Raw genomic sequence first — 230686 nt, 5'->3', positions numbered from 1 at the left:
CGGACGCAGACGCAGGTGGCTGGCCTCGATGGCCGCCTCGACGGCGCTCTTTCCCTCAGCCTGCGCTTGTCGGGCAAACTCCACGATCAGGATCGCGTTCTTGGCCGCAAGGCCTATCAGCACGATAAGCCCGATCTGCGTGAGGATATTGTTGTCCATCCCCCTCAGATGCACGCCGATCAGCGCCGCCAGAACCGCCAGCGGCACGATGAGAATGATCGCAAGCGGCAGGATCCAGCTTTCATATTGCGCCGACAGCGCCAGGAAGACGAAGATGACCGACAGGGCGAAGATATAGATCGCGGTATTGCCGGTATGCTTTTCCTGATAGGCAAGCTCCGTCCATTCGAAAGTCGTGCCCGAAGGCAGGAGGTTCTTCGCCAGCCCTTCCATGATATCGAGGGCCGAGCCGGTAGAGACACCCGGCCCCGGATTACCTTGAAGGGGGACCGAGACATACATGTTATAGCGCTGCACCAGCGTCGGCCCGGTCGTATCCCGGATATCGACCAGCGTGCCGAGCGGTACGAGCGCTCCGGTCGCCGAACGCACCTTCAGCGCCAGAATATCCTCGCGGTCCATGCGATATTGCTGATCGGCCTGCGCCCGCACCTGATAAACGCGGCCGAAGGCATTGAAGTCGTTGACATAGGACGTGCCGAGATTGATCGACAGCGTCTCGAAGATATTCGGGATCGGCACGTTGAGCGCCCGCGCCTTGTCGCGGTCGATCGCCAGGAAATATTGCGGGCTGTTGGCCGAGAAGGTGGTGAAGACGCCGCTGACGCCCTTATTCTGCGCGGCAACACCCATCATCTGATAGGCGAGCGGCAGGATGCGGCGCATGTCAGCATTTTCCCGGTCCATGATCTGCATCTTGAAGCCGCCGGAATTGCCGATGCCACGGATCGACGGCGGCGGAATGGCGATGATGAAAGCCTCCTCGATGCCTTGCAGGCTACCGAAGAGCTGGCCGATGATCTTGGTGGCCGTGTCGCCGCTCTTCAACCGCTCCTCGAATGGCTTGAACGGCGTGAAGATGACACCCGAATTCGAGGCATTGGTGAAGGTTGCACCGTTGAAGCCGGCAAAGGCAACCGCATTGGCGATGCCGGGCGTCTTATTGATGATATCGGTCGCCTTCTGGATGACGGCGTTGGTGCGGGCCAGCGAGGCTCCATCAGGCAGCTGCACGACGACGATGGCATAGCCCTGGTCCATGGTGGGAACGAAGCCCTGCGGCACGATCCGGCCCATATACCATGTGCCGGCGAGCAGCCCGGCAAAGACGAGAAGCGCGCAGGCGAGAGCCGCCCACGTCGTGACGAGGTGGCGGACGATCCAGGAATAGCCGCGGCTCATTCGCTCGAAACCCCGATTGAACCCGTCACCCAGGGCACGGCCGAAGCGCGCGAAGATATTGTTGGATTTCTCGTGGCTGTGCGGACGAAGGACGATCGCGGCGATCGCCGGCGAGAGCGTCAGCGAGTTCAAGCAGGAAATCGCCGTCGCGACCGAGATCGTCACCGCGAACTGCCGGTAGAACTGCCCGGAAATGCCGGGAATGAAGGCTGTCGGCACGAAGACCGCAATCAGCACCAGCGAGATTGCCAGCACGGCCGTACCGACCTCGTTCATGGTCACATGTGACGCCTCTTTCGGCGTCATGCCGAGTGCGAGGTTGCGCTCGACATTCTCCACCACCACGATCGCATCGTCGACGACGATACCGATGGCGAGCACCAGGCCGAACAGTGTCAGCATGTTCAGCGAGAAGCCGAAGGCGAGCAGGAAGGCGAAAGTGCCGATCAGCGAAACGGGGATTGCGACAATCGGAATGATCGCCGTTCGCCAGGATTGCAGGAAAACCAGCACAACGATGGCGACGAGAACCGCCGCCTCGAAGATCGTCTTGTAGACCTCGTGGATCGACTCGGCGATGAACTCCGTCGGGTTGTAGATGATGCGGTATTCCAGCCCCTGCGGAAAATCCTGCGACAAGTCCTCCATGGTCTTCTGGATATCGGCGGCGGCGGCGAGCGCATTGGTGCCGGGCCGGGCAAAGACGCCGAGCGCCACCGCCGGGCTGCCGTTCAGATAGCTGTTGGTGACGTAATCCTGGGCGCCGAGCTCGATGCGCGCAACATCCTGCAACTGCACGAGACGCCCGTTGCCGGTTGCCTTGACGATGACGTAGCGGAATTGCCGTGCGTCGGAAAAGCGCCCCTGGGTCGTGACGGTGTATTGGAAGGCGTTGGTGCCCGAAACCGGCGGCCCGCCGATCGCGCCGCCCGAAACCTGCACGTTCTGATCCCGCAGCGCCTGCACGATATCGCCGGCGGTCATGCCGTAGGCCGCGAGCTTTTCCGGATCGAGCCAGATGCGCAGCGAATATTGCCGTTCGCCGAAGAGCTGCACGTCGCCAACACCGTCCAGACGGACGAGAATGTCGCGGATGCGCGTACGCGCATAGTTGGAAATATAGAGCTGGTCGTAACGATTATTCGGCGACAAGAGATGCACGACCATCATCAGGTCGGGCGAGCTCTTGACTGTCGTAATGCCGATGCGGCGGACGTCGTCGGGCAGGCGCGGCTCTGCGATGGCGACGCGGTTCTGCACCAGCACCTGCGCCTTGTCGAGATCGGTGCCGAGCTTGAAGGTTACCGTCAGCGACATGGAGCCGTCGGCACTGGAATAGGAGGACATGTAGAGCATGTCCTCAACGCCGTTGACCTCCTGCTCGATCGGCGTCGCCACCGTATCGGCGATAGTCTGGGCGTCGGCACCGGGATAGGAGGTGCGAATGACGATGGTAGGAGGCGCGACCTCGGGATATTGCGCTACCGGCAATTGGAAATAAGCGATGCCGCCGACGATCAGCAGCACGATGGAGAGGACCGATGCGAAAATCGGCCGATCGACGAAGAAGTGGGAAAACCTCATTGGCTGGTCCCCTGTGCATCGGCCTGGGCCGGCGGCTCGTCGTTCGTCGCCTGCTGCGGCAGCTCGATCAGCTGCGGCGTAACCTTGACGCCGGGCCGGATCCGCATCAGCCCGTTGACGACGATCGTCTCGTCGCCGGTCATGCCGTCACGGATGACGCGATAGCCATAGAGCTTCGGCCCGAGGCGCACCGGCTTCGGCGTGATATTGCCGGCGGTATCGGCGACATAGACGACGCGCTGATTCTGGTCCGAGCCGATAGCTTCGTCGGGGATCAGGATCGCCTTGTAGCTGTTCGAGCCTTGTACCTGAACGCGTCCGAACAGGCCGGGCTGCAGGATGAAATCAGGGTTCGGGAAGCGGGCGCGGACACGGATCGTGCCCGTTTCGTTGTCGACGCGGTTTTCGGCGAAATCGAGCTTGCCTTTGAACGGCTTCTGGCGGGAATCGGCGATGGTCACGGTCACATCCAGCCCGCCGCCGCCCTGCTGGAGGGCACTGCCGTTCTTACGAGCCTCATCGGCATAGGAGAGCAGCCGGCGCTCGTCGACGTCGAAATAGAAATCGATGGGATCGAGCGACACGATGGTCGTCAGCACGGTCTGATCGGCCTGCACGAGATTGCCGACGGAAATCAGCCGGCGGTCGATGCGGCCGCTGAGCGGTGCGGTGATCTTGGTGAAATCCATGTCGAGATTGGCGCGATCGACAGCGGCCTGCGCGCCACGCACATTCGCTTCGGCGGAAACGAGATCGCGGCGGCGGTCGTCGAGGGTCGACGCCGACTGGCTGCCCGTTGTCGACAGCGATTGCGCGCGCTTGAATTGTGCATCGGCGAGCGTCAGTGACGACTTCGCGACTTCCAGCGACGCCGTCGATTCGTTCAGTGCGGTCACGAATGGCCGCTGGTCGATGACGAAAAGCAGGTCGCCCTGCTTGACCATGGCGCCATCCTTGAAATGCACTTCCTGCAGATAGCCGCCGACCCGCGAGCGCACAGAAACTTCATCGACCGCCTGGAAGCGCCCAATGAACTCGTCGCTGTCGACAACATCTCGGACGATGGGCTTGGCAACCGTGACGGGCGGAGCCGGCGGCGCACCCTGCGCCAGCGCCTGGGCGCCCGAAAACACGGCAAGAACACAGCTGAATAACACGGCACGCGGCAGCATCGGCATGAAGGCCCCCTCGAAAAACCGCATGCGGCATCAGGCGCCGTCATCACGGTAAGCGCTCACGAAATTTGTCTGCAACTTTCTACGAAGAACCTGTCGCCATCAGGCGCAATCCAATCAGGCCGCTTCGGACTTCCCCAACATGCGCCACGGGCCACGTCGGCCCGGGGGTATCAACCGGCCCATCGTCCGGCAGCATGCGTTAATGTATAAACGGTTTATCGGATTCGACAACAGGGAATGAACCGGCTGCGACCGAGCGCAACCGATTGTTTTTTCTGCATAGTAAAGACGCGCATAGGATGAGCGGATATGGGCCTTAGCCCTCCAGCTCCTCGCGCAGCATTTCGAGCTCCAGCCATTCTTCTTCCATCCTGGTCAGGCTTTCGCGCAGCTTTTCCATCTCCGCAGCAAGGCGGTTGAAGGTTGCCGGATCCTTGGAAAAGAGGTTCGGATCGGCCATTTTCTTCTCGCGAGCAGCAATCTCAGCTTCCGCCTTGGCCATTTCCTTCGGCAGGTTTTCGAGCGCGAATTTCTGCTTGTAGGAAAGCTTGCCCTTGCCCTTCGAAGCCTCGGAAGCCGACGCCGAAGCTTCGGCCGACTTCGGCTTTTCGGCTGCCTTTTCAGCCCGCCTGCGTTCCTCGATAGCGCCCTTCCGCTGGGCAAGCATGTCGGAATAGCCGCCGGCATATTCGATCCAGCGGCCGTCCGGATCTTCGGGATCGGCGGGCGCAATCGTCGAGGTCACGGTACGGTCGAGGAAATCACGATCGTGGCTGACGAGGATGACCGTGCCGGCAAAGCCGGACACGATTTCCTGCAGCAGGTCGAGCGTCTCGATATCGAGATCGTTCGTCGGTTCGTCGAGGATCAGGAGATTGGTGGGCCGCGACAGGATGCGCGCCAGCATCAGCCGGGCGCGCTCGCCGCCGGAGAGGTTCTTGATCGGCGTGCGCGCCTGTTCGGGCTGGAAGAGGAATTCCTTCATATAGCCGGTCACATGCCGCTGCTCGCCATTGACGAGCAGGTTCTCGCCGCGACCATCGGTCAGATAGTTGGCGAGCGTATCTTCCGGGTTCAGCTCCTCGCGCTTCTGGTCGAGCGTCGCGATCTCCAGATTGGTGCCGAGCTTCACCGTGCCGCTATCAGGCTCCAGCTGACCCGTCAGCATCTTCAGAAGCGTCGTCTTGCCCGCGCCGTTCGGGCCGACGAGACCGATGCAATCGCCGCGATGCACACGGATCGAAAAGGGCGCGACGATGACCCGCTCATTATAAGCCTTGGTAATCTTGTCCGCCTCGATCACCAGCTTGCCGCTTTCCTGCGCATCGGAAGCAGCCGCCTGTACGGTGCCCAAAGCACCTCTATGGCCGCGGTAGCGCGAACGCATATCCTGAAGCTCGCCGAGGCGGCGCATGTTGCGCTTGCGCCGCGCCGTCACGCCGTAGCGCAGCCAGTGCTCCTCGCGCTCGATCTGTTTGCCGAGCTTGTGCTGCTCCAGCTCCTCGGCTTCCAGCACCTGATCGCGCCAGGCCTCGAAATGGGCAAATCCCTTATCCAGCCGGCGCGAGGTGCCGCGGTCCAGCCAAACGGTCGCGGTCGACACTTTTTCAAGGAAGCGACGGTCGTGCGAGATCAGCACGAGTGCGCTGCGGCTCTTCTGCAGTTCGCCTTCCAGCCACTCGATGGTCGGCAGGTCGAGATGGTTCGTCGGCTCGTCGAGCAGCAGGATATCCGGCTCCGGCGCCAGAACACGGGCAAGCGCTGCACGGCGTGCTTCCCCGCCGGAAAGATTCTTCGGATCCTCTTCGCCGGTCAGACCAAGATGAGAGAGCAGATAGGTGACGCGATAGGGATCATCACCAGGCCCGAGGCCGGCTTCGGCATAGGCGGCAACCGTCTTGTAACCGGCAAAATCCGGTGCCTGCTCGAGATAGCGCACGGTCGATGACGGATGACGGAAGACTTCGCCCGATTGCGCCTCGACAAGACCAGCGGCGATCTTCAGGAGCGTCGACTTGCCGGAACCATTGCGTCCGACAAGGCAGATCTTGTCACCCGGCTCCACCTGCAGGTCGGCACCGGCGAGCAATGGCGCACCGCCAAAGCTCAGGAAGATGTCGTCGAGTTTCAGAATGGGAGGGGCCAAGATCAGACTCCGGAAAGGTCATAAGGGCGGGCAAGAACGATGGCCCTCCCGCTGCCGAGCGAGAAGCGCACGTCGCCTTCCGCCACATTGGAAATGGTGCGCGACGCGCCGAAGGGCAAATGAAAATCGTGCAAGGGGTAACGGGCATTCTCGATGAAGAGACCTGTCAGGTCGCTGAATCCGAGGACCGAAAACAGCGAGCCAGCCGGCAGCGCCAGCGTGAGTTCACCCGGCGGAAGCGGCACCGCCTCCTCGTCACCGGAGGTCAGGAAGATATCGAAGCCCTTTTCGGCCAGATGCACGCCGTAAAGCAGGTGCTGGATCGCGTGATCCGACCGCTCGCCGCCCATGGCACCGGCAAGGATCAGCCTCGTGGCACCGCGATCGATCGCTTCCGAAACGGCGATCTCGCCATCAGTCGCTGCCTTCGCCGCCGGATAGGGTTGCCTTGGAACATTCGGAAAGGCGCCCTGCAGATCGGCAGGCGTGGAATCGAAATCGCCGACCCACAGCTCCGGCTCCGCCCCGAGCGCGAGCGCATGGCGCATGCCGCCATCGGCCGCGATGAAACGGCTGCCGGAAACCGCATCGCGCAATCGCTCCGTCAGGCGAAGCTCGCCGCCAAGCAGGATGGTGAAGGTGGTGGACTGGCTCATGAGGCAAGCCCATAGCGCAAAGTCGTATCCCTAGGGAAGAGCGCCATGCTCAAGAACAACCGCGACAACCGCTCAGTCGTCCGTTTCCTTGATGCGCGCCTGGAAAACCCGCTCGTAGCCGCTGACGTAGCGGTCGAACAGCAGCGAGAAATTCTCGATTTCCTCCGGCGTCCAATCGGCGAAGATGCTGCCGATGACGGAATATTTCTGCGCCTGGATCTCCGACAGCAATCGCTGCCCGAGCGCGGTCAACACCACCACGATGCGCCGCGCATCCGCCTGCGACGCCTTGCGTCGCAACACGCCGCGCGTCACCATGTCGGCAACGATGCGGCTCGCCCGCGACGGATCGATCCGCAGCATCTCGGCAATCGTGCCGACGGTGACTTCGCCCGTCTCTTCCGCCCGCCGCACAACATCGAGCACGTCAAGATGAGACAGCTCGAGTCCCGGCGCGACGCTCTGAATGGCAAGCCTGCCGATCATGCGGCGACCTGTCAGTAGGCGCATGCGCGTCATCGCATGGCCGATACGCAGGAGATTCTCGTCGTCGGTCAGAGCCTGGGCTTCAATTTCACGTGTATTCGTCGCAGATGTCATCTTTCCACCATATCAGAGGCGGTAAAGAAATAAAACATGCAAACAGCATTCACCTGTTGTTGACATTTATATGCTAATGGCACATATATCTCAACTGTGAAAACCGGGCGTCCCGCGCATTCGATCGACCGCGCAACGTTTCGGCCAAGTTCGGATTTCCTGCCCCATGGACATGCAGACAAGCTTCACGCCGCTCGTGGCGGATCATAAGCGGCGGCTTATTCTTTTCCTGTTTCTGATGACCGCCATGTTCATGGCAACTCTGGATAACCAGATCGTCTCGACGGCACTGCCGACGATCGTCGGCGAATTCGGGCATCTGGAGCGCTTCGGCTGGATCGGATCAGCCTATCTTCTTTCGCTCTCCGCCGTCATGCCCGTCTACGGCAAGCTCGGCGATCTCTTCGGCCGCAAATATGTGATGATGACGGCGATCGCGATCTTCACGATCGGCTCCGCCGTCTGCGGCCTGGCCGTCTCGATGGATACGCTGATCGCCGCCCGCGTCCTTCAAGGCTTCGGCGGCGGCGGCATCATGGTCTCGATCTTCGCTGTCAACGCCGATCTTTTCGAGCCGCGGGAACGCGCTCGCTACCAGAGTTACTCGAGCCTGGTGCTCATGGCTTCCGGCGCCATCGGCCCGGTTCTCGGCGGCACGATGAGCGATCTCTTCGGCTGGCGTTCGATCTTCCTCGTCAACGTCCCGATCGGCTTTATCGTGCTGGCCGGCCTTGCTACCATGCTTCCCTATCGCAAACCGGCCCGACGCCCGAAGATCGACTATGCCGGCGCAATCGTTCTTGCGCTGACGACGACGAGCATCGTGCTTGCCGCCGACGGCAGCGAACTCTTCGGATCTCTGCTGTCGCCGCAGTGCCTCGGTATCATCGCCTTCGGCGTGATCTGCGCTATCGCCTGGGTCTTCATCGAGCGTCGCGCACCGGAGCCCATCGTGCCGATGACGTTGTTCCGTAACCCGACATTCGGCCTTCTGCTGATCATTTCGATCACAAGCGGCGCCGTGGCCATCGGCATGGTCAACTATTTTGCGCTCTTCCTGCAGACGACGACGGGCCTTTCGCCATCGATGGCCGGGCTGCTGTTCATTCTCCTGACCGGCGGCATCGTCTGCGGCTCACTATCGGCCGGCCGGCTAATTGCCGCGAGAGGGCGCTACAAGCCCTTCGCCGTCGCGAGTGCTGCCTGCAGCGCCATCGCGTTCGGCTCACTTGCCTTCCTGCCTGCCGGTACGCCCATCGTCATCATCGGCGGCCTGATGCTGCTGCACGGCATCGGCATCGGCCTTGCGCAGCAGGTGCCCGTCATCGGCGTGCAGAATGCAGCGGCTTCCCGTGACGTCGGCGCGGCAACGGGTGCCGTCACGCTCTCGCGCATGGGCGGCGCCTCCATCGCCATCTCCATCTACGGCGCCATCATCGCCGCCAAACTCGGCAATGTTGGTATCTCCATATCAGGCGTATCCGATATCGAGCAGCTGACGCCGAAGATGATGGCGGCTTTGCCGGAAGCAACCCGCGAGGCGGTCGCCAATGCCTATGCGAGCGCCTTCAGCCCGCTGTTCGTGACCGCCGCCGGCATCTGCCTTCTCGGCCTTTTGACCGCGCTGATGCTGAAGAACGTGCAGCTTCCGGGGGCGACGAAGAAATTCGAAAGCCCGGCGGTCGCGGAGGCTGCCGAGTAAATCCTCCATGCTGCAATCGGCAAGGGCATCATTTCCCTTGTCATCCCTTCGTCACAAGGCTAAATCTGCCGACGCTCTAACGGGGTGCCTTATGTCCTTCGGACATTTCGGCTGAGAGGCTTTCACCGGCCAACCCGCGGAACCTGATCCGGCTAACACCGGCGGAGGGATTAGACGCGTGACGAAATCATAGCGCCCTTTTCCCCTTCAAGACGAAACCAAAAAGGAGGCGCTGTCATGCAACACCGTTCGCTATTGTCATTCTTCGCAGGCCTGGCCTTTGCCGCCGGAACGTCGTTTTTTGCTGCCCAGACGGCCGAAGCAGCCGACAAGACGCTGACCATCTACACCTATGAAAGCTTCACCGCCGACTGGGGGCCGGGCGCCAAGGTCAAGGCCGCTTTCGAGAAGACCTGCGGCTGCACGGTCAATTATGTCGCCGTCACCGATGGCGTGGCGCTTCTCTCCCGCCTGAAGCTGGAAGGGACGGGCACCAAGGCCGATGTCGTTCTCGGCCTCGATACCAATCTCATCGATGAAGCGAAGGATACCGGCCTCTTCGATGCCAGCGGCGTCGACACCTCGGCCCTCAAGGTTCCCGGCGGTTTCAAGGACGATGTTTTCGTGCCCTACGACTACGGCCATTTCGCCGTGATCTATGACAGCCAGACGGTCAAGAATCCCCCCAAGAGCATGAAGGATCTCGTCGAAGGCGATCCCAATCAGAAGATCGTCATCGAGGACCCGCGCACCTCGACGCCGGGTCTCGGTCTGCTGCTCTGGGTCAAGTCGATCTACGGCGACAAGGCCGCCGATGCCTGGACAAAGCTCAAGGGCCGCATCCTGACTGTCACCCCCGGCTGGTCGGAAGCCTATGACCTCTTCACAAAGGGCGAAGCGCCGATGGTGCTCTCCTATACGACGTCGCCTGCCTATCATATGATAGAGGACAAGACCGACCGCTATCAGGCAGCCGACTTCTCGGAAGGGCATTACATCCAGATCGAGGTCGCCGGCCTCATCAAGTCCTCGCCGAACAAGGAGCTTGCGCGCGACTTCCTCAAATTCATGATCTCCACGGGCTTCCAGGACATCATCCCGACAAGCAATTGGATGATGCCGGTTTCAGCCACTTCGGAGCCGCTGCCGGACGCCTTCGACAAGCTCGTGGTGCCCTCGAAGACCTTCCTGATGAGCCCCGCCGATGTCGACAAGAACCGCAAGGCCTGGATCGACGAATGGCTGGCCGCCACCAGCGGCAACTGATGCCTTGACGACACTCACGGCACCAGAGCGAAGACGCGCCATTTCCGGCGGGGCAGTCAGCCTCGCCGGCATCGTGCTCTTCGTCGGGATCGCCGTGCTCATTCTGCTCGCCGCCGGCATCGACTCCGGCGGTACCAATCCCCTGGCAGATCCCTACTTGCTGCGCGTCCTGCGCTTCACTCTGCTGCAGGCGGTACTCTCGACGCTGCTTTCCGTTGTGCTCGCCATTCCGGTCGCGCGCGCATTGGCGCGCCAGCCGCGCTTTCCCGGCCGCCTTTGGCTCATCCGGTTGATGGCCGTGCCGATGGGCCTGCCCGTACTGATCGGCGCGCTCGGCCTGCTCGGCATATGGGGCCGGCAAGGTCTGCTCAATCAGGCCCTCGCAACTCTCGGCCTGTCGCATCCTATCAGCATCTACGGTCTTGCCGGCATCCTGCTTGCGCATGTCTTCTTCAACATGCCGCTCGCCAGCAGGCTGATGCTTGCCGGGCTGGAACGTGTTCCTGCGGAATATTGGCTTGTGGCCGGCGGACTCGGCATGCGGTCCGCCTCGGTCTTCCGCTTCATCGAATGGCCCATCCTGCGTGGCCTCATTCCCGGCATCGCCGGGCTGATCTTCATGCTCTGCGCCACTAGCTTCACACTGGTCCTGATCCTCGGCGGCGGTCCGGCTGCGACAACGCTTGAAGTGGCGATCTACCAAGCGCTGCGCTTCGATTTCGATCCCGGCCGCGCCGTCATGCTGTCGCTTCTGCAAATCGTCGTCACTCTCGTCATCCTCGGCGCCATGACATTGTTTCGTGCCCCTGACGATCATGGCCTCACCAGCGGCCGCGCCCCGCGGCGCATCGATGGGCAGGCGCCTGCCCGTCGATGGATCGATGCCGCTGTGTTGTCGGCGGCCACGCTCTTTCTCGGCCTGCCGCTCGCCTCGGTCGTCGTTACCGGCGTTGAGGCGAACCTCTTCAGGCTCGCCGGCCAGCCGATCTTTCTGCAGGCGGCTGCCACCAGCCTGGCGATTGCGCTCGTCGCCGGGCTCCTGGCCGTCCTGACATCCTTTGCGATCATCCGAGCCCGAACGGTGATATCGGCGGATCGCCGCAAGACCTTCGGCCTCCGCGGCCTGGCAATCGTGCTGAGCGGAAGCTCTTCCCTCATCCTGCTGGTCCCACCCATCGTGCTGGCGACCGGCTGGTTTCTGGCACTCCGGCCCTTGGGCGACCCGAGCCGCTTTGCGGCCATTCTGATCGTCGTCATCAACGCGCTGATGGCGCTGCCCTTCGTCATCCGTGTCATCGAGCCAGCCTATGCGGTCCATGTCCGTCGCACCGAACGTCTGGCGGCAAGCCTCGGCCTTCACGGCATTTCCCGCCTTCGCCTCATCGATTGGCCCGGCCTGCGCAAGCCGCTCTTCACGGCACTTTCCTTCGCCATGGCGCTGTCGCTCGGCGATCTTGGCGCGGTTGCCCTCTTCGGCTCGGACAGCCTGATGACCTTGCCCTGGCTGGTCTATAGCAAGCTCGGCAGCTACCGCACCAATGATGCCGATGGATATGCCTTGATCCTTGGCCTGGTATGTCTTCTCCTGACCATTGCCGGCACGGCCGGCCAGGGTGCACGCGATGACGAAAGCAGACGACATGGCTGACGGCCGCGACATGAAGGAACAGGGCATTGCCATGGCCGGTGTCGAGCTGCGCCTCGGCACCCATGATTTCCGCTTCGACTGTGATTTGCCACAGGGCAAGATCATCGCCGTCGCCGGCCCGTCGGGATCAGGAAAATCGACCTTCCTCAATTTGCTAGCCGGCTTCGAACCGCCGGATCGAGGCCGCGTTCTGCTTGCCGGACAGGACGTAACCGGCCTGCATCCCGCTGAACGGCCCGTGTCGCTCGTCTTCCAGGACAACAACCTCTTTGCTCATCTCGACCTCTTCACCAATATCGGTCTCGGCATCAGCCCATCGCTGAGGCTCTCGGCGCAGGACCGGCAAAGGGTTTCGCAAGCCCTGGCGCGCGTCGGCTTGCCCGGCTTCGAGACGCGCAAGCCGGGGACACTCTCCGGCGGCGAACGCCAGCGCGCCGCCTTCGCGCGGGCGCTCGTGCGCGACAAGCCGATCCTTTTGCTCGACGAACCCTTCGCCGCCCTCGATCCCGGCCTGCGCTCCGGCATGGTCGAACTCCTGAAAACCCTGCATCGCGAAACCGGCAATACGGTGCTGATCGTCTCGCATGATCCGGCCGAAGTGCGGCGCCTTGCCGACCACGCCGTCTTCATCGATGGCGGCGCCATCAAGCTCGCCGCTCCCATCGGGACCTTCCTGAAGACGGACGGCATTCCGGCACTGACCACATTTCTGCAACATTGATTGCGTCGCAGCATCTTGCCGCCGGTTTTGCCTTAATTTCGTCGCGGCAAGCGGCTGAAAGTCCTGGGGAATGCTTGCTAAAATACAACGCCGCCACATTTAAACGGAGTCTCGCTATGCAACCGGTGCCAAAATCGGCTACAGCAAGGGGTGGAGACCGTCCGGGTAAATGCGGATCGATGGGGGCGGAAGTAACCTTTGTCGGCGCACGACGATGATCGGCCCGGTAAGGATCAACCGGATTTGGCGCCGAGCCGGCATGACAGCGAAATGAGTAGGATGCAGGTCCTGAAGCAGAGCAAGCGAGCACAACGAAGGATCGATGCGACCGTCGCAGCCCGTTTGCGCCGCTTTGTCCCCGTACTTACGGCCGCGGCGATGTTGAACGGCTGCCAGACGGTGCTGGATCAATCCTACCAGCCGAGCGTTTCTCCCTCCGCCAATCCGCAGATCGTCTCCGAAGTCCAGAAGAACGACCCGCGCGCGCAGATGGGCGCTCGCGAGCATCCGCGCATTCTCGCAAGCTATGGCGGCGAATATAAGGACGCCAAGACCGAGCGGCTCGTCGCCCGCATCGCCGGCGCCTTGACCAGCGTGTCGGAAAATCCGCAGCAGTCCTACCGCATCACCATTCTCAACTCTCCCTCGATCAACGCCTTCGCGCTGCCGGGCGGCTATCTCTATGTCACGCGCGGCCTGTTGGCGCTCGCCAACGACGCTTCAGAAGTCGCTGCCGTGCTGGCGCATGAAATGGCGCACGTCACCGCCAACCACGGCATCGAAAGGCAGAAGCGCGAGGAGGCCGAAGTCATCGCTAGCCGCGTCGTTTCGGAAGTCCTGTCGAGCGATCTGGCCGGCAAGCAGGCGCTTGCCCGCGGCAAGCTGCGCCTTGCCGCCTTCTCGCGCCAGCAGGAGCTGCAGGCCGACGAGATCGGCATCCGCACGCTCGGCCAAGCCGGCTATGATCCATATGCCGCCGCTCGCTTCCTGAACGCGATGGAAGACTACAGCCGCTTCATGTCGGCCAATTCCGACGTCGACCAGAGCCTGGACTTCCTTTCGAGCCACCCGAGCACGCCGCAGCGGATCGATCTTGCCAAGGCGCATGCCCGCGAATTCGGCGAGGAAGGCAAGGTCGGCGACATCGGCCGCGATTATTACCTGAACGGCATCGATGGGCTGCTCTATGGCGACAGCCCCGAGGAAGGCTATGTGCGCGGCCAGACCTTCCTGCATGGCGGCCTCGGCATCCGCTTCGACGTGCCGCCCGACTTCCGCATCGACAACAAGGTTGAAGCCGTCATGGCGACTGGCCCGGGCGATATCGCCATCCGTTTCGATGGCGTTGCCGATACCCAAAACCAGAATCTGACGAACTATATTTCCAGCGGCTGGGTCACGGGCCTCGATCCCAATTCGATTCAGTCGATCACCGTTAATGGCATGCCGGCCGCGACAGCGCGCGCCTCCGCCGATCGCTGGGATTTCGATGTCACGGTGATCCGCGATCGCACGCAAATCTTCCGTTTCCTGACGGCAGTGCCGAAAGGAAATATCGCCCAGCTCGATCAGACCGCAAATGTCCTGCGCGCGAGCTTCCGGCATATGACGCCGGAGGAGGCGGCCTCGCTGAAGCCGCTGCGCGTGCGTGTCGTCACCGTCAAGCCTGGCGACACCATCACCACGCTCGCTGCCCGCATGATGGGCACCGATCGCAAGCTCGACCTGTTCAAACTGATCAATGCCCTACCAACCGGGGCGACGATTGCGCCGGGCGATAGGGTCAAAATTATCTCGGAATAGATCGCTCCCAGCCGGGAGAAGATCTGCCTCAGGCGTAGCTTGCCATGCGCGGGTCCGCATCGACAAGCGCATTGCGGAGCTTGTCCAGGGCGCGGCTTTCGATCTGCCGCACGCGCTCCTTGGAAATACCGAGATCGGCCCCGAGTTCTTCCAGCGTTGCGCCATCTTCGACAAGACGACGCGCCCGGATGATCTTCATCTCGCGCTCGTTGAGATGCTTCAGAGCCGATGCCAGCCAGATGCGACGGCGTTCGCCATCGATCATGTCGGAGACCTGCTCGTCGGGAAGCGGTTCGTCGCTGATGAGAAAATCAATGCGTTCGGCGCTTTCGGAATCGCCGGCAATCGAAGGCGCCTGCAGCGAGGTGTCGCTACTGGAAAGGCGCGCATCCATCGTCTGCACGTCGGCGAGGCTGACGCCAAGCGTGACGGCGATTTCCTCGTGGATGGACTGGACGGTGACGCTGGAATTGCTGCGGGCAAGCTTGGCGCGCAAACGGCGCAGATTGAAGAACAGTGCCTTCTGGGCGGAACTCGTGCCGCCGCGTACGATCGACCAATTGCGCAGGATATAGTCCTGGATCGAAGCGCGGATCCACCAGCTTGCATAGGTAGAGAACCGAACCTCCCGTTCCGGTTCGAAGCGGGCTGCCGCTTCCAGCAAGCCGACATAGCCCTCCTGCACTAGATCGCTCATCGGCAATCCGAAATTACGAAATTTCCCCGCCATGGAAATGACGAGGCGCATATGGGCGGTTGCGATCTGATTGCGGGCACCACGATCCTCGTGATCCTTCCAGCGAATAGCGAGATCGTGTTCTTCGTCGCGATCGAGATAGGGAGCAGCCATCGCAACTTTGATCATGCGCCGATCTGCAGACATATTCGTCATATGCATCTCCTAGGTTCGGCCTCAAATCGTCTCTATGCCGCGGTCGACGAAAAGGGCAGCAAGCATCGCTTCCGAACATCGCTGTTCGGATGGAAATCAATGAATGAAATTGCGAATTGGAAACCGATATCCGGCTGGCCGGATTATCGATGACTAGTCTAGTTCGATCTCATCGAACGGGTCTGACGATTGAATCATCTTCAGATCGCCGGGGAGCTTCGAGTGAAAACGCATAGGCCGGTCCTCGTGAATGTCTACAATACGGCCTGTATGGAACCCCCTCTCCACAGGAGAGTACCCACACCGACCGCCAACACGAGGCTTAAACGCGGCAGAACGGAAAAGGTTCCAAAGAAAAAAACCCGGCACGAAGGCCGGGTTTTTGAAGCAATGGTGGCGTCTTGGCCTTATGCGGCTTCGTCCTGCGAGTCGTCGTCGTCGACGACCTTGCCGCGCTTCGGGCCCTTGTTCAGATTGGTCTCGACAAGGCGAACGGCTTCGGTTTCCGACATCTTGTTGACGGCCGCGATTTCGCGCGCCATGCGATCAAGAGCAGCTTCGTAAAGCTGGCGCTCCGAATAAGATTGCTCCGGCTGGTTCTCGGCACGATAGAGATCGCGAACAACCTCCGCAATCGAGATCAGATCGCCGGAATTGATCTTGGCATCGTATTCCTGCGCGCGGCGCGACCACATGGTGCGCTTTACGCGGGCCTTGCCCTGCACGACCTTCAATGCACGCTCGACGAAATCCGTCTCGGAAAGCTTGCGCATGCCGATGCTCATGGCCTTGGCCACCGGCACCTTCAGGCGCATCTTGTCTTTCTCGAAGTCGATTACGAACAGCTCGAGCTTCATGCCTGCGACTTCTTGTTCTTCGATCGCAGTGATCGTACCGACGCCATGGGCCGGATAAACGATCGCTTCACCAGTCTTGAAGCCGTGGCGTGCTGCTGAAGGTTTTTTCTGCTGGGTCGTCATTCTTTTCAAAAACTCCCTGTTACGCGCCCCGTTAGGGCCGGGGTGCCGGGTCAGTCAGGCCCGGATGAGACGGACGTACCGTCGGGTCACTTCATCCTGGTCCAGCCAGACTTATGCAAACAGAAACCCATCCATCGCGATCCGGGACCCGACAACACAATACGTTGATATGTCAAGGAAACCGCGTACGGATTGGTGATTTGCTTTCGTGATGGTTTTGGGCATGCGAAATGCCGCAGTGGATCAGTATGAGGAACCTATCACAAAAATCTGAGGAAATCAATAATTTGCTGCACGCGCGCCAAAATGGCCACGTTGACCGACCAGCGGCCCAACGGCAATGATTCGCTTTCTGCGATATCGACTACACCTTTATCGCTGGCCTGTCACGACCTTCGATCAGTCGCCCGCGCCGGGGTTGGCCGAGAAATATTTCTCGAATTTACCCTGCTCGCCGTCCATTTCCTTGGCTTCCGGCATCGGGTCGCGCTTGACGGTGATGTTCGGCCAGATGGCGGCGTATTCCGCATTGACCTTCAGCCACTTGTCGAGACCCGGCTCCGTATCGGGCTTGATCGCCTCGGCAGGACATTCCGGCTCGCAGACACCGCAATCGATGCATTCGTCGGGATGGATGACGAGAAAGTTCTCGCCTTCGTAGAAGCAGTCGACGGGGCAGACTTCCACGCAGTCGGTATATTTGCAGCGGATGCAATTGTCGGTCACGACATATGTCATGAAGCACTCCAGGAATGTCTTTAGTTCCCGCGGATGCGCAACCTGGAACGTCGCACCTCTCCGCGGAGCCGAACGGGCACACGAATGCGTCACGCACAAACGCGCCGTCCGGCGGGTTACCGGCAGGTTGATCGTGAGGTATCCACTTTGCCAGCCAATTTCAAGGACAAACAATCTTGAAAACCGCCTGCGACAGGCAGAGTTTTCTAATCGTCGTCGGCGGTGAGGCGGTCGATTGCGCGCCGATCTCGTTTCGTGGGTCTGCCGCTGCCCGGTGCGCGCAACGCCTGCTCGAACGGGGTGAGACGTTTTGTCTCATCCGGCGGCGGCGTCAGATCTTCGTAAAGCAGCCTGGCTTCCTCGAATGGCCCCCTGCGTTCGCCGGACGCCCGCACGATCAACACAATATCGCGACGCTCCAGCGAGAGCTCGATCCGATCGCCTGCCTTGACGCCGAAGCTCGATTGGGCGATCCGCTCACCATTCACCCTGACACTGCCGTTTTGCACATAGAGCTGGGCCAGCGAACGGGATTTCACCATGCGGGCAAAGAACAGCCATTTGTCGATGCGCTGGCGCGAACCGGAAAATGGCTGTTTCTCGTCCGTCATGGCCTATTTCTTCATCTGCTCCTTGAGGGCAGCGAGCTTGGCGAAAGGAGAATCCGGATCGATCGGCTTTTCCTTGCGCGGCGGCTTGGCTTCGAAGCGCAGCGGCTGCGATGCGCCGCGATTGTTGCGGTCGCCGCGCTCCTGACGATCACCGCGTTCGCCACGGTTGCCCTGATGCTGCGGACGGCCACCTTCGCGATTGCCGCGCGGACCCTTATCGCCGCCACGAGCTTCACGATTGTCGCGTCCGTCGCGACGATCACGACCGCCTTCGCGATTGCCTTCACCAGCGGCTTGCTCGCCGCCGCCGCGGCGATTGCCCTGGTGACCACGGCCCTCGCCCTGCTGGCCGCGACGATCGCCATGGCCACGGCCACCCTGGCGCTGCTGATGGTCATTGCGACCACCCAGACGCCAGAGCAGAACCGGCTTGGTCTCTGCCGCTTCCGCGGCAACGGCACCAGCTTCGGTAGCCTCGGCGGCCTCAATCGCTACGGAAACCGGTTCAGCCGACGCATCCGCAGCCGGAGCTGCTTCCTGGGTAACAGCTTCCGTTTCCTTAGCCGGCTCTTCGGTCGCAGCGTCGGCATCATCATGATCGGCCTTCTCGGCTGCGGCTTCTTCAGCTGGTGCGGCGGGCGTTGCAGCCGCATCTTGCTGAGCGAGGAAGGCCGCAGCCTCCTCCGCCCTCACCGAATCGGCGCGATAACCGAGACCCTTGAGAATTTCCTCCATGTCCTCAAGCGTCGCACCGAGAATGGAGAGCATCGCGGTCGTCGTCGTGAAGCGACGGCCGTCATAGGCGCCGTCGGGGCGCGAAGCCTGGCCAGGCTTCCACTGCAGGAGCGGACGAATGAGGTCCGCCAAGCGCTCCAGAATGTCGATACGCACCGCGCGCTTGCCGAGGAACCGGAAGCCTGCAAGCTTGTAGAATGTGCGCTCATATCCAGGATCGGTAACGACCGAGGTACGGCCGGCAGCTAGAACCGGAATCAGATCGCCATAGCCGGGCTTGTCCAGGCCGTCATTCTTCAGTGCCCAGAGCAGCGTAATGAGCTCGGCCGGAGCGGGTTTCAGAAGGGCGGGCACGAAAATATGGTAGGCGCCAAAGCGAACGCCGTAGCGGCGCATCGAGGCACGCCCGTCCTGATCCAGCGACTTCACTTCTTCCGTAACGTCGCGGCGGAACAGAACGCCGAGATTCTCCACCAGCTGGAAGGCCAGTCCCTTGGCAAGGCCCTGCAGATCTTCGGCGCGCTGGAGATCGTCCAGCGGCTTCAGGACGGTGCTGATGTGGTGATTCACGAAACGTTCAATACGAGCGGCGACATGATCGCGCGCATTGCCGGTCAGCTGCTCGTCGGCGAGCAGGATGACGCGCGGACGCATGACATGATCGCTGCCTGACAGGCGCGCGACGGGATCGCCGAGCCAGCGCACGAGGCCATCGGCACTGATCGCGAGATCGCCGTTGCCGGCCGCATGCAGACGTGCGGCACGTGCCTCGAATTCCAGCGCCAGCGCCTTTTGCGAGGCCGTCTGGACGGCCTTGGCATCAGGCCCTTCGGTCCCTGCGATAGGCGTGAACCGGAATCCGGTCAACTGTCCCACATGATGTCCCTCAACGAAGACATCTCCATTCACACTGATTTCAGCTTCCAGCATCGCATTCTCTCTCAGGCGCTTCATGAGCACAGATGTCCTGCGATCAACAAAGCGTTTCGTCAACCTCTCATGTAACGCGTCGGACAATCGATCTTCGATTTCCCGCGTCTTTTCTTGCCAGTGTGTCGGATCGGCAAGCCAGCCAGGCCGGTTCGACACATAGGTCCAAGTCCTTATCTGCGCGATTCGCGCCGAAAGCGTGTCGATCTCGCCGTCCGTCCGATCGGCGCGATGCACCTGTTCGGCCAGAAAATCCTCTTTCACCGTGCCATAGCGCACGAGATCGGAAAAGAGGGCGGCAATGAGATCGGCGTGCTGGGCAGGCGTGATGCGCCGATAGTCGGGAAGCGCACAGGCCTCCCACAATTTCTCAACCCGAGCCGGGTTGCTGGCAAGATCGACTATCTCCAGATCGCGTGACAGATATTCCAACGCCTGCTGGTCTACCGCAGGCAGCGCCCGCGTCAAGCCCTGCACGCGAGGCGCGTCTTCCAAACTTGCACGCAACGCCGCGATCGAAGCGAAATCCAGATCCTTGCTGCGCCATTGCAGCACCTTGACCATATCGAATTCGTGTCCCTCGATCCGGCGCACCAGCTCGTCATCGAACGGGTCCACCTGCCCCGTCACCCCGAAAGTGCCATCCTTAAGGTGACGGCCGGCACGACCTGCGATCTGGCCAAGCTCGGCCGGATTGAGGTTGCGGAACTGATAGCCGTCGAACTTGCGGTCCTGGGCGAAGGCGACATGATCGACATCGAGGTTGAGCCCCATGCCGATCGCATCTGTCGCAACCAGATATTCGACATCACCTTCCTGATAGAGGGCCACCTGCGCATTGCGGGTACGTGGACTGAGCGCCCCGAGAACGACGGCCGCGCCACCGCGCTGGCGGCGGATAAGCTCGGCGATCGCATAGACCTCGTCGGCGGAAAAGGCGACGATCGCCGTGCGCTGCGGCAGGCGCGTGATCTTCTTCTGCCCGGCGTAGAAGAGATGCGACAGCCTGGGCCGTTCGAGAACCGTAATTCCTGGCAGAAGCTGTTCGAGAATCGGCCGCATGGTGCCGGCACCAAGCAGCAGGGTTTCATCGCGGCCGCGCAGATGCAGGATACGGTCGGTGAAGATATGCCCGCGCTCTAGGTCACCGGCAAGCTGCACCTCGTCAATGGCGACGAAGGAAGCGCGCGTCTCGCGCGGCATGGCCTCGACGGTGCAGACCGAATAGCGCGCATTGGGTGGCGATATTTTTTCCTCGCCGGTCACGAGCGCGACATTGTGTGCCCCGACCTTTTCGACGACGCGCGTATAGACCTCGCGGGCAAGCAGCCGCAGCGGCAGGCCGATCACGCCGCTGCCGTGTGCCACCATGCGCTCGATAGCATAATGGGTTTTGCCGGTATTGGTTGGTCCGAGCACCGCGGTTACGCCGCGTCCGCTCAGGATCATGGGCTGCGAAGTCTGAGTCATAGGTCCGTGCATGGGCGAGAAACTACCGTCTTCCGATCAGCATGTTCCTCCTGGAGGAAACGAACAGATGACGACCATATGTGACAAAGGCAAGACCCGAATGAAAAAACAGATACGACAACAACCGATTTCATATTTGATCGCCTCAACCATAAGCTACATTTCGGCTGCATCCCATGCGAGTCCCGGCGATTCCGGAACAGCTTGAGAACGAATCGGAGACGAATCGCTGACTCCACTGCGTTCCTTATTTGTTCACGACTACATATGGATTTCAATGAAAAGATTCACACCAAATGCTGAATCTTGTTTACGCAACTTTTCCAGCGCAAAAGGAGTCAAGCGGAGAATGCCCAGCCAGCGAAATTTCCGATCGCATTATGGTTAATGGTCTGTAAATAATGAAGTTTCGCGTGAATCAAAGGATCGCGTTAACATCCGGGCCAAAGCCGGAACGAATCGGAGACGAATCGCAGATTCCAGGCGGTTCCGTTTCTGTTCTCCACAATATTTAGTGTTTCCCGGCCGCGGACATACCGGACTCTGAATGGTTGAGACCCGAATTCCGGCCGAATCTGCGATTGTGATTAACCTTTTAACGAGCGCAGCTATAACGAATCAGCAAATACACGCAATAGCTGCAGCCATTAACACATCGATCAAAGCCGGAACGAATCGGTGACGAATCGCGGATAGAGGCAGGTATCGTATTCGTTCACGGCTACATATTGTATTTCGTCGGAACAGCATCGCGAAATAGCACTGCCATGAATAGACGAGCCTCCCACAAACCTGCAGCAAATTAACCAATCGGCCGGCGAAAGCACCATCTATGCGGTTCACCTGGGCTCCACTTCGCCCTTCCGGCACCTTGATGGCGTACCTGGAGGAGGCTCGCGGTTAGCCCAAGTCCAAATAGAGAACGAATCGCCGACGAATCACAGACATCGGGCCTTTCCCGTTTCGTTCACCACAAGCCATTGTATTTTAATCATATTTTAACCATACAAACGGATCTCCCATCGCTCCGGCGACGGCGATATGACGTTGCCGCACTAACGTTTCCCTAAGGCCCAGGCTCCCGCCTACTCGCATTTTTATTTCTTAGCCGGAACAATTATCGAGCACGCAAGTTTATCTGCACAGAATTGCGGAACTCAGCCTGTTCCTGGATACGGATTTGAGCTGAAGCGCTGGAAGGATAACGTCGGATCGGAAGCGATATTGGCGGGACATTCAAGCGATCGACATGGAGGAGACACATCATGCTTGGTACGGTATTGCTTGTGATACTGATTCTGCTGCTGATCGGCGCACTACCCAGCTGGGGTTACAGCCGGGCGTGGGGGTATGGCCCATCGGGTGGTCTCGGGCTTGTTCTCGTCATTGTCCTTATTCTGTTATTGATGGGACGGATTTGATCCGCGGTTTGTTGTTCAAACCTCGCAACACTAGGGAGCTACACCATGAAGAAGATCATCCTCGCGATCGCCGTCCTCGGCGCATTGGCATCGTGCACGTCTACGGAAAAAGGCACGGCCATCGGAGCCGGTACCGGCGCGCTGATTGGCGGCGTAGCCACGCATAGCTGGGGTGGCGCCGCTGTCGGCGCAGTCGCTGGCGGTGTGGTCGGCAACCTCATCGGACGCTCGGAAGATCGTCGCGGATATTGCATCTACCGCGATCGGTATGGTCACCGTTACGAAGCTCGCTGCCGCTAAAGCCAGCATCGGCTGACCGATCACCCTTGATGGCCGGCCGGTCAGACCCGCTCTGGAACAAACTCACGGAACAACCGTTCCCTCAGGAAAATCGTCTTCCCGCGACATGAACCGCGGGAAGGTAGCAGTGTTTTGAGAAAGGAACCGCATCATGGCCGCAATCATCGCAAGCATTGCAGCACTGGTGCTCATCGGCACGACTTTCTACGCCCTCGCCAGCGCGGCAAGAGCACGCGGCAAGGAAAAGCAGCAGGTCGCACTTGAAGCCGTCGTTCTAGAATTCAAGCCACGGCAGCGACAGCAAGCAAATTCAAACCGGGGATGATTGCACGCCGGGACTGGGAACTCTTAATCCGCCCCTAGAGCCAGATGATTTTAGGTCGAGTCGGCCTAAAATCTGAATCCACTCTGGAATCTGAGAAGTAGGCGTGATGTCGTCCGAAAATCCCCTGATACTTTTCGGCATCTGGCTCCAAAACGGCCTGAAGCGGCTCAGCCTCCCGCAAGAGTTCCAAGCCGCTCCAATCTCATTGCCTTTACGCAGCTTCGCGCGGGAAAGCCCTGCGCTTCTTCTGGAATTGCTTATACGAAGAGCTGGCCGCCATTGGCAGATATGGTCGATCCCGTGATGAAACCGGCATCGTCGCTGGCGAGGAAAACCGCGATACGGGCGATTTCCTCAGGCTCGCCGAGGCGCCCAACGGGGATCTGCGGGATGATGCGCTCGTTCAGCACTTTCTCCGGCACCGCCAGCACCATCTCAGTACCGATATAGCCAGGGCAAATCGCGTTCACGGTAATGTTCTTGGCGGCCCCTTCTTGGGCAAGCGCCTTGGTGAAGCCGAGATCCCCTGCCTTGGCGGCGGAATAGTTCGCCTGGCCCATCTGCCCCTTCTGGCCGTTGATCGAAGAGATATTGATGACGCGGCCGAAGCTGCGGTCGCGCATGCCCTGCCAGACCTGATGCGTCATGTTGAAGAGGCCGGTGAGATTGGTGTTGATGACCTCATGCCACTGCTGCGGCGTCATCTTATGGAACATGGCGTCACGGGTGATGCCGGCATTGTTGACCAGGATGTCGACATGGCCCAGATCGTGCTCGACCTTGGCAATTCCCTTGCCGCACGCCTCATAGTCGGTGACATCCCATTTGTGGACCGAGATACCCGTCACATCGTGGAAAGCCCGGGCCTTCTCGTCATTGCCGGCATAGGTTGCCGCCACCTTGTAACCCGCATTGTGCAGCGCCATCGAAATGGCGGCTCCGATGCCGCGCGTACCGCCGGTTACCAATGCCACTCTGCTCATGTGCCACTCCCCTTTTTGTTGCGGAGGCGGGACGCCCGAAGCTCGGGTAGCCCGCTCCGCTTTCACCACTTCTTCTGGAAATACCCTTCAAGACGCCTCAGAGCATGGTGCCGAAAATGTCCCGCGGTTTTCGGACGACATCTTGCTCTACTTTTTTGATTTTAAAGCGCTTCGAAGCACATGGCGACGCCCATGCCGCCGCCGATGCACAGCGTGGCAAGCCCCTTGCGGGCGCCGCGGCGCTTCATTTCGAACAGCAGCGTATTGAGGACGCGTGCGCCCGAGGCGCCGATCGGGTGGCCGATGGCGATCGCGCCGCCATTGACGTTGACAATCGACGTATCCCAGCCGAGGTCCTTGTTGACGGCGCAGGCCTGGGCGGCAAACGCCTCGTTGGCCTCGACAAGATCAAGGTCGTTGACCGACCAACCGGCCTTCTCCAACGCCTTGCGGGAGGCCGGGATCGGCCCGGTCCCCATAATCTGCGGGTCGACACCGGCTGTCGCCCAGGAGACGATGCGGGCCAGCGGCTGGATACCGCGGCGCGAGGCTTCCGCCTCGGTCATCAGCACGGCCGCTGCGGCGCCGTCGTTGAGACCGGAAGCATTGCCAGCGGTGACGGAACCCTCTTTGTCGAAGGCCGGGCGCAGCTTCGCCATGGCCTCCATCGTCGCGCCATGGCGGATATACTCATCGGCATCGACCGTGACGTCGCCCTTGCGCGTCTGGATCGTGAAAGGGACGATCTCGTCCTTGAAGCGGCCGGCCTTCTGCGCAGCTTCGGCCTTGTTCTGCGAGGCAACGGCGAACTGATCCTGCTCATCGCGGGAAAGCTGCCATTGGCGGGCGATATTTTCCGCCGTAATGCCCATGTGATAGCCGTAGAAGGCGTCCGTCAGGCCATCCTTGATCATGGTATCGATCATTTTCATGTCGCCCATCTTGGTGCCGGAGCGCAGGTTCGCGGCATGCGGCGCCATCGACATGGATTCCTGGCCGCCAGCGACGATAATCTTCGCGTCACCCGTTGCAATCTGCTGCAGGCCGAGCGCCACGGCACGCAGGCCGGAACCGCAAAGCTGGTTCACGCCCCATGCGGTCGCTTCCTGCGGAATGCCGGCTTTCATCGCGGCCTGACGGGCCGGGTTTTGTCCTTCGCCAGCCTGAAGTACCTGGCCGAGGATCACTTCGTCGACTTCCTTGGCATCGACACCGGCGCGCTCCAGCGCACCCTTGATCGCGGCCGCGCCAAGTTCATGCGCCGGAACGGTCGCGAAAGCACCGTTGAACGAACCGACAGCGGTGCGGGCAGCGCTGGCGACGACGATGGATGAACTGCTCATGGAAGCCTCCTCACAGAATGGACACGTATATGAGGCGAAACTGTCAAAGCTTTGCTTCTGAGTCAAACAGCAAGAATTTTCATCGTGCGGATTTCACGAAGCTGTCACCGCGTTCAAAAAATCCAATCAAAGGAAAGGCCTTGCCGCATCGCACAAACCGATTGTCACCAAGCTTCTTTTGCGTCTACACTCCGGAGTGGAGGAATATTCCATACAATCAGACGGGGCCAGGAGACTGATAATGGCAAAAAATGAGGGCCAGATCGTAATCAAGAAATATGCCAATCGCCGCCTATACAATACCGGCACCAGCACCTATGTGACGCTGGACGACCTGGCGGAGATGGTGAAGAAGGGCGAGGAATTCATCGTCCAGGACGCCAAGAGCGGTGAAGATATTACGCATTCGGTCCTGACACAGATCATTTTTGAACAGGAATCGAAGACCGGCAACACGCTACTGCCGATTTCCTTCCTCCGGCAGCTGATCGGCTATTACGGCGACCAGATGCAGATGGTGGTGCCGAGCTTCCTCGAGCACTCGATGCGCGCGTTTACCGAGCAGCAGACGCAGATGCGCGAGCAGATCAATCGCGCATTCGGCGAAACGCCGCTCGGCAAGAACCTGCAATTGCCCATGCAGATGGTCGAGGAACAGGTCCGCCGCAACACCGAAATGTTCCAGCAGGCCATGCAGATGTTCTCGCCCTTCATGAAGCCGCCGGCCAAGGAAAGCCGCAAGGCCGAAGCCAAGGACATCGACGAATTGAAGGAACAGCTCCGCGCCATGCAGAACAAGCTGGATAGCCTTTGATGCATGGCAACGCGCTCGTGAATTCTTGGAGAGTTTTACCCCCTGCGTCACTGACGTGACATCTCCCCCACAAGTGGGGAGATTGGTAACTTGCTGAATCCTCGCGCCTCAAGCGGATATCGAATCCGCGGAACTGCAGTTATCGGTTTGGTGAGAGCGGGCAGCATGCTCCCGATAATCTCCCCCTTTTGGGGGAGATGTCCCGAAAGGGACAAAGGGGATATCAGAGCCGCACCATACCGCGAGGCGGCGTTTTTCCCCCCGTATAATCCACTTCAGCACCCCCCGATCAAAACCAAAAAGGCCGGCGAACCGCCAGCCTTTTCATCCATGCCATTAAGGCAGCGCTAGATTATGCGCTTTCCTTCGGCGTCAGAACCTGACGGCCGCGATACATGCCGGTCTTCAGGTCGATGTGGTGCGGACGACGCAGTTCGCCGGAGTTCTTGTCTTCGACGTAGGTCGGAGCCTTCAGGGCGTCAGCAGAGCGGCGCATACCGCGCTTGGACGGGCTCGTTTTTCTCTTCGGTACAGCCATTCTCGTTACTCCATGTACGGACGAAACATGTCCACGGCCAGCAAGGCGGCCGAAACAGACATGCATCAATTTCGGAAATTGGGCGGGCTTATACATGGCTTGCCGGGCTTTGACCAGTCCCAAATAGCATTTTTTGCCGGCCGCGCCAGATTCGCGGATATTCGAGGCCGAATCAGTCCTCATCCTCCGGCACGGTCCATGTTTCCTGCAATGCCGCTTCCTCCCATTTTTGCCAGGCAGGCAGCGCCTTCATAACAGCCATATAGTCCCGCGTATCCGCCGCAACCGCAATGTCGTACCGCTCTAAGCGGCTAACAACAGGGGCAAACATGGCATCCGCGCCGGAAAAGCTCCCGAACAGGAAAGGCCCACCTGAAACGGCTCTCGCCTCGCGCCAGATTGTTTCGATGCGCTCCACATCCGTCGTCACCGCATCTGGCAGCTCGCGGCGCGCGATCGGACGGCGCATGTTCATCGGGCAACTGTTACGCAGGGCACTGAAGCCCGAAATCATCTCCATGCTATAGGATCGCGCCAACGCACGCGCCTGGCGATCCCTCGGCAGAAGTCCGGCATCCGGGAAAAGCTCGGCCGCATATTCAATGATGGCGAAGGATTCCCATACCTTGAAACCACCGTGAACCAGCATCGGCACCTTGCCCGTCGGCGACACCTCACGAATGCGCGGATTTCCACCTGGAAAATCGAAAGGTATCAGCACCTCTTCAAAAGGAATGCCGCACCCTTCAAGAGCAAGCCACGGTCGAAACGACCAGGACGAATAGTTCTTGTTGCCGATATAGAGAGTGAGCTTGTCCACGATCATTGTTTCCTTTTCAGCGCCGGAATCCGAAGGGAAAGAATTATTTGAAATGATTCAAACCCGCCCTTACGTCACGGCCAAGGATGCCAGATGACGACAAGCCGATCGAACGACAAGTTCTGATATCAGTCATAAAGGCATTTGATATATGCGTCGGCATTGCGTGCGCGGCGCTGGATGAGCGAGGCGAGTTGGCTGAGGCCTCGTCCCGGCTTGCTTGCCACCCGATCGATCGGATTGGGAAGCGAGACGGCAAGAAGCGCCGCCTGACGTGCCGTAAGCTTGGAGGCCGGGACCTTGAAATGATAGCGTGCCGCCGCCTCGATGCCGTAAATGCCCGGTCCCCATTCGGCAACATTCAGATAGATTTCCATCATCCGGCGTTTCGACCACACGGCCGAGGCGGAGACCGCCAAAGGCAATTCCAGCGTCTTGCGCACGAAGGAGCGGCCGTTCCACAAAAACAGGTTCTTCACCGTCTGCATCGGGATCGTGCTGCCGCCGCGGGTGGATTTGCCGCTCAGCGTCTCCTCGACGAGAACCCGCATCTCCCCCCAATCGACGCCGCCGTGAAAGCAGAACTGACCGTCTTCCGAGACCATGACGGATTTCACCAGCACCGGCGCGATTTTCTCCAGCGGGACCCAGCGGCGGTCATATCCCTGAAAGGTGACGGCATCACCTATCATCAGGGTTGAGACAGGATGGATGAACGGCAGCAGGTAGAAGACGATGAAGACATAGGGGAGCAGCAAAAAGCCGATCAGGACGAGGACGATGCGCTGCCAGAACGGACGGTCCCTGAAGCGTGCCAACAGGGAGGAGCGTCGCGGCACCTCGGCTTCCTCCTCCTCACTGTCCGTCGATATGTCCAAATGCCTGACGTCCACGATCGCTCCATCCCGGCACGCCTTGATGTATCCGGGAAACGCTCTGATGCTGCATTCGTCATACCGTCTACGCAAAGCGATGACCAGAGTGCGACGCAATTCCCCCCCTGGCTGTTGACAATTCTCGTTGCCAGCAACCGCCTCTCATGCCAAACAGCGGCCATGGACAGCACCGATACCTCATTCGAACAACGCCTCAAGGTCAATGCCGGTAGGACCGAAGCACTGCTGACCCGGCTGCTGGCCGACACCAGCCTCCATGACGAGATCACCCGCCCCGACAGGCTGCTGAGCGCGATGCGCCACGGCGTACTGAACGGCGGCAAGCGGCTGCGGCCCTTCCTGGTCATGGAATCGGCGGCCCTTCTCGGCGGCGATGCCGAGGCGGCACTGAGGGTCGGTGCCGCACTCGAATGCGTGCACTGCTATTCCCTCGTCCATGACGACCTGCCCGCGATGGACGACGATGATCTGCGACGCGGCCAGCCGACGGTGCATATCGCCTTCGATTACGCGACCGCAATCCTGGCGGGCGACAGCCTGCTGACCTACGCTTTCGACATCATCGCCGCCCCCGAGACGGAGCTGCCGGCGGATCGGAAAATGGCGCTCGTGCTGGCGCTGTCGCGCGCAGCTGGCATCGGCGGCATGGCCGGCGGCCAGGCGCTTGATCTCGCGGCCGAGAAGGAAGCGCCCGACGAAAAGGGTATCACCACGCTGCAGGCGATGAAGACGGGCGCGCTGATCCGCTTTGCCTGCGAGGCCGGCGCCATCATCGCTGGTGCTTCGGTCGAAGACCGCAAGCGCCTGCGGATCTTCGGTGAAAAGATCGGCCTTGCCTTCCAGCTCGCAGACGATCTTCTCGACCTCACCGCCGATGCCGTCACCATGGGCAAGGCAACCGGCAAGGATGCCGCCCGTGGCAAGGGCACGCTGGTCGCTCTGCACGGGCAGGAATGGGCCGAAACGACGCTCGCGAGGCTGGTGAAGGAAGCGGCTGACCTGCTGTCTGGCTATGGCGACAAGGCAGGCATCCTGACGGAAACCGCCCGCTTCATCGCGAACCGCAAGAGCTGATTCCGAAATACCGTCAATTGTGTTGCATGAGGGTGAGCCAGCCGCTCGGCAGCGGCTAACGGCCCATGGCCACGTTCAGCCATGGCCATTCATTCAGCCATGAAATGTCACCATCACAAGAATCCATAACTGCGCCGGGTGATTTCGGCCGCAATCTATGACACAGTCCCGTTCCGTATTGGCCTTTAGACGCTGAATTCTCCGCGACGGCCGACATCCCCGGGAAATCTTCCATGCACGAAACCCTTGCCTATCTTCCGCAGATCCTGCCGGCCTATATCGCCTACATCATTGCCGTCGTTAGCCCTGGCCCCGCCATCATGGCCATCATCGGCACCTCGATGACCCATGGCCGCAAAGCCGGCATGACGATTTCGCTCGGGATTTTCGGGGGATCAATGACCTGGGCGATTGCCGCAGCGGCAGGCCTTGCGACGCTACTGCAGACCTATGCGATGGCGCTGGAAGTTCTGAAGATCTTCGGTGGCATCTATCTGCTCTATCTCGCTTACAAGGCATTCCGTGCCGTACGCGCCCATGGCGAGCTGCAAACAGCCAAGATGGAACAGAAGGCGCCTAGCTTCAAATCGCTGATCCTGCGTGGCTACGGCATCCACGTGACCAATCCCAAGGCGATCTTCGCATGGCTCGCCATCATCGCGCTCGGCATGCCGCAGGGCGCGCCCGCTTCCGTAGCGGTGCTGATCATCGTCGTCTGCGGCACGACGGGTTTTCTGGCGTTTATGGGCTATGCGATCCTATTTTCGACATCGCATGCGCTCAAAGTATATCGCAATGCCCGCCGCTGGATCGAGGGCGCCATGGCCGGCTTCTATTGCTTTGCCGGCATCAAGCTGCTGACGAGCAATATCTAATCAGCCTCGGCTTTAAGCGGCGGATCACTCCGCCGCGACGTTCTTCCGACCGAATCGCTTTTCGATGTAGTCGGTCACCAGTGCCTCGAAGTCCGAGGCGATGTTCGGGCCGCGCAGGGTCATGGCCTTTTGACCATCGATGAACACCGGCGCGGCCGGCGTCTCGCCGGTTCCGGGCAGCGAAATGCCGATGTCGGCATGCTTGCTTTCGCCCGGACCGTTGACGATGCAGCCCATGACAGCGACGTTCAGAGCTTCCACGCCCGGATATTTCTCGCGCCAGACCGGCATGTTCTTGCGGATATCGTTCTGGATGTTCTGCGCCAGTTCCTGGAAGACCGTCGACGTCGTTCGGCCGCAGCCGGGACATGCCGCAACCACGGGGATGAACTGACGGAAGCCCATGACCTGCAGCAGTTCCTGCGCCACCTGCACTTCACGGGTACGGTCGCCATTCGGTTCCGGCGTCAGCGAAACGCGGATCGTGTCGCCGATGCCATGCTGCAGCACATAGCCCATGGCGGCGGACGAGGCGACGATGCCCTTCGAGCCCATGCCGGCCTCGGTGAGCCCGAGATGCAGCGCATGGTCGGAACGCTCCGACAGCATGGAGTAGACGGCGATGAGATCCTGTACCTGACTGACCTTGGCCGAGAGGATGATGCGGTTGCGCGGGAGGCCGATATCTTCCGCGAGACTCGCCGAAATCAGCGCAGACTGTACGATGGTCTCGCGCGTCACTTGCCGGGCCGAGAGCGGCGAACCTTCCGCCGCATTCTTGTCCATCAGCGCGGTCAGAAGATCCTGATCGAGCGAGCCCCAATTGACGCCGATGCGCACCGGCTTGTCGTAGCGGATCGCCATCTCGATGATTTCGGCGAACTGCTTGTCCTTCTTGTCCTTGAAGCCGACATTGCCGGGATTGATGCGATATTTCGCCAGCGCCTCGGCGCAAGCCGGATGATCGGCGAGCAGCTTGTGGCCGATATAATGGAAATCGCCGATCAGCGGCACGTCCATGCCGAGGCGCAGCAGCCGCTCGCGGATCTTCGGCACGGCGGCAGCGCTTTCATCGCGATCGACGGTGATGCGCACGAGTTCCGAGCCGGCTTTGTAGAGGGCGGCGACCTGGGCGACGGTCGAATCGATATCTGCCGTGTCGGTATTGGTCATGGACTGCACGACGACGGGGGCACCGCCGCCAACGATCACGCCGCCGACATCGACGGCAACGGAGGAACGGCGCGGTTTCGGATCGAAATCGGTGGCGGACGACATGGAAAGCTCTCGCAGGCCTCGAAAATGGGTGTCTTTCAGGTGGATCACGCAGCGGTCGTTGTCAACCGCCACGACAATCTCTTTTGATCGGACTGACCTCAACCGTTACCGGGCAAAAGCGACGAAATTAGTGCTTGGCGTCCCCGATGCCGTCGGCGTAGCGCGCCAGCGATGACAATGCCAGCACCACAAGCAGCAGCACCGGTAGCGCCATCAGGACTGGCGAGAAGCCGACATGCTCGGCGGCAAAGCCTATCGCCGACGGCGCAACCAGCATACCGGAATAGCCGAGCGTCGTGACGACCGAAATGGCGATGCCCGGCTGCAGGCCCGGAATATTGCCGGCAGCCGAAAAGGCGATCGGCACCATGTTGGAAATGCCGATGCCGCAGAGCGCAAAGCCGAGAATGGCGATTTCCGCGTTCGACGCCAGCGCCGCCGCCAGCATGCCAACGATGGCGAAGACCGTGCAGACCCGCAGCGTCCTGACGGCCCCTAGCCAATCGCGGACGAAATCGCCGGCAAAACGCATGGTCGCCATGGTGGCGGAGAAAGCGGCGTAGCCGAAGCCGGAGAGCGCCACTGAGGCGCCCTTTTCCTGGCTGAGATAGAGCGCGCTCCAATCCAGAACCGCGCCTTCCGGTACCATGCAGAAGAGCGCGACGATGCCGAGCAGCCAGGGCAGCGGGATCATCGGCAGCTTTGCCTTCGGCTTGGCCTCATCATGATGCGGTTGATCGCCAAGCACCATAGGCCAGGCAATGGCGAGGAAAAGCACGGCGATCGCAGTCGAGGCTTCGGCATGGCCGAGAATGCCCCAGCGCGAAATCAGCAGCCCGCCGATCGCCGCGCCCAAAAGGCCGCCCAGGCTCCAGAAGGCATGGCAGGAGGACATGATCGCCCGGCGCATGGATTTTTCGACCGAGACGGCATTGGCATTCATGGCCACATCCATGGCGCCGATGAAACCGCCGAAGAGAAAAAGCGCGATCGCCGCCGTCCAGACATTCGGCGCCAGCGTCAGCGCCAGGATCATCGGCAGCAGCAGCACAGCAAAGGCCTGCACGACGACGCGCGAGCCGCGCACGGCGATCTGCGCGCCGGCGAGCGGCATCATGACGAGGGAGCCGACGCCGAAGATGAGGATCATCAGGCCGAGCTCGAATTTCGTCAGTTGCAGCCGCTCGGCGAATTCGGGAATTTTCGGTGCCCAGCATCCGACCATGAAGCCGTTCATGAGAAACATCAGCGACACCGCAGCACGTGATTTGGTGAAAAACGGGCTCCTACGCTCCTTCAAGCCCTCCATTCTCGTCCCGTTGTCCATGAAAATTCCTCCAAATTTGCGCCGCAGTCTATTTAAATCGATTAAAATCTCAACGATCGAAAAAGTCGAAGCGGTCACATTTCATCTCCGTCTGTTAAAGCGGAGGCAAAGACACCACAACCCGAATAAATCATTCACATGTGCACGCCATCGGCAAAATGTTTTATTGACGCCGAAAAAGTAGGCTCCTATCGGTTGAGACCTGAAAGATTCTTCGGTCGGCCCAAGCCGGGTCATCCTCTGGTGCATCCCCGTGAAAAACTCCATCGGCTATGGCATCCTGCTTACGGTGTTTGCCTACATGCTGTTCACCGCCCACGATTCGGCGGTGAAGCTGCTCGTCGCCTCCATTCCCGTCTGGCAGGTCCTGTTCATCCGAAGCTGCACCATTCTTGCCGGCTGCTTCGTCTTCGAAGGGCCTTCGCTCGTCCATAAGGTGGCGCGCTCGCCGATCATCAAGCCGATGATCGTGCGCAGCATCATCATCCTGATCGCCTGGATTTCCTATTATTCGGCGGCGTCCTATCTGCAGCTCGCCGAGGTAACGACGCTCTACTACGCCGCTCCGATCGTCGGCACGATTCTGGCAACCATCGTGCTGCGCGAAAAGGTCACCTTCGCCCGCTGGATGGCGGTCGGCGTCGGCTTTTGCGGCGTGGTGATCGCCTCCAATCCCGTGGGGCTGTCGATTTCCTGGCCGGTCTATCTGGCGCTGCAGGCCGCCGTCCTCTGGGCATGCGGCATGGTGCTCCTACGCAAGACGGCGCTGCACGAGAAGAGCCATATCCAGATGGCCGTCTCCAACATCATGTTCATCATCCTGACCGCCGGCATGGCGATCATCCACTGGCACACGCCGACGCCGCTCCAGATCGTCCTGCTCGCCTTGACCGGCATCATCGCCGGCGCCGGTCAGCTCGCCCTCTTCGAAGGCATGCGCCAGGCACCCGTCTCGGTGCTGGCACCGTTCGAATACACCTCCCTCGTCTGGGCCTTCCTGCTCGGCTACCTCATCTGGGGCGACATCCCCGGCGCCAACACCTTCATCGGCGCTATCCTAATCCTCAGCGCCGGCTTCATCATCATTATCAGCGAACGAATGAAGCGTCGAACGGCCGCGGCTTGATGGTCGCCGACCCGCAGCGAGACGCTGGGTTTTACCCCACCGGAGCGACAGTCGGCTCGATGGGTTTCGGCCGCCGCATCAGAAGAGCCTGCATCGGCCGCTCGAAGAACTTAAGAAGCACCACCGAGATCCCGATCGTGCAAAGCGTGACCAGCGCCAAACTTCCCGTCACAACGGCCAGGGAGAGGTGCTTGCCCAGCAATTTAACCGGAAGCTGAAACGTGTAGGGATGAACGAGATAGAGCGAGTAGGACGCATCTCCCAGCAGAACCAGAATGGCCCAAAGTTTCCCGGACGGCAGCCGCATGAGCAGGAAGCCCGAGACGAAGAGGACCGCAAAGAGACTTGAGGCAAAGAGACTGGGGCCGGCGAGTGTCACGATGAAGAAGTAAGCCCCGCATGCCAGGAGAACGAGCACAAAGGCGGCGACATTCGATCCGCTCCTGATGGCGCTGTAAGCCGAATATGCCTTGTGAAGCATCATGCCGAGAACGAATTCGATCAATATCGGATTTGTATAGAAACGCCATTCGATAGATCCCGCGGGCCAAATCGCATGCAGCGCGATCAGGAAGAAGATGGCTGCGGAGGCGAACCAGCTTGCCCTGGCGCCAAAGATCAGGCAGGCGCCGTAGATCAGGTAGAAAAACACCTCGTAACAAAGCGTCCAGCCCAGGAAAAGGATCGGTTGTACGGCGCCCCCGCTTTTCTGATAGGGGATGAAAAGTAGAGATTTGATGACCGTGTCGACGGTCACCACAGTCGAATTGAGCAGGTTGGGCTTCACGAGCGCGATCAAGACGATCACCAGCGTCAGCAACCAATAAAGCGGAACTATTCTTGCAACGCGCTTGCGTGCGAAATAGACAATTCCGCGTCCCGGATCGGAGGAATAACTGATGATGAAGCCGCTCAGAACGAAGAAAATGTCGACGCCGGCCGCACCCATGTCGAAATAATTGCGATCGACATGGTACTCGAGCACAAGGGTGCGTCCGAAATGAAAGAGAACAACGGAGAACGCGGCCACAAACCGAAGAAACTGGAGAGAGTCCAATTGTTTCGAGTTTGACCGCGGAATGGAAAGCACCTGCTCGTCAACCATGACGGCCTCGATCCGCTTTGATTGCTTGTTCCAACACATCCGCCATCGCCGCCTGGGTGCTGCGGCTTGGATGCCAGTTGCATCCAAAATCCTTCGGTTTGACGCGTAAATTCAGATATCGAAGGCGGTTTTCGCCTTTCGCGACGCTCGTCTGGACGACGGCCTTGATTGCTTTCTCGGCAGCATCGAAATCCTTCTGCGGCATCATCGGCCCGAGCGCGGCATAGAAATACGCTTTTGGAAACTGATATCTGAGCTTGGAGAGAAGCTTGGCATATTCCCCGCCGAAATCGTCGGGATTCTTGCCGTCCGAAAAATCGTTCGTCCCCAAATTGATGACGACCGTGGAAACGCGCTCGTCAGGAAGACCGGGCGCACCGCTTCTCAACAGCGTCCCATTGTCGATGACGTCAAGCATGGTTTTCGTGCCCTTGCGAGCACGCGAAAGGCCGATTCCCGAAACCGCGAGCGTCGTAAGCTCCATCCCAAGGCTACGCGCGGCGAGAGCGGCATATGTCAGATATTGATTTTCAGTTCCGGGAGTGAATTTGCATCCGGGACCGACACCCTCGACACCGTAGCCTGCAGTGATGGAGTCTCCTATTGCCACCATCTCTTCGGTCGATGCCTCCGCTGGAAGGAACGACCCGTCGGTTTCGGCCGAAACGAATGTGGTATCGCCAATCCATCCTTCGGTGCGGCGGGTCGCGCGAACGCTATGGACGCCTTGCTGCAAGCCATCGGCAAGCTGATATCGGTGTTGCCCCGTCTGCAGATCAAGGCGCTGGGGAACACCGTCCAATTCGATCTCCAGGCTGTTTTGCCCGGTATCAAAGAGGGTAGCCGAGAGCGAAGTGCCTTCGAAACGCAGCGCAAAACCGCTGCCGGGCCAGCCAAAAGCCGCATCGTTGGCCGCAACGCGGCCGACCCATTTCGACGGCCGCTCGGTCATTTCCGCCGCAAAGGTCGGCATGAATGTTGACACGCTCAGAAGAATTGACGCAGCCACGACGTGAAGCTCACGAACCGGCCAAGGCCGCCAGCGCGCAATGATGGACAATTCGTCACCTCTTCGGGCTGTGTCAGATCAATTCCTGCACTGCAATTCCTAATAGAAACGCATTTTGATCGCCGCCCGCGTCTCCCGGCAAACCGACTGGAGACATTGATAGCGCGCATGCCCTGCATGAATCATGCCGCACCAAAGACACAACCAGATGCTGCAATAGGCAACATTGAGAAAGATGGAGCAACATTGGGAAAGGTAGGGCGACATCGAGAATTGTCACTATGCTGCACTGCCACATTGGTCAGCAATTATCGATCGAGATGGAAGCCTCGCCTCGCTCGATGGCTCGATCCGCGTTCTTTGAGAAAAATATTCGCAATTGCCCATTTATCTCGCAGTTTTTTACGCTTTCGCGATGCAATTTTTCTGCGATGTATGCGACATTGAATGAAACCGCTCCAGAAACGGAAGAGAACGATGAACTGGTTGAAGACTGTTGCCGCCGCCGCCCTCGTGCAGGCTGCGTTCCTGCTCCCCGCCCATGCCGGCGAAAACCTCAAGGCGATCCAGTCGGCCGGCGTATTCAAGGTCGGCACGGAAGGCACCTATGCGCCCTTCACCTTTCATGACGAGAGCGGCAAGCTGACCGGCTTCGATGTCGAGATCGCCGAGGCGATTGCCGCCAAGCTCGGCGTCAAGGTGCAGTTCCTGGAAGGCAAGTGGGATGGCCTGATCGCCGGTCTCGATGCCAACCGCTACGACGCCGTCATCAACGAAGTCGGCGTCACCGAAGCGCGCAAGAAGAAGTATGACTTCTCCGAGCCCTATATCGCTTCCAAGGCCGTGCTGATCGTCAAGGACAGCAATACCGATATCAAGGATTTCGCCGATCTCAAGGGTAAGAAAGCCGCACAGTCGCTGACCAGCAACTTCGGCAAGCTCGCAACCGAATCCGGCGCCGAACTCGTCGGTACCGACGGTTTCGACCAGTCGATCCAGCTCGTGCTGACCGGCCGCGCCGACGCCACGATCAACGACAGCCTTTCCTTCCTCGATTTCAAGAAGCACAAGCCCGACGCGCCGGTGAAGATCGTCGCCCAGCAGGCCAATGCCGATTTCTCCGCCGTCATCATCCGCAAGGGCGAGCCGGAGCTGCTTGCTGCGATCAACAAGGCGCTGGCCGATATCAAGGCTGACGGCACCTATGACAAGATCTCCAAAAAATACTTCGGACAGGACGTTTCGAAGTAAGGGGAATAGGCAGAAACGCCAAATTGTGAAAAAGATGCGTCCGGGGTCACCTCCGGACGCATTCTGTTATCGAAAGGCTTCTCCTTGGAGCATTGGCTGCAACTGATGTGGGAGTCACTGGGCACGCTGCTTTGGGCGGGGCTCGTCTTCACCATCCCGCTCACCTTGATAACCTTCGTGCTTGGCCTTCTGCTCGGCTTGCTCACCGCCGTCGTCAGGCTGTTTGCCCCGGCGCCGTTCGTCGCCATCGCCCGCTTCTATGTCTGGGTGATCCGCGGCACGCCGCTTCTGGTGCAGCTCTTCGTCATTTTCTACGGCCTGCCGAGCCTCGGCATCCTGCTCGACGCTTTTCCGGCAGCCATCATCGGCTTTACGCTGAGCGTCGGGGCCTATACGTCCGAGATCATCCGCGCCGTCATTTCCTCTGTGCCAAAGGGCCAGTGGGAAGCCGCCTATTCGATCGGCATGAACTGGCGCCAAGCCATGAGCCGCACCATCCTCCCCCAGGCAGCCCGCGTCGCCGTGCCGCCGCTGTCGAACACCTTCATTTCGCTGGTCAAGGATACATCGCTTGCCGCAGCCATCACCGTGCCGGAGCTGTTTCAGGCCGCGCAGCGCATCGTCGCAACGACCTATGAGCCGCTGATCCTCTATATCGAGGCCGCCATCATCTATCTCGTGCTCAGCACCTTTCTTTCGACGCTGCAGGGCTACCTCGAACGCCGCTTCGCCCGCTCTGGCGGCACGCTGGAGGCACAGGCATGATCGAGCTTTCGCATATCGAAAAGCGCTTCGGCGACATTGTCATCCTCAAGGATATCAGCCTGTTGATCCCCGAGGGAACGGTGACGGCGCTTGTGGGACCTTCGGGCGGCGGCAAAAGCACGCTGCTTCGCTGCATCAACCTTTTGGAAATCCCGACCGCCGGAACGATCCGCATCGGCGAGGAGACGGCTACCTTCCAGCCGGGTAAGAAGCCGTCCTGGCAGGATATCCAGAAGATCCGCCGCCAGACGGGCATGGTCTTCCAGAATTTCCAGCTCTTTCCGCATCAGACCGCAATCCAGAACGTCATGGAGGGCCTGACGACCGTGCTGCGCTGGCCTCAGGACAAGGCCCGCGCCCGCGCCGTCGAGCTTCTGACCAAGGTCGGCATGGCACACAAGATCGATGCCTGGCCCTCGACGCTCTCGGGCGGCCAGCAGCAGCGTGTCGCCATCGCCCGGGCGCTCGCCCCCTCGCCGCGCGTGCTGCTCTGCGACGAACCGACCTCGGCGCTCGATCCGGAACTGGCGGCCGAAGTGGTCGACGTGCTGGGCAAGCTCGCCAACGAAGGCACGACCATGGTCATGGCGACGCACGACCTGCGCCTCGCCTCGAAGATCGCCAACAACGTCGTGTTCCTGGAAGCAGGCAACATCGTCGAGACAGGCTCTTCTCGCAACATCTTCTCCAATCCGGCACAGGAGCGGACGAAGCAATTCATCTCGACACTGAATTCCGGGCTCAGCTACGATATTTGAGCCGCATCTGAGCCGCATCTGAGCCGCCGGCTGAGGTTAAAACGGGGCTCGTCGCTATTGGACAAAGCCGCGCATTGACGCTTGGCCGCTTTGCGGCTAGCTCTAATGCCATGAACACGGCACTCGTTCTCGTAGTGGTAGGAAGGCGCATGGGCAGGATGGTGTAACCATCCGGCGAAAGCACCCATGCGCGGTAAGCAGGCTCCTGACGGGGCCTTTTTTTATTGCCTGAAATCCGGGCCGCACCCCGTCAGATTCCCCTCGACTTCCCATTCACACGACGGACAAGGCCATGACGCGCACCGAAAGCCGCATCGATCATCCATCCAAGCAACCAACCGACGACACGGCGACCGAAAGAGCCGCCGCACCGCCGCGGCTGATAACCCTCATCCTGCTCTCGGCACTTGCCGTGCTGCCTGTTAACATGATCCTGCCGTCGCTGCCGAAGATCGCAGCGGCACTCCATGCCGATTTCGCTCTCGTGAATCTATCGGTTGCCGGCTTTTCGATTGTCACCGCGGCCCTTGAGGCGGTCGGGGGCGCGATATCCGACCGGTTCGGCCGTCGGCCTGTCGTCTTGACGGCGCTCTCGATCTTCATCATCGCTTCGATTGGCTGCGTTCTCGCGCCGAATATCGACATCTTCCTGCTATGCCGCATGATGCAGGCCTGTATCGGACCGTGTTATTCGGTCGCCCTCGTCATCATCAAGGAAACATCAGACGAGCGCCAGGCTGCCAGCAAGTTCGGCTATCTCGCCATGGGATGGGCATTGGCGCCCATGGTCGGCCCCTTGTTCGGCGGATCTTTGGACGAGCTTTTCGGCTGGCGGGCAAGCTTCATCGTCCTTGCGATCTTCGGCATTGCCGCCCTCTTTCTGTCCCTGCATGAACTGAAGGGATCGAAAGCGCCGGCGTCAGCCGCGCGCAGAAACTATCTTGCCTCCTATGCCCTGCTTTTGCGTTCGGCTCGGTTCTGGGCCTATACGCTCTGCATGGCGTGCTCGATGGGCGTGCTCTACATTTTTCTCGGCGGAGCGCCGCTGACGATAGGCGATGCGCTCGGCGGTTCGAGCGCCAAGCTTGGCTTCTACATGGGCCTCGTTCCGGCCGGCTTCATTCTCGGCAGCTATGTGGCTGGCCGCCATGGCGCAAGAATCCCGCTCGGCACGATCCTCGTCATCGCGCGGTTACTGACCTGCATTGGTCTGTCAATCGGGCTTGCCTTGTCGCTATCGGGCATGGTTGAGGTTCTGGCACTCTTCGGCCCCTGCATCTTCATCGGCATCGGCAACGGCCTCACCATGCCGGCCGCCAATAGCGGCGCCATGTCGGTCAGGTCGGATATGGTCGGCACAGCCGCAGGCCTCGCCGCTGCCATGCGGATTGCTGGCGGCGCGCTCATCGGCTCGATCGGCGGTCTGTTCATTGCACGATCGCCAACGATACATGCGCTCTTCGCCCTGATGCTGGCATCCGCGGTACTCGCGCTAGTGGCTGCAGTCTGGGCTGCCTTGATCGAAAAACGGAGGTAGCTGGCGCCGATCAGATGCGCTTGCTCATATGGACAAGGAAACCATCTTTCAGCGGCTCCTCGCGGTCGATCGCATAACCGTGTCGGAGATAGAGCTGCACATTCTCGACAAAACGCTTGTTGGTGTAAAGCCGCATGTCACTCACGCCGAGCTCGGCCGCAACCTGCTCGGCATGAACTAGCAGTTTCCTGCCGATGCCCTTTCCCTGATGTCGCGGCGAGACGGCGACGCTCTCGATCAACAGGTGATCCTCTCTCGGCACCATCTCGATCAACGCCAAAAGCTCACCATTGGCCTCCAAGAGATCGATACGATGCTTGCGCACGGCCTCGGCATAATCTGCCGTCATCGGCAGTGGTTCTCGGCCGATGAGAGGCACCCACTTACAATAGGCCTCGCGTGTCAGCGCCCGAATTGCATCGACATCGGCATCTGTCGCCGCCCGCAAGGAAAATGCTCTCGTCATGCCTCCGCCTCCTCGACCTGGCTACCATGATCCGACACGAAAGCTATGGAATTCTTCGTCGTGTTCGCACATGGAGAGCCGATCTCGGATACCCGCGACGAAAAGGCGGCCAGATTGGGCCGCCTTCGTATCTCAGCAAAGCTTGGATTATGCGCCGTAGACGACGAGCAGATCCTTGGCGTCGATCTGGTCGCCGGCGCGCACCAGCACCTCGGAGATCGTGCCATCCTTTTCGGCGTGCAGCGCCGTCTCCATCTTCATGGCCTCGATGGAAACAAGCACGTCGCCGGCCTTGATCGCCTGGCCGGGCGAGACGAAGACCGTGGAGATGACGCCCGGCATCGGCGCGCCGACATGGGCGGCATTGCCGGTCTCCGCCTTGCGGCGCACGGCACTGCCGGAAGCCCCATGGGCGCGATCCGGCACCTTGATGCGGCGCGGCTGGCCATTGAGCTCGAAGAATACCGTCACCATGCCTTTCTCGTCGGTCGCTGTCATCGCCTGGTTGACGATGACGAGCGTCTTGCCCTTTTCGATCTCGGCAAAGAGCTCATCACCTTCCTTGAGACCGTAAAAGTAGGCCGGCGTCGGCAGCACCGAGACCGGACCGTAGGTGTCGGCGGCCAGTGCGTAATCGGTGAAGACCTTCGGATACATCAGGTAGGAGGCGAATTCGAAATCGTCGACCTTGCGCTCCAGCTTGGTCTCGATGACCTTCCGCTCCGCATCGAGATCGGCCTCGGCAAGCAGGGAACCGGGACGGACGGTATAGGGTTTGTCGCCCTTCAGCGCCTTCTTCTGCAGCGCTTGCGGCCATCCGGACGGCGGCTGGCCGAGATCGCCCTTCAGCATGGAGACGACCGAATCCGGGAAGGCGATATCCTTGGCCGGGTTTTCGACATCGGCGACCGTCAGGTCCTGGCTGACCATCATCAGCGCCATGTCGCCGACGACCTTGGAGGACGGCGTCACCTTGACGATATCGCCGAACATCTGGTTCGCATCGGCATAGGCCTGCGCCACCTGGTGCCAGCGGGTCTCAAGCCCGAGCGAACGCGCCTGCTCCTTGAGGTTGGTGAATTGGCCGCCGGGCATTTCGTGCAGATAGACTTCCGAGGCCGGTCCCTTGAGATCGCTTTCGAAGGCGGCGTACTGATGGCGCACGGCTTCCCAGTAGAAGGAGATGCGGCGGATCCATTCGGGGTCGAGACCCGGATCACGCTCGGAACCCTTGAGGGCTTCGACGATCGAGCCGAGGCAGGGCTGCGAGGTATTGCCCGACAGCGCATCCATCGCGGCATCCACGGCATCGACGCCGGCATCGACGGCGGCAAGCACGGTCGCGGCGGCAATGCCCGAGGTATCATGCGTATGGAAGTGGATCGGCAGGCCTGTCGCCTCGCGTAGCGCCTTGAACAGTACCTTGGCGGCAGCCGGCTTCAGCAAGCCCGCCATATCCTTCAGCGCGATGATATGAGCGCCGGCCTTTTCCAGCTCGACGGCGAGATCGGTATAATATTTCAGGTCGTACTTCGGCCGCGCCGAATTGAGGATGTCGCCCGTGTAGCAGATCGCCGCTTCGCAGAGCTTGTTCTCCTCGGCAACCGCATCCATCGACACGCGCATGTTCTCGACCCAGTTCAAACAGTCGAAGACGCGGAAGAGATCGACGCCGCCCTTGGCCGCCTGACGGACGAAGTATTTCACGACATTGTCGGGATAATTGGTATAGCCGACGCCGTTGGCGCCACGCAGCAGCATTTGCAGCAGCAGGTTCGGTGCGCCCTCGCGGATCAGCGCCAGACGCTCCCATGGATCTTCCGTCAGGAAGCGCATGGAGACGTCGAAGGTGGCGCCGCCCCAGCATTCCAATGACAGAAGCTGCGGCAGGGCGCGCGCATAGGTGCCGGCGATGCTGGCGATGTCATAGGTGCGCATGCGGGTCGCAAGCAGCGACTGATGGCCGTCGCGCATCGTCGTGTCTGTCATCAGCACGCGCTTCTCGTTGCGCATCCACTCGGCGAATTTCTGCGGGCCGAGCTTGTCGAGCAACTGCTTGGTGCCGTCGGGGATATTGCTGTCTATATAGGGCAACACTGGCTGCGCCACCTTGGGCGAAGGTACTGGACGGCCGCGCGTTTCCGGATGGCCGTTGACCGTGACGTCGGCGAGATAGGTCAGAAGCTTCGTGGCGCGGTCCTGGCGCTTGACCTGCTGGAACAGTTCCGGCGTGGAATCGATGAAGCGCGTCGTATAGCTGTTGTCGCGGAATTTCTCGTGCGTGATGATCGCTTCGAGGAAGGTGAGATTCGTCGCGACACCGCGGATGCGGAATTCGCGCAGCGCACGGTACATGCGGGCGATCGCCTCTTGCGGGTTCGGCGCCCAGGCCGTCACCTTCACCAGCAGCGGGTCATAATAACGGGTGATGATCGCGCCGGTATAGGAGGTGCCGCCGTCGAGACGGATGCCGAAGCCGGACGCAGAACGATAGGCGGTGATGCGGCCATAATCCGGAATGAAATTGTGCTCCGGATCTTCCGTCGTCACGCGGCACTGCAGCGCATGGCCGTTGAGTCGAATGTCTTCCTGCTTCGGAACGCCCGATTCCGGCGTGCCGATGGCAAAGCCGTCGAGAATATGAATCTGCGCCTTGACGATATCGATGCCGGTGACGACTTCGGTCACCGTATGCTCGACCTGAATGCGCGGATTGACTTCGATGAAGTAGAATTTGCCGGTATCGGCATCCATCAGATATTCGACGGTGCCGGCACCGACATAATTCGTCGCCTTGGCGATCTTCAGCGAATAGGCGGCCAGTTCCTGACGCTGCGCATCGGAAAGATAGGGGGCCGGCGCACGCTCGACGACCTTCTGGTTGCGCCGCTGAACCGAACAGTCACGTTCGAACAGATGCACGACATTGCCATGCGTGTCACCGAGAATCTGGCTTTCGACATGGCGGGCACGCTCGACGAGCTTTTCGAGATAGACCTCGTCCTTGCCGAAGGCGGCCTTCGCCTCGCGCTTAGCTTCCGTCACTTCCTTGGCAAGATCGGCCTCGGAGCGGATGACGCGCATGCCGCGGCCGCCGCCGCCCCAGGAGGCCTTGAGCATGACCGGATATCCGATCTCGGCCGCCATCTTGGCGACTTCCTTCATATCGTCAGGCAAGGGATCGGTTGCCGGCACGACAGGCACGCCGACCGAGATCGCAAGATTGCGGGCGGCCACCTTGTTGCCGAGCTGGCGCATCGTATCCGCACGCGGGCCGATGAAGATGATGCCGGCGGCATCGCAGGCATCGACGAATTCCGGGCTTTCCGACAGCAGGCCGTAACCGGGATGGATGGCATCGGCGCCGGAAAGCTTGGCAACGCGGATGATCTCGTCGATCGACAGATAGCTCTCGATCGGCCCGAGATCGCGGGCAAGATGCGGACCGCGGCCGACCTGATAGCTCTCGTCGGCCTTGAAGCGATGCAGCGCGAGTTTGTCTTCCTCGGCCCAGATGGCCACCGTTTTTATGCCAAGCTCGTTGGCGGCGCGGAATACGCGGATGGCGATTTCGGAACGGTTGGCAACCAGGATCTTGGATATGGGCAATGCTGTCTCCTCACGGCATCGAAACGGGCAATGCTGCACCCGCGAAGAGAATTCTTAACTTCTTGTCACAAGAAGTTCAATTTCTCCTGCGACATCCGACATCAAAATAGTTGCCGTTACGGAATAAGTCCGTTTCTGAAAGCGATGGCAACAATGTGCTGCCGATTTCTGGCCTTCAGCTTGTCCTGGATACTGTTCATGTACCAGTCGACGGTATGATTGGAGATCGTCAGCAGCCGGCTGATCTCGATCGACGTCATGCCGTCGGCCAGATGGTTGAGCACCTCCATCTCGCGTTTGGTCAGTTTCAGATCGGCTTTCTCCTGTTCCTCGAGCAATTGCGCTTCGTCGCGCAGCTCTAGCAGCCGCCAGAAGGCCTTTCTGGCCACGGCATCGAAGAGCGAAAGCTCGGTCGGGGAAAGATCGACCGCCTCACCGCCGATCGTCATGCTGCCGAGCAGACCGCTTCGTCCGTGAATCGGAAAAATATAGCCGTCGATAAGCCCGTTGGCACGAGCATCCGCCATCATCTGCTCCATCCGGCGCCGGAGCGGGTCCGATTTGTGCGCAGCCACGGCATCCCTCCAGCGGAAGGGGCGCTGTGCCCTGGTGGCATAGCGCGCCACCGGATCGACGAGCATGTATCTCTTGCGGACATAGGTCAGCGGCCATTGATCGGGCCAGCGGCCTGCCAGCATGAAGTTGGCGATATCGACATTCGGCCTCGTCTGCCGCAGCAGACCGTAGAAATCGAATTTGTAGGAACGGAGCACAAGCTCAAGCTCGGCCACGACATCCTTTGTACGCTCGCATTCTTCGATAACCACAAGCAATTCTATTAGCGAATGGATATTCACATTTACCCCTCGGCCTCGCAGCCTGAATTATTGGCGGACGAGCATTGCCACCCTGCTCGCCTGGCCCCATAGCGCGCTTAATCGCCGGCAACATACTCAGGCCGGCGCGAAATTGAACGCCTTTGGCGATTTTTTTACCATTCAACCGTGAATGGCCGCGCTCGGCGTGACTTAATAGTAACGGATGATGTCGCGGCAGGGTCGTCCCCAAATTGTCACATTTCTGCGGCGGCCGATAGCACCTCGCTGCGACAGCACGCGTCAGGCGGGAAATTCCCTTGAAAAAACAGCTTCAGATTCCGTTAATCGCCGGTTCAGGTACCGATCTGTAGTGTCGCAGCATTCCGAGTTTTGCTGATGCAAAGAGGGTGCCTGACGTGTCACTGTTCAAAGTCTATGCAAGAGCCCTGAAGTATCTTGGCGCGTATCGCTACCGCGTTTGGATGGTGGTGGTCGCAAACATCGCGCTTGCGATGACCACCATCTATGAACCGGTCCTGTTCGGCCGTATCTTCGACGCCATTGCCAAGAAAGAAGCCGTCACGCCGACGATGATGCTGTGGGCGGGCTTCGCCGTCTTCAGTGCTGTCGCCTTCATCGTTGTGTCCCGCGAGGCCGACCGCCTTGCGCATGGCCGCCGCGCCTCCCTGCTCACCGAAGCATTCGGCCGCATCATCTCGATGCCGCTGTCCTGGCATAGCCAGCGCGGCACCGCAAGCGCGCTGAACACGCTGCTTCGCGCCTGCGAAGCGCTGTTCGGCCTGTGGCTGGAATTCATGCGCAACCACCTCACGACCGCCGTCGCGCTCGTCATCATGATCCCGACCGCCATGGCCATGGACCTGCGACTGTCCGCGGTCCTCGTCCTGCTAGGCGTCTTTTACTGGATCATCGGCCGTCTGGTCATGAACCGCACAAAGGATGGCCAGAGCTCGGTCGAGAGCCATTACAACACCGTCTTCTCGCATGTGAGTGACTCGATCAGCAACGTTTCGGTGCTGCACAGCTATAACCGCATCGAAGCTGAAACCAAGGCACTGAAGTCCTTCACCGAGCGCCTGCTGCAGGCTCAATATCCGGTGCTCGACTGGTGGGCTCTTGCCGGCGCGCTGAATCGCACGGCCTCGACTGTCGCCATGATGGCGATCCTGATGATCGGCACCGTTCTCGTGCAGGACGGCAGCCTAAGCCTCGGCGCGCTCATCACCTTCATCGCCTTCGCCAACGTGCTGATCGGCCGCCTGGAGCAGCTGCGCAACTTCGCCAACCAGATTTTCGAAGCACGCGCCAAGCTTGAAGACTTCTACACGCTGGAAGATTCGGTTCGCGACCGCGAAGAGCCGGCCGGCCTTGCCGAAATCAAGGACGTCAAGGGCGAAGTGGAGTTCCGCGACGTATCCTTCGGCTTCGCCAACTCGTCGCAGGGCCTGCACGACATCTCCTTCAAGGTGAAGGCTGGCCAGACCGTCGCCATCGTCGGCCCGACGGGCGCCGGCAAGACGACGCTCGTCAACCTGCTGCAGCGTGTCTTCGATCCGCAGAAGGGCCAGATCCTCGTCGACGGTCACGACATCACCAAGGTGACCCGCAAGTCGCTGCGCCGCTTCATCGCCACCGTCTTCCAGGATGCCGGCCTGCTGAACCGCTCGATCAGCGACAACATCCGCCTCGGCCGTGAAGGTGCGACGCAGGAGGAAATGATCCGCGCAGCCCAGGCCGCCGCCGCCAACGACTTCATCGAAACCCGCGAAGGCGGCTACGATACCCGCGTCGGCGAGCGTGGCAACAAGCTCTCGGGTGGCGAACGCCAGCGTATCGCGATCGCCCGCGCCATCCTCAAGGATGCGCCGATCCTGGTGCTCGACGAAGCGACCAGTGCGCTCGACGTCGAAACCGAAAACCGGGTCAAGACGGCGATCGACAACTTGCGCCAGAACCGCACGACCTTCATCATCGCGCATCGCCTGTCGACGGTCCGCGAGGCGGATATGGTCCTCTTCCTGGACAACGGCCGCATCATCGAGAATGGCAGCTTCAACGAGCTCAGCCAGAGCAACGGCCGCTTCGCCGCCTTGCTGCGCGCCAGCGGTATCCTGACGGACGAGGAAGTCCGCAAGGCACACACAACGGAAAGCGAAGCCGCCTGATCTTCGCAAGGGGCCCAAGATCAAAGCCGGGAGAGCGATGCTCTCCCGGCTTTTTTGCTGTTGAGGCTGTGGGCGAACGATATTTGTGAAACAAGCGCCAACCGGAGTTCTGCTCTGGTTATAATGTTTTCGCGAAGAAATTATAATTGATGCAATCGTTGACGCCGGCAAAATGAGTTATAATCTTTCTACGGAAACATTATAACTATGTCGTCGCAAGATCGCGTTCAAGGAAATGATTACCAGCTGACGACCGCGCGGACGCAACGCTTCAGAGGAATATATCGATGAAAGAAATCGATATTGTATACCGAACAATGTTCGCGGAACTCGCACAGCGCGCACTCGATGGCCAGTTCCATGCGGACTTCCCTCTGGAGGGGCGTTTCGTCACGGTTCCCGTCAAGGGCCGCGACTACTGGTATTTCGATCTCCCTACACCAAACGGCGACAAGCGACGCTATGTCGGCCCGCACAGCGACGAAGAAATCACGGCGCGGGTGAACGCCCACAAGCAGATCAAGGACAACATCAAGGAACGCCGGCGCATGGTCAGCTCCTTGCGTCGCGCTGGTCTTCCCGGTCCAGACCCATTCGCTGGAGACATCACGAAGGCCCTTGCGGACGCCGGATTGTTCCGACTGCGGGCCGTCCTGATCGGATCTGTGGCATTCGGTACCTATGCGGGCCTTCTTGGTGTTCGGCTGCCCTCGTCGGCAATGCAGACAAGTGATGCCGATTTCGCGCAGGATTTTGCAATCTCGGCAGAAGTTGGGGATAGTCTGCCACCCGTGCTGGAAGTCCTCCAGTCGGTTGATCCCAGCTTCCGAGCGATCCCGCACCAATCGGATCAGGCAAAGGTCGTCGCTTTCGTGAACGCAAAGGGCTATCGAGTAGAGTTTCTCACGAGCAACCGGGGATCTGACGAGTATTCCGGCAAACCATCGCCCATGCCCGCCCTCGGAGGCGCGTCGGCGGAAAGCCTACGATTCTTGGACTACCTGATCTACGAACCTGTCCGCACCGTGCTTCTTCATCGTGAAGGTGTAAGCGTGTTAGTTCCGGTTCCCGAGCGGTTTGCCGTCCACAAACTCATCGTAGCATCGAGACGGCTCACAGACGCGTTGGGACGCACCAAGGCAGACAAGGATCGATCTCAGGCCTCCCTGCTTTTCGAGGCCCTCGTGGAGACACGCCAAGGCGACGTCTTAGCCGATGCCTACGAAGAGGCGTGCGCGAGAGGGCCATCGTGGCAGGAAGCGATCGCCAGCAGCCTTACAAGGTTGCCTGATAGCGGAAGAAGGGCCCTTGCGAAGGCTCTCGGGGTACAGGTTGAAGATCTGGGCGATCATGTCCCGTTCTGATTTAGACGCGCTTGGGAGCTAGCTGCGCATAACACTAAGGTAAATTTTGACGGTAGGGCCTGCTTTTCTCGGCAATCGCACGAAGATCGATGCACCGAACAGCACAGGCACGCAGCGCGGCAGCAACCTTCAGTGAGGCTTTCCGAAATGCGCAGGCATCGCAGTCGGTGCGGCAGGCTTCTTCGCCGCGCGCTGGCCGGCAAGCTGAAGCCGCTTGTGCTCGAGATGATAGGCATAGAGGAACTGGGCAGCGATGCCGAAGACGACATAGATGGCGCCGACGACGGGGCTCTTGTTGGTCACGTAGAGAAGGACCTGACCAGCCATGGCGAGGATGGTGCCGGCAACGAAGATGTTCAGCGAATGCCGCCCGAGGATCGTCAGCGGGTGATTGGCCGAGCGGCGCAGGAACGCCGAAATGGCGGGGATGCTGACGATCAGATAGGCAAGCGCCAGAACATGCAGCAGCCGCGGCAGCGACAGGAAAGTCTTGTCGAAGCCGGTGACGACGGTCGGCAGACCGAGCATGGCGAGGTAGTCGCCGAGTATCCACAGCTTGTCGGTCACCCAGATGAAAGACACGAGCACATAGGCGCAGGCCAGCCCGATCAGAACCGGATGGGCAGGGATGTGCCCGCCGCGCTTGACATGCATGCTGGCGACGAAGCCGATGACGAAAAGCAGCTGCCAGGATAGCGGATTGAGGAACCAGAAGCCCTCAAGCAATGTCGTATGCGGCGCGATGTAATAGATGCCGGACACCAGCCAGACGCCAACCGAAATTGCGAGCAGAAGTAGGGGGCTTCTTGCTTCCAGCAGCATGATCAGCGGCAGCATCAGGAACAAGGCACCGTACATGGGTAGAATGTTGTTGTAGCCGATCTGGTGCCCGAGCGTCAGCAGCGCGGGAATGCCGCGCGCCGGGTCCATCAGCAGGGCAAGGATATTCACTTCGCAGAGCAAGCCCTTCTGGTGGAAAAGCCACGCGCCAGAAATGAAGAGCACCAGCGTCACGAAGGTCGTGATCATATGCGCGGTATAAAGCGTGAAGGCACGTTTGATCGCCTTCCATGCCATGTTCAGCCGATTGCCCGGAAGAAATCTCGTTCCATAGGCAAGGCCGACCGATATGCCGGAGATCAGCACAAAGGCTTCGGCACCATCGGAGAAGCCGAAATTCTTCGAAGTGAAATCCTCGAAGATCTGCCCCGGCACATGGTTGATGAAAATCATGATCAGAGCCAGGGCTCTGAGAACATCCAGTCGGGTATCCCTCTGGGAGACCGGCTTCGGCAAACTCACTCGTTGTGCCGACACCGAGCTCATATTCGCCCTCGAATTCATAAAACTCTCCTGTTCCGACACTCAAATGCAATCGGGGCCAAAGAGTTCCCCCTTTGGCCCCGATCGTCGAAGCGAAACAGTGCAGAAACGCTACTGTCCGACCGGATAGCCCTCTTCGGGATGGGCGACCGCCCTGTCATTGATAGTGACCGAGTATCCCGCCACATCGGGCGCTTTTGAGACGGAAATACGGTAATTTCCGCCCGGCAGCTCGATATCCGCCGTAAAGCCATCCCAGTTCGAGGGCAATGCCGGTTTGACGAAAAGTCGTCCGTTTTTCACGCGGATACCGAGAATGCCTTCGACAGCGACGCGATACAGCCAGCCGGCGGAGCCCGTGTACCAGGTCCAGCCGCCACGGCCCGTCAATTGTCCTTCGCCGTAGATATCAGCAGCAACCACATAGGGCTCTACACGATAGGTATCGGCCTGATCACGATCGCGTGCATGGTTGATCGGGTTCAGCATATCGAAGCAATGCCAGGCATCGTCACCGCGATCCATCTCGGCCAGCGCCATGACGACCCAGGTGGCCGCATGGGTATACTGGCCGCCATTCTCGCCCACACCAGGCGGATAGGACTTGATGTAACCCGGATCACGCGCCGACTTGGCAAAGGGCGGCGTGAACAGCCGGATGATGCGGTTTTCGTCATCCACCAGCTGGTCGAGCACGGCATTCATCGCCTTCTCGCCGCGCCATATTTTGAGATAAAGTTTACTGTTTCACACGGCACATTCCATCGGCCGAGCAAATTTTCCTTGCCCGGCGAAACTCTGCCGATGAAACGAGATCGGAAGCTGCACAAGGAGAAAAACGACCAGTCGTGATTGACCGGACCCGCAAACTTCCCGATTTTCAAGAGATGGGCCGCATCGGCCCCACATCAGCGGCGGAACAAAGCCGCCACCGGCCAAACGTCGCCTTAGACGACAAGCCCACAAACAATGGCCGCGACAAACAGGAATGCAGCCGAAAACAGTACGACATGAATCACTGTTTGAATCTTCTGCCGCGTCTTGGCGGCGCGCTTGGAACCATCGAACTGATTCACATGCGCATTCGAAATACCCAAATTCGCCATGTGTTGCCTCCGTTCGTTTCTTATATGTCTCTCAGGCCAAGCCCGGGACGGATATTCATACATTTCCTATCAATTAGGTAGAGATGAATTTCCGTCCAGAACGCGAGCCGAGAAAAATTAAACCATCTGAAGTCGAGGACCCGAAAGATCGGCAATGCCAATTCAGCAAAGAATGCGGCGGGCCCAAATCAAGCTGCGCTCGATGGCGCTGGTATCGGCCGTCTGCTCTTCGGCAGGTCCGGCCTGGCGGCGGCAGTTTTCGTCAGCAAGAGTAGCGGACCGTGCACCTTCCCGTTTCGCCGGAACCGGCGGATGAAGATAGCCCATGGTCATGCCACCCATGAAAAACATGTCTGCCTCCACTTAACGTCTGACCCCTTGTCGGGATCACGAAAGTTAACTGCCATTAACGAGATCATGACAGAATTGCGGCAGGTGTCAATAGTCTATACGATTGGTCGTGTTTACGCGCCCAGTTCGTTAACGCGCCGCTAAGGCACAAGCCGCCCGCTCAGGCGCGGACGAACCCCTTGCTGGCGACCATCAGATTGCGCGTGTAATCTTCCTTCACATCGCCGACAGCCAGTTCCTTCGCGGTCAGCCTCTCGACGACCGCGCCGTTGCGCATGACGGCCAGACGCTCGCACATATGGGTGATGACGCCGAGATCGTGGCTGACCATAACGAAGGTCAGATGGCGATCCCTGCGAACCTGCTCAAGCAGGTTGAGCACTTCGGCCTGCACCGAGGCATCGAGCGCCGAAGTCGGCTCGTCGAGCAACAGGATCGACGGCTCCACGATTAGCGCGCGCGCAATGGCGACGCGCTGGCGCTGGCCGCCGGAGAGCTGGTGCGGATAACGGAAGCGGAAGCCCTTTCCCAGGCCGACTTCATCCAGCGCCCTGGCGATCCGGGTCTCCGTGTCGCCGATCCCATGAATCGACAAAGGCTCAAGCAGCAACCGGTCGATCGTCTGGCGCGGATGCAGGGAGCCGTAGGGATCCTGAAACACCATCTGTACCTGGCGATAGAAGGTCTTGCTGCGCCTGGCGCCCTTGAGCTGTTCACCGCCGACCTGGATCGTGCCGTCGGTGACGGGCGCAAGGCCCGCAACGGCGCGCAGCAGCGTCGATTTGCCGGAGCCAGACTCGCCGACCAGACCAAAGGATTCGCCCTTGTTCACGTCGATGCCAACGGCGTCGAGCGCATAATAGCCATCATAGACCACACTGAGGCCATCAACTGCGAGTGCTGTCGTCATGCCGCCCACTCCGGCTTGCGGTCGAGCACCGGCAGCGGATGCCTGTTTTCGCCAATGACCGGCATGCAGTTCAGCAGGCCGCGCGTATAGGGATGCTGGGCATTGTTCAATTCGGAAGCTTTGAGTTCTTCCACTATCTTACCCGCATACATAACGATCACGCGGTCGCAGAAGGACGACACCAGCCGCAGGTCGTGCGAGACGAAAATCAGCCCCATGCCACGCTCGGAGACGAGCTTGTCCATGATCTTGAGGACATCGAGCTGAACGGTGACGTCGAGCGCCGAAGTCGGCTCGTCGGCAATCAGGAGCTCCGGCCCGGCGATCAGCATCATAGCGATCATGACGCGCTGGCCCATGCCGCCCGAAACCTCGTGCGGATGCAGGTCGTAGACACGGGCGGGATCGCGAATCTGTACCGCTTCCAGCATGGCAAGGGCGCGATCACGAGCCTCGGCCTTGCTCACCTTCTCATGGGTGCGCAGCGTCTCGGTGATCTGCTTACCGATGGTCATGACGGGATCGAGCGAATATTTCGGATCCTGCAGCACCATGGCGATGCGCTTGCCGCGCAATGAGCGCCGCTCTTTGGCCGAGATCGATAGCAAGTCGATACCGCTGAAATCGAGCTTGTCGGCTGTGACGATGCCGTGCGGCGGCGTCAGTCCCATGATGGCGCGGCCGGTCTGCGATTTGCCGGAACCGCTCTCGCCGACGATGCCAAGCCGCTCGCGACCCAGCGTGAAAGAGACGCCGCGCACGGCGTCGATGACGCCGGTACGGGTCGGATAGCGAACCTTAAGGTTTTCCACGGTCAGAAGTGCCGTCATTGCCCGCTCTCCTTCGGATCGAGCGCATCGCGCAGGCCGTCGCCGAGCAGGTTGAAGCCGAGGCTGACGATGAGGATCGCGATGCCGGGCATGGCCGCCACCCACCATTGATCGAGATAGTATTTGAAGCCGCTCGCGATCATGACGCCCCATTCCGGCAGCGGCGGCTGCGCGCCGAGCCCCAGGAAGCCGAGACCGGCGGCCGTCAGGATCACGCCGGCCATGTCGAGCGTCACACGGACGATCACCGAGGAGATGCAGAGCGGCATGACATGGCGGAAGATGATGCGCAGCGGCGAGGCACCCATGAGCTGCACGGCGGCGATATAGTCCGAACGCCGCACCGTCATTGTTTCAGCGCGCGCCAGCCGCGCATAGGGCGGCCAGGAGGTGATAGCAATCGCGATGACGGCATTTTCGATGCCTGCGCCGAGGGCGCCGGCGAAGGCAAGGGCCAGCACAAGCTTCGGAAAGGCAAGGAAGATATCGGTGATGCGCATCAGGATCACATCGACCCAGCCGCCCAGATAGCCTGACACCATGCCGATGATCAGCCCGATCGGCGCCGAGATGATCGCGACCAGAATGACGATGTAGAGTGTCCAGCGCGAACCGTAGATGAGGCGCGAAAGGATATCGCGGCCGAGATCGTCGGTGCCGAGAAGATAGCCCGGCGTGCCCGGTGGTTTCAGATAGGCATTCGTCAAGTCGCCGATGACGGGCGAATGCGGAGCGATGACATCGGCGAGCGCCGCCACGAGCACGAGCGCGATGATGATCGCGAGCCCGATGACGGCCAGGCGATTGGCGGAAAACTGCCGCCAGGTGACGTAGGCACGTCCCAATCTCGCCTGCCGGCGCGACTGCGGCCGGTCGGAGAGCAGCCAGTCCCTCAAGCTGGGTTGAGTGGTCTCGACAGTCATTTACGTCGGGTCCTTGGGTCGAGCGTCCGATACAGAAGATCGGAAATCAGATTGATGCCGATGAACACCGTGCCGACGACGATGGTGCCGCCGAGAACGGCATTCATGTCGGCATTGCGCAGAGAACTGGTGATATAGAAGCCGATGCCCGGCCAGGAGAAGACGATCTCGGTCAGCACGGATCCCTCGAGCAGCCCGGCATAGGAAAGCGCGATCACCGTGATCAGCGGCACGGCGGCACTGCGCAGGGCATGCCCCCAGATCACCCGCGTCTCGGAAAGGCCCTTGGCGCGGGCCGCAACGATATATTCCTGGCCTAGTTCGTTCAGCATGAAGCTGCGGGTCATGCGGCTGATATAGGCAAGCGAGAAATAGCCGAGCAGCGACGCCGGAAGGATGATGTGGCGGAACACGTCCCAGAAGACGTCCCATTGCCCCTGCATAGCGCTGTCTAGCAGGAAGAACCCGGTGACCGGCGTGAAAGTATATTCATAGGCGATGTCGATGCGGCCGGGATAGGCGACCCAGTTCAGCTTCGCATAGAAGATGACGAGCGAAACCATGGCCAGCCAGAAGACCGGCACGGAATAGCCGACGAGGCCAATCACGCGGACGATCTGGTCTATGATGCTGTTGCGGCGCACCGCGGCGAGCACACCGAATGGAACCCCGAAGATGGCGCCAATGATCGTGCCGACCGTCGCGAGCTCCATTGTCGCTGGGAAGACGCGCCTGATGTCATCCATGACCGGATTCGTCGTCAGAACCGACGTGCCGAAATCGCCGCTTAGAGCGCTGACGAGATAATAATAGAACTGCAGATAAAGCGGCTCGTCGAGATGCATCTCGCGCCGCAGACGTTCCAATATCTGCTGCGGCGCGTGATCGCCGGCGATCGCCAGCGCCGGATCGATCGGGATGACGCGCCCGATGAAGAAGGTGACGGCCAGAAGGCCGAGATAGGTGGTGACGGCGACGACGAGAAATCGCAGCAGCCCCATGAAAAAGGGAGCGGCACGGCCCTTTTTGGGCCGCACCTGCATTTTCCGTTCGACAGTGCTCAAAGACCTAGTCCTGCCGGATCATCACTTGGAGATCGGCCAGACGAAGTTGTTGTCGAAGCTCGGACCAAGCTTGAAGTCCTTCACGTCCTTGCGATAGCCGGCGACTTCCGTCTGCTGATAGAGGATGATGAAGGGGCTTGCTTCCAGGAATTTCTTCTGGATGTCCTGATACATTGCGCCGCGCTTGCTAGCATCGCCCTCGAAGAGCGCCGCCTTGGCCTGCTTCTCCAGTTCGGGAGCGGTCCAGGTGTTGCGCCACACGAGCGTCTTGTTGCTGCTGGTATCGGAATTGTCGTCGTTGGTGGTGAAGGTATCGGCGTTGGAATGGGGATCCCAATAGTCCGGGCCCCAGTTGCCGAAGTAGATATCGTGATTACGGGCACGATATTTCGTCAGCTTCTGCTTGCCGTCGCCCGGGATGATTTCCACCTTGATGCCGGCCTGGCCGAGCGTCTGCTGGATGGCGGTCGCGATACCCGTATCCGGCTCGATGCTGCGCACGTCCATGGTGATCGAGAAGCCATTGGGCAGGCCTGCCTTGGCCAGCAATTCCTTGGCCTTGGCGACGTCGAGCTTGAACGGATTCTCATCCAGCGAGCCGAGCATGCCCTTCGGTTCGAACGTCTGGTGGATCTCGCCGATGCCCTTGATCAGCGTCTTGCCGATGGCATCGTAATCGACCAGATATTTGAACGCCTGCTGCACTTCTGGCTTGGCCAGATTGGCGTTCTTCTGGTTGAGGCTCATGTAGTAGATGGTGCCCTTCGGCGCACTGGTCGAAGCAAGCTGCGGGTTCTTCTCGACGGCCTCGAGATCGGTCGGCGACAGGTTGCGGGCGATATCGATATCGCCGTTCTCCAGCGCCAGGCGCTGTGCCGAGCTTTCCTTCATGAAGCGATAGATGACGCGGTTCAGCTTCGTCTTTTCGCCATAATAGTTGTCGTTGCGCTCCAGCACGACGGCCTCGTTGGCGCGCCATTCACGCAGCTTAAACGGTCCGGAACCGGCAAAGCCGGTCTTCAGCCAGCTGTTGCCGAAGTCGTTGTCGTACTTATAGTCGGCGGTCGGTGTTGCCGGCTTCACATGCTGCAGGACCAGTTTCTTGTCGACCACTTCGGCGACGGTCGCCGTCAGGCAGTTCAACACGAAGCTCGGCGCATAGGGCTTGTCGACGGTGAAGGTGAAGGTGTTCGCATCGGTTGCCTTAGCCTTCTCTGTTACGTTGTCGCCGGTCAGGCCGAATTGGGTAAGAATGAAGGCCGGGCTCTTGTTGAGCTTGACGACGCGCTCGAAGGACCATGCAACGTCTTCGGCGGTGATCGGATTGCCGGACGCAAACTTCAGGCCGGGCTTCAGCTTGAACGTATAGGTCAGGTGATCGTCGGAGACCGACCAGCTCTCTGCAAGGTCACCCTTGATCTTGGACGTATCGTTAATGTCGAGACGGACGAGCAGGCTATAGGTGTTGCCGGTGATTTCGGCAGCCGACAGCTCATAGGCTTCGGCCGGATCCATGCTGAGAATATCGTCGAAAGCAAAACCCTCGACCAGCGTGTCCTTGGGCGTGGCGGCATATGCATTCGGCGCCGCCATCAGCAGAAGCGAGAGAGCCGCGCCGGCAGACAGTGCGCGCAAACCGCGGTTCATCTTGGTCATCATCATTGTTTTCATTCCCCTCTTAACAAACTTTACGCAATATCGGCACGCACTTCACCGGCTACCTTCCTTCCAGGCGGACGCCAGGACCCGAAGCCAGTTCTCCCTGCACAGCTTTACAAGATCGGCCTCACCATAACCAGCGTTGCGAAGGGCTTCAATCAGCTTCTGGTTGCCTGCCGCATCAGCAATTTCAGCCGGAATCGTCGCACCGTCGAAGTCCGATCCGAGGCCGACGCAATCGATGCCGAGACGCCCGACGAGATGATCGACATGCCGAACCATCGCCTCGATCGGCGTGTCGGCATCCGAGCGCGCGTCGTCGCGCAGCATCGCGGTCGCATAGTTGAGGCCGACGATGCCGCGGCTCTCCTTGATGGCGTCGAGCTGCTTGTCGGTGAGGTTGCGCGCGACCGGCGTCAGCGCATGCGCATTGGAGTGGCTTGCAACCAGCGGCTGGTCCGATGTCTTCGCCACATCCCAGAAACCCTTTTCGGTTATATGGGCGAGATCGACGAGGATGCCGAGCTGGTTGCAGGCGCGCACCAGCGCGAAACCAGCCTCGGTGAGGCCAGGTCCGGTATCCGGCGAACTCGGATAGGCGAAAGGCACGCCATGGGCGAAGACATTGTTGCGGCTCCAGACGGGGCCGAGCGAGCGCAGACCGGCGGCATAGAAGGTTTCGAGCGCGACGAGATCGGCATCGATCGCCTCGCAGCCTTCCATGTGCATAACAGCAGCGAAAATGCCTTTCTCCATGCAGTCGCGGATGTCGGCCGTGGACCGGCAGAGCTTCCAGGCGCCGGCGCGGTCGAGTCTCAGCGCGATCGCGGCCATGTCCAGCGCGATGTCGAGAGAGGGCGCGCGCTCCAGCGGAGCCGCCAAAGGCGTGGCATAATGGCCATTGCTATCAGGATCGGCGAAAACGAGATCGCCCGAGGGAATATAGATGGCGCACAGCCCCCCGGCCAAACCGCCGGCCTTGGCCCGCGGAGCATCGATGTGACCGCTCGACGTCCCGTCCCGGAATTCGGCGATCGGGTCGGCGCCGTCGCGCGCGTGATGCCAGAGCCTCAGGAGAACGTCGTTATGACCATCGAATACGGCTTGCATTGTCTATCCCGGATGAAGCGCTCGAGTGAGCGAATGGAAAGCGGCCAGAATAGAAAAGCTGACAGGATTCGCCATACCCAAATGAAAAAAATTTGCATTTGCATGGAATGGCATCGTCAAATGGAAAAGGCGGGGTAAAAACCCCGCCTTGAGAGCATGTTAGAACGCTGACGATGTGTCGGGCATTTCAGCGCTTGGCCCGCTTCTTCTGGCGGTAGACGTCGATGGCAACAGCCGCGACGATGATGAAGCCCTTGGCGATTTCCTGGTAATAGGCATCGACATTGAGGAAGGTGAAGCCGGAGATCATGACACCGAGGATAACGGTGCCGATCACCGTGCCGGCGATGCGACCGACGCCGCCGGTCAGTGACGTACCGCCGATGACGGCCGCCGCGATCGCGTCCAGCTCGTAGTTCACACCCATGCCGGCCTGCGCCGTCTGCACGCGGGCGGCCGTGATGATGCCGGCAAGGCCGGCCAGAAGCCCGGCAATCGCATAGACCTTGACCAGATGCGCCTCGACATTGATGCCCGATACGCGCGCGGCCTGCACATTGGCGCCGATCGCATAGGTGAACTTGCCATAGCGCGTGTAGCGCAGCACGACATGGAAGAGGACCGCGATGATGAGGAAGACGACGACCGGCCAAATTCCCGACCCGATGAAATTGAACTGGTCGGTCAGGCCTGAGATCGGCTGGCCCTTGGTATAAAGCTTCGACAGGCCGCGGGCCGAAACCATCATGCCGAGCGTCGCGATGAAGGGCGGGATCTTCGTTTTCGTGATCAGCTGACCGTTGATGTAGCCGGCAAGCAGGCCGATCAGCAGGCCGATGCCGATCGGCACGAAGAAGGGCATGTCGGTCAGTGCGGGATAGACGGCCCTTGCCCATGTCGATGACTGGGCAAAGCTTGCGGCGACCATGGCCGTCAGGCCGACGACGGAGCCGGACGAGAGGTCGATACCGCCTGTGATGATGACCTGCGTCACGCCGACCGAGATGATGCCGATGACCGAGACCTGCAGGATCATGATCTTCAGGCGCTGCAGGTTCATCAGGAAGCTCTGGCCGACGAAGATCCAGCCGAGGATCTCGCACAGGAGCGCGATGCCGATCAGCACCAGGAAGATGCCGAGTTCGGGCGGCACGCGGCGACGTCTTGGCCGTGTGACCGCCGGGGCGGTCGCCTCTGCAACTTTGCTAACCATGGTTCAATCCTCCCTTGCGATGATTGGCGGCGTCACTGCGCGGCCAGCTCCATCACCTTCACTTGAGTTGCGTCCGCACGATCCAGGAATCCCGTGACCCGTCCTTCATGCATGACCATGATGCGGTCGCTCATGCCAAGCACCTCGGGCATTTCCGACGAGATCATGATGACGGCGACGCCGTTGCGCGCCATCTCGGTAACGAGACGATGGATCTCGGCCTTGGCGCCGACATCGATGCCACGCGTCGGCTCGTCCAGGATCAGAATGCGGGGATTGGTGAGCATCCACCGGCCGATCAGGGCCTTTTGCTGATTGCCGCCCGATAGATTTTCGATGCGCTCGTCGAGGTTCGGCGTCTTGACGCGCAGCTTGCGTGCCATCTCCTCGCAGGCCTCTTCGATCGCGCCCTCCTGCACGAAGCCGCCGCGCACGAACTTGTCGTGCAGCACGGCCACCTGCATGTTCTCGAGCACGCTCAAGATGAGAAGACAGCCCGTATCCTTGCGGTCCTCCGTCAGGAAGGCCATGCCGTGGCGGATAGCAGCCGCCGGCGAGGATATCTCGGCCTTCTTGCCAAAAAGCTCGATCGTGCCGGAGGTAGCAGGCGTCACGCCGAAGATGGTCTCGGCAACATTCGACCGACCCGATCCGACAAGCCCGGCCACGCCGAGGATCTCGCCGGCCCTGACGTCGAAGGACACATTGGAGAAGACGCCGTCGAGGCTCAAATCCTTGACCGACAGCACGGTCTCGCCGATCGGCACTTCCTCCTTCGGGAACATCTGCGTGATCTCGCGGCCGACCATCATGCGGATGATATCGTCGCGCGTCACATCGGTGGAGGCATGCGTGCCGATATATTTGCCGTCGCGGAACACCGAAAACTCGTCGGCGATCTCGAACAGCTCGTTCATCTTGTGGGTGATGTAGACGATGCCGATGCCCTGGGCGCGCAGGTCGCGGATAATCTGGAATAGATGCGCCACCTCGCGCTCGGTGAGCGCCGAGGTCGGCTCATCCATGATCAGCACGTCGGAATTATAGGAGACCGCCTTGGCGATTTCGACCATCTGGCGGCTGGCGACAGAAAGCTCGCGCACCTGGATTTCAGGATCGATGGAAATGTTGAGGCGCTGGAAGAGCTCCTCGGTCTTGCGGCTCATCTCCGCATGGTCGACGAGGCCAAAACGGTTCTTCGGCTCGCGGCGGATCCATATATTCTCCGAAACCGTCATGAATGGCATCAGGTTCAATTCCTGATGAATCATGGCGATACCGTTTTCCAGTGCGTCGAGCGGTGACTTCAGCCGGATTTCGACACCCTTGAGGCGTACCTCGCCCTGATCGGGGATATAGATACCGGCAAGGATCTTCATCAGCGTCGACTTGCCCGCGCCGTTTTCGCCCATCAGCGCATGCACCGTTCCACGCTTCAGGCGGAAGGAAACGTCATCGAGGGCGAGCACGCCGGGAAATTCCTTGCGGATGCCTTCGGCGCTCAACAGATAGGCGGCATTGGGAACAACGCCGCTGGCGCGCACCGCCGCCATGGTGGATGGGCTCACAACCATTTTTCCCTCCCGGGCAGATCGGATTACAAAGGATACGGGCTTTTTAAGCCCGTATCCGTCGATCACTCTCGTCCTCAGTTCTTCTTGACGAAGTCCTTGACGTTAGCCGGCGTGACGAGCTGGAAGGGGATATAGACCTTCTTCTCGACCTTATCGCCCTTGGCAAGCTTGAGTGCGGCATCGACTGCACCCTTGCCCTGGCCGGCGGCATCCTGGAACACGGTGACCTTCAGGTCGCCAGCCTGCATGGCGGCAAGCGCGTCCTGCGTGGCGTCGACGCCCGCAACGACGATCTTGTCCAGCGACTTGCCGGAAGCTTTTAGTGCCTGGATAGCGCCGATCGCCATTTCATCATTGTTGGAGATGACGGCATCGAATTCGATGCCGCTGGAGAGCCAGTTGGTCATCAGGTCGGCACCCTGGGTGCGCTGCCAGTTGGCGGTCTGCTCCTGAACGATCTTAATGCCCTTGCACTCGTCGGTCGCCACGACATCATGGACGTCCTTGGTGCGCATGCGGGCAGCCTGGTTGGAAAGCTCGCCCATCATGATGACAGCCTTACCCTTCCCGCCCAGCAGCCGGCAGACTTCCTTGGCTTCCAGCGTACCGGATTCCTGCTCGTTCGAGGCGACGAAAGCCTGTTTGTCCGGAAGGCTGTCGACGTTTGCCGGCTCGCGGTTGACGTAGACGAGCGGGATCTTTGCGTCGGCGGCGAGCTTGGAAATCGCAGCCGTCGCGTCGGTATCGACCGGATTCACGATGATGGCATCGACCTTACTGGCGATGAAGTTCTGGATCTGGCTCTGCTGCTTGGCGATGTCGTTCTGGGCGTCTTCGACCTGCAGGGTCACGCCCTTGTCCTTGGCGTAGTCCTGCATGCCGTTGCGCAGAACGGTCAGGAAGTTGTCGTCGAAGAGCGCCATCGAAACGCCGATGGTTTGGGCGTGGGCAGCGGTCGACAGCAGAAGAGCCATCGCGGAGCCAAGGATAAATTTCTTCATGTTTTCCTCCCAGATAAGGTGCCCGGCCACACCCCTCCTAAATGCCGGAGCCCCCAGTTTCGACTGCGGGGCCTCTAGTCAATTCAGCCACCACTCCCATGGCGGCCACATCGAAAAAACGGAACAAACAAACCGTAAAATTCTCTATCCGGAATATTCATTCCATTTTTCAAGGGAAAGGTCAACAGCAAATTCTGGTCCTCGAAACGGGACCTCACGACGACGAGTTTTCTCGTGTCCGCTGGTGCAAGAATAGGCGGTCAAACCCTACATATCAGCGCCGATACCGTGGAACGATTATTCCATCGACATGGAAACGGAATAGAATGTCGGCAAACCCACCGGCCGCGCCGCGGCCCGCAATGGAGAAAACGCATGCCCTCGATGTACAGTTTCTCAGTCCCCATCTTTCAACGCGGCCTGCAAAACCTTTCGGCCTATCTCGACAAGATCGAAGCCTATGCCACGGAGAAAGGCATTGCGGCGGAGGAACTCGTTTCCGCGCGCCTGATCGACGACATGCTGCCGCTCTCCGGCCAGTACCAGCGCGCCTCGGATACAGCGAAGCTCGCCATTTCCCGTCTCGCCGGGATCGATGCGCCGCGTTTCGAAGATAACGAGACGACCGTCGCAGACTTGCGGGAGCGTCTGAAGAAGACGCAGGATTTTTTGGCGACGATCACGCCGGCCACCATGGAAGGCAGCGAAACGCGGGAAGTGACGATCACGCCGGGAGGCAACAAGATCACCTTCAAGGGCGAAGATTACCTGGCGAAATTCGCGCTGCCGAACTTCTTCTTCCACGTCACCACGGCGCACGACATCCTGCGCAGCCGCGGCCTGGCGGTGGGCAAGATGAATTATCTCGGCGCATTCGGCTAAGGTGATTCAGGGCCGGAGCGAGACCGGCCCTTTTTCCGTCAGTTCCGTATAGGCGAGCGTCTGGTCGAGATGCTCCGCCCGTAGGCAGAGCAGCTTTTCGGCATAGGCGAGCCTGATCGCCATATAGGCGCCGTCTTCGGCGACATTGGACAGCTCGGCCGGATCCTTCGCCAAATCGAAGAGCAGCGGCGGCAGCCCGGCGCAATGGACATATTTGAAGCGCTCGTCGCGAACGACCGCCAGATTGCAGGCATTGGACCGCAAGCTGAAGTGCCGCTCGGGAATGCCTTCGGCAATATCGCGGAAATCGAACTCCCAGAAGGCCGCGTCGCGCCAGTTTTCCGGCTCGGACCCTGCGAGGAACGGCAGCAGGCTGTCGCCATCGACATGATTTGCAGGTTCGATGCAGAGCCGGTCGCAGAGGCTTGGGAAAATATCCGCAGCACTGGTGAAACGCTCCACCTGCCGACCGTATGTGGCGCGCTGACCGGGATCGCGAATGACGAGCGGCACATGATAGCTGCCTTCGAAGAAGCCACCCTTGCCGAGCATCCAGTGGTCGCCCATCATCTCGGCATGGTCCGATGTGAAGACGATGACGGTATCGTCCCAGGCGCCGGCATCCTTCAATGCCTTCCAGATCCGGCCGAGCTGCGCGTCGACCTCGGCAATCATGCCGTAGTAAATCGCCCGGATGGCCGCAAAATCCTCGGACGTCCATTCGGCGATGGAGCCTTTGCCGCCATGTATGAAACTTCCCTTGTCGATCAGCGGCAGGCTGAAGGCGAGCAGCGGATGCGAGGCCATCTCCGTCTCGCGATCGGCGGCGCGCGCAAAGGTCGGGCCGTCGGCGGGCGAAAACATACGGTTATAAGGCTCCGGCACCGAGAAAGGCGGATGCGGCCTTAGGAAGGAAACATGCGCGAACCAGGGCTGATCCTGTTCGCCGAGCCAGCGGATGAATTCGCCCGCCAGAAAGGCCGTCTGCGTCTCCTCCTTGGAATAGGCGGGTGCGTTGCTGGAAATCTCGCCGGGTTCGGCGCCGACGGGAATATGGATATCCCGGCTGACGGCATCGGCATGGCCGCGCGACCGCAGCCAGGAAAGCCATTGTTTCTCGTGCTCGGGCAAAAGCTGCCGCGGCGTGAAGCCGGGCAGTACTCCCTCATAGGTCGTCAGATGCGGATCGTGGGGATCGCGGCTGCGCGGATCGGGCGCCGTGTCGGTATAGCCGAACAGCGTCGGGTCATAGCCGGCCCGCCGCGCCGCGAGCGCGACATTGTCGAAACGGCCATCCAGCGGCGAACCATTGCGGCAAACACGATGGTTCATCTGGTAAAGACCGGTATAGAGCGTCGCGCGCGCCGGCGAACAGGGGGCCGTTCCGGCATAGTGCCGCCGGAAGAGCACGCCTTCCCGCGCGAGCGCATCGACATTCGGCGTCTTCACGCATTGATGCCCGACGGCGGAGAGACAATCTCCCCGCCACTGGTCGGCTGAAATCAGCAGGACGTTCGGGCGTTTGCCCCCAACACCAGCGACAGAACGCCGTTTAGTGCTGGTTGGATTTGGCATGCCAATTCCAGGCGGATTGGATGATCTCGGTCAGATCATATTGCGGCGACCAGCCGAGAATATCACGAGCCTTGTCGTTATTGGCGACCAGCGTCGTCGAATCGCCCTCGCGGCGGCCAACATACTCGACCGGAAATGGCCGGTTCGACACGGTCTCGATGGTTCCGAGCAATTCCTTCACCGTCGTTCCCGTGCCGGTACCAAGGTTGAGCGCGACGGAATCGCCGCCATCAAGCAAATATTGCACGGCGCGCACATGGGCGTCGGCGAGATCGAGCACATGGATGTAATCGCGCACGCAGGTGCCATCGCGCGTGTCATAATCGTTGCCGAACACCTTAAAGCCCTGCCGGCGGCCAAGGGCAGCATCGATGGCGAGCGGGATCGCATGGGTTTCCGGCGTATGCCATTCGCCGATGCGCCCCTCGAAATCAGCACCGGCAGCATTGAAATAGCGCAGAATGACGGAGCGCAGCCCCTTGTACTGGTCGTAATCGGCCAGCGCCTGCTCGACGATATATTTCGTGCGGCCGTAGGGATTGATCGGCACTTGCTGGTGGTTCTCGTCCAGCGGCACGCTCTGCGGCAGACCGTATGTTGCGCAGGTCGAGGAGAAGACGAAAGCCTTCACACCGGCCGCCTGCGCTGCGGACAGCAGCGTCAGCGTGCCGATGACATTGTTTTCGTAGAAGGCGACGGGATCCTTGACCGATTCGCCGACCTCGATCAGTGCGGCGAAATGCAGGATAGCGGCAGGCTTGTGCTTGGCCAGCACCTCGTCGAGGCGCGCCCGATCGCGGATATCGCCTTCCTCGGCCGGACCCCATTTGACGAATTCGCGATGCCCATTGGAGAAATTGTCGTAGACGACGGGTTTGAACCCCTTATTCGCCAGATCCAGACAAGTGTGCGAACCGATATATCCGGCTCCGCCGACCACAAGCACCGTTTCTCCTGCCATAAACCATCCCTTCTTAACTCACAAGGATTTGCCGCCTCGAACGCGGCGGACCGGTTCGATCCGACGCGTACACTTAGAGAGCTGTAGCCGACTTGCAAGGCGGGAGAAAGGAGCAAGATTGGTAGTCTCAAGAATGGACGCAGGCGAAAAAGCTAAGCCGGCTTCACCTCCGCCTTGCCGCTATGCATGAGAATTCCCGCAAGCGCCAGAACCGGCGGCAGCAGGAAACAAGCCATGCCGACGATCAGGAAAAGCGCCGCCGCCAGCGCGCAGCCGAAGGCAAAGCCGCCGACGGCCGCTCCCATGCGGCGAAGCCGCGCCTGCATCGCCGCCTTTTCTTCTGGCTTGGCACCATGGAGCAGATCGGCGATGTCGATCATGATCTGCGTCGTCGTGCCCGTCATCATGGTCGTCGGTGGTGTCGAGCCGAGGTGAATGCGATGCGCCGTCGTCTGGATAGCCATGGCGGCGACAAGGGTCATGCCCGTCAGAAGCGGCTGCCAGCCGTCTCCATCGCCAAACGGACCGAAGCGCAAAGCGAGGATCGCCGCGAACGCTAATAGCAGCAATTTCAGCGAGAGGATGATCTGCAGCGTCGGCAGATTGCGCCGCGAGAGATCGCCGCCAAGGAGACGGGCGACAATGACGACGACGCAGAAAACCGGCAACGCCAGAAGCTTGGCGAGAGCGCCCGACGTTCCAAGCGCCAGGGAAGCGCCGAGCGTGACGAAATTGCCCGTGACATGCGCCGTGAACAGGCCATGCAGGGCAAGAAACCCCGCGGTATCGACATAGCCGCCATTGATGCTCAGAAGGGTGGGCAGGCTCGGCTTCATTGCTTTCTCGCTCGCTTCGATCGTCTCCGACCTTATCGCGCCGAATGACCTCCGATGTCGAGACGTTTGCGCGCTGGAGAAGCGAAACATCGCCGTGCGGCGCCGGTCGGTCCGGATATAAGCCTATCGTTCCCTCTAAAATCTCCGGATGCTCTCAGCGATCAACGCCACGGGCATGGTTGATCGTTCGAAGTTGGCGCTCGGCGATAATCTCTTCTGCCCTATCTGTAGCGACGACACGTTGGACCATGCGCAATTGGCCCAGGATGGCCTTGAAGTCCGTCTGCTGAGACTTTGAGACCATGTTGGCAGCATCAGCTTCATTGCGCAAAATGACACCGGGTCCGAAGCGAGCATCAAGCGCCTTGCTAACGAGAGAAAATTCCTGACGGACATCTGCCGACAACGACCGGACCAATCGTGCCAGTTCGCGCGGCTTCTTCTCCGTCTCGGACGAAATGTGTCGCAGCGCTGTCTGAGCGGTTCTCGTCAACGCCGGAATAGGTATTGCCATCCGTTCCCGCTCTATCATGACCGCCGCTTTTTCGTCCTCAAAAGCGCTCAAGTAAAATCGCCCCAGAGAGCGTACATTAGCACCAACTGCTTCAACCGCCCGCAGAGCTTCCCTACGCTCGCGGCCACCAGCGAGCAGCCTATCCAACGTTCTGCCGCTACCGCGCAAAGGGCCATAGGCAGTTGGCTCTGTGGCGACGGCACGTGCAATACGCTCAGGGTCGATCTGCTTATGCACCAGATCTTCGATCATCGCCACAGCGGCTGCGGGATCGCGCCAGATCACGGACCCAGTCGCGGTGAGTGCTGCTCTCGCCTGTTTGTAATGCTCAGTCTCGATTACGCGTGTTCGGGCCTCCTCGTCGAGGCTTACATTGAATTTCGTGACCGCCGGCAACATCGCAGGAGATGTGAGTTGGGCGAGACGCGCCTCTTCTGCAAACGATGGGCTAAGGGAGTTCACTGCGGGTAATAGATCGGAAGCATCCGCCCCCGGAACGGGCAAGGCGTCTCTGTCGTGTGTTGAGTGAATAAAAGCATTCCCCCCTGAAGTTGCGACTGGCACCTCCAGGGGCACGTTCGCCCGTCGCCAGAGCCGCGCCACATGATCACTTTTTGCCGTGAGCCAATTGGATAGGCGCTCCACCTGTAACTCGACGGCGTAACCATACTCCGCGATAGTGTCGATGCCGCGCCGCCGTGCGAAATCGAAAGCTACGGATTGATAAGACGGCTCGTTTTCGAAATCGAGCGTCGTCGTCTTTTCGCCGGGGCGCGACAGCCGTTCAATCAATTGCGCAAAGAGCGTCGGCGGGCGGTGTTCGGCGTCAATTTGCTCCATCCGAGCCTCGGCCTTATCAATTGAATATGCCGTCCAAATATTGCGGCCGACAATGCGATCCTCGAAATGCCTCGCCCCCGTTTCCTCATCAACAACGGGCATTTTAACGGTAACTTTTTCAGTCCCCTCCTTGCGCATGGTCACTATATCCCCGACCCCGACGCCGGCCGTCTCAAGCGCCTTGGGCAGATTGACGCCCCAAAGGCGATGCGTGGTTCCATCGGTCGTTCTGACGTCGACATAAGGAGAAGGACCAGAGTCGTCCCGCTTGCGAAACTTCGCAAGTCCGATTTCAACAACCTCGCCGGTGATGCCAGTGGCATGCTCGACGCGTGTCGTCTTGGCCCGTTCGAACTTTGGCTGAAAATCTTCCCTTGCCGCATAAAGATCGACACGCTCGCGATGACGCGTCATGGCAACATATGTCAGGTGTCGGTCCATCATGCCTGTTGCCACCACGAAAGCGCGGTTGAAGGTCGATCCTTGAGTCTTGTGAATCGTTGCAGCGTAGCCATGGTCGACGTTGCGATAAGTCTCCTCGGAGAACATGACATCCCGACCACTGTCCAACCGAACCAAAAGCAATGGTACCCCGCCTCGACCCGCTGTCGATATGACCGTTCCAAACATGCCGTTCTTGACGTGCTGAACAGTTAAGTGAGGGGCTTTGGGTTCGACGAACCGTGCATTTTCGAGGAAGATGATCCGGTCTCCCTCGCTAAACTCACGTATGCCGCGCTCTGTACGAAACGACCTACCCTCCCCAAGCGCATCCTGTTGCAACAGGATCGCACGGATCGCGTCGTTGAGGCGTCTCACATCGCTGTTGGTGTGGGCCAGAACCATCAACTCGTCGCCACGCAACTTACGACCTTCGACCTGCGCCTTGGCAATGACCTCAAGGCGAGCGCTGGCCCAGTCGGAGACGATGCGTTGAACCGCATCATTGCGCGTGTCACTTTCAAGGAGATGGCCATGGGCGCTATAGGCCTTCAAGGCTTCCTCAACATTTCCACGGGCAAACAGACGGGACGCCTCTCGCGCCCATTCGTGCCGCTGGCGGCGAACGCCGACCAATTCGGCAAAGCCGATCCGCTCGATGATGGCACGGAAGGAAGCCCCCGCCTGGATCGGCTGAAGTTGCATTGCGTCGCCAACAAGAACTGCTTTCGCGCCCGCATCCTCGACGCGTTTGAGAAGACGCGCCATCTGTTGCGACGATACCATGCCAGCTTCGTCTAGAACCAACACGTCGCCCTTCTGCAGCAGGTCATAGTCGTTTTTCCAGGCAAGCTCCCAAGCGGCAATTGTACGCGAACGGATCCCGGAACTGCTATTCAATGCCTCCACCGCCTTACCGGCGAGCGCCGCTCCGAGGACGCGCCTGCCGTCTCGCTCCCAGGCAATACGTGCCACGCTCAGCAATGTCGATTTGCCAGCGCCCGCAATACCGACGACTGCGGCAATGCCGCTATCAGCTGTGACATGCCGAACCGCATCGAGCTGCTCAGGGTCAAGGCGAATGGCCTTGTCGGGCGCCGCCTCAATCTCAACAATCGCAGCATCAACTTGGGAAGGTGATACCGCAAAGCCACCGATGTTCGAGAGATTGAATGCCGACCGCGCCATGTGGAATTCGGTTCTGATCGTCGCGCGCGTCGTGAAGACTGCCGGCAGCTCGACCGCACCAGTTTCCGCACTCACCTTCTGCGGCCGCAGCATTACCAATTCCTCAGACGCCATCAGTTTCGCGCGGATATTGGCAAAGACGATTGGATCATCAACATGGCGGTGCAGGGCGCGGGCAATCTCGGTTTCATCGAAGGTCGAGCGCTCATTGCTGAGTTGCCTAAGCAGTAGCCCGGGGTCGGCAGTGAGGCGTTCCGCCGTCTCGTAACGCTGTGCCAATGCCGCCGGCGCGAAATAGACATTGGCACCTTTGCGTAGAAGCGCCGTACGGGCAGGACCGATATGGCGCCGCCCCATTCCCCGCAATCCCTGCTCCTCGTAGGAGCGGCCGTCTATGCGGATATCGTGACCGGCAAGTGCCAGATGGCGCGTTAGCGTTTGAGCCCAGGCAAGCTTCCACTCCTCCATCGTTTCCTTGTTGCCTGCCCACGGACGGTAAATGATTGTTCCTTTCGGCCTATCTGGGCTTTTGAGGCGCAGAGGCTCGCCGGTGTCGTCGACGATAGCGATCTGCTTCGGCCCAAACCCTTCCGCGGTCAGCGGACGCAGTGTGGTCATAACGTGGACGTGCGGATTTCCCTTCTTATCGTGATAGACCCAGTCTGCAACCATTCCGCACGACAGGAGGTTCTCGCGAACGAAATCGCGCACCAGCGCAATATTCTCCGTCCTGCTGAGCTCGTTTGGAAGGGCAAGGATGATCTCGCGCGCAAGCCGTGCATCGCACCGGGTCTCGAAACGATCGACAACATTCCAGAGCGCTTCACTGGCGCCGGCAACCGATCGTCCGTCGATCAAAACTCGCAACCATGCCGGCGTATCATCAGGAAGAGCGAGTTCCTCGTATATGAGTTCGGCCGCGCCTGCGGAGTAGCGGAACTTGGTCCCCACCTGCTCATCCGTCATCTTGGTACGATGCCGATAGGCAGCAGCCGAGACAACGCTCTGTCCCGCTCCGCGGCTGATCATTTTCGCTCTCAAAAACATAATAGCCAAATTTGACTCTTCCTTTTCCAGCACATCGGTACCGCATAGATATCGAGAGACCTGGCGAAAAGGCCCATAATAGGCCGGTTTTCTAGGATGAATTCCACTTTCCTATATTATTTCAGTCCATTTGACTACTGCATTTAATGCAGTATAAAAGATTCCATTAGATTTGATCCCGATGAAAGAAAGGACAGGGCATGCGTGCAAGAAGCACGGCTTCCGAGATGGACACGCAGATCGAGCTGCTCAGGGAGAAGCGCAAGAGGATGGTCGCCAAGGCCAATGAACGTTTCGCTAGCGCGGCACGGAGGGCAGGTCTCGCGGAACTGGACATTTCCGACGCCGAGCTCAATGAGGTTCTCGCCGAAATCACAGCGCGATTTCGCGACGGTGAAAAAAGGAAAACGGGCGCATCCACTTAAGAGGCTAGATCAGCGGATTATGCTTCTCGAACGCAGGCAGCAGCGTGACATGATAAAAGATCGCAAGCGCGAAACGCGCGAAAAGATGATCTTCGGCGGATTGATCATCAAGGCTGGCTTGCGAAAGGCCGATCGTGCGTTCCTGCTCGGCGCCTTGATCGAGGCGAGCCGGATCCCGCCTGATACCGCGCAATACCGCCATCTACACAAGATTGGTATGGAAGCGTTCCGCGCCGATGCACGCATGACGAATTCGGAAAGCAAGGACCTAGCATGACGATAAAGTGAGGTGGCGCGCGCAAATCTTACTCCGCGCGCTCGGCCTCGAGAGCGGCAATCTCGTCGGAGATTTCCGCGATGCGTTGACGGAGCTCCGCCTCGGTACCGTCGTCCACCTCGCCTTCGCCAAAACAATAGCGGGCAATGTGCAGCTCAAGCTTGGCTTCAAGCTGCTCGCGCTGTGTGCGCAGATGTTTGAGATAGCTGTTTCGCATTGCGAATACGCTTTCAAAGAAATGAAGTCACTCCCAATAAATAGGTTCGAAATCAGAAAGTTTCGATAGACGTCCCATCACCCACCTGAAACTCTTGTCACGAAATGCCGCAATGCCGCCGTTTCACACTTGTTTCAAAGTGACCGACCGGTCATCACATTCATGCGACTGCGGCTGAAATGATCCCGAGGGCAAATATTAGGCGCTGACATCAGCTTCAAATTCGGGCTAATTCAGGCGGAGTGTTCGAGGTATGTTGTGTTGAACGAAAAAATTGCCGTCATTGGCCTCGGTTATGTTGGCCTACCTGTCGCGATTGCGCTTGCCGAAAAATTCCATGATGTGGTCGGCTTCGACATCAAAGCCTCTCGCGTCACTGCGCTGCAGGCGGGCAAGGACGATACCCGGGAGATTTCTTCTGAACGGCTGCGGTCGAGCGGACTGCACATCAGCAGCGAGATCGAGGATCTCAAGGATCGCGATATCTTCATCGTTGCCGTGCCGACGCCGATCGATCGGAACCGCCAGCCCGACCTGCGGCCCATGATTTCCGCCTCGCGCACCGTCGGCAAAGTCCTGCGCAAGGGTTCGATCGTTGTCTATGAATCGACCGTCTATCCCGGCGTTACCGAAGAGGTCTGCGGCCCGGTGCTGGCGGAAGTTTCCGGGCTGCGCCAGGGCGAGGATTTCCATGTCGGCTATTCGCCGGAACGAATCAACCCTGGCGACAAGGAACACACCTTTGAGCGCATCGTGAAGGTCGTCGCCGGCGATGATGCGGAAACCTTGGAAAAGATCGCCGCCATCTATGGTGCCGTGGTCGAGGCGGGCATTCATCGCGCCCCGAGTATTAAGGTGGCCGAGGCCGCCAAGGTGATCGAAAACACCCAGCGCGACGTCAACATCGCACTGATGAACGAGCTTTCGATCATTTTCGAGAAAATGGATATCCGCACCGCCGATGTTTTAAAGGCGGCACGGACGAAATGGAACTTCCTGCCCTTTACTCCCGGCCTGGTCGGCGGCCACTGCATCGGCGTCGACCCCTATTATCTGACTGCCAAGGCAGAAGAGCTCGGCTATCATCCCGAAGTCATCCTCTCCGGCCGCCGCATCAATGACGGAATGGGCGCCTTCATTGCCCAGAAGCTCATCAAGATGCTGGTTGCGGCGAAAAAGCCGATCAATGGCGCGCGCATCGGCATATTCGGTCTGACCTTCAAGGAAAATGTGCCTGACCTGCGCAACAGCCGCGTTCCCGACATTATAAGCGAACTGCATCAGTTCGGCCTGGAGCCGCTGGTGCACGATCCGATGGCGAGCCATGCGGAAGCCGAGGAGGAATACGGCATTCGCCTGATGGAGCTGAAGGATTTCGGCAAGCTTGATGCCGTCGTGCTTGCCGTTCCCCATAAATCCTATCTGGCCGAAGGTGCAGCCACTATCCTCGATCTCTTGAGCGAGAACGGCGTCGTCGTCGACGTGAAGGCAGCTCTCGATCGGAGTAATCCTCTGCTGGAAGGTCACTCAGTCTGGAGTCTGTAAGGCTGAAACGCTAGCTCAGCGCGCCTTTATCCCCGCCGGCGACCGTTGCCGCCAACCCTTCTTCGACGGAGTAAGGCGGCGACCAGCCGGTGAGCGCCCGCGTCTCGCCAATATCGACCTGAAGCGAGCTAAGCAATCGCCGCGCGGCGGCTCGACGTCCCAGAATTGCGGCAAGTCCCTCAAGCAGCGCAGGCGGCAGCGGTAGTATCCAAGCCTTGCGCCCTGCAGCCAGAGATAGTTTGGAGATCAGCTGGCCAATCGAAAGATCTTCGCCATCGCTGACCAGGAATACACGATTACTGACGGCAGAGTGGCTGGCGCAGAGCAGCATGAAATCGACGAGATTGCCGATATAAACGAGCGACCTGCGGTTTCGAACCGCCCCAAACGGCCAGGGAAACGGCCGCGCAGCCCACCTCATCAAGCTTGCGAAATTCGCCTTAACGCCGGGACCATAGACGAGCGGCGGCCGAATGATGACGACCTCCATGCCCGTTTCCGCTGATATCGCGAGCAAGGCCTCCTCCGCCTCCAGTTTCGAGCGGCCGTAGGCATCTTCCGGATTCGGTATATCGGAAGCCTTGAAAGGCTCCCCCTCCGCCGTCTCCTCGCCATTGACCTTGATCGAGCTCAGGAAGACGAAGCGTTTTACGCTCGCGGCCGCGGCTTGTCGCGCCAGGTTGACGGTCGCATCGACATTGACGGCTCGGAACGCAGCCAAGGGATCGGCGGCGCTCTCGTTCATGACATGGACGCGGGCCGCCAGATGCATGACGACATCGACGCCGGCAAGCGCATCGGTCCAATCCGTATCGCGATCCATCGTCCCGATGGCGACGAAGCCTGGGCGGGAGTTGCGGCTGACCGGCCGATACTCCATTCGCCGGCGGGAAAGCTCCGTGCACAGAGCTTGTCCGACAAAACCCGTCGCACCCGTCACCAGGATCATCCGCCAGCTGCCTCCACTTTTCCGCACCATGATTAATTGGGACATGCTTTGCACGGGATGTCTGCTTAGAACAAGGGCGGGGAATCTTGCCGGGACTGGTTGTGCTTGAAATCGCGATATGAGATGGACGGAACACTGACGACCTTGATCACCCTCAGAACAGAGGGTGATGCAACGACAAGAGACGATGTTTTATACGATCGCCAAGCGCCTTTTCGATTTTCTCGCCGCTCTAGCCGCGACCATCGTTTTTTTCATCCCGATCCTGATCGTCGCACTTGCAGTGCGTCTGACCTCACCTGGTCCGATCCTCTATTGGTCGGATCGGGTCGGCCGGAAAAATAAGATCTTCCGCATGCCGAAATTTCGAAGCATGCGTACGGATACGCCGGCGGTTGCGACCCATCTGTTGAAGGACCCCAAGATCTATCTGACGCCGATCGGCTCCTTCCTGCGCAAGTCGAGCCTCGACGAGTTGCCGCAGCTTTGGTGCATCCTGAGAGGCGAGATGAGCATCGTCGGCCCGCGCCCGGCGCTATTCAACCAGCACGATCTCGTCGCACTGCGCACGGAACGTGGCGTCGACGCTTTGCTACCGGGCTTGACCGGTTGGGCGCAGGTCAACGGCCGCGACGAGCTGCCGATCCCCGAGAAGGTGGCGCTGGACGAGGACTATCTGCACCGACGCTCCTTTCTTTTCGATCTGAAGATCATTTTCCTTACGGTATTGAAAGTGGTCCGGCGCGACGGAGTTGCTCATTGACAAACAATCAGCGAAATCGGCATCAGTGACACAACGGCGCGGGAAAATTGCCGTATTCCTGCCCCTTTGCGACCATACGGCCCGTGACGGGGCGAGGAATGCCGGATGGTGAAACGATTCTGGACAAAGGCGGATGACGACATTGGACGACTCGCGCATCAACAAACCGCATGCTGATCTTGCAGCCGAACCGATCGGCGTCACGAAGGCAGGAAGCAACATGACGAAGCCGCTCGCCATCATCGGCGGCATTCTCTGGCTGCTTGTCGCTTCGCCGACCGTCGTCGAGAGCGACGCCTACCGGTATGCCACCGCGCTCCTCTCTCTGATCGCCCTCTACTACTATATGAAGGCGCCGATACGGCCGCGCACCGATTGGATCGGCTGGCTCTGCATGGGCTGGGCCTTCTATGTCATGGCGCGTTTCTTCATCACCTTCTGGCTGACGCCGCAGCACGATATCGGCGCTTCGGATTGGCTCTATGCCTTCCCCTTCTTCTTCCCCATCATGGGCGTCGCCTTCCTGCTCTACGAAGAGCTGATGGAAAAGATCGTCGCGGCCTATTTCGCCGTGGTGCTCGTCATGCTGGTCGCCACTCAGCATCTGCGCGAGGTCTTTGCCGGCGAAACCATCCGCCCCCTGATTATGAACAACCAGATCCACGGCGCCGTCGCCTGCGGCATGATCGTGATCTTCACCCTATTCTGGCTGTTGCATTACCTAACGAACAAATCGAGCGACCGCCGGATCGCCCGCTTCGCCTATATCGCGTCGCCCTTCATCTTCGCGCTCTGTTTCATCGCCATTTACGGTGCCAAGTCGAAAGGCGTCTGGCTGGCACTCGGCATCACACTGCCTGTCCTTGCGCTCATTACGCTGACCTACCTGCGCCTGAGGAGCGGTGCCATCATTATTATCGCCGTCGCGGCCCTGTTGATCGCAGGGATCTATGGCGTCAGGCACAATCTGGACAAAACGGCCGGCCCAACTGTATCGGCAGCCCTTTCCATGGTCGAAAATGTGGCCAATGGCCATGAGATGGGCGGCGTGGTTTCAAACGCCATCAGCTCCAGCAATACACCGGTGTCGATGGACGAACGCCTGCAGCTCTGGTCGAACAGCTGGGAAGTCTTTTCATCGGCGCCGATCTTCGGCTGGGGCAATCGGTGGCTCGAACGCTGGGCCGAGACGCGCTACTCGCATGTTCAGTACACGCTGCTGCACAACGGCTATCTGGAAATCCTAGTACGTTACGGCCTGTTCGGTGCGGCAATCATGGGCTTTATGCTCGCCACCTTCATCCGCGCCGTCTGGCGCGCCCGCACGGCCGGCATTATTCCGCGCGCCGCATGGCACGCCTATATCGCCTGCCTTTTCTTTTTCTCATTGACGCTCCTCAGCAACTCCAACAACCGCCTGGCGATCGGCGAAAGCCTGGCCTTCGCAAGCTCCGCCTTCGCCTGCTGGTGTCACATGCGGCTGAAGGGGGAGTATTTGACGATCTCTAAAGGGGAACGGCAAGAAGCGGCCGTGAGAGCGTGAGCATGATAGTTGCACGACTGCTTCGGGTAGCTGGTTGGCATAGCGCACAGGCCGCCGTGACCGATCCGTCAGCGCCTCCAGGCCATCGTCCTTGTAGCGGTTGAAAACCTTGTAGCCGGTCTTGGGCGAGATCCCGAACTCCCGGCACACATCGCTCATGCCTTCGCCTCCAGCAGCCGGGCGACAGAGCGTAGAGGTTCCTCGATCACCGAAGGCTCTCTCCACGGCATCAACACCTCCCGCCAAAAAGCCGAAAGTGTTACCACCCATATCTCCGGTACAATTCGTCACCTATCTCTCAGGTCGGGCACCGAGGCCTCCAAAGCCGTCCATACCCGCCGAGCTACGACGCACGAAGAGCGACTGATGGCCCCCGCGTGAAAAGCGTAGAAACTAGCGCGTTTGGTGGTGGAAAAGTTCGAACGCTGCCGGCGAGAAGTCGTTTTTGACGCGAGGCGGAATTCAAGTTCATCGTTGGATGATCTAGGCAACATTTCATCACAAGCAAACTCAGCGCCTTGAGATCACCCTTCTTCGCGATTGGTGACAAAACGTTCGATCTATGTCGTATCGGGCCAGGATCGTTCCCGACAAATCCGCGTCCTGCGCATGCAGGAAGTATTCGGTTCCGAAAATGCACCCTCTGCCAAAGCGGTGATGTCTAGCAGACCTTGTAAACGCCGATCGAATACCTTCCTCCATATCGGTGGTTGAGCATCGTCCGCTGAGCCCGAAGAAGCCATTCGCTGACACAGCTACCCGCCCAAAATGGTATCGCTCCGCCATTTAAGGGCGCTTAACTTAGCTCAGCCCCTATTTAAGCCAGGAGCCAATTGCTTAAATAACACTGCACTCTCGTAATTGGACATGTCCGTTTCAGCTTCTAACCTTCGGCTAGGCCGCTTCGTCGAGACCCCTATAGCGGGCGAATCGTGCGCGCCTTCGTGCCGCCCCCCATTACCGCTTGAACCGTCGATCGACGTGCTGGCCCTATTGGAAAGGCTGAGCCTAGCCGAGCGGGCCTTTGGGCGCGCCATCCTCATTCGATAGGCTGATGTCGAAGGCGTCGCGAACCACCGCTTCCGCTGACGTTACCTCCTCGTCCGTCATCTTTTCGAATTCACGACTGCGCCGCTTCTTGGAAAGCGTACCCTCGTTCTGACGGATGAAATTGATGAGACTGGAGATCATCCCGTCCGGCATCTCAAGGAAATCCTGAATGCGTCCCTTCGCTTCATCGAAGCGCGCGAGGTGATCGATCTCATTTGGCAGGTCATGCCTGATCGTCTGTACGACGCAAGCATAGAGAAATTCCGTCAACTTCGTATAATCCCCGAACCTGTAGAGATCGGCAGTGTCGTTGAGGACACTCACGTTTTTCTCCGGTGTCGGCACCCATTCGATAAAGGGCAACAGCGGTCCGGTGTAACCGCGCAGGCGCTCGCCATACTCCTCCTGGCGTTCAAGAAGTACGGAAGAAATGGGAAAAATCATGCCAGCGGGCGTATATCCGCGCTCAGACAGAACATGGTGTATGAGGTACCGATGCAGGCGACCGTTTCCGTCTTCGAAGGGATGGACGAAGACGAAGGCGAAGGCCATGACCGAGGCTTGAAGTACGGCATCGACCCCACTCTCCGCCATCCTGCTTCCTGCGGCTATGATCCCTCCGAGCAGATCGCTAATGTCTTCGTGCCGGGCTGAAATGAATTCGGGGAGAGGATCGTCGTTCCAGTCGCGATCGCCAATAAAGCCGCCGGCGTCTCGCAGCCCGCGCTTGATGAACCGGCTCTCCTCGATCACAATGTGCTGGAGGCGCACGAGTTCGTCCACTGTGATCGGCCGCTTTCCCGCTTGAGCAACAGCCCTCATCCAACGCTCGAGGCGGCTTCGCGGCGGGCGTTCGCCTTCGATCTGGTAGGATGCCTGGCTATCCGACAGAAGCAGAAAGCTTGCCGCGCGCGTAACGATCCCCTTTCCGATCTTTCCGATGAGCTCTTTGGCTTCAGCGTCCCAGCGGTGGGCGACCGTGTCGACGAGATATTCGGTACGCCTTAATACGGGGCAGAATGCTGGTGTGCCAAGGAGATTGTCTCGCACGCGGTGACGGGGCGAATTCACGGGGGACGATGTGAAGTAGCTCGCGGTGTCAAGCGCTTCAACATAGTTCCCCCGTTCCGCGTCCGGAATGTCAAGGCGCGTACCTGTCAGCCATTCATAGAAAAACCAGATCCTGCGCGTCGCACTGCTCGTCGGTTCGGCTTCGATCAGCGCTGCGATCTCACTTGCCGGGACGATGTGAAATAGCTTTTTTAGGATCAACAGATCGATCGTCTCGTGCCTCAATGCGAAAGACAGATGTCCAAGCAAGCTGTCCTCTGGAGCGAAGCGCTTGTCGAAGATCGTCCAATCCTCATGTGCTCTCCTCGAGCCATAGACGAAGCCCTTCGCGACGCATGAGGGGTGACGAACAGGGGCTGCAATTCCGTATTTCTGAACGAGAGCTGCATACCCAACGGGGACCGTATCCATTGGCACAATACGTTCTTGGAAGACCGTTGGATTTGCGGGATTGGCTGTCATGCCGACTTCCTTCCTCATCGAAAAACAAGTTACACCATCGAAAGATGATTATTTTCGAGGCATAATATCGAAAATCGCTTACATCGGAAATCAGTTATTCGCATCGAAAAACGCTTATATACGATTAACCATATCGAAAATTGATTAACAGTGGGCATAAGCCTCATCGAAACCGTAAGTTTTTATCGAAAATCGATTAATAACGGAGGCCGTTATAGAAAATCAATTAGAATCCCAAAGCGACTGACGAAATCGCCTTTTCGCTCAACAACATACTAAAAGCGTCATTGCCAAGTCGATGATGCTGCGACCGACCGGCTCGCCACCGCGAAATTAAAGTATTTGCACGCCAATGCTCTCGATATTTTTCGGATAACCTGCGGGCAACTACGAGGCTGCGCGACGAAAGACGGCGTGTGGCCCTGGAGAGCGCTCACGTACCCGAATTCGCATTCACATCGGCCATTTTTCAGCTCAGTTTTCCGATGAGCGAGGCGGTTCGCTTGAACCCGAAGAAAAGGAAAGCTCTAGAAAATCGGTTAGGCCTGTTTTCCGTTTACAAGGAACCTCGGCTGAAGCGAACAAACCAAAATGCAGGAACTAGTCATTTCTCCGCTCGATCACGGCTCAAAGTAAATCTCGCTCACCCGAAACTTCCCGTCGATCCGCCTGCACTGGACAATGATATCGACCGCGACCTTCAGCAAACCATGAATATCGCCGCGCTCAAGGTCACGACCTCCCTCCGACTCTTTTACGAGCAACGTCAGTTGCTCAAGTGCCAGCGCCGCAGAATCGGCATGCACCGTTGTGATCGATCCAGGATGTCCTGAATTGACATTGCGGATGTAGTAGAAGGCCGAGCCGTCGCGCAGCTCCTGTAGAAGAATGCGATCGGGTCGCATCCTGAGGCACGATTCGAGCAGATCTTTCGCGCTGATTTTCGCCAGCCCCTGCCCTCCTTTCGAATAGAAAAGCTTGACGTGATTGGGCTGCGAGATGACTAGCTCCGGCGTCTCCTCGATCGAGATTATCCGCTCATGCTCCGGGATATGCCGGATCAATGCCTTCGACAGGGTGGTCTTGCCCGATCCGGTCGCCCCCGAGATGATAATGTTCTTGCGCGCAAGAACCGCCGCACGCAGAAACGTCGCGTAATCGCCTGCCTTGAGGATCTTGTCCAATCTCGCATCTGAGGATTCGCTATGACGGTTCGACGAGGAGACATTGGAAAATAATTCACCCCTTTCGAGATCATCCAACGTCAGCGTCACCGACGACGGCTTTCTGATCGTGACGCTGACCGTGCCCTTGCTCGTTGCCGGCGGAACAACAATCTGAATCCGCTCTTCATCTGGCAAGGTGGCCGACAGGATTGGCCGGGCCTCGTCGATTGCCTGGTTCGAATAGCTTGCAATGGCCCGGGCCAGACGCATGAGCTTCTCGAAGCTAAGATCCGGCAGCGCATGGCGTCGCCATCCCTCCGTTCCCTCGGTCAGGACTTCACCTGGGCGGTTAACGACGATCTCATACAGCGACGTGTCCTTCAGGAAGCGAGACAATGGCAAAAGCAATTCACGCACCACACGAGCATCTGAAGCTTCCGCCATCTTCCGCCCTACTTGGTCACGAGCGTTGATCGAGGCCCGAAATCCCCCGATACCGCGCGATCGAGGATCCTGTTGCGGGGTTCGGTGACACGCAGGCTATAGACGTCGGAAAAATCGAGATCGCGGGCGACAAAAATCGAGACGAGTTCGCCTTGATGCTTTGTCAATGTCGGCACAATATTGATGGATTGCTCGACGGCGATCGCTGCCGCCTGCTGGCCAGCCGTCGCCGTATTCTGCGCTTGAACGTCACTATCCTGCAGCCGGCTGCCGGCATAGGTCGTCGCGTCCCCGACGATGGAGAGCAGTATGGCACTGCCGAAGCGCTCCCACCAATGCGTGTCAACATAGCCATCCATGCCCGCCCGCCCGAGTGCGTCGGTCGCAGGCGAGGCGAGTGTAATAATCACACCTTTTGGCGTCTTTGCGCGATTCCAAAGCACGAACAGGCGCTTCTGGCCCCGGTTCAAGCCGCCTCGATATTCTCCGACGATCTGAGTTCCTTTCTCCATCAGGACCACGCGGCCGTTGTCGGAAAGAACATCGCGATTGATGACGCAGCTGGCGAAGCCCGGCTGATCGGAAGCGAGCGCCGTCTCGAGCACGCATGGAATGGAAGTTCCCATAGCGACAATGAAGTCGCGGTTGCCGAGCGTGCCGGCGCGTGATCCTTCCAGATGAGTCGGCGTCAACATCCTGTTGAACCGCTGGTCCTCGGTTTCAGGTTGGGCGCCCCCAAGGCTGCCAGGAACGGGCAGGTAATTGGAGCCGGGGTCTTGCGACATCGCGGCTGCTGTGTCGCGGCGTTGCGATGATGACTGCTGTCCATTATAGGCCATGACGGGCGCACGCCGGGCGGAGTCCAACAAGGTGTCCTCAGCGGGTGTGACCTGCTCCTTTGATGCAGGCGTCGGTAGCAACACCTCAGGAAGGGGTGTGGCCGGCTTTACCTCTTCCTTCGCCGGCTCGAAGTCAGCCGTCTGGCGAATGACGACATGGTCGGGCTCTTTCGTCTCAGCCTTTTGCCGGTCACGCATCGACCACAGCGAAAACGCAACAAAGGCGACCATCGCTAGAACCACGCCACCGCGCTTCAGGAATGGACGGCCCTCAGTTCGCTGGTTGACATCCGTCTCGGCGCGCTCACCTGGGATAGGGTATTCCGCCTCATCCGCCATGGGCTCCTCCTGTTGCAGCGCTTGGGGCCTGCGCTTTCATGACGCGCTCCACCGAAGGTGATGTTGTATTGGTGTTCGGATCGACGCCCGTCGGATCGTAGGCTTCGTTGAAGATGCAGAGCACGTCTCGTCCCCGCCTCAGGATAAATTTGCGACTGATCGCATGAACGAGCACGAGGTCACCGGAAACCGACTTAGGTACCAGGCTCTCGGTGCCGTCGGAGTTTTCCATATAGATTGCCGGGATTTCCTGATTGCCGGTAAAGGCGATGGTCGTGATCTTGCCGTTGTCATAAACAGCGTTCGGCTCCAACGCTCCTGATCCCTGCGCTGAATAACGCCAATTGCGTGGTCCATATTGCTCATGCAAAGCCAGCACTGTGTCGGCTTGTCCAGCTTGTGCTGCCTGGGTTTGCGCGAGTGCCTCCCGACGACGGCGCTCGGCATCATCGGCTGGATAGCGATATTTGACATAGAAGTAAGTGTCCTGGCCGGCGGCAACCGGACCGTCTCGGACCGTCAACTCCATCTGGTAACTGCGCGTCGAACCGTCACGACGTGTCGTGACCACGGAGATGTTCGTGACGGGCTGGTTCTCTCGCGCCTTCAGGAAGAGTATATTGCCGGCCGGCGCCACTTCCCATGCGACCGTATTACCAAGCGCTACATGGGCGATTTCCTCGTCGGCGGCAAACTCCACCTGGACGGAGGAACGCAGCGAGCCCACGATCCTGGTGATATTGTAAGGCTGATAGTCGACGAAACGGATCCGACTGTCTTGGGATGCGCCGCGCGGCGTTTCCAGTGCAAGGGCTGCCGATGGCCAGCCAGCAGTCAGAAGCAGTGCAAGGGCTGCCGATGGCCAGCCAGCAGTCAGAAGCAGTGCAATCAAACAATGATGTTTCAGATGTTTCAATTGATGGCCTCCGGATCGGATCGATAGTCGCTGACGGCGAAGCCGAGCGGATTTATCAGCCGGTCGGTCGAGGACATTGGAGCATTCACATAGGAGAAGGTAAGCGTTGCCACCCAATGGGTCGTATGGGTCTCCTCATCGCGGGTGATGGTACGCATATAGCGAACAGACAGGACATTGGCGTTGATCAGCGAGATGGAAACGATGTTGATCCGTGACGTGGCGCCGCGACCGTAGATATTTTGCGGGGAATCCGGATTGCCACCGCGATAAATTGCGGCAAAGCGGGTCTGTTCCGGCGCCGTTGAGAGTAGCGAGACCGTGCGAAAATTCTCCTCCGCCTCACTCCAGACATAACCCTCGCGGGCACGAACATAGCGAGCGGCAAAATATTTGGTCACAGCTTCGTCGTAGGTGCCTGCGGTCGACGTGAGTGCCGAAACGACATCGACAATACCGGTGGAATTGTCGACTCTCACGACAAAAGGCTCGACCGTCTTCAGCGGTGTCAAACCTGCGATTGCAACGATCGAAGTCGCCGCAAGAATGCCGGCCCCGGTGGCTACGAACCAAGCAATCCGAGCCGAACGTTCCATCTGGATCATGCGATCCTGGTCGAAGCGCCGGGCCTTATCGAAATAATCCATGAGACTGTCCGTCGTCACCATCACCGCTGCCCTCCGCATGGGCGATAGGAGTGGCCGACATCAAAATGCGCGAAGGCGGCGGAAACGATATCCGGTTTTTCCTCGACGTAGGCAGGTGGCTTGCCACCGGACTGTGCCGATGAAGAGCGAGGCGGTTGTGGTGTGGACCGACTATCGCCGCTCCATTGCCACATGGCGCGATTGAGCGGCCGACGCGAATAGCCGTCGCATTTGGGCAGGGGATAGGAATGTGACGCGCAACCGCCGAGCGTTGATGCCACACAAAAAAGCACGAATATTCGGATCATCGTCAACCATCTTGTTATTTGCTTGAAGTTCCACATCAGCCGGCTCTTTGGGAACGAAAGCTGCGGCCAACGGCACGTGCACCCCGACCAGTCGCTCGCGCCATGTAGGTAGCACCTCGGGCAAGCGTGCCTTCATGCGCGTCGCGTGCCGCGCCATAGCCGTAGGTGAGCGACGCTCCGCCCGCGGCAAGCGCCGAGGCGATGCCTGGAAGCTGATAAAAAACGTAGAGAGAGGCAAGGCAAATGGCGCCGAGCGCAACCGGTCGCATGAGTACGTCGCTGTAGCTCTCGATCATTGTGAAGGTGGAATCGATGCAACTAATGAGTAGCGAGCCAACCGCCACGACCAGTACCTGCAGGATCACGAAGTTGGCGAGTTGCCCGATCCAGGCTTCGGTAAAGCGGCGTGTCGAGCGGAACATGGCGAGCGCTACGAAAATCGGGCCGATAGCGAGCACGATCGCCAGTGCGAGACGGGCATAAAGCGAGACAATATAGCCGATCGCGGCAACCACGAAACTTGCCAAGATGACCAGCATGCCACCGAAGCCGGTGACGATGTCGACGCCCCATGAGGCGCGCGCCCAGATCTCGTGAGCGCATTTCTGACCTTTATCCAATAGGCTGTCGAAGGTCGAGGCGCTTGGAATCGTGCCGGAGTTCAACGCCTGTGAAATCTCCTTGGGCAAGGTGTCGAAGAAGACACTGCCGACATAAGTCTGATACTCGCCAGCATTCGTGACCAGCATCAGGATGATAGCAAGCTTTATTGCCCGAAAGGCGAAATCCATGATCGGTTCGTGGACTGATCCCCGCAGGATCAGGAAGCCGTAGAGGATGACATAAAGTGTCAATGCCGCCGTCAATGGCCCGGTGACCCAGCTGGCGATATTCGACGTACCTGACGATATGAAGTTCTCCAACGGCGCCTTGAACTGCCCATCGACGAAGGCAAAGATTTGATACATACCTCAGCCTCCAAGCGCTTTGCCCATGCGCTCCAGGCGGGATTTCCAATCCGCCGCCTCGGCATTCACGCAGTTCGGCGTGGCTCGCAACTCGCCGGGATTGCTTTTGCATTTGGCGATGAGATCCGACAGCAGCGTCTGGTTAGCCATCAGCTCGTCGACCGAATAGATACGTTCGGGCTTCGAGCAGCCGAACAAAGAGACACCGAGTGTGAGGAGAACAAGAAACTTCATTGAAGGGCCGCTCCCATCGCATCCATGCGCTTGCGCCAATCCTCGGCCTTGCGCTGTTCATCGACCTGAACCTGGGCCTGCTGCACCATCTGCAACGCCTGCATCCTGAGCATATCGGTCTGGAGAAAGGCCGTTTCGGCCTGCAGCCGCGCCTGCAGGTCGGCGATGTCCTTGGCATCGCTCGCCGAAGAGATTTGCCGGCGTAATTGATCAATCCCGTCGATCCGCTTGGTCGCGGTATCGTAAATCTGCTGGCCGAGGCCCATTTGCCCAGCATTCTTGTTCTGAAGACGCGACAGTTCTTGAGCATAAAAGTCGTTAGCGCTCGTTTTGTAGGTCGAATTGTCGGTCAAGAACTTTGAGGCGGCATCGCCAAGCGTGCCTGAACCTGCGCCCCTGAGCAGGCTTTCGACGGCAGAAAAGTCCCCTGGCAACGCCTTGCGGATCGCCGGATCGTTCAACAGGCTGGCGACGTCGGCCATGTTGGTCAGCTTGTTTAGCGAACCGTAGAGCTGCTGGGCCTGCTGGAGTTGCTGGTTCAGCGCATCGAGCTGCGATTTCAGTTGGGTTATGCTTTCGATCTGCTTGGCAATCGCGGTCTGGTCGATAACAGGGATACCCTGTGCGTCGGCGGCATGCGAAGAAAGGAACAGTACTATCGCTGTCATGGGAATCATTCTGCTCTGCGCCATCAGCTTGCACTCCTTGTCTGTTGGAATATCCGCAACCATTCGTCCCGGTCATCGCCAAGCTCTGCCCGGATCGCCTCGGCAAGTTCCACGTTTGCCGTTCGCCCGGAGAGGATTGCGAGCTCGTCGCCAAAACCGTTGAGATTGAGCTCGGCGACAACGCTGTTGTGACCCTGTTTAACGATAAAGCGCCGGCTTTCGGCGGAGAGCTCGCGGGCAACCAACTCGAATTCGCGTTCGGTGAGCTTGAAGCCACTGACATAATCGTCTTGATCACCGCGGGAATTCGGTAGGAAAACCTGGGTTGGGCACTGCTCGATGATCGTATGCGCGATCGGTGAGTTGATGGCGTCTCGCGGGCTTTGCGTGGCAAAGAGCATCAAGCCGTTCTGCTTGCGAATGGTCTTGAGCTTATTCTGGGCAAGATCAAGAAAGCTCTCGTCCTGCAGCGCCTTCCAGAACTCGTCGATAACAATGATGATCCGTCGGCCATCGATCAACTGTTCGACCCGATGGAAAAGATAAGCCATCAAGGGATTGCGGATTTCCTCGTTGTCGAGGAAATCGGTCATGTCGTATCCGAGAAATTTGGCGCCGATACCGATCTCATCGGCGTCGTTGTCGAAGACCCAACCAAGCGGCCCGCCTCTTTCCCACCGACGCAGGCGCGCCGCGATCCCTTCCGGATCGGTATTGTTGAGAAAGGTGCGCAAAGCGCCGATCGTGCGCTGCTCTTTCGGCAGATCAGCAAGACCATCGATCGCCAGCGCGATATCGCTGACATCGCTGACCGCAAAATCACGCGCCGCCGCTCCGGCTAGCTTGGCGATAAATCGTGCCAGGAATATCTTGTTCTCCGGTGTCAGCTCTAAGGCTTTCAGCGGTGCACATCCGGTGGGAAGCCCGTTCTTTAGCGGCAAATAGGTACCGCCGGCAGCCCGGACGAAGAGGTCGGCGCCACGATCCTTGTCGAAGAAGACCATGTGCGGGTCATGCTTTTCGAGTTGCGATAGCATGAAATTGAGAAGTACGGTCTTGCCAGCACCCGACGGACCGCAGACGAAGGTGTTGCCCAGATCGCCATAGTGGAAATTGAAATAGAACGGCGAGCCCGACGCCGTCTTCAGCATGGCGACGGCTGGTCCCCATTCGTTGCCGTCCTTCCTGCCCATGGGATAGGAATGAAACGGAGAAAGTGCTGCAAAATTCCGCGAGGTGATTGCACCGGAACGGGCCCGATACCGAAAATTACCGGGCAATTGTGCCCACCATGCAGCTTCCAGCCCTAGATCCTCACGCGCCACGACGGCGCCACCATTGGTCAGATGCGAGCGCACCTTCGCAAGATTGTCAGCAAGGTCTTTGACAGATGAAGCGAAGACTCCGAGGGTCAGATGGTGTTCGCCGAGCACGAAACGGTTCGATTCCAGCTCGTCCATTGCCGCATCAAGCTCTTCAATTTGGGAGGCTGCCTTGTCGAGCGCACTCACCATTTGGTTCTGCTTGCGGCCCATGATAGTGCGTGCATCGGTTTTGGACCTGAACGCGAAGGACTGGGTGAGGATCAGCTCGAAAGGTGCCGTCAGAATGCCGTCCAGCATACCGCCGCGGGTTCTCGCCGGATATTCCTTGAAACCGAACATGCCCGCATAACGGCTTGTCCCTTCATCGCGGATCTCGACGGTCTCCCGCCCGAAGATCACACGATCGGAATAGATCGCCGAGGAGACCCTGCCTTCCGTCAATGGGATCGGTTCTCGGCGGCCGCCGATCAACTGATGCAGCACCTCGCTCGGTTCGGAAAACAGGATGCCGTTCTGATCGTAGAGCGACAGCACGCGGGGGCCGAAGCGTCTCAGTCCGGCAGTGACATCGGTTACCTTGTCCCGCAAATGCTTCAAGCTGCCCTCATCGAGCTCGACAGTAGCTCGTTGGGCCTTGCGAAGACGTGGCAACAGACTTGCAAGCCGTTCGGCTGGATCGCGTCCGGGATGCCAAAGCAGGGAGAGATAGAGATCGTTGCGAAATAGGTCTTCTCTCACCATCCGCTCGCGATATTTGTCATTCAGAGCTGCCGAGAAGGGATTGGTGAATCCACCGTCGGGATAAGTGTTATCGCGGCGGCGGATGAGGTGGGTCCAGATTGCAAGACGCTCGTCCGCAATGTTGCGGTAGAGCGTGTTGAGATCGCGCTGCAGACTGTTCAAATCGATAGGATCGATTGTCTCGAACGATACGCCCTCCACGGCGATCATCGCTAGCAAAGCCCTGGAATCGAGCGCGATCACGGTCTCGTCCACGTGCCGGACATAGGGGATGAAGGTTTCCGGCTCGAGTTCACGGGATTTGAGACGGGACACATTAGGCATGGCCAAGGTCCCTTTCGTCATAGTGTCGCACCAGCCTCAACGGCGTCAGCGAAGCACCCCTCCAATAGGCGCCGTTGCGCGAACGACCGCGGGTTTCGATCCAGGCCAGCAGAATGCGGAACATGTTGTGGTCATGCTTGACGAGTGAGCGAAAAATGAAATGAAAGACCACACCGACAAGCCCATAGGCAATCGAGCCAGCTACAATGTAGAGGATTGTCGTCAGCATAATGTTGACGCCCATGGCCTCCATCGTCACCCCGGCGATCATCGCCGGCCGAGTGCAGGCCAGGAACAGGGTATCTTCCTCAAGCAAAACCCTCTCCACCATTGCCTTCAGCCCCCGGAAATCGTGCTGACGATCTGCGAGGCGCCAAAGAGAATGCCGATACCAAGCACAACATAGGCGGCCTTGCGAAGATCGAGATAGCCGAACATCCAGGCGATACCGACGATGATGACGGCGATCGTTGCCAGGAGCTTGGCGACGTTGCCGGTGAGCAAGGTGACGATATTCTGCAGAACCGTCTCGATCCCGCCGGCGCTCTGCGCGAAGGCAGGCTCGATCATGGCGATCGAAAGAACAGTTGCCATCGCAACGGTGGCACTAAATGCACGAATATTGATCCTCGACATCATTCAGACTGCTCCGGTTGATCATTTTGGAAGACCAGCGCGGGTGATTGCCGCGCTACATGGAAGACATCCCAAGACGGTGGTTTCACCGACCGTTCGGGCAAAGACCTTTCCTCACCGTTCAAGGACGGATCATTGGTCTGGAATTGGGGAACCGTCGGCCGCCGCGCACTCTGCCCTATCGCTATGGTGGACAGGGTCTTCGAGAGCCGCTTGGCCTCGCTTTGGACCTGATCGTCATACTGAGCCATCTTTCCGACCGAAGGATCGGAGCGCCCGTAGTAGGATTGCAGCATCACGCGCTCAGCCTGTTGCAATGTCGCGCCGCCGCGCACGGCCAAACGATAATAACCATCGAGCAGTGTCGCCGTTGCCTTGAGGTTGAGGCACGGATCGAAGGCATCCGCGATACTGAGATCAAATTTGCGCAATTCGGCGATGCCAATGCCGCCAAGCCCTAGCTGGACATCTTTATGCTCCGCCATCAGCACCGTTGCGGTTTCGACCGCTTCGGCTTTGTTCTTTGGCTGTTCATGGAGAGATGAACTTCCTCGCACGCGAATATCAAAAGGCTGGAACTGGCTTTCGAGACTGACAACCGCTGCAAGCGTTTCGATGGCAATCGCCGGCGCACAGGTCTGGGCAAGATCGGTGAAGGAGACGGCCATGATCAGTACCACACCCGCTGGTTTCCAACGCCGTCGATGGTCACATCGACATAATGGGGCTCGGATCGCACATTCGGCCGCGCCGTTGGATAGCCCATGCACTGTACGTTCCGGCCATCCCGCTGCCAGCGCGCCGATATCACCAGCCCGTCGTCTCTAGCGCTACCATCACGGCCGGAAGCGCAATAACCGCCGTCAACCTTGGAAAGGGTTCGCGAAACGCAGGTCTCCTGTTGGCCGCGCTCACCATAGCGTGTTGTCAGGCGATAGCTGTCATCGCAGAAATAGGGCTCGTAACCAGGACGCGATGCCCGGAAGCCGACACCGTTGCAGGTGGGAAAGGAATGCCCCTTGGCAAGCTCCTGCCAGAGCTTGTTGATCGGGAGACGGCAGGCGGCATATTGTGTAGGCCCACCTGGATTGGAAAGGCACAGGATAACCTGACATCCCCAATCATCGGCGCGCGCATGCCGCTCGGAAATGAGGTATAAAGGGATGCAGCCGGCAAGGGCGAAGACTGTTCCAACCAGAAGGCGTTTCATCAGCATGATCCTTCAATGTGGCAATATTCAACGATCAGTCCGGCGACGAATCTGACGTCGGTCGTAATTTATAGTGACTTATATAATGCAGTTAAAAAGATGACAAGTACCCTAACCACGCAGTGGCACAGTCTCTCGTTTGCAGCCTTCATCCTGCATGAGATCATGGATCATCCGCAGGAGGACGAGACACCGCAATCGCGGCTGAAACAGGTCGGCATGATGAGTGTTCTCTACATCATGAACCAAGCTCATCAGGCGCTAACTATCTCAAATATAGTCGAAATTACAAAACTTACCCGCATGGGCGTGACGGAGACAATCGAACCGCTGGTGAAGCGCGGGATACTGACGGAGACGTTCGTGAAGAACTCCATGGGGCGCGGCAAGGCCCGGCAATTCGAGATCGCGCCGGAGATTTTCGAGAAGCTGCGGAGCTTTCAAGCGCGGTGAATGACCATCTCAGCGGCCGAATCAAACTGCATTGAAAGAATCAATAAAATCCGGATGCAAACAAAGTGGCTATGCTGATGTGCTTGAATTGCTCTTTCGCGGGCCCCGTGGCTTGAACACATAGCCAGCTGCATGGACGGTGCGAATGGCAGCACTACATCCGGGCAACTCCCCGAGTGCCTTGCGGAGGCGGCCAACGTGAACATCCACCGTTCGCGGCGCGACTTCGGCGGAAGCCGGCCAAGCCGAAGCAATCAGTTCGAAACGGCTGCAGAGCTGCCCTTCCCTCTTCATTAGATGACGTAGAATATTGAACTCGATGGGTGGCAGCGCAAGGTCGCGACCGTTGCAATGTATTCGGCGACTGTCGACGTCAACTTCCAAGTCGGCAGAAGCCAGCGAGGCAATCCCTTTTGAGTTGGCCGTTTCCATAGCCTGTCCCGCGGCCTGTCTGAGAGATGTCAGCAACTTCTCCGGAGAAAGCGGTCTGAACAGGCAGTCATCAACACCGGCTTGCAGCAAGGCCAGGTGAAGCGGCTGTGCTTCGCTTCGCAAGAGCGCAATCAGGCGGACGTGGTTGTCACATGTTTTGGATCGTCTGATTTCGCCGCATATGGAAACGGCATCCTTGGCTTCTTGAGTGCAATCGAAAAGGACTGCACACGGTAAGCGGTTCGCGCAGGAAGCCAGAACATCCTCGGCGCTGCAAGCCAAAGAGGGAAGAAAGCCTTCCGTCTTCAGAATATAGCTAAACGGCAGGAACAGCTCTGCATCGCAGGTCCAGATAATGACTTCGTTGCAGGCCGCTACTTCGAGCTTCACTGCCGCATCGGAGCACTTGAAGTTGGACCCGCTGGACCGTTGTACGGCTCTAGGCTGGCGCATATTCGCCACCGTTGATATCGAGGATGGCACCATTCACGAAACCCGCCTCCTCCGACGCTAGGAAGGCAATGGCAGCGGCGATGTCCTCCGGCGTCCCCAGTCTGGCGGAAGGAATGCGTGTAATCGCGTCTCGATTGACCGCCGTATTGGTATCGCCAGTCAAGGGCGTCAAGATCCTGCCAGGCGCCACGAGATTAACGGTTATACCGAAAGGACCACACGACCCGACAAGCGCTCGCATCAGCCCGGCCAGTGCTGCCTTGCTGGCGGCGTAAGCGCCACCGGCGATACGAGGGCGTGTGCGTCCGGCGAGCGATCCGATCAAAATGATGCGTCCGAACCCCGCCTGTCGCATTCCCCTGAGGACTGCCTGACAACATAACATGGCGCCGGTCAGATTAACGGCCAGCACTTCGTTCCATTCTTCCAGCCCGATATCCTCGAACGGCCGAGCGCCAGCAAAGCCCTTCGGCGATATCCCGGCGTTACAGACGAGAATTTCGGCATCTCCCCAGGTGGATGAAAGCTCTTCGAAGAAATTGGTAACAGCCACAGGATCAGACAGATCGACAACTCGGCCCAAGACCCGTCCAGATCCGAACTCCGCGGATAGCAAGGTAATTGCGTCAGTCACAGTTTTAGCGCTGTGACTGAAGACGGCGACGCAATGCCCCGCCGCCAATAGCTTTCGCGCCGTCGCCAATCCGATACCGCTCGTCCCTCCTGTCACGACGGCGATGCGAGACGGCTCTGGCATCATGCAGCCTCATCCAAGCCGGCAAACAAGGACAACGCCGGATGAGCCTCAGGATCTGTCATGACCTCGATAAACAGCGGCCCCTTGCCTGCCAGTCCACCTTGTAGATGCGCCGTGAGCTCGGCTGGATCCTCAACGCGCACTGCCTGGCATCCGCAGGCTTGAGCGATCTGCACATGATCGACAGGCGCGAAATGGCACGCCGATGTGAAGCGCCCGAACTTCACCATCTCGGCATCCCGTTGGAAACCGAGGATTCCGTTGTTGAGAAGGATGATGGTTATGGGAAGATCGGAACGAACCATTGTTTCCATCTCCGCCCAGCTATGGGCGAACCCGCCGTCGCCAATGATGGCGACCACCGGATGCTCGGGCCTCGCTGCCTTTGCGCCAAGAGCCAGAGGCAGGCCCCATCCCAGTCCCGCAAGACCGCGCGGCGTCAGGAACCGCATTCCTGAAGTAAGCGATCGCAATTGGCCGACGACCCACATCGATGAATAGCTTGCATCCGCAACGACGGTCGTCTGCGGTGTCAATGACGCCTGCAGTTCTGCCATGATGCGCTCCGGGCGGATCGGCGAGGCGGTAGCATGCATGAGCTGATGCCGATCCTCATCGAACCGCCGCCAGCACTCGGCTATACGGTCACTAATAGCAGTCCGTTGGTCCCGACGTAGGGATAAATCTTGCCCGTTCAGGGCATGAACAAGCTCTCTGAGCGTCTCGCGCGCATCCCCGACCAGGCGCAGCGCTTGATAATTGCGGCCGATCTCCTGAGGATCGACATCAATGTGGATCACCTGAGCACCAGCAGGAATTTGCCGCCAGCTATCCGTGCCATTCTGATTGGTTCGGGTTCCAATCAGAATGACAAGGTCTGCGTCACCGACTAGAGCAGCCGTATGGTGCCCGAGTGACCTGGGACCCACGAGCGATCCCAACACGCCTGCCGAAAGCGGATGATACTCATTGACCGCGCCCTTGCCCATGTTGGTGGTCAAAATTGGGAGTACAGCCAGATCCTGCAGCGCGGCAAGTTCATGGCAGGCATCGCTGCCGAGGACACCGCCGCCCGCGATTACAACGGGATTGCGGGCATTCGCGATCAACTCCGCTGCCCTTTGCAAACTCGCGCGATCAGGGGACGACCGATCAAGCGGCCAATGGCCAAGATTCAGAGATCGTGATTGGGTTTTGACAGTGAGCTCCGAACGCAGCAGATCGGCGGGCAGCAGCAAAGCGACCGGCCCGGGTCGACCCGAGGCAGCAGCAGTGAAGGCGGCATCGACATAGTCCTCGATTCGCTCCGGGACCATGACCCTGCGCACCCATTTCGTGCAGGATTGGAAGAGCGCGATATGGTCGAGCTCCTGGAATGCGTTCCGATCCATCTGATCACGCTCGACCTCCTGCACAAGTGCTACGATCGGAACACTCGCCTTCAGCGCTTCGGCCATGGGTGGAACCAGCAGCGTGGCAGCCGGACCATTCTGGGCGGCCACCACGCCGATCTTTCCGGATCGTCGAGCATAGCCATCGGCCATGGCGCCGCCCATATTCTCCTGCCGGTAAGCGACCTGACGAATGCCTGCCGCTTCAGCAGCGAGGATGAGCGCTGATGGGAGGCTCTGGGCAAATATATGGGTGACGTCGTGGCGCACCAGCGAGCGAGCCAGGCATTCGGCGACAGTTTCTATAGACATCGAGGTCATACGGTTGCTCCAGCAAAATCGGCTTCGTAGGTTTCGAGAAAATCGCCGAAGACTTCGACGATCAAATCAAGATCGGTATTCGTCATCGCCGTGGAGAGGCAGGCGGCGGCCCCAAAGGGCAGGAGGATATCGAGTTGACGGAAATGGCTTGTCAGATTGGTCATCCAACTGTTCTGTTCTGGTGTCGGAAAAGCATGCCGATAGTCACGGGGCACCTGCCGCTTGGGGTGGATGCGAAAAAGCGAAGCCGAACCCGTAACGATAAATGGCGCGTTGTGACGCACGATCGCGGCAGAAAGACCGTCGCGCACACGCGCACCCATTTCATCAAGACGCTTGAAGCTTGCCGAGGTCAGTGCCTCCATCGCCACCCTTCCTGCGACCATTGACACCGGATTGGCCGAGAAGGTACCGCCCTGTGGGACCGCTGGCCTCGCGCCTGAGCTTGCGAACACCGCCATCACCTCCTTGCGACCACCAACCGCGCCGACTGGGAAGCCGCCGCCGATAATCTTCCCGGCGGCGATAAGATCCGGCACCAGCCCGAAACGCGCCGATGCACCGCGATATCCCTGACGCAGATTCAGCACTTCATCGGCTACGACGAGAACGCCATATTGTCGGGCCAGATCGGAAATGGCTTCGATGAAGGCTGGCTCAGGAGCGAGCAAACCTGCCCTGCTCGGCATGGGATCCATCAGGATGCAAGCAAGGTCGCCACCAGACGCGGCCATCCTTCGCTCCAGTCCTTCGACATCATTGAAACGGATCACATCGACCTCTTCGGCAACACTTTGCGGCGCACCGATATAAGAGGTCGTGGATGCGGGGGCGTCCGCGGGGCCCCAGGATGCGGGCGACGCGCCTTGGCTTACCTCGGCCCAATCATAGGCACCGTGATAGGCTCCTTCGACGCGGGCAATGCGCGACCGCCCGGTGAAGGCGCGGGCCGCCTTGATAGCGAACATGACGGCCTCGGTGCCGCTATTGACGAAGCGGATCTGCTCGATCGCGGGAATGCGCTGCACGAGCAATTCCGCCAATCCCAGCTCGTGCTCCGTTGGATTGGAAAAACAGGTTCCTTTCTGCAGCAGATCTGCGATCGCGTCGGCGACGGGTAAATAGCCGTGACCATGGATCAGCGTTGTGAAATTGTTATTGAGGTCAAGGAGCCGATTGCCGTCGACATCAACCAGATAGGCACCCTCACCACGGGAAATATACGTCGGCAGAGGATCGCGCTCGATGGTGACGCGCGTGGTTCCATCGGGAAACACGATCTGCCCTCGCTCGAAGAAATATTGCGAGCGCGACCTAAGCGCTGCGCGCCGAAATGATGGAAAATCCTGATGAAGCATGCCTTGCCCTCTCCATGTCGAGATGCGCGTTCGCATCCCGTTCACATTTTTGTTGCAACAAAAAAAACACGGAGAGAAGGAAAGTGCAACATAATTATTTAGCGACGAGAGAGATTCCTTTGATCGTGGTCAGCGGTGATTTTTTTCATCTGGCGAAATCCATCACGAATGTCGTTCTCGATGGCGGCTCGGGCGGCCGCGGCATCCTTGTCAACGAGCGCCTCTATCGCGGCACGATGGTTGCGAGCACCGTGGCGGGTCTCGGAAAATTCTGGGTAGAGGCCATTAAATGACGCACCAACCCGCAGCCACAGGGTCTCAATCGTCTGCAAAAGATAGGGCATACCGCTCAAACGGTAGATCGCGAAATGGAATTCCTTATTATGCCAGAGGGCGTCATAATAACGCTTTTCGTCTAGTGCGGCGTCAATTTTCGCCTGAAGTAGCTCCAGTTCTTCGATCGTCGCCTCGCTTGCAGCCTTGACGGACAGCGCCGCCGCAAGCCCTTCCAGGGCTAGGCGCATCTGCGTGATCTCCTCGAGATCCGACAATCTTAAGTGAGGAACGATAACGGTTTTCGGGCCGGAATAAATGAGCGCGCCATCGATCACCAGGCGGTTAATAGCATCACGAGCGGGCGTCGTGCTGACATCCAGCATTTCCGAAACCGCACGGATCGTGAGCTTATCTCCAGGGGAAAAAGCACCCCGGATCAGTCGCTCCTTCATGTTGCCATACGCCATTTCGCCCAAGCGATTGGGCTGATGTCGGTGGTATCCTTCGTCTTCCGAGGCGATTTCCATTGAAAATTTCTCCAATTTCCTTTGACAAACGTTCATTTTGTTGCAACAAAAATGAAAAGCGACGTGCTTGCAAACATTATGTGACATTAAAAGTCATACCACGTTCGCAAATTTCCGTCTTCCCAAAGTTCAATTCGGGGGCCGGACCAGAAGCCAAGCGATCGGTGAACGAGTTGCAACGCCGGCGCAAACGACAACCTTTCATAACGACAACGATAAGGAGAGGAACTTTGATTGGTGAAGCACTTACGCTGCAAGGGCTTGAGAAGCGATATGACACATCGCTGGCTGTGGACGGCGTTTCACTGGCGATCCGGGCGGGTGAATTTCTGTCGATCCTTGGTCCTTCGGGCTCTGGCAAGACGACGCTACTAACGATGATTGCGGGCTTCGAGAGCCCGAGCAACGGCCAGATCATGATCGGCCGGCGCGACGTTACCTATGTGGCACCAAACAGGCGCAACATCGGTATGGTGTTCCAACGCTATGCGCTTTTTCCGCATTTGTCGGTGGCGGCCAACATTGCTTTTCCGTTGCGCATGCGCCGAATGGACAAAGATCTCATCAGCCGCAAGGTCGAGGCGGTACTGGCGCAGGTACATCTCGACGGCTATGGCGATCGATATCCCCATCAACTCTCCGGAGGTCAGCAGCAACGCGTCGCCGTCGCTCGGGCGATCGTCTTCGAGCCGCCCGTTCTCTTGATGGACGAACCACTTGGGGCCCTGGACAAGAAACTGCGGGAAGCGCTGCAATTGGAAATCAAGAGCTTGCAGCAACGCCTTGGGGCGACCGTCGTCTATGTGACGCATGATCAGGAGGAAGCACTCACAATGTCTGATCGCGTTGCGGTGGTCGCAAAAGGTCGCCTGGCTCAAGTGGGATCGCCGCTCGATCTTTACCGTTCGCCTGCCTCAGCCTTTGTCGGAGACTTCATTGGCCGCATGAACTTTCTCGACGGCGAATATCTCGGTCAAGATAACGGGAAGTACATGATACGGCCAAAAGGCGGCAATGTCGTTACTGCGGCGGCTGCCGAAGACGGGGCAAGCCCCTTTTCCCCACGCCAAGCTGTCAGTATCGCGGTTCGCCCCGAACGGTTGTCGCTAGCCCCTCACGGTCGCGACCGCGGCGCCATTCTGACGGGCACCATAGATGCAACTGTTTTCGCCGGTTCGTTTTTCCTCTTCTTCGTACGAACCCAGAACAGCGATGACCGCCTCCTCCAGATCCAGATGCCCGTCGGAAATGTAGCGGCAGGCCTTCATCAGGGAGACTTGGTTGACGTCATCCCAGAAGCGAACGCCTTGCGGCTGTTTGCAAAAGCGGAGGTCTAATCCGTGGCATCATCCTTCGCGAGACAATCAACCGGCACTTTCCGCAGTTGGATCCTCACAGGATCGAGCCAGCATTATTCGCCGCTATTGGCCATCTTGCTGATCCTGCCACTGCTCCTCCTCTTGGCAGGAGGCTTCGTTTATCCGGTGCTCAGGCTTATCGGCATCAGCCTTTCCGGGGAAGCCCCACTTGCTCCCTACCAACGTGTGTTCGACAGTCCACTTTATATTCAGGTCCTGCTCAGAACCTTCCGCATCGCAGCGATCGTAACCGTTGCCTGTTTTGCAATCGGATATCCGACCGCCTATGCGATCGCGCGCATGCGCGGCAAGTGGGTAAAGCTCGGAACGGCATGCTTGTTCATTCCGCTATGGACTTCGGTGCTTGTCCGCTCCTATGCGTGGATCGTACTGCTGGGTCGCAACGGTATCATCAACGACGGGCTGATCCACCTCGGTATTATCTCAACGCCGCTGAAAATGCTCTATACGGAGGGCGCTGTCATTCTCGCGATGACGCATGTGCTGATGCCCTTCATGATCCTGCCGATCCATTCGGCCTTGCGTTCGGTGCCGAGCGCGTATGAGCAAGCGGCACGAAATCTCGGCGCCACCCGGATCGTCGCCTTCTGGCGCGTGACCTTTCCACTCAGCCTATCCGGCGTCTTCGCCGGCTGTGTGATCTGCTTCATTCTCGCCATCGGTTTTTACATCACGCCCGCCCTAGTCGGTGGACCCGGCGCGCTGATGATGGCGACCCTGATCGGCCAACAGACAATCGTCCTTCTGGATTGGCCTTTTGCGGCTGCCCTCTCGGTCATCCTGCTCACCGCGACGTTGCTGCTGGTGCTGCTCTTTCGCCGTGCACTTTCTTTCAGCAAAGGTTTGAACAGTGTCCATTGAATCTGAACCCTTTACGCAGCGATTGGCAACACCATCGTCCGAGGTTCGCCGGTATCGTTCGGTCTGGCCATGGATGGCACGACATACATCCAATCTGATGATCGCGGTGGTGCTGTTCTTTCTCATCCTTCCGACGCTGCTGGTGATACCGTTGGCACTTAACGACGCCTCCTATATCACCTTCCCACCGCAGGGACTGACCCTACGCTGGTTCGAGGCGTATCTGTCCGATGCCGACTGGCTGCGCTCGACCATTTTCAGCCTGCAGATCGCCGCACTAGCCACCGTAGTAGCGACGGTCATCGGGACGATGGCGGCGGTTGCTCTTGTACGTGGCAAACTACCGGGCAAGGCACTGCTGCAGGCCCTCTGCCTTGGGCCGATGATCGTACCGGCAATCGTCTTCGGTGTGGCGCTCTATCTGGTCTTCTCACCTTTGCAACTGACCGGGAATCTGACGGGATTCGTCCTTGCCCATTCGGTGCTAGCGGTACCTTTTGTCGTCATCATCGTTTCCGCAGCGCTGGAAAGAATGGACCCACTGTTGGAACTGGCGGCCTTGAGCTGCGGAGCGGGGCGGCTCAGAGCCTTCTTTGCCGTGACACTTCCAAATCTGGCGCCCGCCGTCGCGACCGCCGCGGTCTTTGCGTTCCTGACCTCCTTCGACGAAGCGACCGTGGCATTCTTCATCTCCGATACTGGCGGGAAGACGATTAGCCGGAAAATGTTCGAAGATATCGATTTCAACCTGACGCCTGTCATTGCCGCCGTCTCGGTCATCGTGGTTGCCGTTTCGTTGGTTTTGATGGGCTCCATACATCTCCTGAACAGCCGCCGGGAGCAGCATTAGCGGCAAAAACACCCGCTGCAGGCGGGACAATAAGAGGGAAACATTGATGACAATAAAAGCAGCCATCCGGCTGAGCGGCGTTGCTATGTTTTGCGCAGCCATTCTTCTGGGAGAAACGCCCAATCCAGCACTTGCCAGTGAGCAGGTCGTAATCGCCACGACTGGCGGCGCCTATGATGCAGCGCTACGCAAATGGTGGTTCGAGCCGTTCACCGCCAAGACCGGTATCCAGGTCATTTCCGTAGCGGCAACCAACGCCGAGATGCGCGCTAAAGCGACCGCTATGGTGAAAACTGGCAATGTCAGCTGGGATCTCTACCCCGATGGAGAAATCCAGGTGAGCTCAAAGGATCATCTCGCGATTTCCGAGCCGCTTGACGGTTTTTGCGCCCAGTTTAAGGACCGCCAGGATCTTGTTCCCGATGCCTGCATCCCGGCCGGCGTGCGGCTGTTTTCGACAGCCACATTGATGGCCTACGATCCACAAGCTTTTAAAGGCAACCAGCCCGTGACCTGGGCGGATATGTGGGATACTTCAAAGTTCCCGGGCGGACGCTCGTTTCCGAATTTCGACGATCCGTGGCGCGTGATGGCAGCTGCCCTTTTGGCAGATGGGGTCAAACGCGAAAACCTTTTTCCGCTCGACGTCGATCGCGCTCTTAAGAAACTCGACGCATTGCGGCCGTCCATCTCGCTTTGGTGGAAAACCGGAGATCAGAGCGTCCAGGGGTTTCGTGAGAAGGATTACAGCATCGGACAGATTTGGCTAACGAGGGCAAGCGCGCTCAAGGCAGAAGGACGTTCAATCGCCTGGTCGAACAAGGCGGCATTTCTGGTAGGCGATCGTCTCACGGTTATCAAAGGGGCGCCCAATCGGGACAATGCTCTGAAGCTCATCGCCTTCTGGCTGGATTCTCCGGACATCCAGGCGAAGGTCTGCGAGGCATTATTGTGCACGCCACCGAGCAGCGCGGCGATTATGATGATGCCGCAAGTAGTTCGCGATCAGATGCCGAGCGCCGAGGACGTGCGCGACAGTATCGTCATCCCAGATGCCAAATGGATCAACGAGCATGCCTCAGAGTTGTTGGAGCGGTGGAACAATTGGGTCCGCTAAAGCAGGATAACGGTGTAAAACATTGGGTATGTTCATGGGATTACACGATGTTTGGAGAATGAAGGTTCAGTGGTCGTTCAAAGGAATGAACGCCTGACCCGACGCACCCAATACACTTCCGCAGGAGGTCCGTCCGCCAGCAGAAAGGCTGGGAGCCGAGCGGACCTCTCTTGCCCAACGAGACCTCGCAAAAAGGGAGAAATGCCCTTTGCAGAGCGCCGCTGCCCTCTCTTGGGTTTTGGGTTTATCCAACGGGAGCGGCTTACAATTGGGAGGGCGTCAAAGGCGTCGAGACAATCCGTCGGTGGATGCCGAAAGGTCCGGTGACAGGACATTTTGCAAAGACAATGACATAGCGCCCTGCAATCTTCGAGGGATAATGTCCGCATGCCGATTGATCTTTGTCTGCCGGATAAAGGAGGCGACGGACCCCTTACTCTAGAGTCAAACTTGACTTCTCATTTACATTATAGAAACATATAGGGAACATACAGAATTTACTATGGCCCGTGCTGAGCACGTTATTAAACAGGCGCCCTCGAAACGCGAATTCGATCCAAGGGCTGATAGATCTCTTCTGCTACGTTGTCTGGCTGGCATAGATTCAATATCGGACTGGTATTGCAACCGGATCGTACCTAGAACTGGAATCATCAGAAAGGGTCCCGCTCTCCATGAAGTTCAGCCTTGATCATCTACCGGAACGCAAACGCCTTGAACTGTCACGGATTGTCGAGATCGTGCATGAGGAATTCGAAGATGCGCTGAAGGAAGGCACGGCCGATTTCAAGAAGAAGGGTCGCATCCTCAAGATCATTCTTTTCGGCTCCTATGCTCGTGGCGATTGGGTCGATGAAGAGAACATCGGCAAAGGCTATAAGTCCAACTACGATCTGCTGGTAATCGTCAACAATCGCAAGCTGACCGACTTCGGCTCATACTGGCGCAAGGCGGCCGACCGCTTTCCCCGCATCGTCAAGCCGCCAGTCAGCCTCAACGTGCATTCGCTCCGCGAGGTCAACACGGCACTAAAACTCGGCAATTATTTCTTCAGCGAAATCCGTCGCGACGGCATCGTTCTTTACGAACTCGATGACGAAGAACTCGCCGAACCGAGGCCGCTCACTCCAGCGGATGCTCTCCGTACCGCACAAGGACATTTTGATGAACGGTATTCTTTTGCAACGGCACTAATGGATGGAATCCATCTCTTTGTAGAGAAAGGGCGCTTTAAACACGCTGCTTTCCTTCTTCATCAAGCGATCGAACATAGCTACTCAGCTATGCTGCTGACATTGACGAACTATAGTCCCGCCTCACACAACCTCAACCATTTAAGGACACTTGCGGAAGGTCGTGATCGGCGGCTTGCTGAGATCTGGCCACAAGATCGGCAGCGCTATACTGCCTGGTTCAACATCATCAACCACGCTTACGTGAAAGCCCGCTATTCCGAGCATTTCAAGGTTACCGAAGAAGCGCTCGCCTGGCTTAGCGAACGTACGGACGCACTGCAGCAATTGGTAAAAGCGATTTGTGACGAGCATATCGAAAAGCTGCGGAAAAAGGTCTGAGCGCCGCGGGCATGCGCTGCCGCCATGTCGCTGTTTTTCTCCAGGCAGTGGGTACTTATCCGATTACATGCCGGCCCACCGCTCCGCCATACTCGAAACCTCCCTCTCCCTGCCATCGCATTACTTGGCGTCCGACCGATACCCGAGCGGAGGGGTCACCTACGAAGGCATATCGGTTCTGCCCGACCATTTGTAGCCTCAGGAAATCTAAAGCAGTTTGCCATCTGCGTTTACAGAGTCCGCGCTGCACCACCCGAGAAGAGCATCGCCGGTGTTTCGTCAGCACGCAACAGGCAAAAAACCTCAAACAAGAAATGGCCGTCGGCAGCACGTCCATCCACCTTCGCGCCTAAAGCGCACCAAGCCACAGCAAGCGTGGCATCGGTACCATAGGCCGCTTTTGCGGCCAGGGCCGTGAGCGCAGGGTCCTTATCACACCAAATAGAGATGTCATCAGTCGAGGACGGTGGCTGGCGATATTTTGATGGATCCGCAAAAGTCATAGGAAGCTCTCCCGTGAATGTCCGGCACGGGACGAAATTTGGCCGGACTTTGTTCTCACAAGTGAGTCACGACCGCGGATGCCGCATGTGTCGTGTGATCCCTGGCCACTTCCTACTTTATCTCAACGTACACCAACCGTGAATCTTGGGCGAGCCAACCGAATTCGCTCGCGAGCGCCTCTTTTTTGATGCAACAAAATTGTGATCGAACAAATATCATTTTCCCTCTTTACGTGCAATACACATTTATGACAGGTAAATTGCTGCGATTTTCGGAAGAAGCAGGAAATATCGCAATTCTTGCGGGTATTTTTTGTTGCGTCAAAATGTTCGAAGGTTATGCAGAGTCTCCGACGCTCTCATCTTCTGCGTGCTGCCGCCCACTGATCGAAAGGTTATCATCAATGAAGCCACTCATCCTCATTTGCTCCACGGATTACGAATTCTACCTTCTGCTCGCTCAGATCCTCAACATGAGAGGTTTTGAAGCTTCACTGGTGGAAGGAGCGGAGGAGGCTCTCGCTAGCATCAAATCCGATGACTTGGTGGCCGTGATAATAGACTATCATAGCGATGCTTTCCGCATCGGTGATCTCGTCAGCCAGATCAGAGAGACACTGGCCGATACAGCGCTACCGATCGCGGTCTTCGTGAGAGCAGGCAATCAACAACTTTATCTCGAAGTGCTCAGAACCGGCGTGAGCGAAATTTTCATACGCCCGTTCAACCCAGAGCGTTTTCTATCTTATCTCTCAGATCTATCGCCAGACGACAACGCAAGATCTTGCACGGAAAAAGCTTTCGGCAATTCGCTTATTTATGCGGAAATCACGATGCAACTCGATAGAAGGCGCGTCGAGTGCAACGGCATGGATGTCCAACTCAGTCCGATCGAATTTCGCCTTCTCCGGCATTTTCTACAAAAACCAGGCTACGTTTTCAGCCGCGACGATCTCATCGAGGCTGCATGGCCGCGAGGTACCTTTGTGGAGCCCCGCACTGTCGACGTTCATGTCGGGCGCCTCCGGCGGACCATGCGAGCTGCGCTAGGTCGCGATGTTATCCGCACGGTGCGAGCTACCGGTTATGCGCTGGATGAGCGTCAGTGGGCAGATAGGGCGTCGTAGGGCACCGAGATTGCGGAGAGACTCCGTTGAGCATCAATTTTGACGTTCCGCCTGTTGTGTTTCTCAAGCCCCTCACGTTCGAAACATTGGCGTCACAGAACCTTCAAACAATATTACCGGAACGATCGTTGTTTGCGGACCCATTCCACGGCAATAAAATAGCATCGCATCCTCAGTGAGATGCGATGTGCTGCAGCAGATATCCATCTTCTGCGGCATCATTGTTCCGCTACCAACAATTTGGATATTCCCATGAGCGATGATCATCATCCGCCCACCGCTGACGCTGTGTCGCGACCCTACCGCAATACACACAGCGTGATTGTTTCCGCCGACCAAAACCTTGCTGCGGCCGAGCAGGAGGGGGTCATGGCGCTTTACGTCGATCCGGATAAGGATCGCTCCGTCATGTTGCCCATGGCGCCTCAGAAGAGACAAGTGACTGACTTCGTTCGCTGCTCTTATCTCGGCCTCGACAATCACCCGCTCATCCTCGAAGGCGCAATAGAGGCGGTTCAGCGATGCAAGGCGCTCCATTGGTCCTGCGCAAGAACGAGGCTTAATTTCAGCCTACTAGGCAAGCTGGAAGAAGCGCTCTCCGACTTGTTTACGGCGCGGGTGATAACCTACACGACGGTCCTGGCCGCCAATATGGGTGCCCTACCACTCCTAGCCTCCGGATATCTCACTGAGAATAAAAGACCTACGGTCGTTTTCGACCGATTAGCGCATGCGACGCTTGCATTTCACAAACCTGTCATCGCCGCTGAAACCCCGATTGAAACGATTGCTCATAACGATCTGAACGCACTCGAGGATATTTGCAGGCGCAACGATCGCGTAGTCTATGTGTGCGATGGCGTCTATTCCATGGGCGGCAGTGCGCCGATTACCGACCTCCTCGCACTCCAGGATCGATACGGCCTGTTTCTTTATATCGACGATGCCCATGGCGTTTCCTTGTTCGGAAAGTCTGGCGAGGGTTTTGTACGATCCCAAGTCGGCGCAGCCCTTGGCGAGCGCACAATCATTGCCGCATCGCTCGGCAAAGGCTTTGGAGCGTCGGGCGGTTTGCTGATGCTCGGCACTTCTCGGCAGGAAGAATTGTTCCGGCGCTTCTCGATCGCCTACGCCTTTTCCGCATCGCTTAATTTGGCGGCAATCGGCGCTGCCATGGCGTCTCAGGCGCTGCACCGCACCGATGAGCTCAAGTTGCGCCAGGATGCGCTTGCGGCTCGGTTAGCTGTTTTCGACAGGATGGTTGCCAGCCAGCAAGCCGGCTCAAAGCTACCAATCCGCACCATAGAGTTCGGCAGCGAAAGACAATCCATTCGTGCCGCGGCCCATATTCTCAACAAAGGTTTCTACACCTCGGCGATCTTCTTTCCCACCGTCGCAAAGGGCAAGGCGGGCCTGCGGGTCTGCCCTACCGCTGGGCACGGCATTTGGGAAATTGAAGGGTTGGGACATGCGATCAACGAGGCGCTCGCCGAACGAGGGCCAAATCCATGATCGACCCAATCAGCGTCATTCTGACTGACACCGGAAACTAGCCGCAACGCCAGCTTAAAGGCCGACGAGATCGATATGCTGAAATATATCGCCGAAACCTACGTTACCTTATCCGATTCCGATGTATCGCTTGAGCAGATTTGCCAAAAAGCTGCCGAGCTATGCCCTTCAATAATCTCCAACGGACGGGAAAGAAGGTTCAAATGCGAGAAAGAACACGCAACTCTCAGCCCTGCGAATCTTGTTGCCGAGCGGGGCACGCAGTTTTGGTACGATAGCCAATCTGCGGTCACTGAAGGAGCCGACAGATTTCTGAACTTTGATGACGGCTGCGCCATCATACGGGCGACCAACGATGGTGTATTTGTTCGCATTTCTGCCCGGAACCTCCTTATTTTCTACGGAATTCGAACGCTTCTCGAGGGCAGCCTTTTGAAACTCGCGGCCATCTCCAATGACGCGATCGAGTGGTTCGATGCTGGACGTGAACCGCCTCACTTGCCTTCACATAGAATGGAGCATTAAGGACCGCGGTGGGTTTGAGGCTGGCAATCAGATTAGTGCCATTTCGGCTCGGCAACCTCGTCGCCTCGGTCGCTCGGCGCGAACCAGCAGTATCAATTTCGTCAGCACCGCCGTTACGATGTTGCGCACGTAGCGCGGCCATCAACCAGAAGATCGGAACAGGCAGACCCCCGAGCTAGTCCGGCACAGGGAGCAGATAGTCGACAGACTAGAAGGACGGCGTTCAAAGCGCCTTACCACGAACGGGAAATACTACAGCCCGAGAAAGTTTATTCATGGCGCTGAAAGACAGACTACATCCAAGCTTACTGCTCACCCTGGTGCCGGTCGCAGCGACAGCGCTAACGCTCTGTATCACTGGATGGCAATGGCAGGATTTGGCGATCGGCATGTCGCCACGAATGACCTATTGGTTCCTGCGAGCTGTTCCTCTTCCCAATCTCCTTCTCGGACCTATCACCTCACTTCTGACGGTTTTGGCATTGCCGCTGCATCGCCGTCGGCCTATCGCTTTTGCGAGCCTCTTTTGCTTTTTATGCGTGGCAGGCTTGTACGCCCTACGGGAATATTCTCGCCTGGTTCCATGGGTCGAGAATGGCGTTGTCACATGGAACGAGGCGTTCACTTATCTCGACGTCTTCGCGGTTGCGGGGACCATTCTCGGATTTTGTGTTGTCGCGATCTCCGCGCGCATTTCGATGGTCATTTCCGATCCGATCAAGCGCGCCAAGCGCAGTGTCTTCGGCGATGCCAATTGGCTGTCTATGCCGGAAGTGGCTAAGCTCTTCCCCTCGGACGGAGAGATCGTCATCGGCGAGCGCTACCGCGTCGACCGTGATCGCGTGCATAAGTTGCCTTTTGATCCGAACGATCGCCGGACTTGGGGGCAAGGCGGCAAGGCACCACTCATAACTTTCAGTCAGAATTTCGATTCCACCCATATGTTATTCTTCGCGGGCTCCGGCGGTTTCAAGACAACCAGCAATGTCATTCCAACAGCGCTGCGCTATAAGGGGCCCCTGATCTGTCTTGATCCATCGACTGAGGTCGCGCCAATGGTTCTCGAACATCGCGCCCATGCGCTCGGCCGCGAAGTCATGGTACTCGACCCCACCAATCCGGTCGTGGGTTTCAATGTTCTTGATGGCATCGACAGATCGACACACAAGGAAGAGGACATCGTTGGGATCGCACATATGCTTTTGTCGGAAAGCCTACGCTCCGACACCTCGACTGGCTCCTACTTCCAGAACCAGGCGCATAATCTTCTAACTGGGCTTCTGGCGCATGTGATGCTATCGCCCGATTATGCCGGCCGTCGCAACTTACGCAGTTTGCGGCTTATCGTTTCCGAGCCGGAACCGTCGGTACTTGCCATGCTGCGCGACATCCAGGAAAATTCCACGTCCGGCTTTATCCGCGAGACGCTCGGTGTCTTTACCAACATGACGGAGCAGACCTTCTCCGGCGTATATTCGACCGCATCCAAGGATACGCAATGGTTGTCGCTCGACAATTATGCCGCACTGGTCTGCGGCAACGCGTTCAAATCGAGCGACATCGCTTCCGGGCGGAAGGACGTCTTCCTCAACATCCCTGCGTCAATCCTGCGCTCCTATCCCGGCATTGGACGAGTGATCAGCGGCACGCTGATCAATGCGATGATCCAGGCCGACGGCGACTTCCGCCGCCGCGCGCTCTTCATGCTCGACGAGGTCGATCTGCTGGGTTACATGCGTATTCTTGAAGAAGCGCGCGACCGCGGGCGTAAGTATGGCATCACATTGATGTTGATGTACCAATCCGTCGGCCAACTCGAGCGTCATTTCGGAAAAGATGGAGCGACCTCCTGGATCGAAGGCTGCGCGTTCACATCCTACGCCGCAATCAAGGCACTTGATACAGCACGCAATGTCTCGGCCCAATGCGGAGACATGACGGTCGAAGTCCAAGGACGTTCGCGCAATGTTGGCTGGAGCAACTCCAATAGCAGCGCCCGCAGATCCGAAACTGTCAGCTTCCAACGCCGTCCGCTGATCATGCCGCACGAAATCACCCAGTCGATGCGCAAGGACGAGCAGATCATCGTTGTCCAGGGCCACAGTCCCATTCGCTGTGGACGAGCGATCTATTTCCGTCGCAAGGAGATGGAGGAGGTAACGAAGGTCAATCGTTTTGCGAAGTTCTAAGGAGACTCGTGCGCGTTAGTTCTTTCCTTCTGAATAGATTGGATTTCTGATAAATAAAGGTCTTTCGTGACTCTCTAGTACGGGCGATTATGCTGTCATCCTTAATTCCCGTTCATTTAATGCAGGAGCTTCCCATTATCGGCCTGACGTTACGATGTTGAGGCATCCCTTCACGTTGTAGGTGGTGGCGGTCAGCCGAATTTGAATACCAGCTTTCGCCGTGCCCTTCACATACGGCGCAATTCAACGGATCGCTTCCATGTTCCGAAGATCTTCTAAATCCCACCCCATCGCTCACGTTCGACCTTGATCGCGTAGGCTTTCAATTTTGCCGTGATCTCATCGAACAGAAACTTGTCGAGGCCCAAAGCGACCTTAGCCTTTCGAGATCGTACAAAGGCCGCGCGCTCTGGCGTCGGCTCCGATCTGGAAAGCCGACAGAACCGCCGAAATGAACTTCTGTCCTCATGCGCTTCGGCCAGCTTCACGTCTGACGGATCGTACCAGACCATAAGCAGCGCCGCCTTGAATCACGTCAGTGGCGGCCTTGCGGGTTCGCCCTTACCTGCATTTGAAATCATCGTGCGACGTCGATCAATGGGCGCCCATCGATCACTTTCGAAAGCGCATCCACGTCGAACCGCTTTACTAGCCGGCGCAACCTCCAGCATTTCGTGACCAAATACGACGATCGCTCGTTGCAGACCTCTATCACTCGGCAGAGGAATTGAATTATCAATGACGCCATAATTCTACATTTATCCGCGCGCAGGTCCTAAGCTTTTTGATCAACCTCGTAACGAGCCCACCGGCGACCCTGGCAAAATCAATTGTAGAATTAGGAATGAAGCACTTTAAATGAGCGCACCTGCCTACTTGACTATGCACTTGCTAATACAGCATTTAGCTGACGCTCAAGCGGCCAACGGTAGGCACAATAACGCTAGATGTTATAACTAGCGCGTTGATGGGGGCTTCGAGCGGATAAATGAAGGGTTAGTCCATGCGCAACGCCGATCAGTTCGATGAAGAATATTACAAATCGGGATTTGGCCCAGACGCCTATGAACGCACCGCGCCCTGGCTGAACTTTTATGCGCGTATTGTCGATGAAATTATCCGCTCGCTGCAGCCCCGTCGAGTGCTCGATGCAGGATGCGCGCTAGGAATGGTCGTTGAAGCCTTTTGGGACCGTGGCATCGAGGCAAAGGGCGTAGATATTTCGGAGTATGCAATCGCGAACGTGCGTGCAGACATGCGAGAGCATTGCCGCGTCGCATCTCTCACCAAACCGTTCGAATCCCGATACGACTTGGTTGTGTGCATAGAAGTCCTCGAGCACATGCCGGCAGAGGAAGCAGCTCTCGCCATCCAGAATATCGCGGCATCAACGGATACTGTGTTATTTTCTTCTTCTCCGCGAGATTTCGAGGAGGTGACTCACGTCAATGTGCGCCCGCCGCTATCATGGATGAAGCTGTTTGGTCAACACGGTCTGTGGCCAGATTTGATCTATGACGCCTCCTACCTGACGCCTCACGCCATCCTCTTCCGCCGAAGCGAAGCTATATCTGAAGATGCTTTGATTCTGATGAGCGAACAGCTAAGGCTTCGCTTTCTTTTGGCGGAAGCGAAACAGGCACAACTGGCAGCCGATACGCAAGCCGCGCGGGTTCGTGACGAGGCCCGTTCAGCGCAGCAACAGGCGCAGACGGCGTTGGATCAAACACTGCGAGAGATGCGGATGCGAGAACAGGAGCTTGCGGCAGCTCTTGAGAAAGCAGCACGGGAAGGTCTCCTGCATGCTCAGGAAACCATGAAATTAAGGGCCATTGCTGCTGATGCCCGCCAGCAAGCGGTGAGCGAAATCGAGGAAATGCGCGCGCGTGTAGTCGCTATCGAGTCGAGTACCTTTTGGCGCGCATCGAGACCAGCCCGCGCTTTCGCAGCTAATCTACCAGCGCCGTTCCGGCGGCGTCTGCGCCAATTGGCGAGGGTCGGCTATTGGGCTGCAACTCCACATAGAATCCCTGCGCGACTTGCCTTCTTAAAGGAACAGAAGAACAGTCACATACAGTCTTCGCTGAGCTCGACAGTGCAGGCATCTCACTTCACGACAACGGTCAACACAACGGATTTGACCAACAATACGCGGGTGGTGCCGAGTACGCTTTCGATGATTCGAAAGTATTCTATAGACTGGGAGCCATTGCCAGTCTTTCAAGATCGCTCGTCAGCGCCAACTTTAACGATACTTACGGACAGCGTCGATGCCAACAGTCTATTTGGTGGTGTAGGTACGTCCCTTGTAGTCGGAGCTTTGGTAGCCCGTCGCTTGAATGCGCGCCTCCGCCTTGTTACTCGTACCTCCGCCCCAGATCCTGCAGCACTTGGAAAAATCTTGCAGGCACATAAAGTGAAATTTGATGGACCAACTGATTTCGTGCACATGCCCATAGGGGAAGAAAAGCCACTTCCTGTTGGAGAAGAGGATTTATTTCTCACTACGTCATGGTGGGGCACCCGCGCCGTACTAGGCTCTGTAAATCCGAATCGTATTCTTTATCTCCTGCAAGAAGATGAGCGAATGTTCTATCCGCATAGCGATATGCGGCTTCGATGCGCCGAAACCTTGTCCGAACCCGACGTGCGCGTACTAGTCAATACACGCCTGCTATTTGACCATCTCGCCGACGGACCTGATCCATTACCTCAACTTCGAGAACGAGGGCATTGGTTTGAGCCAGCCTTTCCTACCTTTGCGCGGCCAGAAATCATAAAACCGCGAAACGGAAAGAAGAACTTCTTCTTTTACGCACGTCCAAATCATGCCCGGAATCTATATTGGCGCGGCCTTGAAGTCGTCGATGCGGTTGTTCGAGAGGGTCTGCTACCATCGAATGAGTGGGACCTCCATTTCGTCGGTCACGAATTGCCCGAAATGGAGCTGTCCGGCGGCGTGCGACCGAAGATCTGGGCGAAACTGCCGTGGCTGGATTATGCCGATCTCATATCACAAATGGACCTTGGCCTCTCGTTAATGGATACGCCACATCCGTCCTATCCCCCTCTCGACCTTGCTGCATCAGGCGCCATTGTGGTCACCAATACACATGGCTCCAAAATTTCTCTCGCTCGATGGTCCGATAATATTATCGCTGTGCCGCCGACCGTAGCCTCACTTACCGAGGCGTTATATCGCGGCGTTGCTCGCGCTGACGATACAAAACAGCGGACAGAAAACTGTATCAAGGATCATATACCGCGAGATTGGGAAGCAACGATTGGACCTACGCTTGATAAGCTTCTATCTTTAGGGAATCCATAAACTTGCACTTAAATATACCAGCACCTGTAAGATACGAAGACCCTTGGCTCTCGACCTATGATGATAGAATGCGGCAGATGACAGCACAAAAGCGCCGCATCGCCTACTTCTATGAACATCCTGATACAAGTACGTTCCGGTATCGCTCGTTCAATCCGGGGATGACACTGGCGGTAAATCCGCAGTACGGGGTATCGGCTGCATGGTTTGACCACCGAGATCTCGCCTTGGACGACCACTTCATCGATGAGGCGGATGCCCTAGTAATATGCCGGGTCCGCTATAACGCCGCCGTGGCTCGTATAATAACACGAGCCCGAGCTCGAAAGATTCCAATCCTTTTCGACTGCGATGATCTCGTTTTTGACACCGAACGCCTTCATCTTCTAGTTGACTCTCTCAACCAGGATCAGCGCGATGACGGCATGTGGAACTACTGGTTCTCAACCATTAGCAGAATTGGTGCGGTCCTTCGTCTTTGCGATGGCTTGGTCACCACGAACGAATATCTTGCACAGCGGGCAAAGGAATTCGACTCGCGGCTTCAAACCACGATCATGCCGAATTACCTGAACCGCGAACAGCAGGAGCTGTCCGAGGACATCTATCGGAGAAAACGCGAATCCGGCTGGCTACGGGATGGTCGTATCCATATCGGCTATTTTAGCGGATCGCCAACCCACACACGCGATTTCGCCGTGGCGGCTCCAGCAATCTTCAGACTTCTGGATAGCGATCCGCGGGTCATATTGCGTATTGTGGGATTTGCCGAATTCGATCCACGATTGAAGCATTATGGTGATCGCGTCGAATTTTATCCGCTTCAAGACTTCTTGAATCTGCAGCGACTTATCGGAGAGGTCGAAATTAATATCGCGCCATTACAGGATAATCAATTCACCAATTGCAAATCCGAGCTAAAGTTTTTTGAAGCAGCCATATGCGGTACCTTAACACTTGCAACACCTACCTTCGCTTTTCGAAATAGTATAACCCATGGCAAGACTGGATTCTTGGTTCCAGCTTACGGTTGGGATGACGCACTGCAGGAGGCAGTGTCGATCGTGGAGAACAAGACGCAATATGTAACTATTGCAGATGCTGCGTTCAAATATGCTCAATCGGCATATGGTTGGGATCGCCATGCTGCTACAATATTACAAGCCGTTTTCGCTTCGGGGGGAGTTATCGATTGGCAAAGGAACGTTCAGACAGGTTAAGATCCATTTTTAATGGTGTTGGGAAAGGATTGGAAATAGGACCTTCACATAATCCTCTGATGCCAAAAGCAGCTGGCTTCGAGGTGGAGATATTTGATTACCTCGACGCCGATGGTCTGCGAGCCAAATATGCGAATGCCGGCGTCGATGTATCAGCTGTGGAGGAGGTCGACCATATCGGCGATGGGCGACCGATGACTGAGGTAATCGGCGTTCGTAATCACTACGACTGGATTGTAGCATCCCATGTCATCGAGCATGTTCCCGACCTTTTGTCATTCCTGACAGATTGCGAGGCTCTGCTTAAACCGGGCGGATCATTGGTCCTGGCTGTGCCAGACAAACGTTGCTGCTTTGATATACTTCGTCCTATATCGACTGTGGGCCAGGTTCTGCAAGCACATCTGGATGGCAGAAAGAGGCCTCCACCAGGTATAATTTTCGATGATGTCGCCTACGCTCGTAAGAAAAACGGCCGCATCGGTTGGCACCTGCATGATCGCAGTCAACTTGAGGAAATCCGACCGGCTGAAGACGCATGGAGCATGTTTGAACAAGCGCGGGGAAGTGATGCATATGTCGATATGCATTGCTGGGTCTTTGTTCCATCCTCATTCCGCTTAATCGTGAGCGCACTCGCTTCCTTCGGATTGATCGGCCTGCGCGAACTTGATTTCCAAGTCAATGATGGCGAATTCTTTGTCGTGCTCTCAACTCGAGCACCTTCGACAAAGTTTGATATCGGCGCATTGGCATCGGCAGCCTTCGCTGAAGAGCATGAATCATCAGTCCCAACGGAAACTGAAAGTCTCCTCAGGGAACTCGAATCGACACGCGGAGAACTTTCTGCTGCCCTACAACGCGAAGCAGCCCAAGTTCAGCGCGTGGCCAATATAACGGCATCGACTTCATGGCGACTGACTGCTCCACTCAGAGCTGCCAAGACCCTGGTTGCACGGATATCGCACTGATCTATACCCGGCTTGATAGCAACGCGGTCGCTGCTATGGACACCAGTACGAGTACTATCTCGATAGACTTCGGAACGGATCGCACAACCAGTGGCTATTCTCAGCCGTTGGATGCGGATGTTCTGAGCTTGAGAGCGATTTTATAAATGTAGTTGAATGATCGGGTAATTTCCGACCACACAGACGGAGATAGGTATGTGGGCTTCTAAAACGGACTATGCCAAACTTTACTCGCCTGAGTACTTTGGAAAGTCCTCCGGGAGCGCCAGCTACAATGGCAGCGATTTTGAACGCGTTTTTTTCAATCTCTGCAAGGCCAATAATATTGACTCGTTGGTCGATGTTGGCTCTGGAAGCGGAAGGCTTAAGCAGTCGGCCGTATCAGCGGGGATGACGGTCTTCTCATGCGATTTTGACCCCGTAGATGAAGATGCTTTTCATTTTGATCTCTCGCTTGAAGATGCAGAAGCCGCAGCCACACTATATAATCAAATAGGCGATCGGGTTGGTTCAGCAGAGTATATTACTACATGTCTCGACGTTTTAGAGCATATTGACATCGAGGATGTCAGTAACGCTCTCTGGAACCTGCACACGATAATAGGAAACCTGGCTGTCGTATCCGTGTCCACACGACCAAGCAGCCGCGGAAATAAGTATCACTCGACAGTTTTGCCTCTATCAACGTGGAAATATTTATTCGAGCTTTCGGGGTTTGAGATTGTCGATCCGCATTTTTGTTCCGAAGGTCGCAGAATTCTGCCGCTCACTAGCAATGATCCGCTAGTGGGACTTGTCTCGCATTGGGCCCAAGCTGATATTTTCAAGGATCGGCTTGATGGAGAGCCGACCTATCTTCTATTGCGGAAAGCAAAGCGACCAACCGACAAAGAAAGCCGCCTGATAAAAATAGACGCAGTGCTCGATATTGCCTATAGAAAGGAAAAACGACTTGCTTTTCATGAGCGACGTTTACAAGCTATTGCTTTAAATATCGGTCATTTTCAGGACTTTCTGACTCTTCGTCCTCTGCTAGACATTATTCCAAGGGGGCAGTGCTCCGCGCTAATTCGGCGCGACGTGCTTAACTCCGACGAAATGTCAATGATCGTGGGGTACTTCGAGCGTAATGGGATTTCGGTAATAATATATCGAACAGTTGCCGAGATCGATTGGCGAGGACTGTCCGTCCGCACCCTTGTTTCCGGCTCCGAATCAACGGCGGCAGTCAGTCATGCATTAAACGCGCAGGTTGTCGAGGCTGCAAAGTTGTGGGGCATCAAAACGGTGTTGCTACAGCATGGGATATGGATTGAACCCATGCAAGATCGCGAAATCAATTTTGCCTCCGACACTATTTTAGCATGGGGCGAGGAACATGAGCGGTTTTTTAGGAGCGGCAAGCATTCTGCAGCCGGGATTTCCAGATCTTATAGCGCGCTGAACAATGGCCGCTTTAAAGCGGCAGGCTCGCCGAAATTTCATGACTCGTTGCTGCAAACGAACTCGGATGTCCTCCGATGGCGGTTGGGTATCGATATATCGAACTACAGCGAACACGTGCTTTTAGGAACGAACTTGAAATGGGCGCAACATCAGGATGAGAGGTCGCATATTTTAGCGGGCATACGCCGGATGATTCAAAGCAATCCGGAAAAGTTATTCATCGTAAAACCCCATCCGTCTGAACGGCATTCTGAATATGCTGAATTGAGAGCAGATAACACACTTGTACTGGACGACATCCTACTGGGCTGTCTCGATTTATCGGTGTCGAGGCTGTTGGGCGGAATCGCAACAGTTGTGTCTTCTCTTTCGACCTTGTTGCTTGACGGTGCTGTGTTGGGTCGCCGTTGCATTCAGTACGATACCGGAAACAGGCTTCACTATGAATTATGCAAGCCGATTTCCGTTAACGATCTGCGTCTTGCGATAAAGAATCCTCTCGCAGCTTCGTTGAGCAGCAAAGATTTTGCATCATACTATAATGATGCGGGCAACGATCATTTTTATGAGGTATTTGCTGACGTTGTTGGTGATAAATCCGTGCAGAGTAATTCTGTAGCGCGTTACAGCGATCTCAAATCGGTTGAGGATGCTTGGATATCGCTTCGCAATTCCGAGGATAGAGGAAAATCGCTAGAACAACAGGCTGATGCGCTGAAACAGGAAAATGGCGATCTGTCGGCGCAGGTCGAAAATTTAAAGCGAGAAAGAGACGGTTTGTCAATGCGGGTCGAAGCTCTCGACGTTGAGCGTCACGAACTTATCGTTCGATCCGAGGAAGAAGGCGCTCGGCTCTATGAGGAGATTGACACACTCCGTTCTGCTTTACATGAGATGCATAATTCAACGAGTTGGAGAATTACTGCACCCTACCGCTGGATCGGTCGCCGTCTGTTGACAGTATTTACCTCCAGCGGCCGTAATTGAGGCGACGACAGGCGCAAGGAGTACTTGGCAAGCTCCAGAGAAAAGAGCACGCCAAAGGACGCCCTGTTGTTTGAATTTCGGCTCTCACCTTATCGAGCGAGCGGGGTTGGTGGTGGTACCTTATGATCGCCTTTCGCGATGCCGTCGTTCGGTGTGCTTCGGCGCGATATCATAGCGGCCAACTGTATGGCTGGTCTGTCCACCAGCCATTCCATCGCCAGGGCGAAAATTAGCGCTGTGGGTACGTACGCGAGAAACGCGAGTGAGGCGGCTAGGCCATAGTTTGCGCCTCCCGAATGCGCCATCCGAAACGCTAAACACGCCACCGAGAATAGAGCCAAAGAGTGCGCAAGATATAGCGGAAAGGACAAACGCCCCAGAAAAAGGAAAAACGGGGTGGACAGCACATCGTGTGCTCTTCGCCAGCCGGATAGAACGAAAATCAGCGCGATCGCAGCAACTTCATGCCAAAGCGAAACATCTCCCTGGTTGTTGAATCCGGGTAAAGGCCAGTTTATCGTCGGGACGATCTCCATTGCGGAGACCATGGCATCCCAAAAAGCTCCGCGTGCTTGAGAAAACGGCACCGTGCCTGCGATGCAAATCAACACCAGCAATGGGCTTCGCCATTTTAGCCGTTCAGAAAGCCGCTCGATCTGCCCTAAATATAGGGCTGCACCGAAAAACATTATAGAAATATATGAGCGGCCAGCTATCAGGCCGAGAGCCAGCATTAGCATAGCGGCCCCAGTTCTATTTAGACGTGATGCGCCCGCGCTAAACGCTGATATTAAAACGATCGATCCCAAAAACTCGATGGGCATTGTCCACAGCACTGCGTCATAGCTATTTTGCAGTGTGACGCTTCCCAAAAGGCTGTTGAAAGCCTGGAGCAGGGCGTCAGCAAAAGCCGGATCTGCTTGCCTAAACTGCGCCCCGAGCCAACCGGAGCGCGTTATCCCGGCAATCTCCTGATTAAAGACAAGTCCACTTTTGAGAAGGGACCAACCAAATATGCTCGCCGCCAGCACCGGCAGACCAAGCCGAATGGTCCGCTTGAAGACGAGCTGAGGGAAAGATAGCGGACTTTGATAAAAGGAACGGGCAAGCACATACCCTGAAAGCGCGAGGAATATGCATACAGAAAAATTCGCCCCGGCTCCGGCAAAAAGAAACGGAAAGGCCGATAGGGTTACGTCCCAACTTCCGTGGGAGTTTTCGATTTTCCCGGTGTAGATGGCGAAGTCGAAGGCTACCACAAAATGAGATATGGCCACATTTACTGAGGCCAAACCGCGTAGCCCGTCGAAAAAGCCGAAGCGGCGGGTAGCGTTTTTCATCAATATTAATCCTGATTATATTTGCATTTTAGTTGGTAAGCCCTTTCGCGGATGAAATGCGAGGCACCCTTCTGATGAAAAACCAAGCTTTGTGATGGCGATTGCCGTTATCGTAGAAGGCCATCGTTGGGCGATCGAAGACAGCTTCGAGGCCGCCAAGAACGAGCTCGGTCTCGACCACAATGAGACCCGATTATGGCATGGCTGGCATCGCTACGTCTCTCTCGTCATGCTCGCATTCGCTATGTTGGCGGTGATTCCGTACCGCGCCAACGGCGCGACGCCCCCAAAAGGATCGAGGATGCCGATCATCAAGATCTGATCCGCTGGTCCGTCCAAGAGATCCGGCGCATCGCCACCAGGCTTGCCAAGCGTCGCAGCCAGCCCACATCATCGCATGGTCATACTGGAGGCGCGCCCATCAGGCTGCCGCTCGACGAGCTCACCTGAAAACTAAAATGCAACTGTAATGCTAGTGCGACCCAAAATAAGCGTTGGCAACAACCTCCGGCTTGTCGTCCATGCGAATAGATCCGTGATCGAGCCAGATAATACGATTGCAGTTTTCCAGAAGAAGCTCTTTTGAATGGCTTGCGATGATCAGTATCTTCGTTTGATTGACGAGCTCATGCAGACGCCTGTTGGCCTTTTCCTTAAAGCCCTCATCTCCGGTCGCCAGCCATTCATCCATGATCAGGATTTCCGGTTGAATTACCGTTGAGATCGAGAAGGCGAGCCGCAACTGCATACCGGTAGAATAGGTCCGGACCGGCATGTCCAGAAAGTTTCCGAGTTCGGAAAACTCCTCGATCTCCTCCTGACGGGCACGCAGCTGTCCTTTGGACAATCCAAGAAGTGCGCCACGAATTTTGATATTCTGCCGGCCAGTGGCTTCAGGATCAATTCCCAATGAAATATTGATCAGAGAGGTGCATTTCCCGACAATGGACGTCCTCCCTGCGGATGGACGATAGACGCCACTCATGACACGCAAGAGCGTCGTCTTGCCGGAGCCATTGTGACCGACAAGCCCCAACCGATCACCGTCATTCAAACTGATGTTGACGTTGTCAAGACCGCGGATGATCACATAACCGTCGGAATTCGACTCGATTCGCCCGCCCGTCGCAATGTTAAGAACGCGGTTCTTCAGCGACCTGCTGCGAGCATTAAAAACGGGAAAGTCGACAAAAACGTTCTCTAGATTAATACTTGCCATTTCAGTTACTTTCGACATCCTTCACCTAGAGCCAGTACGCAATCCGGCCGCGATAGCGATTGAATAGCGCTATTGTCGCCGCCCAACCGACAACGGCGAGCAACAGCGAAACGAGCCAATTAATACTTGATGGCATCGAACCCAGCAGTGGATTTCGAATGAGAGCTATGAAATGGGAGAAAGGGTTGAAATTGAGCAGTATAAAACCCGCACGGCTACCGATATGATCCGGCATCCACATGATCGGCGTTATATACATACCCACTTGCATGATATTCTGAACGATCTGAGAAAGATCTCGATACCGGGTGCAGAGGATGCCAACGAAAGTAACAATCCAAAGTATATTCACTGAGACGAGGATGAATCCTGGAATAAAGAGTAGGCTTTGCCAAGTTGGATATTTGAGAAAAATTGCCAAAACAATCGGAAATATGACGAAATTGTGCGCCACGATGATCGTGTTACGCCACCATGTTCTCATGACATAGGTGAAGAATGGAATCGGCAGCTGAAGAATGGTTTCTGCATTAGAGATGAATGTCGTACACCCTTCATTGATAGTTTGAGAGAAATACGTCCAGAATATCAAGCCGATGCAAATAAAAGGAAGAAAATCCGACATTGGCGACTTGAAGATCGCGCCGAACACGAGACCCAAAGCCGCGATAAGCACACCCATGTTGACTGTTAGCCAGAAAGCTCCGAGACGCGATCGCCTATAACGTTGCGCGACGTCCTGCCAGCCGAGCATTCCAGCCAGATGAAAATTGCGCAAAGCATTGGCGACGTCCTCCAACGCCGTCGAATCATTCGTGGTGGGATTGCTCATCAGAATAGTGCGACTCCATTTCCATATCGTGTCGGCTTTGATCATCGAATCTGGCCCATAAAGTGGTCAGTTGCGAGGTGAGCTCGTTTACCGGTTCAATCCAGGTAACGCTTCAAAGCTGGTCTCGAGTGATAAATCAAGTCCGCCGCAAACGTCATTTCGATGTTGCGGCAAAATTCCCTCTTATTGGCACACCACCGATCCAGAAAAACCGCTGACGATCGCCGCCAGAAGCGCTCTTTCGGATCAACCCTTGCTGCGCAAGAAACCCGCCACCTTGTCCGCTTCCGCTTCCCAGCTTACGGACCGACTGAACCGCAAAGCAGCGTCCACCCGTTCTTTCGCCTGTTCGGGATTGAGAAGGACGTCGATAAGAGCCGCTGCGATCCCCTCAACGGTCATGTCACAATAGATCGCGTGGTCACGTGACAGCAACCAGCTGGAATGCGGTCCGTCGTTCATGACCACCGGGCGAGCACAGGCGGCAACCTCCAGCGGCATAAGCGACAAATTTGTCGCCGACAGGATCAAGCCGACATCACTTTGCGCAATGAGTTCCGGCAGATCCGCGACACTGACGGTACCGCGATTCTGGTGCGGAAAGTCGATATCGTAATTGCTGACATCCCAACCATAAAAGATCACCTCCGCCTCGGGCACCGCTGCGCAAACTCTCTTCAAGGCAAGAAGGCCGAGCTCGAAACAGCGGCGCTGCGTCACCGGACGCGCATAGAAAGAAATCCGCTTCTTGTTGGTGACCGGCTTCGGTCGAGGAACATAATGATCGGTGTCGCAGGCGAAACTATAAGAGAATGTCTCCATGCCGTATTCATCCGCCAATTTTCGCGCGAGCCAGGGACCTGCCGTGACGCCCGTGAGACCGAGTCGATAAGTGTTCTCGGCGAAGTAATATTCGCTACCGGGTGCATTGAAGAAGGGTTCGAAATCCTGGACAAAATATATGCGATGGACGGCATCCTTATATTTCGCAACCCAGTAGGCAGTCTGCCAACCGGTGGCTACGAGGAAATGGCTGGGTTCGATGGACCGCATGCCAAGAGACACCGTGACCTTTACGCCGCCAAACGAGCGTGCGATCGCCGCTTGCGCATCCGCGGCAGACAGCCAACGATGCGGCTCGGCAATAACGATATGCTGATTTGGAAACCCGCGCTGCTGCAGCAGGCCTATCATGCGGAAGATATTGATATGACCACCCGATTGCGCTTCGAAATCTGGGATCACCCAAGTCATTGAATTCCACGGTAGATTTTCAGGTGTCAGCTTCAATCCGAATCCCTGCTCTTCTCCAAGGATGAATTCGTAATAGCCGATAGCATCGCTCCTGAGCGCAGCGGCAGCCGGATTGATACCTAAGAGCCTATTACGCACCTTTCGAATGGCGACGCGATAGCCATCTCGTCTTATGACAGCCGCCAGACGCCTGATATTGTGATAAACCATAAAGGACCTGTGTTATTCCTGAGTGTCTCTTGACTACTGTGCCCGGATTTTTTGATCGCGCGAAAATAGCTGCGCGTGCCGGGCTTCTTCCGAACGCGTTGTTCCGAGATAATGGCCGATCTGACGAGCGCAGTTGTCGAATGGCATCAACAGGGTGGAAATCGGATGTTTCCATATCCAGCCATTAACGGCCGCATTGCGGAAATCGCGAATGGTAGAGAAAATTGCCCGCCTTAGACCTAACTTCTTCGATGCGCAGATGCGATAACCGAAATACCGACGGAAGGCGCTGGCTTCGTCGAAGCTACGCTGCACTCTCTCCCATAAAGTGAATTCATGAGAATGGGCCACCACTGAATTCCAGGCGAAGGCTTTCGTATAACCAGCCTCTACGATTGTCTTCGCCCAAAGCTGGTCTTCGGCAAAATTGACATCGGGATAAGGAAAACGTTCCCACACGGATTTGCGCAAGCAAGATGAATTGTCCGAATAGAAATGATAGATCTGCCGCAGCCCCTCACTGCGGAAATATTCCCTGGCATCGTCCAACTTCACCTTCGGCCAGTTATTAAGACCGCCGAAATGAGCCTCAAGTTCCCATTTGGTAAATGGCGAGGCGCCGGGTGAGGCGACATGGCGGCCAAAAACACCGGCAACCGCATCATCTTCGCGCAACGGCTTTATCAACTCGGCCAGCCAATATTTATCCACCGGCACGGCATCATGAGTGAGAAATGCGCAAAACTTTCCACGAGAATGCTGAACGCCCAAATTTCGCGTTCTCCCGTGTCCGAAACTCTTGGGGTCGATCTCGATCAGCCGAAATCTAGGATCATCGGCAGGTACAATCTGCTTGGAACCATCCTTCGAGCCAGAATCAATGATAATGACCTCGAACGGCGCATCCAGCTCCTGCACTCGAACCATATCGACAACGGCTTTGAATGTCGGCAGCCCATTCTTCACCGGAATGATGATAGAGACCAATGGTTCTTCGGAGGATAGCGGAGCTAGCGACGATGCTTCGTTCATTCGATGTCCCATTTTGCGATCACGCAACAAGTTCGGCATCGTAAAGAGCGAACGACCATTTGCGCCGCGGGTACGACCTGCACTGGCGACTGGTGCCGATCAACTAAATACCTCGGAATCCGCCAGCAACGGTTGCTGCTGATCCTTGGAGGAGAGTGTGAGCGCCTCCGTCACCTTCCAGTCTATAGCGATCTTCGGGTCGTTCCAACGAATACCGCGATCACTCGCGGGCGCATAATAATTTGTGGTCTTGTAGAGAAATTCAACGCGATCGCTCAGCGTCAGGAACCCATGGGCAAAGCCTTCCGGTATCCAGAGCTGGCGCTTGTTGTCTTCCGACAGCAAGACCCCGACCCATTGGCCGAAGGTGGGCGATGACCGCCGGATATCGACGGCAACATCATAGACCTCTCCGATCACGACGCGCACCAGCTTGGCTTGCGCATGCGGCGGCAGCTGATAATGCAGGCCACGCAAGACGCCCTTGCCTGAGCGGCTATGATTGTCCTGCACGAAAGCGGCGCTTCGTCCGATCGCTGCTTCGAACTTCGCCTGATTGAAGCTCTCGAGGAAAAAACCGCGATCGTCGGCAAACACCGCGGGCTCGATGATCTTGACGTCCGGTATGGCGGTATCGATGGCTTTCATAGGTCTTTCCGCTTCGCTCTGATCGCATTCAAAAGGGCCGGCAGCAGGACCAGCCGACGGGCGCAATTAAAATATCCGCTCGTGGAGCATGTTCAGAAGATATTGCCCATAGCCGTTCTTCTTCAGGGGATCGGCAAGCGCCTCGACCTGAGCCGCGTCGATCCAATGGCTGCGATAGGCGATCTCCTCGGGGCAGGCGACCTTCAGCCCCTGCCGGCTTTCGATCGTGGCGATATAATGGCTCGCCTCCAGCATCGATTCATGCGTGCCGGTGTCCAGCCAAGCATAGCCGCGACCCATCGTCTGCACGTCGAGCTGTCCCGTTCTCATATAATGCGCATTGACGTCGGTAATTTCCAATTCGCCACGCGGCGAGGGGCGGATCGATTTGGCCACATCCACGACGTCGGCGTCATAGAAATAGAGCCCGGTAACGGCATAATTGCTCTTGGGCTCTTTCGGCTTTTCCTCAAGGCTGATCGCGCGACCGTCCGCATCGAACTCGACCACGCCGTAGCGATGAGGATCGTGAACGTGATAGGCAAAGACCGTAGCACCCGCTTCCTTGTCGCTCGCCTGGTGCAGAAGCTTGGCGAAGTCGTGCCCGTAGAAGATATTATCGCCGAGCACCAGAGCCGAGGGCGCACCATCCAGAAACGCTTCGCCAATGAGAAAGGCCTGCGCCAGCCCGTCCGGGCTCGGCTGAACCGCGTAGTCCAGCTTGATGCCCCATTGGCTTCCGTCCTTCAGCAGTTGCTCGAAGCGCGGCGTATCCTGTGGCGTGGAGATGATCAGGATCTCGCGAATGCCAGCCAGCATCAATGTTGCCAACGGATAGTAGATCATCGGCTTGTCGTAGATCGGCAGAAGCTGCTTGCTGACGGCAAGCGTCGCGGGATAGAGCCGCGTGCCGGAGCCGCCGGCGAGGATGATACCTTTACGCACTTTATTCATTGTCCAGCGTCTCGTCTTGATTTCATCTCTACAGTCGGTCAGCACATCAATTGCAAACGATAGCTTTAACAGACCTTGCCCACGTCATGTGCCGCGGGCGCAAGCCTGTCAATGACATCGTTCACCCCCTCCTGCCATGTGGGGAGAGGCAAGTCAAAGCAATCCGTCAGCTTGGCGCAGCTCAGCCTGGAGTTCTGCGGCCGCTTTGCCGGCGTCGGATAGTCAGTTGTCGGAATGGGTTTCAGCGCATCCAGCGTGAGCGCGAGATTGAAGCCGCGCGCCGCCGCTTCGCGAACGATATGCGCGGCATAGCCATGCCAGGACGTACTGCCCTGTGCGCTCAGATGATAGGTGCCCGACAGATCCGCTGCACCTGGCGCGCTCGCAAGCCCTATGACCCGGCGTGTGACATCGGCGATCAGCGCCGCTGACGTCGGCGCGCCGATCTGGTCTGCGACCACATTCAACGAGCTGCGTTCGCCGGCAAGGCGCAGGATGGTCTTGAGGAAATTGCTGCCATGATGGCCATAGACCCAGCTCGTCCGCAACACGACATGAGCGCCGCCTGCCGAACGCACCGCCTCCTCGCCTAGCCACTTGCTCTCGCCATAGACCGACTGCGGATTAACCGGATCGCTCTCCACATAGGGATCGGCCTTCGAACCGTCGAAGACGTAGTCGGTCGAATAATGCACGAGCAGGGCGCCATGATCGGCAGCCCAGCGAGCCAACACGCCGGGGGCGGCCGTATTCACCGCCATCGCCTGTTCCTTCTCGCTTTCGGCACGGTCGACCGCCGTATAGGCGGCGGGATTGACGATGATGCCGGGCCTGCGCTCCTCAAGGACGGCAAGAATGCTCGCCTCGTTCGCCAGATCCATTTCGGCACGCGTCACCGCGCTTATCGTTCCGAGCGGCGCCAGAGCGCGCTGCAATTCGAAGCCGACCTGCCCGTTGGCGCCGGTTACTAGGATCGAGCTTACGAGCGAACTCATGGGCGCACCTCATATTGCTTGTCCAGCCATTCGCGATAGGCGCCGCTGGTGACATTCTCCACCCAGTCCTGATGGGCGAGATACCATTCGATCGTCTTGCGAATGCCGGTCTCGAAGGTTTCCTCGGGCTTCCAGCCGAGCTCACGCTCGAGCTTGCGCGCGTCGATCGCATAGCGCCGGTCGTGACCGGGCCGGTCCTTCACGAAGGCGATCTGGTCCTTGTAGTGGCCGCCGCCAGCCTTCGGCCGCAGCTCGTCGAGAATGGCGCAGATCGTGTGCACCACGTCCAGGTTAGGCTTCTCGTTCCAGCCGCCAACATTATAGGTCTCGCCCACGTTGCCAGCCTCGAGCACGCGGCGAATGGCACTGCAATGATCCTTGACGTAGAGCCAGTCGCGAATCTGCTGACCGTCACCATAGATCGGCAGGCTCTTGCCCGAAAGCGCATTCAGGATCACCAGCGGGATCAGCTTCTCAGGGAAATGATAGGGGCCGTAATTGTTGCTGCAATTGGTGGTAAGGACCGGCAGACCGTAGGTGTGATGCCAGGCACGCACCAGATGATCGGACGCCGCCTTGCTGGCGGAATAGGGGCTGTTCGGCTCGTATCGATTGAGCTCGCTGAATGGCGCGTCATCCTTCGAGAGCGTGCCGTAGACCTCGTCGGTCGAGACATGCAGGAAGCGGAACGCCTGCTTCTCGTCACCTGCAAGGCCATCCCAATAGCCGCGAACCGCCTCCAGCAGATTGAAGGTGCCGACCACATTCGTCTGGATGAAATCACCAGGGCCGTGGATGGAGCGGTCTACGTGGCTTTCGGCGGCGAAATTGAGCACCGCGCGCGGCCGATGCGTCGCAAGCAGATCGCTCACCAGATCGCGGTCACCGATATCGCCATGCACGAAGACATGACGATTGTTCCCCCGCAGTCCCTTCAGCGTGTCCAGATTGCCGGCATAGGTCAGCTTATCAAGATTGATCACCGTCTCGTCGAAGTGTTGCAGCCAATCGAGAACAAAATTCCCGCCGATGAAACCTGCGCCCCCAGAAACCAATATCGTCATTTCGCTTCTATTCCCACCTAGACTTGTCTTAGTATGACTGCGGCCACCAGGCCGATATTGCCAAGAAACGTTTGGCGATGAAGGCCAGACTTGTACAACGTCCACAAACGCCTTGGAAAGCCTTCTTCACGGATTCCCCTAAACAGTTCTAACGTCTTGCGATTTTCCTTGGTCAACAGGTGCTCTATTGATTTTAGTGCAGCAAGATTCTGGGTATTCCAATTTCGGAACTGACTCTTTGTTAACATCCGGAGGCGTCGAACACGCGCGCGCCATCCAGAGTTTGAGCCGACCAAATTGCTTCCGTGTTGGCGATAATCGATCGGGGGCACAGGATCGTAATGGATACGCCCCCCTGCTCCAGCGACAACGATATAGGCCCACCAATCATGACTGGCGACCGTAACATCAGACCCTGCCGTCATCAGGATGCGCCGGGCTGCATCATTCATGACAATGGTATTCCCGCCGCCGATGCTCTGCACCAAGGCGTTGGAGAATGATGGCGGCTTGGCAAACAATGGCGATTCACCGACCGATCGGCCACTCTCATCGACGATATGTGTTCGCGAACAATAGAGCGCAGGAACCTCTGAAGGCTGGCCTCGCAACCAAGCAAGCGCTCTTTCAAGCTTGTCCGCATGCCAGATATCATCCTGATCGGCAAAACTGTAAAAATCCGCAGAGATCGCAGGGTTGCAGGCCAGAGCGAGAAAATTACGAATAAAGCCCTTTTTCGGCCCAGTCACGATTCGGATTGGTGCTGCGCACTTCTGTCGAAACTGCTCGACAATGCTCAAGGTGAGATCTACGGAACCATCATCCGAAATCCAGAGTTCCCAGTCCTTATGTGTCTGCGCGAGAATCGATTCCATCTGCTCGGAGATAAATCGCTCTCCCTGGAATGTGCCCATAAGAATGGCAACGTGACTGTTCATACGCCTCACAACGGTCATCAAAAATCAAGCCGCCCTATTATCCGGTGATTTAAATAAACACAACACAGAGTATGGCGACGAGATAAAAGCGCGTTGCGAGGCGAAAACCAAATCTCCCACTCGAATGAAGAATGATTGTGTGCAGCGCGCAGGCTACTAAAAATCCGTAATGCTGATCAGGAAACTTTAGATTGGCTGGGAAACCTGGATTCGAACCAAGATTAACGGAGTCAGAGTCCGCTGTTCTACCATTGAACTATTTCCCAACAGCCGCCGGGCCGAAAAGTGCCCCTGCGGGGAAGCAGGGCCTCTATAATCGAATTTGCCGCGGATGCAAACACTTTAACGCAGGGAAATGCGATTTTTTGAAAGTCGCTTTCGCTTAGACATAATAGGTCAGGAACCCACCCGCTGCCACAAGGTTTTCCGCGCGATACTGCATCATTGACCGAAACACATGCCCCAGAAGCGATTTCGCCGGTTTCGAAATCAGGCGTTCGATCGGGTCACCAGCGCAACAGGCGCTTGCCGAGAAGATATCCAACAGCGGTCACCATCGCGATCGCGATCGGGTACCAGAGCAGGACGAAAAGCGGGCTGTCGTCCGTGCAGTTAGACGCATAGAAGGTCGCGGCGATGCCGCTGGCGGCAAGGCCAGCGACGGCGCCGGCGGCCCCCGGCTTTTCCGGCGCCCCTTGGCGCAGCGCGAAAAGAAAGCAGGCGAGCGGACCGATCGACAGCAGCGGGATGAGCGTCAGGCAGAAGCGGGCATTGTGGCCAATCATCCGCGTGCTCCAACTGTCGGCCGGCATGACGGCCATTTCGACGGCTGCGGCGGCAAGCAGCAAGATCGGCGCCAAGAGCAGCGTCCAGCCCCAGAGGCGCAGCGAAGCGCCCGGCCGCCCGATGCGGAAGACGACGGCGCAGGCTGTTGCGGCAAGCGCGATGGTCACGACGAACTTGAATAGAAAACGGACGGTCTCCATTGCTGTATCGATATCAGCTCGAAAGCCAATCATGGCGAAGAAGATACCGCCGCTGATCAGGATGCCCGCGACGACCGCCAGGGTCAGGACTTTGCCGATCCGCATGCGGACCGGCGCGTCCTGCGCCAGAAGATTGATGAGGTCATCGGTTTTCACTGGTCTCACTCCGATACAAAGCAGCAAGCATCTTCAACGCGCGGTGCAGCGCCACGCGCACCGCCCCTTCCGTCATCTTCAGCCGGTCCGCCGTTTCCCGGACGCTGCTTCCCTCGACGGAAATCGAGCGCACGATGGTCTTCTGCGGGTCTTTCAGCTGTTCCAGCATACGATCGACATCGAATCGGTCCGAGGCATCTGTATGCTCTTCGGCCTCCAGGAAATCGATCACATCGTCGATCGGTACGCTCATATGCCGCCCGCGCCGTCTCAGGCTGTCGATCAGCTTGTTGCGCACGATCGTCGACAGCCAGGGTCCGATCGGGCGGGATGAATCCCACGTGCCGCGCTTCAGATGGATGGCGAGCAGCACTTCCTGTACCACATCCTCGGCCTCGCTTACCGGCGCACCCAGCTGATCGCAGCGCCGGCGCGCCATCGCGCGCAGATGCGGCGCGACCGCGCTGAGGAAACGGTGATAGGCCTGCGCATCGCCGCCGATCGCCGCGCGCATACAGACTGCCCATTCCTCTTCGCGCGCCGAATGATTCATCCGACATCTCCTCTACGCGGGACCGCAGGCTTTCGTTACCGGCAACAGCAACTATTTTTCAAGCCCTTTCGTCTTCGTGGTGGGTTCTCGACGAGATGCATCTGCTACCCAAGCGCGGCCTCACCACCATATCTACTAGGTTATTGCCCGGCGCAGCAGATAGCCGGCACACTATAAGTGGCGCCGTCTTGAAAAAAATTCCGACGCGGCTGTAACATCCGCTCGAGACGCTCCGTAGACCTCGATGCAAGCCAATGACGGCTCGCATCCATCTAGGAGACAGATCCATGAAGAACAGCATCCTCACCCTGGCCATTGCCGGCTCGATCGCATCGGCACTTGCATCCGTCGCCGTTCCGGCTTCGGCGGCCGATTCCAAGGAAAAATGCTATGGTGTCGCCCTCAAGGGTCAGAACGATTGCGCCGCCGGCAAGCACGATTGCGCCGGCAAGTCGACCATGAGCTACGACAAGATGTCCTTCAAGCTCGTTCCCACGGGCACCTGCACCTCGATGAAGACCCCGAAGGGCCACGGCTCATTGACCCCGGCCTGATCCGAAAACCGGATTGATCGTCAATCATCGCTCGTAAGGAGTTTATCATGACCAAGATGTCCGCACTCGCCCTGGCCGCATCGGTCGCAACGGCGGTGACGCTGGTTGCCAGCGCAACGACAGTATCCGCCGCCGATGCGAAGGAAAAATGCTACGGTGTCGCCCTCAAGGGCCAGAACGATTGCGCCGCCGGCCCCGGCACGACTTGCGCCGGCACGTCGAAAGTCGACTATCAGCGCAACTCGTGGAAGTTGGTTCCCGCCGGAACCTGCGAGACGATCAAGACGCCGAACGGCCATGGTACCCTGGCGCAGGGTCCGGCCCCGGTCTGACCCTGATCTGACTGGGCAGCGCAAACGCGTGGGCGACGCAGTCTTTTACAGGCGTCGCCCGCCTTCCGAACATATATCGCTTCGTAACTTTGCTGGAATTGCCCCAACCCAGAGGCCCACAATGAAACCGTCAGAACTCCCCCGTCGCGCCGGCGTCGGCTTCAAGCCGGAGCATTTTGCCGCGATCAATGGCGCCCCGCAACCGATCGGCTTCTTCGAAGTCCATGCGGAAAACTATATGGGCGCTGGTGGTCCGCCACATGCCCAGCTTGGCAGACTGCGCCAGGATTATGCCTTGTCCATCCACGGCGTCGGCCTCTCCATCGGCTCGATGCAGCCTTTGGACAGCGAACATCTTGCCCGCCTGAAGGTCGTCTGCGATCGCTACGAGCCGGAGAGCTTTTCGGAACATCTTGCCTGGTCGACCCACGACACGACCTTTCTCAACGATCTTCTGCCCCTGCCCTATACCGAGGCGACGTTCTCCCAGGTCTGCACCCATATCGATCAGGTGCAGACACTACTCGGCCGCCAGATGCTGCTCGAGAATCCGGCTACCTACCTGCTCTTCGAAGAGAGCACGATCGAGGAAACGGAATTTCTGGCCGAGGTCGCCAAACGCACGGGCTGCGGCCTGCTACTCGATGTCAACAATGTCTTCGTCGCCGCCACCAATCACCAGATGGACGCACGAGCCTATCTCAAGCGCTTTCCGGTGCAATGGGTGCGCGAGATCCATCTGAGCGGCCATTCGGAGACTATCGACGATGCCGGCGCGCCGCTTTTGATCGACAGCCACGATACGCCGGTGAAAGATCCCGTATGGGCGCTCTATGAAGAGCTCATCGGCCGGATTGGTCCAGTAGCCAGCCTGGTCGAATGGGATAACGACGTGCCGGAATGGCCGGTTCTGAGGGCTGAGGCCAAAGCGGCCGATGTCATCCTGAAGCGTGCCGCAGCACGCAGAGCAGCCTGAGGAGGGATCGATGTCTCTCGCCACGCAAAGCGAATTCGCCGCAGCGCTCGTCGATCCAGCTCTCGCGGTGCCCGATGGATTGACGGCCTGGAATGGCCCACAGCCGGCACGGCGTTTCGGTGTCTATCGCAATAATGTCGCCATCGGCCTGATCGGCGCACTCGCCTCGCGCTTTCCGGCTGCGGAAAGGATCGTCGGCGAGGAATTCTTCGCCGCCATGGCGCATGAGTTCATCCGCCTGCATCCGCCGCGCTCGCCGCTGTTGCTTGCCTATGGCGATGACTTCCCCGATTTCGCCGGGAGTTTCGAACCGGCGCAGGAAATCCCCTATCTCGCCGATGTCATGCGGCTGGAGGCACTTCGGGGTCGAGCCTATCATGCGGCCGACGCTGTACCGCTCGATGCGGCGCTCGTGGCGACCATCGAGCCGGCAGGCCTTGCGGAGCTGGCTTTCGTGCCGCATCCTTCCGCCTCGGTCACACGTTCCGCCTATCCGGCCGTCACCATCTGGGCGATGAACACCGGCGAAATCGAGCTTGCAGATATAAGCGATTGGACGGGCGAGGATGCTCTTGTCATCCGCCCGCAAATGATTGTCGAGGTGCATCGTCTGCCGCCGGGTGGCGCAACTTTTCTGGAAGTGTTGTTTTCGGGCGCCTCCCTTGGTCAGGCCTATGAGACGGCTCTCGCCGAAGCCGCCAATTTCGATCTTTCCGCCAACCTCGCCGGTGCGTTCACGGCAGGCGCTTTTATGGCCATTCGCTGAACGCCAAGAGGAATGAAGATGCAGAACCAGATGATGACGGCCGCTACGGCCGAACGCGAAACCTTGCCCCAAAGGCTCTATAGCGGCCTTAAGCTTCTCGACCGCATTCCGCATGATCTGATTGCTCTGATAGCGCGATTGTCGATCGCCGCCGTCTTCTGGCAATCCGGCCAGACCAAAGTGGATGGCTGGCACGTGACCGACAATGCCGTCTATCTCTTCCAGACGGAATACAAGCTGCCGCTGGTCGATCCCTGGATCGCCGCCCATATCGCCGCCTTCAGCGAGCACTTCTTTCCTTTTCTGCTGGTCATTGGATTGGCGAGCCGCCTCTCGGCACTGGCGCTGCTCGGCATGACCATGGTCATCGAGATCTTCGTCTACCCCGATGCCTGGCCGACGCATGGAACATGGGCAACCTGCTTTCTGGTGATCATCGCGGGCGGGCCGGGACGGATCGCGCTCGACCACCTGATTGCCAGGCGTTTCGGCCGCTCGGCCTGAGATCGGTCAGACGGCAGCGCCAATTGCGAGTGGCGCTCCGTGATACCGGCTAAATGTGCGTTTTATTCCGCGCATGTCGTTGTCGCGAAAACACTGCGCACTTTTGCGCGACATGCTTTAACGCAGGACGGGTTCTCCGTGGAAGCGGCGACGCGATGGCTTTGAGACCCCAAAACCCACCTCCATCATCAGCCGCGGCTTCTGCGTCGGCACGGTGCCCATATGGAAACCGAAGGGATCTTCGACGAAGCCCGAGCCGGCTTTGCCGGTCAGTGTCAGTGCATTCGCCTCGCCATAATAATCGAGTACTTCGTTTGCCGGATGCCCGACCAGCAAGGTCAGTTGATGACGGACCCGGCGGCGCTTGTGACTTCCCTTGACGAAAACATGCGGACCAGTGCCCTCATCCACATCGACAAGATTGAAGAAGAATTTCAGCATCCGCCAGTCGTCGAGATCGAAGTGATATTTGTCGAGCGAGGCGAGGCTTCGGTCGGCTTCGGAAGCCTGGGTCGGGAAGCTCCACCAGATGCGGGTGGTGATCACCTTGGCCTGACCGCCGAGATATTGGCGGGCGACGTCAATGAGCAGCGGATCGCGCTGGACCGCCATGACGGCTTCGCAATCGAGCGAGCGCTCGAAGAAGTGCCCGCTCAGAATCGGCCGCCCGAAGCGAGCCTCCGCTTCCTTATGTTCGCCTGCGACGAATTCGAGCTTCCGGTTGAAATTGCCGAAGCAGGCGGTGTTGGCGGCGAACTCGGCGATTTCACGATGAATATGATCCGGCAGCATCAGGCTCGGATAGATGCCATCGGTCCGCAGCGCGTTGACGACGGCGCTGCGCTCGGTGCCGGCAAACATCGAAGTGCCGGAAACGGGAAGCCTGACGGGCTGCTTGGTGGCCAGCCAATGGATGTGCCGAAACGGCAAGGTTCTGGCCAGCAGGAACATCGGCAGCCAGGCCGGGTTTTCCTTAAGATCGGTCAGGTAGGTGGGTATCCTGACGGCCATTCGCTTGAATCGGCCGCCTTGTCGGGCGATAGACTCCAAGTCTTCTGCCGGGGGATTGTGCATAGCGATCCTTTCCACGCATTTAAAAGATCCGTGACAGCAGGCCCCCAACCCGCTGACGATAATTCATTGAAACCTTAACATTTATTCGCTCTCGCGAATGTCTGCTGCACCGCGGCAAATAGAAGTCGGCCGGCCTTGGTCAAGGGGCTGAAAAATCAAAACCTGATCGAATCGGTAGAAATTTCTGCAGAAACACGCAACGCTTTCGAAACCGGTGACGAATTCGCCCGGAAGGGTTGCTTTTTTGGGGTGGCGGGCGAGACAGGCGCAAGGGATTGCAGGAACGGCGTATCGCGTTTGCCGTTGCTTAGGATAATGACGCTAAAAATTTGATAGGAGCAAATAGCAGAGAAGTGCGGATAGGCGGCTGCGGTCCATATCGGCGACAATTTCCATTGTCTTCTAACAGTCATATTCCTGTTCGCATTATTGGCTAATGAGCGAGAAAACGTCAAAGAAGGCCCCTTAGATGACAGAAACGAAGAGCTTGGAGCCGGCGGAAGGCATCGTCGATTTCGACGCGGGTGAGGGCGAAAGCCCGACCGTGGTGGAAATGGACGATTATACCAAGAGCCTTGCCCAGGCGAAGGCCAAGTCCGTCAAGCTGGTCGACGCCATTACCGGTCAGGTGCTCAAGAAAAAAGATGCGGTGCATGTCGATGACCTCCGCCCGTCGCTCGCGGATTTCATGCGGCTGAAGCACCCGGAGCTTCGCGCGGACGATTATATCAGCCGCAAGGTCATGGACGATTATCGTGCCCAATATATCGCCGAGCTGCTGACGGTCGAGCGCGGCGAGCTTTCCAACCTCGAGGACGAGGTCGTCGAAAGCCTGAAGACGCATGATACGCTGGCCGAGAACATCGAAGAGGACTACGAAGACCACCGCTCGATCGGTGACCGCATGGCGGATGGCGTCGCGTCCTTCGGCGGCAGCTGGACCTTCATCATCTCCTTCTGTCTGTTTCTCGCCGTCTGGATGGGCATCAATCTTGCCATGGGCGAAAAGCAGGCCTTCGACGCCTATCCGTTCATCCTGCTGAACCTCGTTCTGTCGACCATCGCAGCACTGCAGGCGCCGATCATCATGATGAGCCAGCGCCGCCAGGAAGAGAAGGATCGCCTGCGCGCCCTCAACGACTACAAGGTCAATCTGAAGGCCGAACTGGAAATCCGTCACCTGCATGAAAAGGTCGACCATCTCCTCAATCGCCAATGGGAGCGTCTGACCGAAATCCAGCAGATCCAGATCGAGATGATGCTCGAACAGGCAAAGGCCGCCACCCGGGCGATCAAGGCCAACAAGGCGGCGAAGGTAAAGACCAGTGCGCTGAAGAGCCTCTTTACCAAGGTGAAGGACCCTGATCCGGACGATTCCGTCAACTGACATGGCAAGCGGCTGCCATTACCGGCGCGCCCGCATAGATACACCTGCATAGACAGGATTGTTCGCTTGCCCGTTCACTTAGCTCTTGGGTGCCGCTCACGGCGGCTCCCCTTGCCGGTGCGGCGCTCCCTCCTTCTGTCGATCTGCCCGCTGCCGGTTTGCGAAGAGAACCGGCACGCATAGGAGATAGAGCGAAGCGCCGAGTACCCAGACCAGTCCGGGAAAGACATGCCTCGAGGCGAAGTAGATCTCGCTGATCGCCAGAGGCGCGATCATCGAGACGAGGCTCGTCAGGCTGGTAAGCACGCCTTGCAAACGCCCCTGTTCGTCCGGACCCACGCGCTTGGTCATCAAGGACAGCAGCGTCGGCTGGCCGACTCCGCCGAGGCAGAAGAGCGGAAACAGAAAAAGGACGAGAAATCCCCGCGTGACGAAGGCGATGGCCACATAAGCCGCGCCGTCGCAGACAATCGCGACCATCAGCGCGCAGCGTTCGCCCCAGCGCTCACTCAAGGGGCCGGCGACAAAAGCTTGGGCGAGCGCATGGAACAGGCCGAAACCAGCGAGAGACAGGCCGACGGTCGCCGTATCCCAGCCGAACTTGTCCTGACCATAGAGCACCCAGACGGTGCCGCCGACCTCGCCGACAATGGCAAGGAGGATGGACATGAAGAGCAGCGGCACCAGCGCTGGAAACGCACCGATCCAGCGCAGCGACGCCAGCGGATGAAAGGCCGCCGGATCGATCCGCTCGGGCTTCACCGTTCTTGTCTCGGGCAGCACGACAAGCGCAACGACGAAATTCACCATCACCAGAATCGCGGCCGCGACGAAAGGCGCACGTAGCGAAATCGTGCCGAGTACTCCTCCGATGACCGGTCCAAGGATGAAGCCGATGCCGAAACAGGCACTGAGAAGCCCGAAAGCGCGCGTCCGGCGCTCCTCCGGCGTGATGTCGGCAAGGCAGGCACTCGCAACTGCGGCATTGGCCGCGGTCAAGCCGGCGATAGCACGGCCAAGGAACAGCCACCAGAAGCCTGGCGCCCATGCCATGAAGACATAGTCGATCATGCCACCCGCCAACGAAGCGAGCAGCACGGGTCGGCGGCCGTAACGGTCGCTCAGCGTCCCGAGAATGGGAGAGGCCAGGAACTGCAGCGCCGCATAGAGCGACAGAAAGGCGCCATAGCGCCAACCGAGTTCGGGCGAATGCGCCACGCTCCGCAGAAGCTCCGGCAGGATAGGCATCACGAGGCCGGTGCCGGCGGCATCGAGAACGACGACCGCCAAGATAGTCAAAAGCATCTTGTTCATAGCGAAAACTTATCATTGATAAGGAACTTTATCGCCGATAAATTACTTGAGAGGGACTGTCAATCGGAGAGAGGATGAAAATCGATCGAAGCCAGATCGTCGATGCGGCGCTGACCATTCTGAACGAAGTCGGCATCGACGGCCTGTCGACGCGGCTGATCGCCCAGCGCCTCGGCGTGCAGCAGCCGGCGCTCTATTGGCATTTCAAGGGCAAGAAGGCCCTTCTTGCGGCTATGAATGCCGAGATGCTGAGGCGAAATCACACCCGAAACATACCCCTTGCCGGAGAGACCTGGCAGGAATTCCTGCGCACCAATGCCCGCAGTTTTCGCTCGGCCCTGCTGGCTTGGCGCGACGGCGCTCGCGTTCATGCGGGAACCGAGGTCGATGCTCCGCACCTCGATGCAATCGAAGCGCAGCTCGAATGCCTGCATGCCGCCGGTTTTGATCCCGAAAAGGCTCTGGGGCTGCAGATCGCGATCAGTCGCTATGTGGTGGGGTGCGTGCTTGAGGAGCAGGCGGACGAGGCCCCTTCCAGGGATCGGTCGGCAATTGATGCCGCCGCCGAAAGCCATCCGAACCTCGCCAAAGCCTTGTCGGTCTATCGCGCCAAAGGCCATGAAGCCCTGTTCGAAGCCGGCCTTGGGCTGCTGATCAGCGGGGCCGGAACCAGCAAATAGATATAGTTGCGAGGATGGTGCCGACCGGGAAACGCATCATCTCTCGGCCTTGAAGGTGCGGCCAAGATCCGGCCCGGTGCCGAAATAATGCCGAAACACGTAAAACAGCGGGCTCCATCTGCTCGTATCGATGTGATGGGTGCCGGCGACGACGATATCCTTGTGCGCGTGGACACGAAGAACCTTCGCCTCTATGATGGAGAAGCCTTCGGCACGCTCCGAGGGCCAATCCCCGCCGGGAGGATGCGCCGCCACCACCTCCGCCTCGAACTGGATCGGACATTCAGCGATGCGCAGCGGCCGCACGAGATCGGCTGGCCGCGGCGTAAAGCCGCCCACATCGAATTTATCGGCCTCGAAACGATAGCCGATCTTTTTCTTATGCCGGGGAACGGGATCGCGGCCCGTGGTCGGCGCGATCGCCTCGACTTTTGGCCACAGCTCCGGCGACGGAAAATTCAGCACCAGCTGACGCTCGCGCAGGAGATTTTCCCGCCCCTTGCTGCTCGATGTCAGCCCGAGAACGACACGATCGTATAGAGCCCAAACCGAGGACATTGGCGAGATATTCGTCGTGCCATCAGGGTTGAGGCTCGTAATCAGCACGACGGGAGTGCCGACATACAGCACGCTGGGCTTGATTTCGATATGCTCGCGGTCGCTATCGGCCGCGCGGGATTCTGTCTTCGTCAACATTGCAACTCTCCTTTGAGAGTTTCAATGTAACCGACATGGAGTCTGAAATAGTTCGGCCGTGACCGAACTGTTGCCTGACGACGGGCGCGCCAGCCTCATTCCTCAGGCGACGGCGCTACGATCACTGTGTCTTCAGCCATAAGCATCCGCCCATCCTGCGCCCGCAGTTCCAGCCGCCGCACCGGCAGCTTTGTTGCTCTGTCGACCAGCGTCACATGCGGCTCATTGGGCTCGAAAAAGAAGTCCTCGCCCCATTGGCGAAGCGCGACCAGCAGAGGAAACAGGCCCTGCCCTTTCTGCGTCAGCACATATTCATGATAGGGGCTGCCGTCGGAGGCCGGCACGGTATCCATGATGCCGTGCGCGACGAGATTGCGCAGCCGGGCCGAGAGGATGTTCTTGGCAAGCCCGAGGCTCTTCTGAAATTCGCCGAACCGCCGCAGCCCATCGAAGGCATCGCGGATGATCAGCAGCGACCACCAGTCGCCAATCGCATCCAGCGGCCGCGCCACCCCGCACATCGAATCTTTATGGCTCACCCTCTTGGCCATGCCGTGCCTTCGCCTGTTTCAATGTCTGCCGTTAGGACCGCGATCAGATGCCTGATCGTGAGTTCAATATATTGGTTGCAAACTAAAACCGCAAGAGATAATGGAAACATTGTTTCAAATTAAAACCGCACCAGGAGAACGACTGTGATTCCTGCCAATGAAACATTCGCCGATACATTCCCCTTTGCGCCGCATTTCACCAGAGCACCTGGCTTCCTGATGCATTACGTCGACGAAGGCCCGCGTGACGGCGAAATCATCCTCTGCCTGCATGGCGAGCCGACCTGGGGCTATCTGTTTCGCCATCTCATCTCGACACTGAGACGCACGCATCGCATCGTCGTTCCCGACCACATGGGCTTCGGAAAGAGCGAAACACCGGCCGGTCGCAGCTACTGGCTGCAGGACCATATCGCCAATCTGGAGGCCTTCGTGCTCGCGCTCGACCTCACAGACATCACGCTCGTCATGCATGATTTCGGCGGGCCGGTAGGCATGGGCTTTGCCGCCCGCCATCCCCACAGGATTCGCCGCATCATCTCGGCAAACGGACCAACTTCCTTCGGCCAGGCCGATGTTATCGATCGCGCGGCAGCGAACGCTGCCGTATCCCCATGGTTTCAATGGATCCTCAAGGCCGAAGCCGACGGCACGCTGGAGCCGGTGCTCAACAATCTCGGCTATAATATTCTGAGCACGCTCAAGCTCAACGGCTTCGAAAACAACGCCATCATCGACGACACCTGGCTCCATGCCTATGGCATGCCTTTTGCCACCGCGGCCGAGTGCCTTGGCGCGCTCGGCTGGGCAAAGGGCTTTGCGACCGGCGCCCACCAATTCGAGATACCGGATTCGGCGGCCGAGCGCATTATCCGTGGCAAACCGGCTCTTGCCATATGGGGCGAGGCGGACAGGACGCTGCATGCGGAACATTTCCTGCCGCTCTTTTCCGCTCTCTTCCCGTCGGCGCCCATCGAGCGCCTCCCAGGCGTCGGCCACTACTGCTTCGAGGACGCCCCTGAGACCATCTCAAGCTTGATCGCGGATTTCCTGCAGCAAACTTGAACGCCGCCGTTCCTGCTTGCCTGTGAAGCCTTCGAATCAACACGTGAACAGGGCATCTTCGAGGCCTTCCGACGGCTGTTTGCCGAACGCGGACTTCCCGCCGCCATCCGTCCCGCCAACGCCTTTCAGCTTGCGCATTATACTTCATGGCGGACTCAAATGAAAAAAGGCGCCCTGAAGAGCGCCACAAATCGGCTTTGGATGCTACAGCCCACTTAGAGTGGAAAGCGCTCAAATGCCTGGCGTATCGTCGTATCTATGGCTTCTTCAGATGGGGAAGTGCTCTCGGGATCAAACGACAATGGGATGTACAGCGCATTTGGCATTTCGCCTCCCAAAGGATACCGTTGATATCCCATCGGGTTCATCAAGCCTGTTATTTTGCTCGAATCCCCTTCGAGGATAACCACGGGATGATCCCGTTCAATTAGGTTCCTGGCACCCAGCAACGCCTTAAATTCATTTCGTTCAACATCCATTTTGATAAAAGAAACGGGTTTGCGACACGCCTCTTCCAAGCTATCAATATCTGCTTGGAGAACGGTTAGATAGCGCATATCAACGTTTGAGCCAATCCAGTCTCGCGGATCATGGAGTGACGCAGCTTCGTCATGTCCGATAGCAAAATAGAACGTCTCGGCGGAAATCCTATCGCCGACGGCGCAGGACCAAAGCCGCACACTGCTTACTTCCAACAATGCGCTTCAATGCAAAGGGTTCGGCTCAAAAGCATGAACAATTCCATCCGCGCCAACGAGGCGAGATAGGTTTCGTGTATGCCAACCGGCGTTCGCCCCAACATCGAAGACAGAATCTCCCGATTTTACAGCGTTATCCGCTACGATCTTTGTCAATGTTTCATTAATAAAATGACGATGCCTAGGCATAGCTTTTCCTAATAGTTCTTTCGACATGTTTCCCAACAAAAAAATGAATGCCCCGTCAGTCATGTTGATGAGGGATTCACATTTTGCAAGCACGAATTGTACCTTTCATCACTTTAGTAAATCGCGATAATCTGCTCGTTGCCACCATCGTTGAAAAGTTATCCGTCCCTATGGAACATGACATGCCATTAGCATTACCGACAATAAAGCTGCTCACGGCGTCATTTCCAAGGACAACCGGTTGGGTACTCCGGGAGTTGTGCCGGACGCAGGATTGAGCGGCTTATCACCAACATATTAAAGCCTCAGCGAATGCCTATCGATCGCTGAGGCCGCGTCCGCTGCCCAAGCAACTCGCGATCTGAGGGAGATCCTAAGTAAAACACAGTCCGACAACGCAGACGCCGAGACGCTTGATTCACTGAGCGAAATATCCGAAACCGACGAATAGCATGATATTCCCAACGCATAGAACGAGTGATAGACCAAACTCAAGTTTCTAAGCGCAGCAATGAAACATCCAGACGAGATCCGAATGGTGAAAAAGCTCATCCGCAGCATGAAGGAATTTCAGCGATACATACGCGAAATCCTTGCTCGTCTATTGCTAGCTAGGACCATAGCATGGGGCGGAATAAACTACATTTTGCTGAGTAAACCCAGATATCAATTTCCGCTTCAAGAACTTCGATGAGAGAAAATCCAAAAGATAACAAGCGTTTGTCGTTACTGGACGCATTAAAGCAGAAGAAAAACGTCATGGGCGCTGTGATCCTCCGCGATATGCGGACAAGGTTCTTCAACCACGGCATTGGCTTTCTAGTTCAGTCGCTATGGCCGCTTGTACACATGCTGATCATTATTCTTCTTAACACTATTTCTGGGCGCTCTGCCCCATATGGCGAAAGCCCACTCATCTTTTTTGGCGCTGGAATCATTCCGACATTAACATTCATATATATTTCGAGATTTATGAGTATGTCTGTAGTCCTCAATAAGAATATGCTGTCCTTTCCAATTGTAAAGGTGACGGATATTCTTTTCGGAAGAGCTTTCCTTGAGATAGTTGCGGGAATTTTTACCATATTTTTGATGTGGATTATTTTTATCTCACTGGGGCTGACGCCATATCCCGTCGATCCTGCACAAGCAGTTCTCGCTTATTTGGCGACAATCCTATTAGCCCTAGGTGTCGGGACAATCGCTGGCGTTGTCACCTCATTCGCTCCAATGTTCGCGACGGCCTATGCTCTCTCGGGTATTGTACTCTACTTAGCCTCAGGGAGCCTTTTCGTTACACCAAACCTCCCGGATCAGATAGCTATTCCCTTGTCATACAACCCAGTTGCGCAGTGCGTCGAATGGATGCGAACCGCCTATTTTGAAAATTATAGCGATCGGTTGCTTGATAAAGGATATCTCCTCGCCTTTGGACTTCTCTCACTATTCGTCGGCCTACTGGCCGAACGATTGTCACGCCGAATTTTGATGGACGAGATCTGAACACGTCGTCAAAGTCGTCGTCCGACGCAACAAGAGCGGTCGCTATGCACCGAATATCGCACTGCATGATAAGCTTTCAGCGGATGAGGATCATGCAACGATCAAGGAACTACGGGACTGGATACTGAAAGGCCCGGGCGGAGTGCTTCATTCCAATCACAATGGTGCAGCCTATGAGCGGCACTGTGTTGACTCTTTGGCAAGCAGCTTACAGTATATAAAATAGAAAGCTCAACTACTTAAAATATCCATCCCAACTGCTTTTGCTCAAAGGACAACTTTTCGTGAATGCAATGACCCTCGTATCTTCATTGAGAGAGCAAGACAGTTCGGTGAAACATACCGCTCCTTCAAAGCCTTCAGTAATTACCATGGGCGGCTGCAATCTTTTGGAAGTATTGAGCCCTCTGGGGGATTTTGTAGACAGCACTCACTTTTGGCGTGCAACAATACCGGTAATTGCATCAACTGCCATCGCAATCGACGACGTATTCGAGGACGAAAAGATGTCGAGGTTTCTCGATCGTGAGTCCAAGAAAGTCGTCTTCAATCGCGCGAAAGAAGCTGCAGACAGCATAATTGTGATGGAGGCGGCGGCTGATTTCTCCCATAATTTCCTACAGATTCAGGATACCATACTTCCGGATATAAGAGACGATGTATTCGGAGAGGGCTGGGGGAAAATATCCTATGGAGAAAACTCAATTCTCTCATCCGCGAAGGTTATTTCTCCAGACACAGATTACTATTGGGACTTATGGAAATATTACTTTCATAAGCTATTTAAAGAGCTCCTAGAGGATCGGCTTGAGCGCGGCATCCAGGTTTTCTTTCTTTCTAGGCGCTTGTGCTTGAGCGAATTGAAGGACGGCCAATTCGTCCCTCTCAAACACATTCGTGACGTGGAGAGACGGAATCGCATCCTGGATGATGTTGAGAAATTTGTTGCTCAATATAAGGGCATCATTCTAATCAAGCCGTCGCCAGACCTTCTATACACTTCTGAACACGCGCCATGGGGTGGACCTTGGGAATTCCATCCGGAGGCGGGTTATTATGCTGATCTGCGCTCGAAGCTTCTAAATGCAATATTTCCAGGTCAAGCAAAAGGAGAGCGATACCTTTGCAACTGGATCGCGGAAGCAGACAAAATTCGCAACGGCTCGCGATCTTCATACGCTTTGTTAGAAAACAGGCTCGCAAACCTAGAAGGTGAGACACGCGCCCTCAAGGAAGAGCAAGCGAGTTTCGAGCAGAAAACAGATTCTTGGGCTCAAGAACGGCAACATCTTAAAGAGGAGCTTGCCGAGAAGCTCGATGCAATTAAGTCAATGGAAGATTTGCATGAACAATTCCGTGCGGACCTTTCAAATCTTAACACCGAAAATACCAGGCTTAGCGCAGCCCTCGGGTTCGTCGCCGGGCGATATTCAAATCAAAAATTAAGCATCTTTGATAAGCTGATGCGCGGCATTGCCCTCTACTTTGACGCCAAGCAACTTCGCAAAATGGGATTTAGCAGCCAAGAGTATCTTGAGGCCAACCCCGATGTTCACGCCGCAGCAATGAACCCAGAGTCACATTTTCTGCGTTACGGAATCCGCGAAGGGAGGAAAATCACGAAAACGATGAGCATCGTTCTTTTTAGTATAATGATGTGTGATTTTCTTCCATCAAGTTCATCTTCTACGGCTACATGGGACGATTCACCGAGTAGAGCAGAAACGAGAAACTCCTGATAATAATGAGTCGCGGTAAGCGCAGCTAGCTATGAGTTGAGCAGATCGCCAGTCAATTTCAAATGCGATGCTATGTCGCCTTCTATACGCGACACTTGCCAGACGCCGTTACCTTGATCTTCAAAGCCGAGCGCCGGTAATAGCGTGCGAGCCGGTACATTTTCCTTGGTTTCATTGAAAAGTGCGACATAAATTGGTCCACTCATCCTAGACATAAGGATCCGCAGCACTGAAGCTTCAATGTCGAGCCCAAGTATGCGGCAACTCATCGCGAACTGGACTATCTCATTTTGCTTGATCAAGGCAACACCGACCAAGCCATAGCTAGTAAATTTATCTGATACCGCAAAGCTCACGATTTCTCCGCCCTCCTGAAGGTGAACTGAGATTTCCTCGAAAGACCAGCGGCGCCCTGTTGTGTTGAATTGGTTTGTCTTGTTCAATAATTCAAACGCACGGCCAAATCGTTGATCATCAGTCGATCGAATCGACGCAAGATCTACGACGCAATTTAGCGATTGCAGAAACTCCTCACGAGTAAGCGCCTTTCGCGATTTTTCACGCTCCTGTTGGCTTCTCATCATTGCATCGCGATTGATCGTCTCTGCAGTTAGCCTGGCGATCTGTGTGGAGGGAGAATTCTGCAAAATCCGCCGCGTGTTGAATGGCTGGGCTGCCAAGACGCGAATATCCGGGTACATACTCTTTACAGCATCGCGCTCGACGGGATTGTCATCCACAAAGACAACGCTCTTTGCCGTTAGGCTGGCAGAGCTAATAATTCGTCCGATGGCTTCAGTTTTTGGCGTCCAACCGATCTCCACAAACGTAAAATGCTCTAGTTTCATGAATCCCAATGGAACCGCCAAGTCCCATCTCTCTTTGACGAGATCGAGGCTGTTTTTAGAGCATATTGCCGTCAGGATTCCCCTTGCTCGCAGATGGTGAACGACCTCGTGCATGCCGAACGGCCAACCCACGGTCATTGGCTGCTGTTCGAAGGTATAGTGCTCGCCAATGATGCCCCGCCACATAGTGTCATCCAGGTCAAAAATGACCAACTTGACCTGATCAATTTGGCGCGCAATGCGATAATACGCTTCTATCCCACGCCAGATAGCACCGAAAAATTGATCTAAATGTGAGGGTGATATCGTTTCGATATGCGGGACTTCTTCTAGTCGACCGATCTCATTTGAGTTCCAATCTGGGAACCAAAATGCGTTGTGGGTCGAAAAGAATATGAAATCATTCAAGAAATAACGCTTACCCATTGTGGCGGCGATATTTTCGACATCAAGCAGATACGCATTTTTTGTTTCACGAACAAGCATCACCAGCTGTTCGTTCAAATACCGCACCAAGCCGCGCAGGTCTCGGTGTGTCCCGACACCATCTAACCCAGCAACAAAGTCACCTTGAGGTACGATAAAGTTAGTGACGATAGTGAGTAGCCCATGCTCGCGATTATATTTCATCGCGCCCTCGAGCATCAATCGTAGTAGCTCAGCGGCATCACTAGCTATCGTCTCGAAATTCTCTGTAAAATACTTAAAATCTATTACTTTATCGCCCACAACGTGTCTAAGAGGTAATTGGATCACCTGCACGTCCACGTCCGACACGTCGTGATTGGGTAACTCGGAAACATAATTGTAAAGCAAATGGTCGAAGCGCTTTTCCGGATACTTTCTTCGTAAATCTTTGACGTAATCTTCAGAGGCGCACGATCCTATAAACAGCGTCCTTCTAATATCTACATCAGTGACGTCTAAATCTCTCGGGAAAAGGTATTCATCAATCGATAACATTAGAGTTCTAGCTCGTAAAAGGAGTTCGCCGCTTAGCCTCAAAGGTATAGGTGAGCCATCTTCAGCGAGTCAATGTCTGCATCTGCTCTCGGTTAAGTGGGCACTACCCTGAGATGCTACGATTGCGCCTTGCGGCGGCCGACCACTGAACTCTCCTCTTCGATCATTCGGTCATGCTTGAACATCCTGCGATTGAGAAGAAATCGTAAAAACTGCGTCCGAGACAGATTGACGAGAAATAAAAAGTAGGCTTCAAGCATAAGGTAAACGCGGCACTTTAGCCCTGAAAACACGACATTTGTGATGCCTGATCGGTGCGAGCTCAATTGCCGGGTGTACGCCCGCAAAAGCTGCAATTGAACGGAATACGAGAAAATGAATAGAAGAAGACTTGCAGAAAAGCTGCTTGAAGTTGAAGTAGCAAACAAAAGAGCAATGGCGCTAACACAACGCCTAGCGGAACTAGAGATTGAAATTCGCAATGCAAACCAAATGCTTGCGAACTTGCAAATTCCAGCTAAGAGACGCGATAGTAAGTCTGCCTGACTAAAAATTGTATAGTAGCTGAACATCAATTTTTTCTGGATATTTGCAGATGGACTTGACCGATATTTCCTACGAACAAGCGCTAGTAGATCTCACAATTGCGAACAATCGAGTGGTGGAGCTCTCTCGGAAGATTAACGATGCTTCTGCCGAGCTCGCCAAACTCCATGCGCAACTAGCGAAAGCTGCCAGTAATACTCCAGAACCCAATAAGACTCACACTGAGGCCCCTCGCCTAGTGACCACTGGCAATCAGTCGGCAGCAAAAGCACCATTAGTCTTGCCAGGCTTGTTCAGGACAAAGAGCTCCAAGCCGAAGATGATCACGCACATTGACGAAATTGCCGGCTCACCTCCAAGTCCGACCGGTAGAAACACCATTACGATGGGTCAATATCGAAACCTCTCGATTTCCGGATGGGCTATACCGACGGGCAAGCGGGCGCCATTTGATTTTATCGAAGTCAAAATCTCGGGCAAAAGTTCCAGCATCAAGAAGAAGGTGGAGCTCATCGAAAGACCCGATGTCGCAACCCACTTCAGTAATCCAACTTTGGCCAATTCGGGTTTTCGAGCATCATTCTCCATATCTGAATTGCAGACGGGCCTGTATGTCCTGGAAATTGAGGGCGGAAGATCCGGGAGCCCATCCGAAAGCGTAGTCGTAGGGGAAGTTGAAGTGCGTTAGCCATCCTGCGTCGGCCGGTCATGTTAGGGAGAAATCAATTGAAAGCTAATTTATGAAGAAGACCACGATACTTACCGGAGGGGCTGGATTTATAGGCAGCCGGGTTGCTGCTGGACTTGCAAACAGCGGCGACCAAATTGTCGTCATCGACAACATGCATCCGCAGATCCACAAAACCGCGGATCGTCCCGAGCACCTCCCTAATAATGTTGAACTTATAGTTGCCGATGTTACGGATGCAGACGTTTGGGATCGCCTTCTTGTAGACCGTACTCTCTCGACTGTGGTTCATCTCGCAGCGGAAACCGGCACTGGGCAGTCGCTGACAGAATCTAACCGTCACGCAATGGTCAATGTCGTCGGCACTACTCAAATGCTTGATGCGTTTGGTCGTAACGATCGGATACCCGAACATATCATCTTGACCTCTAGCAGAGCCGTATATGGTGAGGGCGCCTGGAAGTCAGCTTCCGGTGAAGTGTTTTATCCGGGGTTACGCGATCACGCGGTACTCGAAGCCGGCGAATGGGATATCTGTGACGCCAACGGTGTTCCGGCGAAGCCAGTTGCGCATCGCGCTCTAAACATTTTCCCTAAACCAGCAAGTATCTATGGGGCCACCAAATTAGCACAGGAGCAAATTATATCCTGTTGGGCCTCAGCGATGGGTATCCCTGCGACGATCTTCCGCTTTCAGAATGTCTACGGTCCTGGCCAATCACCCTTCAATCCCTACACCGGGATAATCACCCTATTTCATCGAATCGCGAGTGCTGGCGGAACGATCGAGGTTTACGAAGACGGGCAGGTTGGTCGAGACTTTGTATATATTGATGATGTTGTCGAAGCTTGTTTGGCTGCTGTGCGGCGAAAGCCCAATGCGACGCGTTGTCTGGATGTGGGAACCGGCGTTGCGACAACCATCGCTCAAGCGTCGCAAATTATATCTGAATTATATTCTGCGCCATCACCTCGCATTACCGGAAAATTTCGCGACGGCGACATTCGTTGGGCGATTGCTGACACTGATGATCTGCAAGCTGCGCTCGGAGTTCGCTGCACGACGGACTTCGCACTTGGTGCTCGTCGAGTGGGCGAGTGGCTCAAGGCTGAGAAAATCATTTAAGTGGCGCGATGAGTAAGACTGAGCAAGTTTCACAAAACAATCAATCTGTTATGTCAATGGACAATGCACAAAAAATTGTTGCAGTCGTTTGGATTGATCGAAATCCTGCCGCCTGGAACGAGACAATCAGTTCTCTTCTTAAAGTTGAGGGCATAAGCGCCGTGTATGTCGGTACGGCCCACCAGAGCTTTTTGAGGGAAATCAAAATAAAAGCGCCGCAGATCGAACTTTTCTCGGAGCTTTCGCTCGTAGAGATCGCGAGGCTCGGATTTTCCCACAAAGCTGATCAGTGCTTTTTTGTCAGCTCTCCAATGGTAGCGCCGACGAGCACGTTTCAATTCTCCGGCCCCCGGATGGCCCAAGATCCGAGAATCGCGACGATTTCATTTTTATCGAATTCGGCAGGATATCTTAGCTTTCCGCACCGCAATACCGGCACCCCATTCGGGGTCGACGGCCACAATGAAGAAACGCTAACAAAGTTACTTCGCGAGCGTAAATCCAAACACCATGGCCTTGTACCGTTGCCTATCGCTGATGGGCCCGGAGTTTTGGTGAGCCGAAGTGCTTGGGAAGTGGCCGGCGAAATCGATGATAAGGAAACAGGCAATCTTTCGTTTGCCTTGGCGGAATTTTCTTTGCGGGCTAACCGGAGAGGCTTCAATAGTTTCCTAGACCCCAGTACATTCATAACCAAACCGCTGGAATTTGGAGAAATGTTCTCAAGTGTGCTTGAGAACCCGGAAGCAAGGCACGCACTTCATCTATTACATCCCTCTTTCCCAGGGCGGCACGATGATGAACGGAACAGCGCGAATTCCGTTTTAGCGCAGGCGTTAGACGGAGCGCGAGCAAAAGCTACAGGCTTGCGAGTTTTGATCGACGGCTCTGCGCTGGGTCCAAAAGAAATGGGGACTCAACAGTTGATTCTTCAGCTGGCGACATCCCTGTCGAAACATCCAGATATTCAACTGGTTGCTCTGGGTGTGCCAGACCCCCTAAATCTGCCTAAGTATGCCGAAGAGCTTCGGCATACGAATAAAGTCCAGCTTTTGCCCGTTTCTAATCTCAATTTTGAGGGGGCGCCGCAAGTGGATATTGTTCATCGGCCGTTTCAGCCTACGGGCGAGATTCCTTGGGGCCGGTGGAGAAGCCTTAGCAAGCGAACGGTTATCACTATCCAGGACGTCATCGCATACAGGAATGGAGCCTATTTCAAAAACTGGGATGAGTGGGATGCATATCGTAAAAACTTTAAGCTTCAGATCGCCAATACAGACTCTGTGTTTTGCATCAGCCGAGATGTTGTAAAGGCCGTCAAAGAAGAGAGGCTTCCTGTCAATGAGCAGAACCTTTTTGTTGTTGAGAACGGCTCTGACGCCAGATCTAACGATCAACCAAAGCGTATTCCAGATGCAATATTAAATCGCGTCTGGAGCGCGCGCTCATTTGTTGTAGTGCTCGGAGCGACCTACGCTCACAAGAACCGAGATCTTGCGCTACGAGTATGGGCTCGCTTGCGCGCACGGGGCTTCGATCATGCCATGGTGCTTGTTGGCGCCTCAGTGCCATATGGATCGAGCCGGAATGAAGAAGCGATCGCTTGCCCCGCTCACCTTCAAAGCGACGTGCTTTCATTGCCTGAAGTGGGAGCAGAGGAAAGAAATTGGCTACTTCAAAATGCCAGCTTAGTCTTATACCTCACCGCAGCTGAGGGCTTTGGCCTCGTTCCTTTCGAGGCTGCCTGTCTTGGCGTGCCGACTCTCCATGTATCGTTTGGGCCCCTGCGAGAATTGATTGACGATTCTGAGCTTCCATCAAGCTATGACCTCGATGAACTCTATAGTCGTGCTGAGTTGCTGCTATCAGATCCTATGGCCAGTAACCGATCTGTTCAAAATGTGATGAAAACGCTCGGTAAGCTTACGTGGAAGCGTACTGCTGAGAAGACCGTGGACAGCTACTTCGAAACACTTAGCTTGCCCGCAAAGATTTCAGACTATTAAAACGAGAGAAGCACGGCATAATGAAACCGCGTGTGTTGCATGTCATAACTGTTTACAATGGCCGAGCGTTTGTCCCGCGCGCCATTAAGAGCGCAGTGGAAATGGACCAATCTACTGCGACAATTGACGTATTGGTTTTGGACGACGCGAGCCCGGAGCCGGGTTGGAGCGAAGAGCTTGAGACGTTGTGCAAAGCTTTGGGCGCAAACTATTATCTTACCCCTAGAAACCTCGGAATTCCCAGAAACGTCTCACTCGGCCTTCTGACGGCAATCGAGAAAAATTATGACTATGTAACGATTAACAACTCAGATGTGATCTTTCCAAAGAATCTGATCGCTACTCTGGTCGAATGTTGCAAACAAAAAAACGTTGGTTCGGTAACAGCTTGGTCGAACAACGTTTCGATTTACAGCATTCCGAATTCCGACCCCGATCTCTTTGTTTCGTCGCAAGAGACAGTTGATTTTCTATCGGATAGTTTGGCGAAGAAGTTTTCCTCGACAGTGATGGATATCCCGGCGGGCATATCTTTTTGCATTATGATGCCGGTTAGCGTTGTCAAGGACGTCGGCGTGATGGATCCAATATTCGGTCGCGGTTATTGCGAAGAGACGGATTGGAGCTTACGCAGCCTGAAGATGGGCTATCGGGTTTGCCTCGCGCCAGGAACCTTTGTGTATCACATGGGGCGCGGTAGCAATCTTGCCGCAGGGTTAGTGAGTGGTGCGCATTCAACTGTTCCAGAAAATGAAATTATAATTGACATGCGGTATCCGGAATTCCGGCGTCAAGTTTCTGACTTTCAGTCCAGTGGCGAAATGGAATTGCTAAAATCTAATGCGATAGAGTATCTACTGGATGAAGCTGCTAGACGTTTCGGATACGCGATTGTTCCGGAGTGGGTTCGCCCCTCCTCCGATATTAAATTGCCACCGGTGAAAATCGAGGTTGCGACCAGTTCTGGGTCCCCAACATTGAAGTTTTCGTATGCGGGCTTCGTTCAAGTTTCGTCACTAGAGAATAACGATGCGGTTTCAAGAGCCGTAGAGCGCTTCGGCGTTCGATCATTAGTATATGATGGCTATGGTGCCATATCATCAAAGGGTATCGCATTGAAGCTATCCAATGGGCGTGGCGTGAAGTACCCCTACCCTTCAGATATCTGGTGAGCTTGAAAATCATCAGAATCGTATCGATGAGCTTCGCTAGCACCAGTATTCTGGTATCGCATGGGTTAGGAACCAATGCTGGTTCAGGCACTCTGCCCGCAAGCGGCAGTTGAACGCCTCAATGAGCGCGTTATCGGTAAGCGCGATTTTCGCAGCACGTTGACGCCAACCCGTTGATTGGTATCGGATCAACGTTTGGAACCTATTGTGTCAGGCGGCTTCGGTTCTAGCGAAGCTGAACGGCAGCAGGTCGACGATGTCGGCCCTCTCGTCCCGCTGCGGCAACTCAGTGAGCACGTAGCGCAGCCAGGCAAGCGGGTCTACGCCACAGGCGCGGCAAGTGAGCATCAGACTGTAGATCACTGCGCTGGCCTTGGCTCCGTCGGCGGTATCGCTGAACAGCCACGATTTCCTACCGGTGGCAAAAACTCTGATTTCGCGTTCCAGAATGTTGTTATCGATCGGCATCCTGCCGTCGCTGGTATATCGTGTCAGGTAATCCCATTGGTTCAGGGTGTAGGAGACGGCGTCGCCGAGCTTGGTATCCGGCACGACCTTCGGCGCGATGGCGTCGATGCTCTTAGCCGACAGGTGCATGCTTGCATGCACCGTAAGGCCACGCCTTTAGGGCGTTCAGGACAGGCAAGCTGTGCTGTTGGCGGAAACGGCGAATGCAATCAGCCGTCGTCTCACCGACATCCGGGGTTTTGTCTCTTGCCTGCTTTTCGATCCGGTATAGCTGCTCGAAGAACCGGAGTGCCTGTTCCGGCGGTCCGCCTCCATTCTTCCGGGTTTTGAGAGCCTCGACGAAGCGCCGTCGTGAATGAGCCATGCATCCGACATGGGTTGCGCCATACAATGTGCGCCACGCGGTGTAGCCATCGCTCACCAATATGCCGCGGTAGTCACCAAGGAAGGTCTGGGGGTGGATCTGGCCTCGGCCGGGCTGATAATCGAGCAGTACAATTGGCTGGTCACTATCCTCGCCACTGCGATAAGCCCATACGTGGACGGCCCCCTGCTCGCAAGATATTTTAGATGGATTTGACCGCATCGCTTGCGTCCATACGTCCGGCCTGTTGTGCGCTCGCACATGAACGCTGGCCAAGATGGCTTCCGCAACGTGAGTTCCAAACACATAAGCGACCTTGTAGGAGGCCATGGGCTTACACGGAGTATCTCGCGCCGTGGATCGATCGATCACACCATCTGCACCTATCTTGCAAGTTCCGGCATCAGCAACTCAACACAGATCCCAGTTTTAAACTCTTCGATGCTGGCCGACCTTCATGCGACGCCTGCCATGACTATAGATGCCGATTTTGCATTGTATGTTTCGCTCGAGACCAGGACCTTCCAGGCGATTCGCGCCATCTTGTTGGCGAGTGCGATGGCTGCCAGCTTCGGCGGCTTGCGCTTGAGCAGTTCGGTCAGCCAGACGGACGCCTTACCGGTTCGCCGTGCGTGCTGAATGACCGAAGTTGCCCCGACCACCAGCGCCGCTCGCAATGCCTCATCACCCGCTCGCGTAATACAGCCGAGGCGCAGCTTGCCGCCGGTCGAGTGATCTTTCGGCGTCAACCCGATCCAGGCTGCGAACTGACGGCCGGATTGGAATAGCTCCGGTGCCGGGGTCTTCATGATCAGGAGTGCCGCGCCGATCGGGCCAATGCCGGGAATGGTTTTGAGACGTTTGCTGCGTTCGTCGTTGCGCTCCCATGCCTCGAGCTTCGCATCCACGTCGGCAATCTTCTCTTCCAACCGGGCGTATTCGTCCGCCTGGCTGGCAAACAATTCCCGTGCAAGCTCCGGTACGGTCTCGTCAGCCTGTATCCTTTCAAGCAGCAAAGGAAGATGGGCCAGCCCTTTGGCGGCAGCAATGCCGAATTCAGTGGCATACCCACGGATGGCGTTCGCGAGTTGGGTGCGGTTGCGGATCAAACGATCCCGGACGCCAACCAGCATGAGTGCGGCTTGCTCATCGACCGACTTGACTGGCACAAACCGCATCGTCGGCCGGCTCATCGCCTCGCACAAGGCCTCGGCGTCGGCGGCGTCGTTCTTGCTTCTTTTGACGTACGGCTTGACCAGTTGCGGTGCAATCAACCTCACCTCATGCCCGAGCGAGGTCAACAGCCGAGCCCAGTGATGGGAGCCACCACAGGCTTCGATGGCGATCACGGTCGGCGAACAGGTCGTGAAGAAGTCGATCATCTCTCTGCGGCGCATTTTCTTGCGCAAGACCGGTCGCTCGGCGGCGTTCACGCCATGCAGTTGAAAGACGTGCTTTGACGTATCGATGCCGATACGGATAATCTTGTCCACGGACGGCTCCCTTTGTTTGAGATCTTAACGACTCACTCTGGCACGTTTCGATGCCGTTCGGGGGCCGTCCACCCCAACACATATACGATGTGCTGGTGGCCTCCTTGTCCTTTTCCTTCAGGACCTGGACTGTGGTCTCATCGCCGTGAATGAGAGGCTGCGATCGCAGCCGCAGTTTCAGAGCGTCATAGATGCGATGCAGATGCTTCTCGCTTGAACCGATGACCCAGTGAGCGAGAGCGCCGCGGCTGATTGGCACGCCGGCCCGCTCGAATGTCTGCGCTACGCGGTAGAGCGATGTGCCATCGACGTATTTGTGGACGAGCGCGAAGGCTAGCGTCGAAGCGGTAGCGATGCTGCCCGGCAGGGGCTGCGTCGGCATCGGTGCGATCACGACGGGTGTGTTGATGCCGGTGCGGTCGCAATGGCGGCAGGCATATTTGAACCGGACGTTCTGCAGGACCTTTGCCTTGACTTCGATATGAAGCTGCTCGGTAACGGCCTCGCCCATGCGATGCATTTGACTATCGCAGCACGGGCAAGTCTTCTGATCGTCGGGAAGGTCATATTCGACACGCTCACGCGGCAGGCCTTCTGGCAGAGGTTTGCGGCCGCGCTTTTTTCCCACGGCGCTCGCGACTGCCGGCAGGCCCGTGTCCGGGAGATCGACAACGTCATCACCGTCGCCGCTGTCATCTTCGTCGGCAGCCTCTTCGGCTTCGTTGAAGAGGCGATCAACGTGCTTTTCGCTGCGGGGTGCAAAGCGATGCAGCTTTGCAAGCGCCAGCTCCTCCTCAAGCTTGACGACACGTTGCGAGAGCGCTTCCTTCTCGGCTTTAAGCGCAGCGATTTCGGCAGCATTGGCTGCCAATTGCGCCATCAGTTCTGCAATGCTCGGTTCGCCGGTGCGAGTCATCAGATTCTTGAATCTGAACCGCACCTGCGCGTCAATCGCTATTCGCCATCCTCAGCCGGCGACCTGATACTGCCGCACCGGATGGCGGATCATCGCATCGATATCGATGCCGTCGAGAATCCAGTGGAGCTGTTCTGTCGTCAGCACAACGACCGGCACCTCGCGGCGGGGCCATCTGAACTTGTCCTCGGTCAACCGCTTCAGGATCAGCACAAAGCCGGACCGGTCGAAGAACAAAAGCTTCACCCGGTCACGACGGCGATTGCAAAAGGCAAAAACCGCAGGAGCAAAGGGATCCAGCGCCATCGTCTCCTGGACCAGGACAGCAAGGCTGTTGATGCCGGCCCGAAAGTCGATCGGCTCGCGATGCAGATAAACCTTGAGATCAGCGCCAAGTCTGAACATGACCCAGCGCTCCGATGATTGCCGTCAATGCATCTACGTCACCGCATTCCAACGTCAGCTTCACGCCGTTCGGCAGTGACGCGCTCACCTCCGCTGGAGAGGGCCGCGGCCGGTTCCTCTCTGCTTTCCCAGGCAGCTCTTCACCAAACTCAAACTCGTCGCTGGCCGCGGTGATTTGCACCGGAATAAAAGACGATGTCGAAGACGGCGGCAACGCAAGCGACTGGTTGTGCTTCCGTATCCATTTCCAAACGAGGTTCGCGTTGACCCCGTGTTCGCGCGCGAGTTTCGATACCGATGCGCCAGGTTCAAGGCAGGCCGCAATAAGGCGGTCTTTCGAACTTTGATTGAAACGGCGTCTCCCATTCCGACCGACCAGCCGCACGGCAAGTTTTTGACCTTCTTCCATCACTTGGTGTCCACCTATTTTGGTGGACACCTCATGCCAAAGCTCAATCAATTGCAGAAGGTGCGGGGAAAATCGCGCTTACCGTTATCGGGCGGCCAAGCAAGCATACGGTGAAGGCCGCGGGTCACGCCGCTTGAGCGTGGATGGTCGGCGGTTCCGTTGTTTGCACGACATCTTCACCTCGATAACTGTGATGCGGATCAAGTACCGGCGCGTAGCGCGAGAAGGTGTCGACCACCGTCAGTACCCGCAGTTTTTTCGTGAGCGTCCGGCCAATGCATTTTTTGCGTCTACGAGGCGCGGTTTAGGACTTGCGGCTTAGCTCATGTGCCATGACGCGCTCGTATCCCTTACATTACGGCTCGTGAGGCAGAAATATAGCTTGCATATTAATACGGCGTTACCCCTTGTCTCTCCGTCTGATAGGCTCATTTGGATAAAGAGATTTTGACGGGTCGCGATAGCGTTGCTTCCGAGTGCCTTCGCACGCTCGACTGGGTCAAAGGCTTTGCGATCGGCGCCCATCAATTCGAAATATCCGATCCGACCGCCGAGCGCATCGTCAATAGCACGTTGGCGCTCCCCATTTGAGGCGAGGCGGACAGGACGCTGCGTGCGGAGCATTTCCTGCCGCTCTTTTCCGCCCTCTTCCCGCCGGCGCCCATCGAGCGCCTCCTAGGCGTCGGCCATTATTGCTTCGAAGATGCCCCAGAAACCACCTCGAGCCTGATTGCGGACTTCCTGCGGCGGAGTTGGGCGGCACGATCTCAAAAGCCGAAACTAAAGAGCGGAGGGCCATCCGCTCCGGCAGCCGGCAATGCCGTATCGGCACAGCCTCTTTCATCATGGCGGATCTCGCCCCACCACAAGCCGGCCGATCGGAACTTGGCAGCGGCCGATTGACATTCGGTATCGTTGTGACACCGTTCCGCGTGATTGCCGACCCACCGTACCGAGGCAAAATGACAAAGCGATCGCAAGCCGTTATCACCACAGCCGACGAACGCCCGCGCGACGGATGGAACGATCCCGTCCACGGCTCCATCTCCTGGCACACACTGCTCAGCAGCGACATTACCCCTACCGACAGCATGAGCGCCGGCATCGCCGACCTTGCGCCCGGCGGCGAGCTCAAGCCGCATCGCCACGACCCATCGGAAATCTACTTCATCTTCGAGGGAACCGGCATCGTCCAAATCGACGGCCAGGAAATCACGGTCAGGGCGGGCACCACGGTCTTTATCCCCGGCAACGCCGAACACGGCATCCGCAACGAATCGTCAGCCAACCTGAAATTTTTCTACGTGTTTCCGACGGGATCGTTTGCTGATGTGGTCTATCGATTTCCGGAGGGTTGAGGCGTTTTGTGCTATTGCAGCTGCTTGTTCAGCTCGCTTGAAAGCGACCGATAGCGAAAGCGAAAATGGCGGAGAGGGTGGGATTTGAACCCACGATACCCTTGCAGGTATGCCGCATTTCGAGTGCGGTGCATTCGACCACTCTGCCACCTCTCCGGTTATGCTGGTCGGCGCGTTTCTCAGCGCGGGGGCTACATAGCGACAGAAGAGGGGGATGGCAAGGGTGAATATGAAAGCTTTATGATCCTTTTGCCTTGACAGATCAGAGGCGCTTATATATCCCGTGCGACGCAATAGGTGTGGATAAGTCCGCCCCTTGCCCGCCCTGCTTCGTGCAGGGTTTCACCGGCAGAACTTTTTGAAGGCTCAAGCCTTTGGAATCCCTGCTAAGTTTCGACTGATAAAAAGACGGCCGCTCGTCCTTGAGGCGAGAGAGCCGGAACGAACATGAAAGGATAAAAAATGTTCGCAGTCATCAAGACCGGCGGTAAGCAGTACCGTGTGGCAGCCAACGACGTGCTGACCATCGAGAAGCTCGAAGTCACCGCCGGCGACACCGTAGAATTCACCGAAGTCCTCGTTATCGGCGAAGGCGCCGACGCTGCGATTGGTGCTCCCTTCGTCAAGGGCGCTTCCGTCAAGGCCGAAGTGGTCGAGCACAACCGCGGCAAGAAGGTCATCGCCTTCAAGAAGCGCCGTCGTCAGAACTCGAAGCGTTCGCGCGGCCATCGCCAGCATCACACGGTTGTCCGCATCACGGACATCGTGGCTGCTAAGTAAGTAACGGGATCAAGGTTTAAAGGAGAACTCCAATGGCACACAAAAAAGCTGGCGGTTCCTCGCGCAACGGTCGCGATTCCGAATCCAAGCGCCTTGGCGTGAAGAAGTTCGGCGGCGAAGCCGTCATCGCAGGCAACATTATCGTGCGTCAGCGCGGCACGCAGTGGCACCCGGGTTCCAACGTTGGCCTCGGCAAGGATCACACGATTTTTGCGCTTACGGCGGGCAACGTGAACTACCGTACGAAGGCCAATGGCCGCGTGTACGTGTCTGTAATGCCGAAAGCGGAAGCAGCGGAATAAGCCGGTAGCGCTCTAAAACAGCCGGCGTCTCATCGACCCGGCTGACCGCATCAGGTTCAGTCCAGAAAACAGGGGAGATGGGGCGCCATCTCCCCTTTTTCTTACCCTCAACCAAGGAGGACTGAACCATGCAAGGCGAATTGTTAAGGGAAGACCAATCGAGGTCTCCCGAAGAACGGCTGAGGCCGGAGCGGTTAAGGACCGATTGCCCTGTCTTACTGTCGGAAAGGCTCGTTCTGCGCGCGCCCCACGAAGAAGACATCGACGCCCTTGCCCATCTCGCCAACAACGCCCATGTCGCCACAATGGTATCGCGTATGCCGCACCCGTATACGACCGCCGATGCCGCCGATTTCGTGCGACGCACGAAGCTTGGCGAGATTGGCAAGTGCGTCTATGCGATTACCAAAGCCGACAACGGCGCCTTTCTCGGTTGCTGCGGGGTTGAACCCACGGGCGACCCGAACACGGTCGAGATCGGTTACTGGCTGGGCGAGCCCTACTGGAACCAGGGCTATACGACGGAAGCGGCCCATGCCCTCATCGACATGGTCTTCCGCACGCGTGAGAATGTGGCGCAAATCGATGCCCGTTGCCGGGTAACGAACGTCGCATCGAGGCGCGTCGTGCAGAAGTGCGGCTTCCAGTTCCAGGGATCCGGCCTTGCTGCGTCGCTGGCGCTCGGCAGCACCGTGCCGGTCGAATGGTACCGGCTCGACCGCAAGACCTGGATCTCGCTGCGCAGCTGGGGAGGCATGAGATGAACGCTCTCGCCCTCACCCGCCGCGATACCCGGATTCTGACGCCCGGGCCAACGCCGGTCATCCAGACCGGCCGACTGACGCTGCGCCCGCACCGGCTCAGCGACGCCGATATGATTGCGGAATCGCTTTCGGATTTCGCCGTCACCCGCATGCTGGCCCGCGTTCCCGCGCCCTATGACCGGCAGGATGCGCTCGACTGGCTGGTCGAGCACACCTCCGGCCTCGGTGTCGATTGGGAGCTCGCCATCACCGAGCGGGATGATGCCCATATCGGCTGCGTCGGCATCGAGCTTCGCCACGGCCGCTGGCACCTCGGTTATTGGCTGAACCGCTTCTACTGGCGGCAAGGCATCATGACCGAAGCGGTCAAGGCTGCGCTCGAACGTTTTGCCCGCCGCATGCCCGAAGTCGCCGTTTATTCTGGCGTCTTCGCCGACAATCCGGCGTCGCTCAAGCTGCAGCAGAAGCTCGGCTTCGAGATTATCGGCTGCTCGGAGATCTACAGCTTTGCCCGCAACACCATGGTTCCGCATATCGAAACCGTGCTGAAGCCGGACGCGCTGCGGCTCTCGCAGGCGGCCTGAGCCATGAGAATAGGCCATCGCCGGCCCGTCCGGCGATGGCCGTCATATCAATCATGCAGTTCCGTCCCTTTATGGCGCTGGAGCCGCACGATATTCTTTGACCTCAGCCCGAAGCGCCTATATCGAAGGCGACATGACGGGCAAACGGCCGCTCGATGTTTCTTTTAGATGCAGAAGGAGCGGCAGACATTGAAAAGAGCGCATAGGCTTTTGTGAATCCCATTCGATCCGAGGGGATATGCGCCGACACCGGGTGACGGACGTAAGATGAAATTTCTCGATGAAGCAAAAGTCTATATTCGCTCAGGCGACGGCGGCGCGGGCAGCGTCTCCTTCCGCCGCGAGAAATTCATCGAGTTCGGCGGCCCGGATGGCGGCGATGGCGGCCGCGGCGGCGATGTCTGGGTCGAGGCCGTCAATGGCCTGAATACACTGATCGATTTCCGCTACCAGCAGCACTTCAAGGCGAAGGTCGGCATGCATGGCATGGGCAAGAACCGCGCCGGCGCCAAGGGCGACGACGTGACGCTGAAAGTGCCCGTGGGAACGCAGATCTTCGAAGAAGACCAGGAAACGCTGATCTGCGATTTGACGGAAGAAGGCCAGCGCTTCCGGCTGGCCGCAGGTGGCAATGGTGGCTTCGGTAATGCCTATTTCAAATCCTCGGTCAATCAGGCGCCGGACTGGGCCAATCCCGGTCTTCCGGGCGAAGAAAAGACCATCTGGCTGCGGCTGAAACTCATCGCCGATGCCGGCCTCGTCGGCCTGCCGAATGCCGGAAAATCGACGTTTCTCGCAGCCGTCAGCCGTGCACGGCCGAAGATCGCCAATTATCCCTTCACGACGCTGCATCCTAATCTCGGCGTTGCCACCATCGACGGCCAGGAGTTCATTTTGGCCGATATTCCCGGCCTGATCGAAGGCGCCCATGAGGGCGTCGGCATCGGCGACCGCTTCCTCGGCCATGTCGAGCGCACGCGCGTGCTGCTGCATCTGGTCTCCGCCCAGGAAGAAAAGGTCGGCAAGGCCTACAAGACCGTGAAGCACGAGCTGGAAGCCTATGGCAACGACATCACGGACAAGCCGGAGATCGTTGCCCTTTCGCAGATCGACGTGCTGGACGATGAAACGCTGAAGAAGAAGACGCGCGAACTGGCGCGGGCCTGCGGCAAGACGCCCTTCCAGATTTCCGCCGCCACCGGGCGCGGCATGACGGAAGTGCTGCGCGCATTACGCGACGTCATCGTCGAAGCCAATGCCGGCGAAGCGGACAAGCCGGCGAAAACGCCGAAGCTGCGGCATCGCGACATGCAGTCCGCCGATGATGTCGGCGCTGACGACGAGGACAATCAGGGATGACTGCCCGCAAGCCGCCCGATCGCTACCGCCGCATCGTCATCAAGATCGGCTCGGCCCTTCTCGTCGATCGCAAGACCGGCTTGAAGAAATCCTGGCTCGACGGCATGTGCGCGGATATCGCCGCATTGAAGGCCAAGGGCATCGATGTTCTGGTCGTCTCCTCGGGCGCGATCGCGCTCGGCCGCTCCGTGCTCGACCTGCCCTCCGGTGCACTGAAGCTGGAGGAAAGCCAGGCGGCAGCGGCTGTTGGCCAGATTTCGCTGGCTCGTGCCTGGTCGGAAAGCCTGTCGCATGACAATATCGTCGCCGGCCAGATCCTACTGACCCTCGGCGACACGGAAGAGCGGCGGCGCTATCTCAATGCGCGCGCTACCATCAACCAGCTCCTGAAAATCGGCGCGGTGCCGATCATCAACGAGAACGATACAGTCGCGACCAGCGAAATCCGCTATGGTGACAATGATCGCCTCGCCGCCCGCGTCGCCACCATGACCGGCGCCGACCTTCTCGTGCTGCTATCTGACATCGACGGGCTCTATACCGCCCCGCCGCATCTCGATCCGCAGGCGAAATTCCTCGATACGATCGCGGAGATCACGCCCGAGATCGAAGCCATGGCCGGCGGTGCCGCCTCGGAGCTGTCGCGCGGCGGCATGCGCACGAAGATCGATGCCGGCAAGATAGCGACCGGAGCCGGCTGCGCCATGATTATTGCTTCCGGCAAGACCGACCGGCCGCTGAATGCGATCGAGAGCGGCGCCCGCTCCTCCTGGTTCGCGCCGTCGGGAACGCCCGTCACCGCCCGCAAGACCTGGATTGCCGGGCAGCTGCAGCCGGCCGGCGAATTGCATGTCGATGATGGCGCCGTCACCGCGCTTGGCGCCGGCAAGAGCCTGCTGCCGGCCGGCGTGCGCCGCGTCGTCGGCCATTTCGGCCGCGGCGACACTGTTGCCGTCGTCGGCCCCTCCGGCCGTGAGATCGCCCGCGGCCTTGTCGGCTATGATGCCGAAGAGGCCCGCCAGATCACCGGCCGCAAATCGGCGGAGATCGAGGCGATCCTCGGCTATGCCGGCCGCGCCGCCATGGTGCATCGCGACGACCTCGTCATGACCGCTTCCGTCAAGGCGAAGGCCGAGAAATCGAAGAAGGATGAAGCTCATGCTTGATACTGTCGCACAAAGCCCCGACATCGACGCCCTGATGAACGATATCGGCCGCAAGGCCCGGGCTGCGTCGCGACCGTTGGCCTTCGCGTCGACTGACAGCAAGAACAAGGCCCTGAATGCCATGGCGGATGCCATTCTGGCCCGCAAGGATCATATCCTCGCTGAAAACGCCAAGGACCTGAAAGACGTCGAAGGCACCGATATGCTCGCCTCCTTCGTCGATCGCCTTACGCTGAACGACAAGCGTGTCGCCGAAATGGCCGAAGGCATTCGCGCCATCGCCGCTCTGCCCGATCCCGTCGGCGAAGTCATCGCCGCCTGGGATCGTCCGAACGGCCTGAAGATCGAGCGCATCCGCACGCCGCTTGGCGTCATCGGCGTCATCTTCGAAAGCCGGCCGAACGTGACGGCCGATGCCGGCGCGCTTTGTCTGAAGGCCGGCAATGCCGTGATCCTGCGCTGCGGCAGCGATTCGCGCCGCTCCTCGCAGGCGATCCATGAGTGCCTGGTCGAAGGATTGAAGGCCGCCAGCCTGCCGGAACATGCCATCCAGCTCGTGCCCGTCAGCGATCGCGCCGCCGTCGGCGCCATGCTGCGCGGCCTCGAAGGCAATATCGATGTTATCGTGCCGCGCGGCGGCAAGAGCCTCGTCGCCCGCGTGCAGACCGAGGCGCGCGTGCCGGTCTTTGCCCATCTCGAAGGCCTCTGCCACATCTATATCGATGCCTCGGCCGATCTCGACATGGCGAAATCCATCGTCGTCAACGCCAAGATGCGCCGCACCGGCATCTGCGGCGCCGCCGAAACGCTCCTGGTCGACAAGAAAGCCGCTTCCACCCATCTGAAGCCGCTGCTCGATGGCCTTGCCACGGCCGGCTGCGAAATCCGTGGCTCCGCCGATGTGCTGCAGCTCGTTCCCGGCCTCAAGGAGGCCACGGAAGAGGATTGGACGACCGAATATCTCGCCGCCATCATCTCGGTCGCGCTGGTCGACGGCATTTCCGGGGCAATCGGCCATATCGGCAAATATTCATCGAACCATACCGAAGCCGTGATTGCCGAAGATCCTAGTGTTGTCGAGCGCTTCTTCACCGAGATCGATTCGGCGATCCTGCTGCACAATGCCTCAACGCAATTTGCCGATGGCGGCGAATTCGGCATGGGCGCGGAAATCGGCATCGCCACCGGCAAGATGCATGCGCGCGGGCCCGTCGGCGTCGAGCAGCTCACCTCCTTCAAATATCGCGTTCGCGGCACCGGACAGATACGGCCCTGACGTGCTGAAAGAAGAGGTTGATCAACGCTATCTGCGCATGCCCCATGCCGAGCGCGGCATGGTGGTCGGTCTTTTTGGCGGCTCGTTCAACCCGCCGCATCGCGGTCATGCGCTGGTCGCCGAGATCGCCATTCGCCGGCTTGGCCTCGATCAGCTCTGGTGGATGGTAACACCGGGCAATCCGCTAAAGAGCCGCAATCATCTGGCGCCGCTTGCCGAGCGCATCGCGCTGAGCGAGCAGATCCTCCACAATCCGCGTATCAAGGTGACAGCGTTCGAGCAGACGCTGGGCATGAGCTATACCGCCAATACACTGGCCTACGTGAAGGCACGCAACCGCCAGGTCCATTTCATCTGGATCATGGGCGCCGACAGCCTGAATACGTTCCATCGCTGGCAGAAATGGCAGGAAATCGCGCAAACCTTCCCGATCGCCGTCATCGACCGGCCGGGATCGACGCTCTCCTATCTCTCGGCCAAGATGGCAAAGACCTTTCATTATGCCCGCGTTGATGAAGATGACGCCCGTGTGCTCTGGAAGAAGCGTGCGCCGGCCTGGACCTTTATCCATGGACCGCGTTCGGCATTGAGCTCGACCGCCTTGCGCGCCGCTCAATAATTCCGCCAATTTCCGGGAAGCCTGAAAAATGAAAAGCCCGACGCGGGAGGAGGTGCGTCGGGCTTTTGAACCTGATCAGCAACTGGGAGGAGGAGAGTTGCTGATCCATATCGAACGGCATTGGGAGGAGGAGATCGCCGTTTCGATGATTATGTTTTACCAGATTCTACCGATTGATAAATGGGCGATTGCGCAATGCAGCAATGCATACGATGCATGACTATGAAAATTTTCTGCCCAAAAAACGCTTCTTTTGCGAAGTTCTCGCCATTTGATTTTCAGTATCGGACTTAATTCGGCGAAAGAATGGCGCAAGATTCCACGGTTCGTAACGTTACGTCGTACTTCGTGAGCGTTCGCCAATCCACTGGGCAAATTCAGTCATGCATTTTTGTAATGCCCAAAACCGCCCATATGCACTGCGTCGCGGAAAATCCATAAAATTCGTAGGTTTACGCGATCATATCGCGATGTATTTTTGCAAATACATCCCTAGTCAAGCCTTGCGTGTCGTTATATCTCTCAAAATATGTCGACATCTTTGGAGAGAATTAGGATGACCACCAGCCGACGCCAATGGATCAAGCTCGCAACCGCCGCGGTATCAGCCGCATGGCTCGGCCTTTCGGTCATTCCGGCACCGGCCCTCGCCGCCGACAAGATCGTCGTCTTTGCCGCCGCCAGCATGAAGAACGCGCTCGACAACGCCGATGCCGCCTTCACCAAGGAAACCGGCAAGGAGGTCACTGTCTCCTACGCGGCGAGCGGACCGCTTGCAAAGCAGCTTGAAAATGGCGCGCCGGCCGATGTTTTCATCTCCGCCGACACGAACTGGATGGATTATGTCGCCGGCAAGAAGCTGATCAAGGACGATAGCCGCATCAACCTGCTGGGTAACAAGCTCGTTCTCGTCGCCGCCAAGGACAAGGCGAAGCCGGTCGAGATCAAACAGGGCTTCGATCTTGCTAACCTGCTTGGCGACGGCCGCTTGGCGATCGGCCAGCCGGAATCGGTACCAGCAGGCAAATACGGCAAGACGGCGCTGGAAAAGCTCGGCGTCTGGGCTTCAGTCGAAAAGAAGGTCGCGGGCGCCGAAAGCGTTCGCGCCGCCCTCGCGCTCGTTTCGCGCGGCGAAGCGCCTTACGGCATCGTCTATCAGACCGATGTCTCGGCCGATCCTGGCGTTGCCGTCGTCGGCACCTTCCCGGCCGACAGCCACCCGCCGATCGTCTACCCGATCGCCATCACCAGCAGCAGCAAGAACCCGGATGCACAAGCCTATTTCGACTTTCTGAAATCGGCTAAGGCTGTTTCGTTCTTCGAGCATGAGGGCTTCACGATCCTGAAGCAGTGAGCGTCATCACCGCAAGTCAGGTATGAAAAGTTCAAGCCCTCAGGCTCGCTGACTCGTGGCGAGCCTGAGATGTTTTAAGGGGCGGGTATTTGGAAGCGTTGGGTCTGAGCAGCGACGAATGGACTGCAATAGAGCTGAGCCTGCGCGTTTCCATTGTCGCCATGCTGGTCAGCCTACCCTTCGGCGTTGTCGCTGCCCTCCTGCTCGCACGCGGCCGGTTCTGGGGTAAATCGGTCCTCAATGGCGTTATCCATCTGCCGCTGATCCTGCCGCCCGTCGTCACCGGCTTCATCCTCCTCATCCTCTTCGGCCGAAAGGGGCCGATCGGATCTTTACTTGATCAATATCTCGGCCTCGTCTTCTCCTTCCGCTGGACTGGGGCAGCACTTGCCTGCGGCGTCATGGGTTTCCCGTTGATGGTCAGAAGCATCCGCCTGTCGCTCGAAGCGGTCGATCGCAAGCTGGAGGAAGCGGCCGGCACGCTGGGCGCCAGCCCCATCTGGACCTTTCTGACGGTCACGCTGCCCTTGATCCTGCCCGGGATCATCGCCGGCATGATCCTCTCCTTCGCCAAGGCCATGGGCGAATTCGGCGCCACCATCACCTTCGTCTCCAACATTCCCGGCGAGACCCAGACGCTGTCTTCGGCGATCTACACCTTCACGCAGGTTCCAGGCGGCGATGCCGGCGCCATGCGGCTGACCATCGTCGCCATCGTTATTTCCATGGCAGCCCTGCTCGCCTCGGAATTCCTCGCCTATCTCGCAGGCCGCAGGGTGGATTTCGAATGACGCTCTCGGTCGATATCCGCCACCGCCTCGGCGTCTTTTCGCTGGAGGCCTCCTTCACGTCCGATGGCGGCGTGACGGCCCTTTTCGGCCGCTCCGGCTCCGGAAAGACGTCGATCGTCCGCATCATCGCTGGCCTCACTCGGCCCGATCACGGCCATGTCAGCCTCGACGATACCGTGCTTGCCGATAGCGACAGGCAGATCTTCGTGCCACGCCACCGCCGCCGCTTCGGCTATGTCTTTCAGGAGGCACGCCTGTTCCCGCATCTATCCGTGCGGCAGAACCTCAATTACGGCCGCTGGTTCGCACCCAAAAGCGAGCGCAGCGAAAGCTTCGATGGCGTCGTCGATCTCCTCGGCATCGGCGCACTGCTCGACCGGCGCCCGGCAAAACTCTCGGGCGGCGAAAAGCAGCGCGTCGCGATCGGGCGCGCCCTGCTCTCTTCGCCGCGGCTCCTGTTAATGGACGAACCGCTGGCAGCACTCGACGAGGCCCGCAAGGCGGAAATCCTTCCCTATCTCGAGCGGCTTCGCGACGAGACCAATATACCGATCATTTATGTCAGCCATTCGATCTCCGAAGTGGCGCGCCTCGCCAACCGTGTCGTCGTCATGCGCGACGGCAAGGTCGAGGCGATCGGCGCCGCCGTCGACATCTTCAGCCAGCTCTCCGGCCCGCTGGCGGAAGACCGACGCGAAGCTGGTGTGCTGCTGGAAGGCCGCGTCGAAGCGATCGACGATAACAATCATCTCACCGTCGTCGCCCTGAAGGCGGCAAGATTGATCGTGCCGGGACAGGTAGCCGCGGTCGGCAAGACGGTGCGTGTCCATATTCCCGCCCGTGACGTCATGCTGGCGACGACGCGGCCGGAGGGTCTCAGCGCCCTAAATATCCTCGGCGGCGAAGTGCTGGGAATCGGCACGGCGGCTGACGGGACGGCTGAGATCAGGGTCGATTGCGGCGGCGACATCGTCACTGCCCGCATCACGCAATTCTCAGCCGAACGGCTGGGGCTGCGCATCGGGCTGCCGGTCCATGCGGTCATCAAGACCGTGGCGCTCGAACATTAGTCAGGATTTTTTCGAAGAAGCGTCCGCCAAGCTGCGATTGGCTTCGAGCCAGTCCAGGTCATCGGCTATTGCCGCGCGCAGCGTCGTTTCCATGCCGCGGAACCGCCGCAGCAACTCCTCGCCAAACGGCGTCAGGGCGGCGCCGCCACCCTTCTGGCCGCCGCGTTGCGATTCGACGACCGGTTCGCGGAACATATGATTAAGTTCGCTGATAAGCAGCCAGGCCCGGCGATAGGACATGTCCATGGCGCGGCCGGCGGCCGAGATCGAGCCGGTCTGCTGAATATGCTCGAGAAGCTCCATCTTGCCGCGCCCAAGCCGATCCTGCCCCGAAAAGCTGATGCGGAGAATGGGCTTCAATGATGACTGCGGAGCGTCGGTCATGGCACCTGTAATGGTTTGGTCTCAATGGTTTATAGGCGGCTTTCGCGCGCCTGTACATGCCGGGGAGAATGGACGGAAGACGGTAGCGGCCTATCTGATTTCCAATACAACGGCGCACTTCCAAACAGGAGTGCCGCGAGTTCTTCATCGTCGCACGGATGGGAAAAACAATGTCGGCTTATATCATCTCCGATGTCACGGTAAGCGATGCCGAGGCCTTCCAGATCTACCGGACCCGCGCAGCCGCCTCCATGACCCGGTATGGAGGGCATTATCTTGTCCGCGGCGGCCCGATCGAAAAGCTGGAAGGCGACTGGTCGCCGCAGGCAATCGTGATCGTCGAGTTTCCCGACATCGAGCGAGCCAGAGCCTGGTATCGCTCACCGGAATATGCCCATGCCCTTGAAGTTCGCGACCAAGCGCTCAGCCGCAACCTCATTCTTGTCGACGGAGTGACCCCGGAAAGCTGATTTTTGGCATCTGCCGCGGATGTTCACCCATATCTGGTGCAAAAGAGCCCCGTTCAGACGCAAATCCTTGTCCCGAATGGCCGAAGTTACAGGCCTGCGTCTTGAAACCTTAATGCTTTGGTGCCTATCTTTATGACGTGATCGACTCAGATCACTCACGTGCATGTTCTGTTACTCAAGGAAGGAAGAGCACTGACAACAGTACACGCCAAGGGAAGAACGCCTGTCGTTATCCCGAAGAGCTCGGAACGTGGCGCCGATGCCGCTGCCCGCGCCCTGCAAGCCGTCCTCGCAAGCCTCGAGGATTCCAAGGCCGAAAATATCGTCACCATCGACATTGCTGGCAAGTCTGCGCTTGGAGACTACATGGTCGTCGTCTCCGGCCGATCGAACCGCCATGTCCTGGCGATTGCCGACCATCTCATGACCGATCTCAAGGACGAGGGCTTCGGCAATGCCCGCGTCGAGGGTCTCGATGGCGGCGACTGGGTGTTGATCGACACCGGCGACATCATCGTTCATGTCTTCCGACCCGAGATCCGCGAGTTCTACAACATCGAAAAGATGTGGGCAGCACCCGATCTCGACGAAGGCACGCTGCACTAGCGGAGCGACCGCATTTCCGGGAAAACTGCGTAGCGGTTTTCCGCCCGGAATGCGGAAGGATCCAAGGGCGCCTTCCCGGCCCCCTGTGCAGGTTTAGATCGCCGGAGATGAACCTCCGGCAAGAGTTTCGTTTTGTGCCGCCATGACGGCGGATTTGCGTGGGAGCGGGAATGCGGATAGGTCTTTTTGCGGTGGGACGGCTGAAAGCCGGCCCGGAAAAGGATCTTGCGGCTCGCTATCTCGACCGTTTCGCCAAGGCCGGACCAGCCATCGGCCTGGAAATGGCGCGCATGACCGAGGTTGCCGAAAGCCGAGCATCCAACAGCGAGACCCGCAAGCGTGAAGAAGCGAGCCTCTTGCAAAAGGCGCATCCCGAAGGCGGTGTCCTCATTCTTCTCGACGAACGCGGCAAGGCGCTCGACAGTGAAGCCTTCGCCGGCATGCTCGGAACATACCGCGATCAGGGCAAGCGCGACCTGACGATCGCCATCGGCGGTGCCGACGGCCTCGACCCCGCCCTCTACGACAAGGCCGACATGACCATTTGCCTGGGCAAGCTGACCTGGCCGCACCAGCTCGTGCGCATCCTGATTGCCGAACAGCTCTACCGAGCCGTGACCATCCTCTCCGGACACCCCTACCATCGGGTGTGATTGCTCCATCCGTTTTGAAAACAGTTTGGCTTTCACCGTTTTTGCGTTAACGAAACGCTCACACAGGCGTGTTTTGATTCCCGCCCTGAAAATGACGATGCTTCCTGGATGATCGCGGCAAATCAGCTTATTTTCGCGCGATCCGAAGGGACCAGGCCGAACCGACTGGATGAGAAAAGCCCCGCCCATGCTTTCGCGTATCGTGCTGCCAGCTTTGGCGGCAATGCTCGGCGTGGGCGCCTATATGGCAGGCCCTTTCTCCCGGGAGGACGTCGCCATCGCGCAGGAAGCGGATGCCATCGCGCCGCAAGCGCCTGACGATCGCCCTTCCGCGACGGCATCGGCACCTGCACAGGAAACCCCTGACCCGGCAGCAGACCTTGCGCGCAAGCGCGATGAGACGCGCGCGCAGCTCGATGCGCTTTCCAAGACGATCAGCCTCTCGTCCGGCAAGACGAAGGAACTGGAAGACAGCATCGCCTCTCTCGACAAGAGCACCGAAAGCCTACGTCAGGCGCTGATCGACAGTGCAGCCCGTCGCAAGGACCTGGATCGGAAGATCCAACAGAGCGAGAAGACGCTGACGAACCTCGCCGTCAGGCAAGACAAGATCCGCGCCTCGCTGCACGAGCGCCGCGCGCTGCTGGCCGAGGTTCTCGGCGCGCTGGAGCGCATGGGACGCAATCCGCCGCCGGCTTTGCTGGTAACGCCGGACGATGCGCTCGCATCGGTGCGCAGCGCCATTCTTCTCGGCGCCGTCGTGCCCGGAATGCGCAAGGAGACGGACAAGCTCATCGCCGATCTGACCGATCTCAGCAAGTTGCAGGCCGATACCGCCGCCGAAAAGGCGAGCTTCACCACCACCATGACCAACAGTCTGGAGGAGGAGCGGCGTATGGATCTGCTGATTGCGGAGAATGATAAGCACAGCAAGGAAAACGCCACCCAGCTTGAGGCGGAGCGCAAGCGCGCGGAGGAGCTGGCAGGTCAGGCAACCAGCCTAGAAGGGCTCGTCGCCTCGCTGGAAAGCCAGATCGGCTCGGTGCGGGACGCTGCCGCAGCTGCCCGCGCGGAAGAGGCGCGCCGCGCGCAAATGACCGAACAGCAGCGCGAGCAGGCGAAAGCCCTCGCCGAGAGCGGTGTGCCCGATAAAAACCGCATTACGCCCGCATATGCATTTTCAGACCTGAAGAAAAAGTTGGAGCTGCCCGTGGCGGGCGATATTCTCCGCCAGTTCGGCGACGACGATGGCACCGGCCACACCGCGATGGGAATGACCGTCGCGACCGGCCCGGAAGCACTGGTCACGGCTCCCGCCGACGGCACGGTCGTCTACGCCGGCGCGTTTCGCAGCTACGGACAGATGATCATCCTGGACACGGGCGACGGCTATCACATGGTGCTGTCGGGCATGGACGCGATTAAGACGCGCCCTGGCAGATTCGTCTTCGCTGGCGAACCGCTTGCCACCATGGGCCAAAAAAGAGTCGCGAGCGCGACTGCATTGGCGCTGGAAACGGATCGGCCAACGCTTTACATTGAATTCCGAAAAGATGGAAAACCAGTCGATTCTCGGCCCTGGTGGACCTCCAAAGACACTGGAAAGGCACGCAATGATACGTAGGGCTTCTCTTGTTCTCGTCGGCGCATTGATGGGTGCGACCGCGATGGGCGTTATCTACTCGGCGGTAGCGCCGGCGGAAGCCGCTGGCACTTCCACCTATAAGGAATTGTCGATTTTCGGCGATGTCTTTGAGCGCGTGCGTGCGCAGTATGTGACCCCTCCCCAGGAAGACAAGCTCGTCGAAGCCGCCATCAACGGCATGCTGTCTTCACTGGACCCGCATTCGAGCTACATGAACGCCAAGGATGCGGAAGATATGCGCACCCAGACCAAGGGTGAGTTCGGCGGTCTCGGCATCGAAGTGACGATGGACAACGATCTCGTCAAGGTCATCACCCCGATTGACGATACGCCGGCTGCCAAGGCCGGTGTCCTTGCCGGCGACTATATCACCGCCATCGACGGCCAGTCCGTCCGCGGCCTGAAGCTGGAAGATGCCGTCGAAAAGATGCGCGGCCCGGTCAAGACGCCGATCAAGCTTACCCTGATGCGCAAGGGCGTCGACAAGCCGATCGAGCTCACCGTCATCCGTGACGTGATCGCCGTTGCCGCCGTCAAGTCGCGCGAGGAAGGTGGCGATGTCGGTTATATCCGCATCATCTCCTTCACCGAAAAGACCACGCCGGATCTCGAAGCCGCGATCGCCAAGATCAAGAAGGATATCCCGGCCGACAAGCTGAAGGGCTACGTCCTCGACCTGCGCCTCAACCCGGGCGGCCTGCTCGACCAGGCGATCAACGTTGCCGACGACGTGCTTGAGCGCGGCGAGATCGTTTCGACCCGCGGCCGCAATCCGGACGAGACCCGCCGCTTTAACGCCACCCCGGGCGATCTGACCGACGGCAAGCCGATCATCGTGCTCATCAACGGCGGTTCGGCCTCGGCTTCGGAAATCGTCGCCGGCGCGCTGCAGGATCTGCGCCGCGCCACCGTGCTCGGTACCCAGTCCTTCGGCAAGGGCTCCGTGCAGACGATCATTCCGCTCGGTGACGGCAACGGCGCCCTGCGCCTGACGACAGCGCTCTACTACACGCCGTCGGGCCGTTCGATCCAGGGCACGGGCATTACCCCCGATGTCAAGGTCGACCAGCCACTTCCCGACGATCTGAAGGGCAAGCTGACGACGGAAGGCGAATCCAGCCTGCCGGGCCACATCAAGGGCCAGAGCGAGACCGACAAGGGCTCCGGCTCTTCGGCCTACGTGCCGCCGGACCCGAAGGACGATATCCAGCTCAACTACGCACTCGACCTGCTGCGTGGCGCGAAGACCGATCCGGCCTTCCCGCCGAACCCCGAAAAGGCGGTTTCCTCAAAGTAAGGACTGGCGCCGGGCTGGAAACAGACCCGGCGCTTTCACGATGAGGGAGCGGGACGAAGTGTAGCGTTCCGGTCGTCTCCGCTGGCCTCAATTCCGTATGAATCCGACGTCTCTCAGAAACAATTTTGTTCATGTTTTAGCGCTTTGAGTGCCGCGGGCATTTTTCCGCTTCTTCGTGAGCGATATGCTCGAGGCCGATAGAGTTTTCCGCTTGGGGTGGATTGGAACTTGGGAACGGATTTGCATGCACCGTTGGGACAGAACCGCGGCCCCGGCCGCCAGCGGCGCTCCATCCCCTTTGGACGCATTCTCGGCGGCTTCTGCCTGATCGCGATCGCCGGCTTTTCTCTCTATTCGGCGCTTTTGCGCGATCAGCTGCAAAAGACCCGGCCGGTCGAGACGGCAAAGAAGGAAGATCCGGCTCCTCCAGCCAAAGCCAAGCCGACTACGGCCGAGCAAACCGGACAGACCGGACTAGCCCAGGTCGATCCGCAATCCGGCGCCAATACCACACGCATCGTTACCGGCGATGGGTCGGTCGTCACCATGTTCAGCCCGAACAACCGTGATGGCAGCGGCCCGGTCCTGATCAACGCCAATCAGGTGGGCCAGGACCCGCGCATGGCGGCAACGCCGAATGACAGCCTGCTGGAAGACTCTCCCTTCGGCAAGCTGCCGATCACATCGGCGAGCGGCCTGCGACCGATGGATCAATATGCGCGGCCCTGGTCCGGCGCGCGCGGTACCCGCATCGCTATCGTCGTCAGCGGCCTCGGATTGAGCCAGACAGGCACCCAGCGCGCCATCGAGAAGCTGCCGGAAGAAATCACGCTTGCTTTTGCCGTCAGCGGCAACAGCCTGCAGCGCTGGATGCAGGAGGCGCGGCGCGGCGGCCATGAGATCCTCATCCAGGTGCCGTTCGAGCCCTTCGACTATCCCAGCAACAATCCCGGCCCGGATACGCTACTGACCTCGTTTTCGGCTGCAAGGAACATCGATAACCTGCACAAGGCGATGGGCAAGATCACCAATTATACCGGTGTCATGAACTATCTTGGCGGCCGCTTCCTCGCCAATCCCAGTGCCATGGAACCTGTGCTGCGCGATATTGGAAAGCGCGGCCTGCTATTCCTGGATGATGGCTCTTCGGCGCAATCCAAATCCGGAATGCTCGCCAAGACACTGGAAGTGCCGCATGCTTTCGCCGATATCCAGCTCGACGGAGAACTGCAGCAGGACGCGATCCTCAGGAAACTCGATGAGCTCGAGCGCATCGCCCGCCGCAACGGTTCCGCGATCGGCGTGGCCTCGGCGTTCGACGAAAGCGTCGATGCCATCAGCAAATGGAGTGAGGAGGCCGCCATGCGCGGCATTGAAATCGTCGCCGTCTCGGCGCTTGCCGACGACCCGAAACATCCCTGACCCCTGGCCCGGTTCGCTGGGCTGATCCCTGGAGAGAGAAATGAGCACGCCCCACGCGCCCGTAAGAGCCGAAGACCTGCCCTACCGCCCTTGTGTCGGCATCATGATCCTGAATCGGGAGGGCTTGGTCTGGGCCGGCCGCCGCATTCCGGACGGCAATTCCGAGTATGACGGCTCACCGCAGCTTTGGCAGATGCCGCAGGGCGGCATAGATGAGGGCGAAGATCCGCTGAAGGCCGCCTATCGCGAGCTTTATGAGGAAACGGGCATGAAAGCCGTGACCTTGCTCGCGGAAGCGAAGGATTGGATCAATTACGATCTGCCGCCGCAGCTGATCGGCATCGGCCTCAGGGGAAAATACCGCGGCCAGACGCAGCGCTGGTTCGCCTTCCGCTTCGACGGTGACGAGAGCGAGATCGCCATTAATCCGCCGCCGGGCGGTCATGAACCGGAATTCGATGCTTGGGAGTGGAAGCCGATGGCCGAGCTTCCCGGTCTGATCGTTGCCTTCAAGCGATCGGTCTACGAGCAGGTGGTTTCGGAGTTCAGCCATCTGGCCGGCCTCAAGGCTGAAGACTGAACGAAAAAACCGGCCGCAGTGCGGCCGGATTCTGAAGCAATTCCAGGAAAAGTGCGTAGCGATTTTCCGTTTGGAATTGCTGGAAAACAAAAAGATAGAGCGGTTCAGAGTTTCCGTGAAAAGCCGAACCGCTCTGGTATCGATTATTCTGCGGAATCGGCGGAATCAGCGTTGAGCTGGCCGTATTTTGCTTCGCCGATTTTTCCGAGCAGTTCGAGCTGGGTTTCGAGGAAGTCGATATGGCCTTCCTCGTCCGCCAAGAGCTCTTCGAACAGCTTCATGGAAACATAATCGCCGGCATCGTGACAGATATCGCGGGATTTCTTGTAGGCGGTGCGGGCATCGTATTCGCCGGCAAGATCGGCTTCCAGCACTTCCTTGACGTTCTGGCCGATGCGCAGCGGCGCCAACGTCTGCAGGTTGGGATGGCCTTCAAGGAAGATGATGCGGGCAACGAGGCGATCGGCGTGCTGCATTTCCTCGATGGATTCTGCGCGCTCCTTCTTGGCAAGCTTGGTGTAGCCCCAGTCTTCGAGAAGTCTGTAGTGAACCCAATATTGGTTGACTGCGCCAAGCTCGAGGAACAGCGCCTCGTTAAGCCGCTCGATGACTTTTTTGTCGCCTTTCAATGTCCGCTCTCCTGTTGTCTTCATGGAATTTTTTCAGGCGGGACATGAAATCAAATATTTCCGCTTCCGTCGAGTGGCGGCGGGCATGATAATCTTGGGTTGTCTGTATAATGATATCAACGACATTCGGGAAGCAGCCGCAGCAACGGCCGCGCTTTTCCATGGCGTGATAAACCTTCGCGGGAACGATGAGCTGCCAACAGTCCTGATCAAGGAGTTCGTTGATAACGTCCCGGATTTCCTTGTCGGTGATGTAATTACAACTGCAAACCAGCATTCTTCGCTCAGCCCGTCAAACATGACACCTGCTGTCTTGTTATCTGCTAAAGAAGACGCTCTTTGTCAAGAAAGAAACGATTCGAATCTGGTCCGCCCATGAGGTCATTGGCCTCCGCCGGGGATGCGGAGGCCGGAATTTCAATGAAAATTGCGGCCTCGCGGCATGACTCTGGCCGTTTCGGCACCATTGCTGCGGCCTTCCGCCGCTGCCCCGGCAGCGGCTCCACGCGGCAGAGGGGACTTCTCCTTCTGTCTGACATCCATGGTCGGCCGCAGCGCCTCATCCGCTCGATCGCTCACGCCAAAACGCCGCGCCTCGCGCTGCAAAATACCAAGTGCCGGCGTCATATCCTCGATATGATCGACCACCACGTGGATGACGCCGCTCTCGCTCTGCAGCCGGCCACGGATCTTCACCAGCCGCGCTCCCATGACGATGGCACGGTATTTCTCAAACTTCTTCGGCCAGACGATCGCATTGGCGACGCCGGTTTCATCCTCCAAGGTCATGAAGATCACCCCCTTGGCCGAACCCGGCCGCTGGCGCACCAGCACCAGGCCGGCGATCGTCACCATCCGCCCATTCGCCACCTTTGGCAGATCCCGGCTTTGCACGATGCCTTGCCGCGCGAAATCGGCGCGTAGGAAGGAAACCGGATGTGCTTTCAGCGATAGCGACAGATAGCGATAATCTTCGATGACCTGCTCGCCAGGCAGCATTTCCGGCAGCGCAACCACCGGCTCGACCTGCAGCTCCGTATGATCGCCGAGATCGAAGAGGGGAAGCTTTTCAGCAGCGCTGCTGGCATCGAGCGCCCGCACGGCCCATAGCGCTTCCCGTCGGCTCAAGCCGATGGAGCCGAACGCATCCGCATCCGCCAGGCGCTCGATCTGCGCCTTGGCAAGACCGGAGCGAAGCCAGAGGTCACGTACGGACCGATAACCCTCGCCACGACCCTCGACGAGCTGCTTCATCTCGTCTTCGGACAAACCCTTGACCTGCCGGAAGCCGAGACGGACGGCACATTGCGTCTTGATAATCCCGCGCATCGACGCATGACGCGGCTCGACCGCATCCTTATCGAAGCGTCCCCGCTCGAGCAGGCAATCCCAGCTGGAACGATTGATATCCACCGGCCGCACCTCGACGCCATGCTCGCGTGCGTCACGCACCAGCTGCGCCGGGGCATAGAAGCCCATCGGCTGGGCATTGAGGATCGCCGCACAGAAGACATCGGGATAATAGGCCTTGAGCCAGGAGGAGGCGTAGACGAGCAGAGCGAAGGAGGCCGCATGGCTTTCGGGAAAACCATACTCGCCGAAACCTTCGATCTGGCTGAAACAGCGTTCGGCAAAGTCCTGAGGATAGCCTTTCGCGACCATGCCCGAAACCAGATCCGTCTTGAATTCATCGACCCTCCCCGTTCGCTTGAACGTCGCCATGGATCGGCGCAGCCGATCGGCTTTGGCAGGCGAAAATCCGGCTGCAGTGATGGCGATCTGCATCGCCTGTTCCTGAAACAGCGGAACCCCCAAAGTTCGCTCCAGAACAGCCTTCAACTCCGGACGATGATATTCGATCGGCCGCTTGTGAAGATCGTCATCCCGCCGCTTGAGGTAAGGATGAACCATGTCTCCTTGAATGGGGCCGGGACGGACGATCGCTACCTCGATGACCAGATCATAGAATTTACGGGGCCGAAGACGCGGCAGCATGCTCATCTGCGCCCGGCTTTCGATCTGAAAGACGCCGATCGTATCGGCGCGACAGATCATATCATAGACCGGCACGCCATCAGGATATTCCTTGCTCCCAAGGTCGGCGAGCGCCTTCTTCACGTCGTAATGCAACAGCAGTAGGTCGAAGGCCTTGGCAAGGCAGGTCAGCATACCGAGCGCCAGCACGTCGATCTTCAATATATTGAGATTGTCGAGATCATCCTTGTTCCACTCAATCATATAGCGATCGTCCATCGCCGTATGCATGATCGGCACGACCTCATCCAGCCGATCCCGGGTGATGACGAAGCCGCCGACATGCTGGGTCAGGTGCCGCGGAAATCCCATCAGCGTCGAGGCATAGGAAAGGACGTTCCGTGTCGTCTTGTCCTTGAGATCGAGGCCGGCAATCTTCGCCTCGCGCTCGGAAAGTTCTTCCGTCGACCAGCCCCAGACGCCGCTCGCAAGAGCCGATTGCACATCTTCCGACAGGCCGAAGGCTTTCGCCACTTCGCGGCCGGCCGAACGTGCGCGATAACTGGTGACCGCCGCCGTCAGCCCGGCATGCTCCTTTTTGTAATGCCTGTAGATGAACTGGATAACCTCTTCACGCTTCTCGTGCTCGAAATCGACATCGATGTCAGGTGGCTCCTCGCGTTCCGTCGAGATGAAACGCTCGAAAAGCAAGCTTGTTATTTCAGGATTGACCTCAGTAATCCTGAGGCAATAACAGACGGTCGAATTGGCTGCCGATCCGCGTCCCTGGCATAGGATATTCGCACTGCGAGCAAACTCCATGATGCGGTGCACCGTCAGGAAATATGGCTCATATTTCCGCTCCCTGATGAGCTTGAGCTCGTGCTCGATCTGCATCGAGACCTTTGGCGGGATCCCTTCAGGAAAGCGCCATCTGGCCCCCTCCCAGGTCAGTCTCCTCAGCGTTTCCGCAACGGTCTCTCCAGGAACGCTTTCGTCGGGATAATTATGTTTCAGCTCGTCCAGCGAAAAAGAAAGCCGGCTAAAAAACTTCTGCGTATTGGCGATGGCCTTCGGATAATCCCTGAAGAGGCGCGCCATCTCGGCAGCATCCTTCATGTAGCGCTCGGCATTCGCCGCCAGCCTGAAGCCGGCTTCGGCGATCGGCACATGCTCGCGGATCGAAACGACGATATCGGCAAGCGGCTTGCGCTCAGTCGAATGATAGAGCGGCTGATTGCTGGCGATCAACCGCACGCCATTGCGCTGCGCCAGGATGGAAAGCGTGGCGAAGACCATGCGGTCCCGCCCGTCATAGGCCGGCGACAGGACCATGTGGAACTTCCGGCCGAATCGCATCCATAACCGCTTCAGGCATTGCTCCAGCTTTTCCTGCCCTTCTTGCGTCTCGACACTTTCAGCATCGGGAATAAGCGCCAGCATCATCTCGTCGCCCCATTCCGTCAGATCGGCCTCTTCGAGCTGGCAGGAACCCTTCTCGGCTCTGAGATTGCCAGCACTCAACAGCCGGCAGAGATGCGCCCAGCCCTTACGGTTTTCCGGATAGGCAAGAATGTCAGGCGTGCCGTCCGAAAACACCAGGCGCGCGCCCGGCTGGAAAGGGACCGGCTTCAGAAGCGGCTTTTCTGGCTCGCCCTTCGCTCGAAGCGTTAGATTCTTCTCAATGCCCTCCTTGTATTTTTCCCAGAGAATCTTGGTATGCGCATGCGCCTTAACGACGCCGGCAACCGAATTGCGGTCGGCAATTCCAAATCCCGACAGTTTCAGGATGGCGGCCTGCGCCGCGATTTCCTCTGGATGCGAGGCACCTTCGAGAAAGGAGAAATTCGTTCTCACCCCGATCTCAAAGAAGGGCACGGGTTCGTGGAAACTCGGACGCGCGTTCATGCGAAGACTCCATGCATGTACCAGTCAGGCGTCGTGGCGCCTCTGCCATAGAGCCCCTTTCGGAACAACCAGAAACGATGGCCTTCCTCATCTTCGACCTGGAAGTAATCGCGGTCAGGTTCTTGCCTTTCCTCGAGCCACCATTCCGCCGAAAGCCGCTCCGGCCCTTCGGCCCGGCTGACCCGATGCATGACCCGCCGCCAGCGAAATTGCCGGGGCGGGCCATCGGGCACTTCGGCAGCAATGGTTTCGACCAGTTCCGGCATGCGAAACAGCCGCAGCGGCCGCTCGCCGCGGAAGAAGCCATGGCCAGCATCCTCCTGACCTGTGCGCGGCTTCGAGCTAAGGATGGTCATCGCCGGCAGCGGCCGCACAGCTCGTTCGGGGATATGGCTCTGCCGCAGCTCGAACCCTTGCAGGCAGTCCGGCCCCAGCCGGGCGGCCACGCGATCCACAAAGGCGGCAAGCGAGCCTTCCTGACGATCTCCTCCGACAAAATCGCCTTGCATGGCATCGAAGGGCGCATGCTGAAGCACATTCAGGCGGATGATTTCGAAACCATAGCCGACATCGAGATCGTCATGAATGGCGCCAAAGCGCTCAGTGAATAGGCTGGCGATGCGGCTCGGCTCACGCAACGGCTGCGATGCGCCGGCCGCGATACGGAAGACCGCGCCATCCACACGGAAGAGCAGGAGCTCGAAGGAGCGACCGCCGATGCCGCGGGCTTCCAGCCCCGGCTTCAGGCTTTCGGCAAGCTGGCGGGCAAGCTGAAGAATATCCTCTTCGGCCTGCACCGGCTCGGCCAGCCGGCGCTCGGCCGACAATTGCGCGACCGGGCGGCGCGGCGAGATCGGCTCTTCGACCAGACCGACAGCCTGATCGAGCCGCAGCAGCAGCTGCGCGCCGAACCGGCGGGCAAGCGGCGCTCGTGGTGCGGCCAGAAGATCGCCCACCTGCTTCAGGCCCATCTTCTGCAAGGCTGCAATAGTCTCCTCGCCAAGCCGAAGACATGCGACCGGCAGCGACGCCAATGCCTCTTCCATGGCCTCCGGCGGAACGATACGGCTCTCGTCAAAGCGGGCAACGGCCCAGGAGAGGCCGGGTGCGGAGGAAATGGCGCCGCGCACATCGAAGCCCAGCCGGGAAATCCGGATCAAGACATCCTCGAGCAGCGCCTCTTCACCGCCGAAGAGATGGGCGCAGCCGGTAATGTCGAGAAACAGCCCGTCCTTGCCGTCGATCGCCACCAGCGGCGTATAACGGTCACACCAGTCGGCGATCGCTTCCAGAAGCTTGCGATCCGCCGCCGGATCCTCCTCGACGACATCGAGATCGGGACAGATCGCCTTTGCCTCGGCCACGCCCTGCCCCTGTTTCAAGCCGATCATTTCAGCCCGTTCGTTGAGCGCGGTCAGCCGCATGGCATTGTTGAGCTTGCCGGCACAGGCGAGCGGCGGCGCTTCAAGCCTGCCTGTCGAACGCCAGGACAGACCCCAGCGCTTGCGTGCGATCCGGTCGGTCGGCAGATGCGGAAAGGTCAGCGCCAGAATGCGCTGCGTGTTCGCCGGGAAAGGCAGGGTGCTGAACATCGGAGACAGGGGCAAAGCGGCGGTCATGGGCATTCCACTCCAAGGTTATGGAAAGAGGCGCTGGGTTTCGGCTCTTTTCCAAGGTCAGACGAAAGGCCGGGTGACCGATGCTGCCGCCAAGCACCGATCCATCCGGCAGGGGCCGCGCCTGCGCAGGCGCGGGTTCGACGGAAAAGCGGAAGAGGGCGCTGCTTGCTTCCTCCTCGCCTCCCTGTCGCAACAGAAATAAGGGCCGCCCCGCCGCCTTGGCCCTCAGCGCCAACCGCCGGCTTTCGGTCAGGCCGAAACGGGCGGGATTGCCGCGTACTTCCAGTATGATGGCGGCAAAGGCAGCACTGCCAAGCGCCGCCTCCGCCACCCAGAGCGCATCGTCCAGCTTGCGGGGCGACGCCTGCAGAAAAGCCTGAGGCTCCAGCCCAAAATCGCTGATGCCGATGGCATAGGGCAGGCCAGCCTCCATCGTCGCGACCGTATCGCCGATCCACAGAACCGGAGACTTGGCCGGGACCGTATCCGAAGCTTGCGCATGCAGCCGCGCGGCAAGCGCCAGGGCAAAACCACTGGCCACACCGGCATCGCGGAGGCCGAGCGAGCGGATTTCCGTCAGCGCATCGAGCGGCAAACCGCCTTGCAGCGCCGCATCAAGCTCGTCGACACCGATCGGAAGGAGCGATTGTTCACGCATAGGCTGAATAGGCAGGGATTTCGCAATAGCCGCCATCTGCCTCGCCGGCTTGTCTGTCAGCGTTTCATGCGCCGCAGCGGCCAGTGCCGGGATCGGCCTGCCTTCCAGTCGGGCAATGGTTTCACGCAGGGCGAAAAGCGTTTCCCGCGCCACGGCAGCCTCGGCCATGACGTTCACTCCAGATCGATAATGTTCCTGTTATGTTCTTATGGATTCCAGAGCTTGCAGAAAGAGTCAACCACCATTTCATGAGAAAATATTCCTCTGCCGTAATCTACACTCGTAAAAGCGGCGTAAAGTCTCTATATGACCAGCCAAGGAAGGAATATTCATGGCTCGCGTCGACCAGAGCGAAGATTGGCGGGATCGCCACTCGCCCTCCATCAGTACATTCGAATCCCTGGCAATGGAGGCTTACAGCCACCTGCCAGACGAATTCCGTTCGCTCACCGGTGATCTCGTCATCCTCATCGAAGATTTCCCGGATGACGAGGTATTCGAGGACATGGCGCTGGAAACGCCCTTCGACCTGCTCGGCCTCTTCGAAGGCCGCGGCATCTCGGAGCGCTTCACCGCCCAGACGGGGGACATGCCCAACAAGATCCGCCTCTATCGCCGGCCGATCATCGATTACTGGGCTGAGAACGAAGAAACCCTCGGCGACATCATCACCCATGTCCTGATCCATGAGATCGGCCACCATTTCGGCCTGAGCGACGAGGACATGGAGCGCATCGAGGCGAGCGCCGAGGAAGCGACGGATCGCTGATATCGGTCCCGGCCGCAAGACGATCGGGAAGAATGAGAATTTCAGCCGGTGCTTACTGCTCGGAAAGCTTCATATCCGGATCGTAATCCTTGCCGGCCACGTCCTTGACGACAGCCTGACCGCATTCCATCCGCCCGCTTGCTGAATTGAAGCCATAGGTCGGCGAGCCGTATAACTCCCAGCCCTTGTTCAGCGCCGCGCTTACCTTGTGGCAAAAGGATGCGTCATCGGGGCCGGTGAGAAAGCGGTAGAGTTTCATCAAGGCATCTTTCTTGTATTTAGCAATCACACATCGCTACGGGGCGTTCCGGCGGCGCCCGAAGAGCGCTGCTCGATCAGGCGAGCTTTATGGACGAGTCTCTCTGCCTGGACAAGATGCAGCCGCTCCACCATCCGCCCGCCGAGGTTCACGACATTGAGAGTGGCGGCATCCGGTGCGGCGAAGGCGGCGATGATGGATTCCGCCTCGGCAACAGCGGCCTTGTCAGGGCCAAAATGCCAGTTGGCGGCTTCGATCTGGCTCGGATGGATCAGCATCTTGCCGGCAAAGCCCATGGCAACCCCCTGGCCGCATTCTGCCGCGAATTCTTCAGTATCCTTGAAATCGTTGAAGACGCTGTCGATGGCCTCGAGGCCGTAAGCGCTGACGGCCAATATCACCTGCATCAGCCAGGGCACGAGATAGGGACGGCCGGGCTGCGGCAGGACGCCCGTTTCCTTCCTGAGATCGTTTAGGCCGACGACGAAACAATCGAGCCGGCTGCCGGCCGTGCGGCCAGCCTCGGCGATCGCGGCCGCATTCAGGATGCCGCGCGGCGTCTCGATCATCGCCCAGATGCGCAAGTCTTCCGGCGCATCGGCTTCCGCAAGCCGGTCACTGACACCAGTCACATCCTGCGGCTCATCCACCTTCGGCAGCAGCACCGCATCCGGCTCCAGCTCCACGACCAGCGCCATATCCTCGGCACCGAAGTTCGAGGAAAGCGCATTGATGCGGATGATTCGCTCCTTGCCGGGAAGCGGGGAGGCGGCAAAGAAGGCCCGCAGATTTTCCCGCGCCTCGGCCTTTTTCTCCGGCGAAACGGAATCCTCGAGATCGAAGATGACGGCATCGCAATCCAGGCTCGAAAGCTTGTCCAGGGCACGGCGGTTGATGGCGGGAACGCTCAAGATGGAGCGGCGCAGACGGGCAGGGCGGGAAGGGGAGGTTTGGCTCTCGGACTGGCTCATTGTGCCGTTTTGCCGCGCTTTTAATCGACAAGCAAGTCAACAAAAAGCCATGCTCCTCTTGCAGATGGCAGAGATGAAGACCACATTGCTTGGTGTAGAGAGGTCTCGACCATGCAGAATATCCGTTCCCTGTTCATCGCGCTTGCCGGTATCACCGTGTTTGCAGCCATGGCGCTGCTGACCGTTTCGGTTACGCTTGCTGTCGGTGCTATACTGACCGTGCTAATGGCGGCCCGCGCGATTTCGCTGCGCATGAAGCCGGCACCGGTGCGCGCCAAGGCGAAGACGAACGGCGAGCGCGAAATGCGCATCTGGAACGACGGTCGCGGCACCATCATCGATCTCTGAGATTGAAACAGGGCAGGGCGGCCTATTGCCGAATCCCTTGATCATGTGTCCAATTCAGGCCACGTGCTGAAGGGCAAAGCGCCCAAAGCGCCGCCTTTTAGAGCATTTCCAAGATTCTCCTTCATTTCGGGCCGGATTTGCTCTATTGGCAGGATAATTCGTGCTTAGACGAGAATGAAGGCAGGACCCCATGGACAAGTTCGTGAAGTTGACCGGTGTCGCAGCACCCCTCCCGGTCGTCAATGTCGATACCGACATGATCATCCCGAAGGATTATCTGAAGACCATCAAGCGCACGGGTCTTGGCAAGGGCCTTTTCGCTGAAGCCCGCTACAATGAAGACGGTTCTCCGAACCCGGATTTCGTGCTGAACAAGCCGGCCTATCAGAACGCCAAGATTCTCGTTGCCGGCGACAATTTCGGCTGCGGCTCCTCGCGCGAGCATGCGCCCTGGGCACTTCTCGATTTCGGCATCCGCTGCGTCATCTCGACCAGCTTCGCCGACATCTTCTACAACAACTGCTTCAAGAACGGCATCCTGCCGATCAAGGTCAGCCAGGAAGATCTCGACAAGCTGATGGACGACGCTTCGCGCGGCTCCAACGCCATTCTGACGATCGACCTCGAAAACCTCGAAATCACCGGCCCGGACGGCGGCTCGCTGAAGTTCGAACTCGACGAATTCAAGCGTCACTGCCTGCTGAACGGCCTTGATGATATCGGCCTGACGCTGGAAAAATCCTCCGCGATCGACAATTTCGAAAAGTCGAACGCCGCATCGCGCCCTTGGGCCGCCTGATCGGTTTCATCACTATTTCGCGTTTCGAAGCCGGGCCTTGCGCCCGGCTTTTTTCATGCCAAAACGCCCGCCGCCTGCAGAGAGAGGGAACTATCCGCGGCTGCGGCACCTCAGGGAGCGGAAAACGCAAATCCCGGAAACGGGACACCATCTTTCCCAACCGTTGTAATATGATCGACAAGAAGGGGGTTCATACAGGCGTGCCGAGACCTTCGGGCCTCTTCTCCCGCCCTTAAATCTTCTCCACGCAATGGAGCCTCTCCATGACCTCCCTTCCCATTGTTGGCGCCGCCATGACGCTCGACGACGTTGAAATCCATCGTAACTGGTTGCTCGAAAAGCCGCGTGACCTGGAGCTGCAGAGCTTCGTTGAAGCCGAAATCCTCAACGGCGACTGGGCTCCGCTGGCCGAACGCGCCCGCAAGCTGCTTGACGGCCATCAGGGCCGCCTCGGCATCCACGGCCCGTTCTGGGGCTTTGTCATCGCCTCACAGGACCCGGACGTCCGCGGCGTCGTCACAAAGCGCCTGCTGCAGGCACTCGACGTCTGTGCCAATATCGGCGCCACGCAAATGGTCATCCATAGCCCCTATACGTCATGGTCCTACAACAACCTCGACAACAATAAGGGCGAGCGCGAGAAGATCATCGAATATACGCATCTGACGCTGAAAGAGGCCGTCAAGCGCGCCGAAGACATCGGGCTCACCATGGTCATCGAGAACATCGAGGACAAGGATCCCCATATCCGCGTCGGCCTCGCCGACAGCTTCAATTCGCCCGCCGTCGCCGTTTCCATCGACACCGGTCATGCCCATTACGCCCACGGCTATACCGGCGCTCCGCCGGTCGACTACTACGTCCACGCCGCCGGCAATCGCCTGCAACATGTCCACCTGCAGGATGCGGATGGCTATGCCGATCGCCACTGGAGCCTCGGCGAAGGCAACATCCACTGGCGCGCCGTCTTTGCCGCTATTGCCAAGCTTAACAGCAATCCGCGCCTGATCATCGAAATCAAGGACAAGTCGAAGATCCCGGCATCGGCCGCCTACCTCGCCTCGCTCGGGCTGGCTGAGTAAGGATAAGCAACGCAAGCCACCCGCCCTCGTGGTCCAAGGGCGGGTGACTGGTCTCAAAAGCCCGAAAACCGTACCGTTTCGACCCCTTCCTCGCTTGAAAAGCCGCATTTGCAGGTCTAAAAACCCCGCAACTTTTTCTTTCGCGGAGGCTTTCCCATGACAGTTCGCAATCTTTTCCTCCTGCCGGGCGACGGCATCGGCCCCGAGGCCATGGGCGAAGTTCGCAAGATCATTGCCTATATGAACGAGGCGAAGAATGCCGGCTTCGTTACGGATGAAGGTCTTGTCGGCGGCAGCGCCTATGATGCGCATGGCGCCGCCATCTCCGAAGAGGACATGCAGAAAGCGCTTGCCGCCGACGCCGTGCTCTTCGGCGCCGTAGGCGGCCCGAAGTGGGATAGCGTTCCCTATGAAGTGCGCCCGGAAGCCGGCCTGCTGCGCCTGCGCAAGGATCTGCAGCTCTTCGCCAACCTGCGCCCAGCCATCTGCTACCCGGCGCTGGCGTCGGCCTCGTCGCTGAAGCCGGAACTGGTCGAGGGTCTCGACATCCTGATCGTGCGCGAGCTCACGGGCGGCGTCTATTTCGGCGAGCCGAAGGAGATCATCGACCTCGGCAACGGCCAGAAGCGCGGCATCGACACCCAGGTCTACGACACCTACGAGATCGAGCGTATTGCCGGCGTTGCCTTCGAACTGGCGCGTACCCGCAACAACCGCGTCTGCTCGATGGAAAAACGCAATGTCATGAAGTCTGGCGTGCTCTGGAACCAGGTTGTTACCGCGACGCATGAGGAAAAATATTCCGACGTGCAGCTCGAGCATATGCTCGCGGATGCCGGCGGCATGCAGCTCGTGCGCCAGCCAAAGCAGTTCGACGTCATCGTGACGGACAACCTGTTCGGCGACATGCTGTCCGACGTCGCCGCCATGCTAACCGGCTCGCTCGGCATGCTGCCGTCGGCTTCGCTCGGCGCCCCCGATGCCAAGACCGGCAAGCGCAAGGCGCTCTACGAACCCGTGCACGGTTCCGCCCCCGATATCGCCGGCAAGGGCATCGCCAACCCGATCGCGATGATCGCTTCCTTCGCCATGTGCCTGCGTTACTCCTTCGGCCTCGTCACTGAGGCCGATGCGCTGGAAAAGGCGATCGCCAACGTGCTCGACAGCGGCATCCGCACCGGCGACATCATGTCGCCTGGCAGCCGCCAGGTCGGCACGACAGAAATGGGCGACGCCATCCTCGCCGAATTCAAGGCCCTTTCGGCGTAAGCCAGGTAGATCGCCTGGTATATTTCACGTGAAACACGAAGCCCCGTTCCGCGGAACGGGGTTTTTCTTGTGAACGGGATAGGCGTGTCTCAGCTCGAGATCGCCGCGACGCTCCGTCCTGATTTTCTAAAAAACTGTAACAACAACCTGCTATCAATCGGACCGATTGGAAATCGACATAGGCACTGATTATGCAGGCGATCTTGACGTCTCTCGACAGGCGTTGGCGGCGAAGTGATGCTGCTTTTGCGCCATCCCATTGGAAAATATGCCTTTTTCTGACCGCCAATATCGTCCTTCTCTCGGCTCTCCTGTTCGATTGGCCTGTCGGCGCCACCCTTAAAAGCCTGTCACCCTCCCTTCGCTTCGTCGGCGGAATGTTGACGGATTTCGGCGATTCCGGATGGATCCTTCTCATCAGTGCCTTCCTGTTTTTCGAAGGTTGGGCTGGCAGCAGGCTGCTATATTCGCAGCGCTGTCGCTGCCAGGCACTGCGCATCTGCCAGATCGGCGGCTATCTCCTGACGACCGTGGCGCTTTCCGGTATCCTCGCCAATTTGCTGAAGCGCGCCATTGGACGCGCCCGCCCCACGCATTTTGCCGATTGGGGACCCTTCGGCTTTTCGCCCTTCAATGGCCGTGCCAGCTTCGAAAGTTTCCCCTCCGGCCATGCCACGACCATCGGCGCTCTGTTCGTGGCGCTTGCCTTCCTGTTTCCGCGCTATCGCTACATCTTCGCCGCCTGCGCCTTATGGCTGGCGATCACGCGTGTCATGGTCGGCGCCCATTATCCGAGTGACGTGGTGGCCGGTCTGGCGCTCGGCGGCTGGTTTTCCTTCGTAACGGCGATCATCTATTCCCGCTACGGCTTGCTTTTTCGCATCAACGCCGCCGGCTGGCCGACGCCGCGCTTGCCACTATTCAAAAGCGGCAAGACGCGACAGACCGATTCCTGAGCCGGTCACGGCCGCAGCGCAAAGGTTGCCAAGGCCCTCGCACATTCATATATCTGGCAGAATAGGGATGACCGAAGACGGTCAACCCGATTTCGTTTGCGATGAACACCATGGATGCCGGGCCAATACGTTTAAGCGAGAGGCAGATGGGATTGATCTCCCGGGCACTTGCCGAACCGCGACGTGTGCAGATTCTGAAAGAGATCGGTACGCGAACCGAGCCTACGCCCTGCAGCCTCCTGAACGAGTGCCACGCCGTCAGCGCCGCGACAATGTCGCATCACATCAAGGAACTCGAGAATGCCGGGCTCATCGAGATCCAGCGCGAAGGTAAATTCGCCAATCTCGTGTTACGTCGCGACACTCTGAACGCTTATATGGCGGAACTTTCCAAGATCTGACAATTCCTTACACGCCATCAGCAATTCTTCTCGTGGCTCTTGTATCAATTAGATGATTATCTAAATATCAAAGTGACGGTGCGATCGGTTTTCGGGTCGCATGCGCCAAATGATTCGATGATTGTAAAATTGTCTAAGTTTTTCGAAGGAAAGTGACATGAGCAAACTGGCAGGCAAGGTCGCGATCGTGACTGGAGCATCCAAGGGCATCGGCGCCGGCATCGCCAAGGCAATGGGCGAAGCGGGCGCGGCAGTTGTCGTCAATTACGCATCGAGCCGCGAAGGCGCCGACAGGGTAGTAGCCGAAATCACCGCCAAGGGCGGCAAGGCGCTCGCCGTGCACGGCGACGTTTCCAAAGCCGAAGACGTCAAACGCCTCTTCGCCGAAACGAAACAGGCATTTGGCCGCGTCGATATCCTCGTCAACAATGCCGGCGTCTACCAATTCGCGACCATCGAGGAATTCACCGAGGAAGAATTCCACCGTGAATTCAATATCAACGTGCTGGGCACGCTGCTGACCACGCGGGAAGCCGTCAGGTATTTCGGCCCGGAAGGTGGAAATGTGATCAACATCGGCTCCAACGCCGTCAGCATGAACTTGCCGACTGCCTCCGTCTATACGGCAACCAAGGCCGCGGTCGATTCCATTACCAAGATCCTCGCCAAAGAGCTCGGGCCGCGGAATATCCGGGTCAACAACCTGGCGCCGGGCGGCGTTGAAACAGAGGGTGTCGTTGCGGCAGGCGTGATCGGCAGCGACTTCGAGAAGCATCTCGTCTCTCAGACACCTCTCGGCCGTCTCGGCCAGCCGACCGATATCGCTCCGGTCGCCGTCTTCCTCGCTTCGCAGGATGCCGCGTGGGTGACCGGCGAAACCCTCTATGTCGGTGGCGGTCTGAAGTAGCCGCTATTCGCGGTGCTGCCTTCCGAGAGGAGGCAGTTTGCCGGGCGCGACACAACCGCGCGCCTGGCCAATACATTAGCAAGCAATTGCCAAACCACCTCATTTTCCTATTTAGTAAAGACGTTCGGGTTTTCCGCTTAGCATCGCAGTTGATCGTGCCGCGAAGCGACAGCTCGGCTGTGAGATTTAAAATAATCCTGTCTTCAATGCGATCCCACGCAGCAGCTGATGTCATCGAACTCCCCTAAGATCCGCCGACGATCGCTGTCGTGAACAACAAATGGAGGACGTCTTTATGAATACTGCCAATACCAAATCGAAATTGGGCACTCGCACCAATCTCAGCGAAGACGCGACGCGCGATATTTCCGCGGCTCTGACCGCGCTGCTGGCGGATGTCTTTGCTCTCTATTTGAAGACTAAGAATTTTCACTGGCACATGAGTGGCCCGCATTTCCGTGATTATCACCTGCTTCTCGACGAGCACGGCGATCAGATTTTCGCCATGACCGATCCTATGGCCGAGCGCTGCCGGAAGATCGGCGGAACGACCCTCCACTCGATCGGCCAGATCGCCAAGCTGCAGCGCATTCCCGACAACGACGCCGAATATGTCGATCCGCAGGACATGCTCGCCGAACTGGCTGACGATAACCTCAAGCTCTCCGCCGAAATGCGCGCCGTCCACAACGTTTGCGACGAATATGGCGATGTCGCCACGGCCAGCCTTCTGGAAAACTGGATAGACGAGACCGAGCGCCGCACTTGGTTCCTGTTTGAAACCACGCGCAAGTCCAACCGCTGACACCGAACCGGCGCCTTCCAATTTGATAAGTTGAAGGCTGGTTTCGACGCCTCCGATTTCCTCGCTTCCGCACCGATACAAGCGAGGAAATCCTTGACTCCTGTGGAAAACATCTTAGAACCGGCGACGGAAAAGGAAGACTTCCATGGTTCGCTTCGAACAGCTCGATAGCTTCAGTCACCTGGCGCAATGTGCCGGGCGGGATGTCTATTTTCCGGTTTCTTCCAAAACCAAGGCCAAAACGACGACGAAAACCGTCTGACGTCTCTGGCCTGCCGCTCTCTCCCCGGCTCGGCCGGGGACAGGAACCGGTCGTTATGGCTGCGGTTCCCCCCTCGCCAAAGAGGAGAGAAGAGAAAGAGAGCTTGAGAAATGGGTTTCAAAGTTGCAGTAGCGGGCGCGACCGGGAATGTCGGCCGCGAAATGCTCAATATCCTGGCCGAACGCGGCTTCCCGGCCGATGAGGTCGTGGCACTCGCATCGGCCCGCTCGCAGGGAACCGAAGTTTCCTTTGGCGACCGGACGCTGAAGGTTTCCAACCTGGAGAACTACGATTTCTCCGACACCGACATCTGCCTGATGTCGGCCGGCGGCGACGTTTCGAAAAAGTTCTCGCCGAAGATCGGCGCCCAGGGCTGCGTCGTCATCGACAACTCTTCCGCTTGGCGTTATGACGCCGACGTGCCGCTGATCGTGCCGGAAGTGAACCCGGATGCCGTCACGCAGTTCACCAAGCGCAACATCATCGCCAACCCGAATTGCTCGACCGCGCAGCTCGTCGTCGCCCTGAAGCCGCTTCATGACTTCGCCAAGATCAAGCGCGTCGTCGTCTCGACCTACCAGTCGGTCTCCGGCGCCGGCAAGGACGGCATGGACGAGCTGTTCAACCAGACCCGCGCCGTCTTCGTCGCCGATCCGATCGAGGCAAAGAAGTTCACCAAGCGCATCGCCTTCAACGTCATCCCGCATATCGATGTCTTCATGGAAGATGGCTACACCAAGGAAGAATGGAAGGTGCTGGCCGAGACCAAGAAGATGCTCGACCCAAAGATCAAGGTCACCTGCACGGCTGTCCGTGTGCCCGTTTTCATCGGCCATTCGGAATCGGTCAACATCGAGTTCGAAAACGAGATCACCGCCGATCAGGCTCGCGATATCCTGCGTGAAGCGCCCGGCTGCCTCGTCATCGACAAGCGCGAAAACGGCGGTTATATCACGCCTTACGAATCCGCCGGCGAAGATGCGACCTATATTTCTCGCATCCGTGAAGACGCGACCGTCGAGAACGGCCTCAACCTCTGGGTTGTCTCCGACAACCTGCGCAAGGGTGCCGCGCTCAATGCCATTCAGATCGCCGAATTGCTCGTCAATCGCGGCCTGATCAAGCCGCGCAAGCAGGCTGCATAAGGATCTGTAAACCAATTTACGGTTTATCAACCCTCTTTGGGTAAGCAGGTTAGAACGGAAGCCCCGCCATTTCGGATGAAAGGCGGGGCTTTTCTGAATGATTTTGGCGGCGATGTTTCACATGAAACGAAAACATCACTCGCTAAAACATGATGACATGATGGTCGGATGCTGGCATGGTCCGGTGGCGACTAAACGCGCGTGATCCCCTGGCTTTCAAGGGTTTACGCGCCATTGAAAACGGTTACCGCGTTCGCACCGCGGTAAGATTTCGGGGACACTGAATGCGCTTCACAAAATCTGGAATGGCAGCTCTCGTGGCGGGCGGATTGCTGCTGGGAATGCCGCTTGCGGCAAACGCCGCATCTTGCGGCAACACTTCCGCCGGATTCGAGAATTGGGTGCAGGAATTCAAACGGGAAGCGCAGGGACAGGGTGTTAGCCCCTCTACCCTCGACAGGGCCTTCGCCAACGTTCATTACAACCAGCCCACCATCCGCGCCGACCGCGGCCAGAAGAGCTTCAAGCTTTCCTTCGAGGAATTCATGAAGAAGCGCGGCGGCCAGACGATCATCAATCGCGGCAAGAGCATGAAGCAGGCCAATGCGGCCCTCTTCGCCAAGATCCAGAAGCGCTTCGGCGTTCCCCCAGGCCCGATCATCGCCATCTGGGGCATGGAAACCGGCTTCGGCAGCTATATGGGCGACCAGCATACGCTTTCGGCCGTCTCGACGCTTGCTTATGATTGCCGTCGTTCCGCGTTCTTTACCGAGCAACTCTACGCGGCCCTGAAGCTCGTCGGCGAAGGTTATCTCAGCCCGTCAGCACGCGGCGCGGCTCATGGCGAAATCGGCCAGACGCAGTTCATGCCGAAAAACGTAGTCGCCTTCGGCGTCGACGAAGATGGCGATGGCAGGGTCGATCTTGTCGGCTCGCGCGCGGATGCACTGGCCTCGACCGCCAACTTCCTGCGCGGCCATGGTTGGCAGCCGGGTGCCGGTTACCAGCCCGGCGAGCCGAATTTCTCCGCTATCGCCGGATGGAACGACGCGAAGGTCTATCAGCAGGCGATCGCCTATATCGGCCAGCAGATCGACGGCAAGTAAGCCTGATCTCGTGAATCAAAAAAGGCGCTGCGACCAGATGGTCTGCGGCGCCTTTTTCGTTTGATCCACCTGCCGTCCTGCCAGGCGCCTGACTCCTAAACCTCAGGCCTCTTAAATCTCAGGGCGGATGAAATCGCGCGTGGCCGGATCCATGACCCACAGCTCGCCTGTCGAAATATCGAACCATGCGCCGTGGAGATTGAGCTTGCCCTCCTCCTCACGTGCCTTGATTTCCGGAAAGCTGCGCAGATTGTCGAGCGAATTGCGGATCGAAATGCGCTCCAGCGCGGTCTGGCGCTCGGTCTGCGTCATGATCTCATTGCTCTGGATCTGTTCGGCCGCGGGCTTCAGCAGCGCCATCCAACGGCCGATGAAATCGCCCGGCGACAGCGGCTCCGCGTTCGGATCAAGTGCGGCGCGAATGCCGCCGCAGCGGCCATGGCCCATTACGACGATATCGGAAACCTTGAGCGACAGAACGGCGAATTCCAGCGCTGCCGAAGTCGCATGGAAATTGCTGTCCGGCTCGTAGGGCGGTACCATGTTGGCGACGTTACGGATGACGAAGAGTTCGCCCGGTCCGGCGTCGAAGATGATCTCCGGCGCCGAACGGGAGTCACTACAGGCTATCACGAGGGTCGATGGGCTTTGGCCAAGCTCGGCGAGAGTGCGATAGCGTTCGCGCTCATCGACGTAACGCCCGCTCATGAAGTTGCGATAACCGTTCAGAAGGGTGTCGGGAAAGCTTTGCATGATATTGGATTACAATGCACTTCGGCCGATGGCAACTGCTGCGCTGCAAAAAGCTCCCGCCGCTTTCAGCCGTTACTTTTTCTTCCGCTGCGCCGGGTGGACGAGATGCCTCAGCTGCACCATCGCCATTGGCGTCGACAGGCTTGCGGAATCGACGGCAAGCGTCAGTTCGTTGCTGCCGCGCTTGACGGCGCGCGCCAGCACTTCAAAGACGCTGGCCGTCGTCAGCTGTAATGCCCGCTCCTCATCCATGCCGGAAAGCAAGCGCGACAGGAACACGGCAGACAGGAGATCGCCCAGTCCATTCGGCGCGCCTTCGACGCTGCGATGCTCGGCAAGCAGGGCGTTTCGGCCGCTCAGATAGAGATTGCCGATGCCGCCGGCCATCATCGGCACGGCAGACGTCACCAACATGCGCGACGGGCCAAGCGCGAGAGCCGCCTCCATGATGGCGTTGTTATCCTCGAGAGGCGCTCCCGCAAGCCAGGCAAGCTCATAGCGGTTCGGCGTCGCGAGCGACGCCAGCGGGATCAGATGGTCGCGGATCGCTTCCGCCGTTGCTTCAGGCACATAAAGCCCGCCCGCATCGCCGATAACGGGATCGCAGGCATAGAGGAGATCGGGGTTCTTCTCCCGCATAGCCGTTACGAGCCTTGCAACGGAACGCACCTGTGCAGCATTGCCGAAATATCCCGACAGAACTGCCTTTACCTCGGAAAGCCAGGGTGCGGCGATGAGATCGTCGATCGCATGGTCGAAATCCGCCTCGTTGAAGGTCAAGCGCGTCGAACGTCCATGACCGGGATGCCACGGCAGAACGATCGTCGGCAGCGCCCACACCGGATGGCCAAGCGTCTCCAGCGCGAAAACGGCGGCGCGATTGCCGACGGACCCTCGGACGACGTGGCTGGAGATGACGATAACGGCGCCGGCGGACACTTGCGACATGATGCTAGCTTTCAAGTTCAGGGCTTCAAACTGCCATGGCGCCGTTGATGATCCCTTTGGCGGCACTCTGTCAACCGCACTTCACAGAGTCATGAAAACCTCTGTTGACCAGTTGATTCCGCCAATGTCACACCGATGATATCCGCTTTGCATCGAGATCGCGCGTTTCGGCAAGATTTTTAAAGAAACCGGCCAAAATCAGTCCGAAAGCAACCAAATTCGCATTCTTTTTGCCAGTTTTTTCGCTAAACCTTCTGCTACTGTCGTCAAAATTCGAAGATCGGGAGGAATTCCATGGCGCCTAAGACCAATCCGAAACGGGAAAAACAGATCGAAGCGGCACGCAAAATTGCCGCGGCAACGGGTGAAGCGCATCTCGATCCCGAAATCCTGTTCGGCCGGGCGAGCAATGACGACATGGAGCTTTACAGCCCGGAAATGCTGGCACTTGCCGCGGCACATGCCGCTAGGGAACTGGCAGCCTGGAGCGGCACGGTTCCCCGCGTCAACATAGAGCAGGTCGCCGGCATCGAGCCCGATGGCGTTGCGGTGTCGATCCTCTCGATCACCGACCACAACATGCCCTTCCTCTATGAATCGATCATGGGCGAGGTGACCAGCAGCTTCCGCGATCTTTATATGGCCGTTCACCCGATCCTGGTCATAGAGAAGGGCAAGCAGCCGAGCCTTTATTCGGCCGATCAGCCGAGCGACCCGGCCCGTCGCGTCAGCCATATCCAGCTTCATCTCTCGCCGCTGACGACAGCGCAGGCGAGCGATCTGACCAAGCGGCTTCAGACCGTGCTCGATCAGACGCATCTTGCCGTTTCCGACTGGAAGCCAATGTTGTCGCGCCTGGATACCGTGATATCGGAACTATCAACCTATGAGGCCGCCGGCCGCCGCAAGAACGATCGCGACGAAGCGCTCGCCTTCCTTGCCTGGCTACGGGACGGCAATTTCACCTTCCTCGGCATGCGTGAATATGTCTATTCCGGCAAGGGCGCCGATGCGAAGGTCGAGCGGGATCGCGGCACCGGCCTCGGCATCCTCTCCAATCCGGATGTCCGCGTTCTTCGGCAGGGCAAGGACGCCGTCACGACGACACCGGAAATCCTCGCTTTCCTCGACGGCCCGGATTTCCTGATCGTCACCAAGGCCAATGTCAAATCGATCGTCCACCGCCGCGCCTATATGGATTATGTCGGCGTCAAGCGCTTCGACACGGATGGCAACGTGACGGGCGAGCTGCGCATCGTTGGCCTCTTCACCTCCACCGCCTATACCAGCGCTGCCGCGGAAGTGCCGCTGCTGCGCTCAAAGGTGCAGAAGGTCAAGGATCATTTCGGTTTCGACCCCACAAGCCATTCCGGCCGAATGCTCGAAAACACGCTGGAATCCTATCCGCGCGACGATCTCTTCCAGATCGACGCCTCATTGCTGGCAAGCTTCGCCGAGCAGATCAACGACCTGACCGACCGGCCGCGCGTTCGCGCATTGCCGCGCATCGACCATTTCGACCGTTTCGTCTCCGTCATCGTCTATGTCCCGCGCGAGGAATATGATTCCGTTGTCCGCGAGAAGATCGGCAATTACCTGAAGTCGGTCTATGACGGCCGCGTCTCCGCTTATTACCCGGCTTTCCCGGAAGGTGGCGTGGCGCGCGTGCACTTCATCATTGGTCGCAGCGCCGGCAAGACGCCGCATGTTCCGCAGGCCAAGCTGGAGGAGGCGATCCGTGCCATCACAGCCCGCTGGGACGAGCGCTTCGCCATGCTGGCCGGCCCGAAGGCGCCGAGCATCTCCGTCAGCCAGGCTTTTCAAGAAGCCTTCTCGCCGGAAGACGCCTTTGCCGATCTGCCAGATATCATCGCCACTGCCGGTGTTGAGCCGATCCGCATCGGCTTCTATATCCGCAAGGACGAGGCAGGCGACATTCTCTCGCTGAAGATCTTCCACGGCGACGGCAACCTGGCGCTGTCGCGCCGCGTGCCGCTGCTCGAAAATCTCGGTTTCAACGTTATCAGCGAGCGCACCTTCGATATCTATGTCACGGCCAAGGACGGTTCGACCGGCCATGTCGTGCTCCATGATATGGAGCTCGAAACCCGCAGCGGCCTGACGATCGATCTCGCCCGCCATGGCGCCGCCCTGGAAGAAGCCTTCCTTGCTGCCTTCGGCGGCACGATCGACAACGACGCCTTCAACCGGCTGATCGTCTCTGCCGATCTCTCCGCCCGCGAAACCAATGTGCTGCGCGCCTATTCCCGCTATCTCAGACAGGCCGGCATCGCCTATTCGCAGGATTATATCTCTGCGACGCTGGATAAATATCCTAGGATTGCCGCATCGCTCTTCCGATTGTTCCACGATACGCTCGACCCGAAGCTCAGCGACAAGAACCGCACGAAGAAGCTCTCCGAGCTGCACGCGAGCATCGAAGCCGAGCTTGCCGACGTACCGAGCCTCGACGACGACCGCATCCTGCGCCGCTACGTCAACGCCATCGACGCGACGCTGCGCACCAACTATTTCCAGAAGAATGCGGACGGCACGCCGAAGGCCATGCTCGCCTTCAAGCTCGATCCCAAGCTGCTCGACGGCTTGCCCGAACCGCGTCCTTTCCGCGAAATCTTCGTCTACGGCGTCGAAGTGGAAGGCGTACACTTGCGCTTCGGCAAGGTGGCACGCGGCGGCCTGCGCTGGTCGGATCGCGCTGAAGACTATCGCACCGAAGTTCTAGGCCTTGTGAAGGCACAGCAGGTGAAGAACGCCGTTATCGTCCCCGTCGGCGCCAAAGGCGGCTTCTATCCGAAGAAGCTTCCGGTCGGCGGCAGCCGCGACGAGGTCTTCAATGCCGGTCGTGAGGCCTACAAGACCTATATCCGCACGCTGCTGTCGATCACCGACAACATCTCTGGCGCCGATATCATCCCGCCTGCCGACACCGTACGGCTTGACGGTGACGACCCCTATTTCGTCGTTGCCGCCGACAAGGGCACGGCGACCTTCTCCGACACTGCCAATGCATTGGCGCAGGAAGCAGGCTTCTGGCTGGACGACGCCTTCGCTTCGGGCGGCTCGGCCGGCTACGACCACAAGAAGATGGGTATCACAGCCCGCGGTGCCTGGGAAACCGTGAAGCGGCATTTCCGCGAAATGGACATCGACATCCAGACGACGCCCTTCAGCGTCGTCGGCGTCGGCGACATGTCCGGCGACGTCTTCGGCAACGGCATGCTCCTGTCGCCGAAGATCCGCCTGCTCGCCGCCTTCGACCACCGCGATATCTTCATCGATCCCGATCCGGACATGGCAAAGACGCTCGCCGAACGCCAGCGCCTGTTCGACCTGCCGCGCTCTAGCTGGCAGGATTTCGACAAGTCTGTCTTGTCGAAGGGCGCGATGATTATTTCCCGATCGGCAAAATCGGTCACGCTGACGCCGGAAGCCGTCGCCGCCATCGGCATCGACAAGTCGGTCGCAACCCCCTTCGAGATCATGACGGCGATCCTCAAGGCACCCGTCGACCTGCTCTGGTTCGGCGGCATCGGCACCTACGTCAAGGCGCCGTCCGAAACCGATTCGGAAGTTGGCGATCGCGCCAACGATCCGATCCGCATCACGGCGGACGAAGTCCGCGCCAAAGTGATCGGCGAGGGCGCCAATCTCGGCGTCACGCAGAAAGGCCGCATCGCCTATGGCCTCAAGGGCGGCCGGTGCAACTCAGACGCCATCGACAATTCGGCCGGGGTCAACACCTCCGACGTCGAGGTCAACATCAAGATAGCGCTTGCCAACGCCATGCATGACGGCCGCCTGACACGCCCCAAGCGCGATACGCTGCTCGCCTCCATGACCGACGAAGTGGCAGCGCTCGTCCTGCGCAACAACTATCTGCAATCGCTGGCGATCTCGCTGACCGAGCGCAAGGGGACCGGCAATGGCCTGGAACTCAGCCGCTTCATGAGCGTGCTGGAAGCGGCAAAGCAGCTCAACCGCAAGGTCGAAACCCTGCCCGACGATCAAACGTTTGCCGAGCGTTACGCCAATGGGCGGCCGCTGACGCGCGCCGAAATCGGCGTGCTGCTCTCCTACGCCAAGATCGTCCTCTTCGATGCGCTTGTTGCCAGCGACCTGCCTGACGATCCCTATTTCGCCACCACGCTCAGCCGCTATTTCCCGGCAAAGATGCAACGCTCGAATTCAACGGACATCGAAAGCCATCGTCTGCGCCGCGAGATCATCGGCACGGCGCTTGCCAACGAAGCGATCAATCGTGGTGGTCCGGGCTTTGCCGTCAGCATGATGGATGCAACGGCTGCGTCGGCGGCCGAGGTGGTCAAGGCCGCCGTCATTGCCCGCGACGGCTTCGATCTCGACCGGCTTTGGAACGAGACGGATGCACTTGACGGTAAGGTCGGCGGCCAGATGCAGAACCGCGTCTATGGCGAGATCACTGAAGTCTATACCGTGCTTACGCGCCTGCTATTGAAGACTGGGGCCGCCAAGGATGAAATCGAGGAAACCGTTAGCCGGCTTCGTGCAGCTCTGAAGAAGCTGCGACCCGTCTTCCTCACCCATATCCCGGCAGATTTCGCGGCCGAGATCGCAGCCCGCGAAGCGGAATATCTGGCAGCCGGCCTGCCGGAGAAGCTCGCGTCGGAGATCGCCACCATCTATGCGCTTGTCCTCGTGCCTGAGATCATGCAGATCGCCGAACGCACCGGCGATACGCTGAACCGCGCGGCCGAAAGCTACTTCACCGTATCGCAGACCTTCCGCGTCGGCCGCCTGCTGCTGGCCGGCAGCCGGATCGTTACCGGCGATCATTACGAGAGCCTGGCGCTGGCGCGTAGCCTCGACCAGATCGCTGGCGCCCGCCGTGACATTGTCATCTCCGCTTTGTCCAACCATCCGAAGGACAAGCAGCCGGTTCAGGCATGGCATGCGGAAGACCGTATCCGCATCAATCGCATCGCCGAAGAGCTCGGCGGCCTCAGCGAAAGCGGCGATCCGAACCTCGCCCGCATCACCGTCGCTGCCGGCCTGCTCAGCGATCTTGCGAACGGCCGGGCAAGATGAGACAGTCCGCCTCGTCCCCGTCACGGGATGAGGGAATGAGGGCTGGATCTGGTGGCGACCGAAATTGTTGACGATAACGTGCCGGCCAAAGTGCCGGCACGCGGTATCTGGGGCTGGATGTTCTTCGACTGGGCGGCTCAGCCGTTCTTCACGGTCGTTACCACCTTCATCTTCGGCCCCTATTTCGTCGCGCGGCTGACGGCCGATCCCGTCTCCGCGCAGACGACATGGAGCAATATGGCGACGATCTCCTCGGTGATCATCGCCATCCTTTCACCGGTCCTCGGCTCGATCGCCGATCAATCCGGCGCCCGCAAGCCATGGATCGCCTTCTTCGCCGTCATCAAGATCGTCAGCCTTTTTTGCCTCTGGGGCGCGGCACCCGGCTCGCCGGTCATCTATCCGGTGATCTTCATGATCCTCGCCTCGATCTCGGCCGAATTCTCGATCGTCTTCAATGATTCCATGATGCCGCGGCTGGTTGGTAAGGATGATGTCGGCAGGCTGTCGAACGCCGCCTGGGGGCTCGGCTATCTCGGCGGCATGATCGTGCTGATCACCGTCGTGGCCTTGCTCGCCGGCAATCCACAGACCGGCAAGACCATTCTCGGCCTCACCCCGCTCTTCGGCCTCAACGCCACGCTAGGCGAGGATGCTCGTATCACCGGGCCGATTTCGGCCGTTTGGTATTTCATCTTCATTCTGCCGATGTTTCTCTTCACGCCGGATGCCGCACGCGGCTTGCCCTTGGGCGCCGCCGTTCGCTCGGGCCTGCGCGAGCTATCGGCGACCTTGGGCGAGCTGAGGCGCCGGCGCGGTATCAGCCTCTTTCTTGTCGCCCGGATGATCTATCAGGACGGCGTCAACGGCCTCCTGATCCTCGGCGGCACCTTCGCGGCCGGCATGTTCGGCTGGGCGACGATCGAGATTGGCATCTACGGCATCATCCTCAACATCATCGCCATTTTCGGCTGCTTTGCCGCCGGCTATGTCGATCGCTGGCTGGGCTCGAAGACGACCGTTATCATTAGTCTGACGCTGCTGCTCGTCGCCACTTTCGGCATCCTCTCAACCGGCCCTGGTTTCACGCTCTTCGGCCTCGTGCCGCTCTCCACCGTCAGCGCCGGTGGTCTGTTCGGTACGGCGGCGGAAAAGGCCTATATCGGCTACGGCCTTTTAATCGGCATCGCCTTCGGGCCTGTGCAGGCCTCCTCGCGGTCCTATCTCGCCCGCAGCGTCAGCCTCTCGGAAGCCGGCCGCTATTTCGGCATCTACGCCCTGTCAGGCCGCGCCACCAGCTTCATGGCGACTTTGTTCTTCTCGCTGGTGACCTATTGGAGCGGCTCGGCCCGCCTCGGCATGGCGACGCTTGTCATCTTCCTCGCCGGTGGCCTGCTGCTTCTGTTGCCGACGCCTTATCCGGCCGATAGAGCGAAGTAGGCAAAGAAAAATCCCGGCTGGTAAACCAACCGGGATATACGTTTTATATATCCGGGATATCCGCCGATCAGTGACGGAAGTGGCGAACGCCGGTGAAGACCATCGCGACATTGTGCTCGTTGGCCGCGTCGATCACTTCCTGGTCGCGCATCGAACCGCCGGGCTGGATGACGGCGGTGGCGCCGGCGGCGATCGCCGAGAGTAGGCCATCGGCAAAAGGCAGGAAAGCTTCGGAAGCGACGGCGGAACCACGCGTCAGTGGCTCGGCAAGCCCCATGGCCTTGGCGGCTTCCTCGGCCTTGATGGCAGCGATGCGGGCGGAATCGACGCGGCTCATCTGTCCGGCGCCGATGCCGGCCGTCTGGCCATCCTTGGCGTAAACGACGGCATTCGACTTCACATGCTTGGCCACACGGAAGGCGAATTTCATGTCTTCCAGCTCCTGCGCCGTCGGCGCGCGCTTGGTAACGACCCTGAGCTCCATGTCCTCGACCAGCGCGTTGTCGCGGTTCTGAACCAGCAGCCCGCCGGAGACGGTTTTTGCGGTGAGGCCAGCGGCGCGTGGATCGGGCAGGGCGCCAACCGAGAGCAGGCGGAGATTCGGCTTGCGGGCGATGATCGCCTTGGCTTCCTCGCTCACTTCGGGCGCGATGATGACCTCGGTGAAGAGCTTGACGATCTCTTCGGCCGTTTCGGCATCGAGCAGGCTGTTCAGCGCAATGATGCCGCCGAAGGCGGAGGTGGAATCGCAGGCGAGAGCGCGCTTATAGGCTTCCACCAGGCTCGGACCCGTGGCGACACCGCAGGGATTGGCATGCTTGATGATCGCGCAGGCCGGCCCCTTTTCCGGCAGGAACTCGGCGACGAGCTCATAGGCCGCGTCAGTGTCGTTGATGTTGTTGTAGGACAGCTGCTTGCCCTGGATGAGCGTTGCCGTCGAGACGCCGGGACGGTTTTCGCCAGTCAGGTAGAAAGCCGCCTTCTGGTGCGGATTTTCACCATAACGCATCTCCTCGCGCAGCACACCGCCAATGACGCGGTGGCGCGGCGTGGCGATATCCAGCGCTTCGGCAAACCAGTTAGAGATCATCGCGTCGTAAGCAGCGGTGCGGGCAAAAGCCTTTGCGGCCATGCGCTTGCGGAAATCATAGGTCGTCTGGCCGGCATCGGCGGAAAGCTGAGCCAGCAGCTCGGCATAATCGGCGGGATCGGTGAGCGTCGTCACATAGGCGTGATTTTTGGCCGAAGCTCGGATCATCGCCGGGCCGCCGATGTCGATATTCTCCACCGTTGTCGGATAATCGCCTCCGGCTTTGCGCACGTCCTCGAAGGGGTAAAGATTGATGACGGCAAGATCGATGCCTTCGATACCGTGCTCCTTCATTTCAGCCTGATGCTCGGCATCGTCACGAATGGCGAGCAGGCCGCCATGCACCTTCGGATGCAGCGTCTTGACGCGGCCGTCCATGATCTCAGGAAAATTCGTCACTTCCGACACGTCGGTCACCGCAAGGCCGGCTGCAGCAATCGCCTTGTGCGTACCGCCGGTCGACAGCAGGCGCACGCCCTGTTCGCTCAGCGCAAGCGCCAGCTCGACGATGCCGGTCTTGTCGAAAACGGACAGAAGCGCGGTTTTCACCTTCACCTTGTCGGGAGCGGGAATTTTCTTGGAAACGACGGCCATGGGCTTTCTCCGGTCTGGCATAGGGAGATGTGGCGTCCGGCAAAAAAGGGTGCGGGACGAATAATGCCGCCCCGTTAGCATAGCTCACGCGCTTAGCCTATGGCCGATGCGATAAAAACCAGCGGATTTCCGGCTTTTCCGTGATCCGGAAGACAATCTCAAGCTGATCGGAGGAACGCATACCTGAGGGATCGGCAAAGAAGATATCTTCCGCGACCAGCACCTCGTTGCCGGGGGAGGAGAAGATCCAGGTCTCTCCATCCGGGGCGATCAGCAGCGCGGCATCCGTCTCGGTCTGCAGCAGGCTGATGGAGGGGTGAATGTGAAAACGGGCAGAAGCAATGCCCTCACCCTTCGGCTGATGCTTCTTGCCCTCCGGCACGAAGAACCGGTCGCGGCCGGCGACGATCGTGCCGCTGGCATTCAGACTGATCTCGCGCTCATGGACATAGCCGAAGGCGGAGAGATAGCCGTCATGCGCGGCACGGACATAGTCTCGCCCGTCTTCGGTCTCGGCACGCTCGACGATGACCTTCTTGACGCCGCTGACCATGATCGGCCCAAGCGATTTCGATTTGGAGAACTGACAGGACGAGGTGTCGTTGAGCGTGACGGTCGAATGCGCCGCAGTCGCCCGCGCCGCCTGCATGAAGCGGTCACCCGCAAATTCGGGCGCGCCGGAATTGATGATGAAGCGCGACTTGCCAGACGACATCTCGAAGGAAAGACAGCCGGCATGCGCCGTGCGGCTGAGATCGACGGAGCCAGCAGAGCCGGCATCAACGATGACGACGGCCGAACCGGCGGCCAAACGATGATATTTCGTGTGCGGTAGTGCCTTGAAGGTCTGGCCGGCCGTCTCGTCATAGCGCAGCACCGACATCAGCTCGTTGGCAAGCGTCGAGGTCGCACCGTTGAACAGCGCCAGATCGCCATCCTGATGGCGGAAGAAACGCAGCGCCGGATACATACGGTCGATGCCGGGGATGAGCCGGATCGGTACGTCATGGCCGAGATTGACATAGGTCTGGCGCAGCGGCAGCAGATCGAGCAGCAATTCCAGTGACGCCCGCGGATTGCGGGAGATATGGCCGCCATCCTGCAGGATTTGCCGGTCGATCTCCCGGTCGAGCGCCTGACCGGCCCGTTTCAGCGTCAGCGAGCTGCTCGGCATGGCGACCGAGGCCATGGCAAGCGCGATGCGCACACGGAACCGGGTGATGCCGTCAGGCGAGGACGCAACGACCCGACGCAGAAAGCGCACATGGAAGACGAGCATGCGCATGAAGCGGCGGTAGAAACCACTATCCGTGCCCTGCAAAAGCACGGGCGAATGCGACAGAAGCGCGATCAGCCGCTGCGCCGCTATATCGGGTGACCAGGCAAGGCCATGCAGCCGGCGGCCGTGGACGGCAATCCAATCCGTGAGGATCGATCGCGCCATGGCCGAGGCCTGATCGCTCTTTTCCGCCCGTAAATGCCGCAGCCAGCGAAAATTATGCAGCCTGGCGGCAAACGCAAGCGACGGCAGCTCCAGTGAGAAGGGCGATGCACCTTGTGTTTCCAGAACGCGCCCAGCGAGCAGAATGCGGCCGTTCAGAAGCTCTTCGACGAAAAAGGGATCGACGCTGCGCAGATCGGTCGGTGCCACGATCAGGCGCTCCGGCACACGCATCGTGTGGCGGGTAAGACGCAATCGCGTCAACGCCGCGCGGCGCGACATCCGCCGCCATGCTTCCCGCATGTATGAACTCACTAAACCCTGCCGCAGATCTGCATATTTGCTTCTGCTTACTCTCATTACCCGTGGTTAAAAAGAGGTTACAGATATACCAATTAAAGACATGTTCCCCGGTTTTTTAACCGTCCGGTAAAAACGATTCGAGGTGGGGACTAATGCGTGCGTCGAAGCACGACGGCAAAAAAGCCGTCGAGGCCGGAGGCGACGCCATCGGAAAGCGGCAGCATGTCCGGCGTGGTGCGGAAGGCTCCAAGCGGCGAAATCGCCGTTTCCAGACCCGGCCAATCGCCTGATGGGATCGGTACGCGCTCGACATTGCCGGTATCGGCAAGCAGGCGTGCAACCAGATCTTCGCCCTCTTCGGGATCGAGCGAGCAATTGGAGAAGACCACCACACCGCCCGGCTTGACCAAGGTCAGGGCATGGCGAAGCAGGCGTTCCTGCAGGGCGGCCAGCTTGGCGATATCCTCCGGTCCCTTGGTCCACAGCACGTCCGGATGGCGGCGCGTCGTTCCCGTGGAGGAGCAGGGTGCATCGAGAAGAGCCGCATCGAAAAGTTCGTCGGGTTGATATTTGCTCATATCGGCAACGACGGTTTCTGCTTCGAAGCCAAGCCGTGCCAGATTGCCGGACAGCCTCTTCAGGCGATTGGCGGATTGATCGAGAGCCGTGACCTTAGCACCGGCGAGAATGAGTTGCGCCGTCTTGCCGCCAGGTGCTGCGCAGAGATCCACCACCCGCTTGCCGGCCAGCGAACCGAAAAGTTTTGCTGGAATGCTGGCGGCAGCATCCTGAACCCACCACTCACCCTCATCGAAACCTTCGAGAGAGGGAATGGAACCTTCGAAGGCGGCAAGCCGCACGCCGCCGGTCGGCAGCACCACGCCGTTCAACCGCTTTGCCCAGCCCTCGGCATCGGATTTCACGGTCAGGTCGATCGCCGCCGGCTCGAGTTGCGTGTCGGAAATCTTTAGCGCAGCGGGAGCGCCATAGGCCGCTTCCAGGCGAGAAAGGAACCAGGCCGGCATGGCCGGCACGTTCGCAACCCGCTCAAGGATTGCCTGCTTCTCGCGGCCGATGCGGCGAAGGATGGCATTCACCAGCTTGGCGAAACGGCGATTGCGCGGATCGCGGTTGGCTTGCTCGACAGCAAGATCGACGGCGGAATGATCCGGCACGTCGAGATAGAGGATCTGGGTCGCACCAACGACGAGGACATGATGCAGGGCACGGGCGCCCTCCGGCAGCGGCGAATCGAGCAGCGACGAGATCGCCGCCTCGATGCGCGGCAGGTGGCGCAGCGCGCTGTTCAAGATAGCGCGCACCAGCGCACGGTCGCTATCGCTAAGTGTCGTATAGGCGGCGCTGCCGCCTTCGGTATCCAGCATGCCGTCGAGCGGCGTCTTGCGGTCCAGCACGGCCCCCAGGATCTTCGACGCCGCCGCGCGGGCCGCAAGGCCGGGCTTGAGTGGAGACGAATCAAGCGGCCGCGATTGCTGAGGCCGCTTGCCCGATCGTTTTCCATCTCTATGGGAAGCTTTGTTTTTCGTGTCAGAACTCAAGACCAGGGACCCTTCGGCGGTTGCGAACCACCGCGACCCGTATTCGGCACGGAGCGCGATTTGCGCCCCGGATTAGCAGTGAAGGACGGTCCCGTCGAGCCAAAGCCCGAAGATGGGCCAGAAGACGGTGTCATCGGCGAAGCGCCGCCGCCACCGTAACGGGCCATGTCATGCAGCGCGGCGATGCGGTTTTCCGTGTTCGGATGGGTGGAAAACAGATTGTCCATGCGCTCGCCGGAGAGCGGATTGATGATGAACATATGCGCCGTCGCCGGATGGCCCTCGGCATCTTCATTCGGGATATGCGCCGCGCCGCGGGCGATCTTGCCGAGCGCGGAGGCAAGCCAAAGCGGATTGCCGCAGATTTCCGCGCCGCGGCGGTCGGCAGAATATTCGCGCGTACGGCTGATCGCCATCTGCACCAGCATAGCGGCCAACGGGGCAACGATCATCGCGACAAGGACACCGATCATGCCGAGCGGATTGTTGTTGTCGCGGCGGCCGCCGAAGAAGAAAGCGAAATTGCCGAGCATGGAAATAGCACCGGCAAGCGTCGCTGTGATCGTCATCGTCAGCGTGTCGCGGTTCTGCACGTGGGCAAGCTCGTGCGCCATCACACCGGCCACCTCCTCCGGCGTCAGCGCGTGCAGCAGGCCGGTGGAGGCAGCGACAGCGGCATTTTCCGGATTACGGCCCGTCGCGAAAGCATTCGGCTGCGGGCTGTCATAAAGATAAACCTTCGGCATAGGCAGGCCGGCATTGCGGGCGAGATCGCGAACGATGCGGTAGAATTCCGGCGCGCTTCGCTCATCGACCTCCTGCGCACCATAGGTGGACAGCACCATGCGGTCGGAATTCCAGTAGGAAAAGAAATTCATGCCGGCGGCGGCGACCAATGCGATCAGCATGCCCGATTGGCCGCCGATCAGATAGCCGACGCCCATGAAGAGCGCGGTCATGAAGGCAAGCAGCATGGCAGTACGCATGAGATTCATCGAGGGGTCTCCAACACGATCGGCAGTCCGAACCTTTTTCTTTGCGGCCGGACGCACTATGATTTGGCTATTCCTCCCTCCATTTCAATATTTCGGAGGTCGCGCGAGACCATGCAAACCGCAGATAACGACAATAGACTCGACACCGAAGCCGGTGAAATCACCCGCAAGCCGCTCTCACCCGCGGCCAAGCGCGCCCTCGCCGAAGCAGAAGAGCGCCGCAAGGCGCAGGAAGCTCAAGCACAGGCCGAACTTCCCCCCGAAATCGGCGGCCGCGGCGGCGCCGACCCCGCACGCTTCGGCGACTGGGAAATCAACGGCCGCGCGATCGATTTTTGAAATGAGTTTAGGTTAGCCGTAATTCGATGAGAGAATAATGCCTGTAGGTTTCTCTCAAGGTCTGTCCTTTGATAGGAAACGCGCAAACTGGAGCCGGACGGGCCACCGCCCTTTGGCTTGGTGCGCGTGGTATCCGGCCAATGATGATGCGGTCGAAATCGCACCCTCGCCGTCCTGGTTCAAGCAAAAGCCGGTCGCGCCCAACGCGCCGATGAAGAAATCCACCGATCCGCGCTCTCTGGTGTTGCTGTCTCACGGATCGGGCGGCCTTGCCATTGGCCTGGAATGGCTCGGACATCGTCTGGCGCAGGCCGGCTTTGTGGCCCTGGGCATCGATCATCACGGCCACACAGGTTCAGAACCTTACAGAGCCGAGGGATTTCTCTGTCTCTGGGAGCGGGCGGCCGATCTGACCGCCTTGCTCAATGCCAATGACTGGAGAGAGGTTTTGGGCGGGGCTATCGAAAAGCATGCCTACGTCGCGGGTTTCTCCGCCGGCGCCTATACCGCGATGCTGCTCGTCGGCGCGCGCGTTGCGTACTCTCAGTTCGAACCGGATAACCCTCAGAAGAGCCCGATACGAGGACCGAGAGAATTCCCTCATTTGGCGGATCACATTCCCTCGCTTCTCCAAGATGAGATATTCCTGGAATCATGGAATCGACGACGGGACAGTTTTAGGGATGATCGATTAAAAGCCGCTTTGGCGATCGCGCCAGGTCGGTCGGTTCTCGGCTTTTCCAAGGAAAGTCTCGAGGAAATAACAGCACCAGTTCAGGTCGTTGGCGGCGATGCGGATGTCATAGCGCCGGCCCATGAATGCTGCACATGGCTCCACGAGAATGTGCGCTCGAGCTCCCTTGAAATCATGGGCGGCGGGGTGGGCCATTATACGTTTTTGCCTGAACCCACGCCGCAAGGCCTGAAGGCCGCACCAGCTGTCTTTACCGATGTTGCTGGCTTGGTGCGAGAAAACGTGCACAACTATGTTGCTCAAATGGCAGTTGCTTTTTTCAGCACTGCAAGATGAAAGATTTAGGCGAGAGCCAAGCTCTCGCCTAATGTCAAATGACCCAGTGCCCCCTGGCTCAACCTACGCCGCATCCGCCTTGTTCTGCCTGTTAGCGATCAGATCGTCGACGACAGCAGGATCGGCGAGCGTCGAAGTATCGCCAAGCGCGCCGAAATCATCTTCGGCGATCTTGCGCAGGATGCGGCGCATGATCTTGCCGGAGCGTGTTTTCGGCAGGCCAGGGGTAAACTGGATCTTGTCCGGTGAGGCGATCGGGCCGATTTCGGCGCGGACATGCTTTATCAGTTCCTGTCGCAGCGCTTCAGTGCCTTCCATCCCGACCATCAGCGTCACGTAGCAATAGATGCCCTGGCCCTTGATGGAGTGCGGATAGCCGACGACGGCCGCCTCCGAGACATGCTTGTGGGATACGAGCGCCGATTCCACTTCTGCCGTGCCGAGGCGGTGACCGGAGACGTTGAGCACGTCGTCGACGCGACCGGTGATCCAGTAATAGCCGTCCTCGTCGCGACGGCAGCCGTCGCCCGTGAAGTACTTGCCCTTGTAGGTGGAGAAATAGGTCTGGATGAAGCGCTCATGGTCGCCATAGACGGTGCGCATCTGGCCGGGCCAGCTGTCGGCGATGACGAGATTGCCGTCGGCCGCCCCTTCCAGCACGTTGCCTTCATTGTCGACCAGCTGCGGCTGCACGCCGAAGAAGGGCAGCGTCGCCGAACCGGCCTTCAGATCGGTCGCGCCCGGAAGCGGTGTGATCATGTGGCCGCCCGTTTCCGTCTGCCACCACGTATCGACGATCGGGCAGCGGCTGTCGCCGACCACCTTGTAATACCATTCCCAGGCTTCGGGATTGATAGGCTCGCCGACGGTGCCAAGGACGCGCAGGCTGGAGCGCGAGGCACGCTTGACGAAATGATCGCCGGCGCCCATCAGCGAGCGGATCGCCGTCGGCGCAGTATAGAAGATATTGACCTCGTGCTTGTCGATGACGTCCCAGAAACGGCCCTGATCCGGGTAGTTCGGCACGCCTTCGAACATCAGCGAGGTCGCTGCATTGGCGAGCGGCCCGTAGACGATATAGGAATGGCCGGTCACCCAGCCGACATCGGCCGTGCACCAATAGATATCGCCGGGATGATAGTCGAACGTGTATTCGTGCGTCATCGCCGCGTAAACGAGGTAGCCGGCCGTCGTGTGCAGCACGCCCTTCGGCTTGCCCGTGGAACCTGACGTGTAAAGGATGAAGAGCGGGTCTTCCGCCTTCATCTTTGCCGGCGGGCACTCCGCCTTCACCTTGGCGGTTTCCTCGTGATACCAGACATCGCGGCCGGGCTCCCAAGCAACCTTGCCGCCGGTGCGCCGCACGGCGATGACGGTCTTGACCGCGACCTTCTGCTTGGCGGCGATCTGAATGGCCTTATCGGTGTTTTCCTTCAGCGGGATGGACTTGCCGCCGCGGACACCTTCATCGCAGGTGATGACGACGGTCGAGGCGCAATCGACTATACGGCCGGCGAGCGCTTCCGGCGAGAAGCCGCCGAAGACGACCGAATGCACTGCGCCGATACGGGCACAGGCCAGCATCGCATAGGCGGCTTCCGGGATCATCGGCATGTAGATGGTGACGCGGTCGCCCTTCTTGACGCCGTGCTTCTTCAGCACATTCGCCAGCCGGCAGACCTGCTCGTAGAGCTCGTTATAAGTGATCTTCTTGTCGATATAGGGGTTGTCGCCTTCCCAGATGAAGGCGACGCGATCGCCATGCTTCTTCAGATGCCGGTCAATGCAATTATAGGAAACGTTGGTGACGCCATCCTCGAACCACTTGATCGAGACCTTGCCGGTAAAGGACGTATTCTTGACCTTGGTATAGGGCTTGAACCAGTCGATGCGCTTGCCGTGCTTGCCCCAGAACTTGTCGGGATCCTCGACGCTCTGCTCATACCATTTCTGGTACTTCGCCTTGTCGATCAGGGCGCGCGCCTTGACCGGTTTCGTCACGGGATGGATCTTCTCCGACATTGTTTCCTCCTCAAATCCTCGCACGCCGATTTTGTAACCGCGAGTGCTCTTTCCGGGCAATAAATAGCAGGTCAAACTACGACAGCAATTGGACAAAGTGCATTTCATGCGCAAAGAATTGCAATTCCGCGACACTATCGCTATATAGGGCCGTATTTCCCGGACAATGTGGTGTTACACCCCGGACCGCGACACCGGCGCGGACTGACAGAAGGACTATATCCATGGCTCAACAATTGCTCATGCCGAAGGCAACCGCCATCTGGCTTGTCGACAATACGGCCTTGTCATTCGACCAGATCGCGCAGTTCTGCAAGCTGCATCCGCTCGAAGTGAAGGCTATTGCCGATGGCGAAGCAGCGCAGGGCATCAAGGGCCTCGACCCGATCTCGACCGGCCAGCTGACCCGCGATGAAATCGCCCGTGCTGAAGCCAACCCGAACCATAAGCTGAAGCTTTCCGAGCCAAAGGTTCGCGTGCCGGAATCCAAGCGCCGCGGCCCGCGTTACACGCCGGTCTCCAAGCGTCAGGACCGTCCGAACGCTATCCTCTGGCTGGTGCGCAATCATCCTGAACTGAAGGATGCGCAGATTTCACGCCTCGTCGGCACCACCAAGTCGACCATCGAGCAGATTCGCGACCGCACGCACTGGAACTCGGCCAACCTGACGCCGATGGATCCGGTCACGCTCGGCCTCTGCAGCCAGATCGACCTCGACATGGAAGTCGAAAAGGCATCAAAGGGCCGTCCGCTGCCGACCGCCGCCGAACTCGGCGCAACCCTGCAGCCGGCTCAGGAAACCGAAAAGCTCGGCTTCAGCTACGATCGCGAAGAAGAGAAGGAAAAGGAAATCGACGCCGACGCTGTTTTCGCCAAGCTGAAGTCGCTGAAGTCGACCAGCCGCGACGACGAGGACGACGATCAGTTCTGAGATCCGGCATAGCGGATAAGAATGCAAAGCCCCGGCCAAACCGGGGCTTTTTTTGTTTGTCGGAGAGCATTGTAGACGTCGTCTCCCAGCAGGCGTTGAGAGGACAATTCCATGATTGCCATCTCCAGGCACTGAGGGATTCCGTCAAATCTCCAATCCGGGCCAGTCCTGTGCTCCACACACCAAGGGCTTCCGCACCTTTTGTTTTCGGCAGAACTACCGCGCCCCAAAAATCGCCGAGCCGACCCGGACGCTTGTCGCGCCGAAAGCGACGGCGATTTCGTAGTCGCTGGACATGCCCATGGAGAGCTTTTCGACACCGGCCTGCTTGGCAAGCTTGGCCAGCAGGGCAAAATGCGGCCCCGGATTTTCCTCCGCCGGCGGAATGCACATCAGGCCCTCGATCGAAAGCCGAAGCTCCTTGCGGCACAGCTCGACGAAAGCGAGGGTATCATCGGGCGCGAGCCCGGCCTTTTGCGGTTCTAGCCCGGTGTTGACCTGCACATAAAGCCTCAGTGTCTTGCCCTGCCGCTTCATCTCGTCGGCGACAGCGCGCGCGATCTTTTCCCGGTCGATGGTCTCGATGACATCGAACAGCGCCACCGCATCTGCGGCCTTGTTCGATTGCAGCGGCCCGATCAGATGCAGCTCGATCCCGGGCGTCTCCGCCTTCAATTCCGGCCACTTGCCCTGGCTTTCCTGCACGCGGTTTTCGCCGAACACGCGCTGGCCGGCCGAAATGGCGGGCCGGATCTGATCGGCAGCGAACGTCTTGGAAACGGCAACGAGCTGCACCGAGCCGGGAGCTCGGCCGGCCTGACGCTCGGCGGCTGCGATATGGGAACGGACTTCGTTCAGGCGCTCTTGAAGTTCCATCTTTTCGCCTCGATATTTGGCTTGCTTCTCAAACTTTGCAGTAATGAGGCTCGCAGGCTTTGCCAAGGGCGAATGCACCCGAATCCGGCTTTGCTTTGCAAGATAAGGCACTTGCTGCACCTGCTAAACTTGACGCTTGGGTGGTTTCGTGGTGAAGGTCACGCCTTAATCCCCATGATTTTCCGGAATACAAGAACAGATGACTAGCGAACGTTATAATCCGCGCGACGCCGAGCCCCGCTGGCAGGAAAAATGGAACGAAGAAAAGGTCTTCGTGACAGACAATGCCGATCCGCGTGAGAAGTACTACGTTCTAGAAATGTTTCCCTATCCGTCAGGCCGCATCCACATGGGCCATGTGCGCAACTACGCCATGGGCGATGTCGTTGCGCGCTACAAGCGTGCCCGCGGCTATAACGTGCTGCATCCGATGGGCTGGGACGCCTTCGGCATGCCGGCGGAAAACGCAGCGCGCGACAACAAGGTGCATCCGAAGGAATGGACCTACCAGAACATCGCCTCGATGCGCACCCAGCTGAAGGCCATGGGTCTGTCGCTGGACTGGAGCCGCGAGTTCGCGACCTGCGATGTCGATTATTATCATCGCCAGCAGATGCTCTTCATCGACATGATGGAAAAGGGCCTGGTCTACCGCAAGAAGTCCAAGGTCAACTGGGACCCGGTCGATAACACCGTTCTCGCCAATGAGCAGGTCATCGACGGGCGCGGCTGGCGTTCCGGCGCGCTCGTCGAGCAGCGCGAGCTGACGCAGTGGTTCTTCAAGATCACCGAGTTCAGCCAGGAACTGCTGGATGCGCTGGATACGCTGGATCATTGGCCGGAAAAAGTGCGGCTGATGCAAAAGAACTGGATCGGCCGCTCCGAGGGCTTGACCGTTCGCTGGGAAATTGTGCCGGAAACAGCTCCCAATAGCGATCGCGAAATCACCGTCTACACGACCCGTCCGGATACGCTGTTCGGCGCCTCCTTCCTGGCGATCTCGGCCGACCATCCGCTCGCCAAGGAAGCGGCGGCCAAGGATCCGGCCATCGAGGCCTTCTGTGAGGAATGCCGCCGCGCTGGCACCTCGCTGGCAGCCCTGGAGACGGCCGAGAAGAAGGGTATGGACACCGGCATCCGCGTCCGCCACCCCTTCGACCCATCCTGGGAACTGCCCGTCTACATCGCCAATTTCGTGCTGATGGACTATGGCACGGGCGCCATCTTCGGCTGCCCGTCCGGCGACCAGCGCGATCTGGATTTCGCCCGCAAGTACGGCTTGCCGGTCGTTCCCGTCGTCATGCCTGCCGATGGCGATGCGGCGAGCTTCACCGTCGGCGATGTCGCGTATGACGGCGCCGGCGTGATGATCAATTCCCGTTTCCTCGACGGCATGAGCACCGACGAAGCCTTCGAAACCGTAGCAACGAAGCTCTCCGAGACCAGCCTCGGCAATGCACCGCAGGCCGAGCGCAAGGTGAATTTCCGCCTGCGCGACTGGGGCATCTCCCGTCAACGCTATTGGGGCTGCCCGATCCCGGTTATCCACTGCGATGATTGCGGCGTGCTGCCGGTGCCGAAGAAGGATCTGCCGGTCAGGCTGCCCGACGACGTGACCTTCGATCAGCCGGGCAACCCGCTCGATCGCCACGCGACTTGGCGGCATGTCGCCTGTCCGCAATGCGGCAAGGACGCCCGTCGTGAAACCGACACGATGGACACCTTCGTCGATTCGAGCTGGTATTTCGCGCGCTTCACCGCCCCCTGGGAAAGCCAGCCGACGGATCCCAAGGCCGCCAATCATTGGCTGCCTGTCGACCAGTATATCGGCGGCATCGAGCACGCGATCCTGCACCTGCTCTATTCGCGCTTCTTTACCCGCGCCATGCGCGAGACCGGACATCTTGACGTGAAAGAACCCTTCAAGGGCCTGTTCACGCAGGGCATGGTCGTGCACGAAACCTATAGCCGCGGAAGCGGCCTCACGCGCGAATGGGTGTCCCCAGCCGATATCAAGATCGAGGAAGTGGACGGCCAGCGCCGCGCGACCCTGCTGTCGACGGGCGAGGACATCGCCATCGGCTCGATCGAGAAGATGTCGAAATCGAAGAAGAATGTCGTCGATCCCGACGATATCATCGCCTCCTATGGTGCCGATACGGCACGCTTCTTCGTACTCTCCGATTCGCCGCCCGATCGCGACGTCATCTGGTCGGAAGCTGGTGTCGAGGGCGCGCATCGTTTCACGCAGCGCATGTGGCGTCTGGTGTCCGAAGCCGCCGACGCCCTGAAAGCGGCCGAATCGACTCCGGCTAAGGAAGGCGAGGCACTGGCGATTTCGCAGATAGCCCATCGCACGCTGAAGGCCGTTCAGGGTGATTACGACAAGCTCGCCTTCAACAAGGCCGTGGCGCGCATCTATGAATTCGTCAATGCGCTGGCGGCACCGCTGACGAAAGTGGCCGCCGGCCAGGCGGATGGCGCCTATCGTTCTGCCGTCCGCGAAGCCGTCGAGATCCTGATTGCTTTGGTTGCACCGATCACGCCTCACCTGGCCGAGGAATGTTCGGCCGCCCTCGGCAACACGCATATGGTCGCGACCAGCCCATGGCCGGTCTATGACGAAGCCCTCGTCATCGAGAACGAGATCATCTATCCCGTTCAGATCAATGGCAAGAAGCGCGCCGAATTGACAATCGCGCGCGATGCAGACCAGAATGCCGTGCAGCAAGCCGTGCTCGCCCTGGATGCCGTTACGAGCGCATTGAATGGTCAGGCGCCAAAGAAGATCATCGTCGTTCCACAGAGGATCGTAAACATTGTCGTCTGATAGTCTTTTCAAATTCGCCCGCATCGCCAGCGTTGCGTCTCTTGTGGCCGTTGCCAGCCTTCTGTCGGCCTGCCAGGTTCGGCCGCTCTACGCCGTCAGCACTGGCGTCACGCAGAAGCTGTCGGAAGTTTCCTTCTCCGACGTAGGCTCGCGCGTCGGTCTCCAGGTGCGCAACCAGCTGATCTTCATTGCGGGCCGCGGCGCAGGCGAGACCAAGACGCCGAAATACAATGTCGATCTGAGCGTCAGCTCCGGTACTGGCGGTGTGCTTTATCTTCCGTCTTCGAGCACGTCGGCCGCAGGCCGCACGACTGTGACCGTCTCGTTCACATTGAGGGAGATCGGCACCGGCAAGGTCATCAAGTCCGGCAGCCGTTCGGTGACGTCGCTGGTCGATTTCCCCACGCAGGAATTCGCCAAGCAGCGCGCAATTCGTGATTCGGAAGACCGTGCTGCCCGCGAAGTCTCCGAGATGGTCGCAGCCGATATCGCTGCCGCACTCAGCCGCTGATAAAGAGCGCGGCATGGCAGAGATCAAGTCTCACGAATTTGATGGATTCCTGCAAAACGCCGCGCGCAATTATCGGGTCTTCGTAATCTACGGCCCGGATCGCGGCCTCGTTTCCGAACGTGCCGCACAGATTGCCGCCAGGACCGGCGTCGATCTCAATGATGCCTTTTCCCTCATCAAACTCGATGTCGGTGACCTGCAGAACGATGCGGGTCGCCTGCTCGACGAAGTCAACGCCATCGGTTTGTTCGGCGGCGAAAAGCTCGTCTGGATTCGCGGCGCCGCCAATGAAAAAGCATTGGTCGATTCGCTGCAGATCATTGCCGAAAGCCCACCGGAGGCAAGCTTCGTCATCATTGAAGCCGGCGATCTGAAGAAGGGCGCAGGTCTGCGCAAAGTGGCGGAACCGACGCGCTCGGTCGCAACCATTCCCTGCTATGCCGACGATGCCAGAGCGCTGAATGGTCTGATCGATACGGAACTGGCAAATGAAGGGTTGCGCATCGCCCCCGCAGCCCGTCAGGCATTACTCGAGCTTCTGGGCGGCGACCGGATCGCCTCTCGAAACGAGGTGCGCAAACTGGCGCTTTACTGCCGCGGGCAGGGCACAATCGAAGAGAACCATGTCATGGAGATCATCGGCGATGCCAGCGCGATTTCCACTGACGATGCCGTCGATGCCATCTTGAAGGGGGATTCCGAGGCCTTTCTGCACGCCATGCAAAAGATCGCCTCCTCCAAAACTCCGATGTTTCTCGTGCTGCAGAGCTGCCTGCGGCAATTTCAGATGCTCGATACGATGCGAGCCGAAATGGATGAAAAGCGCGTTGCCCCGGCACAGGTCATGCAGACACATGGGCGCCATCTGCATTTCAGGCGTAAGCCGATCATTGAACAGGCCCTCAAGACCTGGTCGGGCCCTGCGATCGCCCGCGAGATGAACAGGCTGCAATCCGCCATTCTCCAGACACGCCAGCGTGCGAGCCTCGAAGACACGATCGCAACACAAACCCTGCTTGCGACCACATTGCAGTCGGCACGCAGAGCCTGATGTTTCACGGGAAACGGACTTGGACAGGCATCCGCCATCCGGACGCCGCAGCAGCCTATCCCATTGTTTTTACAGGACTATAGTAACCTTCCGCACAATTGTGGAGAAGCAAACAGCGGGAACCATTTGACGTTCCATACAGAGCAGAGCCGTCTTAGCGGCGCTCCAGAAGCCGGCAAATTTCCTCGAGTTGTTCCAGCGTCTTATAGCTGATCTTCACTTGGCCACCATTGCCGCGATGATTGATGGAAACATCGAGACCTAGCGTGTCAGACAGCGTACGCTCGAGCGCCAGCGTATCGGAATCCTTCTCATCCCTGCGTACGCCAGCGGGGCGGGGGTCGTTCTGAGCCTTGATGTCATTTTGCGCGAGACGTTCGGCATCGCGAACTGACAAGCCCTTGGAAACAACAGTTCGCGCCAGCGCGGTCGGATCGGAGGTCGAAACGAGAGCGCGGGCATGGCCGGCGGAAAGCGAGCCTGCGGCAAGCATATCGCGTACCGGGTCAGGAAGCTTCAACAGACGCAGAGAGTTGGCGACATGGCTGCGGCTCTTGCCGATGATTTCGCCAAGATCGTTTTGTGTATAGCCGTGTTCTGCGATCAGTTGCTCGTAACCGAGCGCCTCTTCCAAAGGATTGAGGTCCGCGCGTTGCACATTCTCGACAATGGCGATCTCAAGCGCGGTCTTATCATCGACGTCGCGAACGATCACTGGAATTTCGATCAGACCCGCAAGCTGTGCCGCTCGCCAGCGCCGTTCACCGGCAATGATCTCATACCGATCGGAAGAAATGGTGCGGACCACGACCGGCTGCACGATGCCGTGCTGGCGAATGGAGCTGGCGAGATCATGCAGCTCGGTCTCGTCGAAATAGCGGCGAGGATTACGTGGATTGCGGCTGATGAATTCGATCGGCACCAGGCGATCGGGATTGACGGCCGGTCTGCCGGCATCCACGGGCGTCGGCTGATCCATCTCCCCGATGAGAGCCGCCAGTCCGCGCCCGAGACGCCGCTTCGAAAGATCATCATTCATCGCCGATACTCACTCTGGAACAAATGCTACGTCATATCAGGCGGCAGCTTTTCGCTGCCGCTCTCTTTGGATTACTTCCGAAGCGAGCTGCAGATAGGCCTGGCTGCCCGCGCACTTCAGGTCGTAAAGAATGGCGGGCTTGCCGTAGGACGGCGCCTCGGACACGCGAACGTTGCGTGGAATCAACGTATGGTAGACCTTCTCGCCAAGATGAGTCCGTACATCGGTGACAACCTGCTGCGCTAGATTGTTGCGGGAATCGAACATGGTCAAGACGATTCCCTGGATATCGAGGGACGGGTTGACCGTGCGCCTTACCTGATCGACCGTCTCCAGCAGCTGGCTAAGGCCTTCCAGGGCGAAAAATTCGCACTGTAAAGGCACCAAAACAGAATGCGCCGCGGCCATTGCATTCATCGTCAGAAGGTTAAAGGAAGGCGGGCAGTCCACCAGAATATAGGAAAAGGCGAGGGCATCCGACGCATTCAGCGCGCGCCGCAGCTTGAAAACGCGGTCCGGTTGCTGCGCGATCTCCATCTCAACACCAAGCAGATCCATGGTCGATGGCACGATGAAGAGATTCGGAACGGCCGTCTCCTGAACCGTATCCATGATCCCGTGGCTACCCACCAATAGATCGTAGGAAGACAGCTTGCGGTCACGCCGCTCTATGCCCAACCCCGTGCTGGCATTGCCTTGGGGATCGAGATCGACAATCAGGACGCGCTCACCAATGGCGGCAAGAGCTGTCGCCAGATTGATCGCGGTCGTGGTCTTGCCGACGCCGCCCTTTTGATTTGCGATGGTAATAATCCGGTTTCGCTCGCCGATCATCTGCCGCACATCCAATTATGGTTAAATCAGGCGTCGAAGGCGACTAAGCTCCAGAATGACGGAATCTCGCTCAACGACACTCTGATGTTTTACCAGATCGAATTGCCAACGACCACGGGCTTTCTGCAGCTCGCGTTCGTAATCCCGGCCTTTGTGCAGGAAGAGGCGCAGATTTTCGTTGCGCTCGAGCCAGGGGGCTGCGTAGTCCAGCAAGATTTCAAGCTCCGCAAGAGCCCGCGCTGAGATAACGTCGCAGGCCTGGATCGCTGCCGGTGCCTCTTCGATGCGAATGGCATGAACAGCGCCCTGGGCCGCGCATTCCCGCAGGCAGACACGCAGAAAAGCAGCTTTTTTCTGATTGCTTTCAACCAGATCGACGTGCCCCGCACCTTTTTCCGCCAACAGGATTGCCGTTATCACACCGGGAAATCCACCACCACTCCCCAAATCTACCCAATGATCCGTTGTCGGATGCAGCTGGAAAATCTGCGCACTATCCGCGATGTGACGGCGCCAGAGATCGTCAATCGTGGATGGCGCAACAAGATTGATGGTCTTCGCCCATTTCTGGAAAAGCTGCGCAAAATGCTGCAGCCGTTCCTGTGTTTCACGTGAAACACGTACACCGTTCAGTTCCATGCTATGGACTCTCTAACCTTGTAGTATTGTCAGGAAACGAGCTTCTGTTCTTCCGACACGCTCATTTTCCTCAGATAAGCCAATAACAAAGAAATAGCCGCCGGCGTCATACCGTCGATTCGCGAGGCCTGGGAGATATTCTTCGGCCGGGCTGCTTCCAGCTTCTGTTTCAGCTCATTGGACAATCCTGAAAGAACCGAAAAATCAAATTCCGCCGGAATGACGCGCTCTTCTTCCCTGCGGGCCTGAACGATATCGGCTGTCTGGCGATCCATATAAACGGCATAAGCCGCCTCGATCTCGATGGCCTCGGCTATGTTCCCCTCGATGGACTGCAATTCCGGCCATAGCCGCGACAGGTTCTCTACGGATTGACCAGGATGAGAAAGAAGCTCATAGGCCGAACGCCGCTGACCGTCCTTGTTAAGATGCATACCTGCCTTTTCGGCTTCGTTCGGTGTTACCGTCAGGCTTCTCAGCTGCTCACGCGCCTGTTCAAGCCTCTTTACATATTGCCCGAAACGCGCTGCACGGCTGAAACCGACGCAGCCCAAGGCCAGTCCGACGGGCGTAAGACGGACGTCAGCATTGTCAGCGCGGAGCGACAACCGATATTCCGCACGGGACGTGAACATACGATACGGCTCCGCCACACCCCGAGAGGTCAAATCGTCGATCATCACACCGATATAGGATTCCGTTCGGCTGAACTCGATGGCTTTGCCACCGCTGGCGAGACGCGCGGCATTCAGCCCGGCGACGAGACCTTGAGCTCCAGCTTCCTCATAGCCCGTCGTGCCGTTGATCTGGCCCGCTAGGAAAAGTCCCGGAATCTTTTCCACTTCAAGGGACAGCTTCAATTCGCGCGGATCGACGTGGTCATACTCGATGGCATAGGCGTGCTGGAGAATACGGACTCGTTCCAGACCCGGAATGGTCTTGATAAATTCATCCTGAACATCCTCGGGCAGGGAGGTCGATATGCCGTTTGGATAGACCGTGCTATCATCCAATCCCTCCGGCTCAAGGAAGATTTGATGACCGTCGCGTTCGCCGAATTTGACGATCTTGTCTTCGATCGAGGGGCAATAGCGTGGTCCGACGCCTTCAATCTGACCAGAATACATTGCTGAACGCTTCAGGTTTTCAGCAATGATCCTGTGGGTTTCGGACGTGGTTCGGGTTACCCCGCATTCGATCTGAGGATTCACGATGGAATCGGTCATGAAAGAGAAGGGTGTTGGATCTTCGTCCGCCCCCTGACGTCCGACGGCATTCCAATCGATGGTCGTTCCGTCAAGGCGAGCAGGCGTTCCAGTTTTCAATCGCCCCAGAGCAAGGCCGTGTCGCAGCAATGTGGCAGAAAGCCCAAGCGACGGCTCTTCGCCAACACGGCCCGCCGGGATCTTCTTGTCGCCGATATGAATGAGACCGCGGAGAAAAGTGCCTGTGGTCAGAACAACAGCTCCGCAGCGAATGGCTCGCCCGTCCTTCAGGATCACCGCGGACACCCTGCCGTGCTCGAAGGTAAGATCGAAAGCATCGCCCTCGATAACATCAAGATTATCAATTGCGCCGATTTCCGCCTGCATGGCTAGACGATAGAGCTTGCGGTCCGCCTGAGTGCGCGGACCGCGTACGGCGGGACCCTTCTTGCGGTTGAGCATACGGAACTGGATGCCGGCAGCATCCGCAACACGACCCATTAAACCGTCGAGAGCGTCAATTTCCCGGACCAGGTGGCCTTTGCCGAGACCGCCAATGGCGGGATTGCAGGACATCACACCGATCGTGTCGCGCTTATGTGTTATCAATGCCGTGCGCGCACCGAGGCGTGCGGCCGCAGCTGCAGCCTCGCTGCCCGCATGGCCGCCACCCACAACGATCACATCATACGCTTTATCGAACATCATCAGGTCCTCGGTCGTGCCGCTTGTTTGGCACACCAATTTCAGGAGTCAAGAAGGTTTCACGTGAAACGTCCAGCGAGAGTATATGACTCTCTGTTTCACGTGAATCATTTTCCTATGCAGAATTCTGAGAAGATCACGTCCAGCAAATCTTCCACATCGACGCGGCCGGTGATGCGTCCAAGGCTTGTGGCCGCCCGTCTTAGGTATTCGGCTCTGATATCCAGGCCGCGATCTTCCGAACCCAGCGCAGCCTCAATTGCATCAAGGCTCTCTGCAAGTAGGGTGCGATGACGCAGTCGACTCGGCAAAGCGAGCGATAGCGCCCCAGAACGGGCCTGCAGATCCTGCCGCAGAAGGTTATGCAATTCCGCCAGGCCTGAGCCGGTGGTCGAGGAGATCAGCAAATCATATTGATTGGTTTTCTCGGCGTGAATATCGGCTTTCGTACCGACAGTCAGGACCTTGCCGGCAAAACCCGGAAAACTCCGCTGTGCCTCACCGCCAATCTCGGCCAGAGACAGAACAAGGTCTGCATCCGCAACCGTCCGCAGTGCCCGACGAATGCCCTCACGCTCCACCACCTCATCCGTATCCCGCAACCCAGCCGTATCATAAAGCTTAACGGCATACCCTGCTATATTCAGATCGACATGTAATACGTCACGGGTCGTGCCGGCGATATCGGTGACGATCGCCACCTCGCGCTTTGCCAAGGCATTCATGAGACTGGATTTGCCAGCATTTGGCGCGCCTGCAATGACCACCTTTAAGCCATCCCGGATGATCTCGCCGAGATCGGCGCCTGCGAGATGGTCGGAAATTTCAAGACGCAGCCGCTTCATCTCGGCCCATACCATATCGGAGACCGAACCAGGCACATCGTCTTCATCGGCGAAATCGAGTTCCGCCTCGATCAGGGCGCGTGCCCGCGTCAGCCTGTCGGCCCAACCGTTATAGAGATCCGACAGCCCGCCGGCCGCATGCTCCAGCGCAAGCCGGCGCTGCATCTCCGTTTCCGCGCCAATGAGATCGGCAAGGCCTTCCACCTCTACCAGATCCATCTTTCCATTCTCGAGTGCGCGCCGCGAAAACTCGCCATGTTCCGCCATTCGGCAATGCTCGAAGGTCGAGAGCTCTTCCAGAAGCGCGTTCACCACAGCTTTACCGCCGTGGACATGAATCTCAACGCAATCTTCGCCCGTAAAAGAGGCTGGACCAGGAAAAATCAGGACAAGGCCGCGGTCTATCACCAGACCGTTACGAGTCCGAATCGTTCTCAGCGCGGCCTGCCTCGGCTGCGGCAGCGTACCGGCAAGGGATTCGGCAACACGGAGCGCCTGACTTCCGCTGATACGGATCACAGCAACGCCGGCCGGTAGACCGCCGCTGGACAAAGCATAGATCGTCTCATTCATCGTCAACATAAGATTGATCCGCATCCGAATCGATTGTCGAGCGACCCTTGAACCCGACTTCCGATCCCACAAAACAAAATCGGGCTGCAATTCGCAGCCCGATCATAACAGCATGGAAGCACCGCTGAAGCGGCAATATAACGAATCCGGCTAAGGATTACGTATTCATCGAATCGAAGAAATCCGGGTTGTTCTTTGTCTGCTTGAGCTTGTCGATCAGGAACTCGATCGCGTCGGTCGTGCCCATCGGCGCGAGGATACGGCGAAGAACGAAGATCTTCTGCAGATCCTGGCGCGGCACCAGCAGGTCTTCCTTACGCGTACCGGACTTGAGGATATCCATCGCGGGGAAGATGCGCTTATCGGCAACCTTGCGGTCAAGCACGATTTCCGAGTTACCGGTGCCCTTGAATTCTTCGAAGATCACTTCGTCCATACGGCTGCCGGTATCGATCAGGGCCGTCGCAATGATGGTCAGCGAGCCGCCTTCTTCGATGTTACGCGCAGCACCGAAGAAGCGCTTCGGGCGCTGCAGGGCATTGGCGTCGACACCGCCGGTCAGAACCTTACCGGAAGAGGGGACCACGGTGTTATAGGCGCGGCCAAGGCGGGTGATCGAATCGAGCAGGATGACGACGTCACGGCCATGCTCGACCAGGCGCTTGGCCTTCTCGATGACCATTTCGGCAACCTGGACGTGGCGCACGGCCGGCTCGTCGAAGGTCGACGAGATGACTTCGCCGCGCACGGAGCGCTGCATATCAGTCACTTCTTCCGGACGCTCGTCAATCAGGAGAACGATCAGGTAGCAGTCCGGATGATTGGCGGTAATGGAATGGGCGATATTCTGCAGCAGGACGGTTTTACCCGTACGCGGCGGTGCGACGATCAGGCCGCGCTGGCCCTTGCCGAGCGGCGCCACGAGATCGATCACGCGGGGCGAAAGATCCTTCGAAGTGGGAACGTCGAGTTCCATACGGAAACGCTCGTTCGGATAGAGCGGCGTCAGATTGTCAAAGTGAACCTTGTGACGGATCTTTTCGGGATCATCAAAATTGATGGTGTTGACTTTCAGCAGCGCGAAATAGCGCTCGCCTTCCTTCGGTCCGCGGATCGGTCCCTCGACCGTATCGCCCGTCTTCAAGGAGAAGCGGCGGATCTGGGAGGGGGAAATATAGATGTCGTCCGGACCGGGAAGATAGTTTGCGTTAGCGGAACGCAAGAAACCGAAGCCATCCTGCAGAACCTCGACGACGCCCTCGCCGATGATTTCTACGTCCTGGCTCGCCAGTACCTTCAGGATCGCAAACATCAATTCCTGTTTGCGCATCGTGCTGGCGTTTTCCACCTCGAGCGATTCGGCAAAGGCCAGAAGATCGGTCGGGGATTTATTTTTCAGTTCCTGAAGCTTCATTTCAGCCATGAAGGGAATTACTCATTTTTTAGGAGGGGAAAGGCAATGTTGTTCGTATTCAGAACCGCGATAGGGGCGCTCGCGGGCGACAGAATGGATACATGCCACGAAGAGAAGATGGCGGGAAAATAGCGACTCACTTTCTGAACCGCAAGGGGGGCACGCAAAATGAAAGAAATTTTACGTCACGCCTAATACAGCCCCACCTCATGCAAATGGCTTGACGACCACAAGAATGACGATTGCGATCATCAACAGCGTCGGCGCCTCGTTCATCATTCGCCAATAACGCGCCGAGCGCTTGTTTTCATCCCTGGCGAAGGCGCGCACTGCAGCGCTGAAATGGCCGTGAACGGCCGATAGAAGCACAACAAGTCCGATCTTGGCGTGCAGCCAGCCGCCCTGGAAATCATAGACAGACCAGGCAAGATAAAGCCCGAATATCCAGGTCAGGATCATCGCCGGGTTGATGATATAGCGCAGCAGACGCTGCTCCATCACCTTGAAGGTCTCGGATTGCTGCGATCCCGGCGCGGCATCGGTGTGATAGACAAATAGCCGAGGCAGATAGAACATGCCGGCCATCCATGAGATGACGGCGATGATGTGCAAGGCCTTGATCCAGAGATAGAGATCGGCCGGATGCCAGGCGAACAGACCGATCGCCAGCACCGCAAAGATCAGGATCATGAAATAGGCCCGCCGTCCGGCCTTCTGGCCCGGCGCGGAATCCGTCTGCTTTTCCACCGTCATCAGCTCCTCCATCCCCGCACGCGTTCGACCAGCGCCGCCACATTGGCCGGATCGGCCTGGGGCGTGATCCCATGCCCGAGATTGAAAATCAGCGGGCCATTTCCGAGTTGCTGCAGGATATCGTCGATACCGTCGTCCAAAACCTTGCCGCCGGCAACCACGCGCATCGGATCGAGATTGCCCTGCACCGGCCCGTCCTTCTGCAGTTCCCGAGCAAAGGCCAAAGGCACCGACCAGTCGAGGCCGATCGCATCGGCACCCGTCTTCTGCCGATAGGTTTTCAAGAGATAGCCCGCACCCTTGGCGAAGGCGATCACCCGAGCCTGTGGCCGCCGCGCCTTGATCGATGCGATCATCTTCGCAACCGGTTTAACGGCAAAAGCCTCGAATTCTTTCTCACCAAGCACACCGGCCCAGGAATCGAAGATCTGCACGGCATCCGCACCGGCATCGATTTGCGCCACGAGATAATCGGCTGATATGTCGGCAAGCAGCATCAGCAGATGTTCGAAGGCCTTAGGATAGCGATAGGCAAATAGCCGCGCAGGGGCCTGATCCGGCGTGCCGTGTCCGGCGATCATATAGGTCGCAACGGTCCAAGGAGCGCCGCAGAAGCCGAGAAGCGTGGTTTCCTGAGGCAAGTCCTGCCGCAGCCGGCGCACCGTCTCCATGACAGGCTCCAGATACGCCGTGATGCCCTCCGGTTTCAAAGCCATGATGCCCGTCTCGTCGATCGGGTCCATTTCCGGCCCATGTCCTTCGGTGAAACGCACATTCCGCTTCAGCGCATCGGGGATGACGAGAATATCGGAAAAGAGAATGGCCGCATCAAAGCCATAACGGCGGATCGGCTGCAGCGTCACCTCGACGGCGTGATCCGGCGAATAACAGAGATCGAGAAAGCTTCCCGCCTTCGCACGCGTTTCACGATATTCAGGTAGATAACGGCCTGCCTGTCTCATCAGCCAGAGCGGGGGAGGGGTGAGCGTTTCTCCGCTCAAGACCCGCATGATCTTCCGGCGTTCATCAGTCACAGACGTCGTCCTATATAAAACCAAACATATATTGAAAGGTTTCTATTTCTTAGAGTCGGTGAGTAGCAAGGATTAAAGTTCATCCCTTGCCTGTCCAATTTGTCGCGCCTCGCGCATAAATTTGGAGAGATTTCGAGATCGCAAGCCAATATGTGGATAAGAGAGGTGATTTTTCAATCTTTTGAGGAGGTTGAGGAGAAATTCGGCTTTTCGTCTTCTGGGGACAAGTCGGGGATGAGCGAGGTGTTGTCGATCTTATCCACATTGCCCACAGCCGCCGTGAAAGCCTCCTCTCGAAAATTCCAAATGTGGAAAACTCGGCCGTTTTCCACTTGCCCAAGATGACCCCCTTCTCGTACCTCTCTTTTCTCCCGAGATATCAACAGGCGATGGAAAGTAGCGTGGAAAACCGAACTAGCTTCTTTCATCTGCATCTGATTTCTGACTCAACGGGCGAGACTCTCATCTCCGCCGGCCGCGCGGCCTCTGTGCAATTCCATGCTAGCCAGCCGATTGAGCACGTCTATCCGCTGATCAGAAATCGCAAGCAGCTTCTGCCTGTATTGGAAGCGATCGATCACAGCCCCGGCATTGTCCTCTATACGATCGTCGATCGCGAACTTGCCGATTTCATCGCCGAGCGCTGCAGGGAGATGGGCGTACCATCCGTCAATGTTCTCGAGCCGGTCATGAACGTCTTCCAGACCTATCTCGGCACGGCCTCGCGTCGGCGCGTCGGCGCGCAGCATGTGATGAATGCGGATTATTTCGCCCGCATCGAAGCGTTGAACTTCACCATGGATCATGACGACGGCCAGATGCCCGATGACTATGATGATGCCGATGTCGTCATCATTGGTATCAGCCGCACCTCGAAAACGCCGACGAGCATCTATCTTGCGAATCGCGGCATCAAGACGGCCAATATTCCGATCGTCCACGGCGTGCCATTACCGGAAAGTCTGATCAAGGCGACAAAGCCGTTGATCGTCGGATTGGTGGCGACGACGGACCGGATCTCGCAGGTTCGCGAAAATCGCATCCTCGGTACGACTCCTGGCTTCGACCGCGGCGACTACACCGATCGGGCCGCCATCTCCGAAGAGCTGAAATATGCCCGCTCGCTCTGCGCCAGACATAACTGGCCGATCATCGATGTCACGCGTCGTTCGATCGAAGAGACTGCTGCCGCGATTGTTGCCCTGCGACCCAAGCTGCGCTAAGCGCTGCACATGATTATCTCGGAGGCAGCCGTCATGACCTCGCCCCTTATCCTCGCATCGTCCAGTCCGTTCCGCCGGATGCTGATGGAAAATGCTGGGCTGCATTTTCAGGCTATTGCTGCCGATATCGACGAGCGCGCGATCGAAGCACCCCTGGAAATGGGTGGTGCCAGCCCGGATGCTGTCGCGCTCGTGCTGGCAAAGGCGAAGGCAAAAGAGGTGAGCGATCGCTTCCCCGGATCGCTCGTGATCGGTTCGGATCAGACCATGTCGCTGGGTGCGCGGGTCTTTCACAAGCCGAAGTCGATGGCGGAGGCGGAAAATCATCTGCGGACGCTATCGGGTAAAACCCATCGGCTGAACAGCGCCATCGCTTTGGCGCGCAACGGCGACATCATCTGGGAACATGTATCCCACGCCGATCTGACCATGCGTGAGCTGCCGGCCGATTTCATCCATCGACATCTGAGCCGCGTCGGGGAAAAGGCATTGTCGAGCGTCGGCGCCTATCAGCTTGAGGGCGAGGGCATCCAGCTTTTCTCGAAAGTCGACGGCGATTATTTCACCATCGTCGGTTTGCCGATGCTGCCGCTTCTGGAAAAACTGCGAGAGTTGGGGACGATCGATGGATGATTCACGTGAAACACAAAGCGTAAACGCTTTCGTAACGGGTTATCCGGTTCGGCATTCGCGCTCGCCCTTGATCCACGGTTACTGGTTGAAGCAGCTCGGGCTTGCCGGTAGCTACCGGGCATACGAAGTTCCCGTAGAGGCTTTCGAAGCCTTCGTCTCATCCTTGAAGGACGGTTCCAGCGGCTTCGTCGGCGGCAACGTCACCATCCCCCATAAGGAAGCAGCCTTCAAGCACGCCGATAGGCCCGACGAAATTTCGGAAGAATTGGGCGCGTCCAACACCCTGTGGCTTGAAAATGGCAAGTTGCATGCAACGAATACCGATGGCCGCGGCTTCACAGCGAACCTCGACGAGCGTCATCCCGGTTGGGATCGCAGTGATCGTGCAGTCATCCTCGGAGCAGGAGGTGCCAGCCGCGCTGTCATCCAGGCGGTGCGCGACCGCGGCTTCAAGGAAATCCATGTGGTCAACCGCACGGTTCAGCGAGCGCAGGAACTGGCGGATCGGTTTGGCGCGAGGGTCCATGCGCATCCGATGGCCGCACTCGGCGAGGTCATGCAGGGTGCCGGCCTCTTTATCAATACGACCTCGCTCGGCATGGATGGCGAAGTGGCACCCCGGATCGATTTCTCTCCTCTTGTGGAAGGCGCCGTCGTCACCGACATTGTCTATGTACCGCTGAAGACACCGATTCTCGCCCAGGCTGAGGAACAGGGCTTCGCCATTGTCGATGGCCTGGGAATGCTTCTGCATCAGGCAGTGCCAGGCTTCGAAAAATGGTTCGGAAAGCGTCCAGTGGTGGATGAAACTTTGAGGGCATTGATCATCGCCGACATGGAAAAGCACTAACATGATCAGGATCGGACTCACCGGATCGATCGGTATGGGAAAATCGACCTCGGCAAAACTCTTCGCCGAAGCCGGAATACCGGTAAACGATTCCGATGCGATCGTGCATGATCTGTATAGTGGTGAAGCGGTCCCTCTGGTCGAGGCCGCCTTTCCGGGTACGACCAGCGACGGCAAGGTCGACCGACAAGCGCTCAGTCGAAAACTGGCAGGAGATCCCTCGGGTTTCAAGCGTCTCGAGGCCATCGTTCATCCGCTGGTGCGCGATCGCGAGCGCCAGTTCCTGGAACGTCAAAGCCAGGCGGGTGCCGATATGATCGTGCTGGATATCCCGCTGCTGTTCGAAACTGGTGCCGATAAGAGGGTGGATAAGATCGCCGTTGTCAGCTGCGATCCACAGATTCAGCGGGAGAGGGTGCTTGCCCGGCCCGGCATGACGGAGGAAAAATTCAATATGATTCTCTCCCGGCAAACGCCTGATGCGGAAAAGCGCGCGCGCGCCGATTACGTCATCGATACGGGCGGAAGCATTGATGACGCCCGCCATCAGGTGCAAGAGATCATCGCGGATATCAGGCGGAAGCTGATCAAGAAATAGGGAATCGGAACCTGCATGCGCGAAATTATTTTCGATACGGAAACCACCGGCCTCGACAACAGGGCAGACCGCATCATCGAAATCGGCGGCATCGAGCTCTTCAATCATTTTCCGACCGGAAAGACGCTGCACATCTATATCAATCCCGGCGATCGCAAAGTGCATCCCGATGCTCTGGCGGTGCATGGCATCACCGATGAGTTCCTGGCGGACAAGCCGCCCTTCGAAACCGTCGTGGATCAGATCCTCGAATTTTTCGGCGATGCCAAGTGGATCGCACACAACGCGACCTTCGACATGGGTTTCGTCAACGCGGAATTTGCACGTCTGGGCCGGCCGCCGATCCTCCCCGACATGGTGATCGATACCCTCGCCATGGCGCGACGCAAGCATCCGATGGGTCCGAATTCGCTCGATGCTCTTTGCCGTCGTTATGGCATCGACAACTCGCACCGCACGAAACACGGCGCGTTGCTCGACTCAGAACTGCTGGCTGAAGTCTATATCGAGATGATCGGTGGTCGGCAGACGGCCCTTGGACTTGGCAGCGCCACCGGTTCGTCGACGCGCTCACGCCAGAACGATGCCGTGGAGGAAGTTGTCGTCGACATCTTCGCGCGACCCGCTCCACTACCGAGTCGGCTGACCGAGGAGGAACTCGCGGCTCATGCGGCGTTGGTCGCCAAGCTCGGCACGAAAGGAATTTGGTCGAAATACAGCGCTTCCGAGTAAAAGCACTTTTCAAAACATCAAAAGAAAATGCCCGGACGTGGATCCGGGCATTTTGGTTTCTGGAAAAGGAAAAATTCAGGCTCAGTTCGGAACGGCCGAAACCTGGGCGCGGGCCTGTTCTTCGGCCATGCGCTGCGTGAACATCTGCGCAAAATCGATCGGGTCGATCATCAGCGGCGGGAAGCCGCCATTGCGCGTGACGTCGGCGATGATCTGACGTGCGAAGGGGAACAGCAGGCGCGGGCATTCGATGAAGAGCAGCGGCAGCATGTGTTCCTGCGGGAAGCCGGTCACGCGGAAGACGCCGCCATAAACCAGCTCAGTGTGGAAGAGAACGCGCTCGCCATCCTTGGCTTCGGCACTCAGCGTCAGGACCACGTCGAAATCGGAATCCGACAGCGGGTTGGCGTTGACGTTCACATTGATATTGATGTCGGGAGCATTTTCCCGGGCCTGGAGCGAGCGCGGAGCACCCGGATTTTCGAAGGAAAGATCCTTGGTGTACTGAGCAAGGATGCTGAGGCTCGGGCTGGCTGCGCCGTTGCCGTTGGTCTCGTTGGCCATGGGGGTGTCCTCTCACGTCTCGATGGGTGTCGCCATCTAGCATTTAGAAAAGGGGCTTACAACCCTTATGGCTCCGGCGCTCCGGAGGCCGTTGTCTAGTCTTCCAGCCGCTTTTGATCCGACCAGGGCGAGTTGCGGTTCGGCTCCCGATGGAAATCGCCTTCGTCGAGATCGACGACGTTTCCGGGTTTGTTCGGCCGGCCTTGCGGTCCGGCGCCCGGGCTTTGCCCGCGGCGGAACGCCCGCGAATTGCCGACGACGACGATGCGCTTGCGCAAAACCTGCCAGGCGAGATCACGTACGGCCGGGATGAAAAGCAGCAAGCCGATGATATCGGAGATGAAGCCGGGCAGCATCAGGAAGAAGGCGGCAACGACGATCATGGCGCCATGCACCATCTCGCGGCCGGGATCGCCGCCGTTGCGGCTTTCGGCCGAGATGCGCTGAAGAATACCGATGCCCTGTATCCTCAAAAGAGCGGCACCGAGTAATACGCTGAGGATGACGAGCCCCAGTGTCGCCCAGACGCCGATCATCTTTCCGACGACGATAAATCCGGCGATTTCAGCCAGAGGCATCAGAAAAACGACGATAGGAAGAAGTGATAGGCGCATGTTACGGTGGTCCTGAGAGCGGGTTTCTTCGCGTAAGCGTTGGTTTCTCGCATATAATAAAGAAACCGGGCCGCTATTTGAATGATAGATCGATGCGGACTATATGGGGACTGATCTTTCAATTTTTAACGGTGGTTCCGATACGAGATGGGTGCAAACGACTTTGTGACGATCTTTTTCCTGGTGGCGGCGGTGCTGATCTTCTTTCAGCTGCGCAGCGTTCTTGGCCGCCGCACAGGAAATGAGAAGCCGCCGCGCGATCTCTACGGCTCCGCAGATCCGGTAAACGGCCCGACGCCGCCGGATGCCGGCAAGGTGGTGACCTTGCCGCGGCGCGATGGCACCGAAGAGGAAGACCGTTTTGCCGCCATCGATGCCTTCACCCCGGCCGGCACGCCGCTTAATGATTCGCTGCGCGAAGTGAGCAAAGCCGATCCTTCCTTTAATCCGAAGGAATTCGTCAACGGTGCCCGCATGGCCTATGAGATGATCGTCATGGCCTTTGCCGAGGGCGATCGCAAGTCGCTGAAGGGACTGCTGTCGCGTGAGGTCTATGAGGGCTTCGATGCCGCCATCGCCGATCGCGAAGCCAAGGGTGAAAAGGTCAAATCGACCTTCGTCGGCATCGACAAGGCCGATATCGTCACCGCCGAAGTGAAAGGCACGGATGCCCTGATCACCATGCGCATCATCAGCCAGATGATCTCTGCCACCTACGACAAAGCTGGCACCTTGATCGATGGCGATGCTGAAGCTGTTGCCGAGATCAGCGACCTCTGGACCTTTGCCCGCGACACACGTTCGCGCGATCCGAACTGGAAACTCGTGGCGACCGAATCGGAACAATGACGAGCCCATCGCAGGAATTCAGGCTGGAGCCGGTAACCTTCGCCAATCTGAAGGGCTGGGAGGAGGACGATCCTTCCAGCCTTTTTCGCGCCATGAAGGACTGTCGCACTCACATCTGCGATGTGAAGCCCTATCGCACGGGTGCGGTGGGACTGACGGCCGACGATCTCCTGACGCTCCTCGATGCCGCAGAAGGGAAGGAACCGCGCAATGCGGCAGAAGCCCGTGCTTTTTTCGAGGAGCACTGCCAGCCTTTCTTCATTCGCCGGGATGACGGTGCCAGTGGTTTCGTGACCGCTTTCTTCGAGCCGGAAATAGCCGTTTCGGCTGTGCCAGACGGAACCTATCGGTACCCCTTCTATCGCAGACCGGATGATCTGATCGATTTGGATGATAGCAACCGGCCCGCCGAAATTGATCCGTCCTACATGTTCGGCAGGCTTCAGGGTGGCGCAATTTCCACCTATCCAGACCGCGGCGAGATCGATCGGGGCTATCTCGAGGGCAAGGGGCTGGAAATCGCCTGGGCGAAATCCAAGGTCGACGTCTTCTTCGTGCATGTACAGGGCGCGGCGCGTCTGCGCTATCCGGACGGGCGCCTCGGCCGCATCACCTATGCCGCCAAGGCTGGTCATCCCTTCTCGGCCGTCGGGCGTTTGCTGATCGACCGTGGGCTGCTGGATCGCACGACGATCTCCATGCAGACGATCCGCGACTGGCTCTACGCACATCCGGAGCAGGTCGATGAAGTCCTCTGGCACAATCGGTCCTATATTTTCTTCCGTGAGGCCGATGTCAGCGATCCCGCTCTCGGGCCGATTGCAGCGGCGAAGGTGCCGCTGCTGGCTGGCCGTTCTCTTGCGGTCGACCGGCTCATTCACACTTTCGGTTTTCCCTTCTTCATTCGGTCTGAAAGCCTGACCCATCTCGATGCCGGCAAGCCCTTCGCCCGGCTGATGCTGGCGCTCGATACGGGTTCCGCTATCGTCGGGCCGGCGCGCGGGGATATCTTTACCGGTTCGGGCTACGATGCAGGCGAGCTGGCCGGCACCGTGCGCAACGATGCCGATTTTTATATACTCATTCCGAAGGCGGCGGCGCAGAGGTTCGGCTGATGGCCCCGGAACGGAAGGACAAGGAACGAAAGCTCAGCGCGGAGGATCGCATCCTCTGGGGTAAGGTCGCCAAGAGCACGCGCCCTATGCCAGGGCGCGTGGCTGATATCGAGGCCTTCGAAGCCGCACTGCAGGCAGAAGCCGAAAGCGAGGAACGCACCCGGGCTGCAAAGACGAAACCCGTATCTCCCTCGGCTGAAACGCAGGAAGCCCCGGCGCCGGCCAAGCAGCCCGCCGGTCGTCATCATCCGCTCGAACGTCCCGTCAAACGCAAGATCGCGAAGGGTCATCTGGCGCTGGAGGCGAGGATCGACCTTCACGGCCTCTTCCAGAGCGAGGCCCATGGCATGCTTCTGGATTTCCTGATGCGCGCCCATAGCCGCGGCCTGCGCCACGTGCTCGTCATAACAGGTAAGGGCAGCTCCATGGGCAGCGAGGGGGCGCTGAAGCGTGCCGTGCCGCTGTGGTTCTCCAAACCTGAATTCCGGTTCCTGATTTCTTCCTACGAGACGGCAGCGCAGCATCATGGCGGCGAAGGTGCGCTCTATATTCGCCTGTCGCGCCTGAAAGGGGAGAAGCCTTGACCCCGTTCGGCGAAGCGGTTCGCAAGCTGCGCCTGCGCAAGGGCGTCTCGCAGAAGCAGATGGCGGCTGCGCTGAACGTGACTCCGGCTTATTTATCCGCCTTAGAACACGGAAAGCGTGGTCTGCCAACCTTCGATCTCCTGCAGCGCATCGCCGGCTATTTCAACATTATCTGGGACGAGGCCGAGGAATTGTTCCTGCTCGCACGATTTTCCGACCCGCGCGTTGTCGTCGATACATCCGGGCTTGCACCGGAATATACGGCCTTTGTCAACCACTTGGCGGGCAAGATCCGCAACCTTGACGCGGCAACGATCCGCGAACTGTCAAAGGTTCTGGAAAATGCCGGAAAAACCAGCTGAAAACCGCCTTAATCCCCTGTTTTATACCTGATTTCGGGGCCTTCCGTTTGGAACTTCAGGGTGAAACATCCTATATTCAGGCTAGGAAAAACCGCTGATTCGCAAGGGATCGGCGATATTCTCTAAACGCTGGAAAGACTTCAATAAAATGACCGATATTACCGATAATGGCGGCAATGCCGAATATGGTGCAGATAGCATCAAGGTTTTGAAAGGCCTTGATGCCGTGCGCAAGCGTCCGGGCATGTATATCGGTGACACGGATGACGGCTCGGGTCTGCATCACATGGTTTATGAGGTCGTCGACAACGCAATTGACGAAGCCCTGGCCGGCCATGCCGATATCGTGACGGTGACGCTCAATCCCGACGGCTCCGTTACCGTCACGGACAATGGCCGCGGCATCCCGACGGATATTCACAGCGGCGAAGGTGTTTCGGCGGCTGAAGTTATCATGACCCAGCTTCACGCCGGCGGTAAGTTCGACCAGAATTCCTACAAGGTCTCCGGCGGCCTGCACGGCGTCGGTGTTTCGGTCGTCAACGCGCTTTCCGTCTGGCTGCGCCTGAAGATCCGCCGCCAGGGCAAGATCCATGAGATGAGCTTTACCCACGGTGTTGCCGACGCGCCGCTGAAGGTAACAGGCGATGCCGGCGAAGCCACCGGCACCGAAGTCAGCTTCATGCCGAGTGCCGAAACCTTCACCATGACGGAATTCGATTACGGAACGCTGGAGCATCGCCTGCGCGAACTCGCTTTCCTGAATTCCGGCGTCCGCAT

211 protein-coding genes, 2 tRNA genes, 5 pseudogenes and 1 riboswitch (2 of these 219 only partly in view) are annotated in these 230686 nt (G+C 58.2%); of the genes and pseudogenes, 105 read left to right on the top strand and 113 right to left on the bottom strand.

Annotated elements, in window-relative coordinates:
- The 5 genes from FBZ97_RS21465 to FBZ97_RS21445 all read right to left on the bottom strand — a co-directional run.
- Nucleotides 1–2946, bottom strand: the 5' portion of a protein-coding gene (locus tag FBZ97_RS21465; RefSeq protein WP_113352714.1) for a multidrug efflux RND transporter permease subunit. Its footprint begins 231 nt before the window's first position; 2946 of the gene's 3177 nt are visible here — the first part of the coding sequence; its start codon is at nucleotides 2944–2946; the stop codon falls past the left edge of the window.
- Nucleotides 2943–4118 (bottom strand): efflux RND transporter periplasmic adaptor subunit, encoded by a 1176-nt coding sequence (locus tag FBZ97_RS21460; RefSeq protein WP_173002563.1) that lies wholly within the window; start codon nucleotides 4116–4118, stop codon nucleotides 2943–2945. The genes FBZ97_RS21465 and FBZ97_RS21460 overlap by 4 nt, the downstream gene beginning before the upstream one ends.
- A 322-nt stretch (nucleotides 4119–4440) precedes the next feature.
- Nucleotides 4441–6270 (bottom strand): ABC-F family ATP-binding cassette domain-containing protein, encoded by a 1830-nt coding sequence (locus FBZ97_RS21455; RefSeq protein WP_113421226.1) that lies wholly within the window; start codon nucleotides 6268–6270, stop codon nucleotides 4441–4443.
- 2 nt (nucleotides 6271–6272) lie between these two features.
- Nucleotides 6273–6926: a thiamine diphosphokinase gene (locus tag FBZ97_RS21450; protein ID WP_113352716.1), complete on the bottom strand. Its 654-nt coding sequence runs from the start codon at nucleotides 6924–6926 to the stop codon at nucleotides 6273–6275.
- 72 nt (nucleotides 6927–6998) lie between these two features.
- Nucleotides 6999–7526, bottom strand: a complete 528-nt coding sequence (locus tag FBZ97_RS21445; RefSeq protein WP_113331467.1) for a MarR family winged helix-turn-helix transcriptional regulator — start codon at nucleotides 7524–7526, stop codon at nucleotides 6999–7001.
- Nucleotides 7527–7692: 166 nt separating this feature from the next.
- On the opposite strand from FBZ97_RS21445, the gene FBZ97_RS21440 reads away from it, so the two are divergent.
- From FBZ97_RS21440 to FBZ97_RS21420, 5 genes are all read left to right on the top strand, one after another.
- Nucleotides 7693–9228: an MDR family MFS transporter gene (locus tag FBZ97_RS21440; RefSeq protein ID WP_113389785.1), complete on the top strand. Its 1536-nt coding sequence runs from the start codon at nucleotides 7693–7695 to the stop codon at nucleotides 9226–9228.
- Between the two features lie 70 nt (nucleotides 9229–9298).
- A riboswitch (TPP riboswitch) is annotated at nucleotides 9299–9415 on the top strand.
- 50 nt (nucleotides 9416–9465) lie between these two features.
- Nucleotides 9466–10494 (top strand): thiamine ABC transporter substrate binding subunit, encoded by a 1029-nt coding sequence (thiB, locus tag FBZ97_RS21435; RefSeq protein WP_113421228.1) that lies wholly within the window; start codon nucleotides 9466–9468, stop codon nucleotides 10492–10494.
- A gap of 4 nt (nucleotides 10495–10498) precedes the next feature.
- The gene (gene thiP, locus FBZ97_RS21430; protein ID WP_246661823.1) at nucleotides 10499–12142 is read left to right on the top strand and encodes a thiamine/thiamine pyrophosphate ABC transporter permease ThiP; all 1644 of its coding nucleotides are present in this window, start codon (nucleotides 10499–10501) and stop codon (nucleotides 12140–12142) included.
- Complete coding sequence (locus FBZ97_RS21425; protein ID WP_113421230.1) at nucleotides 12135–12863, top strand: ATP-binding cassette domain-containing protein; 729 nt, start codon at nucleotides 12135–12137, stop codon at nucleotides 12861–12863. Before thiP ends, FBZ97_RS21425 begins: the two co-directional genes overlap by 8 nt.
- A 378-nt stretch (nucleotides 12864–13241) precedes the next feature.
- Nucleotides 13242–14666 carry a M48 family metalloprotease gene (locus FBZ97_RS21420; protein ID WP_246661196.1) on the top strand — a complete coding sequence of 475 codons (1425 nt, stop codon included), beginning with the start codon at nucleotides 13242–13244 and terminating at the stop codon, nucleotides 14664–14666.
- A gap of 28 nt (nucleotides 14667–14694) precedes the next feature.
- Here FBZ97_RS21420 and FBZ97_RS21415 read toward each other — a convergent pair whose 3' ends face one another.
- The 5 genes from FBZ97_RS21415 to FBZ97_RS21395 all read right to left on the bottom strand — a co-directional run bounded on the left by FBZ97_RS21415 (nucleotide 14695) and on the right by FBZ97_RS21395 (nucleotide 21022).
- On the bottom strand, nucleotides 14695–15558 hold the full coding sequence (locus FBZ97_RS21415) for an RNA polymerase factor sigma-32 (protein ID WP_113352721.1): 864 nt from the start codon (nucleotides 15556–15558) through the stop codon (nucleotides 14695–14697).
- Nucleotides 15559–15965: 407 nt separating this feature from the next.
- Nucleotides 15966–16538 carry a CarD family transcriptional regulator gene (locus FBZ97_RS21410; protein ID WP_069611538.1) on the bottom strand — a complete coding sequence of 191 codons (573 nt, stop codon included), beginning with the start codon at nucleotides 16536–16538 and terminating at the stop codon, nucleotides 15966–15968.
- 399 nt (nucleotides 16539–16937) lie between these two features.
- Nucleotides 16938–17276 carry a ferredoxin FdxA gene (gene fdxA, locus FBZ97_RS21405; protein WP_069611537.1) on the bottom strand — a complete coding sequence of 113 codons (339 nt, stop codon included), beginning with the start codon at nucleotides 17274–17276 and terminating at the stop codon, nucleotides 16938–16940.
- A gap of 206 nt (nucleotides 17277–17482) precedes the next feature.
- The gene (locus tag FBZ97_RS21400; RefSeq protein ID WP_113389779.1) at nucleotides 17483–17887 is read right to left on the bottom strand and encodes an RNA-binding S4 domain-containing protein; all 405 of its coding nucleotides are present in this window, start codon (nucleotides 17885–17887) and stop codon (nucleotides 17483–17485) included.
- Nucleotides 17888–17890: 3 nt separating this feature from the next.
- A complete protein-coding gene (locus tag FBZ97_RS21395; RefSeq protein ID WP_113352723.1) occupies nucleotides 17891–21022 on the bottom strand; it encodes a helicase-related protein in 3132 nt (1043 codons plus the stop codon).
- A gap of 1265 nt (nucleotides 21023–22287) precedes the next feature.
- On the opposite strand from FBZ97_RS21395, the gene FBZ97_RS21390 reads away from it, so the two are divergent.
- The 3 genes from FBZ97_RS21390 (at nucleotide 22288) to FBZ97_RS34500 (ending at nucleotide 23068) form a co-directional block, all read left to right on the top strand.
- Nucleotides 22288–22443, top strand: a complete 156-nt coding sequence (locus FBZ97_RS21390; protein ID WP_075853478.1) for a DUF3309 family protein — start codon at nucleotides 22288–22290, stop codon at nucleotides 22441–22443.
- A gap of 45 nt (nucleotides 22444–22488) precedes the next feature.
- On the top strand, nucleotides 22489–22743 hold the full coding sequence (locus FBZ97_RS21385) for a YMGG-like glycine zipper-containing protein (RefSeq protein WP_113389778.1): 255 nt from the start codon (nucleotides 22489–22491) through the stop codon (nucleotides 22741–22743).
- 151 nt (nucleotides 22744–22894) lie between these two features.
- On the top strand, nucleotides 22895–23068 hold the full coding sequence (locus tag FBZ97_RS34500; protein ID WP_176727992.1) for a hypothetical protein: 174 nt from the start codon (nucleotides 22895–22897) through the stop codon (nucleotides 23066–23068).
- A gap of 257 nt (nucleotides 23069–23325) precedes the next feature.
- On the opposite strand, the gene FBZ97_RS21380 is transcribed toward FBZ97_RS34500, so the two are convergent.
- The gene (locus FBZ97_RS21380) at nucleotides 23326–24051 is read right to left on the bottom strand and encodes a beta-ketoacyl-ACP reductase (protein WP_069611533.1); all 726 of its coding nucleotides are present in this window, start codon (nucleotides 24049–24051) and stop codon (nucleotides 23326–23328) included.
- A 161-nt stretch (nucleotides 24052–24212) separates the two neighbouring features.
- Entirely contained in the window at nucleotides 24213–25394 is a 1182-nt protein-coding gene (locus FBZ97_RS21375; RefSeq protein WP_112724156.1) for an acetyl-CoA C-acetyltransferase, read from the bottom strand.
- 241 nt (nucleotides 25395–25635) lie between these two features.
- Here FBZ97_RS21375 and phaR point away from each other — a divergent pair, with 241 nt between their 5' ends.
- Entirely contained in the window at nucleotides 25636–26208 is a 573-nt protein-coding gene (gene phaR, locus FBZ97_RS21370) for a polyhydroxyalkanoate synthesis repressor PhaR (protein WP_069611531.1), read from the top strand.
- Between the two features lie 352 nt (nucleotides 26209–26560).
- Here the strand turns inward: phaR and rpmF are convergent, their stop codons facing one another.
- From rpmF to mtgA, 3 genes are all read right to left on the bottom strand, one after another.
- Complete coding sequence (gene rpmF / locus FBZ97_RS21365; RefSeq protein WP_003543812.1) at nucleotides 26561–26746, bottom strand: 50S ribosomal protein L32; 186 nt, start codon at nucleotides 26744–26746, stop codon at nucleotides 26561–26563.
- Between the two features lie 172 nt (nucleotides 26747–26918).
- Entirely contained in the window at nucleotides 26919–27566 is a 648-nt protein-coding gene (locus tag FBZ97_RS21360) for a glutathione S-transferase family protein (protein ID WP_113352896.1), read from the bottom strand.
- A 128-nt stretch (nucleotides 27567–27694) separates the two neighbouring features.
- Complete coding sequence (mtgA, locus tag FBZ97_RS21355) at nucleotides 27695–28405, bottom strand: monofunctional biosynthetic peptidoglycan transglycosylase (protein ID WP_113331596.1); 711 nt, start codon at nucleotides 28403–28405, stop codon at nucleotides 27695–27697.
- 216 nt (nucleotides 28406–28621) lie between these two features.
- Between mtgA and FBZ97_RS21350 the strand changes: the two genes are divergently transcribed.
- Both FBZ97_RS21350 and FBZ97_RS21345 read left to right on the top strand, forming a co-directional pair.
- On the top strand, nucleotides 28622–29536 hold the full coding sequence (locus FBZ97_RS21350; RefSeq protein WP_145321902.1) for a polyprenyl synthetase family protein: 915 nt from the start codon (nucleotides 28622–28624) through the stop codon (nucleotides 29534–29536).
- 233 nt (nucleotides 29537–29769) lie between these two features.
- Nucleotides 29770–30411 (top strand): LysE family translocator, encoded by a 642-nt coding sequence (locus FBZ97_RS21345; protein ID WP_113352728.1) that lies wholly within the window; start codon nucleotides 29770–29772, stop codon nucleotides 30409–30411.
- 24 nt (nucleotides 30412–30435) lie between these two features.
- Here FBZ97_RS21345 and ispG read toward each other — a convergent pair whose 3' ends face one another.
- On the bottom strand, nucleotides 30436–31689 hold the full coding sequence (gene ispG, locus FBZ97_RS21340; RefSeq protein ID WP_113331449.1) for a flavodoxin-dependent (E)-4-hydroxy-3-methylbut-2-enyl-diphosphate synthase: 1254 nt from the start codon (nucleotides 31687–31689) through the stop codon (nucleotides 30436–30438).
- Nucleotides 31690–31816: 127 nt separating this feature from the next.
- Nucleotides 31817–33016, bottom strand: a complete 1200-nt coding sequence (locus tag FBZ97_RS21335; protein ID WP_113501592.1) for an MFS transporter — start codon at nucleotides 33014–33016, stop codon at nucleotides 31817–31819.
- A gap of 253 nt (nucleotides 33017–33269) precedes the next feature.
- Between FBZ97_RS21335 and FBZ97_RS21330 the strand changes: the two genes are divergently transcribed.
- Nucleotides 33270–34142, top strand: a complete 873-nt coding sequence (locus tag FBZ97_RS21330) for a DMT family transporter (protein ID WP_113331445.1) — start codon at nucleotides 33270–33272, stop codon at nucleotides 34140–34142.
- A gap of 31 nt (nucleotides 34143–34173) precedes the next feature.
- On the opposite strand, the gene FBZ97_RS21325 is transcribed toward FBZ97_RS21330, so the two are convergent.
- Nucleotides 34174–35247: an acyltransferase gene (locus FBZ97_RS21325; RefSeq protein ID WP_186449530.1), complete on the bottom strand. Its 1074-nt coding sequence runs from the start codon at nucleotides 35245–35247 to the stop codon at nucleotides 34174–34176.
- Complete coding sequence (locus FBZ97_RS21320; RefSeq protein ID WP_113395670.1) at nucleotides 35240–36307, bottom strand: SGNH/GDSL hydrolase family protein; 1068 nt, start codon at nucleotides 36305–36307, stop codon at nucleotides 35240–35242. The genes FBZ97_RS21325 and FBZ97_RS21320 overlap by 8 nt, the downstream gene beginning before the upstream one ends.
- Nucleotides 36308–36733: 426 nt before the next feature.
- On the opposite strand from FBZ97_RS21320, the gene FBZ97_RS21315 reads away from it, so the two are divergent.
- From FBZ97_RS21315 to FBZ97_RS21295, 4 genes are all read left to right on the top strand, one after another.
- Nucleotides 36734–37507: an amino acid ABC transporter substrate-binding protein gene (locus tag FBZ97_RS21315; protein WP_113389774.1), complete on the top strand. Its 774-nt coding sequence runs from the start codon at nucleotides 36734–36736 to the stop codon at nucleotides 37505–37507.
- Nucleotides 37508–37591: 84 nt separating this feature from the next.
- Nucleotides 37592–38272, top strand: coding sequence for an amino acid ABC transporter permease (locus FBZ97_RS21310; RefSeq protein ID WP_015341657.1), 681 nt, complete (start codon nucleotides 37592–37594; stop codon nucleotides 38270–38272).
- Nucleotides 38269–39030: an amino acid ABC transporter ATP-binding protein gene (locus FBZ97_RS21305; protein ID WP_113389773.1), complete on the top strand. Its 762-nt coding sequence runs from the start codon at nucleotides 38269–38271 to the stop codon at nucleotides 39028–39030. The genes FBZ97_RS21310 and FBZ97_RS21305 overlap by 4 nt, the downstream gene beginning before the upstream one ends.
- Before the next feature lie 292 nt (nucleotides 39031–39322).
- On the top strand, nucleotides 39323–40567 hold the full coding sequence (locus FBZ97_RS21295; protein WP_145321897.1) for a multidrug effflux MFS transporter: 1245 nt from the start codon (nucleotides 39323–39325) through the stop codon (nucleotides 40565–40567).
- A 10-nt stretch (nucleotides 40568–40577) separates the two neighbouring features.
- Here the strand turns inward: FBZ97_RS21295 and FBZ97_RS21290 are convergent, their stop codons facing one another.
- The 3 genes from FBZ97_RS21290 to FBZ97_RS21280 all read right to left on the bottom strand — a co-directional run bounded on the left by FBZ97_RS21290 (nucleotide 40578) and on the right by FBZ97_RS21280 (nucleotide 45499).
- The gene (locus FBZ97_RS21290; protein WP_113331432.1) at nucleotides 40578–41033 is read right to left on the bottom strand and encodes a GNAT family N-acetyltransferase; all 456 of its coding nucleotides are present in this window, start codon (nucleotides 41031–41033) and stop codon (nucleotides 40578–40580) included.
- Between the two features lie 147 nt (nucleotides 41034–41180).
- On the bottom strand, nucleotides 41181–44642 hold the full coding sequence (pyc, locus tag FBZ97_RS21285; protein ID WP_145321895.1) for a pyruvate carboxylase: 3462 nt from the start codon (nucleotides 44640–44642) through the stop codon (nucleotides 41181–41183).
- A gap of 116 nt (nucleotides 44643–44758) precedes the next feature.
- Nucleotides 44759–45499 (bottom strand): LuxR family transcriptional regulator, encoded by a 741-nt coding sequence (locus FBZ97_RS21280; RefSeq protein ID WP_113389770.1) that lies wholly within the window; start codon nucleotides 45497–45499, stop codon nucleotides 44759–44761.
- Nucleotides 45500–45876: 377 nt separating this feature from the next.
- Between FBZ97_RS21280 and FBZ97_RS21275 the strand changes: the two genes are divergently transcribed.
- Together FBZ97_RS21275 and FBZ97_RS21270 are read left to right on the top strand one after the other, a co-directional pair.
- Nucleotides 45877–47646 carry a glucan ABC transporter ATP-binding protein/ permease gene (locus FBZ97_RS21275; RefSeq protein ID WP_145321893.1) on the top strand — a complete coding sequence of 590 codons (1770 nt, stop codon included), beginning with the start codon at nucleotides 45877–45879 and terminating at the stop codon, nucleotides 47644–47646.
- A gap of 287 nt (nucleotides 47647–47933) precedes the next feature.
- Complete coding sequence (locus FBZ97_RS21270) at nucleotides 47934–49010, top strand: GSU2403 family nucleotidyltransferase fold protein (protein WP_113389768.1); 1077 nt, start codon at nucleotides 47934–47936, stop codon at nucleotides 49008–49010.
- 129 nt (nucleotides 49011–49139) lie between these two features.
- Here the strand turns inward: FBZ97_RS21270 and opgC are convergent, their stop codons facing one another.
- The 13 genes and pseudogenes from opgC to FBZ97_RS21210 all read right to left on the bottom strand — a co-directional run bounded on the left by opgC (nucleotide 49140) and on the right by FBZ97_RS21210 (nucleotide 62074).
- Nucleotides 49140–50336 (bottom strand): OpgC domain-containing protein, encoded by a 1197-nt coding sequence (gene opgC, locus FBZ97_RS21265; RefSeq protein WP_233790107.1) that lies wholly within the window; start codon nucleotides 50334–50336, stop codon nucleotides 49140–49142.
- A 108-nt stretch (nucleotides 50337–50444) separates the two neighbouring features.
- A pseudogene (locus FBZ97_RS21260) lies at nucleotides 50445–51041 on the bottom strand (hypothetical protein); the annotation flags it as partial.
- A gap of 239 nt (nucleotides 51042–51280) precedes the next feature.
- Nucleotides 51281–51439, bottom strand: a complete 159-nt coding sequence (locus tag FBZ97_RS34495; RefSeq protein ID WP_173004597.1) for a hypothetical protein — start codon at nucleotides 51437–51439, stop codon at nucleotides 51281–51283.
- 162 nt (nucleotides 51440–51601) lie between these two features.
- A complete protein-coding gene (locus FBZ97_RS21255) occupies nucleotides 51602–51790 on the bottom strand; it encodes a hypothetical protein (protein WP_113352740.1) in 189 nt (62 codons plus the stop codon).
- A 160-nt stretch (nucleotides 51791–51950) separates the two neighbouring features.
- Entirely contained in the window at nucleotides 51951–52700 is a 750-nt protein-coding gene (locus FBZ97_RS21250; protein WP_112724136.1) for an ABC transporter ATP-binding protein, read from the bottom strand.
- Nucleotides 52697–53530 carry an ABC transporter ATP-binding protein gene (locus FBZ97_RS21245; protein WP_145321891.1) on the bottom strand — a complete coding sequence of 278 codons (834 nt, stop codon included), beginning with the start codon at nucleotides 53528–53530 and terminating at the stop codon, nucleotides 52697–52699. The genes FBZ97_RS21250 and FBZ97_RS21245 overlap by 4 nt, the downstream gene beginning before the upstream one ends.
- Entirely contained in the window at nucleotides 53527–54453 is a 927-nt protein-coding gene (locus tag FBZ97_RS21240; RefSeq protein WP_069611510.1) for an ABC transporter permease, read from the bottom strand. Before FBZ97_RS21240 ends, FBZ97_RS21245 begins: the two co-directional genes overlap by 4 nt.
- Complete coding sequence (locus tag FBZ97_RS21235) at nucleotides 54450–55517, bottom strand: ABC transporter permease (RefSeq protein ID WP_113352743.1); 1068 nt, start codon at nucleotides 55515–55517, stop codon at nucleotides 54450–54452. Before FBZ97_RS21235 ends, FBZ97_RS21240 begins: the two co-directional genes overlap by 4 nt.
- A 21-nt stretch (nucleotides 55518–55538) precedes the next feature.
- Complete coding sequence (locus FBZ97_RS21230; RefSeq protein WP_113352744.1) at nucleotides 55539–57179, bottom strand: ABC transporter substrate-binding protein; 1641 nt, start codon at nucleotides 57177–57179, stop codon at nucleotides 55539–55541.
- A gap of 48 nt (nucleotides 57180–57227) precedes the next feature.
- Nucleotides 57228–58286, bottom strand: a complete 1059-nt coding sequence (locus FBZ97_RS21225; protein ID WP_069611507.1) for a dipeptidase — start codon at nucleotides 58284–58286, stop codon at nucleotides 57228–57230.
- A gap of 187 nt (nucleotides 58287–58473) precedes the next feature.
- Nucleotides 58474–59499 carry an ABC transporter permease gene (locus tag FBZ97_RS21220; protein WP_095433172.1) on the bottom strand — a complete coding sequence of 342 codons (1026 nt, stop codon included), beginning with the start codon at nucleotides 59497–59499 and terminating at the stop codon, nucleotides 58474–58476.
- 32 nt (nucleotides 59500–59531) lie between these two features.
- The gene (locus FBZ97_RS21215) at nucleotides 59532–61073 is read right to left on the bottom strand and encodes a sugar ABC transporter ATP-binding protein (protein ID WP_113352746.1); all 1542 of its coding nucleotides are present in this window, start codon (nucleotides 61071–61073) and stop codon (nucleotides 59532–59534) included.
- A gap of 74 nt (nucleotides 61074–61147) precedes the next feature.
- Nucleotides 61148–62074 carry a sugar ABC transporter substrate-binding protein gene (locus FBZ97_RS21210; RefSeq protein WP_113396414.1) on the bottom strand — a complete coding sequence of 309 codons (927 nt, stop codon included), beginning with the start codon at nucleotides 62072–62074 and terminating at the stop codon, nucleotides 61148–61150.
- Between the two features lie 375 nt (nucleotides 62075–62449).
- On the opposite strand from FBZ97_RS21210, the gene FBZ97_RS21205 reads away from it, so the two are divergent.
- Complete coding sequence (locus FBZ97_RS21205) at nucleotides 62450–62956, top strand: DUF1993 domain-containing protein (protein ID WP_145321889.1); 507 nt, start codon at nucleotides 62450–62452, stop codon at nucleotides 62954–62956.
- Between the two features lie 6 nt (nucleotides 62957–62962).
- On the opposite strand, the gene FBZ97_RS21200 is transcribed toward FBZ97_RS21205, so the two are convergent.
- The 4 genes from FBZ97_RS21200 to traA form a co-directional block, all read right to left on the bottom strand.
- Nucleotides 62963–64531: an alkaline phosphatase family protein gene (locus FBZ97_RS21200; protein ID WP_145321887.1), complete on the bottom strand. Its 1569-nt coding sequence runs from the start codon at nucleotides 64529–64531 to the stop codon at nucleotides 62963–62965.
- Nucleotides 64509–65492, bottom strand: coding sequence for a UDP-glucose 4-epimerase GalE (galE, locus tag FBZ97_RS21195; protein ID WP_145321885.1), 984 nt, complete (start codon nucleotides 65490–65492; stop codon nucleotides 64509–64511). Before galE ends, FBZ97_RS21200 begins: the two co-directional genes overlap by 23 nt.
- Before the next feature lie 152 nt (nucleotides 65493–65644).
- Entirely contained in the window at nucleotides 65645–66328 is a 684-nt protein-coding gene (locus FBZ97_RS21190; protein WP_145321883.1) for a DUF1275 family protein, read from the bottom strand.
- 154 nt (nucleotides 66329–66482) lie between these two features.
- Nucleotides 66483–70367 (bottom strand): Ti-type conjugative transfer relaxase TraA, encoded by a 3885-nt coding sequence (gene traA / locus FBZ97_RS21185; protein ID WP_145322109.1) that lies wholly within the window; start codon nucleotides 70365–70367, stop codon nucleotides 66483–66485.
- Nucleotides 70368–70558: 191 nt separating this feature from the next.
- On the opposite strand from traA, the gene FBZ97_RS21180 reads away from it, so the two are divergent.
- Nucleotides 70559–70783: a TraC family protein gene (locus tag FBZ97_RS21180; protein ID WP_113352751.1), complete on the top strand. Its 225-nt coding sequence runs from the start codon at nucleotides 70559–70561 to the stop codon at nucleotides 70781–70783.
- 49 nt (nucleotides 70784–70832) lie between these two features.
- Nucleotides 70833–71060, top strand: a complete 228-nt coding sequence (locus FBZ97_RS21175; RefSeq protein WP_113352898.1) for a conjugal transfer protein TraD — start codon at nucleotides 70833–70835, stop codon at nucleotides 71058–71060.
- 28 nt (nucleotides 71061–71088) lie between these two features.
- Here the strand turns inward: FBZ97_RS21175 and FBZ97_RS21170 are convergent, their stop codons facing one another.
- Nucleotides 71089–71277, bottom strand: a complete 189-nt coding sequence (locus tag FBZ97_RS21170; protein WP_113352752.1) for a hypothetical protein — start codon at nucleotides 71275–71277, stop codon at nucleotides 71089–71091.
- A 258-nt stretch (nucleotides 71278–71535) separates the two neighbouring features.
- On the opposite strand from FBZ97_RS21170, the gene FBZ97_RS21165 reads away from it, so the two are divergent.
- Nucleotides 71536–72822, top strand: coding sequence for a nucleotide sugar dehydrogenase (locus FBZ97_RS21165; RefSeq protein ID WP_113352753.1), 1287 nt, complete (start codon nucleotides 71536–71538; stop codon nucleotides 72820–72822).
- 10 nt (nucleotides 72823–72832) lie between these two features.
- On the opposite strand, the gene FBZ97_RS21160 is transcribed toward FBZ97_RS21165, so the two are convergent.
- Nucleotides 72833–73771 (bottom strand): SDR family oxidoreductase, encoded by a 939-nt coding sequence (locus tag FBZ97_RS21160; RefSeq protein WP_145321881.1) that lies wholly within the window; start codon nucleotides 73769–73771, stop codon nucleotides 72833–72835.
- A gap of 187 nt (nucleotides 73772–73958) precedes the next feature.
- On the opposite strand from FBZ97_RS21160, the gene FBZ97_RS21155 reads away from it, so the two are divergent.
- On the top strand, nucleotides 73959–74534 hold the full coding sequence (locus FBZ97_RS21155) for a sugar transferase (protein WP_113352755.1): 576 nt from the start codon (nucleotides 73959–73961) through the stop codon (nucleotides 74532–74534).
- A 133-nt stretch (nucleotides 74535–74667) separates the two neighbouring features.
- Entirely contained in the window at nucleotides 74668–76077 is a 1410-nt protein-coding gene (locus FBZ97_RS21150; RefSeq protein WP_113352756.1) for an O-antigen ligase family protein, read from the top strand.
- 48 nt (nucleotides 76078–76125) lie between these two features.
- Here the strand turns inward: FBZ97_RS21150 and FBZ97_RS21145 are convergent.
- The 15 genes and pseudogenes from FBZ97_RS21145 to FBZ97_RS21070 all read right to left on the bottom strand — a co-directional run.
- A pseudogene (locus tag FBZ97_RS21145) lies at nucleotides 76126–76302 on the bottom strand (helix-turn-helix domain-containing protein); the annotation flags it as partial.
- Between the two features lie 783 nt (nucleotides 76303–77085).
- Nucleotides 77086–78660 (bottom strand): Fic family protein, encoded by a 1575-nt coding sequence (locus tag FBZ97_RS21135; RefSeq protein ID WP_113367170.1) that lies wholly within the window; start codon nucleotides 78658–78660, stop codon nucleotides 77086–77088.
- 620 nt (nucleotides 78661–79280) lie between these two features.
- Complete coding sequence (gene virB11, locus FBZ97_RS21130) at nucleotides 79281–80270, bottom strand: P-type DNA transfer ATPase VirB11 (protein ID WP_145321879.1); 990 nt, start codon at nucleotides 80268–80270, stop codon at nucleotides 79281–79283.
- An 8-nt stretch (nucleotides 80271–80278) separates the two neighbouring features.
- A complete protein-coding gene (virB10, locus tag FBZ97_RS21125) occupies nucleotides 80279–81448 on the bottom strand; it encodes a type IV secretion system protein VirB10 (RefSeq protein WP_113389758.1) in 1170 nt (389 codons plus the stop codon).
- Complete coding sequence (gene virB9 / locus FBZ97_RS21120; protein WP_186449538.1) at nucleotides 81438–82292, bottom strand: P-type conjugative transfer protein VirB9; 855 nt, start codon at nucleotides 82290–82292, stop codon at nucleotides 81438–81440. Before virB9 ends, virB10 begins: the two co-directional genes overlap by 11 nt.
- Nucleotides 82293–82360: 68 nt before the next feature.
- Nucleotides 82361–83032 (bottom strand): virB8 family protein, encoded by a 672-nt coding sequence (locus tag FBZ97_RS21115; RefSeq protein WP_145322105.1) that lies wholly within the window; start codon nucleotides 83030–83032, stop codon nucleotides 82361–82363.
- Nucleotides 83032–83319, bottom strand: coding sequence for a hypothetical protein (locus tag FBZ97_RS34795; RefSeq protein WP_145321877.1), 288 nt, complete (start codon nucleotides 83317–83319; stop codon nucleotides 83032–83034). Before FBZ97_RS34795 ends, FBZ97_RS21115 begins: the two co-directional genes overlap by 1 nt.
- Nucleotides 83320–83354: 35 nt before the next feature.
- Nucleotides 83355–84287, bottom strand: a complete 933-nt coding sequence (locus FBZ97_RS21105) for a type IV secretion system protein (RefSeq protein ID WP_113352762.1) — start codon at nucleotides 84285–84287, stop codon at nucleotides 83355–83357.
- Between the two features lie 3 nt (nucleotides 84288–84290).
- Complete coding sequence (locus FBZ97_RS21100; RefSeq protein ID WP_113352763.1) at nucleotides 84291–84521, bottom strand: EexN family lipoprotein; 231 nt, start codon at nucleotides 84519–84521, stop codon at nucleotides 84291–84293.
- Nucleotides 84518–85189: a P-type DNA transfer protein VirB5 gene (virB5, locus tag FBZ97_RS21095; protein WP_246661830.1), complete on the bottom strand. Its 672-nt coding sequence runs from the start codon at nucleotides 85187–85189 to the stop codon at nucleotides 84518–84520. Before virB5 ends, FBZ97_RS21100 begins: the two co-directional genes overlap by 4 nt.
- A gap of 23 nt (nucleotides 85190–85212) precedes the next feature.
- Nucleotides 85213–87579: a VirB4 family type IV secretion system protein gene (locus tag FBZ97_RS21090; RefSeq protein WP_145321875.1), complete on the bottom strand. Its 2367-nt coding sequence runs from the start codon at nucleotides 87577–87579 to the stop codon at nucleotides 85213–85215.
- Nucleotides 87572–87910: a type IV secretion system protein VirB3 gene (locus FBZ97_RS21085; protein WP_113367162.1), complete on the bottom strand. Its 339-nt coding sequence runs from the start codon at nucleotides 87908–87910 to the stop codon at nucleotides 87572–87574. Before FBZ97_RS21085 ends, FBZ97_RS21090 begins: the two co-directional genes overlap by 8 nt.
- A 5-nt stretch (nucleotides 87911–87915) precedes the next feature.
- The gene (locus tag FBZ97_RS21080) at nucleotides 87916–88218 is read right to left on the bottom strand and encodes a TrbC/VirB2 family protein (RefSeq protein ID WP_145321873.1); all 303 of its coding nucleotides are present in this window, start codon (nucleotides 88216–88218) and stop codon (nucleotides 87916–87918) included.
- Nucleotides 88215–88883, bottom strand: coding sequence for a lytic transglycosylase domain-containing protein (locus FBZ97_RS21075; RefSeq protein ID WP_145321870.1), 669 nt, complete (start codon nucleotides 88881–88883; stop codon nucleotides 88215–88217). The genes FBZ97_RS21080 and FBZ97_RS21075 overlap by 4 nt, the downstream gene beginning before the upstream one ends.
- A gap of 2 nt (nucleotides 88884–88885) precedes the next feature.
- Nucleotides 88886–89425, bottom strand: coding sequence for a hypothetical protein (locus FBZ97_RS21070; protein WP_145321868.1), 540 nt, complete (start codon nucleotides 89423–89425; stop codon nucleotides 88886–88888).
- Between the two features lie 99 nt (nucleotides 89426–89524).
- On the opposite strand from FBZ97_RS21070, the gene FBZ97_RS21065 reads away from it, so the two are divergent.
- Nucleotides 89525–89878 carry a MarR family transcriptional regulator gene (locus FBZ97_RS21065; RefSeq protein WP_034519737.1) on the top strand — a complete coding sequence of 118 codons (354 nt, stop codon included), beginning with the start codon at nucleotides 89525–89527 and terminating at the stop codon, nucleotides 89876–89878.
- A 69-nt stretch (nucleotides 89879–89947) separates the two neighbouring features.
- Here FBZ97_RS21065 and FBZ97_RS21060 read toward each other — a convergent pair whose 3' ends face one another.
- From FBZ97_RS21060 to FBZ97_RS21040, 5 genes are all read right to left on the bottom strand, one after another.
- Nucleotides 89948–90700 (bottom strand): response regulator transcription factor, encoded by a 753-nt coding sequence (locus FBZ97_RS21060; protein WP_186449529.1) that lies wholly within the window; start codon nucleotides 90698–90700, stop codon nucleotides 89948–89950.
- A 49-nt stretch (nucleotides 90701–90749) separates the two neighbouring features.
- Nucleotides 90750–91523, bottom strand: a complete 774-nt coding sequence (fabG, locus tag FBZ97_RS21055) for a 3-oxoacyl-ACP reductase FabG (RefSeq protein WP_145321864.1) — start codon at nucleotides 91521–91523, stop codon at nucleotides 90750–90752.
- Nucleotides 91520–93232 (bottom strand): acetolactate synthase catalytic subunit, encoded by a 1713-nt coding sequence (locus FBZ97_RS21050; RefSeq protein ID WP_145321861.1) that lies wholly within the window; start codon nucleotides 93230–93232, stop codon nucleotides 91520–91522. The genes fabG and FBZ97_RS21050 overlap by 4 nt, the downstream gene beginning before the upstream one ends.
- Nucleotides 93229–94590 carry an aspartate aminotransferase family protein gene (locus FBZ97_RS21045; protein WP_113389746.1) on the bottom strand — a complete coding sequence of 454 codons (1362 nt, stop codon included), beginning with the start codon at nucleotides 94588–94590 and terminating at the stop codon, nucleotides 93229–93231. The genes FBZ97_RS21050 and FBZ97_RS21045 overlap by 4 nt, the downstream gene beginning before the upstream one ends.
- Before the next feature lie 98 nt (nucleotides 94591–94688).
- Complete coding sequence (locus tag FBZ97_RS21040) at nucleotides 94689–95393, bottom strand: GntR family transcriptional regulator (RefSeq protein ID WP_145321859.1); 705 nt, start codon at nucleotides 95391–95393, stop codon at nucleotides 94689–94691.
- 230 nt (nucleotides 95394–95623) lie between these two features.
- On the opposite strand from FBZ97_RS21040, the gene FBZ97_RS21035 reads away from it, so the two are divergent.
- The 5 genes from FBZ97_RS21035 (at nucleotide 95624) to FBZ97_RS21015 (ending at nucleotide 101174) form a co-directional block, all read left to right on the top strand.
- Nucleotides 95624–96730: an ABC transporter ATP-binding protein gene (locus FBZ97_RS21035; protein ID WP_145322101.1), complete on the top strand. Its 1107-nt coding sequence runs from the start codon at nucleotides 95624–95626 to the stop codon at nucleotides 96728–96730.
- A gap of 3 nt (nucleotides 96731–96733) precedes the next feature.
- The gene (locus FBZ97_RS21030; RefSeq protein WP_246661822.1) at nucleotides 96734–97633 is read left to right on the top strand and encodes an ABC transporter permease; all 900 of its coding nucleotides are present in this window, start codon (nucleotides 96734–96736) and stop codon (nucleotides 97631–97633) included.
- A gap of 73 nt (nucleotides 97634–97706) precedes the next feature.
- Nucleotides 97707–98483: an ABC transporter permease gene (locus FBZ97_RS21025; protein WP_145322097.1), complete on the top strand. Its 777-nt coding sequence runs from the start codon at nucleotides 97707–97709 to the stop codon at nucleotides 98481–98483.
- An 85-nt stretch (nucleotides 98484–98568) separates the two neighbouring features.
- Entirely contained in the window at nucleotides 98569–99600 is a 1032-nt protein-coding gene (locus FBZ97_RS21020; protein WP_246661829.1) for an extracellular solute-binding protein, read from the top strand.
- A 674-nt stretch (nucleotides 99601–100274) separates the two neighbouring features.
- Complete coding sequence (locus FBZ97_RS21015; protein ID WP_145321855.1) at nucleotides 100275–101174, top strand: nucleotidyltransferase and HEPN domain-containing protein; 900 nt, start codon at nucleotides 100275–100277, stop codon at nucleotides 101172–101174.
- Between the two features lie 230 nt (nucleotides 101175–101404).
- On the opposite strand, the gene FBZ97_RS21010 is transcribed toward FBZ97_RS21015, so the two are convergent.
- Nucleotides 101405–101677 carry a hypothetical protein gene (locus tag FBZ97_RS21010; RefSeq protein ID WP_246661821.1) on the bottom strand — a complete coding sequence of 91 codons (273 nt, stop codon included), beginning with the start codon at nucleotides 101675–101677 and terminating at the stop codon, nucleotides 101405–101407.
- Between the two features lie 248 nt (nucleotides 101678–101925).
- Here FBZ97_RS21010 and FBZ97_RS21005 point away from each other — a divergent pair, with 248 nt between their 5' ends.
- The 8 genes from FBZ97_RS21005 to FBZ97_RS20965 all read left to right on the top strand — a co-directional run bounded on the left by FBZ97_RS21005 (nucleotide 101926) and on the right by FBZ97_RS20965 (nucleotide 114982).
- Nucleotides 101926–102804, top strand: coding sequence for a response regulator transcription factor (locus tag FBZ97_RS21005; protein ID WP_186449528.1), 879 nt, complete (start codon nucleotides 101926–101928; stop codon nucleotides 102802–102804).
- A 252-nt stretch (nucleotides 102805–103056) separates the two neighbouring features.
- Nucleotides 103057–104316 (top strand): aminotransferase class I/II-fold pyridoxal phosphate-dependent enzyme, encoded by a 1260-nt coding sequence (locus tag FBZ97_RS21000; RefSeq protein WP_145322095.1) that lies wholly within the window; start codon nucleotides 103057–103059, stop codon nucleotides 104314–104316.
- A gap of 75 nt (nucleotides 104317–104391) precedes the next feature.
- Nucleotides 104392–104841, top strand: coding sequence for a hypothetical protein (locus FBZ97_RS20995; RefSeq protein ID WP_145321851.1), 450 nt, complete (start codon nucleotides 104392–104394; stop codon nucleotides 104839–104841).
- A 275-nt stretch (nucleotides 104842–105116) separates the two neighbouring features.
- Nucleotides 105117–107030, top strand: a complete 1914-nt coding sequence (gene traG / locus FBZ97_RS20990) for a Ti-type conjugative transfer system protein TraG (protein ID WP_145321848.1) — start codon at nucleotides 105117–105119, stop codon at nucleotides 107028–107030.
- Between the two features lie 1003 nt (nucleotides 107031–108033).
- Nucleotides 108034–110358 (top strand): class I SAM-dependent methyltransferase, encoded by a 2325-nt coding sequence (locus FBZ97_RS20980; protein WP_145321845.1) that lies wholly within the window; start codon nucleotides 108034–108036, stop codon nucleotides 110356–110358.
- A 77-nt stretch (nucleotides 110359–110435) separates the two neighbouring features.
- Entirely contained in the window at nucleotides 110436–111578 is a 1143-nt protein-coding gene (locus FBZ97_RS20975) for a glycosyltransferase (protein ID WP_186449527.1), read from the top strand.
- Nucleotides 111551–112549, top strand: a complete 999-nt coding sequence (locus tag FBZ97_RS20970) for a methyltransferase domain-containing protein (protein WP_186449526.1) — start codon at nucleotides 111551–111553, stop codon at nucleotides 112547–112549. The genes FBZ97_RS20975 and FBZ97_RS20970 overlap by 28 nt, the downstream gene beginning before the upstream one ends.
- 195 nt (nucleotides 112550–112744) lie before the next feature.
- Nucleotides 112745–114982, top strand: a complete 2238-nt coding sequence (locus FBZ97_RS20965) for a hypothetical protein (protein WP_145321839.1) — start codon at nucleotides 112745–112747, stop codon at nucleotides 114980–114982.
- An 89-nt stretch (nucleotides 114983–115071) separates the two neighbouring features.
- On the opposite strand, the gene FBZ97_RS20960 is transcribed toward FBZ97_RS20965, so the two are convergent.
- On the bottom strand, nucleotides 115072–116322 hold the full coding sequence (locus FBZ97_RS20960; protein WP_145321837.1) for an acyltransferase: 1251 nt from the start codon (nucleotides 116320–116322) through the stop codon (nucleotides 115072–115074).
- A 112-nt stretch (nucleotides 116323–116434) separates the two neighbouring features.
- On the opposite strand from FBZ97_RS20960, the pseudogene FBZ97_RS20955 reads away from it, so the two are divergent.
- Nucleotides 116435–116644, top strand: a pseudogene (locus FBZ97_RS20955) (IS701 family transposase); the annotation flags it as partial.
- Nucleotides 116645–116794: 150 nt separating this feature from the next.
- On the opposite strand, the gene FBZ97_RS20950 reads toward FBZ97_RS20955, so the two are convergent.
- The 12 genes from FBZ97_RS20950 to FBZ97_RS20895 form a co-directional block, all read right to left on the bottom strand.
- Entirely contained in the window at nucleotides 116795–117541 is a 747-nt protein-coding gene (locus FBZ97_RS20950; RefSeq protein WP_145322093.1) for an ABC transporter ATP-binding protein, read from the bottom strand.
- A gap of 25 nt (nucleotides 117542–117566) precedes the next feature.
- Nucleotides 117567–118373, bottom strand: coding sequence for an ABC transporter permease (locus FBZ97_RS20945; protein WP_145321835.1), 807 nt, complete (start codon nucleotides 118371–118373; stop codon nucleotides 117567–117569).
- Between the two features lie 246 nt (nucleotides 118374–118619).
- Nucleotides 118620–119837 (bottom strand): glycosyltransferase family 4 protein, encoded by a 1218-nt coding sequence (locus FBZ97_RS20940; RefSeq protein ID WP_145321833.1) that lies wholly within the window; start codon nucleotides 119835–119837, stop codon nucleotides 118620–118622.
- A 33-nt stretch (nucleotides 119838–119870) separates the two neighbouring features.
- The gene (locus FBZ97_RS20935; protein ID WP_186449525.1) at nucleotides 119871–120869 is read right to left on the bottom strand and encodes a glycosyltransferase family A protein; all 999 of its coding nucleotides are present in this window, start codon (nucleotides 120867–120869) and stop codon (nucleotides 119871–119873) included.
- Nucleotides 120870–120968: 99 nt separating this feature from the next.
- On the bottom strand, nucleotides 120969–121517 hold the full coding sequence (rfbC, locus tag FBZ97_RS20930; protein WP_145321829.1) for a dTDP-4-dehydrorhamnose 3,5-epimerase: 549 nt from the start codon (nucleotides 121515–121517) through the stop codon (nucleotides 120969–120971).
- 66 nt (nucleotides 121518–121583) lie between these two features.
- Nucleotides 121584–122471, bottom strand: coding sequence for a glucose-1-phosphate thymidylyltransferase RfbA (gene rfbA / locus FBZ97_RS20925; protein WP_145321827.1), 888 nt, complete (start codon nucleotides 122469–122471; stop codon nucleotides 121584–121586).
- Between the two features lie 65 nt (nucleotides 122472–122536).
- The gene (gene rfbD, locus FBZ97_RS20920; protein ID WP_145321826.1) at nucleotides 122537–123466 is read right to left on the bottom strand and encodes a dTDP-4-dehydrorhamnose reductase; all 930 of its coding nucleotides are present in this window, start codon (nucleotides 123464–123466) and stop codon (nucleotides 122537–122539) included.
- Entirely contained in the window at nucleotides 123463–124530 is a 1068-nt protein-coding gene (rfbB, locus tag FBZ97_RS20915; RefSeq protein ID WP_145321824.1) for a dTDP-glucose 4,6-dehydratase, read from the bottom strand. The genes rfbD and rfbB overlap by 4 nt, the downstream gene beginning before the upstream one ends.
- Before the next feature lie 17 nt (nucleotides 124531–124547).
- Nucleotides 124548–125468, bottom strand: a complete 921-nt coding sequence (locus tag FBZ97_RS20910; RefSeq protein WP_197044216.1) for a glycosyltransferase family 2 protein — start codon at nucleotides 125466–125468, stop codon at nucleotides 124548–124550.
- Between the two features lie 192 nt (nucleotides 125469–125660).
- A tRNA-Gln gene (locus FBZ97_RS20905) sits at nucleotides 125661–125734 on the bottom strand.
- Between the two features lie 240 nt (nucleotides 125735–125974).
- Entirely contained in the window at nucleotides 125975–126610 is a 636-nt protein-coding gene (locus FBZ97_RS20900) for an NrsF family protein (RefSeq protein ID WP_145321822.1), read from the bottom strand.
- The gene (locus FBZ97_RS20895; RefSeq protein ID WP_145321820.1) at nucleotides 126597–127163 is read right to left on the bottom strand and encodes a sigma-70 family RNA polymerase sigma factor; all 567 of its coding nucleotides are present in this window, start codon (nucleotides 127161–127163) and stop codon (nucleotides 126597–126599) included. The genes FBZ97_RS20900 and FBZ97_RS20895 overlap by 14 nt, the downstream gene beginning before the upstream one ends.
- A 287-nt stretch (nucleotides 127164–127450) precedes the next feature.
- On the opposite strand from FBZ97_RS20895, the gene FBZ97_RS20890 reads away from it, so the two are divergent.
- The 5 genes from FBZ97_RS20890 (at nucleotide 127451) to FBZ97_RS20870 (ending at nucleotide 130295) form a co-directional block, all read left to right on the top strand.
- A complete protein-coding gene (locus FBZ97_RS20890; protein WP_113331357.1) occupies nucleotides 127451–127717 on the top strand; it encodes a DUF2282 domain-containing protein in 267 nt (88 codons plus the stop codon).
- A 47-nt stretch (nucleotides 127718–127764) separates the two neighbouring features.
- Nucleotides 127765–128049 carry a DUF2282 domain-containing protein gene (locus FBZ97_RS20885; RefSeq protein ID WP_145321818.1) on the top strand — a complete coding sequence of 95 codons (285 nt, stop codon included), beginning with the start codon at nucleotides 127765–127767 and terminating at the stop codon, nucleotides 128047–128049.
- A gap of 121 nt (nucleotides 128050–128170) precedes the next feature.
- On the top strand, nucleotides 128171–129025 hold the full coding sequence (locus FBZ97_RS20880) for a DUF692 domain-containing protein (RefSeq protein WP_145321816.1): 855 nt from the start codon (nucleotides 128171–128173) through the stop codon (nucleotides 129023–129025).
- 10 nt (nucleotides 129026–129035) lie between these two features.
- Nucleotides 129036–129791, top strand: a complete 756-nt coding sequence (locus tag FBZ97_RS20875) for a DNA-binding domain-containing protein (protein WP_145321814.1) — start codon at nucleotides 129036–129038, stop codon at nucleotides 129789–129791.
- Between the two features lie 18 nt (nucleotides 129792–129809).
- Nucleotides 129810–130295, top strand: a complete 486-nt coding sequence (locus FBZ97_RS20870; protein WP_145321812.1) for a DoxX family protein — start codon at nucleotides 129810–129812, stop codon at nucleotides 130293–130295.
- Nucleotides 130296–130412: 117 nt separating this feature from the next.
- Here FBZ97_RS20870 and FBZ97_RS20865 read toward each other — a convergent pair whose 3' ends face one another.
- Entirely contained in the window at nucleotides 130413–131369 is a 957-nt protein-coding gene (locus tag FBZ97_RS20865) for a phytanoyl-CoA dioxygenase family protein (RefSeq protein ID WP_145321810.1), read from the bottom strand.
- 469 nt (nucleotides 131370–131838) lie between these two features.
- Here FBZ97_RS20865 and FBZ97_RS20860 point away from each other — a divergent pair, with 469 nt between their 5' ends.
- Nucleotides 131839–132756, top strand: a complete 918-nt coding sequence (locus FBZ97_RS20860; RefSeq protein WP_145321809.1) for a DUF1003 domain-containing protein — start codon at nucleotides 131839–131841, stop codon at nucleotides 132754–132756.
- Between the two features lie 96 nt (nucleotides 132757–132852).
- Here the strand turns inward: FBZ97_RS20860 and FBZ97_RS20855 are convergent, their stop codons facing one another.
- Complete coding sequence (locus FBZ97_RS20855; RefSeq protein WP_145321807.1) at nucleotides 132853–134070, bottom strand: TCR/Tet family MFS transporter; 1218 nt, start codon at nucleotides 134068–134070, stop codon at nucleotides 132853–132855.
- A 74-nt stretch (nucleotides 134071–134144) separates the two neighbouring features.
- Between FBZ97_RS20855 and FBZ97_RS20850 the strand changes: the two genes are divergently transcribed.
- Nucleotides 134145–134750 carry a TetR/AcrR family transcriptional regulator C-terminal domain-containing protein gene (locus tag FBZ97_RS20850; protein WP_145321805.1) on the top strand — a complete coding sequence of 202 codons (606 nt, stop codon included), beginning with the start codon at nucleotides 134145–134147 and terminating at the stop codon, nucleotides 134748–134750.
- 36 nt (nucleotides 134751–134786) lie between these two features.
- Here FBZ97_RS20850 and FBZ97_RS20845 read toward each other — a convergent pair whose 3' ends face one another.
- On the bottom strand, nucleotides 134787–135446 hold the full coding sequence (locus FBZ97_RS20845) for a flavin reductase family protein (RefSeq protein ID WP_145321803.1): 660 nt from the start codon (nucleotides 135444–135446) through the stop codon (nucleotides 134787–134789).
- A 95-nt stretch (nucleotides 135447–135541) separates the two neighbouring features.
- Nucleotides 135542–135997, bottom strand: a complete 456-nt coding sequence (locus FBZ97_RS20840; protein WP_145321801.1) for a helix-turn-helix domain-containing protein — start codon at nucleotides 135995–135997, stop codon at nucleotides 135542–135544.
- 144 nt (nucleotides 135998–136141) lie between these two features.
- Between FBZ97_RS20840 and FBZ97_RS20835 the strand changes: the two genes are divergently transcribed.
- Entirely contained in the window at nucleotides 136142–137062 is a 921-nt protein-coding gene (locus FBZ97_RS20835; RefSeq protein WP_145321799.1) for an alpha/beta fold hydrolase, read from the top strand.
- A gap of 215 nt (nucleotides 137063–137277) precedes the next feature.
- Here the strand turns inward: FBZ97_RS20835 and FBZ97_RS20825 are convergent, their stop codons facing one another.
- Nucleotides 137278–137757: an FkbM family methyltransferase gene (locus FBZ97_RS20825; protein WP_186449524.1), complete on the bottom strand. Its 480-nt coding sequence runs from the start codon at nucleotides 137755–137757 to the stop codon at nucleotides 137278–137280.
- An 882-nt stretch (nucleotides 137758–138639) separates the two neighbouring features.
- Between FBZ97_RS20825 and FBZ97_RS20820 the strand changes: the two genes are divergently transcribed.
- Nucleotides 138640–139452: an ABC transporter permease gene (locus tag FBZ97_RS20820; RefSeq protein WP_246661820.1), complete on the top strand. Its 813-nt coding sequence runs from the start codon at nucleotides 138640–138642 to the stop codon at nucleotides 139450–139452.
- Between the two features lie 284 nt (nucleotides 139453–139736).
- The gene (locus FBZ97_RS20815) at nucleotides 139737–141191 is read left to right on the top strand and encodes a hypothetical protein (protein ID WP_145321795.1); all 1455 of its coding nucleotides are present in this window, start codon (nucleotides 139737–139739) and stop codon (nucleotides 141189–141191) included.
- Nucleotides 141192–141220: 29 nt separating this feature from the next.
- On the opposite strand, the gene FBZ97_RS20810 is transcribed toward FBZ97_RS20815, so the two are convergent.
- Nucleotides 141221–143002 (bottom strand): HAD-IIIC family phosphatase, encoded by a 1782-nt coding sequence (locus tag FBZ97_RS20810; protein WP_145321793.1) that lies wholly within the window; start codon nucleotides 143000–143002, stop codon nucleotides 141221–141223.
- 375 nt (nucleotides 143003–143377) lie between these two features.
- Here FBZ97_RS20810 and FBZ97_RS34490 point away from each other — a divergent pair, with 375 nt between their 5' ends.
- Genes FBZ97_RS34490 through FBZ97_RS20790 form a run of 5 tightly spaced genes read left to right on the top strand, consistent with a single transcriptional unit; the run spans nucleotide 143378 to nucleotide 148540 of the window.
- Nucleotides 143378–143548 (top strand): hypothetical protein, encoded by a 171-nt coding sequence (locus FBZ97_RS34490; RefSeq protein WP_156090767.1) that lies wholly within the window; start codon nucleotides 143378–143380, stop codon nucleotides 143546–143548.
- Nucleotides 143549–143597: 49 nt separating this feature from the next.
- Nucleotides 143598–144236: a hypothetical protein gene (locus FBZ97_RS20805; protein ID WP_145321791.1), complete on the top strand. Its 639-nt coding sequence runs from the start codon at nucleotides 143598–143600 to the stop codon at nucleotides 144234–144236.
- A 52-nt stretch (nucleotides 144237–144288) separates the two neighbouring features.
- Nucleotides 144289–145362: an SDR family NAD(P)-dependent oxidoreductase gene (locus FBZ97_RS20800; RefSeq protein ID WP_145321789.1), complete on the top strand. Its 1074-nt coding sequence runs from the start codon at nucleotides 144289–144291 to the stop codon at nucleotides 145360–145362.
- Between the two features lie 8 nt (nucleotides 145363–145370).
- On the top strand, nucleotides 145371–147368 hold the full coding sequence (locus FBZ97_RS20795; RefSeq protein WP_145321787.1) for a glycosyltransferase: 1998 nt from the start codon (nucleotides 145371–145373) through the stop codon (nucleotides 147366–147368).
- A 20-nt stretch (nucleotides 147369–147388) separates the two neighbouring features.
- Nucleotides 147389–148540: a glycosyltransferase gene (locus tag FBZ97_RS20790; protein WP_145321785.1), complete on the top strand. Its 1152-nt coding sequence runs from the start codon at nucleotides 147389–147391 to the stop codon at nucleotides 148538–148540.
- 210 nt (nucleotides 148541–148750) lie between these two features.
- Here FBZ97_RS20790 and FBZ97_RS20780 read toward each other — a convergent pair.
- From FBZ97_RS20780 to FBZ97_RS20760, 5 genes and pseudogenes are all read right to left on the bottom strand, one after another.
- Nucleotides 148751–149549, bottom strand: a pseudogene (locus FBZ97_RS20780) (IS66 family transposase); the annotation flags it as partial.
- Nucleotides 149550–149827: 278 nt separating this feature from the next.
- Entirely contained in the window at nucleotides 149828–150865 is a 1038-nt protein-coding gene (locus FBZ97_RS20775; RefSeq protein WP_145321783.1) for an IS110 family transposase, read from the bottom strand.
- A 79-nt stretch (nucleotides 150866–150944) separates the two neighbouring features.
- Nucleotides 150945–151781 (bottom strand): annotated as a pseudogene (locus FBZ97_RS20770) (transposase); the annotation flags it as partial.
- A 51-nt stretch (nucleotides 151782–151832) separates the two neighbouring features.
- The gene (gene tnpB, locus FBZ97_RS20765) at nucleotides 151833–152186 is read right to left on the bottom strand and encodes an IS66 family insertion sequence element accessory protein TnpB (protein WP_054185782.1); all 354 of its coding nucleotides are present in this window, start codon (nucleotides 152184–152186) and stop codon (nucleotides 151833–151835) included.
- Nucleotides 152167–152598, bottom strand: coding sequence for a transposase (locus FBZ97_RS20760; protein WP_145321781.1), 432 nt, complete (start codon nucleotides 152596–152598; stop codon nucleotides 152167–152169). The genes tnpB and FBZ97_RS20760 overlap by 20 nt, the downstream gene beginning before the upstream one ends.
- Before the next feature lie 444 nt (nucleotides 152599–153042).
- On the opposite strand from FBZ97_RS20760, the gene FBZ97_RS34485 reads away from it, so the two are divergent.
- Both FBZ97_RS34485 and FBZ97_RS20750 read left to right on the top strand, forming a co-directional pair.
- Nucleotides 153043–153186 carry a hypothetical protein gene (locus FBZ97_RS34485; RefSeq protein ID WP_156090765.1) on the top strand — a complete coding sequence of 48 codons (144 nt, stop codon included), beginning with the start codon at nucleotides 153043–153045 and terminating at the stop codon, nucleotides 153184–153186.
- A gap of 161 nt (nucleotides 153187–153347) precedes the next feature.
- Nucleotides 153348–153953, top strand: coding sequence for a cupin domain-containing protein (locus FBZ97_RS20750; RefSeq protein WP_246661819.1), 606 nt, complete (start codon nucleotides 153348–153350; stop codon nucleotides 153951–153953).
- 66 nt (nucleotides 153954–154019) lie between these two features.
- On the opposite strand, the gene FBZ97_RS20745 is transcribed toward FBZ97_RS20750, so the two are convergent.
- Nucleotides 154020–154109, bottom strand: a tRNA-Ser gene (locus tag FBZ97_RS20745).
- A gap of 306 nt (nucleotides 154110–154415) precedes the next feature.
- Here FBZ97_RS20745 and rplU point away from each other — a divergent pair.
- From rplU to modC, 12 genes are all read left to right on the top strand, one after another.
- Complete coding sequence (gene rplU / locus FBZ97_RS20740; protein ID WP_028753733.1) at nucleotides 154416–154733, top strand: 50S ribosomal protein L21; 318 nt, start codon at nucleotides 154416–154418, stop codon at nucleotides 154731–154733.
- 32 nt (nucleotides 154734–154765) lie between these two features.
- Nucleotides 154766–155035: a 50S ribosomal protein L27 gene (gene rpmA / locus FBZ97_RS20735; RefSeq protein WP_004127267.1), complete on the top strand. Its 270-nt coding sequence runs from the start codon at nucleotides 154766–154768 to the stop codon at nucleotides 155033–155035.
- 128 nt (nucleotides 155036–155163) lie between these two features.
- Nucleotides 155164–155799 carry a GNAT family protein gene (locus FBZ97_RS20730; RefSeq protein ID WP_113352816.1) on the top strand — a complete coding sequence of 212 codons (636 nt, stop codon included), beginning with the start codon at nucleotides 155164–155166 and terminating at the stop codon, nucleotides 155797–155799.
- A complete protein-coding gene (locus tag FBZ97_RS20725) occupies nucleotides 155796–156383 on the top strand; it encodes a GNAT family N-acetyltransferase (protein WP_145321779.1) in 588 nt (195 codons plus the stop codon). The genes FBZ97_RS20730 and FBZ97_RS20725 overlap by 4 nt, the downstream gene beginning before the upstream one ends.
- A gap of 267 nt (nucleotides 156384–156650) precedes the next feature.
- Nucleotides 156651–157742: a GTPase ObgE gene (gene obgE / locus FBZ97_RS20720; protein ID WP_069611422.1), complete on the top strand. Its 1092-nt coding sequence runs from the start codon at nucleotides 156651–156653 to the stop codon at nucleotides 157740–157742.
- Nucleotides 157739–158908, top strand: a complete 1170-nt coding sequence (proB, locus tag FBZ97_RS20715; RefSeq protein ID WP_145321777.1) for a glutamate 5-kinase — start codon at nucleotides 157739–157741, stop codon at nucleotides 158906–158908. Before obgE ends, proB begins: the two co-directional genes overlap by 4 nt.
- Nucleotides 158901–160184 (top strand): glutamate-5-semialdehyde dehydrogenase, encoded by a 1284-nt coding sequence (locus FBZ97_RS20710; protein WP_145321775.1) that lies wholly within the window; start codon nucleotides 158901–158903, stop codon nucleotides 160182–160184. The genes proB and FBZ97_RS20710 overlap by 8 nt, the downstream gene beginning before the upstream one ends.
- Before the next feature lie 37 nt (nucleotides 160185–160221).
- The gene (locus FBZ97_RS20705; protein ID WP_229002124.1) at nucleotides 160222–160803 is read left to right on the top strand and encodes a nicotinate-nucleotide adenylyltransferase; all 582 of its coding nucleotides are present in this window, start codon (nucleotides 160222–160224) and stop codon (nucleotides 160801–160803) included.
- Between the two features lie 28 nt (nucleotides 160804–160831).
- The gene (locus tag FBZ97_RS20700; RefSeq protein ID WP_113389688.1) at nucleotides 160832–161023 is read left to right on the top strand and encodes a hypothetical protein; all 192 of its coding nucleotides are present in this window, start codon (nucleotides 160832–160834) and stop codon (nucleotides 161021–161023) included.
- A 336-nt stretch (nucleotides 161024–161359) separates the two neighbouring features.
- Nucleotides 161360–162157 carry a molybdate ABC transporter substrate-binding protein gene (gene modA, locus FBZ97_RS20695; RefSeq protein WP_145321770.1) on the top strand — a complete coding sequence of 266 codons (798 nt, stop codon included), beginning with the start codon at nucleotides 161360–161362 and terminating at the stop codon, nucleotides 162155–162157.
- Between the two features lie 89 nt (nucleotides 162158–162246).
- Nucleotides 162247–162948: a molybdate ABC transporter permease subunit gene (gene modB, locus FBZ97_RS20690; protein WP_145321768.1), complete on the top strand. Its 702-nt coding sequence runs from the start codon at nucleotides 162247–162249 to the stop codon at nucleotides 162946–162948.
- Nucleotides 162945–164018 carry a molybdenum ABC transporter ATP-binding protein gene (gene modC, locus FBZ97_RS20685; protein ID WP_113352822.1) on the top strand — a complete coding sequence of 358 codons (1074 nt, stop codon included), beginning with the start codon at nucleotides 162945–162947 and terminating at the stop codon, nucleotides 164016–164018. The genes modB and modC overlap by 4 nt, the downstream gene beginning before the upstream one ends.
- On the opposite strand, the gene FBZ97_RS20680 is transcribed toward modC, so the two are convergent.
- Nucleotides 164019–164402, bottom strand: a complete 384-nt coding sequence (locus tag FBZ97_RS20680; RefSeq protein ID WP_113352823.1) for a winged helix-turn-helix domain-containing protein — start codon at nucleotides 164400–164402, stop codon at nucleotides 164019–164021. It abuts the gene before it with no gap.
- 170 nt (nucleotides 164403–164572) lie between these two features.
- Between FBZ97_RS20680 and FBZ97_RS20675 the strand changes: the two genes are divergently transcribed.
- From FBZ97_RS20675 to FBZ97_RS20645, 7 genes are all read left to right on the top strand, one after another.
- Entirely contained in the window at nucleotides 164573–164872 is a 300-nt protein-coding gene (locus FBZ97_RS20675; protein ID WP_145321766.1) for a DUF1330 domain-containing protein, read from the top strand.
- Between the two features lie 159 nt (nucleotides 164873–165031).
- Complete coding sequence (gene rsfS, locus FBZ97_RS20670; RefSeq protein WP_069611404.1) at nucleotides 165032–165478, top strand: ribosome silencing factor; 447 nt, start codon at nucleotides 165032–165034, stop codon at nucleotides 165476–165478.
- A gap of 170 nt (nucleotides 165479–165648) precedes the next feature.
- The gene (gene rlmH, locus FBZ97_RS20665; RefSeq protein WP_113352824.1) at nucleotides 165649–166131 is read left to right on the top strand and encodes a 23S rRNA (pseudouridine(1915)-N(3))-methyltransferase RlmH; all 483 of its coding nucleotides are present in this window, start codon (nucleotides 165649–165651) and stop codon (nucleotides 166129–166131) included.
- A 187-nt stretch (nucleotides 166132–166318) separates the two neighbouring features.
- A complete protein-coding gene (locus tag FBZ97_RS20660; protein WP_246661818.1) occupies nucleotides 166319–167755 on the top strand; it encodes a murein hydrolase activator EnvC in 1437 nt (478 codons plus the stop codon).
- Nucleotides 167745–169073, top strand: a complete 1329-nt coding sequence (locus FBZ97_RS20655; RefSeq protein ID WP_113333468.1) for a S41 family peptidase — start codon at nucleotides 167745–167747, stop codon at nucleotides 169071–169073. The genes FBZ97_RS20660 and FBZ97_RS20655 overlap by 11 nt, the downstream gene beginning before the upstream one ends.
- 228 nt (nucleotides 169074–169301) lie before the next feature.
- Entirely contained in the window at nucleotides 169302–170495 is a 1194-nt protein-coding gene (locus FBZ97_RS20650) for a divergent polysaccharide deacetylase family protein (RefSeq protein WP_145321762.1), read from the top strand.
- A gap of 40 nt (nucleotides 170496–170535) precedes the next feature.
- Nucleotides 170536–171075, top strand: coding sequence for an RNA pyrophosphohydrolase (locus FBZ97_RS20645; protein ID WP_113352827.1), 540 nt, complete (start codon nucleotides 170536–170538; stop codon nucleotides 171073–171075).
- Between the two features lie 143 nt (nucleotides 171076–171218).
- Here FBZ97_RS20645 and bfr read toward each other — a convergent pair whose 3' ends face one another.
- On the bottom strand, nucleotides 171219–171704 hold the full coding sequence (gene bfr / locus FBZ97_RS20640; protein ID WP_069611399.1) for a bacterioferritin: 486 nt from the start codon (nucleotides 171702–171704) through the stop codon (nucleotides 171219–171221).
- On the bottom strand, nucleotides 171670–171930 hold the full coding sequence (locus FBZ97_RS20635; RefSeq protein ID WP_233788780.1) for a (2Fe-2S)-binding protein: 261 nt from the start codon (nucleotides 171928–171930) through the stop codon (nucleotides 171670–171672). Before FBZ97_RS20635 ends, bfr begins: the two co-directional genes overlap by 35 nt.
- Between FBZ97_RS20635 and FBZ97_RS34790 the strand changes: the two genes are divergently transcribed.
- The gene (locus FBZ97_RS34790) at nucleotides 171820–172083 is read left to right on the top strand and encodes a hypothetical protein (RefSeq protein ID WP_246661828.1); all 264 of its coding nucleotides are present in this window, start codon (nucleotides 171820–171822) and stop codon (nucleotides 172081–172083) included. The two genes, FBZ97_RS20635 and FBZ97_RS34790, sit on opposite strands and share 111 nt — an antisense overlap.
- 38 nt (nucleotides 172084–172121) lie before the next feature.
- Here FBZ97_RS34790 and FBZ97_RS20630 read toward each other — a convergent pair whose 3' ends face one another.
- The 3 genes from FBZ97_RS20630 to FBZ97_RS34785 are packed head-to-tail and all read right to left on the bottom strand — an operon-like array spanning nucleotide 172122 to nucleotide 178031.
- Entirely contained in the window at nucleotides 172122–175586 is a 3465-nt protein-coding gene (locus FBZ97_RS20630; RefSeq protein ID WP_145321760.1) for an error-prone DNA polymerase, read from the bottom strand.
- Nucleotides 175583–177010: a DNA polymerase Y family protein gene (locus FBZ97_RS20625; RefSeq protein ID WP_233788778.1), complete on the bottom strand. Its 1428-nt coding sequence runs from the start codon at nucleotides 177008–177010 to the stop codon at nucleotides 175583–175585. Before FBZ97_RS20625 ends, FBZ97_RS20630 begins: the two co-directional genes overlap by 4 nt.
- A gap of 40 nt (nucleotides 177011–177050) precedes the next feature.
- A complete protein-coding gene (locus FBZ97_RS34785) occupies nucleotides 177051–178031 on the bottom strand; it encodes a hypothetical protein (protein WP_233788774.1) in 981 nt (326 codons plus the stop codon).
- 163 nt (nucleotides 178032–178194) lie between these two features.
- Here FBZ97_RS34785 and FBZ97_RS20620 point away from each other — a divergent pair, with 163 nt between their 5' ends.
- The gene (locus FBZ97_RS20620; protein ID WP_069611396.1) at nucleotides 178195–178632 is read left to right on the top strand and encodes a metallopeptidase family protein; all 438 of its coding nucleotides are present in this window, start codon (nucleotides 178195–178197) and stop codon (nucleotides 178630–178632) included.
- Nucleotides 178633–178684: 52 nt separating this feature from the next.
- On the opposite strand, the gene FBZ97_RS20615 is transcribed toward FBZ97_RS20620, so the two are convergent.
- Together FBZ97_RS20615 and FBZ97_RS20610 are read right to left on the bottom strand one after the other, a co-directional pair.
- Nucleotides 178685–178891 (bottom strand): DUF1737 domain-containing protein, encoded by a 207-nt coding sequence (locus FBZ97_RS20615; protein WP_069611395.1) that lies wholly within the window; start codon nucleotides 178889–178891, stop codon nucleotides 178685–178687.
- A 26-nt stretch (nucleotides 178892–178917) separates the two neighbouring features.
- Nucleotides 178918–179862 (bottom strand): CoA ester lyase, encoded by a 945-nt coding sequence (locus tag FBZ97_RS20610; protein WP_145321758.1) that lies wholly within the window; start codon nucleotides 179860–179862, stop codon nucleotides 178918–178920.
- A 111-nt stretch (nucleotides 179863–179973) separates the two neighbouring features.
- On the opposite strand from FBZ97_RS20610, the gene FBZ97_RS20605 reads away from it, so the two are divergent.
- From FBZ97_RS20605 to FBZ97_RS20560, 10 genes are all read left to right on the top strand, one after another.
- Nucleotides 179974–180210 carry a hypothetical protein gene (locus tag FBZ97_RS20605; protein WP_113389677.1) on the top strand — a complete coding sequence of 79 codons (237 nt, stop codon included), beginning with the start codon at nucleotides 179974–179976 and terminating at the stop codon, nucleotides 180208–180210.
- A 190-nt stretch (nucleotides 180211–180400) separates the two neighbouring features.
- Complete coding sequence (gene leuD, locus FBZ97_RS20600; protein ID WP_113333457.1) at nucleotides 180401–181009, top strand: 3-isopropylmalate dehydratase small subunit; 609 nt, start codon at nucleotides 180401–180403, stop codon at nucleotides 181007–181009.
- Between the two features lie 263 nt (nucleotides 181010–181272).
- Entirely contained in the window at nucleotides 181273–182091 is an 819-nt protein-coding gene (locus tag FBZ97_RS20595; RefSeq protein ID WP_069613881.1) for a sugar phosphate isomerase/epimerase family protein, read from the top strand.
- 156 nt (nucleotides 182092–182247) lie between these two features.
- A complete protein-coding gene (leuB, locus tag FBZ97_RS20590; protein WP_145321756.1) occupies nucleotides 182248–183360 on the top strand; it encodes a 3-isopropylmalate dehydrogenase in 1113 nt (370 codons plus the stop codon).
- 191 nt (nucleotides 183361–183551) lie between these two features.
- On the top strand, nucleotides 183552–184316 hold the full coding sequence (gene lpxE / locus FBZ97_RS20585) for a lipid A 1-phosphatase LpxE (RefSeq protein ID WP_145321754.1): 765 nt from the start codon (nucleotides 183552–183554) through the stop codon (nucleotides 184314–184316).
- A 146-nt stretch (nucleotides 184317–184462) separates the two neighbouring features.
- Nucleotides 184463–184717 carry a helix-turn-helix domain-containing protein gene (locus FBZ97_RS20580; protein WP_113352834.1) on the top strand — a complete coding sequence of 85 codons (255 nt, stop codon included), beginning with the start codon at nucleotides 184463–184465 and terminating at the stop codon, nucleotides 184715–184717.
- A 157-nt stretch (nucleotides 184718–184874) separates the two neighbouring features.
- The gene (locus FBZ97_RS20575) at nucleotides 184875–185624 is read left to right on the top strand and encodes a glucose 1-dehydrogenase (RefSeq protein ID WP_113352835.1); all 750 of its coding nucleotides are present in this window, start codon (nucleotides 184875–184877) and stop codon (nucleotides 185622–185624) included.
- A gap of 295 nt (nucleotides 185625–185919) precedes the next feature.
- Nucleotides 185920–186429, top strand: coding sequence for a DNA starvation/stationary phase protection protein (locus tag FBZ97_RS20570; RefSeq protein WP_113420591.1), 510 nt, complete (start codon nucleotides 185920–185922; stop codon nucleotides 186427–186429).
- Nucleotides 186430–186801: 372 nt separating this feature from the next.
- Nucleotides 186802–187836 carry an aspartate-semialdehyde dehydrogenase gene (locus FBZ97_RS20565; protein ID WP_069613887.1) on the top strand — a complete coding sequence of 345 codons (1035 nt, stop codon included), beginning with the start codon at nucleotides 186802–186804 and terminating at the stop codon, nucleotides 187834–187836.
- A 284-nt stretch (nucleotides 187837–188120) separates the two neighbouring features.
- Nucleotides 188121–188942, top strand: a complete 822-nt coding sequence (locus FBZ97_RS20560) for a lytic murein transglycosylase (RefSeq protein WP_092718611.1) — start codon at nucleotides 188121–188123, stop codon at nucleotides 188940–188942.
- Between the two features lie 111 nt (nucleotides 188943–189053).
- Here the strand turns inward: FBZ97_RS20560 and FBZ97_RS20555 are convergent, their stop codons facing one another.
- Nucleotides 189054–189695, bottom strand: coding sequence for a carbonic anhydrase (locus FBZ97_RS20555; RefSeq protein ID WP_145321752.1), 642 nt, complete (start codon nucleotides 189693–189695; stop codon nucleotides 189054–189056).
- A 72-nt stretch (nucleotides 189696–189767) separates the two neighbouring features.
- Nucleotides 189768–190643: a pyridoxal kinase PdxY gene (pdxY, locus tag FBZ97_RS20550; RefSeq protein WP_145321750.1), complete on the bottom strand. Its 876-nt coding sequence runs from the start codon at nucleotides 190641–190643 to the stop codon at nucleotides 189768–189770.
- Nucleotides 190644–190937: 294 nt separating this feature from the next.
- On the opposite strand from pdxY, the gene FBZ97_RS20545 reads away from it, so the two are divergent.
- Nucleotides 190938–195728 (top strand): NAD-glutamate dehydrogenase, encoded by a 4791-nt coding sequence (locus FBZ97_RS20545; RefSeq protein ID WP_145321748.1) that lies wholly within the window; start codon nucleotides 190938–190940, stop codon nucleotides 195726–195728.
- Nucleotides 195729–195779: 51 nt separating this feature from the next.
- Complete coding sequence (locus FBZ97_RS20540) at nucleotides 195780–197168, top strand: MFS transporter (RefSeq protein WP_186449523.1); 1389 nt, start codon at nucleotides 195780–195782, stop codon at nucleotides 197166–197168.
- 67 nt (nucleotides 197169–197235) lie between these two features.
- Here the strand turns inward: FBZ97_RS20540 and purH are convergent, their stop codons facing one another.
- The 4 genes from purH to htpX all read right to left on the bottom strand — a co-directional run bounded on the left by purH (nucleotide 197236) and on the right by htpX (nucleotide 203150).
- Entirely contained in the window at nucleotides 197236–198852 is a 1617-nt protein-coding gene (purH, locus tag FBZ97_RS20535) for a bifunctional phosphoribosylaminoimidazolecarboxamide formyltransferase/IMP cyclohydrolase (protein WP_145321746.1), read from the bottom strand.
- Nucleotides 198853–198949: 97 nt separating this feature from the next.
- Entirely contained in the window at nucleotides 198950–200596 is a 1647-nt protein-coding gene (locus FBZ97_RS20530) for a heparinase II/III family protein (protein WP_246661817.1), read from the bottom strand.
- Nucleotides 200597–200745: 149 nt separating this feature from the next.
- Entirely contained in the window at nucleotides 200746–202155 is a 1410-nt protein-coding gene (locus FBZ97_RS20525; protein ID WP_145321741.1) for an RsmB/NOP family class I SAM-dependent RNA methyltransferase, read from the bottom strand.
- Nucleotides 202152–203150, bottom strand: a complete 999-nt coding sequence (htpX, locus tag FBZ97_RS20520; RefSeq protein ID WP_145321739.1) for a zinc metalloprotease HtpX — start codon at nucleotides 203148–203150, stop codon at nucleotides 202152–202154. The genes FBZ97_RS20525 and htpX overlap by 4 nt, the downstream gene beginning before the upstream one ends.
- Nucleotides 203151–203261: 111 nt before the next feature.
- On the opposite strand from htpX, the gene FBZ97_RS20515 reads away from it, so the two are divergent.
- Together FBZ97_RS20515 and FBZ97_RS20510 are read left to right on the top strand one after the other, a co-directional pair.
- Nucleotides 203262–203489 carry a DUF1674 domain-containing protein gene (locus FBZ97_RS20515; protein WP_069613897.1) on the top strand — a complete coding sequence of 76 codons (228 nt, stop codon included), beginning with the start codon at nucleotides 203262–203264 and terminating at the stop codon, nucleotides 203487–203489.
- A 37-nt stretch (nucleotides 203490–203526) separates the two neighbouring features.
- Entirely contained in the window at nucleotides 203527–204519 is a 993-nt protein-coding gene (locus FBZ97_RS20510) for an alpha/beta fold hydrolase (RefSeq protein ID WP_145321737.1), read from the top strand.
- A 63-nt stretch (nucleotides 204520–204582) separates the two neighbouring features.
- Here FBZ97_RS20510 and acs read toward each other — a convergent pair whose 3' ends face one another.
- Nucleotides 204583–206541, bottom strand: a complete 1959-nt coding sequence (gene acs / locus FBZ97_RS20505) for an acetate--CoA ligase (RefSeq protein WP_145321735.1) — start codon at nucleotides 206539–206541, stop codon at nucleotides 204583–204585.
- 224 nt (nucleotides 206542–206765) lie between these two features.
- On the opposite strand from acs, the gene FBZ97_RS20500 reads away from it, so the two are divergent.
- Nucleotides 206766–207473 carry a DUF1013 domain-containing protein gene (locus FBZ97_RS20500; RefSeq protein WP_095433387.1) on the top strand — a complete coding sequence of 236 codons (708 nt, stop codon included), beginning with the start codon at nucleotides 206766–206768 and terminating at the stop codon, nucleotides 207471–207473.
- A gap of 216 nt (nucleotides 207474–207689) precedes the next feature.
- Here FBZ97_RS20500 and FBZ97_RS20495 read toward each other — a convergent pair whose 3' ends face one another.
- Nucleotides 207690–208349, bottom strand: a complete 660-nt coding sequence (locus FBZ97_RS20495; RefSeq protein WP_113352909.1) for a YggS family pyridoxal phosphate-dependent enzyme — start codon at nucleotides 208347–208349, stop codon at nucleotides 207690–207692.
- Nucleotides 208350–208548: 199 nt separating this feature from the next.
- On the opposite strand from FBZ97_RS20495, the gene leuS reads away from it, so the two are divergent.
- The 3 genes from leuS to holA are packed head-to-tail and all read left to right on the top strand — an operon-like array spanning nucleotide 208549 to nucleotide 212741.
- A complete protein-coding gene (leuS, locus tag FBZ97_RS20490) occupies nucleotides 208549–211179 on the top strand; it encodes a leucine--tRNA ligase (RefSeq protein ID WP_145321733.1) in 2631 nt (876 codons plus the stop codon).
- A complete protein-coding gene (gene lptE, locus FBZ97_RS20485) occupies nucleotides 211169–211690 on the top strand; it encodes an LPS assembly lipoprotein LptE (protein WP_145321731.1) in 522 nt (173 codons plus the stop codon). Before leuS ends, lptE begins: the two co-directional genes overlap by 11 nt.
- A 13-nt stretch (nucleotides 211691–211703) precedes the next feature.
- The gene (gene holA, locus FBZ97_RS20480; RefSeq protein ID WP_113352849.1) at nucleotides 211704–212741 is read left to right on the top strand and encodes a DNA polymerase III subunit delta; all 1038 of its coding nucleotides are present in this window, start codon (nucleotides 211704–211706) and stop codon (nucleotides 212739–212741) included.
- A gap of 154 nt (nucleotides 212742–212895) precedes the next feature.
- Here the strand turns inward: holA and FBZ97_RS20475 are convergent, their stop codons facing one another.
- From FBZ97_RS20475 to hemE, 8 genes are all read right to left on the bottom strand, one after another.
- Entirely contained in the window at nucleotides 212896–213780 is an 885-nt protein-coding gene (locus tag FBZ97_RS20475) for a ParB/RepB/Spo0J family partition protein (protein ID WP_113352850.1), read from the bottom strand.
- 36 nt (nucleotides 213781–213816) lie between these two features.
- The gene (locus tag FBZ97_RS20470) at nucleotides 213817–214614 is read right to left on the bottom strand and encodes a ParA family protein (RefSeq protein WP_075853352.1); all 798 of its coding nucleotides are present in this window, start codon (nucleotides 214612–214614) and stop codon (nucleotides 213817–213819) included.
- A gap of 21 nt (nucleotides 214615–214635) precedes the next feature.
- On the bottom strand, nucleotides 214636–215253 hold the full coding sequence (rsmG, locus tag FBZ97_RS20465; protein ID WP_145321729.1) for a 16S rRNA (guanine(527)-N(7))-methyltransferase RsmG: 618 nt from the start codon (nucleotides 215251–215253) through the stop codon (nucleotides 214636–214638).
- A 29-nt stretch (nucleotides 215254–215282) separates the two neighbouring features.
- A complete protein-coding gene (gene mnmG / locus FBZ97_RS20460; protein ID WP_145322085.1) occupies nucleotides 215283–217163 on the bottom strand; it encodes a tRNA uridine-5-carboxymethylaminomethyl(34) synthesis enzyme MnmG in 1881 nt (626 codons plus the stop codon).
- Nucleotides 217164–217270: 107 nt separating this feature from the next.
- Nucleotides 217271–218590 carry a tRNA uridine-5-carboxymethylaminomethyl(34) synthesis GTPase MnmE gene (mnmE, locus tag FBZ97_RS20455; RefSeq protein WP_186449522.1) on the bottom strand — a complete coding sequence of 440 codons (1320 nt, stop codon included), beginning with the start codon at nucleotides 218588–218590 and terminating at the stop codon, nucleotides 217271–217273.
- A 148-nt stretch (nucleotides 218591–218738) separates the two neighbouring features.
- Nucleotides 218739–220004, bottom strand: coding sequence for a transcription termination factor Rho (rho, locus tag FBZ97_RS20450; RefSeq protein WP_004127423.1), 1266 nt, complete (start codon nucleotides 220002–220004; stop codon nucleotides 218739–218741).
- Between the two features lie 198 nt (nucleotides 220005–220202).
- Nucleotides 220203–220748: a protoporphyrinogen oxidase HemJ gene (hemJ, locus tag FBZ97_RS20445; protein ID WP_173004663.1), complete on the bottom strand. Its 546-nt coding sequence runs from the start codon at nucleotides 220746–220748 to the stop codon at nucleotides 220203–220205.
- On the bottom strand, nucleotides 220748–221782 hold the full coding sequence (hemE, locus tag FBZ97_RS20440) for a uroporphyrinogen decarboxylase (RefSeq protein ID WP_145321727.1): 1035 nt from the start codon (nucleotides 221780–221782) through the stop codon (nucleotides 220748–220750). The genes hemJ and hemE overlap by 1 nt, the downstream gene beginning before the upstream one ends.
- A 401-nt stretch (nucleotides 221783–222183) precedes the next feature.
- Between hemE and FBZ97_RS20435 the strand changes: the two genes are divergently transcribed.
- The 5 genes from FBZ97_RS20435 to dnaQ are packed head-to-tail and all read left to right on the top strand — an operon-like array spanning nucleotide 222184 to nucleotide 225818.
- Nucleotides 222184–223005 (top strand): pyruvate, water dikinase regulatory protein, encoded by an 822-nt coding sequence (locus FBZ97_RS20435; RefSeq protein WP_113352854.1) that lies wholly within the window; start codon nucleotides 222184–222186, stop codon nucleotides 223003–223005.
- Between the two features lie 33 nt (nucleotides 223006–223038).
- Complete coding sequence (locus tag FBZ97_RS20430; protein WP_145321725.1) at nucleotides 223039–223638, top strand: Maf-like protein; 600 nt, start codon at nucleotides 223039–223041, stop codon at nucleotides 223636–223638.
- Entirely contained in the window at nucleotides 223631–224488 is an 858-nt protein-coding gene (locus tag FBZ97_RS20425) for a shikimate dehydrogenase (protein WP_145321722.1), read from the top strand. Before FBZ97_RS20430 ends, FBZ97_RS20425 begins: the two co-directional genes overlap by 8 nt.
- Nucleotide 224489: 1 nt before the next feature.
- Nucleotides 224490–225086 carry a dephospho-CoA kinase gene (gene coaE / locus FBZ97_RS20420; RefSeq protein WP_145321720.1) on the top strand — a complete coding sequence of 199 codons (597 nt, stop codon included), beginning with the start codon at nucleotides 224490–224492 and terminating at the stop codon, nucleotides 225084–225086.
- A gap of 15 nt (nucleotides 225087–225101) precedes the next feature.
- Nucleotides 225102–225818, top strand: coding sequence for a DNA polymerase III subunit epsilon (gene dnaQ / locus FBZ97_RS20415; protein ID WP_145321718.1), 717 nt, complete (start codon nucleotides 225102–225104; stop codon nucleotides 225816–225818).
- Nucleotides 225819–225899: 81 nt separating this feature from the next.
- Here the strand turns inward: dnaQ and secB are convergent, their stop codons facing one another.
- On the bottom strand, nucleotides 225900–226382 hold the full coding sequence (gene secB, locus FBZ97_RS20410; RefSeq protein WP_069613913.1) for a protein-export chaperone SecB: 483 nt from the start codon (nucleotides 226380–226382) through the stop codon (nucleotides 225900–225902).
- A 95-nt stretch (nucleotides 226383–226477) separates the two neighbouring features.
- Nucleotides 226478–226996 (bottom strand): FxsA family protein, encoded by a 519-nt coding sequence (locus FBZ97_RS20405; RefSeq protein ID WP_113333428.1) that lies wholly within the window; start codon nucleotides 226994–226996, stop codon nucleotides 226478–226480.
- Nucleotides 226997–227143: 147 nt separating this feature from the next.
- Here FBZ97_RS20405 and FBZ97_RS20400 point away from each other — a divergent pair, with 147 nt between their 5' ends.
- From FBZ97_RS20400 to gyrB, 5 genes are all read left to right on the top strand, one after another.
- On the top strand, nucleotides 227144–227845 hold the full coding sequence (locus FBZ97_RS20400) for a Tim44/TimA family putative adaptor protein (RefSeq protein WP_113333427.1): 702 nt from the start codon (nucleotides 227144–227146) through the stop codon (nucleotides 227843–227845).
- Nucleotides 227842–228960 (top strand): murein transglycosylase A, encoded by a 1119-nt coding sequence (locus FBZ97_RS20395; protein ID WP_145321716.1) that lies wholly within the window; start codon nucleotides 227842–227844, stop codon nucleotides 228958–228960. Before FBZ97_RS20400 ends, FBZ97_RS20395 begins: the two co-directional genes overlap by 4 nt.
- On the top strand, nucleotides 228960–229544 hold the full coding sequence (locus tag FBZ97_RS20390; RefSeq protein WP_145321713.1) for a Smr/MutS family protein: 585 nt from the start codon (nucleotides 228960–228962) through the stop codon (nucleotides 229542–229544). The genes FBZ97_RS20395 and FBZ97_RS20390 overlap by 1 nt, the downstream gene beginning before the upstream one ends.
- A complete protein-coding gene (locus FBZ97_RS20385) occupies nucleotides 229541–229906 on the top strand; it encodes a helix-turn-helix transcriptional regulator (RefSeq protein ID WP_145321711.1) in 366 nt (121 codons plus the stop codon). The genes FBZ97_RS20390 and FBZ97_RS20385 overlap by 4 nt, the downstream gene beginning before the upstream one ends.
- A gap of 148 nt (nucleotides 229907–230054) precedes the next feature.
- Nucleotides 230055–230686: the 5' end (the start) of a DNA topoisomerase (ATP-hydrolyzing) subunit B gene (gene gyrB / locus FBZ97_RS20380; protein ID WP_113352863.1), read on the top strand. The gene runs 1798 nt beyond the window's last position; only the first 632 of its 2430 coding nucleotides appear in the window; its start codon is at nucleotides 230055–230057; its stop codon lies off the right edge, out of view.

This window comes from Rhizobium sp. ERR 942 (genome assembly GCF_007828395.1).
In the GTDB taxonomy this organism is placed as follows: Bacteria; Pseudomonadota; Alphaproteobacteria; order Rhizobiales; family Rhizobiaceae; genus Rhizobium; species Rhizobium dioscoreae.
The sequence above is the reverse complement of the archived record's forward strand: the minus strand, read 5'-3'. Positions and strand labels throughout refer to the sequence as shown.

Excerpts from the sequence above, each read along its gene's own strand:
- FBZ97_RS21460 (WP_173002563.1), bottom strand. The coding sequence starts at position 4,118 with ATGCTGCCGCGTGCCGTGTTATTCAGCTGTGTTCTTGCCGTGTTTTCG.
- FBZ97_RS21450 (WP_113352716.1), bottom strand. The coding sequence starts at position 6,926 with ATGAGCCAGTCCACCACCTTCACCATCCTGCTTGGCGGCGAGCTTCGC.
- FBZ97_RS21445 (WP_113331467.1), bottom strand. The coding sequence starts at position 7,526 with ATGACATCTGCGACGAATACACGTGAAATTGAAGCCCAGGCTCTGACC.
- FBZ97_RS21440 (WP_113389785.1), top strand. The coding sequence starts at position 7,693 with ATGGACATGCAGACAAGCTTCACGCCGCTCGTGGCGGATCATAAGCGG.
- thiB (WP_113421228.1), top strand. The coding sequence starts at position 9,466 with ATGCAACACCGTTCGCTATTGTCATTCTTCGCAGGCCTGGCCTTTGCC.
- FBZ97_RS21425 (WP_113421230.1), top strand. The coding sequence starts at position 12,135 with ATGGCTGACGGCCGCGACATGAAGGAACAGGGCATTGCCATGGCCGGT.
- FBZ97_RS21420 (WP_246661196.1), top strand. The coding sequence starts at position 13,242 with ATGTTGAACGGCTGCCAGACGGTGCTGGATCAATCCTACCAGCCGAGC.
- FBZ97_RS21415 (WP_113352721.1), bottom strand. The coding sequence starts at position 15,558 with ATGACGAATATGTCTGCAGATCGGCGCATGATCAAAGTTGCGATGGCT.
- FBZ97_RS21410 (WP_069611538.1), bottom strand. The coding sequence starts at position 16,538 with ATGACGACCCAGCAGAAAAAACCTTCAGCAGCACGCCACGGCTTCAAG.
- fdxA (WP_069611537.1), bottom strand. The coding sequence starts at position 17,276 with ATGACATATGTCGTGACCGACAATTGCATCCGCTGCAAATATACCGAC.
- FBZ97_RS21400 (WP_113389779.1), bottom strand. The coding sequence starts at position 17,887 with ATGACGGACGAGAAACAGCCATTTTCCGGTTCGCGCCAGCGCATCGAC.
- FBZ97_RS21395 (WP_113352723.1), bottom strand. The coding sequence starts at position 21,022 with ATGACTCAGACTTCGCAGCCCATGATCCTGAGCGGACGCGGCGTAACC.
- FBZ97_RS21390 (WP_075853478.1), top strand. The coding sequence starts at position 22,288 with ATGCTTGGTACGGTATTGCTTGTGATACTGATTCTGCTGCTGATCGGC.
- FBZ97_RS21385 (WP_113389778.1), top strand. The coding sequence starts at position 22,489 with ATGAAGAAGATCATCCTCGCGATCGCCGTCCTCGGCGCATTGGCATCG.
- FBZ97_RS34500 (WP_176727992.1), top strand. The coding sequence starts at position 22,895 with ATGGCCGCAATCATCGCAAGCATTGCAGCACTGGTGCTCATCGGCACG.
- FBZ97_RS21380 (WP_069611533.1), bottom strand. The coding sequence starts at position 24,051 with ATGAGCAGAGTGGCATTGGTAACCGGCGGTACGCGCGGCATCGGAGCC.
- FBZ97_RS21375 (WP_112724156.1), bottom strand. The coding sequence starts at position 25,394 with ATGAGCAGTTCATCCATCGTCGTCGCCAGCGCTGCCCGCACCGCTGTC.
- phaR (WP_069611531.1), top strand. The coding sequence starts at position 25,636 with ATGGCAAAAAATGAGGGCCAGATCGTAATCAAGAAATATGCCAATCGC.
- rpmF (WP_003543812.1), bottom strand. The coding sequence starts at position 26,746 with ATGGCTGTACCGAAGAGAAAAACGAGCCCGTCCAAGCGCGGTATGCGC.
- FBZ97_RS21350 (WP_145321902.1), top strand. The coding sequence starts at position 28,622 with ATGGACAGCACCGATACCTCATTCGAACAACGCCTCAAGGTCAATGCC.
- FBZ97_RS21345 (WP_113352728.1), top strand. The coding sequence starts at position 29,770 with ATGCACGAAACCCTTGCCTATCTTCCGCAGATCCTGCCGGCCTATATC.
- ispG (WP_113331449.1), bottom strand. The coding sequence starts at position 31,689 with ATGTCGTCCGCCACCGATTTCGATCCGAAACCGCGCCGTTCCTCCGTT.
- FBZ97_RS21335 (WP_113501592.1), bottom strand. The coding sequence starts at position 33,016 with ATGGACAACGGGACGAGAATGGAGGGCTTGAAGGAGCGTAGGAGCCCG.
- FBZ97_RS21325 (WP_186449530.1), bottom strand. The coding sequence starts at position 35,247 with ATGGTTGACGAGCAGGTGCTTTCCATTCCGCGGTCAAACTCGAAACAA.
- FBZ97_RS21315 (WP_113389774.1), top strand. The coding sequence starts at position 36,734 with ATGAACTGGTTGAAGACTGTTGCCGCCGCCGCCCTCGTGCAGGCTGCG.
- FBZ97_RS21305 (WP_113389773.1), top strand. The coding sequence starts at position 38,269 with ATGATCGAGCTTTCGCATATCGAAAAGCGCTTCGGCGACATTGTCATC.
- FBZ97_RS21295 (WP_145321897.1), top strand. The coding sequence starts at position 39,323 with ATGACGCGCACCGAAAGCCGCATCGATCATCCATCCAAGCAACCAACC.
- FBZ97_RS21290 (WP_113331432.1), bottom strand. The coding sequence starts at position 41,033 with ATGACGAGAGCATTTTCCTTGCGGGCGGCGACAGATGCCGATGTCGAT.
- FBZ97_RS21270 (WP_113389768.1), top strand. The coding sequence starts at position 47,934 with ATGAAAGAAATCGATATTGTATACCGAACAATGTTCGCGGAACTCGCA.
- opgC (WP_233790107.1), bottom strand. The coding sequence starts at position 50,336 with ATGAGCTCGGTGTCGGCACAACGAGTGAGTTTGCCGAAGCCGGTCTCC.
- FBZ97_RS34495 (WP_173004597.1), bottom strand. The coding sequence starts at position 51,439 with ATGGCGAATTTGGGTATTTCGAATGCGCATGTGAATCAGTTCGATGGT.
- FBZ97_RS21255 (WP_113352740.1), bottom strand. The coding sequence starts at position 51,790 with ATGTTTTTCATGGGTGGCATGACCATGGGCTATCTTCATCCGCCGGTT.
- FBZ97_RS21250 (WP_112724136.1), bottom strand. The coding sequence starts at position 52,700 with ATGACGACAGCACTCGCAGTTGATGGCCTCAGTGTGGTCTATGATGGC.
- FBZ97_RS21245 (WP_145321891.1), bottom strand. The coding sequence starts at position 53,530 with ATGACGGCACTTCTGACCGTGGAAAACCTTAAGGTTCGCTATCCGACC.
- FBZ97_RS21240 (WP_069611510.1), bottom strand. The coding sequence starts at position 54,453 with ATGACTGTCGAGACCACTCAACCCAGCTTGAGGGACTGGCTGCTCTCC.
- FBZ97_RS21230 (WP_113352744.1), bottom strand. The coding sequence starts at position 57,179 with ATGATGATGACCAAGATGAACCGCGGTTTGCGCGCACTGTCTGCCGGC.
- FBZ97_RS21225 (WP_069611507.1), bottom strand. The coding sequence starts at position 58,286 with ATGCAAGCCGTATTCGATGGTCATAACGACGTTCTCCTGAGGCTCTGG.
- FBZ97_RS21220 (WP_095433172.1), bottom strand. The coding sequence starts at position 59,499 with ATGGTTAGCAAAGTTGCAGAGGCGACCGCCCCGGCGGTCACACGGCCA.
- FBZ97_RS21215 (WP_113352746.1), bottom strand. The coding sequence starts at position 61,073 with ATGGTTGTGAGCCCATCCACCATGGCGGCGGTGCGCGCCAGCGGCGTT.
- FBZ97_RS21210 (WP_113396414.1), bottom strand. The coding sequence starts at position 62,074 with ATGAAGAAATTTATCCTTGGCTCCGCGATGGCTCTTCTGCTGTCGACC.
- FBZ97_RS21205 (WP_145321889.1), top strand. The coding sequence starts at position 62,450 with ATGCCCTCGATGTACAGTTTCTCAGTCCCCATCTTTCAACGCGGCCTG.
- FBZ97_RS21200 (WP_145321887.1), bottom strand. The coding sequence starts at position 64,531 with ATGCCAAATCCAACCAGCACTAAACGGCGTTCTGTCGCTGGTGTTGGG.
- galE (WP_145321885.1), bottom strand. The coding sequence starts at position 65,492 with ATGGCAGGAGAAACGGTGCTTGTGGTCGGCGGAGCCGGATATATCGGT.
- FBZ97_RS21190 (WP_145321883.1), bottom strand. The coding sequence starts at position 66,328 with ATGAAGCCGAGCCTGCCCACCCTTCTGAGCATCAATGGCGGCTATGTC.
- FBZ97_RS21180 (WP_113352751.1), top strand. The coding sequence starts at position 70,559 with ATGCGTGCAAGAAGCACGGCTTCCGAGATGGACACGCAGATCGAGCTG.
- FBZ97_RS21175 (WP_113352898.1), top strand. The coding sequence starts at position 70,833 with ATGATAAAAGATCGCAAGCGCGAAACGCGCGAAAAGATGATCTTCGGC.
- FBZ97_RS21170 (WP_113352752.1), bottom strand. The coding sequence starts at position 71,277 with ATGCGAAACAGCTATCTCAAACATCTGCGCACACAGCGCGAGCAGCTT.
- FBZ97_RS21160 (WP_145321881.1), bottom strand. The coding sequence starts at position 73,771 with ATGATCCTGGTGACGGGTGCGACGGGTTTTGTCGGACAAGCTCTGTGC.
- FBZ97_RS21155 (WP_113352755.1), top strand. The coding sequence starts at position 73,959 with ATGTTTTATACGATCGCCAAGCGCCTTTTCGATTTTCTCGCCGCTCTA.
- FBZ97_RS21150 (WP_113352756.1), top strand. The coding sequence starts at position 74,668 with ATGACGACATTGGACGACTCGCGCATCAACAAACCGCATGCTGATCTT.
- FBZ97_RS21135 (WP_113367170.1), bottom strand. The coding sequence starts at position 78,660 with ATGACAGCCAATCCCGCAAATCCAACGGTCTTCCAAGAACGTATTGTG.
- virB11 (WP_145321879.1), bottom strand. The coding sequence starts at position 80,270 with ATGGCGGAAGCTTCAGATGCTCGTGTGGTGCGTGAATTGCTTTTGCCA.
- virB10 (WP_113389758.1), bottom strand. The coding sequence starts at position 81,448 with ATGGCGGATGAGGCGGAATACCCTATCCCAGGTGAGCGCGCCGAGACG.
- FBZ97_RS21115 (WP_145322105.1), bottom strand. The coding sequence starts at position 83,032 with ATGGTGACGACGGACAGTCTCATGGATTATTTCGATAAGGCCCGGCGC.
- FBZ97_RS34795 (WP_145321877.1), bottom strand. The coding sequence starts at position 83,319 with ATGATCCGAATATTCGTGCTTTTTTGTGTGGCATCAACGCTCGGCGGT.
- FBZ97_RS21105 (WP_113352762.1), bottom strand. The coding sequence starts at position 84,287 with ATGTATCAAATCTTTGCCTTCGTCGATGGGCAGTTCAAGGCGCCGTTG.
- FBZ97_RS21100 (WP_113352763.1), bottom strand. The coding sequence starts at position 84,521 with ATGAAGTTTCTTGTTCTCCTCACACTCGGTGTCTCTTTGTTCGGCTGC.
- virB5 (WP_246661830.1), bottom strand. The coding sequence starts at position 85,189 with ATGACAGCGATAGTACTGTTCCTTTCTTCGCATGCCGCCGACGCACAG.
- FBZ97_RS21090 (WP_145321875.1), bottom strand. The coding sequence starts at position 87,579 with ATGCCTAATGTGTCCCGTCTCAAATCCCGTGAACTCGAGCCGGAAACC.
- FBZ97_RS21085 (WP_113367162.1), bottom strand. The coding sequence starts at position 87,910 with ATGGTGGAGAGGGTTTTGCTTGAGGAAGATACCCTGTTCCTGGCCTGC.
- FBZ97_RS21080 (WP_145321873.1), bottom strand. The coding sequence starts at position 88,218 with ATGATGTCGAGGATCAATATTCGTGCATTTAGTGCCACCGTTGCGATG.
- FBZ97_RS21075 (WP_145321870.1), bottom strand. The coding sequence starts at position 88,883 with ATGGCCGTCTCCTTCACCGATCTTGCCCAGACCTGTGCGCCGGCGATT.
- FBZ97_RS21070 (WP_145321868.1), bottom strand. The coding sequence starts at position 89,425 with ATGAAACGCCTTCTGGTTGGAACAGTCTTCGCCCTTGCCGGCTGCATC.
- FBZ97_RS21065 (WP_034519737.1), top strand. The coding sequence starts at position 89,525 with ATGACAAGTACCCTAACCACGCAGTGGCACAGTCTCTCGTTTGCAGCC.
- fabG (WP_145321864.1), bottom strand. The coding sequence starts at position 91,523 with ATGATGCCAGAGCCGTCTCGCATCGCCGTCGTGACAGGAGGGACGAGC.
- FBZ97_RS21050 (WP_145321861.1), bottom strand. The coding sequence starts at position 93,232 with ATGACCTCGATGTCTATAGAAACTGTCGCCGAATGCCTGGCTCGCTCG.
- FBZ97_RS21045 (WP_113389746.1), bottom strand. The coding sequence starts at position 94,590 with ATGCTTCATCAGGATTTTCCATCATTTCGGCGCGCAGCGCTTAGGTCG.
- FBZ97_RS21040 (WP_145321859.1), bottom strand. The coding sequence starts at position 95,393 with ATGGAAATCGCCTCGGAAGACGAAGGATACCACCGACATCAGCCCAAT.
- FBZ97_RS21025 (WP_145322097.1), top strand. The coding sequence starts at position 97,707 with ATGGCACGACATACATCCAATCTGATGATCGCGGTGGTGCTGTTCTTT.
- FBZ97_RS21020 (WP_246661829.1), top strand. The coding sequence starts at position 98,569 with ATGTTTTGCGCAGCCATTCTTCTGGGAGAAACGCCCAATCCAGCACTT.
- FBZ97_RS21015 (WP_145321855.1), top strand. The coding sequence starts at position 100,275 with ATGAAGTTCAGCCTTGATCATCTACCGGAACGCAAACGCCTTGAACTG.
- FBZ97_RS21010 (WP_246661821.1), bottom strand. The coding sequence starts at position 101,677 with ATGACTTTTGCGGATCCATCAAAATATCGCCAGCCACCGTCCTCGACT.
- FBZ97_RS21005 (WP_186449528.1), top strand. The coding sequence starts at position 101,926 with ATGACAGGTAAATTGCTGCGATTTTCGGAAGAAGCAGGAAATATCGCA.
- FBZ97_RS21000 (WP_145322095.1), top strand. The coding sequence starts at position 103,057 with ATGAGCGATGATCATCATCCGCCCACCGCTGACGCTGTGTCGCGACCC.
- FBZ97_RS20995 (WP_145321851.1), top strand. The coding sequence starts at position 104,392 with ATGCTGAAATATATCGCCGAAACCTACGTTACCTTATCCGATTCCGAT.
- traG (WP_145321848.1), top strand. The coding sequence starts at position 105,117 with ATGGCGCTGAAAGACAGACTACATCCAAGCTTACTGCTCACCCTGGTG.
- FBZ97_RS20980 (WP_145321845.1), top strand. The coding sequence starts at position 108,034 with ATGCGCAACGCCGATCAGTTCGATGAAGAATATTACAAATCGGGATTT.
- FBZ97_RS20975 (WP_186449527.1), top strand. The coding sequence starts at position 110,436 with ATGACAGCACAAAAGCGCCGCATCGCCTACTTCTATGAACATCCTGAT.
- FBZ97_RS20965 (WP_145321839.1), top strand. The coding sequence starts at position 112,745 with ATGTGGGCTTCTAAAACGGACTATGCCAAACTTTACTCGCCTGAGTAC.
- FBZ97_RS20960 (WP_145321837.1), bottom strand. The coding sequence starts at position 116,322 with ATGAAAAACGCTACCCGCCGCTTCGGCTTTTTCGACGGGCTACGCGGT.
- FBZ97_RS20950 (WP_145322093.1), bottom strand. The coding sequence starts at position 117,541 with ATGGCAAGTATTAATCTAGAGAACGTTTTTGTCGACTTTCCCGTTTTT.
- FBZ97_RS20945 (WP_145321835.1), bottom strand. The coding sequence starts at position 118,373 with ATGAGCAATCCCACCACGAATGATTCGACGGCGTTGGAGGACGTCGCC.
- FBZ97_RS20940 (WP_145321833.1), bottom strand. The coding sequence starts at position 119,837 with ATGGTTTATCACAATATCAGGCGTCTGGCGGCTGTCATAAGACGAGAT.
- FBZ97_RS20935 (WP_186449525.1), bottom strand. The coding sequence starts at position 120,869 with ATGAACGAAGCATCGTCGCTAGCTCCGCTATCCTCCGAAGAACCATTG.
- rfbC (WP_145321829.1), bottom strand. The coding sequence starts at position 121,517 with ATGAAAGCCATCGATACCGCCATACCGGACGTCAAGATCATCGAGCCC.
- rfbA (WP_145321827.1), bottom strand. The coding sequence starts at position 122,471 with ATGAATAAAGTGCGTAAAGGTATCATCCTCGCCGGCGGCTCCGGCACG.
- rfbD (WP_145321826.1), bottom strand. The coding sequence starts at position 123,466 with ATGAGTTCGCTCGTAAGCTCGATCCTAGTAACCGGCGCCAACGGGCAG.
- rfbB (WP_145321824.1), bottom strand. The coding sequence starts at position 124,530 with ATGACGATATTGGTTTCTGGGGGCGCAGGTTTCATCGGCGGGAATTTT.
- FBZ97_RS20910 (WP_197044216.1), bottom strand. The coding sequence starts at position 125,468 with ATGAACAGTCACGTTGCCATTCTTATGGGCACATTCCAGGGAGAGCGA.
- FBZ97_RS20895 (WP_145321820.1), bottom strand. The coding sequence starts at position 127,163 with ATGAATCATTCGGCGCGCGAAGAGGAATGGGCAGTCTGTATGCGCGCG.
- FBZ97_RS20890 (WP_113331357.1), top strand. The coding sequence starts at position 127,451 with ATGAAGAACAGCATCCTCACCCTGGCCATTGCCGGCTCGATCGCATCG.
- FBZ97_RS20885 (WP_145321818.1), top strand. The coding sequence starts at position 127,765 with ATGACCAAGATGTCCGCACTCGCCCTGGCCGCATCGGTCGCAACGGCG.
- FBZ97_RS20880 (WP_145321816.1), top strand. The coding sequence starts at position 128,171 with ATGAAACCGTCAGAACTCCCCCGTCGCGCCGGCGTCGGCTTCAAGCCG.
- FBZ97_RS20875 (WP_145321814.1), top strand. The coding sequence starts at position 129,036 with ATGTCTCTCGCCACGCAAAGCGAATTCGCCGCAGCGCTCGTCGATCCA.
- FBZ97_RS20870 (WP_145321812.1), top strand. The coding sequence starts at position 129,810 with ATGCAGAACCAGATGATGACGGCCGCTACGGCCGAACGCGAAACCTTG.
- FBZ97_RS20865 (WP_145321810.1), bottom strand. The coding sequence starts at position 131,369 with ATGCACAATCCCCCGGCAGAAGACTTGGAGTCTATCGCCCGACAAGGC.
- FBZ97_RS20860 (WP_145321809.1), top strand. The coding sequence starts at position 131,839 with ATGACAGAAACGAAGAGCTTGGAGCCGGCGGAAGGCATCGTCGATTTC.
- FBZ97_RS20855 (WP_145321807.1), bottom strand. The coding sequence starts at position 134,070 with ATGAACAAGATGCTTTTGACTATCTTGGCGGTCGTCGTTCTCGATGCC.
- FBZ97_RS20850 (WP_145321805.1), top strand. The coding sequence starts at position 134,145 with ATGAAAATCGATCGAAGCCAGATCGTCGATGCGGCGCTGACCATTCTG.
- FBZ97_RS20845 (WP_145321803.1), bottom strand. The coding sequence starts at position 135,446 with ATGTTGACGAAGACAGAATCCCGCGCGGCCGATAGCGACCGCGAGCAT.
- FBZ97_RS20840 (WP_145321801.1), bottom strand. The coding sequence starts at position 135,997 with ATGGCCAAGAGGGTGAGCCATAAAGATTCGATGTGCGGGGTGGCGCGG.
- FBZ97_RS20820 (WP_246661820.1), top strand. The coding sequence starts at position 138,640 with ATGAGAGAAAATCCAAAAGATAACAAGCGTTTGTCGTTACTGGACGCA.
- FBZ97_RS20810 (WP_145321793.1), bottom strand. The coding sequence starts at position 143,002 with ATGTTATCGATTGATGAATACCTTTTCCCGAGAGATTTAGACGTCACT.
- FBZ97_RS34490 (WP_156090767.1), top strand. The coding sequence starts at position 143,378 with ATGAATAGAAGAAGACTTGCAGAAAAGCTGCTTGAAGTTGAAGTAGCA.
- FBZ97_RS20805 (WP_145321791.1), top strand. The coding sequence starts at position 143,598 with ATGGACTTGACCGATATTTCCTACGAACAAGCGCTAGTAGATCTCACA.
- FBZ97_RS20800 (WP_145321789.1), top strand. The coding sequence starts at position 144,289 with ATGAAGAAGACCACGATACTTACCGGAGGGGCTGGATTTATAGGCAGC.
- FBZ97_RS20795 (WP_145321787.1), top strand. The coding sequence starts at position 145,371 with ATGAGTAAGACTGAGCAAGTTTCACAAAACAATCAATCTGTTATGTCA.
- FBZ97_RS20790 (WP_145321785.1), top strand. The coding sequence starts at position 147,389 with ATGAAACCGCGTGTGTTGCATGTCATAACTGTTTACAATGGCCGAGCG.
- tnpB (WP_054185782.1), bottom strand. The coding sequence starts at position 152,186 with ATGTTCAGACTTGGCGCTGATCTCAAGGTTTATCTGCATCGCGAGCCG.
- rplU (WP_028753733.1), top strand. The coding sequence starts at position 154,416 with ATGTTCGCAGTCATCAAGACCGGCGGTAAGCAGTACCGTGTGGCAGCC.
- rpmA (WP_004127267.1), top strand. The coding sequence starts at position 154,766 with ATGGCACACAAAAAAGCTGGCGGTTCCTCGCGCAACGGTCGCGATTCC.
- FBZ97_RS20730 (WP_113352816.1), top strand. The coding sequence starts at position 155,164 with ATGCAAGGCGAATTGTTAAGGGAAGACCAATCGAGGTCTCCCGAAGAA.
- FBZ97_RS20725 (WP_145321779.1), top strand. The coding sequence starts at position 155,796 with ATGAACGCTCTCGCCCTCACCCGCCGCGATACCCGGATTCTGACGCCC.
- obgE (WP_069611422.1), top strand. The coding sequence starts at position 156,651 with ATGAAATTTCTCGATGAAGCAAAAGTCTATATTCGCTCAGGCGACGGC.
- proB (WP_145321777.1), top strand. The coding sequence starts at position 157,739 with ATGACTGCCCGCAAGCCGCCCGATCGCTACCGCCGCATCGTCATCAAG.
- FBZ97_RS20710 (WP_145321775.1), top strand. The coding sequence starts at position 158,901 with ATGCTTGATACTGTCGCACAAAGCCCCGACATCGACGCCCTGATGAAC.
- FBZ97_RS20705 (WP_229002124.1), top strand. The coding sequence starts at position 160,222 with ATGCCCCATGCCGAGCGCGGCATGGTGGTCGGTCTTTTTGGCGGCTCG.
- FBZ97_RS20700 (WP_113389688.1), top strand. The coding sequence starts at position 160,832 with ATGAAAAGCCCGACGCGGGAGGAGGTGCGTCGGGCTTTTGAACCTGAT.
- modA (WP_145321770.1), top strand. The coding sequence starts at position 161,360 with ATGACCACCAGCCGACGCCAATGGATCAAGCTCGCAACCGCCGCGGTA.
- modC (WP_113352822.1), top strand. The coding sequence starts at position 162,945 with ATGACGCTCTCGGTCGATATCCGCCACCGCCTCGGCGTCTTTTCGCTG.
- FBZ97_RS20680 (WP_113352823.1), bottom strand. The coding sequence starts at position 164,402 with ATGACCGACGCTCCGCAGTCATCATTGAAGCCCATTCTCCGCATCAGC.
- FBZ97_RS20675 (WP_145321766.1), top strand. The coding sequence starts at position 164,573 with ATGTCGGCTTATATCATCTCCGATGTCACGGTAAGCGATGCCGAGGCC.
- rlmH (WP_113352824.1), top strand. The coding sequence starts at position 165,649 with ATGCGGATAGGTCTTTTTGCGGTGGGACGGCTGAAAGCCGGCCCGGAA.
- FBZ97_RS20660 (WP_246661818.1), top strand. The coding sequence starts at position 166,319 with ATGCTTTCGCGTATCGTGCTGCCAGCTTTGGCGGCAATGCTCGGCGTG.
- FBZ97_RS20655 (WP_113333468.1), top strand. The coding sequence starts at position 167,745 with ATGATACGTAGGGCTTCTCTTGTTCTCGTCGGCGCATTGATGGGTGCG.
- FBZ97_RS20645 (WP_113352827.1), top strand. The coding sequence starts at position 170,536 with ATGAGCACGCCCCACGCGCCCGTAAGAGCCGAAGACCTGCCCTACCGC.
- FBZ97_RS20630 (WP_145321760.1), bottom strand. The coding sequence starts at position 175,586 with ATGAACGCGCGTCCGAGTTTCCACGAACCCGTGCCCTTCTTTGAGATC.
- FBZ97_RS20625 (WP_233788778.1), bottom strand. The coding sequence starts at position 177,010 with ATGCGGCTGACCGCGCTCAACGAACGGGCTGAAATGATCGGCTTGAAA.
- FBZ97_RS34785 (WP_233788774.1), bottom strand. The coding sequence starts at position 178,031 with ATGGCCGAGGCTGCCGTGGCGCGGGAAACGCTTTTCGCCCTGCGTGAA.
- FBZ97_RS20620 (WP_069611396.1), top strand. The coding sequence starts at position 178,195 with ATGGCTCGCGTCGACCAGAGCGAAGATTGGCGGGATCGCCACTCGCCC.
- FBZ97_RS20615 (WP_069611395.1), bottom strand. The coding sequence starts at position 178,891 with ATGAAACTCTACCGCTTTCTCACCGGCCCCGATGACGCATCCTTTTGC.
- FBZ97_RS20610 (WP_145321758.1), bottom strand. The coding sequence starts at position 179,862 with ATGAGCCAGTCCGAGAGCCAAACCTCCCCTTCCCGCCCTGCCCGTCTG.
- FBZ97_RS20605 (WP_113389677.1), top strand. The coding sequence starts at position 179,974 with ATGCAGAATATCCGTTCCCTGTTCATCGCGCTTGCCGGTATCACCGTG.
- leuD (WP_113333457.1), top strand. The coding sequence starts at position 180,401 with ATGGACAAGTTCGTGAAGTTGACCGGTGTCGCAGCACCCCTCCCGGTC.
- FBZ97_RS20595 (WP_069613881.1), top strand. The coding sequence starts at position 181,273 with ATGACCTCCCTTCCCATTGTTGGCGCCGCCATGACGCTCGACGACGTT.
- leuB (WP_145321756.1), top strand. The coding sequence starts at position 182,248 with ATGACAGTTCGCAATCTTTTCCTCCTGCCGGGCGACGGCATCGGCCCC.
- lpxE (WP_145321754.1), top strand. The coding sequence starts at position 183,552 with ATGCAGGCGATCTTGACGTCTCTCGACAGGCGTTGGCGGCGAAGTGAT.
- FBZ97_RS20580 (WP_113352834.1), top strand. The coding sequence starts at position 184,463 with ATGGGATTGATCTCCCGGGCACTTGCCGAACCGCGACGTGTGCAGATT.
- FBZ97_RS20575 (WP_113352835.1), top strand. The coding sequence starts at position 184,875 with ATGAGCAAACTGGCAGGCAAGGTCGCGATCGTGACTGGAGCATCCAAG.
- FBZ97_RS20570 (WP_113420591.1), top strand. The coding sequence starts at position 185,920 with ATGAATACTGCCAATACCAAATCGAAATTGGGCACTCGCACCAATCTC.
- FBZ97_RS20565 (WP_069613887.1), top strand. The coding sequence starts at position 186,802 with ATGGGTTTCAAAGTTGCAGTAGCGGGCGCGACCGGGAATGTCGGCCGC.
- FBZ97_RS20560 (WP_092718611.1), top strand. The coding sequence starts at position 188,121 with ATGCGCTTCACAAAATCTGGAATGGCAGCTCTCGTGGCGGGCGGATTG.
- FBZ97_RS20555 (WP_145321752.1), bottom strand. The coding sequence starts at position 189,695 with ATGCAAAGCTTTCCCGACACCCTTCTGAACGGTTATCGCAACTTCATG.
- pdxY (WP_145321750.1), bottom strand. The coding sequence starts at position 190,643 with ATGTCGCAAGTGTCCGCCGGCGCCGTTATCGTCATCTCCAGCCACGTC.
- FBZ97_RS20545 (WP_145321748.1), top strand. The coding sequence starts at position 190,938 with ATGGCGCCTAAGACCAATCCGAAACGGGAAAAACAGATCGAAGCGGCA.
- purH (WP_145321746.1), bottom strand. The coding sequence starts at position 198,852 with ATGGCCGTCGTTTCCAAGAAAATTCCCGCTCCCGACAAGGTGAAGGTG.
- FBZ97_RS20530 (WP_246661817.1), bottom strand. The coding sequence starts at position 200,596 with ATGCGGGAAGCATGGCGGCGGATGTCGCGCCGCGCGGCGTTGACGCGA.
- htpX (WP_145321739.1), bottom strand. The coding sequence starts at position 203,150 with ATGAATCTCATGCGTACTGCCATGCTGCTTGCCTTCATGACCGCGCTC.
- FBZ97_RS20515 (WP_069613897.1), top strand. The coding sequence starts at position 203,262 with ATGCAAACCGCAGATAACGACAATAGACTCGACACCGAAGCCGGTGAA.
- FBZ97_RS20510 (WP_145321737.1), top strand. The coding sequence starts at position 203,527 with ATGCCTGTAGGTTTCTCTCAAGGTCTGTCCTTTGATAGGAAACGCGCA.
- acs (WP_145321735.1), bottom strand. The coding sequence starts at position 206,541 with ATGTCGGAGAAGATCCATCCCGTGACGAAACCGGTCAAGGCGCGCGCC.
- FBZ97_RS20500 (WP_095433387.1), top strand. The coding sequence starts at position 206,766 with ATGGCTCAACAATTGCTCATGCCGAAGGCAACCGCCATCTGGCTTGTC.
- FBZ97_RS20495 (WP_113352909.1), bottom strand. The coding sequence starts at position 208,349 with ATGGAACTTCAAGAGCGCCTGAACGAAGTCCGTTCCCATATCGCAGCC.
- leuS (WP_145321733.1), top strand. The coding sequence starts at position 208,549 with ATGACTAGCGAACGTTATAATCCGCGCGACGCCGAGCCCCGCTGGCAG.
- holA (WP_113352849.1), top strand. The coding sequence starts at position 211,704 with ATGGCAGAGATCAAGTCTCACGAATTTGATGGATTCCTGCAAAACGCC.
- FBZ97_RS20475 (WP_113352850.1), bottom strand. The coding sequence starts at position 213,780 with ATGAATGATGATCTTTCGAAGCGGCGTCTCGGGCGCGGACTGGCGGCT.
- FBZ97_RS20470 (WP_075853352.1), bottom strand. The coding sequence starts at position 214,614 with ATGATCGGCGAGCGAAACCGGATTATTACCATCGCAAATCAAAAGGGC.
- rsmG (WP_145321729.1), bottom strand. The coding sequence starts at position 215,253 with ATGGAACTGAACGGTGTACGTGTTTCACGTGAAACACAGGAACGGCTG.
- mnmG (WP_145322085.1), bottom strand. The coding sequence starts at position 217,163 with ATGTTCGATAAAGCGTATGATGTGATCGTTGTGGGTGGCGGCCATGCG.
- mnmE (WP_186449522.1), bottom strand. The coding sequence starts at position 218,590 with ATGTTGACGATGAATGAGACGATCTATGCTTTGTCCAGCGGCGGTCTA.
- rho (WP_004127423.1), bottom strand. The coding sequence starts at position 220,004 with ATGGCTGAAATGAAGCTTCAGGAACTGAAAAATAAATCCCCGACCGAT.
- hemJ (WP_173004663.1), bottom strand. The coding sequence starts at position 220,748 with ATGACGGTGGAAAAGCAGACGGATTCCGCGCCGGGCCAGAAGGCCGGA.
- FBZ97_RS20430 (WP_145321725.1), top strand. The coding sequence starts at position 223,039 with ATGACCTCGCCCCTTATCCTCGCATCGTCCAGTCCGTTCCGCCGGATG.
- FBZ97_RS20425 (WP_145321722.1), top strand. The coding sequence starts at position 223,631 with ATGGATGATTCACGTGAAACACAAAGCGTAAACGCTTTCGTAACGGGT.
- coaE (WP_145321720.1), top strand. The coding sequence starts at position 224,490 with ATGATCAGGATCGGACTCACCGGATCGATCGGTATGGGAAAATCGACC.
- dnaQ (WP_145321718.1), top strand. The coding sequence starts at position 225,102 with ATGCGCGAAATTATTTTCGATACGGAAACCACCGGCCTCGACAACAGG.
- secB (WP_069613913.1), bottom strand. The coding sequence starts at position 226,382 with ATGGCCAACGAGACCAACGGCAACGGCGCAGCCAGCCCGAGCCTCAGC.
- FBZ97_RS20405 (WP_113333428.1), bottom strand. The coding sequence starts at position 226,996 with ATGCGCCTATCACTTCTTCCTATCGTCGTTTTTCTGATGCCTCTGGCT.
- FBZ97_RS20400 (WP_113333427.1), top strand. The coding sequence starts at position 227,144 with ATGGGTGCAAACGACTTTGTGACGATCTTTTTCCTGGTGGCGGCGGTG.
- FBZ97_RS20395 (WP_145321716.1), top strand. The coding sequence starts at position 227,842 with ATGACGAGCCCATCGCAGGAATTCAGGCTGGAGCCGGTAACCTTCGCC.
- FBZ97_RS20390 (WP_145321713.1), top strand. The coding sequence starts at position 228,960 with ATGGCCCCGGAACGGAAGGACAAGGAACGAAAGCTCAGCGCGGAGGAT.